The sequence below is a fragment of the Paenibacillus sp. FSL H3-0469 genome (genome assembly GCF_038051945.1).
Lineage (GTDB): Bacteria > Bacillota > Bacilli > Paenibacillales > Paenibacillaceae > Paenibacillus_AQ.
On sequence record NZ_CP150302.1, the window covers coordinates 5,993,315 to 6,224,000 of the forward strand.

General features: G+C 53.4%; 213 protein-coding genes, 4 tRNA genes and 1 pseudogene (2 of these 218 cut by a window edge). 156 read left to right on the forward strand and 62 right to left on the reverse strand.

Going from position 1 to position 230,686, the window contains the following annotated elements; translation table 11 throughout:
- From NSS83_RS26215 to NSS83_RS26270, 12 genes are all read left to right on the forward strand, one after another.
- A protein-coding gene (locus tag NSS83_RS26215) for an ABC transporter ATP-binding protein (protein ID WP_341019198.1) crosses the window boundary here: on the forward strand, window positions 1-248 show its final stretch. It extends 454 nt beyond the left edge of the window; only the last 248 of its 702 coding nucleotides appear in the window; the start codon falls outside the window, past its left edge; its stop codon occupies window positions 246-248.
- A gap of 78 nt (window positions 249-326) precedes the next feature.
- Window positions 327-1,523: an ABC transporter substrate-binding protein gene (locus NSS83_RS26220; RefSeq protein ID WP_340756286.1), complete on the forward strand. Its 1,197-nt coding sequence runs from the start codon at window positions 327-329 to the stop codon at window positions 1,521-1,523.
- Window positions 1,524-1,764: 241 nt separating this feature from the next.
- Window positions 1,765-2,901, forward strand: a complete 1,137-nt coding sequence (ald, locus tag NSS83_RS26225; RefSeq protein ID WP_341187290.1) for an alanine dehydrogenase — start codon at window positions 1,765-1,767, stop codon at window positions 2,899-2,901.
- Window positions 2,902-3,070: 169 nt separating this feature from the next.
- A tRNA-Glu gene (locus NSS83_RS26230) sits at window positions 3,071-3,145 on the forward strand.
- 4 nt (window positions 3,146-3,149) lie between these two features.
- Window positions 3,150-3,232 (forward strand) — tRNA-Leu (locus NSS83_RS26235).
- A gap of 184 nt (window positions 3,233-3,416) precedes the next feature.
- Entirely contained in the window at window positions 3,417-4,310 is an 894-nt protein-coding gene (locus NSS83_RS26240; RefSeq protein ID WP_341346832.1) for a polysaccharide deacetylase family protein, read from the forward strand.
- A 106-nt stretch (window positions 4,311-4,416) separates the two neighbouring features.
- Entirely contained in the window at window positions 4,417-4,689 is a 273-nt protein-coding gene (locus NSS83_RS26245; protein WP_341187292.1) for a hypothetical protein, read from the forward strand.
- 139 nt (window positions 4,690-4,828) lie between these two features.
- Window positions 4,829-6,373 carry a response regulator gene (locus NSS83_RS26250; RefSeq protein WP_341187293.1) on the forward strand — a complete coding sequence of 515 codons (1,545 nt, stop codon included), beginning with the start codon at window positions 4,829-4,831 and terminating at the stop codon, window positions 6,371-6,373.
- A 2-nt stretch (window positions 6,374-6,375) separates the two neighbouring features.
- Entirely contained in the window at window positions 6,376-8,106 is a 1,731-nt protein-coding gene (locus tag NSS83_RS26255; protein ID WP_341346833.1) for a histidine kinase, read from the forward strand.
- Between the two features lie 144 nt (window positions 8,107-8,250).
- Window positions 8,251-9,597, forward strand: a complete 1,347-nt coding sequence (locus NSS83_RS26260) for an extracellular solute-binding protein (RefSeq protein ID WP_341187296.1) — start codon at window positions 8,251-8,253, stop codon at window positions 9,595-9,597.
- On the forward strand, window positions 9,597-10,529 hold the full coding sequence (locus NSS83_RS26265) for a sugar ABC transporter permease (protein ID WP_341346834.1): 933 nt from the start codon (window positions 9,597-9,599) through the stop codon (window positions 10,527-10,529). The genes NSS83_RS26260 and NSS83_RS26265 overlap by 1 nt, the downstream gene beginning before the upstream one ends.
- Entirely contained in the window at window positions 10,526-11,338 is an 813-nt protein-coding gene (locus tag NSS83_RS26270) for a carbohydrate ABC transporter permease (protein WP_341187298.1), read from the forward strand. Before NSS83_RS26265 ends, NSS83_RS26270 begins: the two co-directional genes overlap by 4 nt.
- Window positions 11,339-11,557: 219 nt before the next feature.
- Here NSS83_RS26270 and NSS83_RS26275 read toward each other — a convergent pair whose 3' ends face one another.
- Window positions 11,558-11,755: a hypothetical protein gene (locus tag NSS83_RS26275; RefSeq protein WP_036697411.1), complete on the reverse strand. Its 198-nt coding sequence runs from the start codon at window positions 11,753-11,755 to the stop codon at window positions 11,558-11,560.
- Between the two features lie 146 nt (window positions 11,756-11,901).
- On the opposite strand from NSS83_RS26275, the gene NSS83_RS26280 reads away from it, so the two are divergent.
- Together NSS83_RS26280 and NSS83_RS26285 are read left to right on the forward strand one after the other, a co-directional pair.
- Window positions 11,902-12,267: a helix-turn-helix transcriptional regulator gene (locus tag NSS83_RS26280; RefSeq protein WP_341019215.1), complete on the forward strand. Its 366-nt coding sequence runs from the start codon at window positions 11,902-11,904 to the stop codon at window positions 12,265-12,267.
- Window positions 12,268-12,351: 84 nt separating this feature from the next.
- Window positions 12,352-12,434: transfer RNA gene (locus tag NSS83_RS26285), tRNA-Leu, on the forward strand.
- 119 nt (window positions 12,435-12,553) lie between these two features.
- Here NSS83_RS26285 and NSS83_RS26290 read toward each other — a convergent pair.
- Window positions 12,554-13,033 (reverse strand): glutathione peroxidase, encoded by a 480-nt coding sequence (locus tag NSS83_RS26290; RefSeq protein ID WP_341187299.1) that lies wholly within the window; start codon window positions 13,031-13,033, stop codon window positions 12,554-12,556.
- A 185-nt stretch (window positions 13,034-13,218) separates the two neighbouring features.
- On the opposite strand from NSS83_RS26290, the gene NSS83_RS26295 reads away from it, so the two are divergent.
- From NSS83_RS26295 to NSS83_RS26355, 13 genes are all read left to right on the forward strand, one after another.
- A complete protein-coding gene (locus NSS83_RS26295) occupies window positions 13,219-13,638 on the forward strand; it encodes an organic hydroperoxide resistance protein (RefSeq protein WP_076082511.1) in 420 nt (139 codons plus the stop codon).
- Between the two features lie 279 nt (window positions 13,639-13,917).
- Entirely contained in the window at window positions 13,918-14,196 is a 279-nt protein-coding gene (locus NSS83_RS26300; protein WP_036727511.1) for a hypothetical protein, read from the forward strand.
- Between the two features lie 126 nt (window positions 14,197-14,322).
- Window positions 14,323-14,721: a thiol-disulfide oxidoreductase DCC family protein gene (locus NSS83_RS26305; protein ID WP_341348770.1), complete on the forward strand. Its 399-nt coding sequence runs from the start codon at window positions 14,323-14,325 to the stop codon at window positions 14,719-14,721.
- Between the two features lie 195 nt (window positions 14,722-14,916).
- Window positions 14,917-16,077, forward strand: coding sequence for a hypothetical protein (locus NSS83_RS26310; RefSeq protein WP_341346835.1), 1,161 nt, complete (start codon window positions 14,917-14,919; stop codon window positions 16,075-16,077).
- Entirely contained in the window at window positions 16,074-17,345 is a 1,272-nt protein-coding gene (locus tag NSS83_RS26315; RefSeq protein ID WP_341346836.1) for a CpaF family protein, read from the forward strand. The genes NSS83_RS26310 and NSS83_RS26315 overlap by 4 nt, the downstream gene beginning before the upstream one ends.
- A gap of 53 nt (window positions 17,346-17,398) precedes the next feature.
- Window positions 17,399-18,199, forward strand: a complete 801-nt coding sequence (locus NSS83_RS26320; protein ID WP_341346837.1) for a type II secretion system F family protein — start codon at window positions 17,399-17,401, stop codon at window positions 18,197-18,199.
- An 18-nt stretch (window positions 18,200-18,217) separates the two neighbouring features.
- A complete protein-coding gene (locus tag NSS83_RS26325; protein ID WP_341346838.1) occupies window positions 18,218-19,090 on the forward strand; it encodes a type II secretion system F family protein in 873 nt (290 codons plus the stop codon).
- A 13-nt stretch (window positions 19,091-19,103) separates the two neighbouring features.
- Entirely contained in the window at window positions 19,104-19,292 is a 189-nt protein-coding gene (locus tag NSS83_RS26330) for a Flp1 family type IVb pilin (RefSeq protein ID WP_036696953.1), read from the forward strand.
- Window positions 19,289-19,954 (forward strand): TadE family protein, encoded by a 666-nt coding sequence (locus tag NSS83_RS26335; RefSeq protein ID WP_341346839.1) that lies wholly within the window; start codon window positions 19,289-19,291, stop codon window positions 19,952-19,954. Before NSS83_RS26330 ends, NSS83_RS26335 begins: the two co-directional genes overlap by 4 nt.
- A 64-nt stretch (window positions 19,955-20,018) precedes the next feature.
- Window positions 20,019-22,301 carry a hypothetical protein gene (locus NSS83_RS26340; RefSeq protein WP_341346840.1) on the forward strand — a complete coding sequence of 761 codons (2,283 nt, stop codon included), beginning with the start codon at window positions 20,019-20,021 and terminating at the stop codon, window positions 22,299-22,301.
- Between the two features lie 15 nt (window positions 22,302-22,316).
- Window positions 22,317-23,318: a TadE/TadG family type IV pilus assembly protein gene (locus NSS83_RS26345; protein WP_341187378.1), complete on the forward strand. Its 1,002-nt coding sequence runs from the start codon at window positions 22,317-22,319 to the stop codon at window positions 23,316-23,318.
- Window positions 23,319-23,343: 25 nt separating this feature from the next.
- Window positions 23,344-23,853 (forward strand): A24 family peptidase, encoded by a 510-nt coding sequence (locus tag NSS83_RS26350; RefSeq protein WP_341346841.1) that lies wholly within the window; start codon window positions 23,344-23,346, stop codon window positions 23,851-23,853.
- A gap of 39 nt (window positions 23,854-23,892) precedes the next feature.
- Window positions 23,893-25,611 (forward strand): DUF6382 domain-containing protein, encoded by a 1,719-nt coding sequence (locus NSS83_RS26355; RefSeq protein WP_341346842.1) that lies wholly within the window; start codon window positions 23,893-23,895, stop codon window positions 25,609-25,611.
- A 42-nt stretch (window positions 25,612-25,653) separates the two neighbouring features.
- Here NSS83_RS26355 and NSS83_RS26360 read toward each other — a convergent pair whose 3' ends face one another.
- Both NSS83_RS26360 and NSS83_RS26365 read right to left on the reverse strand, forming a co-directional pair.
- Window positions 25,654-26,556, reverse strand: a complete 903-nt coding sequence (locus NSS83_RS26360; protein ID WP_341346843.1) for a TIGR01777 family oxidoreductase — start codon at window positions 26,554-26,556, stop codon at window positions 25,654-25,656.
- Window positions 26,557-26,578: 22 nt separating this feature from the next.
- Entirely contained in the window at window positions 26,579-27,043 is a 465-nt protein-coding gene (locus tag NSS83_RS26365) for a DUF2621 family protein (RefSeq protein ID WP_341188079.1), read from the reverse strand.
- 171 nt (window positions 27,044-27,214) lie between these two features.
- Between NSS83_RS26365 and NSS83_RS26370 the strand changes: the two genes are divergently transcribed.
- The 14 genes from NSS83_RS26370 (at window position 27,215) to NSS83_RS26435 (ending at window position 43,228) form a co-directional block, all read left to right on the forward strand.
- Complete coding sequence (locus NSS83_RS26370) at window positions 27,215-28,342, forward strand: deoxyribonuclease IV (RefSeq protein ID WP_341187382.1); 1,128 nt, start codon at window positions 27,215-27,217, stop codon at window positions 28,340-28,342.
- A 45-nt stretch (window positions 28,343-28,387) separates the two neighbouring features.
- Window positions 28,388-29,284 carry a formyltetrahydrofolate deformylase gene (gene purU, locus NSS83_RS26375; protein ID WP_076082422.1) on the forward strand — a complete coding sequence of 299 codons (897 nt, stop codon included), beginning with the start codon at window positions 28,388-28,390 and terminating at the stop codon, window positions 29,282-29,284.
- A 275-nt stretch (window positions 29,285-29,559) separates the two neighbouring features.
- On the forward strand, window positions 29,560-30,342 hold the full coding sequence (locus NSS83_RS26380) for an SAF domain-containing protein (protein ID WP_341346844.1): 783 nt from the start codon (window positions 29,560-29,562) through the stop codon (window positions 30,340-30,342).
- A 30-nt stretch (window positions 30,343-30,372) separates the two neighbouring features.
- Window positions 30,373-31,437 carry a hypothetical protein gene (locus tag NSS83_RS26385; protein ID WP_341346845.1) on the forward strand — a complete coding sequence of 355 codons (1,065 nt, stop codon included), beginning with the start codon at window positions 30,373-30,375 and terminating at the stop codon, window positions 31,435-31,437.
- Window positions 31,434-33,008 carry an ATPase, T2SS/T4P/T4SS family gene (locus tag NSS83_RS26390; RefSeq protein WP_341187385.1) on the forward strand — a complete coding sequence of 525 codons (1,575 nt, stop codon included), beginning with the start codon at window positions 31,434-31,436 and terminating at the stop codon, window positions 33,006-33,008. Before NSS83_RS26385 ends, NSS83_RS26390 begins: the two co-directional genes overlap by 4 nt.
- 15 nt (window positions 33,009-33,023) lie before the next feature.
- Window positions 33,024-34,073, forward strand: coding sequence for a hypothetical protein (locus NSS83_RS26395; protein WP_341346846.1), 1,050 nt, complete (start codon window positions 33,024-33,026; stop codon window positions 34,071-34,073).
- 11 nt (window positions 34,074-34,084) lie between these two features.
- Window positions 34,085-34,954: a hypothetical protein gene (locus NSS83_RS26400; RefSeq protein WP_341346847.1), complete on the forward strand. Its 870-nt coding sequence runs from the start codon at window positions 34,085-34,087 to the stop codon at window positions 34,952-34,954.
- A gap of 100 nt (window positions 34,955-35,054) precedes the next feature.
- Window positions 35,055-35,264 carry a hypothetical protein gene (locus NSS83_RS26405; protein ID WP_341346848.1) on the forward strand — a complete coding sequence of 70 codons (210 nt, stop codon included), beginning with the start codon at window positions 35,055-35,057 and terminating at the stop codon, window positions 35,262-35,264.
- Window positions 35,265-35,269: 5 nt separating this feature from the next.
- Window positions 35,270-35,413: a hypothetical protein gene (locus NSS83_RS26410; protein ID WP_155991580.1), complete on the forward strand. Its 144-nt coding sequence runs from the start codon at window positions 35,270-35,272 to the stop codon at window positions 35,411-35,413.
- A 15-nt stretch (window positions 35,414-35,428) separates the two neighbouring features.
- Complete coding sequence (locus tag NSS83_RS26415; protein WP_341346849.1) at window positions 35,429-35,809, forward strand: hypothetical protein; 381 nt, start codon at window positions 35,429-35,431, stop codon at window positions 35,807-35,809.
- Between the two features lie 20 nt (window positions 35,810-35,829).
- Window positions 35,830-36,327: a hypothetical protein gene (locus NSS83_RS26420; protein ID WP_341346850.1), complete on the forward strand. Its 498-nt coding sequence runs from the start codon at window positions 35,830-35,832 to the stop codon at window positions 36,325-36,327.
- Between the two features lie 63 nt (window positions 36,328-36,390).
- Window positions 36,391-37,023: a hypothetical protein gene (locus NSS83_RS26425; RefSeq protein ID WP_341346851.1), complete on the forward strand. Its 633-nt coding sequence runs from the start codon at window positions 36,391-36,393 to the stop codon at window positions 37,021-37,023.
- Window positions 37,020-39,302 (forward strand): hypothetical protein, encoded by a 2,283-nt coding sequence (locus tag NSS83_RS26430; protein WP_341346852.1) that lies wholly within the window; start codon window positions 37,020-37,022, stop codon window positions 39,300-39,302. The genes NSS83_RS26425 and NSS83_RS26430 overlap by 4 nt, the downstream gene beginning before the upstream one ends.
- Before the next feature lie 17 nt (window positions 39,303-39,319).
- The gene (locus tag NSS83_RS26435; protein WP_341346853.1) at window positions 39,320-43,228 is read left to right on the forward strand and encodes a hypothetical protein; all 3,909 of its coding nucleotides are present in this window, start codon (window positions 39,320-39,322) and stop codon (window positions 43,226-43,228) included.
- A 78-nt stretch (window positions 43,229-43,306) separates the two neighbouring features.
- Here the strand turns inward: NSS83_RS26435 and NSS83_RS26440 are convergent, their stop codons facing one another.
- A complete protein-coding gene (locus NSS83_RS26440; protein WP_341346854.1) occupies window positions 43,307-43,951 on the reverse strand; it encodes a hypothetical protein in 645 nt (214 codons plus the stop codon).
- 330 nt (window positions 43,952-44,281) lie between these two features.
- On the opposite strand from NSS83_RS26440, the gene tkt reads away from it, so the two are divergent.
- The 3 genes from tkt (at window position 44,282) to NSS83_RS26455 (ending at window position 48,431) form a co-directional block, all read left to right on the forward strand.
- Window positions 44,282-46,330 (forward strand): transketolase, encoded by a 2,049-nt coding sequence (tkt, locus tag NSS83_RS26445; protein WP_341346855.1) that lies wholly within the window; start codon window positions 44,282-44,284, stop codon window positions 46,328-46,330.
- A 35-nt stretch (window positions 46,331-46,365) separates the two neighbouring features.
- Window positions 46,366-46,683 (forward strand): pyrimidine/purine nucleoside phosphorylase, encoded by a 318-nt coding sequence (locus tag NSS83_RS26450; protein WP_036727552.1) that lies wholly within the window; start codon window positions 46,366-46,368, stop codon window positions 46,681-46,683.
- A gap of 320 nt (window positions 46,684-47,003) precedes the next feature.
- The gene (locus NSS83_RS26455) at window positions 47,004-48,431 is read left to right on the forward strand and encodes a M14 family metallocarboxypeptidase (RefSeq protein ID WP_341346856.1); all 1,428 of its coding nucleotides are present in this window, start codon (window positions 47,004-47,006) and stop codon (window positions 48,429-48,431) included.
- Window positions 48,432-48,531: 100 nt separating this feature from the next.
- On the opposite strand, the gene NSS83_RS26460 is transcribed toward NSS83_RS26455, so the two are convergent.
- From NSS83_RS26460 to NSS83_RS26480, 5 genes are all read right to left on the reverse strand, one after another.
- Window positions 48,532-49,323 carry an ABC-2 family transporter protein gene (locus NSS83_RS26460; RefSeq protein WP_036696916.1) on the reverse strand — a complete coding sequence of 264 codons (792 nt, stop codon included), beginning with the start codon at window positions 49,321-49,323 and terminating at the stop codon, window positions 48,532-48,534.
- A 7-nt stretch (window positions 49,324-49,330) separates the two neighbouring features.
- The gene (locus tag NSS83_RS26465) at window positions 49,331-50,161 is read right to left on the reverse strand and encodes a hypothetical protein (protein WP_341346857.1); all 831 of its coding nucleotides are present in this window, start codon (window positions 50,159-50,161) and stop codon (window positions 49,331-49,333) included.
- A 19-nt stretch (window positions 50,162-50,180) separates the two neighbouring features.
- Entirely contained in the window at window positions 50,181-50,996 is an 816-nt protein-coding gene (locus NSS83_RS26470; RefSeq protein ID WP_341346858.1) for an ATP-binding cassette domain-containing protein, read from the reverse strand.
- Window positions 50,997-51,489: 493 nt separating this feature from the next.
- Complete coding sequence (locus tag NSS83_RS26475) at window positions 51,490-51,969, reverse strand: GNAT family N-acetyltransferase (protein WP_341346859.1); 480 nt, start codon at window positions 51,967-51,969, stop codon at window positions 51,490-51,492.
- Between the two features lie 72 nt (window positions 51,970-52,041).
- Window positions 52,042-52,941: an NAD(P)-dependent oxidoreductase gene (locus NSS83_RS26480; protein WP_341188080.1), complete on the reverse strand. Its 900-nt coding sequence runs from the start codon at window positions 52,939-52,941 to the stop codon at window positions 52,042-52,044.
- Between the two features lie 260 nt (window positions 52,942-53,201).
- Between NSS83_RS26480 and NSS83_RS26485 the strand changes: the two genes are divergently transcribed.
- The 3 genes from NSS83_RS26485 to NSS83_RS26495 all read left to right on the forward strand — a co-directional run bounded on the left by NSS83_RS26485 (window position 53,202) and on the right by NSS83_RS26495 (window position 55,901).
- The gene (locus NSS83_RS26485) at window positions 53,202-54,557 is read left to right on the forward strand and encodes a glucose-6-phosphate isomerase (RefSeq protein WP_036700477.1); all 1,356 of its coding nucleotides are present in this window, start codon (window positions 53,202-53,204) and stop codon (window positions 54,555-54,557) included.
- Window positions 54,558-54,683: 126 nt separating this feature from the next.
- Entirely contained in the window at window positions 54,684-55,316 is a 633-nt protein-coding gene (locus NSS83_RS26490) for a YigZ family protein (RefSeq protein WP_076159126.1), read from the forward strand.
- 3 nt (window positions 55,317-55,319) lie between these two features.
- Window positions 55,320-55,901 carry a TetR/AcrR family transcriptional regulator gene (locus tag NSS83_RS26495; protein ID WP_341187400.1) on the forward strand — a complete coding sequence of 194 codons (582 nt, stop codon included), beginning with the start codon at window positions 55,320-55,322 and terminating at the stop codon, window positions 55,899-55,901.
- A gap of 144 nt (window positions 55,902-56,045) precedes the next feature.
- Here NSS83_RS26495 and NSS83_RS26500 read toward each other — a convergent pair whose 3' ends face one another.
- Window positions 56,046-56,447, reverse strand: coding sequence for a secondary thiamine-phosphate synthase enzyme YjbQ (locus tag NSS83_RS26500; protein ID WP_036727896.1), 402 nt, complete (start codon window positions 56,445-56,447; stop codon window positions 56,046-56,048).
- A gap of 194 nt (window positions 56,448-56,641) precedes the next feature.
- Here NSS83_RS26500 and cysT point away from each other — a divergent pair, with 194 nt between their 5' ends.
- The 8 genes from cysT (at window position 56,642) to NSS83_RS26540 (ending at window position 64,512) form a co-directional block, all read left to right on the forward strand.
- Complete coding sequence (cysT, locus tag NSS83_RS26505; RefSeq protein WP_341187401.1) at window positions 56,642-57,457, forward strand: sulfate ABC transporter permease subunit CysT; 816 nt, start codon at window positions 56,642-56,644, stop codon at window positions 57,455-57,457.
- Complete coding sequence (locus NSS83_RS26510; RefSeq protein WP_341187402.1) at window positions 57,454-58,251, forward strand: sulfate ABC transporter permease subunit; 798 nt, start codon at window positions 57,454-57,456, stop codon at window positions 58,249-58,251. Before cysT ends, NSS83_RS26510 begins: the two co-directional genes overlap by 4 nt.
- Window positions 58,252-58,253: 2 nt before the next feature.
- The gene (gene cysA, locus NSS83_RS26515) at window positions 58,254-59,318 is read left to right on the forward strand and encodes a sulfate ABC transporter ATP-binding protein (protein WP_341187403.1); all 1,065 of its coding nucleotides are present in this window, start codon (window positions 58,254-58,256) and stop codon (window positions 59,316-59,318) included.
- A 30-nt stretch (window positions 59,319-59,348) separates the two neighbouring features.
- A complete protein-coding gene (locus NSS83_RS26520; RefSeq protein WP_341346860.1) occupies window positions 59,349-60,422 on the forward strand; it encodes a sulfate ABC transporter substrate-binding protein in 1,074 nt (357 codons plus the stop codon).
- Between the two features lie 207 nt (window positions 60,423-60,629).
- On the forward strand, window positions 60,630-61,412 hold the full coding sequence (locus NSS83_RS26525; RefSeq protein ID WP_341188081.1) for an MBL fold metallo-hydrolase: 783 nt from the start codon (window positions 60,630-60,632) through the stop codon (window positions 61,410-61,412).
- Between the two features lie 90 nt (window positions 61,413-61,502).
- Complete coding sequence (locus NSS83_RS26530; protein WP_341187405.1) at window positions 61,503-61,850, forward strand: VOC family protein; 348 nt, start codon at window positions 61,503-61,505, stop codon at window positions 61,848-61,850.
- A 301-nt stretch (window positions 61,851-62,151) separates the two neighbouring features.
- Window positions 62,152-62,733, forward strand: coding sequence for a GNAT family N-acetyltransferase (locus NSS83_RS26535; protein ID WP_341187406.1), 582 nt, complete (start codon window positions 62,152-62,154; stop codon window positions 62,731-62,733).
- 15 nt (window positions 62,734-62,748) lie between these two features.
- Window positions 62,749-64,512: an ABC transporter ATP-binding protein gene (locus NSS83_RS26540; protein ID WP_341346861.1), complete on the forward strand. Its 1,764-nt coding sequence runs from the start codon at window positions 62,749-62,751 to the stop codon at window positions 64,510-64,512.
- Between the two features lie 4 nt (window positions 64,513-64,516).
- Here the strand turns inward: NSS83_RS26540 and NSS83_RS26545 are convergent, their stop codons facing one another.
- The 3 genes from NSS83_RS26545 to NSS83_RS26555 all read right to left on the reverse strand — a co-directional run bounded on the left by NSS83_RS26545 (window position 64,517) and on the right by NSS83_RS26555 (window position 66,844).
- Window positions 64,517-64,873, reverse strand: coding sequence for a hypothetical protein (locus NSS83_RS26545; RefSeq protein WP_340991419.1), 357 nt, complete (start codon window positions 64,871-64,873; stop codon window positions 64,517-64,519).
- A gap of 112 nt (window positions 64,874-64,985) precedes the next feature.
- Window positions 64,986-65,798, reverse strand: coding sequence for a Cof-type HAD-IIB family hydrolase (locus NSS83_RS26550; protein WP_341187408.1), 813 nt, complete (start codon window positions 65,796-65,798; stop codon window positions 64,986-64,988).
- 134 nt (window positions 65,799-65,932) lie between these two features.
- Window positions 65,933-66,844, reverse strand: a complete 912-nt coding sequence (locus NSS83_RS26555) for a DMT family transporter (RefSeq protein WP_341346862.1) — start codon at window positions 66,842-66,844, stop codon at window positions 65,933-65,935.
- Between the two features lie 232 nt (window positions 66,845-67,076).
- Between NSS83_RS26555 and NSS83_RS26560 the strand changes: the two genes are divergently transcribed.
- Entirely contained in the window at window positions 67,077-67,787 is a 711-nt protein-coding gene (locus NSS83_RS26560; RefSeq protein ID WP_341187410.1) for a metal-dependent hydrolase, read from the forward strand.
- A 90-nt stretch (window positions 67,788-67,877) separates the two neighbouring features.
- Here the strand turns inward: NSS83_RS26560 and NSS83_RS26565 are convergent, their stop codons facing one another.
- Window positions 67,878-68,882, reverse strand: coding sequence for a lipoate--protein ligase (locus NSS83_RS26565; protein ID WP_341346863.1), 1,005 nt, complete (start codon window positions 68,880-68,882; stop codon window positions 67,878-67,880).
- A 269-nt stretch (window positions 68,883-69,151) separates the two neighbouring features.
- Here NSS83_RS26565 and cobD point away from each other — a divergent pair, with 269 nt between their 5' ends.
- The 12 genes from cobD to NSS83_RS26625 all read left to right on the forward strand — a co-directional run bounded on the left by cobD (window position 69,152) and on the right by NSS83_RS26625 (window position 83,597).
- Complete coding sequence (gene cobD / locus NSS83_RS26570; RefSeq protein ID WP_341346864.1) at window positions 69,152-70,243, forward strand: threonine-phosphate decarboxylase CobD; 1,092 nt, start codon at window positions 69,152-69,154, stop codon at window positions 70,241-70,243.
- Between the two features lie 54 nt (window positions 70,244-70,297).
- A complete protein-coding gene (locus tag NSS83_RS26575; RefSeq protein ID WP_341346865.1) occupies window positions 70,298-71,281 on the forward strand; it encodes an adenosylcobinamide amidohydrolase in 984 nt (327 codons plus the stop codon).
- A 40-nt stretch (window positions 71,282-71,321) separates the two neighbouring features.
- A complete protein-coding gene (gene cbiB / locus NSS83_RS26580; protein WP_341187414.1) occupies window positions 71,322-72,287 on the forward strand; it encodes an adenosylcobinamide-phosphate synthase CbiB in 966 nt (321 codons plus the stop codon).
- Between the two features lie 114 nt (window positions 72,288-72,401).
- On the forward strand, window positions 72,402-73,031 hold the full coding sequence (locus tag NSS83_RS26585; protein WP_341187415.1) for a histidine phosphatase family protein: 630 nt from the start codon (window positions 72,402-72,404) through the stop codon (window positions 73,029-73,031).
- 604 nt (window positions 73,032-73,635) lie between these two features.
- A complete protein-coding gene (locus NSS83_RS26590) occupies window positions 73,636-75,096 on the forward strand; it encodes a PLP-dependent aminotransferase family protein (RefSeq protein WP_341187416.1) in 1,461 nt (486 codons plus the stop codon).
- A gap of 9 nt (window positions 75,097-75,105) precedes the next feature.
- Complete coding sequence (locus NSS83_RS26595; RefSeq protein WP_341187417.1) at window positions 75,106-76,194, forward strand: D-alanine--D-alanine ligase; 1,089 nt, start codon at window positions 75,106-75,108, stop codon at window positions 76,192-76,194.
- Between the two features lie 5 nt (window positions 76,195-76,199).
- Window positions 76,200-77,423 (forward strand): aminotransferase class I/II-fold pyridoxal phosphate-dependent enzyme, encoded by a 1,224-nt coding sequence (locus tag NSS83_RS26600; RefSeq protein ID WP_341188082.1) that lies wholly within the window; start codon window positions 76,200-76,202, stop codon window positions 77,421-77,423.
- Between the two features lie 819 nt (window positions 77,424-78,242).
- Window positions 78,243-79,304 (forward strand): nicotinate-nucleotide--dimethylbenzimidazole phosphoribosyltransferase, encoded by a 1,062-nt coding sequence (gene cobT / locus NSS83_RS26605; protein ID WP_341187418.1) that lies wholly within the window; start codon window positions 78,243-78,245, stop codon window positions 79,302-79,304.
- Window positions 79,301-79,858 carry a bifunctional adenosylcobinamide kinase/adenosylcobinamide-phosphate guanylyltransferase gene (cobU, locus tag NSS83_RS26610; RefSeq protein WP_341187419.1) on the forward strand — a complete coding sequence of 186 codons (558 nt, stop codon included), beginning with the start codon at window positions 79,301-79,303 and terminating at the stop codon, window positions 79,856-79,858. The genes cobT and cobU overlap by 4 nt, the downstream gene beginning before the upstream one ends.
- Window positions 79,855-80,667: an adenosylcobinamide-GDP ribazoletransferase gene (gene cobS / locus NSS83_RS26615; protein WP_341187420.1), complete on the forward strand. Its 813-nt coding sequence runs from the start codon at window positions 79,855-79,857 to the stop codon at window positions 80,665-80,667. The genes cobU and cobS overlap by 4 nt, the downstream gene beginning before the upstream one ends.
- Window positions 80,668-81,711: 1,044 nt before the next feature.
- Window positions 81,712-83,268, forward strand: a complete 1,557-nt coding sequence (locus tag NSS83_RS26620) for a cobyric acid synthase (RefSeq protein ID WP_341188083.1) — start codon at window positions 81,712-81,714, stop codon at window positions 83,266-83,268.
- A gap of 2 nt (window positions 83,269-83,270) precedes the next feature.
- On the forward strand, window positions 83,271-83,597 hold the full coding sequence (locus NSS83_RS26625; protein WP_341187422.1) for a YnfA family protein: 327 nt from the start codon (window positions 83,271-83,273) through the stop codon (window positions 83,595-83,597).
- Between the two features lie 103 nt (window positions 83,598-83,700).
- On the opposite strand, the gene NSS83_RS26630 is transcribed toward NSS83_RS26625, so the two are convergent.
- Window positions 83,701-85,389 carry a methyl-accepting chemotaxis protein gene (locus tag NSS83_RS26630; RefSeq protein WP_341187423.1) on the reverse strand — a complete coding sequence of 563 codons (1,689 nt, stop codon included), beginning with the start codon at window positions 85,387-85,389 and terminating at the stop codon, window positions 83,701-83,703.
- Between the two features lie 301 nt (window positions 85,390-85,690).
- Here NSS83_RS26630 and NSS83_RS26635 point away from each other — a divergent pair, with 301 nt between their 5' ends.
- Entirely contained in the window at window positions 85,691-86,398 is a 708-nt protein-coding gene (locus tag NSS83_RS26635; RefSeq protein ID WP_341187424.1) for a queuosine precursor transporter, read from the forward strand.
- A 116-nt stretch (window positions 86,399-86,514) separates the two neighbouring features.
- On the opposite strand, the gene NSS83_RS26640 is transcribed toward NSS83_RS26635, so the two are convergent.
- Window positions 86,515-87,609 (reverse strand): Xaa-Pro peptidase family protein, encoded by a 1,095-nt coding sequence (locus NSS83_RS26640; protein WP_341346866.1) that lies wholly within the window; start codon window positions 87,607-87,609, stop codon window positions 86,515-86,517.
- Between the two features lie 174 nt (window positions 87,610-87,783).
- On the opposite strand from NSS83_RS26640, the gene NSS83_RS26645 reads away from it, so the two are divergent.
- The 3 genes from NSS83_RS26645 (at window position 87,784) to NSS83_RS26655 (ending at window position 90,546) form a co-directional block, all read left to right on the forward strand.
- A complete protein-coding gene (locus NSS83_RS26645; protein WP_341346867.1) occupies window positions 87,784-88,989 on the forward strand; it encodes a PQQ-dependent sugar dehydrogenase in 1,206 nt (401 codons plus the stop codon).
- Window positions 88,990-89,122: 133 nt separating this feature from the next.
- Window positions 89,123-89,965 (forward strand): SDR family oxidoreductase, encoded by an 843-nt coding sequence (locus NSS83_RS26650; protein ID WP_341187426.1) that lies wholly within the window; start codon window positions 89,123-89,125, stop codon window positions 89,963-89,965.
- A 77-nt stretch (window positions 89,966-90,042) separates the two neighbouring features.
- Window positions 90,043-90,546, forward strand: coding sequence for an N-acetyltransferase family protein (locus NSS83_RS26655; RefSeq protein ID WP_341187427.1), 504 nt, complete (start codon window positions 90,043-90,045; stop codon window positions 90,544-90,546).
- Between the two features lie 20 nt (window positions 90,547-90,566).
- Here the strand turns inward: NSS83_RS26655 and NSS83_RS26660 are convergent, their stop codons facing one another.
- On the reverse strand, window positions 90,567-90,920 hold the full coding sequence (locus NSS83_RS26660) for a helix-turn-helix domain-containing protein (protein ID WP_036727611.1): 354 nt from the start codon (window positions 90,918-90,920) through the stop codon (window positions 90,567-90,569).
- 90 nt (window positions 90,921-91,010) lie between these two features.
- Here NSS83_RS26660 and NSS83_RS26665 point away from each other — a divergent pair, with 90 nt between their 5' ends.
- The 3 genes from NSS83_RS26665 (at window position 91,011) to NSS83_RS26675 (ending at window position 94,401) form a co-directional block, all read left to right on the forward strand.
- Window positions 91,011-91,271 carry a YqkE family protein gene (locus NSS83_RS26665; protein ID WP_036727612.1) on the forward strand — a complete coding sequence of 87 codons (261 nt, stop codon included), beginning with the start codon at window positions 91,011-91,013 and terminating at the stop codon, window positions 91,269-91,271.
- A gap of 392 nt (window positions 91,272-91,663) precedes the next feature.
- Window positions 91,664-93,112 (forward strand): RtcB family protein, encoded by a 1,449-nt coding sequence (locus NSS83_RS26670; protein WP_341346868.1) that lies wholly within the window; start codon window positions 91,664-91,666, stop codon window positions 93,110-93,112.
- Between the two features lie 2 nt (window positions 93,113-93,114).
- Entirely contained in the window at window positions 93,115-94,401 is a 1,287-nt protein-coding gene (locus NSS83_RS26675) for an AAA family ATPase (protein WP_341187429.1), read from the forward strand.
- Between the two features lie 244 nt (window positions 94,402-94,645).
- On the opposite strand, the gene NSS83_RS26680 is transcribed toward NSS83_RS26675, so the two are convergent.
- Complete coding sequence (locus NSS83_RS26680) at window positions 94,646-95,578, reverse strand: IS3 family transposase (RefSeq protein WP_341182892.1); 933 nt, start codon at window positions 95,576-95,578, stop codon at window positions 94,646-94,648.
- Between the two features lie 5 nt (window positions 95,579-95,583).
- Window positions 95,584-95,898 (reverse strand): helix-turn-helix domain-containing protein, encoded by a 315-nt coding sequence (locus tag NSS83_RS26685; protein ID WP_340750738.1) that lies wholly within the window; start codon window positions 95,896-95,898, stop codon window positions 95,584-95,586.
- 319 nt (window positions 95,899-96,217) lie between these two features.
- On the opposite strand from NSS83_RS26685, the gene NSS83_RS26690 reads away from it, so the two are divergent.
- Both NSS83_RS26690 and NSS83_RS26695 read left to right on the forward strand, forming a co-directional pair.
- Complete coding sequence (locus NSS83_RS26690; protein ID WP_341187430.1) at window positions 96,218-96,721, forward strand: sigma-70 family RNA polymerase sigma factor; 504 nt, start codon at window positions 96,218-96,220, stop codon at window positions 96,719-96,721.
- Complete coding sequence (locus NSS83_RS26695; RefSeq protein WP_341187431.1) at window positions 96,714-97,937, forward strand: anti-sigma factor; 1,224 nt, start codon at window positions 96,714-96,716, stop codon at window positions 97,935-97,937. The genes NSS83_RS26690 and NSS83_RS26695 overlap by 8 nt, the downstream gene beginning before the upstream one ends.
- A gap of 69 nt (window positions 97,938-98,006) precedes the next feature.
- On the opposite strand, the gene NSS83_RS26700 is transcribed toward NSS83_RS26695, so the two are convergent.
- Complete coding sequence (locus NSS83_RS26700) at window positions 98,007-98,579, reverse strand: DUF1629 domain-containing protein (protein ID WP_341187432.1); 573 nt, start codon at window positions 98,577-98,579, stop codon at window positions 98,007-98,009.
- A 241-nt stretch (window positions 98,580-98,820) separates the two neighbouring features.
- Here NSS83_RS26700 and NSS83_RS26705 point away from each other — a divergent pair, with 241 nt between their 5' ends.
- From NSS83_RS26705 to NSS83_RS26715, 3 genes are read left to right on the forward strand one after another with little or no spacing between them, the layout of a single operon-like run.
- On the forward strand, window positions 98,821-99,327 hold the full coding sequence (locus NSS83_RS26705; RefSeq protein ID WP_341187433.1) for a metallophosphoesterase: 507 nt from the start codon (window positions 98,821-98,823) through the stop codon (window positions 99,325-99,327).
- A 12-nt stretch (window positions 99,328-99,339) separates the two neighbouring features.
- Window positions 99,340-99,801, forward strand: a complete 462-nt coding sequence (locus tag NSS83_RS26710) for a GNAT family N-acetyltransferase (protein ID WP_341187434.1) — start codon at window positions 99,340-99,342, stop codon at window positions 99,799-99,801.
- 21 nt (window positions 99,802-99,822) lie between these two features.
- Window positions 99,823-100,536, forward strand: a complete 714-nt coding sequence (locus NSS83_RS26715) for an HAD family hydrolase (RefSeq protein WP_341187435.1) — start codon at window positions 99,823-99,825, stop codon at window positions 100,534-100,536.
- 395 nt (window positions 100,537-100,931) lie between these two features.
- Here the strand turns inward: NSS83_RS26715 and NSS83_RS26720 are convergent, their stop codons facing one another.
- Window positions 100,932-102,044: an FAD:protein FMN transferase gene (locus NSS83_RS26720; RefSeq protein WP_341187436.1), complete on the reverse strand. Its 1,113-nt coding sequence runs from the start codon at window positions 102,042-102,044 to the stop codon at window positions 100,932-100,934.
- 163 nt (window positions 102,045-102,207) lie between these two features.
- On the opposite strand from NSS83_RS26720, the gene NSS83_RS26725 reads away from it, so the two are divergent.
- Together NSS83_RS26725 and NSS83_RS26730 are read left to right on the forward strand one after the other, a co-directional pair.
- Entirely contained in the window at window positions 102,208-102,780 is a 573-nt protein-coding gene (locus tag NSS83_RS26725; RefSeq protein ID WP_341187437.1) for a TetR/AcrR family transcriptional regulator, read from the forward strand.
- 200 nt (window positions 102,781-102,980) lie between these two features.
- On the forward strand, window positions 102,981-104,735 hold the full coding sequence (locus NSS83_RS26730; protein ID WP_341346869.1) for an SGNH/GDSL hydrolase family protein: 1,755 nt from the start codon (window positions 102,981-102,983) through the stop codon (window positions 104,733-104,735).
- 99 nt (window positions 104,736-104,834) lie between these two features.
- On the opposite strand, the gene NSS83_RS26735 is transcribed toward NSS83_RS26730, so the two are convergent.
- A complete protein-coding gene (locus NSS83_RS26735) occupies window positions 104,835-105,767 on the reverse strand; it encodes a glycosyltransferase (RefSeq protein ID WP_341187439.1) in 933 nt (310 codons plus the stop codon).
- A gap of 240 nt (window positions 105,768-106,007) precedes the next feature.
- Between NSS83_RS26735 and NSS83_RS26740 the strand changes: the two genes are divergently transcribed.
- Window positions 106,008-106,733 carry a DsbA family oxidoreductase gene (locus tag NSS83_RS26740; RefSeq protein WP_341346870.1) on the forward strand — a complete coding sequence of 242 codons (726 nt, stop codon included), beginning with the start codon at window positions 106,008-106,010 and terminating at the stop codon, window positions 106,731-106,733.
- Between the two features lie 689 nt (window positions 106,734-107,422).
- On the opposite strand, the gene NSS83_RS26745 is transcribed toward NSS83_RS26740, so the two are convergent.
- From NSS83_RS26745 to NSS83_RS26785, 9 genes are all read right to left on the reverse strand, one after another.
- A complete protein-coding gene (locus NSS83_RS26745) occupies window positions 107,423-109,003 on the reverse strand; it encodes an oleate hydratase (protein ID WP_341187441.1) in 1,581 nt (526 codons plus the stop codon).
- Window positions 109,004-109,164: 161 nt separating this feature from the next.
- Window positions 109,165-109,734 (reverse strand): TetR-like C-terminal domain-containing protein, encoded by a 570-nt coding sequence (locus NSS83_RS26750; protein ID WP_341187442.1) that lies wholly within the window; start codon window positions 109,732-109,734, stop codon window positions 109,165-109,167.
- 25 nt (window positions 109,735-109,759) lie between these two features.
- Window positions 109,760-110,155, reverse strand: a complete 396-nt coding sequence (locus NSS83_RS26755) for a hypothetical protein (RefSeq protein ID WP_341187443.1) — start codon at window positions 110,153-110,155, stop codon at window positions 109,760-109,762.
- Between the two features lie 24 nt (window positions 110,156-110,179).
- On the reverse strand, window positions 110,180-110,704 hold the full coding sequence (locus NSS83_RS26760; protein ID WP_341187444.1) for a hypothetical protein: 525 nt from the start codon (window positions 110,702-110,704) through the stop codon (window positions 110,180-110,182).
- Between the two features lie 58 nt (window positions 110,705-110,762).
- Window positions 110,763-111,734: an RluA family pseudouridine synthase gene (locus NSS83_RS26765; RefSeq protein WP_341187445.1), complete on the reverse strand. Its 972-nt coding sequence runs from the start codon at window positions 111,732-111,734 to the stop codon at window positions 110,763-110,765.
- Between the two features lie 80 nt (window positions 111,735-111,814).
- Window positions 111,815-112,000, reverse strand: coding sequence for a CLC_0170 family protein (locus NSS83_RS26770; protein WP_341187446.1), 186 nt, complete (start codon window positions 111,998-112,000; stop codon window positions 111,815-111,817).
- A gap of 42 nt (window positions 112,001-112,042) precedes the next feature.
- The gene (locus tag NSS83_RS26775) at window positions 112,043-113,266 is read right to left on the reverse strand and encodes a Ger(x)C family spore germination protein (protein WP_341187447.1); all 1,224 of its coding nucleotides are present in this window, start codon (window positions 113,264-113,266) and stop codon (window positions 112,043-112,045) included.
- Window positions 113,263-114,360 carry an endospore germination permease gene (locus NSS83_RS26780; protein ID WP_341346871.1) on the reverse strand — a complete coding sequence of 366 codons (1,098 nt, stop codon included), beginning with the start codon at window positions 114,358-114,360 and terminating at the stop codon, window positions 113,263-113,265. Before NSS83_RS26780 ends, NSS83_RS26775 begins: the two co-directional genes overlap by 4 nt.
- Window positions 114,353-115,969 (reverse strand): spore germination protein, encoded by a 1,617-nt coding sequence (locus tag NSS83_RS26785; RefSeq protein ID WP_341346872.1) that lies wholly within the window; start codon window positions 115,967-115,969, stop codon window positions 114,353-114,355. Before NSS83_RS26785 ends, NSS83_RS26780 begins: the two co-directional genes overlap by 8 nt.
- A 187-nt stretch (window positions 115,970-116,156) precedes the next feature.
- Here NSS83_RS26785 and recQ point away from each other — a divergent pair, with 187 nt between their 5' ends.
- The 5 genes from recQ to NSS83_RS26810 all read left to right on the forward strand — a co-directional run bounded on the left by recQ (window position 116,157) and on the right by NSS83_RS26810 (window position 122,450).
- Window positions 116,157-117,983 (forward strand): DNA helicase RecQ, encoded by a 1,827-nt coding sequence (gene recQ / locus NSS83_RS26790; RefSeq protein WP_341187450.1) that lies wholly within the window; start codon window positions 116,157-116,159, stop codon window positions 117,981-117,983.
- 15 nt (window positions 117,984-117,998) lie between these two features.
- Entirely contained in the window at window positions 117,999-119,969 is a 1,971-nt protein-coding gene (locus NSS83_RS26795; protein WP_341346873.1) for a B12-binding domain-containing radical SAM protein, read from the forward strand.
- 179 nt (window positions 119,970-120,148) lie between these two features.
- The gene (locus tag NSS83_RS26800) at window positions 120,149-120,658 is read left to right on the forward strand and encodes a GNAT family protein (protein WP_341187452.1); all 510 of its coding nucleotides are present in this window, start codon (window positions 120,149-120,151) and stop codon (window positions 120,656-120,658) included.
- A complete protein-coding gene (locus tag NSS83_RS26805) occupies window positions 120,651-121,232 on the forward strand; it encodes a nucleotidyltransferase family protein (RefSeq protein ID WP_341346874.1) in 582 nt (193 codons plus the stop codon). The genes NSS83_RS26800 and NSS83_RS26805 overlap by 8 nt, the downstream gene beginning before the upstream one ends.
- A 354-nt stretch (window positions 121,233-121,586) precedes the next feature.
- Complete coding sequence (locus NSS83_RS26810; protein ID WP_341187454.1) at window positions 121,587-122,450, forward strand: hypothetical protein; 864 nt, start codon at window positions 121,587-121,589, stop codon at window positions 122,448-122,450.
- Window positions 122,451-122,845: 395 nt separating this feature from the next.
- Here NSS83_RS26810 and NSS83_RS26815 read toward each other — a convergent pair whose 3' ends face one another.
- From NSS83_RS26815 to NSS83_RS26830, 4 genes are all read right to left on the reverse strand, one after another.
- The gene (locus NSS83_RS26815) at window positions 122,846-123,808 is read right to left on the reverse strand and encodes an alpha/beta hydrolase (RefSeq protein WP_341346875.1); all 963 of its coding nucleotides are present in this window, start codon (window positions 123,806-123,808) and stop codon (window positions 122,846-122,848) included.
- 87 nt (window positions 123,809-123,895) lie between these two features.
- Window positions 123,896-124,864 carry a type I phosphomannose isomerase catalytic subunit gene (locus tag NSS83_RS26820; protein ID WP_341187456.1) on the reverse strand — a complete coding sequence of 323 codons (969 nt, stop codon included), beginning with the start codon at window positions 124,862-124,864 and terminating at the stop codon, window positions 123,896-123,898.
- A 65-nt stretch (window positions 124,865-124,929) separates the two neighbouring features.
- Window positions 124,930-125,529: a class I SAM-dependent methyltransferase gene (locus NSS83_RS26825; RefSeq protein WP_341346876.1), complete on the reverse strand. Its 600-nt coding sequence runs from the start codon at window positions 125,527-125,529 to the stop codon at window positions 124,930-124,932.
- Window positions 125,529-126,485 carry a TIGR01212 family radical SAM protein gene (locus NSS83_RS26830; protein ID WP_341187458.1) on the reverse strand — a complete coding sequence of 319 codons (957 nt, stop codon included), beginning with the start codon at window positions 126,483-126,485 and terminating at the stop codon, window positions 125,529-125,531. Before NSS83_RS26830 ends, NSS83_RS26825 begins: the two co-directional genes overlap by 1 nt.
- 245 nt (window positions 126,486-126,730) lie before the next feature.
- Here NSS83_RS26830 and NSS83_RS26835 point away from each other — a divergent pair, with 245 nt between their 5' ends.
- Together NSS83_RS26835 and trmB are read left to right on the forward strand one after the other, a co-directional pair.
- The gene (locus NSS83_RS26835) at window positions 126,731-126,904 is read left to right on the forward strand and encodes a hypothetical protein (protein WP_179090500.1); all 174 of its coding nucleotides are present in this window, start codon (window positions 126,731-126,733) and stop codon (window positions 126,902-126,904) included.
- Between the two features lie 201 nt (window positions 126,905-127,105).
- Window positions 127,106-127,822 (forward strand): tRNA (guanosine(46)-N7)-methyltransferase TrmB, encoded by a 717-nt coding sequence (trmB, locus tag NSS83_RS26840; protein WP_076160578.1) that lies wholly within the window; start codon window positions 127,106-127,108, stop codon window positions 127,820-127,822.
- A gap of 80 nt (window positions 127,823-127,902) precedes the next feature.
- Here trmB and NSS83_RS26845 read toward each other — a convergent pair whose 3' ends face one another.
- Together NSS83_RS26845 and NSS83_RS26850 are read right to left on the reverse strand one after the other, a co-directional pair.
- Window positions 127,903-129,042, reverse strand: a complete 1,140-nt coding sequence (locus NSS83_RS26845; protein ID WP_341188085.1) for a glycosyltransferase — start codon at window positions 129,040-129,042, stop codon at window positions 127,903-127,905.
- Between the two features lie 54 nt (window positions 129,043-129,096).
- The gene (locus NSS83_RS26850) at window positions 129,097-129,624 is read right to left on the reverse strand and encodes a phosphatase PAP2 family protein (RefSeq protein ID WP_036696099.1); all 528 of its coding nucleotides are present in this window, start codon (window positions 129,622-129,624) and stop codon (window positions 129,097-129,099) included.
- 409 nt (window positions 129,625-130,033) lie between these two features.
- On the opposite strand from NSS83_RS26850, the gene NSS83_RS26855 reads away from it, so the two are divergent.
- The 4 genes from NSS83_RS26855 to rplT all read left to right on the forward strand — a co-directional run bounded on the left by NSS83_RS26855 (window position 130,034) and on the right by rplT (window position 132,706).
- Entirely contained in the window at window positions 130,034-131,275 is a 1,242-nt protein-coding gene (locus tag NSS83_RS26855) for a glycosyltransferase family 2 protein (RefSeq protein ID WP_341187459.1), read from the forward strand.
- A 284-nt stretch (window positions 131,276-131,559) separates the two neighbouring features.
- On the forward strand, window positions 131,560-132,057 hold the full coding sequence (gene infC / locus NSS83_RS26860) for a translation initiation factor IF-3 (protein WP_036696103.1): 498 nt from the start codon (window positions 131,560-131,562) through the stop codon (window positions 132,055-132,057).
- A gap of 57 nt (window positions 132,058-132,114) precedes the next feature.
- On the forward strand, window positions 132,115-132,315 hold the full coding sequence (gene rpmI, locus NSS83_RS26865) for a 50S ribosomal protein L35 (protein WP_036696104.1): 201 nt from the start codon (window positions 132,115-132,117) through the stop codon (window positions 132,313-132,315).
- A 31-nt stretch (window positions 132,316-132,346) separates the two neighbouring features.
- A complete protein-coding gene (rplT, locus tag NSS83_RS26870; RefSeq protein ID WP_036649386.1) occupies window positions 132,347-132,706 on the forward strand; it encodes a 50S ribosomal protein L20 in 360 nt (119 codons plus the stop codon).
- 84 nt (window positions 132,707-132,790) lie between these two features.
- Here the strand turns inward: rplT and NSS83_RS26875 are convergent, their stop codons facing one another.
- Window positions 132,791-133,333: an acyl-CoA thioesterase gene (locus NSS83_RS26875; RefSeq protein ID WP_036696107.1), complete on the reverse strand. Its 543-nt coding sequence runs from the start codon at window positions 133,331-133,333 to the stop codon at window positions 132,791-132,793.
- Between the two features lie 308 nt (window positions 133,334-133,641).
- On the opposite strand from NSS83_RS26875, the gene NSS83_RS26880 reads away from it, so the two are divergent.
- The 5 genes from NSS83_RS26880 (at window position 133,642) to NSS83_RS26900 (ending at window position 139,009) form a co-directional block, all read left to right on the forward strand.
- On the forward strand, window positions 133,642-134,724 hold the full coding sequence (locus NSS83_RS26880) for a BMP family ABC transporter substrate-binding protein (protein ID WP_341187460.1): 1,083 nt from the start codon (window positions 133,642-133,644) through the stop codon (window positions 134,722-134,724).
- A gap of 178 nt (window positions 134,725-134,902) precedes the next feature.
- Entirely contained in the window at window positions 134,903-136,441 is a 1,539-nt protein-coding gene (locus tag NSS83_RS26885; protein WP_341187461.1) for an ABC transporter ATP-binding protein, read from the forward strand.
- Complete coding sequence (locus NSS83_RS26890) at window positions 136,434-137,510, forward strand: ABC transporter permease (protein ID WP_341187462.1); 1,077 nt, start codon at window positions 136,434-136,436, stop codon at window positions 137,508-137,510. The genes NSS83_RS26885 and NSS83_RS26890 overlap by 8 nt, the downstream gene beginning before the upstream one ends.
- Window positions 137,511-138,467, forward strand: coding sequence for an ABC transporter permease (locus NSS83_RS26895; RefSeq protein WP_341187463.1), 957 nt, complete (start codon window positions 137,511-137,513; stop codon window positions 138,465-138,467). It abuts the gene before it with no gap.
- Between the two features lie 182 nt (window positions 138,468-138,649).
- Window positions 138,650-139,009 carry a hypothetical protein gene (locus NSS83_RS26900; protein WP_341187464.1) on the forward strand — a complete coding sequence of 120 codons (360 nt, stop codon included), beginning with the start codon at window positions 138,650-138,652 and terminating at the stop codon, window positions 139,007-139,009.
- Between the two features lie 22 nt (window positions 139,010-139,031).
- Here the strand turns inward: NSS83_RS26900 and NSS83_RS26905 are convergent, their stop codons facing one another.
- Window positions 139,032-139,478, reverse strand: a complete 447-nt coding sequence (locus NSS83_RS26905; RefSeq protein WP_341187465.1) for a GNAT family N-acetyltransferase — start codon at window positions 139,476-139,478, stop codon at window positions 139,032-139,034.
- Window positions 139,479-140,100: 622 nt separating this feature from the next.
- Between NSS83_RS26905 and ilvB the strand changes: the two genes are divergently transcribed.
- The 5 genes from ilvB to NSS83_RS26930 all read left to right on the forward strand — a co-directional run bounded on the left by ilvB (window position 140,101) and on the right by NSS83_RS26930 (window position 149,644).
- The gene (gene ilvB / locus NSS83_RS26910; protein WP_341187466.1) at window positions 140,101-141,852 is read left to right on the forward strand and encodes a biosynthetic-type acetolactate synthase large subunit; all 1,752 of its coding nucleotides are present in this window, start codon (window positions 140,101-140,103) and stop codon (window positions 141,850-141,852) included.
- A gap of 5 nt (window positions 141,853-141,857) precedes the next feature.
- Entirely contained in the window at window positions 141,858-142,337 is a 480-nt protein-coding gene (gene ilvN, locus NSS83_RS26915) for an acetolactate synthase small subunit (RefSeq protein ID WP_036696181.1), read from the forward strand.
- A gap of 187 nt (window positions 142,338-142,524) precedes the next feature.
- Window positions 142,525-143,517: a ketol-acid reductoisomerase gene (gene ilvC / locus NSS83_RS26920; protein WP_341187467.1), complete on the forward strand. Its 993-nt coding sequence runs from the start codon at window positions 142,525-142,527 to the stop codon at window positions 143,515-143,517.
- 108 nt (window positions 143,518-143,625) lie between these two features.
- On the forward strand, window positions 143,626-145,167 hold the full coding sequence (locus NSS83_RS26925) for a 2-isopropylmalate synthase (RefSeq protein ID WP_340756026.1): 1,542 nt from the start codon (window positions 143,626-143,628) through the stop codon (window positions 145,165-145,167).
- A gap of 463 nt (window positions 145,168-145,630) precedes the next feature.
- Complete coding sequence (locus NSS83_RS26930) at window positions 145,631-149,644, forward strand: collagen binding domain-containing protein (protein ID WP_341346877.1); 4,014 nt, start codon at window positions 145,631-145,633, stop codon at window positions 149,642-149,644.
- 156 nt (window positions 149,645-149,800) lie between these two features.
- Here NSS83_RS26930 and NSS83_RS26935 read toward each other — a convergent pair whose 3' ends face one another.
- Window positions 149,801-150,949, reverse strand: coding sequence for a response regulator (locus NSS83_RS26935; protein WP_341187469.1), 1,149 nt, complete (start codon window positions 150,947-150,949; stop codon window positions 149,801-149,803).
- 212 nt (window positions 150,950-151,161) lie between these two features.
- On the opposite strand from NSS83_RS26935, the gene NSS83_RS26940 reads away from it, so the two are divergent.
- The 4 genes from NSS83_RS26940 to NSS83_RS26955 all read left to right on the forward strand — a co-directional run bounded on the left by NSS83_RS26940 (window position 151,162) and on the right by NSS83_RS26955 (window position 153,841).
- Entirely contained in the window at window positions 151,162-151,704 is a 543-nt protein-coding gene (locus tag NSS83_RS26940; RefSeq protein WP_341187470.1) for an RNA polymerase sigma factor, read from the forward strand.
- Entirely contained in the window at window positions 151,701-152,171 is a 471-nt protein-coding gene (locus NSS83_RS26945; protein WP_341187471.1) for a zf-HC2 domain-containing protein, read from the forward strand. The genes NSS83_RS26940 and NSS83_RS26945 overlap by 4 nt, the downstream gene beginning before the upstream one ends.
- 61 nt (window positions 152,172-152,232) lie before the next feature.
- On the forward strand, window positions 152,233-152,730 hold the full coding sequence (locus NSS83_RS26950) for a hypothetical protein (RefSeq protein WP_341169764.1): 498 nt from the start codon (window positions 152,233-152,235) through the stop codon (window positions 152,728-152,730).
- 19 nt (window positions 152,731-152,749) lie between these two features.
- A complete protein-coding gene (locus NSS83_RS26955; protein WP_341187472.1) occupies window positions 152,750-153,841 on the forward strand; it encodes a DUF4097 family beta strand repeat-containing protein in 1,092 nt (363 codons plus the stop codon).
- 118 nt (window positions 153,842-153,959) lie between these two features.
- On the opposite strand, the gene NSS83_RS26960 is transcribed toward NSS83_RS26955, so the two are convergent.
- Window positions 153,960-154,940, reverse strand: coding sequence for an aldo/keto reductase (locus NSS83_RS26960; RefSeq protein WP_036696143.1), 981 nt, complete (start codon window positions 154,938-154,940; stop codon window positions 153,960-153,962).
- A gap of 227 nt (window positions 154,941-155,167) precedes the next feature.
- Between NSS83_RS26960 and leuB the strand changes: the two genes are divergently transcribed.
- The 5 genes from leuB to NSS83_RS26985 all read left to right on the forward strand — a co-directional run bounded on the left by leuB (window position 155,168) and on the right by NSS83_RS26985 (window position 160,927).
- The gene (gene leuB / locus NSS83_RS26965; RefSeq protein WP_341187473.1) at window positions 155,168-156,250 is read left to right on the forward strand and encodes a 3-isopropylmalate dehydrogenase; all 1,083 of its coding nucleotides are present in this window, start codon (window positions 155,168-155,170) and stop codon (window positions 156,248-156,250) included.
- Between the two features lie 339 nt (window positions 156,251-156,589).
- Entirely contained in the window at window positions 156,590-157,129 is a 540-nt protein-coding gene (locus NSS83_RS26970; RefSeq protein WP_036727686.1) for a peroxiredoxin, read from the forward strand.
- Window positions 157,130-157,419: 290 nt separating this feature from the next.
- On the forward strand, window positions 157,420-157,827 hold the full coding sequence (locus NSS83_RS26975) for a hypothetical protein (RefSeq protein ID WP_036727687.1): 408 nt from the start codon (window positions 157,420-157,422) through the stop codon (window positions 157,825-157,827).
- Window positions 157,828-158,160: 333 nt separating this feature from the next.
- A complete protein-coding gene (locus NSS83_RS26980) occupies window positions 158,161-159,264 on the forward strand; it encodes an ATP-binding protein (RefSeq protein WP_036727689.1) in 1,104 nt (367 codons plus the stop codon).
- Window positions 159,265-159,394: 130 nt separating this feature from the next.
- Window positions 159,395-160,927, forward strand: a complete 1,533-nt coding sequence (locus NSS83_RS26985; RefSeq protein WP_341346878.1) for a leucyl aminopeptidase — start codon at window positions 159,395-159,397, stop codon at window positions 160,925-160,927.
- A gap of 107 nt (window positions 160,928-161,034) precedes the next feature.
- On the opposite strand, the gene NSS83_RS26990 is transcribed toward NSS83_RS26985, so the two are convergent.
- The 4 genes from NSS83_RS26990 to NSS83_RS27005 form a co-directional block, all read right to left on the reverse strand.
- Entirely contained in the window at window positions 161,035-161,166 is a 132-nt protein-coding gene (locus NSS83_RS26990; RefSeq protein WP_256707444.1) for a hypothetical protein, read from the reverse strand.
- Window positions 161,167-161,276: 110 nt separating this feature from the next.
- The gene (locus NSS83_RS26995; RefSeq protein WP_341346879.1) at window positions 161,277-161,468 is read right to left on the reverse strand and encodes a FeoB-associated Cys-rich membrane protein; all 192 of its coding nucleotides are present in this window, start codon (window positions 161,466-161,468) and stop codon (window positions 161,277-161,279) included.
- Between the two features lie 36 nt (window positions 161,469-161,504).
- Window positions 161,505-163,517 (reverse strand): ferrous iron transport protein B, encoded by a 2,013-nt coding sequence (feoB, locus tag NSS83_RS27000; protein WP_341187476.1) that lies wholly within the window; start codon window positions 163,515-163,517, stop codon window positions 161,505-161,507.
- A complete protein-coding gene (locus tag NSS83_RS27005) occupies window positions 163,514-163,756 on the reverse strand; it encodes a FeoA family protein (RefSeq protein ID WP_341187477.1) in 243 nt (80 codons plus the stop codon). The genes feoB and NSS83_RS27005 overlap by 4 nt, the downstream gene beginning before the upstream one ends.
- A 218-nt stretch (window positions 163,757-163,974) precedes the next feature.
- Here NSS83_RS27005 and NSS83_RS27010 point away from each other — a divergent pair, with 218 nt between their 5' ends.
- The 3 genes from NSS83_RS27010 to NSS83_RS27020 all read left to right on the forward strand — a co-directional run bounded on the left by NSS83_RS27010 (window position 163,975) and on the right by NSS83_RS27020 (window position 167,396).
- On the forward strand, window positions 163,975-164,934 hold the full coding sequence (locus tag NSS83_RS27010) for an aldolase catalytic domain-containing protein (protein WP_179090501.1): 960 nt from the start codon (window positions 163,975-163,977) through the stop codon (window positions 164,932-164,934).
- Between the two features lie 187 nt (window positions 164,935-165,121).
- On the forward strand, window positions 165,122-167,245 hold the full coding sequence (locus NSS83_RS27015) for an EAL domain-containing protein (RefSeq protein ID WP_341187478.1): 2,124 nt from the start codon (window positions 165,122-165,124) through the stop codon (window positions 167,243-167,245).
- 77 nt (window positions 167,246-167,322) lie between these two features.
- Window positions 167,323-167,396: transfer RNA gene (locus tag NSS83_RS27020), tRNA-Gly, on the forward strand.
- Between the two features lie 141 nt (window positions 167,397-167,537).
- Here the strand turns inward: NSS83_RS27020 and NSS83_RS27025 are convergent.
- On the reverse strand, window positions 167,538-168,893 hold the full coding sequence (locus NSS83_RS27025; RefSeq protein WP_341187479.1) for a dipeptidase: 1,356 nt from the start codon (window positions 168,891-168,893) through the stop codon (window positions 167,538-167,540).
- Between the two features lie 315 nt (window positions 168,894-169,208).
- On the opposite strand from NSS83_RS27025, the gene NSS83_RS27030 reads away from it, so the two are divergent.
- The 3 genes from NSS83_RS27030 to NSS83_RS27040 all read left to right on the forward strand — a co-directional run bounded on the left by NSS83_RS27030 (window position 169,209) and on the right by NSS83_RS27040 (window position 171,185).
- Window positions 169,209-170,159, forward strand: coding sequence for an RNA methyltransferase (locus NSS83_RS27030; RefSeq protein ID WP_341188086.1), 951 nt, complete (start codon window positions 169,209-169,211; stop codon window positions 170,157-170,159).
- A 50-nt stretch (window positions 170,160-170,209) separates the two neighbouring features.
- Complete coding sequence (locus NSS83_RS27035; RefSeq protein WP_341187480.1) at window positions 170,210-170,827, forward strand: NUDIX hydrolase; 618 nt, start codon at window positions 170,210-170,212, stop codon at window positions 170,825-170,827.
- 202 nt (window positions 170,828-171,029) lie between these two features.
- Window positions 171,030-171,185 carry a hypothetical protein gene (locus NSS83_RS27040; RefSeq protein WP_156949647.1) on the forward strand — a complete coding sequence of 52 codons (156 nt, stop codon included), beginning with the start codon at window positions 171,030-171,032 and terminating at the stop codon, window positions 171,183-171,185.
- A gap of 107 nt (window positions 171,186-171,292) precedes the next feature.
- Here NSS83_RS27040 and NSS83_RS27045 read toward each other — a convergent pair whose 3' ends face one another.
- Both NSS83_RS27045 and NSS83_RS27050 read right to left on the reverse strand, forming a co-directional pair.
- A complete protein-coding gene (locus NSS83_RS27045) occupies window positions 171,293-171,766 on the reverse strand; it encodes an ASCH domain-containing protein (RefSeq protein ID WP_341187481.1) in 474 nt (157 codons plus the stop codon).
- A gap of 94 nt (window positions 171,767-171,860) precedes the next feature.
- A complete protein-coding gene (locus NSS83_RS27050; protein WP_341346880.1) occupies window positions 171,861-173,801 on the reverse strand; it encodes an ABC-F family ATP-binding cassette domain-containing protein in 1,941 nt (646 codons plus the stop codon).
- Window positions 173,802-174,257: 456 nt separating this feature from the next.
- On the opposite strand from NSS83_RS27050, the gene NSS83_RS27055 reads away from it, so the two are divergent.
- From NSS83_RS27055 to NSS83_RS27130, 16 genes are all read left to right on the forward strand, one after another.
- Window positions 174,258-174,635: a PH domain-containing protein gene (locus NSS83_RS27055; RefSeq protein ID WP_036696174.1), complete on the forward strand. Its 378-nt coding sequence runs from the start codon at window positions 174,258-174,260 to the stop codon at window positions 174,633-174,635.
- A gap of 224 nt (window positions 174,636-174,859) precedes the next feature.
- Complete coding sequence (ggt, locus tag NSS83_RS27060; RefSeq protein ID WP_341346881.1) at window positions 174,860-176,437, forward strand: gamma-glutamyltransferase; 1,578 nt, start codon at window positions 174,860-174,862, stop codon at window positions 176,435-176,437.
- Window positions 176,438-176,666: 229 nt separating this feature from the next.
- Window positions 176,667-178,046, forward strand: a complete 1,380-nt coding sequence (locus NSS83_RS27065; RefSeq protein WP_341348771.1) for an amidase family protein — start codon at window positions 176,667-176,669, stop codon at window positions 178,044-178,046.
- Window positions 178,047-178,717: 671 nt separating this feature from the next.
- Entirely contained in the window at window positions 178,718-180,292 is a 1,575-nt protein-coding gene (locus tag NSS83_RS27070) for a PucR family transcriptional regulator (RefSeq protein WP_341187484.1), read from the forward strand.
- Between the two features lie 43 nt (window positions 180,293-180,335).
- Window positions 180,336-180,965, forward strand: a complete 630-nt coding sequence (locus NSS83_RS27075; RefSeq protein WP_341187485.1) for an NTP transferase domain-containing protein — start codon at window positions 180,336-180,338, stop codon at window positions 180,963-180,965.
- 212 nt (window positions 180,966-181,177) lie between these two features.
- On the forward strand, window positions 181,178-182,353 hold the full coding sequence (locus tag NSS83_RS27080; protein WP_341346882.1) for a BMP family ABC transporter substrate-binding protein: 1,176 nt from the start codon (window positions 181,178-181,180) through the stop codon (window positions 182,351-182,353).
- A 110-nt stretch (window positions 182,354-182,463) separates the two neighbouring features.
- Window positions 182,464-183,996, forward strand: a complete 1,533-nt coding sequence (locus NSS83_RS27085) for an ABC transporter ATP-binding protein (protein WP_341187487.1) — start codon at window positions 182,464-182,466, stop codon at window positions 183,994-183,996.
- Window positions 183,993-185,108: an ABC transporter permease gene (locus tag NSS83_RS27090; RefSeq protein WP_341187488.1), complete on the forward strand. Its 1,116-nt coding sequence runs from the start codon at window positions 183,993-183,995 to the stop codon at window positions 185,106-185,108. The genes NSS83_RS27085 and NSS83_RS27090 overlap by 4 nt, the downstream gene beginning before the upstream one ends.
- Window positions 185,109-185,138: 30 nt before the next feature.
- Window positions 185,139-186,068 (forward strand): ABC transporter permease, encoded by a 930-nt coding sequence (locus NSS83_RS27095; RefSeq protein ID WP_341187489.1) that lies wholly within the window; start codon window positions 185,139-185,141, stop codon window positions 186,066-186,068.
- Between the two features lie 52 nt (window positions 186,069-186,120).
- Complete coding sequence (gene uraD, locus NSS83_RS27100; RefSeq protein WP_341187490.1) at window positions 186,121-186,639, forward strand: 2-oxo-4-hydroxy-4-carboxy-5-ureidoimidazoline decarboxylase; 519 nt, start codon at window positions 186,121-186,123, stop codon at window positions 186,637-186,639.
- A 40-nt stretch (window positions 186,640-186,679) separates the two neighbouring features.
- Complete coding sequence (uraH, locus tag NSS83_RS27105; RefSeq protein ID WP_341188088.1) at window positions 186,680-187,075, forward strand: hydroxyisourate hydrolase; 396 nt, start codon at window positions 186,680-186,682, stop codon at window positions 187,073-187,075.
- Between the two features lie 61 nt (window positions 187,076-187,136).
- Window positions 187,137-188,534 carry an allantoinase AllB gene (allB, locus tag NSS83_RS27110; RefSeq protein WP_341187491.1) on the forward strand — a complete coding sequence of 466 codons (1,398 nt, stop codon included), beginning with the start codon at window positions 187,137-187,139 and terminating at the stop codon, window positions 188,532-188,534.
- Window positions 188,498-189,892, forward strand: a complete 1,395-nt coding sequence (locus NSS83_RS27115; protein ID WP_341346883.1) for a Zn-dependent hydrolase — start codon at window positions 188,498-188,500, stop codon at window positions 189,890-189,892. Before allB ends, NSS83_RS27115 begins: the two co-directional genes overlap by 37 nt.
- An 83-nt stretch (window positions 189,893-189,975) precedes the next feature.
- A complete protein-coding gene (locus tag NSS83_RS27120) occupies window positions 189,976-191,208 on the forward strand; it encodes an alanine--glyoxylate aminotransferase family protein (protein WP_341346884.1) in 1,233 nt (410 codons plus the stop codon).
- A 98-nt stretch (window positions 191,209-191,306) separates the two neighbouring features.
- The gene (locus NSS83_RS27125; RefSeq protein ID WP_341348772.1) at window positions 191,307-193,115 is read left to right on the forward strand and encodes an adenine deaminase C-terminal domain-containing protein; all 1,809 of its coding nucleotides are present in this window, start codon (window positions 191,307-191,309) and stop codon (window positions 193,113-193,115) included.
- A 599-nt stretch (window positions 193,116-193,714) separates the two neighbouring features.
- Window positions 193,715-194,170, forward strand: a complete 456-nt coding sequence (locus NSS83_RS27130; RefSeq protein ID WP_341346885.1) for an IDEAL domain-containing protein — start codon at window positions 193,715-193,717, stop codon at window positions 194,168-194,170.
- A gap of 72 nt (window positions 194,171-194,242) precedes the next feature.
- Here the strand turns inward: NSS83_RS27130 and hemH are convergent, their stop codons facing one another.
- The gene (gene hemH, locus NSS83_RS27135; RefSeq protein ID WP_341187495.1) at window positions 194,243-195,268 is read right to left on the reverse strand and encodes a ferrochelatase; all 1,026 of its coding nucleotides are present in this window, start codon (window positions 195,266-195,268) and stop codon (window positions 194,243-194,245) included.
- A gap of 484 nt (window positions 195,269-195,752) precedes the next feature.
- Here hemH and NSS83_RS27140 point away from each other — a divergent pair, with 484 nt between their 5' ends.
- Together NSS83_RS27140 and NSS83_RS27145 are read left to right on the forward strand one after the other, a co-directional pair.
- On the forward strand, window positions 195,753-198,086 hold the full coding sequence (locus NSS83_RS27140; protein ID WP_341346886.1) for an FMN-binding protein: 2,334 nt from the start codon (window positions 195,753-195,755) through the stop codon (window positions 198,084-198,086).
- Between the two features lie 195 nt (window positions 198,087-198,281).
- Window positions 198,282-199,238: an HD domain-containing protein gene (locus NSS83_RS27145; protein WP_341346887.1), complete on the forward strand. Its 957-nt coding sequence runs from the start codon at window positions 198,282-198,284 to the stop codon at window positions 199,236-199,238.
- Between the two features lie 72 nt (window positions 199,239-199,310).
- Here NSS83_RS27145 and NSS83_RS27150 read toward each other — a convergent pair whose 3' ends face one another.
- Window positions 199,311-200,687: a TerD family protein gene (locus tag NSS83_RS27150; protein WP_341346888.1), complete on the reverse strand. Its 1,377-nt coding sequence runs from the start codon at window positions 200,685-200,687 to the stop codon at window positions 199,311-199,313.
- A gap of 143 nt (window positions 200,688-200,830) precedes the next feature.
- Here NSS83_RS27150 and NSS83_RS27155 point away from each other — a divergent pair.
- A pseudogene (locus tag NSS83_RS27155) lies at window positions 200,831-201,352 on the forward strand (TerD family protein); the annotation flags it as partial.
- Window positions 201,353-201,580: 228 nt separating this feature from the next.
- On the forward strand, window positions 201,581-202,246 hold the full coding sequence (locus NSS83_RS27160; protein WP_341188090.1) for a VWA domain-containing protein: 666 nt from the start codon (window positions 201,581-201,583) through the stop codon (window positions 202,244-202,246).
- A gap of 527 nt (window positions 202,247-202,773) precedes the next feature.
- Here the strand turns inward: NSS83_RS27160 and NSS83_RS27165 are convergent.
- Entirely contained in the window at window positions 202,774-203,340 is a 567-nt protein-coding gene (locus tag NSS83_RS27165) for a GNAT family N-acetyltransferase (RefSeq protein ID WP_341187499.1), read from the reverse strand.
- A gap of 289 nt (window positions 203,341-203,629) precedes the next feature.
- On the opposite strand from NSS83_RS27165, the gene NSS83_RS27170 reads away from it, so the two are divergent.
- The 10 genes from NSS83_RS27170 (at window position 203,630) to NSS83_RS27215 (ending at window position 213,172) form a co-directional block, all read left to right on the forward strand.
- Complete coding sequence (locus tag NSS83_RS27170) at window positions 203,630-204,517, forward strand: LysR family transcriptional regulator (protein ID WP_341187500.1); 888 nt, start codon at window positions 203,630-203,632, stop codon at window positions 204,515-204,517.
- Between the two features lie 122 nt (window positions 204,518-204,639).
- Window positions 204,640-205,512 (forward strand): transporter substrate-binding domain-containing protein, encoded by an 873-nt coding sequence (locus tag NSS83_RS27175; RefSeq protein ID WP_341187501.1) that lies wholly within the window; start codon window positions 204,640-204,642, stop codon window positions 205,510-205,512.
- A gap of 37 nt (window positions 205,513-205,549) precedes the next feature.
- Entirely contained in the window at window positions 205,550-206,332 is a 783-nt protein-coding gene (locus tag NSS83_RS27180) for an amino acid ABC transporter permease (protein ID WP_341187502.1), read from the forward strand.
- Entirely contained in the window at window positions 206,332-207,042 is a 711-nt protein-coding gene (locus NSS83_RS27185; RefSeq protein WP_341187503.1) for an amino acid ABC transporter permease, read from the forward strand. The genes NSS83_RS27180 and NSS83_RS27185 overlap by 1 nt, the downstream gene beginning before the upstream one ends.
- The gene (locus NSS83_RS27190) at window positions 207,039-207,791 is read left to right on the forward strand and encodes an amino acid ABC transporter ATP-binding protein (protein WP_341187504.1); all 753 of its coding nucleotides are present in this window, start codon (window positions 207,039-207,041) and stop codon (window positions 207,789-207,791) included. The genes NSS83_RS27185 and NSS83_RS27190 overlap by 4 nt, the downstream gene beginning before the upstream one ends.
- Window positions 207,792-207,802: 11 nt before the next feature.
- A complete protein-coding gene (locus tag NSS83_RS27195) occupies window positions 207,803-208,819 on the forward strand; it encodes an LLM class flavin-dependent oxidoreductase (protein WP_341187505.1) in 1,017 nt (338 codons plus the stop codon).
- A 41-nt stretch (window positions 208,820-208,860) separates the two neighbouring features.
- Complete coding sequence (locus tag NSS83_RS27200; protein ID WP_341187506.1) at window positions 208,861-210,069, forward strand: amidohydrolase; 1,209 nt, start codon at window positions 208,861-208,863, stop codon at window positions 210,067-210,069.
- 34 nt (window positions 210,070-210,103) lie between these two features.
- Window positions 210,104-211,267, forward strand: a complete 1,164-nt coding sequence (solA, locus tag NSS83_RS27205) for an N-methyl-L-tryptophan oxidase (protein ID WP_341348773.1) — start codon at window positions 210,104-210,106, stop codon at window positions 211,265-211,267.
- Window positions 211,264-211,779: a DinB family protein gene (locus NSS83_RS27210; RefSeq protein ID WP_341346889.1), complete on the forward strand. Its 516-nt coding sequence runs from the start codon at window positions 211,264-211,266 to the stop codon at window positions 211,777-211,779. The genes solA and NSS83_RS27210 overlap by 4 nt, the downstream gene beginning before the upstream one ends.
- Before the next feature lie 55 nt (window positions 211,780-211,834).
- A complete protein-coding gene (locus NSS83_RS27215; RefSeq protein WP_341187508.1) occupies window positions 211,835-213,172 on the forward strand; it encodes an LLM class flavin-dependent oxidoreductase in 1,338 nt (445 codons plus the stop codon).
- 120 nt (window positions 213,173-213,292) lie between these two features.
- On the opposite strand, the gene NSS83_RS27220 is transcribed toward NSS83_RS27215, so the two are convergent.
- Window positions 213,293-213,958: a PspA/IM30 family protein gene (locus tag NSS83_RS27220; protein ID WP_341187509.1), complete on the reverse strand. Its 666-nt coding sequence runs from the start codon at window positions 213,956-213,958 to the stop codon at window positions 213,293-213,295.
- A 67-nt stretch (window positions 213,959-214,025) separates the two neighbouring features.
- The gene (locus NSS83_RS27225; protein ID WP_341187510.1) at window positions 214,026-214,247 is read right to left on the reverse strand and encodes a PspC domain-containing protein; all 222 of its coding nucleotides are present in this window, start codon (window positions 214,245-214,247) and stop codon (window positions 214,026-214,028) included.
- Between the two features lie 295 nt (window positions 214,248-214,542).
- Here NSS83_RS27225 and NSS83_RS27230 point away from each other — a divergent pair, with 295 nt between their 5' ends.
- Window positions 214,543-215,172, forward strand: coding sequence for a YfbR-like 5'-deoxynucleotidase (locus NSS83_RS27230; RefSeq protein ID WP_341346890.1), 630 nt, complete (start codon window positions 214,543-214,545; stop codon window positions 215,170-215,172).
- Here the strand turns inward: NSS83_RS27230 and NSS83_RS27235 are convergent.
- Window positions 215,147-215,791, reverse strand: a complete 645-nt coding sequence (locus NSS83_RS27235; protein ID WP_341346891.1) for a CPBP family intramembrane glutamic endopeptidase — start codon at window positions 215,789-215,791, stop codon at window positions 215,147-215,149. The two genes, NSS83_RS27230 and NSS83_RS27235, sit on opposite strands and share 26 nt — an antisense overlap.
- A 117-nt stretch (window positions 215,792-215,908) precedes the next feature.
- Here NSS83_RS27235 and NSS83_RS27240 point away from each other — a divergent pair, with 117 nt between their 5' ends.
- Window positions 215,909-216,475 carry a hypothetical protein gene (locus NSS83_RS27240; protein WP_341346892.1) on the forward strand — a complete coding sequence of 189 codons (567 nt, stop codon included), beginning with the start codon at window positions 215,909-215,911 and terminating at the stop codon, window positions 216,473-216,475.
- 35 nt (window positions 216,476-216,510) lie between these two features.
- Here the strand turns inward: NSS83_RS27240 and NSS83_RS27245 are convergent, their stop codons facing one another.
- The 6 genes from NSS83_RS27245 to NSS83_RS27270 form a co-directional block, all read right to left on the reverse strand.
- Window positions 216,511-217,206: a response regulator transcription factor gene (locus tag NSS83_RS27245; protein WP_341187514.1), complete on the reverse strand. Its 696-nt coding sequence runs from the start codon at window positions 217,204-217,206 to the stop codon at window positions 216,511-216,513.
- Window positions 217,203-218,645, reverse strand: coding sequence for an ATP-binding protein (locus NSS83_RS27250; RefSeq protein WP_341187515.1), 1,443 nt, complete (start codon window positions 218,643-218,645; stop codon window positions 217,203-217,205). Before NSS83_RS27250 ends, NSS83_RS27245 begins: the two co-directional genes overlap by 4 nt.
- Before the next feature lie 71 nt (window positions 218,646-218,716).
- The gene (locus tag NSS83_RS27255) at window positions 218,717-219,889 is read right to left on the reverse strand and encodes an ABC transporter permease (protein ID WP_341187516.1); all 1,173 of its coding nucleotides are present in this window, start codon (window positions 219,887-219,889) and stop codon (window positions 218,717-218,719) included.
- Window positions 219,886-220,581, reverse strand: a complete 696-nt coding sequence (locus tag NSS83_RS27260) for an ABC transporter ATP-binding protein (RefSeq protein WP_341187517.1) — start codon at window positions 220,579-220,581, stop codon at window positions 219,886-219,888. The genes NSS83_RS27255 and NSS83_RS27260 overlap by 4 nt, the downstream gene beginning before the upstream one ends.
- Window positions 220,578-221,780: an efflux RND transporter periplasmic adaptor subunit gene (locus NSS83_RS27265; RefSeq protein WP_341187518.1), complete on the reverse strand. Its 1,203-nt coding sequence runs from the start codon at window positions 221,778-221,780 to the stop codon at window positions 220,578-220,580. Before NSS83_RS27265 ends, NSS83_RS27260 begins: the two co-directional genes overlap by 4 nt.
- Window positions 221,777-224,335: a hypothetical protein gene (locus NSS83_RS27270; RefSeq protein ID WP_341187519.1), complete on the reverse strand. Its 2,559-nt coding sequence runs from the start codon at window positions 224,333-224,335 to the stop codon at window positions 221,777-221,779. The genes NSS83_RS27265 and NSS83_RS27270 overlap by 4 nt, the downstream gene beginning before the upstream one ends.
- Before the next feature lie 296 nt (window positions 224,336-224,631).
- On the opposite strand from NSS83_RS27270, the gene NSS83_RS27275 reads away from it, so the two are divergent.
- From NSS83_RS27275 to NSS83_RS27285, 3 genes are all read left to right on the forward strand, one after another.
- Window positions 224,632-225,441: a protein phosphatase 2C domain-containing protein gene (locus NSS83_RS27275; RefSeq protein WP_341346893.1), complete on the forward strand. Its 810-nt coding sequence runs from the start codon at window positions 224,632-224,634 to the stop codon at window positions 225,439-225,441.
- Between the two features lie 137 nt (window positions 225,442-225,578).
- Window positions 225,579-226,280, forward strand: coding sequence for an RNA polymerase sporulation sigma factor SigK (sigK, locus tag NSS83_RS27280; protein WP_036691086.1), 702 nt, complete (start codon window positions 225,579-225,581; stop codon window positions 226,278-226,280).
- Between the two features lie 409 nt (window positions 226,281-226,689).
- Window positions 226,690-227,619 carry an FAD:protein FMN transferase gene (locus NSS83_RS27285; protein WP_341346894.1) on the forward strand — a complete coding sequence of 310 codons (930 nt, stop codon included), beginning with the start codon at window positions 226,690-226,692 and terminating at the stop codon, window positions 227,617-227,619.
- Here the strand turns inward: NSS83_RS27285 and NSS83_RS27290 are convergent.
- The gene (locus NSS83_RS27290) at window positions 227,582-228,520 is read right to left on the reverse strand and encodes a LysR family transcriptional regulator (RefSeq protein WP_341346895.1); all 939 of its coding nucleotides are present in this window, start codon (window positions 228,518-228,520) and stop codon (window positions 227,582-227,584) included. The two genes, NSS83_RS27285 and NSS83_RS27290, sit on opposite strands and share 38 nt — an antisense overlap.
- Window positions 228,521-228,710: 190 nt before the next feature.
- Here NSS83_RS27290 and NSS83_RS27295 point away from each other — a divergent pair, with 190 nt between their 5' ends.
- Window positions 228,711-229,337: an NADPH-dependent FMN reductase gene (locus NSS83_RS27295; protein ID WP_340991512.1), complete on the forward strand. Its 627-nt coding sequence runs from the start codon at window positions 228,711-228,713 to the stop codon at window positions 229,335-229,337.
- Window positions 229,334-230,686, forward strand: partial view of a flavocytochrome c gene (locus tag NSS83_RS27300; RefSeq protein ID WP_341187522.1) — the 5' portion only. The gene runs 1,086 nt beyond the window's last position; 1,353 of the gene's 2,439 nt are visible here — the first part of the coding sequence; it begins with the start codon at window positions 229,334-229,336; its stop codon lies off the right edge, out of view. Before NSS83_RS27295 ends, NSS83_RS27300 begins: the two co-directional genes overlap by 4 nt.

The window sequence follows — 230,686 nt, forward strand, 5'->3', positions numbered from 1 at the left end:
CGAAGCTGCTGCTGCTGGATGAACCGTCGATGGGGCTGGCGCCGCTGCTGGTCCAGGATATTTTCAAGATTATCAAGGAAGTCAATGATGCCGGAACCACTGTATTGCTGGTCGAGCAGAATGCGCACCAGGCACTTAAAATCGCTGACCGCGCTTATGTCCTGGAGACAGGCCGGGTAGTGCTTGAAGGGGATGCCAAGGAATTGGCCGACTCCGATGAGATCAAAATGGCTTATCTCGGGCACTAAGCAGGGGGTATCCATCCTATTAGCAGCATCACAGATACAACATATATAAACTAAATAATCAGGAGGCTGGGAGAAACTATGAAGAAAATTGGGGCCATTATCTTGTCAACCGTATTGACTGCGGTATTAGCATCCGGCTGCGGCAACAACACAGAGAACAGCGGTAACTCTGCAAGCGGCGGCAACACGGCCGGAGGCACCATCAAGATCGGGGCTGACCTTGAGCTCACAGGCGGTCAGGCTTCTTTCGGCGACTCCGCATCCAAGGGCGCGAAGCTGGCGGTTGACGAGATCAACGCCAAAGGCGGTATACTCGGCAAGCAGCTGGAGCTGGTAGTTGCAGACAATGCATCGAAGTCTGAAGAAGCTACCCAGGCGGCACAGAAGCTGATCACCAATGACAAGGTCGTGACCATCATCGGCGCATCCACTTCGACCAACACGCTGGGGATCGTTCCGGTAGCTACGGAGAAAAAGATTCCGCTTGTCTCGGTAGGGGCTACCAATCCGAAGGTTACTGTGGATGAGCGCAGCGGGAATGTCAATGAATACGTGTTCCGCGCAGCGTTCATCGATCCGTTCCAGGGGGAGGTAATGGCTAACTTTGCGCTCGATTCCCTGAAGGCTAAGACGGCTGTTATCTATACCGATACTTCGTCCGACTACTCCAAGGGTCTGCAAAAGTTCTTCGAAGAGACCTTCAAGGCTAAAGGCGGCGAGGTGCTGAGCCAGGAGTCTTACCAGCAGAAGGATTCGGACTTTAAAGCAGTTCTGACCCGCATCAAAGCAGCGAACCCGGATGTCATCTACCTGCCTGGTTATTATGAAGAAGTAGGTAAAATTGTGAAGCAGGCCCGTGAAATGGGCATCACCGTTCCGTTCCTGGGCGGCGACGGCTGGGATTCCCCGCAGCTGGCGGAAATCGCCGGTGCCAAAGCGCTGGAGAACACGTTCATGTCCAATCACTACTCGCCTGAAGATACAGCACCTGAAGTAACCAGCTTCGTGGACGCCTACAAAGCGGCTAATGGCGGAGCGGTTCCCGATGGGATGGCGGCCCTGGGCTATGATGCCCTGAAGCTGGTGGCTGATGCGATTACCCGCGCGGGCGAAGCCGATCCGGCCAAGATCACCGAAGCGCTGGCAGCGACTAAGGATCTGCAGCTCGCTACCGGCAAAATCACCCTGAACGACAAGCATGACCCGGTCAAAGCGGCGGTTGTGCTGAAATTTGTTGACGGGAAGCAAACCTTTGAGACCAAGGTTAATCCTTAAGGAGCGAAATTGCATATACTAAGGTGAAGGGAACAGGCCGCCGGTCCGCAGGAGGCCAGGGGGCCTCTTGCCTCACCTTAACCATGAAGAGGAAGGCCCCGAAGGGGAGCCTTTCTTTTCGCATCTCACAAGGATAAAATGTTGACTATACTTACACAACTAAGCAGGTGCTTCCGAAGCGAGTTGTGCCGGTGAGATATCAAGGAAGGCTATGCTAACACAACTTTGAGGGGGAATCGGCATGATTATTGGCGTACCCGCAGAAATCAAGAATAACGAGAACCGCGTCGCCATCACCCCGGCCGGGGTGGAAGCGCTCCGGAAGGCAGGTCATGAAGTCTACATCCAAGCTTCAGCCGGAGCAGGCAGCGGCATGGGTGACAAGGAATACTCAGATAAAGGTGCAGTGATTCTGGATACGGCTGCTGAGGTCTGGAGCAAGGCAGAGATGATCATCAAGGTGAAGGAGCCGCTGCCGGAGGAGTACGGTTATTTCCGCAAAGGGTTGATTCTCTTCACCTATCTGCATCTGGCACCTGAAGCGGAGTTGACCCAGGCACTGGTGGAGAGCGGTGTGACCGCCGTGGGCTATGAGACCATTCAGCTTGAAGACGGCTCGTTGCCGCTGCTGATTCCAATGAGTGAGGTCGCCGGACGGATGGCGGTGCAGATCGGTGCCGGGCTGCTGGAGAAGCCGCATGGCGGCAAAGGTGTTCTGCTCGGCGGGGTACCCGGTGTTCAGCCGGGTGAGGTCGTCATTGTCGGCGGCGGAATTGTCGGCACCAATGCGGCCAAGATAGCGCTGGGCATGGGGGCGCGCGTCACCATACTGGATCTGAATGCGGGCCGTCTGCGCGCGTTGGATGATATTTTTGGCGGACGGCTGGTGACCGTGATGTCGGATTCCTATCATCTGGAGCAGGCTGTGCGCCGGGCGGATCTGCTGATCGGAGCGGTGCTGATTCCTGGTGCCCGTGCGCCGAAGCTGGTTAAAGAGTATATGGTGAAGCAGATGGAAGAGGGCTCTGTCATCGTGGATGTTGCAATTGATCAGGGCGGGTCGATCGAGACCATAGACCGGATCACCACACATGAGAACCCGACGTATGTGAAGCATGGCGTAGTCCACTACGCCGTAGCCAACATGCCTGGAGCGGTCGCACGGACCTCGACCCTGGCGCTGACCAACGTAACGATCCCCTACGCGCTCCAGATCGCCAATCTGGGCATTCATGCGGCTGCGGCGAAAAACGCGGCGCTTGCGCGCGGCCTGAATGTGGTAGCCGGACAGGTGACCAATGCTGCGGTGGCCGGGAGCCTGGGGTATGAATATGCGGATGGAATCGCAGCGCTGGCGGCGGTTGGCGAGGGGCAGTGAGCGGCAGAATTAGCTGAGTTGTCCTGCGGGAAGGCAGGGCAGGATTCGGGGAGAATCAGGGGCAAATCGCCTGTATTCTCCCGATTTTTTTGTTAGAAATAATGCTTGTCAAATCGGACAAGGTTTGATATACTCATTTTTGTTGTGACAAACACAATAATGCTAATATGGCTCGTTGGTCAAGGGGTTAAGACACCTCCCTTTCACGGAGGTAACATGGGTTCGAATCCCATACGAGTCACCAATATGCGGTAGTGGTGGAATGGCAGACACGCTATCTTGAGGGGGTAGTGGGTGTATACCCGTGGAGGTTCGAGTCCTCTCTACCGCATATCATTCAAATGAGCAAAAATCCTTGGTAGTTCAAGGGTTTTTGCTTTTTTTGCGAAAAATATTGTTTGACTATTTTAATTTTATTTTTCTGAAACAGTAGAGATACGCACATTATAATGTGTTTTGTATCTCTACTGTTTTTCTTTTTTGATTGCAAAAACCTTATTAAGGTGGAGATCTTTATGATAAGCAAATTAGGTTTTTCTTCAGATGACCGTTTGTTAATAATTAATGCTGATGATTTCGGAATAACTAAGGGAACTAATGAAGCGATTGTTAGTTTATTTGAACAACAAGCTATAACCTCAACATCTATAATGTTTCCCTGTCCAGCAGCACGGGAAGCCCTTGAATTAAGTAATCAAAACATTCTAGATAATATCGGGATTCATCTTACCTTAACAAGCGGTGAGCATCATTCATATCGTCCAGTATTTCAAGAAAGACCCTTGCGAAGTTTAATCAATGGGGATGGCAACTTCCATAATGATATTTCGTACTTAGAGATAAATGCTGATGATGAAGAAGTTAGAATTGAATTAGAGGCTCAAATACAAAGTGCAACTATGTTAGGAATGGACCCAACTCATCTTGATAGTCATGGCGGTAGTCTTATGGGTTTATATGCGGGCAATGATTTTTTAGAGATAACCTTTGATCTATGCGAGAAATATCGTCTCCCCTTTAACTTACCAACAAGAATAATTGAACAACCATTTTTTAATAACAAGCAAAAAGAAACTTTTCGCATTAGAATTAATTCAGGAAGAAAACGTGGGATCTTGTTTATTGATGATGTAATTTCTTTGCCCTACTGCTGTAAGCCCGTGGAATATGAAGAAATGAAGAGACAGTTGCTCACGCTACTAAAAAATATTAAGCCCGGTATAACACAATTAACTATACATCCATCGAAAATAACTGAAGAATTGAAGTCTGTAACGAGTTGTTATTTTGAGCGTGGGATTGAGTATCTATTACTAATAGATCCTGATATTAAGAAAGTGCTTAAAAAAGAGAAAATTAATTTAGTCTCATGGAAAGAAATACGTGAACTACAAAGAATTCTAACCTGATCACGCTCTAGCTGATGACAAATGAAGAGTGGAGCTCTATCGTATAATCCTATCAATCTTGGAGACAATACTAGTAAAAGCCTTACCTGGGAGGTAGTCTACGGTAATGAATTACTCTGAGATCTATGATCTTCACCTTCAATTGTTAAAAGCTTACTCTGCCCATAACAACGGAGAGTACTCGGCCTATCAAAGGGAAATCGATTATTACACGAATCAGCTGCGTTTTGCGGAGGATATAGTGCAGCGGGTTTTTGTTCTGAACCAGTTAATCAAGATTCATGAGAAAGAACGGGATGACCTGATTAGGTGGTGTTCAGAAGCCTATTTTCATAAAAAATACGATGTGAATGACTCACCGGACGGCATTCTTGGATAATGCCAGCGGTGAGTTTTTTTGTGTGGAAGACCACGCCAATCTGCAAGTCATGAAGGAAGTCATTTCCATTGACAGCCCTTCCAGGTTCCGTTATACCTGCATATATATCAGGATTCGACAGGAACGGGGGATTTCTACAGTGAATTCATTGATTTCGGTCATGCTTGTGGATGATGAGCCGCTTGCACTTGATCATGTCTACCAATCGGTTCCATGGGAGGAAAATGGCTTCCGGGTGGTCGCTCAGGCGACCAGCGGGCGCATGGCATTGCGGAAATTCGAGGAGCTGCGGCCGCAGATTGTCATCACCGATATCTCCATGTCACCTATGGATGGTTTGGAGCTGGGACGGCATGTGGTCCTGCTTGCCCCTAGAACTCGGCTGATCTTTCTGACTGCTTACCGTGACTTTGATTATGCCCGTCAGGCATTGGAGCTGCGCGCAGCCCATTATCTGCTTAAGCATGAGATCAGCCGGGGCCGCCTGCTGGAACCCTTGAAGCTGCTGAAGGAAGGGCTGGCAGCGGAGGCCGCCGAGGAACAAGGGCATGGACATGCGCTCCATATTCTGCTGAAGGATATGCTGGCCGGCAAGTATCAGGCTCCAGCAGGGAATCAGGAATCAAGGCTGCACCGCCTCGTGGCAGACTATTATCAGGGTCAGCCCGGACTGCTGTATTTCGAGCTGGAGGCTGCATTGAGGCTGGACGGCAGCCGGAGTAATGCACGCAGTGGCACGGCCCTCGTATGGAAGAATGTCGAAGAAGAGATCCGCCGTCAGTCAACGGACTTGGAAGAGCTTCAACTTCTGGAGATGGATGAAGGCGGATACATCTTGCTGTTGAAGTTATCCTCTTCCAGCAGTCTGCTGCTCCAGCATTATAACTTGCGGCAGCTCGCGGCCCAAGTTCTGCTCTGCTTAGAGTCATTCTATCGGGGGAACCTTCCCAGAGTGATAATATCCGCAGGTAATGGCGCAGAACTGCCGGATCGCAGATATGCTGCGATGAGGCAGGCCTATGATTATTCCGTGTTTTTGCCGCCCGGTGCTGTATTTCTGCTGGAGCAAGCCGCTTCTCCCAGAGAAGCTACCAGTATAGCCTTAGAGACCAGACAATATCTTCTATCCCCCGAACCCTATCTGTTGGAACGGCTGAAGACAGGTCTGGACCATATCGCCGCTCAGGCTTATTTGGGAGATTTGCGCGCCGTCATGGAGGAGATCAAGGGTGCAAGCCGCAAGGACGGAAGCATCAGCCCTGATCAAGTACTGGGTACAGACGCGAGGCAAGTAGTTAACAGCTTGTACCGGATGCTTGAAGAATGCTTGCAGCAGCGGCAGAGCCAGAAGCAATATTCCCGCTGGGTCAACAAGGCGATGGAGTATGTTGCCGGGAATTACGCCGATCCCGATCTGTCCCTGGAGACGGTTGCGGGCCATCTGCAGATCAGCAGCATCCATCTTCGGACAACCTTCAAGCGGGAGACGGGCCAGTCCCTGCTCGACTACACGACGGAATATCGGATCGGGCTGGCCAAGAAGCTCCTGCAGACCGGTGAATACAAGATCTACGAGGTATCGGAGAAAGTAGGGTACAAAACCAGCCAATACTTCAGTCAGGTCTTCAAAAAAAATACGGGTATACAGCCCAAGGATTTCCTGCAGCAGAGGGGCAGCGAATAGTCATGCGAAAAATTAAGAATAAAATTCTCGGCAGCGTTATTCTGATCGTTACGCTGTCTGTAACGGCCATCAGTGCACTGGCGTACGAGCAGTTCTCTTCGATTCTTGAAGCACAGGCCCTCCGTGAAGATACCATCCATCTGGAGCAGACCACGAATCAGATGAACCACCTGATTGACGATGTGCAGAAATATGCCGCCAATATGGTCAACGATGAGCTGCTTCAGCGGTTCGCTGCAAGATTGAACTACTCCTCTACGTATGATGAGCTAAGCGCATACAGAGATGTCGTCGTCCAGTTGACTAAATTCAATGTACTGCGTGACTACCTTGAGAGCTCGGCCATCGTCCGCTCGGACGGCAAGATTTTCTGGTCCTCGCTGTATATCGACCCTTATTTTGAACGGCTGCTGCAAGAGGATTGGTATCAGGAAGCGCTGAAGAGCGATGCTAAAAGCGGGTTCACAGCTCCCCATATTATTCTCGACCCCGACAGCAAAAAAATCGTCAGCTTCTTTATCCGTTTCGATCCCCAGTATGGCGGAGTGCTGCTATTAAATATTGATTACACTGCTTTTGAGAGTCTATTCCAGTACTTGGGCCAGTCCTTCGACCAGGTAGCCTGGATCGGCCCGGGGCAATCATTGCTCTACCAGCAAGGCGCCGCTACAGAGCTGCCTGCCCCTACGCTGAGCGCAGACAGCCCGGACATTCAAGTCGTTAAGCATGACAAGGGCTATTATCTGGCCAGCGCTTTTGAGAAATCGGACTGGTCAGTCTCCACGTTCACCTCCAACGAACGGTTCTATGAATGGGTGGGTTATATTGTCCGCTACTGGGCCATCTTCCTCGCCTTGTGTCTGGCGCTCTGCTTCCTGTTGTTCCTCCCCATCATCTCGAATATTATGCGTCCGATCCTGCAGATGACCAAAGCGATGAAGCAGGTGTCTATGGGCAACTATAATGTTCAGCTCTCGTTCCGCAGCAATGATGAGCTGTCTGTGCTGAAGAATGGTTTTGAGACGATGCTTGGTGATATTGAGCGGCAGATGAGCGAAAGGGTGGAGCAGGAGCGCTGGAAACGTAAAATGACGGCAGAGCTGTTATTCGCCCAGATCAATCCCCATTTTATCTACAATACTCTGAATACGGTTGTGTATCTGGCCCGCAAAAAGAATTACACGGCTATTGAAGAAATGGTTGAATCCTTCATTGGCATTCTTCATGATGCTGTCAATATCGGCGATACCAGTCTGTATATCACGGTGGAGCAGGAGATGAACATTATCAATCACTTCGTAACCATTCAGAAATACCGGTATGCAGACCGGTTCGAGGTAATCTGGAGCGTAGAAGATGAAGCGAAGGGAGACTATATTCCGAAAAGCCTGATTCAGCCGCTGGTGGAAAATGCTATTTTTCATGGGTTTTCAGAGAAAGAGACTGTGGGCCGTATAGAGATCATTATCCGCAAGCGCAGCGGAAGGCTGCTGGTCTCGGTCAGAGATGACGGCTGCGGCATGAGCCAGGAGAAAGCCCGGTCTATTATGAAGGGAACGCTGCCGCCCGCGCGTCTCCCTTCAGGGGCGATGAAACAGATTGGACTATGGAATATCAGGGAACGAATTGAGTATTTGTACGGGCAGGAAGGCCGCCTGGTTATCCGTTCAAGTGAGCAGGGGGGCACCAAAGTATCTGTTCTCCTGCCCGTCCGGCAGCAATCGTCCGAGTGAAAAGCACTATCATTATTTATACAAAATCATCAGATCGTCTAATTGTTGGGTGATCCCTTCAAGCTTATAGTTCTACTATACAGACGGACGGAAGACATTACAGCAACCGCCCGCTGTCACAACAGATGCAAGGGGGATCTTAATTTGCACAATCTGCTCAGTAAAAAAACATCGGTTATAGCGCTTTTTCTAACGTTATGCTTCACCTTGGTGCTGGCCGGCTGCGGCAACGGAAGCAACAATACTTCGGGAGACTCGAGCAGTACAAATAGTACGGATCAGTCAATTGATCCTGCGAACGTTTCCGGTAAACTAACCGTATGGGGCTGGGACAAGGCCTGGTTCGAAGGCACCGGAGTGAAGTTCAACGAGAAGTTCCCGAATATCAAGCTGGAGTTCGTTGAAGTCTCGGCTGGGGATTATCTGAAAAAAATCCAGACCTCCATCGCTGCCGGCTCCGGTCTGCCGGATATTATCTGGGGAGAGGCGGCCTTCCGCGGCGCTCTGTATGAGCTTAACGTACTGCAAAGCTTGTCCGAAGAGCCCTACAAATTCGACACCTCCAATCTGCTTGACTTCGAGCTTCCGCTGCTGACGAACAGCAAGGGAGAGCTTGTCGGTCTGGAGCAATCGGGTTCGCCTGGAGCACTGGCTTACAAGCGTGATCTGGCTAAACAATACCTCGGTACCGATGATCCGGATGCATTGACCGCCATGTTTACTGACTGGGATGCCTTTATTGCCAAGGGCAAGGAAGTCTATGAGAAAAGCGGCGGCAAGACCTTCATGCTGGGAAGCCTGATGGATGCGTATACCATCCTCTCCAACCAGGGTACAACCGCAGTTGTAGACGGAACCAAGGTGAATACCCAAGAGCTGCTAAGGATATTCACTCAGCTGCAGTCCATCCGCGACAATAACACAGAGGGCAAGCTGGCGATGTGGTCCCCAACCTGGAATGCTTCGTACTCGCAAGACAACGTGATTTTTTATCCGGCAGCGAACTGGTCTCCAGAATTCGTAATTAAGCCTAACGACAAAGCCAGTAATGGCCGCTGGGGTCTGATGGTGCCTCCGGAAGGCGGATATCCATACGGCGGTACTACTATCGGTATTTGGAAGGACAGCAAGAATAAAGCGGCGGCCTGGACCTATCTCAACTGGCTGTTAGGCACGGACGAAGGCGCTGAAGCCAACTTCGCTGTCTCTGATTACATTTTGCCGTTGAAATCCTTCTTCAAGGATACCTCCAAGCTGTCATCCGGGGCGGATGAATATTTCGGCGGACAGGATCTAGGGAAGTTCTGGGTAGAGAAAGTATTCCCGAACATGAAGTCCAAAGCGGTGACAAAATACGATCAGGATATTTACAGCTCGTCGGAGCTGGTGCTGCAGGTCATGGCACAGGATAACAGCTTCGATGCCAAGCAGGCGCTGGATAAGTGGGAAGAGCAGCTGAAGAAGAACCACCCAGAGCTGACATTTGAATAATGATGCAGAAATCAAATGGAATCAGCAGTAAAAACAAATGGCCGTACCTGTTCATTACCCCTTATTTCTTGTCCTATGCCGTACTGAGCTTGTTCCCAATTCTCTTCACTTTATATATCAGTCTTACGGATTGGGATTTGTACGGCAACCGGAATTTCATTGGACTGGGCAATTACACACAGCTGTTTTTTCATGACGCCTTCTTCTGGAAATCTCTGCTCAATGTCATTATTTTCATGGCGGTATACCTTCCGGCTCTTGTCCTGATGGGCATGCTGGTAGCCAGCCTCATCGAGAGCAAGCTGATCCGCCGCAAAACCTTTTTCCGGCTCAGCGTATTCAGTGCCTATATGACAACACCGGTCGCAGTCGGGATTATCTTCTCCCTGTTGTTCGACTGGCAGGGCGGGTTCTTCAATAATATGCTGATGGAGCTGGGCCTCATTCAGGAGAAGATCAACTGGCTGGGCTCGGTCAGTTCCTCCCGCTGGGTAGTCATTCTGATGGTATTCTGGAAAAACCTCGGGTATTTCGTGATGTTCTACACGGCGGGAATGGCCAGTATCGATACTTCCATCTACGAGGCGGCAGTGATTGACGGTGCATCCTCCAAAGATGTGTTTACGCGCATCACCATTCCGCTGCTGAAGCCGATCAACCTGTTCCTGATCATTACCTCTATTATTAGCGGCTTGCAGCTGGTGGAAGAACCGATGCTGCTGTTCAGCGGCTGGTCTTCGGGCTCCAGTATGGTAGGAGGGCCTGATGGCTCTACCTTCACACCAATCTGGTATATGTTCGACGCTTCCTTCAACGGCAGTGCGTTCAAGTACGGTAAAGGGGCGGCTATAGCTTACGGCACTTTCCTGTTCATCGCCCTGTTCTCGGTGGTTGGCATGAAATGGATCAACAGGGACGGTGAAGACAAATGAGAGCGAAGAAGTTCTTTACCGTATTGCTGCTTAGCCTGATCGCTATCGCGTTTCTCTTCCCGTTCTATATGATGATTGTGATGGGAACTTATTATTCTGAGGACTTGTTCAAGCAGCTACCGATTCTGCCCAGCGGATATCTGCTGGAGAATCTGAAGACGATCATGTCTGCCAGCTTCCTGCGAAATTACTGGAACAGCTTCTATGTTGCTGTATTGTTCACACTGGTGACGGTCGGGGTCGCCTCGATTACCGGGTTTGCTTTTGCCAAATATGAATTTAAGGGTAAAAATGCACTGTATGGCTTCATTCTTCTGACGATGATGATCCCCGGTCACCTGGGTCTGATTGCATATGTGATGGAGATGAAATGGTTCCACCTGAATAACACTCATGCGCCGCTGATTCTGGCCGGTCTAAATAATGCCTTCGGCGTATTTTTCATGACCCAGTTCATCCGCTCTTCTGTCCCGACAGAGGTCATTGAGAGCGCAAGAATCGACGGCTCTTCGGAACCGGGTATTCTCACCAGAATTGTTATTCCTTTTCTAATGCCTGCGATCAGTACCCTGGGGCTAATCTCCTTCCTTGGGTCCTGGAATGGTTATCTGCTGCCGCTGGTGACGATCAACAAGCCCGAGCTGTACACATTGCCGCTGGGAATTGCTAATCTGTCTACCGTCTTCCGCACGAATTATTCAGCCAGTATTCTGGGGCTTACGCTGGGTACACTGCCGTTGATTATTCTCTTCCTGTTCGGCTCGAAGACCCTGGTCAGAGGACTTACAGGCGGAGCGGTCAAAGGTTGAACATAATGAATAGGTAATCAACCCAGAAATGACAGGAAAGAAACCTCTCTTGTGGTGAAATGGATTACGCTCAGCCATTTCACAGGAGAGGTTTCTTTGTGCATGAATAGAGTGGGCGGGAAAAGAAGGATTTTGCCAGGACTAGATGGAATAAGAGTAGCTACAAGAAGAATAATCCTAAGATTGCTCACTTAGGGAGAACTACTGCTCCAACTGGAATTAAGATGGCGGCAGGTTCAACAACTCCGCGACTTGACGGCGGTATCTGTCTGCCTTGCGTGTGCCGTGAATCAGGTTGGACAGCCGATAGGGTGGGATGTCGTGTAATTCACAGAATTTCTTCTGATCCAAGTGCAGTTCTGCCAGACGTTGCTTAATGGCCCAGCCGTAGGCAGTAATAGGGCGTTTGCTGTTCAGATTGCTCACCTCGTATCGACTATCCAGCCGCTATGATATAAAATAGGTAAAGATATAATAATAGTTAATTATATACTTTTTTACGTCATTTTTCAATAAAAAATAACGTTTTTGCGTATTATATTTTTGGAGGAGGCAGTTGGCTGATGCAATCCATCTATGAACGTATTGAATTATTGATTAAACGGCAAGGAATTACAAAGAAATCTTTCTGTGCACAGCTCGGGATCAGCACCGGCAATATGGGAGACTGGAAGCGCGGCAAATCTACACCCGGTACACATAAGTTGATTGAGATTGCTGCATTTTTTCATGTGAGCTTGGATTGGCTGATCCTGGGTAAGCAGCCCCAAACGATTCAGGAAAGCGGCGAGGATTATTTTTTTGGCCAAATGCGGCAATTGAATTGCCAAACCGAAGAGCTGCTGCCGGAGGAAAAGAACTTTATTAAGGAATATCTGGCCTTCACGAAGTACCGCAAGGATCAGGATGCAAGCGGCGAAAAATCTTAAGCCGGCACCTTTACTTTTGAGTGCAACCGATTTATAATATTGAATGTTGGCCTCAAACAATGCATCAACGTTTAGACACACCGCGCGGTAGTGGTGGAATGGCAGACACGCTATCTTGAGGGGGTAGTGGGTGTATACCCGTGGAGGTTCGAGTCCTCTCTACCGCATATTTTTTCATAAAAGCCGAGATCCTTGATGATTCAAGGGTTTCGGCTTTTTTTGAACGCAAAAACACCCTTCGCACGGAGCTAATCCGGGTATGAAGGGTGTTTTTGTTGAACCCGCTCTAGCGCAGCAGCTTCTCGATATCCTCTTCGATCTGATCCGGTGTTGTCTGCGGGGCGAACCGCTTCAGCACACGGCCTTCCTGGTCCACGAGGAACTTGGTGAAGTTCCATTTGATACTCTTCGAGCCGAGTAATCCCGGTGCCTCTTTGGTCAGATACTTGAACAGGGGATGGGCGTCGGCACCTTTGACATTGATTTTCTCGTACATCGGGAAGGATACACCGTAATTGATCTCACAGAACTCGGCAATATCCTCGCTCTCACCCGGCTCCTGTCCGGCAAACTGGTTGCTGGGGAAGCCCAGAACCTCAAAACCGCGGTCTTTGAATTTATCGTACACTTCCTGGAGACCCTTATATTGCGGGGTAAGTCCGCACTTGCTGGCTGTATTCACGACGAGCAGAACCTTGCCTTTATATTTGGAGAGTGATTCTTCCTGGCCCCGCAGGGTGTTGGCTTCAAAATCATGGACATTCATGAATGATTCCTCCCGAACATTGATTTATCACAATTTAATTGTACACTATTCACCGCCGGAAGCAAGTTTTAAAAGGTAACAATCTGCCGGGTCGTTTCAAAAATGTGAGGTTGTTTAAGTTAAGAATAAGTGTTCTTACAAAATTTGTGTTAAAAAGGAGAGAGTTAAAGATGAGTACATTGAAACTGAAACCCCTATATACAGCTACAGCCAAGGTTCGCGGAGGCCGTGAAGGTTCGGTGGAATCGTCCGACGGAGCGCTTAAGCATGATCTCAAAATCCCGAAGGAGCTTGGCGGTCCTGGTGGTGCAGGCACAAATCCGGAGCAGCTGTTCGCGGCAGGCTATGGTGCGTGTTATGAGAGTGCCCTTGCTAATATTGCCCGTAAAGAAGGCGTAAAGCTGCAGGATGTTGAGATTACCTCGAATGTGCTGATCGGCAAGGACGAGAGCGACGGAGGTTTCAAGCTGGCCGTGAAGCTGGATGTGAAGCTGCCGGGCATTGAGCGTTCTGTGGCAGAGGACCTGGCCAAGAAAGCACATGATTTCTGCCCGTACTCCAAGGCGACCCGCGGAAATATCGAGGTTGAACTGAACGTTCTGTAGAGACAGACAGCAATGTTAAATGGAATAGCATGGTTATTTGTAAGACCAGACATTGGATGTCTGGTCTTACATTATGTTGTGCGCAGAGACACGGGTAGGAATGGACAAAGCTGGGAATAATGGCTAAATAGAGTCTGAGAAGGCCGGAAGTGTAGTAAATAGCTTGCAGGAGCCTGTACTTTGGTTGACATCACCCCGGAAATTCTTTAATATGTCTAAGTATCTGTTAATGTCGCGCGTGCTATTAACTACCAAAAATTTAAATAATGGGTGATGAAGATGTCTTACAAACCGAGTATTACGAATGTGACCAAAGCCAGCAGCAATGATAAGGAAGGATTGTATGAGTTCATTATCAAGCTTGCTGACGGAACGGAGTGCCGCGCGTTCTACAACCGGTTTCCGGAATGGAAAATGACGAACATCAGCCGCCTGCTCAAGACTCCTTGTCCGGTATGCCGCAAAGATTTCATCTGCAAATGCATGGAATCCTTCACTGCTGATTTCGAAGAGCAAATGACCGGGGACGAATGGATTAACAAAGCAATTGCTGAATAATTAGACGAACGGACGTTGTAGGCGCGGGAGCTATCCCGCGTTTTTTGTTTTTTTCAAAAGGGGATACGAATGTTACACTATGTTTAAGAGGAAGGGGGTGGCGGTGTGACTGAGGAGCGGAAGGAAATGCAGGGTGAATCTATTGTATTGATTGATGGGGTCTGTCATCTGTGCCAGGGAATTGTCCGGTTCATTATTCCGCGTGATCCCAAGGCGCACTTCAAATTCGCCTCCTTGCAGAGTGAAGCGGCCCGGGAACTGCTTAAGGCAGGCGGTATGCCTGAGCAGCAATTAGACACTGTGGTGCTGATAGAGGACGCCAAGTATTATACGAAATCGGCAGCAGTGCTGCGGATTGCCCGCCGACTCCGGTTCCCGTGGCCCGCTGCATATGTGTTCATCCTGATTCCGGGACCGCTGCGTAACGCGATGTACAAGATTGTGGCCAGGAACCGCTACCGCTGGTTCGGCCGGGATGAGCAGTGTCTGCTGCCGACACCGGATATGAAGCGCAGATTTCTGTAGGCCGGAAGAGGGATTCTGAGGGATTCTCTCAAATAGTGGTGAAAAAGCTATTGCTGACTTCTTATATATATGCTACTATAGCAGTAAATTACAGGAACAGTAACGGAAGCACCGTTCAATGACCGTATTCACGGTTATTGGCGGTGCTTTTTTGCTGTTCTTTTTCTTATGTATTCAAGATAGGAGGAGAATTTCATGACGGCAAGAATCGTGCTTGCAGTCCGGGAGAGCCAGTATATTGAACCGCTGCTTCATTATCTGCACCACAGTGAGTATGGGGAGATGCTGCGGATTACGGCTTTCAGCAAATTGGACGCTTTTATGGAATTTATGACAGGTGACGAGCTGCCGGATGCGGTTGCCGCTGACCCGTCTTTCATTGAAGCCTGGCTGGTGGAAGGGAGAAGTACCGTTCCCTGGGCTGTCTTAAGTGAAGGCGGAGAATGGCCGAATGGCCCGGACTTGGCGGGGGGAAGGTATATTGCCAAGTATCAGGCATTGCCGTCGCTGCTGGAAGCGATTCTCCAGCTGAGTGATCTGAAGCGGGTTCGGACGGCTGCTCTGCCTAAGGAAGCAACGCTGCTGCTCGGCGTCGTCTCGGCCAGCGGCGGCAGCGGCAAAACCACGGTAGCGTTGAACATGGCGAAGCAGCTTGGAGCGGTTGGCCTGTCCGTATTCTATCTGAATCTGGAGAGTGTGGACAGCAGCAGCTTCATTCTGCGGATGCCGGGCAGCCATGTTCCCGGTCTGGAGCGGCTCTTATATGAGCTTAAGGCCGGAGGATCAGAGAATAAGGGAGGAAGAGGGCAGCCGAAATGGAGCGATTATGCGTTCAGACATGAGAGTCTGCGGTGTGATGCTTTCCGGCCGGTGGAGAATTTCAAGGAGATGCTCCAGATGTCCCGGCAGGACACAATGGATCTACTGGAGGGGCTGGCCGGAGCCGGAAGCTATGATGTGGTTATTGTAGACACCGGTGCTATTGAGGAGGAACGGGCTCAGGCTGTGCTGAACAGGTGCGGCATTCTGCTGTGGGTGCTGAAGAATGACCAGGCCAGTATCCGTAAGACGGAACGCTGGCTCGATTATATTGCCAGTCCGCACTCCGGCATGCAGCCGGAGCTGGTGGACAGGAGCCGATTTGTCATGAACGGCTGTACCGGAGCGGAGAATGAAGGGGCGCTATCCGCAGCACTCCGGCTGGATGCGGTACTTCCGTATATTCCTTCCTGGGGGTTACAACATTACGGAGAACTCTGCCTGAGCTCTCCTCAATTCATCGATGGTATTGAGCAGCTCTCCAGAGCTATAGTAGAGCCTGAATTACCCGGGGTGTTCACCGGGATTCCTGTATGAATGAAGAGATGTTCCGCGTCCTGCGCAGCGACATCCGGGCAGGACTGGATGTTACCTCGGTCATCGGGAATGATGAGCTGGCTGCATATATCGAACGGATCATTCTGGAGCGGGAGCAATTACGCCTCCTGACTGCCCAGGAGAAGCATGAACTGGTGAAGAAGCTGTTTGATTCCTTCCGGGGACTGGATATTCTCCAGCCGCTGGTGGATAATCCGGCGATCACCGAGATTATGATCAACAGCCATGAGGAGATCTTTATTGAGGAAGAGGGCATGATCCGCAGGCTGCCGCTGGCTTTTGAATCGGGGAGCAGGCTGGAGGATATCATTCAGATTATCGTCTCCGGCGTCAACCGTGTGGTCAATGAATCCTCGCCGATTGTGGATGCGCGGCTGGAGGACGGTTCGCGTGTCAATATCGTTTTGCCGCCTGCCGCGCTGAAGGGACCAGCTATGACCATCCGCAAATTCCCGGAGACACCGATGACGATGGAGGAACTGGTTAGGCGTGAAGCACTCTCGGAGGAAGCGGCCGGGCTGCTGCAGATTCTGGTTGCTGCCAAATACAATATTTTTATCAGCGGCGGTACCGGCTCGGGCAAAACAACCTTTCTGAATGCTCTGTCGCAGTTCATCCCGCCGCAGGAGCGCGTCATTACGGTGGAGGATTCGGCAGAGCTACAAATTGTCACCGTTCCGAATCTGGTCTCTCTGGAGACCCGGAATGCCAATACGGAGGGGCGGGGGGAGATCACGATCCGTGACCTGATCCACACCTCGCTGCGGATGCGGCCGAACCGTATTGTTGTCGGCGAGGTGCGGGGAGCTGAATGTCTGGATATGCTGCAGGCGATGAACACGGGCCATGACGGGAGCTTGTCAACGGGCCATTCGAACAGTGCGCTGGACATGCTCAGCCGCCTGGAGACCATGGTGCTCAGTGCTGCTGATCTGCCGGTAACCGTCGTTCGTCAGCAGATCAGCTCAGCAATCGATATATTCGTGCATCTGTCGCGGTTGCGTGACCGTTCACGCCGGGTGATGGAGATCAGTGAGGTTGCTGGAATCCGCAATGGTGAAGTTATCCTGAATCCTCTATATGAGTTTCGGGAATCGGGCGAACAGGATGGCAGGGTGCAAGGGAGGCTTGAGGTCAGCGGCAACCCGCTTCTGCATGCGGACAAGCTGCGGATGGCCGGAATCCATGATTATCCGTTACAGCAATATGAGGGGGTAAGCGCTGCGAAGGAGGTGAATGTACCCTGAATATTGTGAAAAAGCGGGATCGGCAGCCCCCCATAGGCAAGAGAATAGGGTTCATGAAGAGGACACCGCCCGTGCTGCCGGCTGGCGCAACTGCAGCGGGAGAGCAGGTGCTGCTGCCGGATTATACCGTATACGAGCTGAACTCCCTGCAAAGATTGCTGGTCATTCTGGGTGCCGGAGCTCTGTTGTTCGGCATTGGTTACCTGTTCTATCACCGGCTGCTCCTGGCGGTACTGCTTGTCCCCGGAGGCGCCTATGGGCCGAAGCTGCTGCGTGAATATCTGCTGCAACGCCGCCGGGCTGCGCTGAATCTGCAATTCAAGCAAATGCTGTTCTCGCTCTCTTCGTCACTCTCGGCCGGACGTTCGGTGGAGAACGCCTTCCGTGAGGCAGTGCAGGATCTGCGGATGCTTGACCCGGAGGGCGCAAGTGACATGATCTCCGAGCTGAATATCATCTGCGCCCGTATGGAGAACGGGGAACCGATTGAAGATGCGCTGTATGAATTCAGCAAAAGAGCAGGAATGGAGGATGTGGAGCGCTTCGCAGATGTGTTCATGGTCTGCAAGCGTACAGGCGGGGATCTGGTCGAGATCGTACGCCGCACATCCTCCATCATCGGCGAGAAGCTGGATATCCAGCAGGATATAGCAGTCAGTATAGCCCAGAAGAAATTCGAGGCGAAGGCGCTGCTGGTCTCTCCGCTGATGATGGTGATGTTCATGAGTCTGAGTGCCGGAGACTATATGCAGCCTATGTATACTGGTGCAGGAATAGCAGTGTCGACACTGGCACTGATTGCACTGTTCCTCTGTTACCTCTGGACTAATAAGATCATGGATATTCCGCTGTGAAGGAGGGGGAGTGAAGGGATGTCATTGATCTGCGGTGCCATTCTGCTCCTGCTCGCAGCGGGCTGGCTCATTCTGAGGATGAGATGCGGCAGCCGTTATGCTGCACTACGGGAGCTGCCCATGGAAGGTCTGCGGCTGCGGCGGCTGGGTGAGCCTCTATTATTACTGTTAGAGCAAGGCAGAATCGCCAGTTATCTCCCCTCTGTGATGTTCAGGATACAACGTTCGCTGCAGCGGATCTATGGTATGCGCTACAGTGCAGAACGGACCTTGCTGTTCATGGGGGAGATGCTTAGCTACAGCTGGCTGCTTGCCGCAGGCGGAAGTGCGCTGACCATGCTTACGGGAGAACAGACGGGAATAATCCTTGGCGGGCTCTTGGCAGTTGCACTCCCGGTGGCGATGGTTAGCGATCTGCACAAAAAGGTACGTATACGGGAGCAGAATATTATGCTGGAGCTTCCTGAGCTGCTGAACAGTATTGTTCTGCTGGTAGGCGCGGGTGAGACGGTTCAGCGGGCGATTGTCCGCTGTGTGAACAGCCGTCAAGGGGACAGCACCCATCCGCTCTACGCTGAATTAATGAAGATGACGGCTGAATGGGACGGCGGTTACTCCTTCCAGCAGGCGTTCGAGAACTTCAGCAAGCGCTGTGCCGTGCAGGAGGTCTCCATCTTCACAACTACAGTGCTGCTTAATTACCGCAGAGGCGGGGCTGACTTTGTTCTGTCGCTGCGGGATCTGTCACGGATGCTCTGGGAGAAGCGGAAGGCAATCAGCCGCACACGCGGCGAACAGGCATCGTCGAAGCTGGTTTTTCCGATGGTGGTAATCTTCCTGATTGTGATTGTGCTGGTGGGAACACCGGCGATTATGATGTTAAAAATGTAGGAGGTAGAGGCGTATGTTAACACAGATGGCTGAAGGAGCAAAAAGCTTTTGGAAAGATGAGGAGGGGCTGGGGACGCTGGAGATGATTCTGATCATCGCTGTACTGATTGCGGTCGTTCTGGTATTCCGTGAGGAGATTGTGAAGGTGGTGAAGGATCTGATCGGCACGGCCGGAGATAAGAGTCAGGAAGTCTTTGAGTGATTCCGCTGCGGGAGGATGACGGGAGCTTCACTATCGAGGCTTCACTTCTGCTGCCGATGCTTATGGGGATTACGATGGTGCTGCTGTTTTTCTCCCTTTACAGCTATCAGAAGTCGATGCTGCTGCAGATTGCCTCAGCTACTGCGGAGCGGGCTGCTTATAACTGGGATAATAGTAACCGGGCGGTAAGCGGAGAATTCCAGACCGGCAATGTTGATCCGCTGTACTGGAGAATCGGTGAGGATGGACTGTTAGCTTCGCTATTCGGTTCAGGAGCAGAGAATGGCAGTACGGCCATTACGCTGCCTGGTAATGCTGAAGAAGGAGGGCCCCTGCCGGTAGTGAAGCTGCGCCGTGCATCACAGATGGTGCCAGCCGGATTACAGGGTGAAATTAGCTATGTCTATGGACTCACAGGCCGCAGAATCAGTGCGGAGCTGAAGAAGGTGCTACATCTGCCTGTTCTGGACAATCTGCTGGCCGATAGAGCCACACCTGAGGTGTATGCCCGCTCCTACGTTACGGAGCCAGTTGAATTCATACGAACGGTGGATCTCATGCGTTACTACGGGTCGAAGTTCAAACTGAATTCCTCCGCCGGCAAGGAGGGCAGCGGCATGGAGAAGAAGCATGCAGCCCTGATGCTTGATAAGCTGCAGTGAGGATAGCTCGTGTTGTGTGGCCGTGGCCGGGGTTATTCAACAATAAGGTTAAGGGGAAGTTCGGATGCGTATTTTCAAGCACAGCAGGTTCTTAAGCAAGTATCCCGGCCTGAGCCGCTGCTTGTATCGCGGATCTATATTCAGATGTCTTCGTTCAGTGGAAGGTTCGGTATCGGTCTTTCTTATAATGGTGCTGGCGTTTGTATTTCTTTTTAATGCTGTGCTGATTGATTACGCACGGATTGCGGCGGTGAATGTGCAGGAGGAACGTCTGGCGAGAGCCGCTATACGCTCTGTAATGTCGGCATTTGACATTGAGCTGCGCGAGAACTACGGCTTATTCGCCTTCGGCGGCGGGGACGGCAATCAGCTGCTATCGAAGGTGCTTAATGACAATCTGTACGAGAGCGGACGGGGGGATGCCTTTAACCTGTTGCCTGTGATGGTCGATTCCTCTTCGCTGGACTGGAGCCGCCCTCTGGGCACCTATGAGGTCTTCCGGCGGCAGATTATAGAAGAGATGAAATACAAAGCGCCGGTTGATTTCGCCCTGGAGCTGGCAGGCAAGCTTAAGCCGTTATCGGCGGCCATGACTGAGGCTTCACGGACAACAGAGATACTGGGTGACTTGCAGCCCTTATATGATCAGCGTGAGGAAGCGCTGGATCTTATGCTGCAGAAGCGCAAGGAAGCTGCTGACAGTGCACAGAACCTGCAGAAGCTGCTGATGAATCCTCCGGGTGACAGTATTCCGGCGCGTTCGCTTGCATCCTTGGCCGCAAGCTCCGATATCCCGGCGATGTACGGGGATTATGTCAACAAATACTATGACGATTATTACCGTCCCCCCAAGACATGGCCGAAGTACACGGCAGTGCTATCGCAGTATCAGGTTCAGGTTGTTGAAGTAACAGGCAAGATACCGGCAGTGCTGGCTGACTTCCAGGAGAAAAACAGCCGTCTGCTGGATGAAGCAGAGGCTGCCCTTAAGCAGGTGAATGCGCTGAACCTTCAGATGAAGAGTGTCATTGATCAGGCAGAGGCGAATGCCAGTGCTGCGGGGGGAGATCCTGCCCGCAACTGGGACATTCCGGACACGGCCGGAGAGCTTAGCTCAGAGCCTCTTAAGAAGCTGAGAGCACAGGTGGAAGGTCTTATCCTTCTTCCGGCTGAGCTTAGCGGAATGGGCAACAACATCGGGGTACAGCGAAGTACCGCGCTTCCCTTGGAGCCGCTGGTCTCCGGCTTGCCGGCTATATTAAGTACAGCATCCGGGTTGTATGCCGACTATTCTTTTATGAGTACAGGGGTTCTTAATGCTTCCCGGGCAGTTCACGGCTATATAAGCAGTTACGGGCAAGACGGTTCTGTTATAAAGCAGGAAGCGGAACAGATTGAGAACCGCCGCACTGCTGACAGCCAGCGTAAGCAGATAGAAGGGCAGGCGAAGAAGAAGCTTGGCGATGCCATGAAGCTGCTGGATCAGATCCGCGCGCTGGGAAGCAGCGCTCAGGAAGCGATGGAGCAGTATGGTAGTCTGCGTCAATACTACCAGCAGAATGTCGCCTTTAACGAAGCTCTGGAGAAGGAACCGGGGGCTGCTGTGAGTACTGACGATCAATATGCTGCGGGCAAGTCGTCCATGAAAGATATGGATGGAATCTATGCAGCTATGGGCAGTGTGCTGGCAGGAGCCAGAGACCGGCTGTACCAGACGGAGTACTCTGCGATGTATTTCCGGCATTTCGATCTGTCAGCGCTGACCGCGCTGGCCTCCGGGTCCGCAGAAGGATTCGGTGGGCAGCTTGGAGAGCAGCTGAAGCCGCAGGCGCAAGAGCTGGAATATATTTTGTACGGATTCTATAATCCTGCAGGCAATGTGGCAGCCGTTTATGGCGAGATCTTTGCTCTGCGGCTGGCTGTGCGAACGATGGAAGGCCTGATTGAGAAAGCCGGTATGGGGAATCCGCTTGTCGTCCTGGCTGCTGCACTGTTGTACGGTATTGAGCAGGCTATCCAGGATATGATACAGCTCTGTACCAAAGGAGAGATTCCCTTATCCAAATATATGACCGCACAGCTCAGCTATCGTGACTATCTCCGGCTGTTCCTCCTGTTGCATGGGGGAGGGGAAGAAGAGTTGTCCCGGATGCTTGCGCTGATCCGCCTGAATACCGGTATCAATCCGGTAGAGAAATATACATATGCCTCCGCCCGGATCACGATGGGCATGCAGCTCTGGTTTCTGCCAGGTGTAGTGAAGCTGGTGAATTACAGTGCCGGGCTGTCAGGAGATGTACGGGGCAAAGTTTATTTCAGACAAGCAGTAGCTGACTTTTCTTACTAAAGGGGGGACGGTAGAATGAAGCGCTGGCTGAGGAAATCGCCGGACCCTAAGGATGAAGGCAGCATGGTTGTGGAGGCGGCACTGATCCTGCCTGTGTTCCTGTTATTTGTCCTGTTCCTCATCTTCATCATCCAAATGACCTTGTATTCGACGGCGCTACAGAGTACGGCTTCTGACACTGTCAAAATAATCTCTACCCATATGTATCCAGCAGCTCTGGCAATGCAGCAGCAGGAGGGGGAAGGCGGCGGCGGGGGAGCTGAAGCCAAAGAAGCAGGTGAGGGAGAGCATTCAGATGATGCCGACTCCTCCAGCATCTGGAGCATTCCACGGCTGTCGATAACGGAGTGGAGTGAGGACTACGTGGAGAAGCTTCCGCAGCCGATGGATTCCTGGGTCAAGGCAGTGGTCCGGGAGGGAGAAGGGCCGCTGCAGAAGGTGCAGGCGGGAGCGTCCGAGGCTGCGCTGGATCTGGTGCTTAAGCCGGTGCTGCGGCCGTATCTGTCCTCAGACCTGCTTGAATATAGCAAGATTCATGTATCCAATGTCACTGTACCCGATCTGAGGCAAGGGACGCATCCGTATTTCGGCATGGTAGTCAGCTATGAGCTGCCAATGAGAGTCCCGTTCCTCAATGAAAAAATCGTGCTGGAGGCCAGCGCAGTTGAACGCTTATGGGTCGGCAATACCGATTCTTCCGGGGAGGGAAATCCGGCTGAGCCTGCTGAGGAGACGGGGAACATTATGGTCCTGGAGAAGCCTAATCCGGGAGTAGCGAATCACCAGGGCATCATCAAGGTGAAGGTGCCACCTGGGGCATCGGCCAATCTGGCGATCTTTTACAAGAGCGGCCAGAGTACTGCCAAGTATCTGGGCTGGAAGCAAGCGGATGAGCACGGGTACATCGAATGGGAATGGAAGATCGGCGTGAATACTACGCCGGGTACCTGGCCCTTCGTGGTTAGTCTGGCTGATGGAGCTACGCTTCAGGCGACTTTTACAGTAGTCAAAAAATAAAAGAATAGAGAAAAGAGGGGCACGGATGACGGAATGGGCGTTATGGGGCTGCCTGCCGTTCCTGACAGCGGCATTGTTTACAGACATACGCTGGATGAGAATTCCTAACTGGATTACACTGCCTGCGCTGATTGGCGGACTGCTCCTGCAGATGATTATTAATGGCTGGCAAGGACTGCTGTTTTCACTTTGCGGCAGTGGAGCGGGCTTCGTGCTCCTGCTGATTATGTATTTTACCGGGGCGGTGGGTGCTGGTGATGTGAAGCTCTTTGCGGCTATCGGTGCTTGGACCGGAGTGCTTTTCTCGCTTCAGGTCATCGTCTATTCGGTGCTCTTGGGGGCGGTGGTAGGCTGGATTATCATTCTCTGCAGGAGGGAGACAGGACGCAGACTGCGCAGCATGATTAACAGAACAGCCGGGTTCCTGCTGCTTCGTAATATGAGGATGGCCAAGGGCCGGGAGGGAGAGCTGCTCCGGTTTCCTTTTATGCTGGCTGTGTTCCCAGGCTTCATCTGTGCTTACATATATTTCTGACTTGGAGCTTATCGTTGACAGCTTAGGAGGTGAAGAGACTTGTTTGGACTGGAACGGGATTTCATTCAGCAGGACGGAATAACGATGCTGCTGGACAGATCCGGGGGGCTGAGTGCAGGAGAGCTGAATATGGTGCAGGCCCGGATGCTGATGACCAGCGGGATACCGCATCATTTACGGTTGCTGCTTAGAGAAATAGATCTAAAGGTCACACTGGAATACACGGTTGCACGACGTAAAATGCTTGGAGCTCTGCTTAAAAGCGGGAAGCTGAGCATGACGGAATTCTTCGGGCTGATGCTGCAGATCGCTGCCGGGATGGAGGAGGGGCAGCTTTATATGCTGCGTACGGAGCAGTATGCGCTCCATGAGGAGTTTATCTTTATCGAAGGTCCGCTCAGCAGCGGCAAGGTCTTCCTGACCTATATTCCGCTGGAACTCACAGATCCCGCACCGAAGCCGGGAGAAGCCTTGAAATCGCTGATCATGGTCTTCATGGGAGCGATCCAGGAATTATCGGGTGATGGAATTCAGCGGCTGCTGCAATATTGCGGGGAAGAAGATTTTAGTCCGGCGGGGCTAAAGGAGCTGCTCGCAGTAATGCTGACGGAGGTTACACTCCATAACCATAAGGTTCATGCTGAAGGGGCGGGGCCTGCATACGTAAATCTGACGGCTGGCACAGGCACTTCTGCCGCTGTAACAGGAACGAGGATAGACTGGGCGCAGCCTACAGCTGGCAGGCTGGACGAACCGGGAAGGGAGAGGTCAGCGGCCGCAGCGTTCTCCCATGTACATGGAGATAAGGAGGAGCAGTCTTTCGGTTCTATGCTTAATCCCGCGCCTTGGATGAACGGTACGCCGCAGCTGAAGCGGAAGGAGGGGGTATCAGGAGTTCAGGCAGCAACGGGTACAACAATGAGACCTGCTCAGGCTGAGGACAAGCAGAGTCCTTACAGGACATATTTATTGCTGGGGGCATTATTAGGTGATGCGTTACTATGGAAGTTTCTCTATCTGAATGATCCCCGGACACTGTGGCTGGCAGTTTGTGCTGGGGTGACTCTGATACTTGCGGCTGTATGCTGGCTGGTGTGGAGCGGGAGGCTGGCTTGGGGCGAAGCAGAGGAAGAGACGGATGCTCTGGAGGAGGGACCGGAGGATTATAACAGTACAGTCCGGAACCGTAAGCTGAGAAGCGATCAGGAGTGGGATTTCGGCAGGAATCCGGTAGAACATCATCGTTCTCCTGCACCGGTCTACACTCCTCAGAATCAGGAGGCAACTGTGGGGAAGAGCGGATTTACAGCCACACCAGTTGGCAGACTACAGGCTCCGGCGGGAATGACCGCCAGCAGTCCGCAGAAGAAGGAAGCGGCGATGGCTACAGCGCTGCTGACCCGGGAACCCGTTCAGGCTACAGGTAGCGGAATTCCCAAGGCGGGTAGGGCAGTACCCTATCTGGAAAGAAGTGACCCGGATGACGGCGGAGCTCCCGAACGAATTGAGCTGAACCGGCCCAGCTTCATTATTGGACGCTCCTCTGAAGTGGCTCAGTACATTGAGAAATCGGAGGGAGCTTCGAGGGTTCATGCTGAAATCTCCAGAGCCTCAGGAGGTTACATTCTGAAGGATCTGGACTCCAGGAACGGGACGCTGCTTGCAGGCGAAGCCATGGTTCCCTACAAAGAATATCCGCTGACCGAAGGCACTGTGTTCACCATTGTTAAGGGTACCTACACCTTTCGTACAGCGTAGCAGAGATAGTTGGAGCAGATCGACTGGTGCGTTTGCCGCAGCCTACTGGGATTTCAGTTGCTCCAGTGCAGGCTGCAGCGTGGGATAGTTGAAGGTGAAGCCGTGGTGAATTGCTTTGGAAGGAAGCACACGCTGGCCTTCCAGCAGAATCTCTGACAGCTCGCCTACAGCGGTTTTCAGCAGAAACGCCGGAAGGGGGAACCAATGCGGGCGATGGTAGACTTTGCCGATCATCCGTCCGAATTGTTCATTAGTGACCGGCTGCGGAGCCGTGGCATTAACGGGGCCCCCGATCTCAGGCTGAAGAATGCAGAATTCGATTAGGCGCACAATGTCTGCAAGGTGAATCCAGGACATCCACTGCTTGCCTGTGCCGATTTTGCCGCCGAAGCCAAGCGAATAAGGCAGCTTCATTTTGGGAAAAGCTCCGCTCTCATTGCCAAGTACAACTCCAGTACGCAGCTTGACCAGCCGGATACCGGCATAGGCTTCATCTGCAGCCTCCTCCCAGGTCTTGACCACCCCGGAAGGGAAATCAACAACCCGGGTCTCGGAGTCTTCGGTATAGGTATCCTGCACGGATGTACCATAAATTGCGACTGCTGAGGACTGGATGATCACGCTTGGCTTATGCTGGAGTGAATTCAGCAGCTTTCCGGCAGCGGCAACGGTTTCAAGCCGTGATTGCATAATCGCCTGTTTCCCTTTAGGGGTCCAGCGTTGACTGAGCGAAGCTCCGGCAAGATTAATCATTGCATCTGCGCCTTCTGCCGCTTCAGGATTAGATGCCAGGCTGTCCCAGGTGAGATAGCTAAGCCCCGGATGCTCCAGCTTGTTCACGGGGTTCTTGCGGCCGACACTGATGATCTGATGTCCGCTGTGCAGCCAATATCCGGTAAGCTCGCTGCCGATGAATCCGCTGCCTCCGCAAATAATATATTTCATAGGGCTTGCTCCTTAATCTGCTTTATTTGACCAAATGCTTGTAAGGCGCGTAGTCGATGCCGTTCTTCTCCAGGAAGGTGATCAGGAACCGGTTGTCACGCCGGGGTGTGGCGATAATGTAACCTTGGATACAGTGCTCACGGGTAACCTCGGTTGCTTGGCTCTCTACAGCAAGCTTGCCGATCTCAGCAGCGATAGAGTGCTTGGCAATGTCACGGAACGGGCTGGGCACCGGCTGTACAAGCTGGTCCAGAAAAGCTTTCATCTCGTCGCTCCACAGCGGACGGCTGCGTTCCACCCAGTAGTTCTGCCAGTCTAGCTTGGATTTGCCGTCAGCCTTGGGCAGCACCTTCAGAAATTTGCGGAACATAAAATAGCCGCCGATGCACATGCTGCCCAGCAGTAAAAAGGTCCAAAATGCGATAGAGTTCATAAACCAGTTGCTTGGAGACGTGGACAATAAGCTTGAGGGTAAATGGAAATGCATGAATACACCGCCTTTGACAATGATGATTGTCACTTTCCTTTTGCTCCTCTTGAGTATAGCGTATTTCCTTAAGTTTGCGAAGCGGAAGCGGCCTTCCGGGGCTTGCCTAGATTTATTCTTCCGATCACGGTAGAATAAGGGTTAATTCGTGAAGGAAAGAGGGAAATAGGCATGCTGAAAATAGGTTCACATGTGTCCTGCGCGGACAAGGGTCTCCTGAGCGCGGCCAATGAAGCAAATGAGTACGGATCTACCTCGTTTATGATATATACGGGAGCGCCGCAAAATACGCGCCGTAAGCCGATTGAGGCGATGTTCCCCGAGGAAGGCAAGCAGAAGATGCGCGAGAATGGTGTCGGAGAGATTGTGGTTCACGCTCCTTACATTATTAACCTGGGCTCCTATAAGGAGAATACCTACCAGCTGGCAGTAGATTTCCTGCAGGAGGAGATCCGCCGGACCCATGCGCTTGAGGTCAAGCATATTGTCCTGCATCCGGGTGCATTCACTGATAAGGATGCTGATTACGGCATTCAGCGTATTGCAGACGGCCTGAATGAGGTGCTGGGCGGTACGAATGAGACTGATGTGCATATCGCACTGGAGACGATGGCTGGTAAAGGCACAGAGATCGGCCGCACCTTCGAAGAGCTCGCCTCTATTATAGATAAGGTCGAATTTAATCAGCGGCTATCGATCTGTCTTGACACCTGTCATATTCATGATGCCGGATACGATATCGTGAACGATCTGGATGGGGTGCTGAAGAAATTCGATGATACGATCGGACTGGAGCGCCTCGGCGTGATCCATCTTAATGACAGCAAGAACCCGCGCGGAGCGGGCAAAGACCGTCATACTCCGATTGGCTCCGGCTACTTAGGATTCGAGACGATCAACAATGTAGTCCAGCATGAAGCACTCGCAGGTCTTCCGTTTATTCTGGAGACACCCTGGATCGGTAAGGATGCTAAGAAGGTTCGTCCCATGTATGAAGTAGAAATCGCCCTGCTGCGCGGTAATGTCGCTGAACGCTTCGGTGCGGAATTCCTGCAGGAGCTGGAAGAGCTGCATGCTTTTTTTGCCAAGCAGGAGCTGGATTCCCGCCGTTATGTGCTGGATGTGTGGGAGCTGCTGAAGAATGACGCCAAGGCCAAAAAAGCAGACCCCCGTGAACCGCTGGAACGTCTCTATGATCAAGTCATAGCTGCCGGATTATTCCCTCAGCTTAGTGAGGAAGCCGTTAATCACCGGCTGATCGCCTGGCTTGCAGGCAAACAACTGCTCGTGAAGGCATAGACCCGCATAGATAACGCAAGCAGATGAGAGGATGAACGGAGAACTATGGAATTACATGTGAAGAGAGAGCATTCAACAGGCAGACCTTATCCCGACCGGGCACGTATGCTTATATCTTGTCCTGATGGACCGGGGATTGTAGCGGCGGTATCGCATTTCTTGTATCAGCATGGCGCGAACATCGTGCAGTCGGACCAATATACGATGGACCCGGACGGCGGAATGTTCTTCATGAGAGTAGAGTTTGACCTGCCTAAGCTGGATGAGCGGCTGGAAGAGGTGCGTAACATCTTCGGCGGTGTTGCCGAGCGCTTCAAGATGAACTGGCAGATCTTCAAGGTGAGCCATAAGAAGCGGCTGGCGATCTTCGTCTCCAAGGAGGACCATTGTCTGGTGGAGCTGCTCTGGCAGTGGCAGGCGGGCGACCTGGATGCAGATATCGCGCTTGTGGTCAGCAACCACACCGATATGCAGGCTTATGTGGAATCCTTCGGCATTCCGTTCCATCATATTCCGGTTACCGCTGAGACGAAGGCTGAAGCTGAAGCGCGTCAACTGGAGGTTATCGGTGAGGATATCGATGTAATTATACTGGCCCGGTACATGCAGATTATCTCCCCTTCATTCATTGAGCATTACCGGCACCGGATCATCAACATCCATCATTCATTCCTGCCCGCTTTCGTTGGCGGTAAGCCGTACGCCCAGGCCTATCAGCGCGGAGTTAAGATCATCGGGGCGACTGCCCATTACGTGACTGAGGAGCTGGACGGCGGGCCGATTATCGAGCAGGACGTGCAGCGGGTCAGCCACAGCGATGATGTGAATGAGCTTAAGCGCATTGGACGTACGATTGAACGGGTCGTTCTGGCCCGTGCGGTCAAATGGCATATTGAGGACAGAATCCTCGTGCATCACAACAAAACAGTAGTATTTAATTAATCAGCCTTATCTTGCAGTCAACGTTATAACCACTCCGGTAAAAGTCGGCAACCCTGCCCAATGCAGGAGATATAGAACATCGTTCTGGCCTGGCTTTTACCGGCATTCATCTTCAGCGGGAGCTTCCCGCAGCCTCAGGCTTCACAACCTCACAAGGATAATCTAATACACTTCTCAACCATTAAGGTAAAAAAGCATTTTACCGGCATTTTGGACATAAGCGCCAAGATGTATTTTGCTATGTGCAGAAATCACATTCAAAGGGGGTAAAGGGCTTGTCAACAAAGCGCGGACGTCTATTAAAACGCAATTATTTCTTCGCCGGACTCATCCTGCTCATCGGCTTCGGCGGACTGCTCGGCTATGATCTCTACTTCAAGCCTTATGTACTGTCACAGACCGTTGTCAAAATCAAGGTGGATGGCGGAGGCTTCCTGCCGAAGAATCATGAGCTGACAGCAGAGAATCTCTATCTGGATTCCGTACAGACCAAAGACATCCCGGCAGGGGTCGTCCGTAGTCTGGAGCAGGTGGAACAGAAGATTACGAATGTCAATTTGACGGATGGCAGCATTCTGACCGAGTCGCTGGTGGATGTAAGCGAGCTGGAGCCACAGCAGGACGAGGGGATTTTTCCGATTCCCAAAGACGCCATCTATGCCATCAACGGTTCTCTCCGCAGCAGGGATAAGGTAGATATCTATCTGGTCGAAGGAGACTTGCCTGCAAAAGAACGCAGGGAATACAGTCCGGCTGCTGCTGCATCCGTAGCTACTCCCGGAGGGGGGCCGGCTTCAGACGCTTCTTCCCTGCTGGAAGCAGAGGTTCTGCCCGTGGTGCCTGCGCGCAAAGTATTCTTGAGCGGAGTAACTGTAAACTATGTCCGTACGGAAGATAACAACGATGTACTTGACTCGGAGAATGGCAACAACAATAACCGTTTTACTTCGACCGGGAAGGTGGCGGCCCCGGAGCTGAAGCTGAAGAAGAGCGATGGTGAGCTACTGGGAGCTTATCTTGAACAGGGCAAGAAGCTATGGATTGTCCGGGTAGAGTAGAAGAGCAGACAGAAGGGAGGAGGAATGAACTTGAGAATATTCAGTCTGGGTATAGATCAGCTGACCATCAACGAGATTAAGCTGGCAGGCTTCACCGTTATAGCACAAAGTGTGCTGCCGGAGCCTGAGCATGCCGGAGGGCATCTATTAATGGTAACTAGCGAGCAGGTGCCGGCAGTGGAATTAAGAGAGCTGAGAGGGAGGTATCCGGACTCTTCGATTTTGTACATCTATCTGCAAAAAGGGGTGCGGGGTTACCAGGCTATACATATGCAGTGTGAGAGTCTGGGCATATCTTTCATGCCCCCGCGATCAACCTCAGCGGCAATCATCGATAAGCTGCGCTATATGCTCGAAGATGAGCATAAGGAGAGCGGTAATGTAGTAGGGTTCTTCGGCTCGGGGCCAGGTATCGGCTGCACGAGTGTTGCCAAGCTGTTCGCCAGGAGGACTGCCGCTTCAGGGCTGCGGGTGATTATGCTGGGTCTCGACCTGTACGATCCGGGCTATGACCGGAAAACGGCGGTTAGTCTGGACAAGCTGCGGCCGCGGATTACCGGTAAAATGCTGCATGATGAGGACTTCAGCGCGCTTGTGAAGCAGGAAGGCTATGCCTATCTGCCCGGGAACTTCGATTATCTAAGCGCCCAGGATTATCAGGAGGAGGAGATCGAATATCTGCTGGCGAGAGCAAGTGAAAGTGCGGATGTGGTGATTGCTGATTTCGGGTCGATTCCCGAGAGCGCCGCGTGGTATGTGGGGATGCAGAAGTCGGTTCTGCACATGATCGTCACACACCCGCGGCATGAACATAGGCTGCAGCCCCTGCTGGAGCTGGCCGGACACATGGACCTTCATCCGCAGGACTTCCAGTGGATTATCAACCGCAGCAATGTGGAAGAGCTGACCTCACCGAAGAATCTGGCCCTGCGTTTTGGCAGCGAGCTCCTGCTGGAGCTACCGTATTATCCATCTTTTCCAGAGAGCCTGCCGCTGGGGAAAAAAGAGCTTCAGCAAGTGGACGATAAGGTCCACGCATTGCTTGTATCACTGGGCCTCGCCCAGGAAACCCGTAAGAAGGGGATATTCCAATGATGAACAACAAGGATAAAAGCTTGCCGTTGCTACAGAAGCGGGTGTTGTCCGGATGGGCTCCGCTGGACCCTGAACAGGGCAGGCGGCAGGAGCAGCGGGATGAGAGTTTACGGGCGGTGTCTGGACTCGCGGACGGAACGCAGAGCAGACGGCTATTTTCACTGAAGCAGAGTGTACTGCGAACCAGCAAACCTGGCAAAGAAGACTTCTACAGCTTCCTGCACACCATGAAAAGTGAAATGAACGCCGGGCTGGAGCGTGAGGATGACGGGTATTTCGAACTGAATGCGAAGGCGCTGGTTGGTGATCCGCAGGCAGTCAGCTTTTTCATGAACGAGATTGAGAAATATCTGCGCAGGACCCCGTTTACCGGAAAAGTGCCGGAGGCTTACCGCACAGCCGCTGAAGCGCTGTTTCATGAATGGAAGGGCTTCGGCCCCGCCTACCGCTGGTTCACAGACCGGGCCTACAGCGAATCTACCGGATTGCAGATGATCGGACGGCAAATTTTTTATAACCATCAGGGCAGGTTTGTAGCGTATCCCTATGAGATGCCTTCGCTCGACCGGGTGGAGCAGCTTAAGCGCTCTCTCCTCAAAAGCGATCCGGGCAAGAAGCTGAACAAGGATAATCCTTCTGTTGAATTCAAAATGGATGATCCCCTCTGGCCCGGCCGGTTCATCCGTCTAGCTATCTGGGTCTCGCCAAGGGTCTGGGAGGGCTTCACTACCATCTCACTGCGGCGGCAGGTCGTGGAATTTCTGGATCTGGATGATCAGGCCGGTACGGAATGTATTCCTGCGGAAGCGATTGAGCTGATTCGTGCGCTTACCGGGACGTTTCGCAACACGATTATCGCGGGGGCCGTAGGCTCGGGTAAAACCACTTTTGCCAACACGATTGTCGGCGAGCAGCTGCTCGGCTCCTCTTCCTGCATGGGCGTTGTGATGATCGAGAAGCATCCGGAGTCGATTTTACCTTATCAGATCAAAGGCCACCGGATTATTCCCATTCAGGCTTCCAATGAGGAATTGATGGAGGTTGGAGTGGAGTCGCTGCGGCATGACCCGAACATTCTCTACATGACAGAAATGAGATATAACGAGTGGGAATTCTATCTGTGGAGCGGCGAGAAGGGCTATGACGGCATTACGGGCACCTTTCATACCGTAGATTCGGAGGATATTCCTTATCAGGGGGCGTTCGCTGTATCTACGCGGATTGGCGGCAGTCTGAAGGGGCATTTAATCTCAGCGCTGAAATCCTGTGAGCTGGTGTTCATTCTGGAGAGTGTTCCGGATGGTAAGAAGCGGCTCGCACGGATCTCCGAGGTCTTTTATGAAGAGGCCAGTAATTCGGTCTTCGCGAACGATCTGATGCGCTGGGAACCGGAGCAGGCGGGCTGGACCTATAATGACAAGCTGACCCAAGCGCTGATCGCGAAGATGAAGAAGAAGAATGCCAGAGCGGCACGGATGCTGCTGCAAGAGCTTGGACATCTCGCTGCACAGAAACCCATGACTGATCCGCTGAAGGAAAGTCTAAAGTCCAAAATCGTTTTGAATGAATGAGAGGAGGGAGTGCCTGTGGAGCTGCTGTTCTATATCATCCAGTTTGTGCTTCATCTGCTTGTTGCAGGCGGACTCTGGCTGCTGGTCAAGCCGTTGATCGAGCGGCATCTATGGCAGTGGGGGCAAAAGCTGGATCTGCGGATGAATCTGCGAATGAGCTTGTTCGGCAAGAGGGTCAGCAGCGCGAAGAGGAAAATGTGGCTGTACCGCCATCTGGATGATCTGCTGTATTTTGCCCATAAGCGATACGAGCCGGGCATCAGTGTGCTGCGCTTTGTCACCCGTTCGGGGATGCTGTTCCTCGGGGTATTCCTGTCGAGTCTGCTGACCCTTAGAGAGCTGCCGGGGCAGATGAGCTTCAGCAATCCTTTTCTGGAGGGCATGGTGTTGAATGACGGTGCACCTGTGGCGAATGCCTGGCGGCTTCCCTTGTTCCTGGCGGTTCTCTCGGCCTGTATTCCTTATCTGCGGATGAGATATGCCTATGCCCAGCGCAAGGTGCGGGGGAGCTACGATCTGCTCGATGTGATCAAAATCGCCACCAAATTCACGCATTTGTCTGCGGACTCCATTTTGTCCAAAACCAGTGACTTGCTGCCGGTGGAGAATGTACTGAAGACGCCCTTGAGGCTGCTGGGGGCAGCGTTCGCTGGCTATAGCAATGAACAAGAGCTGAATGAGGAAGCCGGGCGTTTTGCTGGAGCGATTGGCACGACGTTTGCCGTTGAGTTCGTATCTGATCTGCTCTATTGCGAGAAGGAGGGCACCCGTTATCTCAAAAGCTCGCTCATGACGCTTAACCGCTCCATGGAGCTGCAACGGGAGACTATTCTGACAGTAAAGGCCAGCAGCAGGGATGCGATCAGCCTGGGACTGTACGGTAATCTGGTTGTGCTGGTATCTTCTGTGGGAACGTTCATGTACATGCTGAAGCCGGATGTGTATTTCAAATTGCAGTTCGAAACAACGATTGGACTTACATTTATGATGGTGATCCTTACGGGCTTATTCATCTCGTTCATGATCAGTACCATCCTTGCCAGACCCAGACTGGACTACCATTAAGGTGATGAATGATGGATAGATTACTACTTTTGATAGCTGTAACAGGTATTGTGTATCTTGCTTTGTTGGTCTTTGTCAGCAGCAGCAGCCGTCAGGAACGGTATGTGCTCCGTCTGGGCCAGCAGTGGAAGGCCTTCGGTGAACGTGTGCACAATGAGCGGCTGCAGCAATTGCTGGGCCAAAGCGGACTCTCTATATCCGCAGCCAAAATCACATTATTCCGCTATACGGCGGCCTTCCTCTATCTGCTGGTTCAGGCAACGGGAGGTTTCGTGCGCTCAGAGCCAATGTCCATATACGATCCTCTGATTGCGCTGCTGATTCTTGTAATTACCAGTCCGCAGCGGGTGCTGCCGTTCGGTTGGGTGCTGAGCTGGCTGCATCAGAAGACGCTGATTCAAAAGGATGGGGAGCTGATCTCTTTCATCCGTCTTTATGAGAACAACCGGCTGCGCAAACGGGGATATGTGGAATTTGGCGCCTTCTGCGCCGGGACGGCCAACCATTTCAGTTATATCCGTCAGGATCTGTATGAGCTTTCGGAGCGGGCGGTGGATGAGGGAACGGAGCGGGCCATTGAATGGTTTTGCAGCAAATTCCCCGAGAACCACATGTTTATCAATGATATCCGCTCGATTCTGCTGGCGACAGAAGGGATGGACGATGACCATGAAGCAGCGAAGTATCTGCAGGAGCAGGGCAAAATTATCACCAAAATCTCTAGTGACCAATATCTGAAAAAGTGGTCCTTTATCGGGGACATTTCCACGATCATTAATGTTGTTCCGTCAATCGCTACCTTTCTGATGATTGTGTCGCTGGCCATGCAGTACATTATGCTGATCAAAGGGAATTTTAACGGCGTAGGGATGTTTCAGTGATCAATTTAGGTAGAGTGACAGCAAGAAAAAGAATCAAATGAAATTTTTGTTATATCCAAGCAGCTATTTAAAATATAAAATCAAAAGGGAGATATTAACAATGAAAAAAGACGCTATTTCGACTGGTTTGTTTATCGCTATCGGGTTCCTATGTGTGGCTATCGTAATTGCTGTATTGATTCCTGTGGTGCGGGACGTAATCGATAAGGCAGATGACAACAGACCTGAAATCCCAAAGGTTAGTCTGGTTCAGCCCGCAGATTCTGTGGAAGCGGCAGTAACGTATACACTCGGAAGTCCTTTGGTTTAATTGAGATGAAGAAGGACTCGATTTCCGTCGCGTTGTTTCTGGCTATTGGCTTTGTGATTGCCGGGATTTTTATCGCTGGGGCTACAAGCATTATCGGCGGCAGCCAGGATGATATTATCACCCATGTCAAAGCTGTCGAGAAGTATTAAAAGGAGGCGCTGCGCTTGAAGGCAACCGTCCTCCGGGCCTTGTTCATGTGGCTGGTGCTGTTCATTATCCTGCAGCCGATTTTTACGTATATCGATTATCTGCTCGATCTGCAGGTCAAAGCCAACACCTCGTATATTACGCAAAAGGCGGCGACAGAAGGGAAGGTCACTGCCTCCATGAAGGCAGAGGTCATCTCGAACCTGAAGGCTGTAGGTTTTCCTGAAGGCTCGATTAAGATCACGAGCGGAACAGAAGTGATTCTTGAGCGCAAACAGCGGATTGATGTATATGTGACTGCGCCGCGGGTGAACCTGTTTCCCTACAATTTCTCCGGCGTATCCCAGCCGACCCAGTACTATGGACATGGCTCGATCATGAGTGAATATCTCGATTAATTAAGGGATGAAGCTAACCTATGGATTATATTATTAAGCTGGCCTTTGTCCTGTTGATCTTTATTTATTCCTGGTTTTTTCAGATTCAGAATCAGGAATGGGACCAGGTACGCAGCATGCTTAAGGATGCCAATAATATGGCTGTCCATGACGCATCTCAGAAGTTGAACGAAGCAGCGAGGGGCCAAGGCCGTCTGGTCATTGACCCCGCTGAGGCTTATGCCACCTTCCGTCACACCCTGCAGAGTAATCTGGGACTGGATGACGGCTTATCCCCCTTAGCGGGGAGCCGGCTTCAGGCTCAAGTGAAGATCGTCAAGTTCGACATCGTGGATGAAGCAACAGGTACTACTTTTCCAATGCTCTATGAGGACAGTACTTACGGTATCACCAAATACATACAAGGTCCTTCGGTCATCGCCGTTATTCAAACGCAGCACCCGGTGCTGATCTCCAGAAGCAAGGTCCAAGAGGCCATCACGGTACCGGCAGTTCAGGAATATAGAATGAACCGGTAAAAACATCCGCCTGATACGGGTGATAAAGGTGCAAAACTATGAAAACTAAGGGAGAGTTTAATTATGACGAAGTTGAAGATTAGCAAGACATTGGCGGGGAAAACCGTAGTAAAAGCTTTTCTGGCAGTGGCGTTGTTGGCCGGTCCGGCTGCTGGTTCAGTAGGGGATGTTAGTGCTGCGGGGGTGAAGGCTACGGCGGCTCCGGTGATGACAGATAACTTGGCTAAATTCGGACTGAAGAAGGCAATGGACCTGCCAGTCACTCTTGAATCGGAAGGATTGAGTTATACACTTCATAAGATTATGATTTATGATTTTAAGTCTCCTGAGGTGAAGAAGCTTCAGAAGTTGTATGGGTTTCAGGATTTTACTAGCATAATTGATAGACCTAAATATTTTATTTGGACGAAAGTGACTTTAGAGAATAAAACAAATAGAAAAATGCATGGTGGTGGTAATGATATTAACATAATTATTCCGTTCACCTTTAAGACTGGGCAAATGACCGATGCGCTATGGCCTGAAAAGTTAGCATCAAAAACTAATAGTAAGGAAGCGTTATGGACCTATGATTTAAAACCAGGAGAAAAAATCACTTCATATCTTGCATATGCTTATGCGGGTGATTTTGATTACTTTGCTATCCGATTGTTTTATGGTAAAAACTTTGTAGAAAAGTATGTGGTATCTGAATGAATAAATTATTAATATTATTTCTAACGTTTTCTCTTTTTGCCTCGTTATTTGTTGGAAATAAATTGGTAGTAGCAGCGGAAGCTCAAAGTGCGACAATCTCAGTACCTGCAAACACTGGGCTTATAGGAAATAATAATGCTGTAAAATCATTCAGTTTGGATTTGCCAAGTGGTGTAAGTGCTGTATCAATTAATACAGGAAGTTTTAAATATTCTGGAAATAATAAATTGAATGGGAATATTACACTCGAAAATGGAAAAGTAACTTTTAAGTTAGACGGTGTTGCCAACACAAAGACGCTCTCCAATGTTACTGGTTATCGAGGCTCTTTCCAAGTATACTATCAGGCAAACCCAAGTAACTCCATTTGGAGATATTCAGATGGAGTGCGCTGGCAAATCAATGAATATGACGAAGCAAATAATGGAATGAAAACTTACGATAAGCCTGCTGAAGATAACTCATTCCCATCAGCTCTTCCACCCAGAACTGTTGTTACAGCTGCACCACCTCAAGACATGGATTACTTAAAATGGTATGACGGATCACAAACTAATGCTATTGATTCTCAATATGTTGTTACGAATACTATCACTCCACATGTACACTCCGGATTATCTTCTAGTTATATTAAAGAAATACCAAAGTTTAAAAATGGTAGAGTTATTGTCAACTATGCTATTCCATATTTAGTTGACTCTACAGGTAAAATAGTAACACAGTCCTATACAAATCAATCTGCAGACGCAACACATCCCCTTGTAGGACATGCCGAGGGAAGGAAATACGAAGTCAAAGCTGCCTACTACTACACCGCCGACGCCAAAGTCCCAACCTATAGCTACAGCGGCAGCGTATCCTTTAGCTACACGCCTATTACCGAACCCACCCTAGACGGCGGAGTAAGCATCCTCAAGCCTTCGCCCAATCCGGCGAAGTTTGAGGGGAAGGACACGGAGGTATCCTTGAGAGTCAAGGGAGACCTTTTGGCTTACGATAATTCATCTAACATCGAGGAATGGATATTTTATGCGAAGGAGACTGGCTCAAGTGATGTGAAGACAAAGAAGGATTATGGCAAGGTTCTGAACAGCACGCAGACCTTCGATAATTTTGTCATCCCTAAGAGCAGGGGAAGCAATGTGAAGCAAGAGTATACTCTTACCGTTACCGTGCGGTTCATAAAGCCGGTAGTGACCGAGAATGGCACCGTTTCATCTCTGTCCAAAACAATGAAGGCAACCGTAGAAGTCTCAGACACTCCTGCCCCCACAACACCACCGCCAGCCAATAACAATAAGCCGCCTAAAGCGGTACTCGATGTGTCTGAAGAGGTCATGGCAGGGGAAGAAACCTTGATCTATGGTAAGGATTCATATGATCCAGACGGAACGATTGTAGATTATAAATACAATACCCCTGGAGCTGTGGAGCCGGTTAGTGGTCCGTTCGGCTGGACCTGGTATCCGTTAAGTGCTCTCGGCCAGCATTCCGTGCGCCTAACCGTAACGGATAACGGAGGGTTGACCGGGTCAACCAGCGCCAAATTGGTTGTCATCCAGCCTATCCCTAGAGCGGAAATCTTCATAGACGGAACCAAAAAACAAAACCGGAAAGTTACCTTGGTAAGCAAAAGCCGAAGCCCGGAGCATTATCCTATTGATGAAACGAAGACGCAGTGGACCATTTCACCGGTTTCCGGCGGTACTGCCGGAGATATTAAATACTTGGGGAATCTCTCAGGGATAAACACCAAAGATGTATTGTTTAAGAAGCCGGGGACATACAAAGCGACCCTCACAGTAACGAATACTGCCGGGTTTGGCGACTCTACTAGTATGATCTTTGAGATTGTTCCCGATGAACCGCCTGTAGTGTATATCTCGGTTCCCAATAAGATTTATCGAGATCCCACTCAAGGCAATATAGCCAGCGCTGCGCTTACAGATATGTCCTTCTCACCGGATTATGATTTTCTGGATCGCCGTATTTGGGAGTACAGATACGATTCCAATAACGACGGCAATTTTGGGGATGAAGCTTGGGTGATATTCAGCAATGAGAATAAGACAGTCTTTAATTTGCAGTTGAGTAGTGTGGGTAGATATGAAGTGAAGCTTACCGTCATTGAAGAGTTCGATCAGCCAACCATAGCAGAATTGGTTACGGAAGCTGACCGGAGATCTGCGGATTCCTATAGCAGTGTTCCCGCGCAGCCCTTGGCAGAACGAGTCGTCGAGGTGTACAACCGGGTACCTGTTGTGGACTGGTCGTGGTAAATGAAGGAGAATCGAGAATGAAGACATTTATAGAGCGGATGACGATGTACATTCTAGTGATGGTGCTCTTGGTGCCATCCATAGGCATAAAGACGGACAAGGCAGCAGCTGCCGGAGAGATTATTGAATTTAACGAATACACCGTTCCGGCCCGAAGTCTAACCGGTTCCCGTGGCCCCATCAAATATGAGGGCGAAGATAACTGGTATCCAAGCAAGATGTATGTCGATATGCCAGCGAATACATTTAATGTGAAATGGGATAAAGTACGTAACTTCTTTTACATTACCATGAGCAACAGCTACATGCCTACTCGATGGGAGATGTATCGTGAGGGGTTGGGGGGGCAACCCAAGAACTTCAACACAGACCGATCTTACCATGGGTACACTACTTATTGGAGTCAGTCAATGGAGATTGTTTATAAGGATGGCTCATCGTCTCAAATCAATGGAGTGGCGACAGGGCCGGGGGGGTATATGTTTCAGAATCGGGATTTGTCCGGATATCATAATGCTTTAGCGGGTGAATTCAATAATGTTACAAGTAGCCCGATGTGGTACGGGAAAATTATCTTGAGTCCTGATTGGCCGGACGGTTATTATCTGGATTGGAATTCCACCAGTATTATCCCCTATTCGGAATATGTTGTGGGTGTCGGCAATAGAGTTCCTGCTTACTTAAGAATTACGTTTAATTTTGCCGAGGTATATCAGACGTTCGACAAGTGGAATTTTAAAAGCACAGAACATTATCCTTATGGTGTTTCTGATGTGCAGATGATCCCGTTATCGACCAACAAGAAACCCAATCTCACACTGACTTCACAGAACGGGCAAAACATCATCAATGATGCCGGACTGAGCACATTCAACGTGGAAGGATACGTGCAAGACCCGGACAACGATACCGTCGATGTCATTGCGGAGATTCCGAATGTGTTCTATAAAAAAATCACATTGGCCAATACGGGCTCTGCAAAAAATTTCACCATTCCCATTGATGTTTTAAATGAGGGGATTCCGCCTGGGTGGTACAACGTCAACGTGAAGGTAGTCGATCCGTTTAACCTGAAAGCGGAAGCCTCCACTTCCTTTAGCGTGACCAACCGGCTGAGGAACAAAGCTTTCTTGCTTATTAATAGCCTGATTGATATCAGTACCTCCTATGCCGATTACGAGAATGACGGCAAATATGCAGAGCGGTACCGCTATGATCAGGACCCGGCTATTTTTGATAACTCCATGGGGATGATCTGGGACAGCGGATTGTGGCGTGATAGCAAGTATCCGTCATTTCCCTTCAGCGGCGCTTATACGGCTACCTTTCAAGCGAGGGATAATCCGAAGGGAGATGACCGGTTTGATAATTACCGTATGTGGAGCCGGGACAACTTATCCAGCATGACGTTCATGGTTCACCGGAAGCCGGTTGCCTTGTTCTCAGCGAAGCTGATCGGCGGTACGCTGCAGCTTACAGACAGCTCCTATGATCTGGACCATATGTCGAGTCCCGCTAAGGGGCTGGTGAGCTGGCAATGGCAATGGCGCAAGGCGGGGAATGAAGTGTGGACTGAGGGACAGCCACCTGCACAGCTCCCATCGGGCGAAGCCTATGAGATCCGGCTGCGTGTCCGGGACATTGATGGCCCTAACGGCTTCGGGGTTTGGAGTGACTGGATGCAGCAGAGTGTGGGCAGTGCAGCTAACCTGCCGCCGGTCGCTCTATTCACAGTGAGTCCGACTAATGTCTCTTACCGCAAGGCAACGACTATTATAGATAAGTCCTTTGACCCGGATAATGATCCGCTCGATGTGTATTCCTGGACGGTTATAAAAGACGGCTGGCAGCAGGTATGGAGTTATTATTCGGGCGGTGCGGCTGTACCTCCGAATATCGCGGCCTTCGGCGTGGGATCTTACCAGATTAATCTGCAGGTTCACGATAACCGCGGACTCTGGTCGAATGTGTACAGCCAAACCGTGCAGGTCATTAATCACCCGCCTGCGGCCAGCTTTACGATGCCTAATGAGGTTTACCGGGATACGGTCATCAGCTTGAACAACCTGACCCCTGATCCGGATGAAGATGGAGATGCCTTGCAGTATGGCTGGTATACCAAGCTTAATAATGATCCCTATTACTGGCGGGGGAGCAACCGGAATCAGGTATTCAGGGTGCAGGACGTACTCAATGATTATGGGATTTCTGCTCAAAAAGCCATCTCCGACGGCTGGGAAATGAGACTGAACGCGACGGATGGAAGCCTCTATTCCTATGCCACCCAGATGTTCAGCGTCAAAAACCATGTCCCGACAGCGGCAATCAACGGTCCGGCAGCGGTCAATCAATACGATACCCATACCTTCACTTCCTCCGATGCGGATGAAGATATAGCCGATCAGAGCAGCCTGAAGTATTACTGGCGGGTGACGGGAAGCGATCATAAGATCACACTTTTCCAGACTCCGGGTATCTCGCTTGCCTTCGATGAACTGGGAACCTATACGCTGGAGCACTGGGCCGTGGATCAGATTGGAGACAAGTCGAACATAGCCACACTTAAGGTGACGGTTAAAGAAAACTTGGCTCCTAACATGACCCTTACGTATCCTGCTGGGACGGTGAAGACCCCTACGATTATCGATGCGGAAAAAGAAGGGGATCCGCTGATCAAGTGGACCTACTCCGACCCGGAGAATGATCCGCAGGAGAGCTACCGGCTGGAGTTCTTTACGAAGGACGGGCTGCTGGTCAAAACGGTAGAGAACGCCGACAGTACCGGATCAGTACGCCAGTATCAATTGCCGGATCAATCGCTGGACCGGTTCCTGCTCTATACCGTTCAGGGGCGGGCATTCTCCAAACGAAAGTGGTCTGAAATCTCCAACGAAAAAGCCTTTATCATCGACAATCCGCCTAAGCCGGGATTCACCCTCATTACGGATACCGGAAAAGATGCGACCAAGGTACCGATCTACCGGACGGATGTTCTAAACATCCAAAGCACAGCAACGGATGCAGATATTCCTAAGGGGGACAGCATCAGCCACCAGTATTTCTTGAAACCGGCGGTTGGAGCTGAGGCACTCTTAAATACACAAGTTAATTTCACCAAGCAGTTCACTTCTAACGGAACCTTCGCCCTGCGGCAGGTTGTCACAGATTCCTTAGGGCTGTACCGGGAGCTTATTCAAAATATTACAGTTGTGAATCGGCTACCAGTGGTGAACATCACTTACCCGTCAAGCAGCGTGTCCACCAAGCCGACTATTGTAAGTACTCTAACGCCAATCATCAAATGGGATTATCAAGATGAAGATGGGGACCCGCAGCAACGCTTCAGGGTTCGGATCATCGACTCGACCAATGGTCAGGTGATTGGATCTGGAGAGCAAAATTCAAGTGATAATCAATGGCAAGTTCCGGTGGGTAGGCTTGTTGAGAACGTAAAATATGTTGTGGAAATGGAGGTTTATGACGGATTTGAATGGAGTAATGTGTCTGCGAAAAAATTCATGATGGTCAACCTGCTTAGTATCAAGGGGGCTGTCCAGCATACAGAGGAGTGGAACGGCAACCGGCAGGCATACAATATGAAGCAAAGCGGCTCGCCTGAAAGTCCGCGGGGGTATAATGTCTATTGGGCTGGCGAGAAGTTTGTGCTGCAGGGGACAGCTACCGGATTGCCTGATACCGTGCAAGTCACAATGACCGGAGGATATACGGCTGCGCTGAGTCCGGCCGGGAGCGATAAGACCATGTGGACTGGTGAGCTGGCGGATCCATCGTTCGAACAGCTGCCGGATGGTCCGGTTACTTTTACCTTCACCGCTACCAATGAGTATCAGACCAAGGTGGATACGGTGACGGTAACGATTCTCGGAGACTGGACAGAATATTATCAGAGCCATCGTATAAAATAACGCGGGACGCAGTCCTTATGCCTTATGCTCTACAGTGAGTTTTGTTTCACCCGGATTAAGCGGGCGGAGGGTGATCGTTTAGACGATTCCCTCGGCCCGTTCTTCATGCAGCCGCAGTCTTGCGGCTGTATAATCTGCCGGATTAGTAGCTTGGGGGTTATGTAGACTAGAACTTTGAAGGGCCGCAGTATGACTCAGGTGCATATAGTAAGAGAGTTTGCCGCTGAATATTTTGTGGGCATTCAAGGATAAAGCGAAATCCTCCGGAGTCACGAAGCAGGAGGGCTTGGCTACCGGATGAACAGTGGTTTCCTCCAATACTGAGGCGACGAACTGGGAACAGAAGTAAGCGTTCTCCCGGTCAATCCGGATGTTCAGCAGCACTCCGACCAGACCGAGCAGGTGATATTTATAACGCTCCTGATTCTGCATCATACCCTGGACATGGTTATACATAGTGTCATAATCTTCCTCACTGACTCTGAGCTGGTATATGGCACAGTCTGTACTGCTATAGAACGGATGGATGAAGTTCTCGTGGATCAGTCCGGCGATAAACGGGTTGTACACTTTTTTCCGGCCGAAGCTGTAGACCTCGCGCAGTTCACTGTCAAAAGCAATCGAGGCGTGATTCAGCTCTGCTTTGGTGAACCATTTAATAATTCCGCTGAAGGCCGTGCCCGTTCCGGTCAGTACAATATAAATATCTCTGTTTACAGTCATCTTCCGACATCCTTTCTGCTGGAAATTATGGATAATCCGGCTAAAATTCCGCTGAGGTATCTCCATCTTACTGTATATATCCGCTTTGTAAAACAAACTTTAGTCTTAATTAGGAACTAGACTTAAGGCTAAGTCTCTCAACCCTCTGCGGCATCCTCCGAAATTCTTCCGAAACATTGCCAAGCTGGCAAAAGAGTGCATAGACCGGGCGGAAGCCGCTAATTATAAGCTGTCTGGAACTGCGGCCTGCAAAAACAATTGGAAATGCTTCCACTTCCGTGATACAATAATAGTCAAAATGACATTCTTGATTCGAGGAGGATTATTGTAATGACTGAACAAGCAAAAGATCAAGCCATTCATAAAGAAGAGAACTCAACGGTGGACAACCTGGCCATCACTACGATCCGTACACTTGCCATTGATGCCATTGAAAAGGCAAATTCCGGCCATCCGGGTATGCCGATGGGCTCCGCTCCTATGGGATATCAATTGTTCGCCAAGACAATGAATCATAACCCGGACCACCCGACTTGGGTCAACCGTGACCGTTTTGTGTTGTCTGCGGGACATGGCTCCATGCTCCTCTACAGCTTGCTGCACCTCAGCGGCTATGATCTGCCTATGGAAGAATTGAAGCAGTTCCGCCAATGGGGCAGCTTAACTCCGGGACATCCGGAAGTCGGACACACTGCCGGTGTAGATGCAACAACTGGTCCGCTTGGACAAGGAATTGGTATGGCTGTAGGTATGGCAATGGCTGAAGCACAGCTGGGTGCGACTTACAATAAAGATGAACATAACGTGATTGACCATTATACGTACGCCATCTGCGGCGACGGCGATTTGATGGAAGGGATCTCTTCCGAGTCTGCTTCACTTGCCGGACACCTGAAGCTGGGCAAGCTGATTGTAATGTACGATTCGAATGATATCTCCCTTGACGGCAAGCTGAACCTTGCATTCTCCGAGAATGTTGCTAAGCGTTTTGAAGCTTACGGCTGGCAGGTTCTGCGCGTAGAAGACGGTAACGATCTTCCTGCACTGGCTAAGGCTCTTGAAGAGGCTCAAGCAGACAGCAGCAAGCCTACACTGATCGAAGTGAAGACTGTCATCGGCTACGGCAGCCCGAACAAGCAAGGTAAAGGCGGCCACGGCGGTACTCACGGCTCCCCGCTGGGTGCTGATGAAACGAAGCTGACGAAGGAATACTACAAATGGGTATATGAAGAAGATTTCTATGTACCGGATGAAGTCCGCGCCAGCTTTGCTGAAGTGAAGGCCAAAGGGATCGCCGCTAACAAAGCATGGGATGAGAAATTTGCAGCATACAAAAAAGTATATCCAGAGCTTGCTGCACAGCTCGAAACTGCACTAAGCGGTGAGCTTCCTGCAGGCTGGGATGCCAATCTTCCATTCTACAAAGCAGAAGACAAAGCTGTCTCTACCCGTGTAGCTTCCGGTAATGCGCTGAACGGATTGACTGGCGGTATCCCGCAGCTGGTAGGGGGTTCTGCCGATCTGGAGAGCTCGACCATGACGCATTTGAACGGTCTGTCCCAATTCACCTCCGAATCCTATGACGGCCGTAACATCTACTTCGGCGTACGTGAATTCGGAATGGCTGCAGCCATGAACGGAATTGCCCTGCACACTGGTCTTAAGGTATTCGGCGGTACGTTCTTCGTATTCACAGATTACCTGCGTCCGGCTGTCCGTCTGGCTTCCATCATGAAGCTGCCGGTAACCTATGTGCTTACTCATGACAGTATTGCTGTCGGTGAAGACGGCCCTACCCATGAGCCGATTGAACAGCTTGCTTCCCTGCGTATCATTCCAGGTCTGACGGTTATTCGTCCGGCTGATGCCAACGAAACCTCTGCCGCTTGGGCATACGCTATGGAGAACACCGCTAATCCGGTAGCACTGGTACTGACCCGCCAGAACCTGCCGATCCTGGCTGGAACTGTGGACGGTGTGCGCGACAACATCAAACGCGGCGGATATGTGGTATCTGATTCCAAGAACGGTACTCCGCAGGCACAGATCATTGCTACAGGCTCTGAAGTACAGCTGGCGGTTAAGGCTCAGGCTGCACTTGCCGAAGAAGGCATTGATGTTCGTGTTATCAGCTTGCCGAGCTGGGATCTGTTCGAGAAGCAGGATAAAGCATACCGCGATTCCGTGATCCTGCCTGAAGTAAAAGCCCGTCTGGCCATCGAAATGGCACAAACCTTCGGCTGGGAACGTTATACAGGCGATCAGGGTGACATTCTGGGAATCACTACCTTCGGCGCTTCCGCCCCTGGCGACACTGTAATCAGAGAATACGGCTTCACTGTAGAAAATGTAGTCAGCCGCGTAAAAGCGCTGCTATAATAGACGGATCTAAGAACAAAGGGGAGAATAAGCATATGAGTCAGTTCACCAACGCGACAATTCAAAAAGCAGCCAATATTTATTACGACGGAAAAGTGACCAGCCGTACAGTTACTCTGGAAGACGGCACTAAGGTGACACTCGGCATTATGCTGCCTGGCGTATACGAATTCGGCACAGATGGCCCCGAGACGATGGAGATTCTCTCCGGCAAGCTCAAGGTGCTGCTTCCCGGCACTGAGGTGTGGAAGGACATTGACGGAGCAGAGACCTTCCATGTTCCCGGCAACTCCAAATTTGCCCTGGAAGTATTCGCATTAACTGATTATTGCTGTTCTTACCCGATTGTATAAAATAAAGAATTGGAACATTGGAATCCCCTGGCACCTTCGGCTGCCAGGGGATTTTTTTGCAGACAGACTAGCATTCGTTAACACGCTAGAGTCATAATACACGATTCGACAAAAGATGAAGATATTCAGTCTATTATTGACGAAATAGGTATATTCTCATATACTTCCACTATCCATTTGGGGAACTGGCACATTCTGCTAGGAATGATAGAGGAGATGAGAGGTTGGGAAAGTCAGGATTTTGCAAGGAAATACATAAGCTTATGTTGTTATGGTTCAGCTGTTTAATACTATTATTGCTGTTATTTGTACCTGCAGGAATGACCCATGCATCGGCAAATATAGTAAATCCTAATCAGGTCTATTCCTATACGATTATGCAAAGGGATATTGAAAGTCTGGTGGCACAATACCCTGATCTGGTATCCTCCGAATCGCTGGGAGCGACGGCGTATGGGCGGCAGTTGTGGGCAGTGAAGCTCGGGCGGGGAGAATCGGCGTTATTCCTTAATGGTTCCCACCATGCCAGAGAATGGATGACCAGCAGTCTGCTGATGAAAATGATCGATACGTACGCCCAGGCCTATGATCACAATGAGACGATAGGCGGTTATCACGTGCGCAGTTTATTGGACGAAGTCAGTATCTGGTTCGTACCGATGGTCAATCCGGATGGGGTTACCCTCTCCCAGCAGGGTACAGCAGGACTGTCAGCAGATGTGGCTCAAATGCTGCGACAGTATAACGGAAACAGCAGCAATTTCAACCGCTGGAAAGCGAACATGCAGGGCCTTGACCTAAACCGTCAATATCCGGCGAACTGGAAGGGCATAAAGAATGCCAGCTCCTACCCCTGGTATCAGAATTATAAGGGAAAAAAGCCCGGGGAGGCTGCGGAAGTGCAGATGATGATGAATTTCACAGAGCGGATCGATCCGGAGGTGACTATTTCCTATCATAGCTCCGGGGAGATTATTTTTTGGCACTTCAATACGATTAGTAGCAGTCTGAACCGGGACAAGGCGATAGCCAGATCACTTGCCGGTCTTACCGGATATTCTCTCGTTGCTCCTGAGAAGAATCCTTCGGGTGGCGGATATAAGGATTGGTTCATCCAGGAGTACCGCCGCCCGGGGTTCACCATTGAGATTGCAAGCTATGCGGGGGAGGGCAGCGTTCCCTTGAAACAGTTCAGCGGCATCTGGTCCGAGAATAAGGGGGTTGGCTTATATTCTGCCGAGCAAACCTATTCATTGTGGCTGACTAGGCAGAAGGCACAGTATCTTCAAAAATCTATGAGTCTGCTGGCTGAAACGGAACTGTACGCGAAGATAGGGACTTCAACTGGAGGTACACGTGTTCTACCGCAACAGCTTCATGTTATTGCCCAAAAGGGTGACTGGTATCAAGTTCAGGCAGCGGAGGGGCTGGGCTGGATTCATCCATCTCCCGGAAAGCTCGCTGTGATTGAGGAGATCTCGGCGAATGCCAGCTGGAGCAATCGTATACCGGCGTATCAATACCCGGATGCTTACTCACCGAAAGTGACCTTCCTCGATCCGCAGACTGTAGCGGTATCGGGAAGATATGGGACCTGGCTAAGGGCTTCTGCTCCGGGCGGGAACTGGTGGATTGACGGGCGTAAAGTAACGATTAGCTGGCCTGAAAAGGCAGCGGAATCCGTTCCGTCAACAGATAGTGGACTAACCGGGGAAGAGCAGCCTGAGGCTGCTGAGGGGACATTGTAATCCTTCACCAGTGCGTTACTGCAACGCCCAGGCACAGCTGATAAATCCGGCTGTGCCTGGGCGTTCACGCAATGGGTGCTTTTTTTGCATTTTTATTTTGTCAGCTCCCCGTGCTTTTGTAATGCCTCACTCCTATGCGCCAGACCAGCAGAGACACTCCGAGAAAGGCAGCTCCAGAGGGAAGTGAGAGGAAGCCCAGCCAGCGGGGATAATCCCAGCCGCAGACGGTGGCCGCCGGATAGAAGCTGATGAACAGCATGGGGAGCACAAAGCTGAACACGGATTTTAGCATCCGCGGCATATAAGGCTCCGGGCAGCGGGTAATCTGGTAGCTGGCGTTGGTCAGCAGAAAGATCCAGTCAAGCCCTTTGATAGTGAAAAAAGCAAGCCCGGAGGTCAGTACGAACACTCCGCAGTACATCAGGCAGCCTCCGGCCAGCGCCATCGCCAGAATGCCGAGTCTGCCGGGCGTCAGGGGAACGCCGAGCTGTCCCAGCGCCCAGCCCGCCGCACAGATCCCTGTAAACGGCCGGACCAGCCGGTGCAGATGGAATCTGGAGGCTGCCACTTGGACGAACAGGGACCGCGGGCGGAGCAGCAGCCGGTCGAAATCGCCGGAGCGCAGCAGATGCCAAGGGAAATAATCAAAACCACGGCATAGACTCTCGGCAAGTCCGAAGGAGGCAACCGCCAGCGAGTAGACCAGAATGATATGGGCCACAGTCCATTCGCCCACATTACCAAAGCGGGAAAACAACAAGACGGTGGCGATGGGATCAGTGACTACTACAGTAAGCACCTGAATCAGCATCAGCCACCAGCCCTTATATTCCATGCCGGACAGCAGATGCATCCGCAAGTATTTGCAATAAATTTTACCTTCAGCAAGCATACGTTACTCACCCTCCCTGGACGATAATGCTGTGCAGTCTGCGTTTCATGATCATCCGGCCCGCTGCGATAAAGATAAGGCTCCAGAGGAGCTGTAAGCCGATGCCGGGCAATGCGGCGGCAGGAGCCACGCTTCCTATATAGAGCTGCAGAGGGATGTCGGCAAATCCGCCAAACGGCTGCAGGTACAGGAAGGTCTGCATGAAATCAGGCCAGAGACGCAGGGGAAGATAGGTGCCGGACAATATGCCGCTTAGCAGTAGAAGCATATAGGTCGGTCCGTCCCCCCAAGTGATATTCAGCCGGATCGCAGTCACAAGCATAGCGAAGGACGAGCACAGTACAAACGCCATAACTGCCGACAGAAGGAAATAGAATAGTGCAAGCAGGGAGGCGGGTCCGCCTAGGGCATATCCGGCAGGCATCAGGAGCCCGGCCATTACGGTAGCCAGTCCCCTGATCCAACTGGTGCCGAGCTTGCCGGCCGAGCTTTTGACAAACCAGTGGGTGTACAGGTTCATGGGCCGGCACAGCTCGATACCGACGTCACCGTTGTTGATTTTGCCCATAATTTCACTGTCGATGTTCATACTCTGGAGTACAAACAGTCCCTGGGCCAGCCAGACATAGGATATGGCCTGAGGAAGACTGAGTCCGTTATTGTTCCAGGAGCCATTGTCGCTGTATGTATAGAACACGGTGAACAGCACACATTCTATAAGCGCCCAGAACACACTGACCATCGTGCCCGATATGGCGGATACCCGGTACTGGAGCCCTTCTGCCATGCGGATTCGGAAGAGGGAGCTGCAGGCCCGGCATGTATTTCTAAAGTTCATTGTGCACCTCCTGATGGCTTTAGCCCAAAGCCAAGTCATTGTACATAGCCGCAATCATCGCATCCGTGTTCACTTTCATGACGACCTCCGGTGCATATTTCTGCTGTAGACCTGAGAGCTGCCCGTCATAGAGCAGTTGGCCATGCCCGATCACCATGACCCGCTGGCATAATGCCTCAATATCGTCCATATCATGTGTGGTCAGCAGCATCGTAATCCCGTACTTCCGGTTCTCTTCCTTCAAAAAATTGCGCAGCGCCAGCTTAGATACCGCATCGAGTCCGATGGTTGGCTCATCCAAAAAGAGAAGCTTCGGCCGGTGCAGCAGTGCCGCTACCAGCTCACAGCGCATCCGCTGCCCGAGCGAAAGCTGCCTCACCGGGGTCCTTAAGAGCGCTTCCACATCAAGTGTTGCCGATAACTCGGATAGTCTTAAGCGGTAGTCGCCTGGGGGGATCGCATAAATATCCTTCAGCACATCAAAAGAGTCTGCCACAGGAACATCCCACCATAACTGTGAGCGCTGGCCAAATACGACGCCGATCTTGGACACATGCTCTACGCGGTGCTTCCATGGAATCTTGCCCAAGATAGTGCATTCTCCGCTATCGGGTGTCAGGATGCCGCTCATTACCTTGACGGAGGTGGATTTGCCGGCACCGTTCGGGCCAATGTAACCTACCAATTCACCCTCTTCAATATCAAAGCTGATGCCGCCGAGCGCGTCCACCCGGGTCACATTCCGCATGAACGCTCCTCTCAGCAGTCCCCATTTTCCTTCGGGCCGTTTGTACACCTTGAAGCTTTTGCGGATATCTCTTAGTCTGATTTGCATGTCAGTCGCCTCCTTCGTGCAGAAGATCATATCATCAGGGGAGGAGAGGGGGACAGCTGCGTCGGACGCCTTCTTGATCCTTGCTGCCCGGCTAACAGTGGGAGAATCATTTATTTTCTTCATTTTCCATAAAAATGCTTGTTATGTTGACATTTCTGTGCTATATTAATTTTATAGTTAACGCAAGGAAAACGTATGTTTTTTTGTATATGTACTGTAAAATAAACTTCTCATACCGGTGATGAAATCACCGGTATTTTTGCGTTTTCGCCCTAATTAGGCGGCCTTGCCATGAATGCAAAGAAAGGTGCCCTGGAATTCCAGGGCACCTTTTCGATGGGATGCGGGCAGAATGTATGCGGAAAACCGAACACAATAGGCTAGGCGTCGGCACATGGTCCAAATGTATGCGGAAAACCGAATACATTCTTAGGTGCGGCATAAAATATCGGGTGGTTCACCCGATAGGCTAATTTTGCTCTAAACGGCCAGACTATGTCAGCGGATGTGTCCGCTCATATTCCCAGATGCTCTGGCTGCTCTCCGCATCATAGATTTCTCCGGTACGAATGAATCCGTGCTTCTCATAGAAGTGATGATTGCGGACGGCCCACGAGGGTGTATCCAGCGTCCAGCGCTTGGCAGCAGGGTACTGTACAAATAAGAAATGCAAAGCCTCATGTCCGAAGCCTTGATTCTGGCAGAGCGGATCGATAAAGATGCGGCCCAGATGACATTCCTCTTCTGAAGAAGAAGGGAAAATTATCATCCCGCCGACAATTTCACCATCTTTCAGGAGCTTGTAATAATGGCTCTGCTGCATTTGCCCGATCTGCCAAGACACCGAATCATAGCCTGGAGGGCCATCCTCTTCTTTATCCTGATAACGGCGGGCATCATCGTCGAAGGTTCTTTTTTGTACATCCGCCAACATGGCCGCATCTTGTGGCCGGGCGAGTTCAAAGGTCAGCATTGAAATTTCCTCCTCTGTTTACAATAGTGTGTAACACCATCATAAACAGATTCTGGAAAAGCCGCCGTTAGATTAGTTACCTTCTCCGATCTTCTTCCCGATCCAGTCCTCGTAGGATTTGACCACCGCGGACAGGTCCTCGTCGCCATAGCCGTGGTTGAAGCCTGCCTGGAACATGCTCTTGGCTACGCCGAGCATAGGGGAAGGGACGCCGGTGGAATCACTGAGCGAGGATGCCAGCTTGAGATCCTTAAGCATCAGGGCGAGTGAGAATTGGTTGCTGAAGTCGCCATCAATGATCTTCTGGCCCTTCAGCTCGGCCTGCTTGCTGCCGGCCGAACCATTCTTCACCAGCTCCAGGAACTTGTCTGCGGGCACCCCGGACTTCACAGCGATGGAGAAGCCCTCGGCGAGCGCGACATTGTGAATGCCGACCATGGCATTGTGAGCCAGCTTGGCTACAGCGCCGCTGCCGTTAGCGCCCATATGAAGCAGCAGGCGGCCCATGGAGTCGAAGAGATCCCGGTGCTTCTCAATCACTTCGGCATGTCCGCCGACCATGAAGACCAGTGTGCCGTCGATAGCTGCCGGCTTGCTGCCGGTTACAGGGGCATCAAGGAAGCTGCCGCCCCGCGCTTCAACTTCAGCGGCGATCTCTTTTGCAAGGCCGGGGGAGATGGTGCTGGAATCAACCACAGTTGTTCCCGGCTGAAGGGTAGCGAGAATACCATCGTCACCGTAGAAGACTTCACGGATCGAATCATCGTTGCTGATCATGGTGATAATAACATCCTTGCCTTCCGCTGCTGCCTGCGGTGTGGCGGCTGTTTTCGCGCCTTCCTGTTCCAGAGGTTTGCATTTCGCTGCTGTACGGTTGTACACCGTAACCTCAAAGCCGCTTCGCAGCAGGTTCGACGCCATAGGTGCTCCCATTGTTCCGAGTCCGATAAAGCCGATGTGCTTCATTTCAATTCCACCTTTGCTCTCCTGAGATCATATTATAGAAACTAAGTTTGCCTTCATTCTATCAGAAGGTTACAGCATGTTCCACAGAACAGGTATGCTTGTCTGCTTGGTAACCGCTTTCAGTGTTTTTTTCATAAACAGGGTTCGGAAAGCCGGGGATATGCCTTAAGACCTTGCCAGTCAAGGCAAATTAAAGTATTCTAGATTATAATGTTGCAACACACGGTGTCAAATCTAAAGAGATAAACAGGAGGCTACCATTACCGATGTCCAAGAAGATTAATTTTGACTACACCAAAGCCCTTTCCTTCTTCAGCCAGACCGAGATCGACTACTTCGCCGCTCCGGTGAAGCTGGCCCACGAACAATTGCATAACAAGAGCGGAGCCGGCTCCGATTACCTGGGCTGGATCGATCTCCCTACAGCGTATGACAAGGAAGAATTCGCCCGCATTCAGCAGGCGGCCAAGAAGATCCAGAGTGATTCCGAAGTATTGATCGTGATCGGGATCGGCGGCTCTTATCTGGGAGCACGCGCAGCTATTGAGGCGCTGTCGCATTCTTTCTACAATAACCTGTCCAAGGACAAGCGCAAGACACCGGAGGTTTATTTTGCCGGTAATAACATCAGCTCTACCTATATCACGCATCTGCTTGACCTGGTAGAAGGCAAAGACTTCTCCGTGAACGTAATCTCCAAATCCGGTACAACTACCGAGCCTGCCATTGCCTTCCGTATCTTCCGTGCAGCACTGGAGAAGAAATACGGCAAGGAAGAAGCACGCAAACGGATCTACGCTACAACAGACAAGGAGAAAGGCGCACTCAAGAAGCTGGCTAACGAAGAAGGCTATGAGTCGTTCATTATCCCGGATGATGTAGGCGGACGTTACTCCGTATTGACACCGGTAGGCCTTCTGCCTATCGCCGTAGCGGGAATTAACATTGAAGAAATGATGCAGGGGGCCGCAGCCGCAGCCGATGAGTTCAACAATCCCGATGTGGCTACGAACCAGAGCTATCAATATGCTGCAGTACGTAACGCGCTCTACCGCAAAGGCAAGACGACAGAAATCCTCGTGAACTACGAGCCGTCCCTGCACTTTGTCTCTGAATGGTGGAAGCAGCTGTACGGCGAAAGCGAAGGTAAGGACTTCAAGGGAATCTATCCGTCCTCGGTGGACTTCTCGACGGACCTGCACTCCATGGGCCAATTCATTCAGGAGGGTAACCGCAACATCTTCGAGACGGTTATTCAAGTGGAGAAGGTACAGCACCATGTAACGATCGAGAATGATCCGGACGATCTGGACGGCCTTAACTTCCTGACCGGCCAGACGATGGACTTCGTGAATAAGAAGGCGTTCCAGGGAACTATGCTCGCGCATACCGACGGACAGGTGCCGAACCTGATCGTTACGATTCCTGACCAGACGCCTTATACTTTCGGCTATCTGGTGTACTTCTTCGAGAAGGCTTGCGGGATCAGCGGATACCTGCTGGGTGTGAATCCGTTCGACCAGCCGGGTGTTGAAGCCTACAAGAAGAACATGTTCGCACTGCTGGGCAAACCAGGCTACGAGAAAGAAAAGGCAGAGCTGGAAGCCAGACTTACCGAATAGTCCCACTCTAGCCGCAGATCATTCATAGTAAGATAAGTCATCAGGGAGCAGTCCATAGGTAACCACTACCAGGGCTGCTCCTAATATATATCAAGTCATCACATGTAGAGTAAGGAATGGACAACAATGCTGGAACAATACCGGACGGTGCGTACCCCCGGCTCGCTGGAGGTCGTAATCCGTAAATCACGCTTCATCGGGCATGTTATGCCGGTGGAGAACGAGGAAGAAGCTGTGCAATTTATCGATTCGATCAAGAAGCAGCACTGGAATGCTACGCATAACTGCTCTGCTTATATGATCGGGGAGAGGGATGAGATCCAGAGACAGTCGGATGACGGGGAACCGAGTGGAACGGCCGGGAAACCGATTTTGGAAGTAATCCGCAGCCAACAGGTGAAGAATGTCGCTATTGTAGTTACCCGTTATTTCGGAGGCATTATGCTGGGTGCAGGCGGGCTGATCCGGGCCTATACCGATGGCGCTGTACTGGCGCTTGAGGCCGGAGAGGTCATTACACGTGTGCTGAGACGGGAGGTATTCGTGGAAATCGAGTACACTTGGCTGGGCAAGGTGGAGAATGCACTGCGGAGCCGGAATATCCAGACCGGAGAAACTTTGTTTACGGATAAAGTTACACTGCTGTGTCTTCCGCGCAATGATGAAGGTGACGCATTTATCGCATGGATAACCGATCTTACGGAGGGGCAATCCCTCGTTACGGAAGGGCGGCGGCTTTACTACAGCGAAGGGGAATAGATTATGGCAAGAAGAGCAGTGGAACAGGAGTTGTCGAGAGAAAGAATTCTGGAGGCGGCGAGGCATCTTTTCATCACCAAAGGGTACCGTGCCATTTCGATGCGCAGCATTGGCCAGCACCTGGGTTACAGCCACGGCTCCCTGTATTACCATTTCAAAGAGAAGGCCGAACTTTTCTACGCCATTGTAGTTGAGGATTTCAATCATGTGGCTTCGCTGCTGAATGAGGCTATGACCACTCCGCCTGAAGAGGGAATGACCCGGGTGGAGCAGCTGATTATGGAGTTCATCCGGTTCGGGCTGGATCATCCGTATCAGTATGAGATCATGTTCATGATCCGCGACGAAGAGCTGCTGGCGTATTGCCGGGCAGAGCAGGGCCGGTGTTTCGAGTTATTCGCAAGTATTGTCCGCCGTCATATGAAGGAAGAGGGATATGTATCGGAGGACTGGCAGAAGGTGCCGCTGACCTTATTCTTATCTGCTCACGGATTCATTTCGTATTATATTCAGGATAAAGTGTTGTTCGAAGATGTGAAGCAAGCTGCCCTGACACATGTCAAGGTATTAAGCCGCAGTTTATAATAAGCTGTTTTTTTTAACAGCTCGTACTTTAGAGCGTTGCATTGGTATAACTTTGCATGGTGAAAGTGTTTCAGGAACTATAAATTGTATAGAGAGCAGCTTCGCGGTTCATGCGTTGCTGCTCTTCTACAAGGGCAGGCAGTGCTAGCCTTCCATAATTTTGAGGTGACACTGGCGTTGCCTTGGACCGTCGAACTCGCAAAAATAGATGCCCTGCCAGCGGCCCAGCAGCACAGCCCCTTCATGAATTATAAGAGTCTGCGAAGGACCGGCCGTAATGGACTTCAGGTGGGAAGCCGTATTGCCCTCCGCATGGCGGTATTTGGGATGCTCCCAAGGATAGACCTCATCCAGACGCATCAACACATCACGCTTCACATCAGGATCGGCGTTCTCATTAATCGCAATCCCTGCGGTGGTGTGCGGGCAATAGACAATCAGCAGTCCGTTAAGTACCCCGCTATTCTTCACATAAGCCTGAACCTCGCGGGTAATATCCCGCATTTCATCCCGTTTGCTGGTGGTGATCTCCATAGTATGCAGCATCATGAACAGCCCCTCTCTGATTTGAATGCAACAAGTGCTACTTATACTTTAACCCAAAAACTAACAAAGTAATTGACGGCAGCAAGCGGTATTTGGTAAAGTAGGGATAACTTTAAACCAAGTATATTAATAGGAATAATCAAACCTTAAAGTCGAGTATACCGACCGGTTATCCGGAGGTGGGAGGTTGACCATTGAATTCGCTGATCAGGCACAAGGGCTGGACCTGGGGATTTAGATCAACGGTTGTACTGTATTTTGTCATACTGATTGTGCTGCCGATCCTTGGGGTCTATTACAATTCATTCTCATCCGGGCTCGGAAGCTTCACTGAAAGTGTAAGCGATCCAATTGCCTGGAAGTCGGTCCTGTTAACACTCAAGCTGGCGGTCATTGCGGCTCTTACGAATGTGCTGCTGGGCACGATGATCGCCTGGGTCCTTATCCGTTATAAGTTCCGGGGCAGGGCGCTGCTGAACAGCCTTGTCGATCTCCCGTTTGCTCTGCCTACTGCGGTTGGCGGACTGATGATTCTGCTGCTGCTGGGTCCGGGAAGCCTGATCGGGGGCCTTGCGGAATCCCTGGGCTTCACGATTGTTTTCCACCAGCCTGCCATTGTAATTGCCATGGTATTCGTCACATTCCCCTTTGTCATCCGGGCAGTACAGCCGCTGCTGGAGGAGCTGGATGCTTCGGAAGAAGAGGCAGCCTATACGATGGGAGCAAAGCCAAGCCGGGTCTTCTTTCAGATCATTCTTCCGTCAATGGCACCTGGCATGATCGGCGGCGGGATGCTGGCCTTCTCGCGGGCGCTCGCTGAATTCGGTGCGGTTGTCCTCGTGGCAGGCAATATTCCGGGGCGCACGCTGGTGTCTTCTGTTTATATTTTCGGAGAGGTCGAAAGTGATAATCCGGCGGGAGCCGCCGCGGTGTCGATTATTCTGTTGACCTTATCCTTCCTGATTCTCTGGCTGATCAGCCTTATGCAGATGCGGGGGAGAAGATCATGAGAAGATTGTGGATTGGACTGACCTATCTCGTGTTCTTCATTCTAATCGCAGCTCCGCTTGGCAGGATGACAATGGGGGCCTTCAGCGAAGGCTGGAGCGGCTTCTGGAACGCCCTGACCCGGCCCGAGGCGCTGCATGCGCTGCTGATGACCGGATACGTTGTGGGGGTAGTGACGCTGCTGAATACGCTGTTTGGCATTATGACGGCCCTGTATCTGGTGCGGGCGAACTGGCTGGGGAGGCGTCTCAAAAGCCTGCTGAACAGTATCGTGGATCTGCCTTATGCGGTATCGCCGGTTATCGGCGGGCTGATGATCGTTCTGCTGCTCGGACCAGACAGTGCGCTGGGTGCGTTGTTTGAACAAATCGGAGTGAAGATTGTGTATGCTTTTCCGGGAATGGTGATTGCTACGCTGTTCGTTACGTTCCCGCTGATGGTGCGCGAGGTGATGCCGGTGCTGCAAGAGATCGGCTCCCAGCAGGAGGAGGCTGCGTCTACACTTGGCGCCTATGGCTGGACGACCTTCTGGAAGGTGACCTGGCCGTCTATCCGCTGGGCGGTTATCTATGGAGTGATTCTGACGGTGGCCCGCTCGCTGGGAGAGTTCGGTGCGGTGCTTGTCGTCTCAGGTAATATTATGAACCGGACCCAGACGGCTACCACACTGGTCTATCAGGATGTCGAGAATTTCAATGTTACGGCTGCGGGCGGGATAGCACTGGTGCTGGCCGCATTCTCCGCAGGACTGCTGCTGCTTATGGAATGGAGCAAGAGAAGAAAGGGAGGGCACTGATTATGCATGTAGAGGTCCGGGGACTCGATAAGCATTTTGGCGATTTTCATGCGGTGAAGGATGTCCATTTCGGCATTACCAAAGGCCATCTGATCGGGCTGCTCGGCCCAAGCGGCGGCGGCAAAACCTCGATCCTGCGGATGCTTGCAGGACTTGAGACGCCGGACAGCGGCGAGATTATTTTCCACGGCCGGGCGGTGAACCATCTTCCGCCGCAGGAGCGTGAGATCGGCTTTGTCTTCCAGAATTATGCGCTGTTCAAGCATATGACGGTGTTCGAGAATATCGCCTTTGGCCTGAAAGTCAAGAAAGCCAGTAAGTCTGTCATCCGTGACCGTGTCACCGAGCTGGTGGAACTGACTGGACTGAAGGGCTTCGAGAACCGGTATCCGCATCAGCTGTCCGGGGGGCAGCGCCAGCGGGTGGCTTTTGCCCGGGCGCTGGCCCCTGAGCCGCAGCTGCTGCTGCTGGATGAGCCGTTCGCCGCGATTGATGCGAAGATCCGCCAGGAGCTGCGTTCCTGGCTGCGGGAGCTGATCGAACGTGTCGGGATCACCTCCATCTTCGTTACCCACGATCAGGATGAGGCGATTGAAGTGGCGGATGAGATTATGATCATTAATCAGGGGCGGCTGGAGCAGAAGGGTACGCCTTGGGATATCTATAAAGAGCCGAAGACACCGTTTGTGGCCACCTTCATCGGGGAATCTACGCTGATCGAGAGTGCCTCCGAGCTGAAGGGCTTCGAGGGCGCAGGCGACGGTAAGCCGACCAAGGCGCTGATCCGTCCCGAGTACATTGAGGTAGGCTACCTGCATGAATTCAAAATGGCTTCGGCCACGGAGCAGGGTACGGTCAAGCATCTGCATTTTCGCGGAAGTGAATGGCTCGTGGAGGTTGAGGTAAAGGGACATAAGCTGGTCACCTACCGCTCCCTGGAGAAAGAAACGCTGACTCCGGGCCAGGAGATATCCGTGCTGGTACACCGCGCTTACCTGTTCAATGAGGAGCGGAGCTGGATTCAGGAGAATGGACTGAAGAAAGATCCGATGCCTGTATTTATCTAAAAAATAAATGATGTGGGATGTGTCGCCGGTATGAGGCTTATCAGAAGGAGCAGACAACTGCACGGATGGCTGACGGTCTTACTGCTGGCGGTGTTCGCCCTGACCGCTGCCGGTTGCGGGAATGAGCAGCAGGCTGCGGGAGAGGCAGGTGCGCCTCCGCAGGGAGATCTGACGCTTGTGGTGGGTGCCTATAGCGTGGTGAAGGATGCCATGGGCGAGATTCTCCCCGGGTTCGCGGAGAAGTGGAAGGCGGATACCGGTCAATCGATCGTATTCCAGCAGTCCTATGAGGCTTCCGGTACCCAGGCGCGGGCGATTGCCGGCGGTTTCGAGGCGGATGTCACGCTGCTTGCCATGGAAGGCGATGTCGGGAAGCTGGTCAAGGCCGGTCTGGTGGAGAAGGACTGGAAGCAGCGCGGCGGTGAGGCGGGCATGGTGACGCGGTCGGTTGTGGCTCTGGGAACGCGGGAGGGCAATCCGAAGGGGATTCATGGTTTTGCCGATCTGGCGAAGCCGGGGGTGAAGGTGCTCTACCCTAATCCGAAGACCTCCGGCGGTGCCCAGTGGGACATCAACGCAATCTACGGGGCTGGCTTGAAGCGTTCGGAGGAGCAGGAGGGGGCGAAGGACCCTGCGGCGGCCAAGGCTTTTCTGGAGAGCATACACCGAAACGTCGAATCTCTGGATAAAAGCGGGCGGGCCTCGATGGCTGCCTTCGAGTACGGGGTGGGCGATGTAATCGTCACTTATGAGAATGAGCTGCTGGCGCGGATTGCCGAGGGTGTGAAGTATGAGGTGGTCATCCCGAAGAATACGATCCTGATCGAGAATCCTGCGGCCGTGGTGGATAAGTATGCGGATAAGCATGGTACCCGTGCAGCCGCAGAAGCGCTGGTCGATTATCTGACAACGCCTGAGGCACAGGAGATATTCGCCAAGTTCGGCTTCCGTCCCGTGAACCAGCAAGTCTACGCGGCACATGAGAGCCAGTATCCGGTTCCTGCCGGACTGTTCGACATCAGCTATCTTGGCGGCTGGGAGGAAGTCCGCACCACGTTATACTCCAAGCGGGGCATATGGTATCAGGTGCTGGCCGGGATCTAGACTGGCTAGGCTGATAGATGGAGCAGAGTGCGATTAGCAGACATGTGCTTAGGTGCAGTGCGAGGGATAATGAGAGCTGTTCTCCGGCCGGATGAGGCTGAAGGACAGCTCTTTGCCGTTCTTATGGGCCAGTGTGCAAAGGACCGGCTCCTGTTCTATAATAAACTGACAGATATTCGAGAAAAAGACGATGAGGTGGGCGGGCATATGGATACATTAGTGTTCCTCGGAACAGGGGATGCCATGGGCGTACCCCGGGTCTACTGTGATTGTGAGACCTGCACGGAAGCGAGAATCACCGGGCGCAACAACCGCCTGCGTTCTTCTGTGCTTATAGATAACGGCAGCGGCTTCCTGGCGATCGACTGCGGACCGGACTGGCGGCGGCAGATGGAGCTGCAGGGACACCGTACCATGAAGCGTCTGCTCGTGACACATGCGCATTTCGATCATATCGGCGGGCTGCCGGAGTGGGCCGACAGCTGCCGCTGGATGGGCTTCCGGGGCGAGCTGTACGCTCCGGCAGAGGTTATTCCTGTCATTCAGCGGCAATACCCGTGGCTCACCGGACATATCGACATGATTCCTTGCGATGACGGCATCACATTGGACGGCTGGCAGATTTCGACTTGGCGGGTCAACCATGGCAAGAATGGTTATTCCTACGCCTACCGGCTGGAGAAGGAGGACTATGTCTGGGTGTACTGCCCGGACTCGATCTCTCTGACCACGGAGGAAACCAGGCGTATGCATGGAGCGGACCTGCTGGTGCTGGGAACCAGCTTTTATTACGAGGCAGCTGAATTGTCCACCCGCTCTGTGTATGATATGACCGAAGCCGCCGACCTGCTGGAGACCGTTCAGCCGCGCCATGCGGTCTACACACATATGTCGCATGACATCAATCTGGACAAGGATTATATTCTGCCTGAGAAGGTTACGCTTGCTGTGACGGGGATGAGGCTTCCGCTGTACCGGGAGGAGTTCTAAGCAGCATAGTAGTGCGGGAGTTGTGTGATGTCACTTAGGATGTGTGCAATTTGAATTAGTGAGTTGGAGTGCCGAGAGGAGCTGGTTGTGATGATCAAAGGTTTCGGAGGTATCTTCTGGAGGACCGGAAATCTTGAAGCGGTGAAGAAATGGTACAGTGAGGCACTGAAGCTTGAAATCGACAGTTGGAACGGGACTGTAATCAGACCCGGGTCAGGCAATGAGACGGTCTTGTCCTTCTTCAGTGAGCATGATCCTTATTTCCCGGCAGAGCAACAGGTGATGTTGAATTTCCAGGTTCATGATCTGGACGAGGTTATCAAGCATCTGGAGCAGATAGGCGTACCGCTTGCCAAGAACAAAGAGAGTAGCGAATTCGGACAATTTGTTTGGATTACAGACCCTGACGGGCGGCTGGTTGAGCTTTGGGAGAAATAAAGCCGAAATACGCTCCTCATAGAGCAGACAGGTTTGATTACTGCTGCTGTATGGGGAGTTTTTATTATGCTTTTCAGCCCCAAGACCGACATGGGAATCAGCCCCCCGCCGCTGGGTCCCTTACCTGGGGTCTAGTAAACTAGAGACATCGGAGCCGCAGAGAGTGGGCCCACCACGAGCCCCTCTTCCAGTTTTATGTATATGATGTGTTTATTTCTTTATTTTCAAAAAGAGAAGGAGGCACTATACTATAACGATGTTCCATAATCCAATCAATCGATCATCGTGGAGGTTTATGAATATGAGTAATGATTTCATTCCGATTATGCTAGATATTCCAGAGAGCTTTGAGACAGAGCGGCTGCTTGTCCGTGCTTTGCGGCCTGGAGACGGTAAGGAAATGAATGAAGCCATCCGGGAGAGTCTGGATGAGCTGAAGCCGTGGATGCCCTTTGCCCAGAGTATGCCGGCTGTGGAGGAAACGGAGCAATACGTCCGTGAATCGCAAGTAGCCTATCTGAAACGCACCACTTTGAATATGGAGGTTTTCCGTAAGGAGGACGGCAGATTCGTGGGCAATATAGGTCTGCATCATGTGGATTGGGATTGCCGCCAATTCGAAATAGGGTACTGGATCAGAAGCTCTTGCTCGGGCAAGGGATACATGACGGAAGCGGTGAACGGAATTACAGATTTTGCAATCAGAGAACTTGGAGCAAGCCGGATTGAAATCCGGTGCAGTGCCCTTAACGGGAGAAGCGCGGCTGTCGCGGAGCGTGCCGGATTTACACTGGATGGTATTTTGCGCAAAAGCACCCGTGAGTCGGACGGGGAGCTCCATGACAGCAAGGTATATGCCAAGGTGCGGGGTGCTGAATTCTAAAGAGGAGCTGATGATGTGAAGAAGAAAGGCGCTTTTACCAGATTAAGTACATACATGCTTAGGCATAAGCTAATTTATGCTGTATTGCTCTTGGTGACGTTGTTCAGTATTGTGCTCGATCTTACGATGGCCTGGTTCCTGGCCCGGATTACGGATGCGGCGGTCCGGCTGGATGTGGAGGCGTTCAAGGGGCTTACCTGGTTCGGGATTCTTTTCTTGCTGGTTACGGGATTGAATACCTTCGTCAGTGCGTATCTCAAGACCAATGTATCGGCCAAAATCAGAAATGAGCTGCGCCAGGATATGATGGGACATACGCTGGCCTTGCCGCAGTCTTATTTCGACCGCAATCATTCGGGTGATTTGTTGTCCCGGTTCACGAATGACAATCAGTCGGTGGGGGAAGCCTGCGGGCAGGTGATGCTGGATCTGCTGCGCAACCCGCTGCTGGCGGTAGCCTCCTTCGGTTATCTGCTCTATATTAACTGGCTGCTGGCGCTGATCTGCCTGTCCATCGGGCCGCTGCTGTTCCTGACCGGTAAAATCTTCGGCAATGCGATGCGCATCAACAGTGTGCGGGTGCAGGAAAGTATGAGCCGGACGACGGCTTTTCTGAACGATATTCTGGGCAGCAGTATGGTGTTCAAGGCCTTCTCCATGGAGCGCAGGCTGCAGAAGCAATATGTGGGCTACAGTGAGGATATTGCCTCAGGGGAGAAAAAGAAAGCAAGAATCGAAGGCGCAACCGGAGCGATCTCCTCCTTGCTGGGGAATCTGACCTTCCTGCTGGCGCTGGTGATTGCCGGGTGGTTCGTGGCGAATGGAAGACTTGAGGTCGGGGCGATGATCGCCTTCATTCAGCTGATGAACTATCTGGTGGGTCCGTTCTCGTCCCTGCCGGGCCTGGTCGCTTCCATGCAGCAGTCGCTGGGTGCAGCGGAGCGGATCTTCGAGGTGATGGATGCGCCTGCGGAGGTTGAGGTGCTGCCAGAAGTCCGGGCGGAGCTGCCGGGATTCGGGGAGCTTCGGCTTGCAGAGGTATCATTTAGCTATCCGGGAAGTGAGAAGCAGAGCCTGAACAAGGTCAGTCTGGAGCTAAGATGCGGACAACAAATGGCCGTAGTAGGTCCGAGCGGCGGCGGGAAATCTACTCTGTTCAAGCTGCTGCTTGGTTTCTATCAGACAGATGCGGGTGAGGCTGCGATCAACGGCCGTCCGATCAGCGGAATACCGCTTGCAGAGCTGCGGAGCTACTTCGCCTATGTACCTCAGGAGTCGGGCCTGTATTCCGGGAGTATCCGGGACAATATCGAGAGCGGCAAGCCTGGTGCGTCAGATGAAGAGATTGTTGAGGCGCTGCGGCAGGCGAATGCGTATGAGTTCGTGATGGAGCTGCCGGAAGGCATACACACGGATATCGGTGAGCATGGCTCCCGGTTGTCCGGCGGCCAGAGACAGCGGCTGTCCATTGCCAGAGCGATGCTCAAAAATGCGCCGATTCTGCTGCTGGATGAAGCTACGGCTGCTCTCGACAATGAGTCGGAGCGAATGGTCCAGCAGGCGATCCGTAAGCTCATGAACGATAAGACAACGCTTGTGATCGCCCATCGGCTCTCAACGATCCAGAATGCCGATGTCATACTGGTGATGGAGAACGGAGAGATTGTAGAGCGGGGCGGACATGAGGAGCTGCTTGCGGCTGAGGGACGGTACTCGGATCTGTATCATTCACAGCTGGAGCAGGAGGCGGAAGAGGAATTGTTAGCCCCTATAGTCTAGCCTGCTAAAAACTGTCCATGGCCTGGATCACCTGTCCCAGCGCCTGGAGTCTTCTTTCAAGAAGCGTCCGCTGCGGGCTGCCGGCCTTAGACTTGGCATAACTGGATTCTACGGATGGGGTTAACCCGAGCAGAACATGGCGGGCTTCTGCCAGCTCGGCAGGGGTATAAGAGAGCGGCTTCTGATTCCAGACGTTGTCCAGAACAGCTAACCCGATCTGCATGGCATTCAAGCGTTTCTGGACCAGAGTCGTATTGGAGCCGCTGCTTGTCATCTGAGTTAGGGCGCTCTCAAGCTTACGGATGGTCGATTGCATCGAGGCTATGGATTGCAGTTGTTCCTCATTTGATATCTCTTCCATGAAGGATATTCCTCTCTATATTAGGATAAAAGGGTGGCGCACCGCAGTTCGTACCATGAACCTGCGGGGTACCACCCTTTTGGGTGTTATACTCCGCTGTTATTACAGCAGCTTATGCTTCTTGGACTGTGTTAAGAATGAACTTATCAATGGCGTATTTCACGCCGTCCTCATTGTTGCTGAGTGTAATGAAATCAGCGATTTCCTTAAGTGCAGGAATGGCATTCGCCATCGCCACACCGAGACCCGCAGCTTCAAGCATCTCATGATCATTCCAGGAATCGCCGACAGCCATCGTCTCGGACAGCTCGCAGCCAAAGTGTGCAGCCAGGAATTCCAGGGCCAGGCCTTTGGTGCCTTCATGATGCATGATCTCCAGGAAATGCGGCTTGGACTTCGTGATATGAACCGAATCGCCGAGCAGGCTGCGCAGGATCGGAGACAGCTCATCGAGGAAATCGGGATCATCGATAATGAGCATTTTTGGTGTTTTTTGCGGAACCAGCTTGGCTTCCCAGTCCGGCTCAATGTAGTACTGCGTTCCGTTCAGAGTGGAATAGTCAATCAGCTTCTGGTTCTCTTCGCGGGCGTACAGCTTGTCGTCAATATAAGTCTGCAGGTGCAGGTCATGCTCTACACAATACTGGAAAAGCTTGCGCACTGCGTCCTGCGGCACATAACGCTCATACAGGACCTCTTCATCAAGCAGGTTCTTTACCAGCGCCCCCTGATAGGTGATGATCGGCACATTCAGTCCGGTCTGGCGGGCAATCGCCTGGGCGGAAGCATAAGCGCGGCCGGTAGCGAGGGTAACCACAACGCCTGCGGCTACAGCCTGCTCCAGCGCGGTCTGGGTGGCCGGGGTCACTTCCTTGTCGTCGTTAATCAAGGTATCGTCAATATCAATGGCAATCAATTTGTACATTTGGGTTCTCTCCTAAGTATGGTTTGTAGTCCGGCTATCCGCTATCACTTCTATAGGAAGAGGAACGGAAGCACGGCTCTCTGTCTGTAGCAATGGAACTTATTAGTCTGGTAAAAGGGTTCGCAGATTCCGGTTCAGCCCTCCGCCTGGGTCCCGGACGGTGCGGGGCTGAGCTCTGCCAGCAGCATGGCGGCCAGAATGCAGCCGCAGCCGAGCAGCGCAGATGCGCCCAGCGTCTCTCCGCCGAAGAGCAGGCCGGTGACGGCCGCGAACACCGGCTCCATGGCATAGATGATCGCCACCCGGGACGGGGTGGTGTATTTCTGGCAGGCCGTCTGAATCCAGAAGGCGAAGGCGCTGGTCGGGCCGATGGAGATCAGCAGCGCGGTGAGTACCTCCGGCTGGCGGAGCAGCTCCCCGCTGTGCAGCAGCGGGCCGCTTCCATCCACGAGGAGGGAGGCAGCGATGCTGAGCAGGCCTACGAAGCCGAGCTGAAGCGCCGCCAGCGGCAGGGCCGGATAACGCGGTGCGTATCTGCCGGTATACGCGATTTGCAGCGCAAAAGCCACGGCGCAGAGCAGAATCAGGCCATCGCCCTTATTGAGGGAGAAGGCAGAGCCGGTAAAGGTCAGCAGATACAAGCCGCCTGCTGCAAGCCCGGCGCTCAGCCAGGTATATCTGGAGATGGCCGTCTTGAGCAGCGCCAGAGACAGGAACGGCACCAGCACCACCGACAGACCAGTAATAAATCCTGTGTTAGAAGTGGTGGTGTACAGCAGCCCCATGGTCTGGAAGCCGTAGCCGAGGAACAGGAAGAGGCCCAGCAGCAGGGCATGCATCACCATGCGCAAGCTCAGCTTACGCCATTCCTGGCGGTAAAAGACAGCGGTAATCAAGGCCAGCAGCACAGCGGCACCTGTAAACCGGATGCTGTTAAAGGCAAGCGGCGGCAGCACCCGCACGGCGGACTGCACGATCAGAAACGTGCATCCCCACATCATCGCCACCAGGAGGAGACTTAAGTCGGCGATTCGGGAGCGATTCACAGGGTGTCATCCTTTCAGGGCCAGTTGAGTTGTCCAAATTGTATCCTAAAACAGGGGGCAGGACAAGCCGAAACTGTATGGCTTCCTTGACCCCGCGGGCCTGAAGAGCCTCTAAACTACATATAAGCTGGACAAAAAAGGAAAGCCTTGGTATACTTCGGTAACCGCACACCTGTTCTTATTTCGGGACATCCAGAAGCATTTATACTTTCATCTAAGGAGCGGATTCACCATGATGGGCAAATCCCATTTAGTTATCAGCACCGGGGTTACCCTGTCCGCCATGAGCTTGCTAGGGCATGCCGTTACCCTTCCGGCTGTTGCCGTCGCCGTGGTCAGCTCACTGCTGCCCGATATCGACGAGCCGAATTCCATGCTGGTACGCAAGGCCGTGCCGGAGTTTTTGCTGCGTATTCTGCAGGTAGCGCTGATCGGAGCGGGCATTTATCTTTATTTTGCCGGGATAGCGGAGCCGCCCTGGAATATCGCTCTGGCGCTGCTGGTCGGCAGCGTATCCTTCCTGCCCAGCCGCAGGCTGCGGCATCTGGTGATGCTGCTGATTGCGCTGGCCTTGTTTGCTTTTGCCGATGCCTATGATCCATGGAACTATATCGCCGCCTGTGTGCTGGTCGTAGCTTCCATAGTTCCACACCGGGGTATCACGCATACGCTGTATGCCGTGGCCGGATGGGGCGCGCTGCTGTACTTCGTCTCCCTTGACATGAATGACGGCGGCAGTCTGTGGATTGCCGGGAGCCTGTCCTACGGACTGCATCTCCTTGCCGACTCCCTGACCCAGCGCGGGATCACCCCGTTGCCTCCGATCCCCTTCAAGCTGCGGCTGAAGCTGATGAGCACCGGCACCAAGAAGGGCAACGCGGTGGAGAAAGTATGCGTGATGCTTACGCTGGCGCTCGTTGTGTATGTGTTCGTGCTTGTATAGCGGCGAATCCGGCAAGGATACGAAGACAAAGAACCCCACTAGCTCTGCGCAGGACGCGGCAGGTTAGCGGGGTTCTTTTACATGCAGCTGCTATTCCTCAAGAAACACAAGTCCGATGAAGTCCTCCGGTTCAATGCGGCCGAAGTAATGCTTCAGATCGAGATCAGCCAGCGCCTGGCGGACCTCTGCCTCCTCATAACGCTTGCCGCGCAGCGCGTTCTCCACATCAGCTACATCGCCGACGCCGAAGAAGTCGCCGTAGATTTTGATCTCCCGGATGACCGAATCTTCAATGTCCATGCGGATATCCACGAGCCCTGCCGGGAATTTACGGGTGTGCTTCACGTTGCTCTTAGGCGAGAGACCGTAGTTCCAGTCCCAATTCTGGTAATGCTCCTTGGAAATTTCATTGATCCGCACCCAGTCGTCCATTGTCAGCTTGTACTGCGGCACCTCAGCGGCCTCCATACCGAAGATCGAACGCAACAGCCCCTCGCGGAATTGTTCAATCGTCATGTCAGGATTGCCCAGCAGCTCCTTGATATTGGCGACCCGGCTGCGCACGGACTTGGTGCTCTTCGACTTGAACTTCTCGGGATTCACGTTCAGGGAAGCCTGGACATCATCCAGATTCAGATCGAACATCAGGGTGCCGTGGCTGAACATGCGTCCGCGTGTGGAGAATTGGGCGTTGCCGGAGATTTTCTGCTCCCCGACCTGAATATCATTGCGTCCGCTCAGCTCGGCGTCCACGCCCATAGATTGCAGATAGTCGATGACCGGCTGGGTGAATTTCAGGAAGTTATGGAAGGACTGGCCGTCATCCTTGGTAATGAAGCTGAAGTTGAGGTTACCGAGATCATGATACACCGCACCGCCGCCGGACAACCGCCGCACGACCTGGATGTTATGCTCCTTCACATATTCCTGGTTAATCTCCTCGATCGTATTCTGATGCTTGCCGATAATGATCGACGGGCTGTTGATATAGAAGAGCAGGTAGCTCTCGTCCATCGGGAGGTTTTTGAGCGCAAATTCCTCAATGGCCAGATTGATCGATGCGTCTGTGATGCCGGTATTATCAATAAAAAGCATTCGTGATTCCTCCGTTAACCATAGTAAACTGCTGTACTTATTCTAAACTAAAAGAGAGATTTCTACAAAACGGAACGGGAATGGCGGGTAGAGGCAGGGAAATGGGTGATATAGCATTGACGGATTTCCGGCAATTGGCCAATAATTGGGAGAATGGTGATAGAACTACGGATAGTGAAGTGGAAACATGGACACGGAGGATATTATGATGGAAAGATATGGACACGGGGGATATAGGATGGCGAAATATAAACATGGGGGATATACATATGCTTGAAAAATATGGACATGGCGGTGATCTGCTGACCGCAGCTGAATTATACGGCGATAGCAACGGCGGGTTTTTGGATTTCAGCGCGAATATTAACCCGCTGGGGCCGCCGCCCGGTGTGCTGGCGCTGCTGCGGGATGCGGTCTCCGCTATCACAGCGTACCCCGATCCGGGCCATCGCAGGCTGAAGGCGCTGCTGGCGGAGGAGCTGGGTCTCGGCACGGAGTGGATTACCGTGGCGAACGGGGCGGCAGAGTCGATGGCGCTGCTGCTGCTGGCGGTGGCTCCGCGCCGGGTGGGCATCGTGGAGCCGTGCTTCTCCGAGTACCGCCAGCTCGCCGAGCAGTTCGGCGCTGAGGTCTTGTCCGTTCAGGGGAGCAGCCGGACGGATTACCGGGCTGACGTGGACGGCATCTCCGGCCTGCTGGAGCAGGTCGATCTGCTGTTCCTCGGCCAGCCGAATAATCCGAACGGCGTCCAGTATCCGCTGGACGCGCTGCGGCAGCTCGCGCAGCAGGCGGAGGCCTGCGGGACGGTGCTGGCGGTGGATGAAGCGTTCATCGACTTCATCCCGGAGGCGGACCGGCAATCTCTGCTGCCGGAGCTGGGGGCTTATCGTCATACGGTGCTGGTGCGCTCGATGACGAAGTTTTTTGCCATTCCGGGGCTGCGGCTGGGCTTCACTGCCGCGCATCCGGCGCTTGCCGCGGCCATGACGGGCAAGCAGGTGACCTGGAGCGTGAACGGCCTGGCGCTGCTGGCCGGGGAAGCTTGCCTGCGCTGCGGCGACGGCTACGGGCAGGAGACGCGTGCGCTGATCGCAGCCGAGCGGCAGCGGCTGCGGGAGGGCTTGCTTGAGCTCGGCTGCGGCGTGCCGCCGGGCGAAGCGAACTTCCTGCTGCTGCGGCTGCCCGCTCCGTGGAGCGCGCAGGAGATGCAGCAGCGGCTGGGCGCGGGCGGCATCCTCGTCCGCAGCTGCGCGATGTATCCCGGCCTTGAAGCCGGGCATATCCGTGTCGCGGTCAAGGGCCGCGCAGACAATGACCGTCTGCTGCGGCAGATGGGGGAGCTGATCCGGGCGGGGATGTGAGACATCCGCAATCAGGAGATTTTGAGAGTCACTAAAGAAAGGAGTCGGTGATACGTGGATGAGATCGAGGTTAGTTTGCCTTTTAATTTTGAAGACGGAGTGAAGACGTACCAGAGCAAGGTGTGGCCGGGGCTGGCGCTTGAATGGCGGGAGGGCCATCTGCTGCTGGAATTTCCGGCTGAAGCGGACAGTATATCAAGTGCGGTATATGGCGGAGGCGCGGGGCGTCTGAAGCGTGCGGTGAACCAATACGTCAGCCGGGACTACGAATGCAGCAATCCGGTGCAGGATCTGGAAAACAAGCTTCAGGAGTGGGGTTACCCGCTGGAAGGCTGCGCGGGCCTGATGACGGCAGTTCCACTGGAGCACGCCGCCGTTGCTGAGGAGGATACCGGATCAGCGGGCATATTCTGCTGCGTAACAGCGGCTGCGGGCAACGCGGCCCGGGCGGGATCGCAGCGTAGTGTGCTGGCAGCCTACCGTCCAGGCACGATCAACATCATGCTTGGGATTGATGGATGGTTGTCCCAGTCAGCCATGGTTAACGCTGTGATGACGGCTACCGAAGCAAAGGCTGCGGCATTGGCAGACCTGGGAATCAAGGATTCCGAGAATGCCCTCATTGCAACCGGCACCACTACGGATGCTATCGTGCTTGCGGTGAGCGGAAGCCGCCGCTATGCTGCGGAGCATGTGTATGCCGGGACGGCGACTGACCTCGGCGGAGCCATCGGCAGACTGGTGTACAGCGCGGTGACGGAGAGCCTGCGCTCAGTGGAAGCAGCGAAATCTGTGAGCAGAGCGCAGGCGGAAGAATCGCAGGCTACACAAGGAGTAGACGCGGAAGTGTCGCAGGCTGCGGGCGGGGGAGATGCGGAAGCATCACACGCTGTGCGAGAAATAGACGCGGAAGCGTTACGAGCTGTGCACGGGGTACACGCGGAAGAATCGCAGGCTGCGCAGGGCGTTGACGCGGAAGCGCCAGAGACACCACGATCTGATCTGCCCCGTGTCACTCAGAGCGGCGGCCGGGAATGACGAACACGGACTGTTATACAGAGCGGCGGGGTGATCCAAGGTGAAGCTTGCTATCATCCTGCTCTCTGCTTATATTGTGGACCGGATAGCCGGTGACCCGCGCAAGCTTCCCCATCCCGTTATTTATATGGGGAAGGCGATTAGTGCCCTGGAGCGGGGGATTCGCCGCTTCGCTGCAACGCCCAATGCTCTGAAGCGGGCGGGAATTCTTCTTCCTCTGCTGGTAGCAGGCGGCGCATGGGCGCTGACAGCGCTGGTTGTCATGCTGCTCTACCGGCTATCGCCCTGGCTGGCCGGAGCAGCCGAAGTGTGGCTGATCTCCACCACCATTGCCTCCAAAGGGCTGAAGGATGCGGGCATGGCAGTTTACGCCGAGCTGCGCTCGGGGGATCTGCCCGCTGCCCGCCGGGCACTCGGGATGATTGTCGGCCGCGATACAGGCCATTTGGATAGCCCGGAAATTGTGCGCGGTACGGTAGAGACGGTCGCGGAGAATATCGTCGATGCGATCATCTCGCCGCTGTTCTTCGCCCTGCTGGGCGGCGCACCGCTGGCTATGGCTTATCGTGCAGTGAACACGCTGGATTCCATGGTCGGCTACAAGAATGATAAATACCGCGATCTCGGCTGGGCATCGGCCCGCCTGGACGATGTCGCCAACTACATACCGGCGCGGATGACCGCGCTGCTCTTGACCTTATGTGCGGCGCTTCTGCGGCTGGACTGGCGCAGATGCTGGCACACGGTTCGCCGGGATGCCCGTCTTCATCCCAGCCCGAACAGCGGCTATCCGGAATCGGCAGTGGCCGGAGCCCTCGGCATCCGGCTCGGCGGGGAGAATGTATACCATGGCGTCACCTCCTTCCGCGCTTACATGGGTGATCCGCTGCGGACGATGGAGCCGGAGGATATTATTGTGACCTCGCGGATGATGATGTGGTCATCCGCAATATTTGTCTGCATCTGTGCAGCCGTTGCCCTGCTATGGCACGGGATTGGGGGCTAAAGCCGAATGGGGAAAGCTCAGAAAGCTCGAAAAACTCAGGAAGCTCGAAAAACTCAGGAAGCTAAGAACATCCAGGAAACCTGGGGAGATCAGGCAGCTCCAAAGTTGCAAGACATGCCATCATCACTCATCCAATCTGCGCAGCCGGAACTGGAGCTGGTTTTAGTCCGACATGGCTATACCCAGTGGAATAAGGAACACCGTTATCTGGGCAGCACTGATTTGCCGCTTGTGCCGGGGGAGGCAGAACGGCTTGAGAAGCTGGGGACACAGCCGCCGCTTGGCGGGGAGTTCAGCCATGTCTATTGCAGTGATCTGCGCAGATGCCGGGAGACTCTGGCGGCCTTGGTTCCGCGACTGATGCCGCAGGCAGTCTATGATTCCCGGCTACGGGAGATGGACTTCGGGGCATGGGAGGGGTACACGTATGACCAACTTAAGGATAATCCGCTGTACCGGAGCTGGATTGACAACCCTGGGTCCGCAACGCCTCCGCAAGGGGAGGCGTGGGCGCAATTCGCCGCCCGGGTTGAGCATTTCTGGACACAGCTTCAGCAGGAAGCAGAGGCTCCTGTAGTACCCCGTATATTACTGGTAACGCATGGCGGCGTTATCCGGCAGCTGCTGGCGCAGATCATCGAAGGTGTGACGTTTTATACCGCAGCAGCACCCGCTCCAGGTGAGGTTACGGTCCTGCGACTGCGGAGGGATGGAGGATGCTGGCACATGGCAGAGGGGAACTAACGGTGACTGATGGCGCAACTGCTAACGGGTGATGATCCGCTAATGAACACACTAATGCTAATGTTGCTGATTACCCTGACACTAACAAATACGCTAATGAACATGTTAACGCTATCTCTAACGCAAATGCTGATGGTTACACCCAATCGCTGACGCGTGATTGCACTTTGTACATCAGAATGATCTAAAAACGTATCCAAAACTCATTCTGCTGTATTTCCTGCAACAGAATTTCAGCAATTAGCCCGATAACAGCCAAAATCCAAATTTCTAATGCACATAATGCAGCAGAATACGAAAAAGGGCCAATATACGCTTATCTGATTGTACAAAATACAATAGAACCCTCAGGGAGCGCTCAATTAGTGCCCGGGCAATACCCGAGACTACCCGATAATCACAACCCGCCCGTATCCGTCCGTATCCGCCCGCATCAGGTATTCCCCATTACCGGCATGCTGAGAAGACGCATGTATAAGCAATATTAGCTCCACATTCCAGCCCCTCATCCCCCACAGAACCACGTCCGGCAGAAAATCCCGGGGCGGTGGTTCTTTTTTTACGGCAAAGTCTGTGCCATGATAGCTATGGAGGCGATCGCAGGATGTTTAAGGATTTCAAGCTCATTGCCGGGCGTCCGGTATCGATCCAGGTGAAGGATTACATGAAGCATCTCATCATCAAAAGCGCGCTCCAGGGCGGGCAGAAGCTGCCCTCCACACGTGAGCTGAGCACCTTGCTGAAGGTCAGCCGGAACTCGGTGATCTCGGCTTATGAAGGGCTGGAGGATGACGGCTTCGCCTACACCGTACAAGGCCAGGGCAGCTACGTCGCACAAGGCGCGGCAGCTCAGAACGGTGCGGAAGCCGCCCCATGGACGTTGGACTGGAAGGAACGGCTTAGCGGGCAGGCGCTGCTTGCAGAGGAGCTGGACATTATGAAGCGGGGGATACGCGCGGAGAAGGGCACGATTTCTTTTACCAGCATCGCCCCGGATGAGCGTCTCTTCGAGCTGGATCATGTCCGCAGAGCGTTCCTGGAGCGTATGTCCGTAGAGGGCAACGTTCTGCTGAATTATGGATATGCCAAAGGCTATAAGCCGTTAATAGACTATCTCAAGCAATATATGGAGCATAAAGGCGTGGATCTGCGCGGCAAGGATATGCTGATTACGAACGGGTTCACGGAAGGCTTCGACCTGGTGCTGTCGGCTCTCGGCAAGCGGCATGGCGCAGTGGTCTGCGAGAATCCGACGCATCATACGGCGATCAAGAATCTGAAGCTGCACGGCTTCGGAATTCACGGGGTCACGATGGAGCGGGACGGCATCCACCTCGGGGAGCTGAAGCAGGCGCTGGAGGCGCGGCCGTATGACTGTGCTTATCTGGTTCCCTCCTACCATAATCCCACCGGCATCGTCATGTCCCCCGAGAAAAGACAAGGGCTAATGAAGCTGATGCAGGACTACAACGTGCCGGTGATTGAGGACGGGTTCAATGAGGAGCTGCGCTATTCCGGCGCCCATGTGGCTCCGTTAATTGCGGCGGCGGGCGGCGGGAACGGCGTGGTGTATCTCGGCAGCTTTTCCAAAGTCCTGTTCCCCGGGCTGAGGGTGGGCTGGGTGCTGGCGGATCAGGAGCTGATCTATTATCTGGAGAGTGTGAAGCGGGCGCGGACCATTCATACCTCGACGCTCGACCAGTCCATTCTGTATCAATATCTGCTGGGCGGCAACCTGGAGAAATATCTCAAAAAAGCCCGGCTGGAGTATAAACGCAAATACGAGCTAACCCTGGCCTGCTGTAAGGAGCATATACCCTATGCCTCCTTGTCGGGTGATGGGGGGCTGCATCTGTTCGTAACGTTCGCGGAGGGCTTCAACACAAGGGAATTGCTGGCGGCTTGTCACGCGCGGGGAGTTATTTTTACGGCGGGAGACATCTTTTTCACAGACGGTGCAGGGCAGAACACGCTGCGGCTGGGCTTCTCCAGGGTAGCGGATGAGGATATCGTGAGGGGTATTGCAATCATCGGGAAGACAGCACGGCAAATCATGGGAGAATGAGGTGCGGATATGCTAAGAGTAGGTGTGATTATGGGCGGAATATCGTCCGAATATGAGGTGTCGCTGAAGACCGGCAGGGAGATGCTTAAGGCGCTTGATCCGGCAAAATACACAGGAATCCCGGTACACATTACCTCGCGTAAAGAGCTGCTGGAAGGGACGGCCGGACTGGACTTCGCTCTGCTCGCTCTGCATGGGGCCTATGGGGAAGATGGGACGGTGCAGGGAGCACTGGAGACGCTCGGAATTCCGTATTCCGGGAGCGGGGTGCTCGCAAGCAGCTTGTGTATGGATAAAGGGCTGGCCAAGACGATCATCCGCAGCAAAAGCCTCCCCACACCCGACTGGCTGTGCTGGGACAGCATGGATGACTATGCCCCGGAAGCCGTGGAACGGCTCGTCTATCCGGTGATGGTGAAGCCGAATTCCGGCGGGTCCAGCATCGGCATGACTAAGGTGAATCATCCGCAGGAGCTGCGGGTGGCGGTTGACAAAGCTTTTGCCAGTGCGGATGGAGGCGCGGTGCTGATTGAACACTACATCCAGGGACAGGAGATTACCTGCTCCATCCTGGGGGGAGAGATGCTGCCGGTCATCGGGATTCAATCGCTGGGTGCAGACTGGTTCGATTATGAGGCCAAATACGAGCAGGGCGGAGCAGAGGAGCGGATTATACGGCTGCCGGATGCGTTGCAGGAACAGGTGCGGACGGCGGCGTTAACCTGCTACCGGTCGCTCAAATGCGCAGTGTATGCACGGGTGGATATGCTGCTGAAGGATGGTATTCCTTATGTGCTGGAGGTGAATACATTGCCAGGAATGACGGCAACCAGCCTGTTACCCCAGAGTGCAGCGGCAGCCGGGATGGACTTCAGCAGCCTGCTGGAAGAGATCATTACCGGATCGCTGCGTGAGCGCGGGGGGCTGCAAGGCACATTTGACGAGGGAGCGCGGACGGCTGTGGAGTCAGGAATGGAGCCGAAGTGGCAAGTCAAGGTAACGCAGGAAGCCGCTTATTCCAATCATACCCATAATACCAATCATGTCCCCCAAGCGTCTCAAGCCCAGCCTGTAGAATCTGGAGGTGTCAAGCTATGAGCACTATGAGAAGGAATAAGGTTGACTTGCCTGAAAATAGAAGTAGCAGCCCTGTTCACAGCCAACTCATCAATCCGCGTTTACAGGAGATTCCGCCTTCGGGAATCCGGGCCTTTTTTGATCTGGCTGCGGGTAACAACGATATTATCTCGCTGGGAGTAGGCGAGCCGGACTTCGCAACACCCGAGCAGGTAAGAGCTGCTTGCATCCGTGCGCTCGACCGCGGGGAGACCGGGTACACCTCTAACAGCGGACTGCCGGAGCTGCGGGAAGAAATTTCCGGCTATTTGGAGGCGGGCTTCGGATTGCGTTATGATCCTGCGGATGAAATTCTGGTTACGGTGGGGAGCAGTGAAGCGTTGGATCTGGCACTGCGGGCTTTCATGGCTCCCGGGGATGAGATTCTGATTCCTTCTCCGGGTTATGTCGCCTACGCGCCTATTGCCCATCTGAACGGCGGGACACTGGCACCGGTGGAGACAACGGCGGAGGAAGGCTTCAAGCTTACAGCAGCAGCCTTGCGTCGAGCGATTACTTCACGTTCCAAGCTGCTGATGGTGAATTTTCCAAGCAATCCTACGGGAGCGGTTATGACTTACGAGGACTGGCTGCCGGTTGCTGAAGTGGTGAAGGAGCATGGCTTGATCGTTATTTCCGATGAGATCTATGCCGAGCTGACTTACGACAGCAAGCATGTGAGCATCGCTTCCCTGCCCGGGATGCAGGAGCGGACGGTGGTGATCAGCGGGTTCTCGAAGGCTTTTGCCATGACGGGCTGGCGGGTAGGCTATGCCTGCGGGAACCGCGAGCTGCTCTCGGCCATGCTGAAGATTCATCAATACACTGCCATGTGCGCACCGCTGCCGGGGCAGATTGCTGCGGTCGAAGCGCTGCGCAGTGCGCTCCCGGATATGGAGCGGATGAAAGCATGCTTCAAAGAACGCCGCTCGCTGATCGTGGAGGGCCTGCGGGCCGCCGGATTGTCCTGCCATATGCCGCAGGGGGCCTTCTATGCTTTCGCTTCGATCAGCCGCACCGGGCTCGGGTCAGAAGAGTTCGCCATGCGCCTGCTGCAGGAGGCAGGGGTTGCCGTGGTGCCGGGTCATGTGTTCGGAACTGGAGGGGAAGGATACATCCGCTGCTCCTACGCCGCTTCTACGGCGAAACTGACCGAAGCGCTGGAACGGCTGGAAGGCTTCATGAGAGTTAAAAATCTAATTGTAAGTTGATTTCATATCCCCTATAATCCTAACAGGAAGAAATAGGGAGATTGTAACAGCACTCCGGCCCGTCGCCGGATCAGGAAGCCCCCTTCTTCATATGGAGGGGGCTTTTGGGTTGCAGTAGGGGAAAGCTGGTACTGAAGGACGGAGGCCGGCTGGCAGAGACGCTGTTGGCTGTAAACTATGTAATTGTGGCAGGATGTAGGCTGGTGGGAGGAATAAGAGTGAGAAATCCCTTTGGTTGTGGTGGAAGTAAGCGGGTGAATGAGGTGAGAGGGAGAAAATCCTTTGATTCTACAGTGCTGTGAGGCACAAGTGCACCTGATTTCGGCGAAACGGGGCTAGGAGGTTAAATGAGGGGTATTAGTGCACCCGATTTCGGCGAAACGAGGCTTGACGGTCGAATGAGGGGCATTAGTGCACTTGATTCTGGCGGAATGGGGGTAAGCGGTTGAATGAGGAGCATTAGTGCACTTGATTTCGGTAAAATGAGGCTCGATGGTTAAATGAGGGGCATTAGTGCACCTGATTTTAGCTAACTTGACCTACCACACCTTGCACCATTCCGCCACCCCCGCACCTTGCAACTTTTACACAGTATGTTTATACAATGCACCAACTCTACAGCAGTATTTGACTAAATTTATCCTTCTAATACAGGCAGACTTAGACTCTTCTTTTGCTAATGAGCGGCATCGCCTGCAATACTTGCAAATTTAAGCTTCAATGAATGTTAAACAATTTCAACGTGATCTGATCAGCAGACACAGATGTATTCTTGCAACGGGAGTCCGCTTTCGCACTAACTAATAGGAGGCATTATTAATGATCTCAGCCATTCAAGACGTAACCGGACGGATTGCTCCGCCTGACGAAAAAGCTACACTCCGCGCGGTGCTCCGCCTGAACAGTCTGACCAAGCCGCCCGGAAGCCTCGGGCGGCTGGAGGCGCTGGCTGTACGGCTGGCCGGAATCTCCAAAGTAGAGCAGCCCTGCTACAGCAAACGAACGGTAGTGGTTATGGCCGCAGACCATGGGGTCTGCTGTGAAGGGGTCAGTGCTTTTCCGCAGGAGGTGACCATGCAGATGGCCTATAACTTCCTAAGTGGCGGGGCAGCTGTGAATGTTTTGGCCCGTCAAGGCGGTGCTGAGGTACAATTCGTGGATATCGGGATCAACGGCGACATCGACCACCCGCAGCTGATTAACCGCAAGGTCCGCCGGGGCACAGACAATATGGCAGCAGGTCCGGCGATGAGCCGGGAGGATGCGCTGCGCGCGATTCTGGCCGGAGTTCATGTGGCGCAGGAGGCGGTGAAGAACGGCACGGAGATTTTTATTACCGGGGAGATGGGCATCGGGAATACGACAGCCAGTGCGGCGGTCTTGTGTGCACTTGAAGGTATTCCGGCAGAGACGGCGGCAGGACGCGGGACAGGCATTAACGATGAGCGGCTCCAGCACAAAATCTCGGTAATTGAACGTGCCCTCCAGGTAAATAACCCCGACCCCGCTGATCCGGTTGATGTGCTCGCCAAGGTCGGGGGGCTTGAGATTGCCGGGCTGGCCGGGCTGATTCTCGGAGCGGCAGCCCTGCGGATTCCGGTCATTCTGGACGGCTTCATCTCGGGGGCGGCAGCCCTGATTGCCCGGGCACTGGCGCCGGAATCTACAGCTTATATGATCGCTTCCCATGTCTCTGGTGAGCAGGGGCATAAGCTGATGCTGGACCGCCTCGGTCTGGAAGCGCTGATTGATATGGGCCTGCGGCTGGGCGAAGGCACCGGGGGGGCGCTATGTCTTCATTTCATCGAAGCGGTCTGCCGGATTATGCGTGAGATGGCGACCTTCGAGAGTGCGGGCGTCTCCGGCTCGGAGAGCGTATGAGCATTCTGGTCACGGGCGGGGCACGCAGCGGTAAAAGCGGCTTCGCCGAGCGTCTGACTCGCAAGCTGGCTGACTCGCAGCGGGCGGTCTATGTGGCAACCGGACAGGCTTTTGATGCGGAGATGGAGGCGCGGATTGCATTGCACCGGCAACAGCGGCAGGCGGACGGCTTCCAGTGGGAGACGTTGGAGGAGCCGCTTAAGCTCGCAGCGCTGCTGGAGCAGCTCTCCGGCAGCGGCCAGACTGTGCTGGTGGACTGCCTGACGCTCTGGCTGTCGAATCAGCTGCTGGCTGTGGAGGAGAAGAGCGGCAGGAAGGAATTGGTAGAGGCTGCAATTGCGGAACTGGAGCAAACCGTCTCGGGCTTCGAGGGCACGCTGATTCTGGTTACGAATGAAGTGGGCGACGGCATTGTGCCGGAATATGCGCTGGGGCGGCTGTACCGTGATCTGGCCGGAAGAATGAACGCCAGGCTGGCTTCCCGGTGCGGGCAGGTCTTTCTCGTGACTGCCGGAATCCCGATTGAGCTGAGAAGCCGGGAGTATCTCCTGTGAGTGCGCGGGGAAATGCCGCGGCTGCGTTTCAGTTCCTGACGCGGTTTCCGGTCCGCACCAAGGGAGACTTCTCGCCGGAGCTGCTGCGCGCGAGCGTGGCCTATTATCCGCTCGTCGGGGCAGCCATCGGCCTTAGCACCGCACTCTGCGCCGCCGCAGCAGGCTGGCTGCTGCCCGCCTGGCCTGCCGCTGTCGTCACCCTCATCCTGTGGGTAGGGCTGACGGGCGGTCTTCACCTGGACGGCTGGATGGACAGCGCCGATGCGCTGCTCAGCTATCGCTCCAGGGAGCGGATGCTGGAGATCATGAAGGACAGCCGTGTTGGCGCTATGGGCGTGCTGGCCTGCGTGCTGCTCCTGCTGCTAAAGGCCTCGCTGCTGGCGGCATGGCTCGAAGGCGGCAGCTTCAGCCTGCTGCCGCTGCTCCTGCTGCCGCCGGTCTGGGGCCGCTGGTACATGGTGCGGGCGATGGCCCGCTATCCCCTGGCCCGCGGCAATGAAGGGCTGGCCGCCACCTTCGGCGGGCTGCCTACCCGGCAGGAGCGGCGCGCGGGTCTTAGCGCCGCACTGCTGACGCTGGCCGCTGCCGCCGCGCCTCTGGCGCTGGGCGCGGGCAGCGGGGCCTGGCCGCTGCTGGCGGCTGCGGCCATCCTGGCTCCGCTGGCTGCGGCGGCCTGCGGCAGGCTCGCGGCGCGGCGGATCAACAGCCGGCTCGGCGGGCTCACCGGCGACGTCTACGGCGCGCTGGGCGAGCTGCTGGAGACGGTGGTCCTGCTTGTGCTGGTACTGGCTCAGCACAACCTGCCTTAGCGGGCCGCGCGGCAACTGCCCGCATCCGCGTCCGTCTGAATTGTGCGCCGTACCTACACAGTATTTATGCGCCGCTTCGCGCCGCGCCCGTAGCGAACAATCAGTGATACATGTATTCTGTGCAACTAAAAACATTGAAACGGCATGCTTTCTTCTTGTAACTGTAGTCTGTACAACTAAATATGTCTGAATGGGCGAAAATCCAGATATAGTAGAGATTTAATTGCACGAAATACAGCTAAACGGAGATTCGGCGGCAGACCAGGCGATTTAGTTGTACAAACTGCAATTAAGCCCCCCTGCACCCTAACCGGGGCACGGTGAACTCTCGGCCAGCGATAAGTTAAAGCGGTGCTCACAAGTATAGGTCAGATGATTACTAATGCATAATCTGATTTACACTAGCGGGTAGGCATGATGAAGCTTGAAGGACTAGAAGTGAAGTCACTGGGACAAATGTATGCGAAAAACAACATACAATCTGCAGGTAGGGGTGTGTGTGGCTCGAATGTATGCGAAAAACAACATACAATTTGCAGGTAGGGGTGTTTGTGGCTCGAATGTATGCTGAAAACAACATACAATTTGCAGGTATGGGTGTTTGTGACTCGAATGTATGTTGAAAACAACATACAATGTGTAGGTAGAGGTGTACGGGGCCTAAATGTATGCGGAAATCCGAACACAATGTGCTGGCGCGAAGGTAAGGGGCCCTATGTATGCGGAAAACCGAACACGATAGCAGGTGCTGTACCAGTGGTCCTCGTTGCGCCGTCCAGCCCAGGTGCACCGCTTCGTCCGGCGCAAGAACTGACCGCGCCGTCCAGCCCATGTGCACCGTTTTGCCCGGCGCAAGAACCGACCGCGCCGTCCAGCTGCGCGAGCCCTACACCATACACCGCACCACCCGGCAACCAACAGCTGCCGCCGCCAAGCGCCGGCAGCAGCAAGAAAGCGAGGAAGATGAACATGGAAGATACAGCCGCACACACAGGTGCAGCCCGGGCAGCGGAAGCCGGTCAACGGCGGTCCGGCGCTGTGCTGATGATCCAGGGGACGGCCTCCGATGTCGGCAAGAGCCTGGTCACCGCCGCCATCGGGCGGATTATGACCCGGGACGGCTACCGGACCGCACCGTTCAAGTCGCAGAATATGGCGCTGAATTCCTATGTCACAGCGGACGGCAAGGAAATCGGCCGTGCCCAGGGGATGCAGGCGGAAGCCTTTGGCATTACGGCTACCAGCGATATGAATCCGATTCTGCTGAAGCCTTCCGGTGAGATGAGTGCGCAGATTGTCGTGCACGGGGTGCCGCATGCCGCGCTCAGCGCGAGGGAATACCGCGAGAAGTTCCTTCCCGAAGCTAAGGACACTGTAATGGATGCGCTCGGACGGCTGCGGGAGGCCTATGATATCGTGCTGATGGAAGGCGCGGGCAGTCCGGCAGAGATCAATCTCAAGAGCCGGGATATCGTCAATATGAATCTGGCCGGATGGGCGGATTCGCCTGTGCTGCTGGTCGCCGACATTGACCGGGGCGGGGTCTTCGCCTTCATTGTCGGTACACTGGAGCTGCTGGAGCCGCATGAACGCGCCCGGGTTAAGGGCTTCATCATCAATAAATTCCGCGGGGATGTCTCCCTGCTGCAGCCCGGACTGGACTGGCTGGAGGAGCGCACAGGCATCCCGGTACTCGGGGTGCTGCCGTTCCTGCCGCAGCTGCGGATTGAGGCGGAGGATTCCGTAGTACTGGAAGGAACGTCCGGCCGCCAGCGGGAGGAGTCCGCGAAGGAGCTAGATATCGCGGTCATCCGCTATCCGCGGATCTCCAACTTCACCGACTTCGATCCGCTGGAGGAGGAGCCGGATGCTGCCGTACGTTATGTGCAGTCGGCAGATGAGCTTGGAACACCGGATGTCATTATCCTGCCGGGCACCAAGAACACCGCTGCTGACCTGCAATATCTGCGCGAGCAGGGGTTCCCGGCTGCAATCGAGCGTGCGCTGGAGCGGGGAACACGGCAGCTTGCCGGAATCTGCGGCGGGTATCAGATGCTGGGCTTGAAGCTGCTTGATCCCCATGCCGTAGAGAGTGCGGAGCCGGGGGAGAGCGAGGGGCTGGGCTATCTGCCGCTCTCCACAGCTTTTCTCCAGCACAAGACTACGGTGCGGGTGAGCGGCAGGCTGGCTGCGGATCACCCTCTCTGCTTAGGCGACGCAGCCACGGGCGTAACACCGGAAGCATTGCCTGTTGCCGGTTATGAGATACATATGGGAACAACCACGAACCACGATCCGTCTTCGGTTCTTAGTCTGTTTACACTGGGCGGACCGGAAGGGCAGGCAGTGCAAGAGGGCTGGGGGACACGGGACGGCAGAGTTTGGGGCAGTTATCTGCATGGGCTGTTCCATAATGATGCTCTGCGCCGGAGCTGGCTGAACGGACTGCGCATTTCCAAGGGATTGGCACCACTGACCGCTACTTTCTCGGCTGCTGCACTCCGTGAGCAGGAATTCGACCGGCTGGCAGATGCCGTAGAGTCCCATTTGAATATGGCTGCCGTATATGCAATTATGGGTCTGCCGGGAGGGGGAGAATAGCGATGCTGCTTGCCGTGCTGCTATTTGTCGTAGCTGGTCTCGCTGAGATCGGCGGCGGGTATCTCGTCTGGCTCTGGCTGCGGGAATCGCGCCCGTTATGGTATGGGTTGGCAGGCTCGGTTATCCTAATCGCCTATGGTATAATCCCGACCCTGCAGAAGTTCCCTTCGTTTGGCCGGGTATACGCCGCTTATGGCGGAGTATTCGTCGTGCTGGCTGTCCTGTGGGGCTGGCTGGTGGACCGCAAGACACCGGATCTCTACGATTGGATCGGAGCCGGCATCTGCGTCATCGGGGTATCTGTCATTTTATGGGCGCCAAGGCACTGAGCAACAACCGTCACTTTTCATAAAAAAAGCAGTTCCAAAGGCCGCGTCGCCTCGGGAACTGCTTTTTCTATTAGTTAGTTTAACTGATTAGCTTCCAGCACCCTCAAATCTTAAACTGCTGAGCAGCCTTCTGCAGCTTCACGGCCTGCTGGTACAGATGCTCCACAGTCTGGGCGTGGCCCTCCAGCTCCTCATGCTGGCGGGCCGAGTTGTCGGCAAGTGTGTCTGCGTTCTGCTGCGATTTGGCGGTAATCTGCGCCGTTTCTTCTACAGAGGCACTGACTTCCTCGGTGCCTGCCGAGATCTGCTGAGTGGCGGCAGAGACGGACTGGATGCTGTGATTGATGCTCTGAATGAGGATCAGCAGGTGGTTGAAGGCATTGCCGGCTTCGGTCACCTTATTCATCCCGGAAGCCACCTCAGCGTTGACATGGTTCATTTCGGATACGGACTGGTTCATATCCTGCTGCAGACTCAGCAGGAATTCGCGGATCTGTTCATTGGATTCCTTGGACTGCTCGGAGAGCTTGCGCACTTCCCCGGCAACGACAGCGAATCCGCGGCCATGTTCCCCGGCACGTGCGGCTTCAATGGAAGCATTCAGCGACAGCATCTGAATCTGCTTGGTAATCTCGGTAATCCCTTGCACGACCTCACCAATCATCAGCGAGCGTTCGTTCATCAGGCGGAACTGCTCCAGCGATTGTACGGAGGCCTGCTCTACCTGGCGCATCTGCTCCACTGCACTCTGGGCAATATCGTTGCCGCTCTGGGCTTCGGTGGAAGCCTCGCTGATCTGCTCGGTGACCTCACCGGCGGCGGAGGCAATATGCTGGATGCCCATATTGATCTCATCCATCGCGCGGGAATTATCCATCGCGCTGCTGGCAATCATGGTGCTGCCCTTGCCGATCTCCTCCACAGAGGCCGCTGAATGTTCAGCCATCTCATTAAGGATCTGGACACGCGTCTTCAGATCATTGGAATCAGCCACTACGGTCCCGGAGGTATCCAGCACATGTCCGATCATCTCCTTCAGACGTTCACTCATGATGCGGAAGCTCTCGGAGAGCTGTCCGACTTCATCCGTACCCCCCAGGGTCAGCGCTTCGGTGAAGTCGCCGCTTGCCAGCTTGTTGCTGTAGGCAGCAAGCTTAGTGATCGGGCGGGTAATTCTGCGGCTCATGAAGCCTGCGGCAGTGACCCCTACCAGCAGTGCCAGCAGGGTAATTCCTGCGCTTGTCCACAGGATGCTGCTCATCTTGTCTTTGACGAAGTCCATATCTGCGCTTGCAGCTACAATCATGGTCGTTCCGGGAACGCCGACATAGGCACTTTTATGTATACCATGGCTATCACTATACATCTCACTAAGTCCATTTTTTCCTTTGGAGGCTTGCTCCATGGCAGGAGATACTTCTATTACTTCATCCGGTTTGAGCTTGGCACCATGATCTGCGGTCAGGACAGTGGCCTGGCCATCCTTCAGATTGATGAGGAAGATAGTATCCACATCCAGCTTTTTACGCTTATCCTCCAGGTAGAATTCGACATTGGTCCTGGCCTGCTCATTTTTGTTCAGGGTCTGCTGCGCACTGGTTGCATTCAGGTTCTTATAGGCATCCTGGGCGGCGGCACTCAGAGACTTGTCGATCTGCGGAATGACATAGCTGTTAATGGTCCCGATAGATATAAGGTAGAAGCTGATACTCAACGTAAGAGAAGTGAGTAGCAGAACGACGAACAGCAACAGCGTAAACTTGCGGCTAATTGATTTTTTGAAGCCAAACATGGCATTCGCTCCTTTTTACGTGAAATGCATCTTAATCTCCATATTCTATAGAATTAACCTCCGGTTGAATAGTGAAAAATTGCTATATGCTGCATTATTTTCAGAAAATCCTGAATATTTAACGACTCTATCACTATTTCGGCAAAAAGAAGCAAGGAATTGCTGCTTTTCTGAAAATTTAAAATTTCATAGCATGTTAGCTTTGTATGTGATAGAGTAATTATGTTTTGTTTCTTAACCACTGTGATCCGCGGTTCGTAACCATCCCGCGTAACCAAAACTAGGAGGAATACCAGGCATTATGTTTAACTTGTTGTGGGGCGTTTGTTTCGTTGTCGTTAATTTTGTGTTTTTTCTGCTGTGCTACCGCTTATTCGGTAAAAAAGGGCTCTACGCCTGGGTCGGCATGGCGACCGTAGTCGCTAATATCCAGGTGGCCAAGACCATTGCAATGCCGTTCGATATCGTGATGACGCTGGGTAATACGATGTATGTCACGCTCTATATGACCAGTGACCTGCTCAATGAGCGGTACGGGCGGGCTGAAGCGCGGAGTGCTGTGTGGTTCGGCTTCTTCACGCTGCTGATGACGACCGTCATTATGCAGATGGTGCTGGTGTTCAAGCCGCAGGAGACGGACATTGCCCAATCCGCGCTGCAGACGATATTCGGCCTGATGCCGAGACTGGCGCTGGGCAGTCTGACCGCTTATTTTATCAGCCAGTTCCTGGATGTACGGCTCTACGCCTGGATCCGGAAGTATTACGGCAGCTCTAAGCAGCTATGGATCCGCTCGAATGGCAGCACGATGATCAGCTCCTTTGTCGATACGCTGATCTTCTGTACGATTGCTTTTGCCGGAACCTATGACATGAAGGTGTGGACCGAGATTCTGCTGACCACCTACCTGTCCAAGTTCATCCTCACGGCCGCCGGCACACCGGTGCTGTATCTGGGCCGTTCCTTCAAATTCGCCGAAGATGAGCAGAAGCCTGTTATCCGGGAGTAAGCCTCCCGACGATTAAAGCCCCAGCCCCCGGAGATCCGGGAGTCTGGGGCTTTTGTGTGCCGTGATGTATGGCGGACTCGCGCGCTAACTTGAAGCTTCCTGAACGCTCAGCAGAATTACAGGTTAAGCACTGTCCATTCTTTGGGAAAGCTGGTCAGCGTCTGCGGACCTTCGGCGGTGACCAGCACATCATCTTCAATGCGCACACCGCCGAGACCCGGCACATAAATTCCCGGCTCTACGGTGAAGACGTTGCCGTTCTGGATAATATCCGTATTCAGCCCGTGCAGCGAAGGGGACTCATGGGTGTCCATGCCCAGTCCGTGTCCGACACGGTGCATGAAGTACTCCCCGTAACCTGCGGCTTCAATCACATCACGTGCGGCCTTGTCGACAGAACCGAAGGACGCTCCGGCTACGGCGGCGGCAATGCCTGCTTCATTGGCGGCAAGCACAGCACTATATATATCACGCAGTCTGCTGTCCGTTTCTCCCACCGCGAAGGTGCGGGTGATATCGGAAGCGTAGCCTCCGGCATACACACCGAGGTCGAACATTAGCAGGTCGCCCGGCTGAATCAGGCGTTCGCCTGGTACACCGTGCGGAAGGGCCGTATTCGGGCCGGACAGCACCATCGTATCGAAGGAGGGGCCGGAGGCGCCGACTTTTTTCATCAGATACTCCAGCTCCGCTACCAGTTCAATCTCGCTGACTCCGGCTTTGACATGTGCCAGGCCTTGGCGGAGAACCTCCTCCACCAGCTCGGCGGCATGCTTCATGATACGTACTTCCTCCGGGGTCTTGACCGCGCGCATCGCCCGGAGCAAATGGCCGATATCCTGGTAGGAACCGGCGGCGACCGCTTCTGCGAGGAGCTCATACCGGCTGACGGAGAAGTGTTCCTTCTCAATGCCGATACTGCCCGGATTAACACTGCCGAAGCGTGACTTCAGCAGAGCGTAAGGGTTGTCCGTGTCGTTGTGTGTCAGAATCGTCTTCACCGAGGAGGCGGCATGCGCGGCTTCGGCATCCAGCGCCGGAACGATCAGCACCGGTTCTTCGCCCCGGATCAGCAGCAGGCCGAGAAAACGTTCATGCGGGTTGCTGGCAAAGCCCGTCAAATAGTACACATGCTTAGGATCGGTTACGAGCAGGGCATCCAGGCTTGCGGCTGTCATGTCCTGCTCCAGTTGTTGCAGAGCTGCATTCATTTCAATAGTTCCCCTTTCATCTACACGCTTGAACAGCAATGTTTCCATTATAATTCATAAAAATGGATGCTGCACCTCCCGTTATCACTGTAGCCTCAGTCGTTTGAGGAATAGAAGCATAGGGTAATAGTTGCCACAATCAGGATCTGATAATACCTGAAGGAGGTTAGGGATATGACTGGATCAAAAATTAGGTTGCTCTCTCGTGCAATTCTGCTACGTGTAACACTGGTCTTGCTGATGACTTTGCTGTCAGCCTGCAGCTCCGCTGCACAGGAGGATAAGCTGCAGGGCAATGGAGAAGAAGGCCGTCCGCCGGCTAACGCTCAGCCAGACGAAGCTCCGGGTGCCTCCCCGGGTTTCCCCTATACTGCAGAGACGCTGGCCAGCGGGCTGGAGGTTCCCTGGGAGATGGCATTTGCGCCGGACGGACGGATTTTCATTACAGAGCGCACCGGCAGCCTGCGTGTCATAGAGAACGGCAAGCTGCGCGATGCTCCGCTCCTGAAGCTCTCTGATCCTTTGGTCAGCAAGGGAGAAGGCGGGCTCTTGGGCCTTGCGCTTGATGCTGATTTTGAGCAGAACGGACGGGCTTATGTCTATCACACCTACCGCACCGAAGAGGGAGAAACGGCCAACCGGGTATTGCAGCTTCAGATTGGAAGCAGCGCAGCAGAGATCAGCGGGGTTCTGCTGGATCATATACCGGGGGACACCAATCATAACGGCGGGCGGATCAAGATCGGTCCGGACGGGAATTTGTACATCACCACAGGTGACCGCTATGAGCCGGAGCTGGCGCAGGACAATAATAGCCTGGGCGGCAAAATCCTGCGGATTACGCCCCGCGGCTCCATCCCCGAAGACAACCCGTGGCCCGGATCGCCGGTCTATAGCATGGGCCACCGCAATGCCCAGGGTCTGGCCTGGCAGCCGGAGAGCGGGGCGCTCTACAGCTCCGAGCATGGCCAGTCCAGTCACGATGAGCTGAATCTCATCGAGGCCGGAGCCAATTATGGCTGGCCGCTGATCGAAGGCGATGAGACTGAAGCCAGCCAGCCTGAACTTGTGACTCCGCTGGTTCACAGCGGGAAGGAGACCTGGGCTCCGTCAGGAATGACCTTCATTACGCAGGGACCTTGGGCCGGTGAGCTGCTGGTTGCCAGTCTGGCGGGACAGCAGCTTCTAAGGGTCTCGCTGCCGCCTGCGGGCGGAGCGCCTTCAATGACCAGCCTGTTCAAGGACAAGTACGGGCGAATCCGCAAAGTGGCGGAAGGGCCGGATGGCACACTGTACCTGATGACCAACAACCGCGACGGCAGAGGCGACCCGCAGGAGCAGGATGATCAGCTGATTGCGCTGCGTCCGGACTGGAAGTGAAGAATTGGCGGGTCTTTGACTATGTTAACCCTCTGAAATGATGTAACATGAGCTTAGCGCATATACTCGGATATGGAGTAAGGCTAGGCCAGTGCTTAAGCTGTGCCGGCCGGCGAGGAAGGGGAGAATGTCCATGCAAGGCAAAACCGTGCTGATCACCGGTGCGAACTCCGGGATGGGGCTGGCCACAACCGTAGAAATGGCCCGCAGGGGAGCAACTGTCATTATGGCCTGCCGCAGCCTTAAGCGGGGAGAAGAGGCACTTGCCGAAGCAGTGCGGCAGAGCGGCTCCAGCCAGATCCGGCTGATGCTGTGCGATCTGGCTTCCTTCGATAGCATTCGCGCTTTTGCCGGGGAGTTCACTGCCGAATATCCGGTACTGGATGTTCTGATCAATAATGCAGGGGTGGTAGCACTGAAGCGTGAGCTGACAGCGGATGGCTACGAGCTGGATCTGGGCGTGAATCATCTGGGTCATTTCCTGCTGACCCATCTGCTGCTGGAGCGGCTCAAGGCCGCAGAGCAGGGGCGGATTGTAGTGGTAGCCTCGGGTGCCTATAAGATCGGCAAGCTCTATCTTGAGGATCATACGTTGTCGCGCGGCTTCAATCCGGCCAAGGCATACGGCCGCTCCAAGCTGGCGAATATTCTGTTCACCCGCGAGCTGGCGGAACGCTTGAAGGGAACGCAGGTGACGGTGAACAGCCTGCATCCGGGTGCAGTAGGAACGAGCATCGGCGTGAACCGGGAGACGGGCTTCGGACGCCGGGTTCTGAAGCTGATGTCCTACTTCTTCCTCACTCCAGAGCAGGGGGCGGATACAGCCATCTATCTGGCAACTGCGCCGGAGCTGGACGGGGTAAGCGGGCAATATTATTACCGCCGCAAGATCAAGGAACTGACGCCACGGGCGGAAGATACACAAGCAGCCGCAAGATTATGGAAGTGGAGTCTGGAGCAGACGGGGCTTGAGTAGAGCTGCTGCGTAATAAGACCGGCTTGGAGTATAATTACTGTACGTATGCTTATACCACAATTAGGAGGAAATAGAGCATGGAATGGCAGGCTTATACCATAGAGGATGCACGAATTGAGGATTTGGGAGCGATTGTGGAGATCTATAATTCGACGGTTGCCGGAAGAGTGGTAACTGCGGATCTTGAACCGGTTAGCGTGGAAGAGCGGGTGGGATGGTTCCATGAGCATAGCAGCCATCACCGGCCGCTGTGGGTACTGAGACAGGGCAGCGAGATCGCAGCCTGGTTCAGCTTCCAGTCATTCTACGGACGTCCGGCTTATAATGGAACAGCAGAGATTAGCGTCTATGTAAATGAGAAATTCCGCGGCAGCGGTGCAGGAAGCATTCTGCTCGCCAAGGCAGTGGAGGAATGTCCGCGCCTTGGGCTGCAGAATCTGGTCGGGTTCGTATTCGGCCATAATGAGCCCAGCCTCGGACTGCTGCGGAAGTTCGGCTTCAAGGAATGGGGGCTGCTGCCTGGAGTCGCGGTGCTTGACGGCATCCCGCGCGATCTGGTCATCATTGGCCGCAAGCTGTAAATGTATAAATAGACAGGCCTTTATTGGGGTTGAGGAGGAGCGCTGAAGGCGGAACGGCATTCCTCTTCCGTAATCCATGATTCCGACCAGACCTGAAGATCGCGGATGACGGATTCCAGCGCCCGGCCTTTGCCTGTAAGCGAATACTGGATGCGGACGGGGGTCTCCGGGAACACCTCGCGCAGCACGATGCCTTCCTGCTCCAGCTCCTTCAGCCGTTCAGACAGCAGTCTGCCGCTGACAGGCAGCGAAGACTCGATTTCCCCGAAGCGCTGGGGCCCCTGGAGCAGCTGATAGATGATTAAGCCCGTCCAGCGTCTGCCGATAATATCCATGCTTTTTTGTAATCTTGGACATAACTCTGTGGATTTCATTAGGCTCACCTCTTACTGTACATTATAAACGAATTTCCCTGTACCTAAAACAAATTTGAAGGATTATAGATGCATGAAAGGATGATTCCCATGGCAAAAAAGAAGAAGAATACACCGGCCCCGCGCCCTGCGGCAACGGATGCTCCGGCAACCTTGAAGGATATGCTCAGCGGCGAGGTGCTGGAGAAGCTAAAGGCGCAGTCCGATGCGCTCAAAGCAGAGGAGCGGGACAAGAAGGAGGCTGTCCTAAAGGCAGCGGAGGATAAGCGGAAGGCGGAGCAGAAGCGGCTGGAAAACGATTTCGGCCACCTGCTGGAGAACAGTAATCAGGACTGGTCCAAATTTAAGTAAAATAATTCTTTACCAGAATAAGGGTTGACAATCTGCTGCAAGGCCATATATTATTGGGTTTATCATTTAGAGAAGGGAGGCTGACGGGTCATGATTGGAACAAATGAACGGAACAGACAGCAGGATCACCTGACAACCGCATATGTACGATCTGATCTCATCGCCTTCGTCCGGAAGACATAATGCGCAGGGTATTGCTGCTGATGTCTGAACTGAATACGGGTGTGCTTTGAACGGGTGCAAGCTTCAACGGGAAGCTGCACTTAGCGCGCCGGGAGCCGCATGATCAGAACTGGTCTGCGGCTCTTTTTTGTGTACCTGGAAACTCGAAATCTGCATAACCCCTATGGAACCAAACCAGAAACCCAACCTGAGAGGAAATGAAAATAGATATGAACAGCATGAAGCAACAAGCGGAGGAAATTTCCCGCTATAAACATGAGGTGGCCCTTCCGGGCGGCGACCTCAAAATCTACGCCAGTGAGCAATTATTCGGCACGCTGGATTACAAGGTCCTGGAGATGGCTAACAATAATCTGCAGATACCCGGCATCGAATATATGAGCTATACCCCGGATGTGCATGTAGGCGTCGGAACCTGCATCGGTACAACCGCAGTCTGGGATTCCGGATCAGGCTATGTGTCGCCGTCCATTGTGGGCAGCGATATCGGCTGCGGGATGCGCGTGCATCTGACCAACCTGCATATGGATGATCTGCGTGAAGTGAAGCTGCGCCGCAAGCTGGTCCGCGCCATTGAGAAATATCTGCCGATGGAGGCCCAGCAGCGTGGCCACTACAGTGATATCCGGCTGGAGAATATCGTACGCAAGGGCCTGCACGGCCTGCCGAACAAATATATCCCGGACAGCTACACGCCGAAGAAATCAAGTGCGCTGTCCCACGTGGAGATCAGCAAGCTCGGCTTCGATGAAGAGATTCTGAATGAGCTGCCGGACATGGCTTGGCACCGGGGACACCGCCAGCTCGGAACCCTTGGCGGGGGCAACCATTTCGTGGAGATTCAGGCGATTGAGATCGCAGAGGAGCAGCGGGAAGTAGCCGAAGCCTGGGGGCTGAAGGACGGACAGATTGCCGTGATGATCCACTCCGGCTCACGGGCCTGGGGCGGTATGGTCAATCAGTTCTGCACTCCGGCGTTCGCCAAGGTCATGGGCCAGCTGGGGCTGGGCAGCGCCGACCCGCGTCTGATTTTTGCGCCTCTGGCACACCCGCAGGCTCAGCGCTATGTTAATCTGATGTACTCAGCACTGAACTATGCGGTGGTGAACCGCCACCTGATCGCTTATGGAGTCCGTGAGGGCTTCCGGGACGTCTTCGGCACGAAGTGCGAGCTGCGTACCCTTTACGATCTGATGCACAATTACGCCTGGGAAGAGAAAACTTCCTCAGGCAGCAAGTTCGTCCACCGCAAAGGAGCCACCCGCGCTCTGCCTGCGGAGCATGCGGATAATCCGCGCCCATATGCAGCGACTGGACATCCGGCGCTGATTCCCGGCTCGATGGGCACCTCATCCTATATCATGGTCGGCCAGACCGGCGGGGAAGAGAATTATTATTCCATCTGCCACGGTGCAGGACGTATCCGCTCCCGCTCGGCCACCAAGCGGCTGGTGAGTGTCCAGGAGTTCTCCCGGTCGATGAAGGTGGGGACGGAAGATGAGATTGTCGTGAACCAGCATTCCCTGGAATCTATTATTGACGAATCTCCCCAAGCCTATAAGAATGTAGATGAGATCATAGAAAGCGTTACGGGCGCCGGCCTGGCTGCCGTGGTGGCCAAATGCAAGCCGCTCGCAGCGATAAAGGGGACGAAATAAGGATGGAGCAGGAGAACAAGAAACCGGCTGTAATCTATGAATATGATGAAGAAAGAGCCGGAATTATCAAAGGCTACGATGTTTACGCCCGTCTGGTGGACGGCATCCTTGAAGCTCTCTATACCCGGTACGGTGTCCGTTATGAGCTGTATGCCAGTGATGATCCCAACAGTGAGTACTGGAAGCTGCTGGAGAACGATGTGCAGAGCGGGAATGCCGGTGTGGAGCATGTAGCGCGGATTTTTGACCGGCTGGAGGACCGGACCTTCGTGTTCGATGATGAGAAGGAGCAGCCGGAGTATCATATCCATCTGTCGGTCCGTAATAATGTGCTCGCTTATCCGGCGATGGGCATTGCGCTGGCGCGGGTTCCGGTGTTTCAGGAGAACGGGATTAACTTTCAGGATTATGTGTTTGCCGCATCAGATCAGCAATTGCAGTTCTTCCTTGGCAATGTGCGCAAGCGTCAGCGGGAGCAGAATATCAACAAGGTGACGGTGTTCACTGACCGGCGCAACGGGATTTCCCGTGAGGATGAGCCGATTACGCGTGCGGTTAGGCGTGAAGAGGTGATTTTGGATGCCGGTATCAAAAAAGAGATCTACCGCTCGCTCGACCAGTTCTTCGATAGCGACCGCAGCTTCTATGTCACCTACGATATCCCGTACAAGCGGGGGATTCTGCTCTACGGGCATCCGGGCAACGGCAAGACCACTCTGGTCAAATCCATTGCCGGAAGCGTGCCGGGGCCAGTGCTCTATTGGCAGATTACGGAGTATACGAGCAGCGAATCGGTGAATGAGGTGTTCGAGGCTGCGGCGCGGCTGGCGCCGATGGTACTGGTGATTGAGGATATTGACTCCATGCCGCAGGAGGTCCGCTCCTTCTTCCTCAACACGCTGGACGGGGCGACCTCCAAGGAAGGAATCTTCCTGATCGGCACGACTAATTACCCGGATAAAATCGACCCGGGTCTCATGAACCGCGCCGGGCGCTTCGACCGGGCCTATGAGATCAAAATGCCAAGCGAGGCGTTGCGCCTTGAATATCTGCAGCTGCGCGGCTTCTCCGCCTTCGCAGGTGAGGAAGGCACGGCTGCCGCTGCGCGCCTGACCGGGGATTTCTCCCTGACTCAGCTCGGCGAGCTGTATGTCAGTGCTGCACTGGAATGGCATGAGAACGGCACGGCGGATGTGGAGCTCCTTGTGCGCGGCATGCGCGGCGAGCTGGACAAGGGCCGCAAACGGGAATGGATGAAGGATGCTTCGTCCAGCATCGGCTTTTATTGAGCCGCCGGGGAACTGTGGCGGAATAGCAAGTACTTGAGGGAGCCGTGAGGCTCCCTTTTGTTCGTAATGTTCAGGAAATGATGACGGGGAGGTGCTTTGGCCGAATGTATGTTGAAAACAACATACAATGTGCTTGGACGCAGGCATGTGGCCAAAATGTATGTGGAAAACAGTATACATTCGGTGCGACCCCCTTATCCCGGAGTCCTCCGTATCAAATCAGTACTTATCGTAGATATGCTCTTTATTTCGCTTTTTCTCTCGGCCAGAAGAAGCGGGAGCGGTCTTCTTGGGTCAGGACCCACTCCGCAAACGTAGCTGGCGGCATGTTCCGAAGGCTCGTATGCATTCTGCGGTTGTTGTAAAAGTCCATGTACCGGTCCACCGCTTCATAGGCCTCTTCGAACGTGTCGAATGCCTCTTTGCGGAACAAATCCCGGTCAATATTACTGTGGAACGATTCAATAAAAGCGTTTAAATCCGGCGTTCGAGGCGGAATGCGTTCATGGGTCATTTCCCAGCTTTCACACATGTCGCCAAACAGGTGGCTGACGAACTGTGGGCCGTTGTCGGTGCGGATCACCGGGCGTACGCTGCCAGGGGCGCAGTGTTGCTCCATGGCGCGTCCCAGCGTCTGGCAGGCGTGCTTGGCCTCACACGACGATCCGCGGTGGTAGCCGACGATGACACGGGTAAACACATCGATAATGCTCAGGACAAAGAAATGCCGGTCCCGGCCCGCCACGTACCCGTACTTAATGTCCATCTGCCAGAGCTGGCCTGCTCCGGTAATGACCCGGTTCTCCGGCAGCTTCCGGGGATGCTTAAAACGCTTGTGACGCTGCGGCTGCAGGATATCCAGCGCCTGACACAGCCGGTAACTTTTCTTGTGATTGAGCTTTAAACGGTGCTGGTTCCACAAGCACTTGGCCAGCAGTTTGTATCCGTACACGTGCTCTTCTCCAGCGATTAATTCCAGCAGCCATTCCTGGATTTCCTCGTCGCTAATTTTCGCTCCAGACTCGGTCAGAGAGTAGCCGGGTACGGGTCTTCCGCGCCCCTGGAGTACGGCCTGTGCATCCTGTGACTTGCGTTTCTTACGGTCGTAGTACGTGGACTCTGCGAGCCCGATGAGACGTAGTACCAACGCTGCGGAATATCCCTGCTTAATGAACATCTCGGCTACCTCGATTTTTTCGGATAAGCAGGGGTTGGCTTTTTTAGCAGTTCACGCAGAATCTCAATCTCTAACTCCTTTTCACCGAGCATCTTGACCGCCTTCTCATATTTCTGCTCGACCTCTACCAGGCGCTTCAGTTCCTCTACCTGCTCCTGGGGGTACGGATGATCTTGTTCTCCATGGGCTTCCCGGTAATCCCTCACCCACTGATTCACCGTGGACGGAGTCACCCCATACTTTCGGGCAACCACCGCCGCCTTAATGCCAGATAACACCTCTTGCGCTGCCTTCTCTCTTGTTCCTGTTAAGTGTCCCATACCGTTCCTCCTCCTCCTATCTCTAGTCTACATTTTTGTGGGGGAGGACTCCAACTTCATTAGGGGGCTGTGGAGCATTGTGCTGGCACGTAGACATATGGCCCAAATGTATGTTGAAAACAACATACATTGTGCTCGCACGCAGGCATATGGCCCGAATGTATGCGGAAAACAACATACATTGTGCTGGTGCTAAGGTAATTACATATGGTTTCACATCTTAGGACGAACTTGTTTAGGTTCCAAAGTATGAAAGAAATTTCCTGCAAAAGTGTAACTTTTCGCGTGCTCATACGTGGATGGAGTAAGGGGGGAGGAGATGGAGCCGAATTCGCTGGATGAACTATATGAGCTGTACGTGGCCGATATCTACCGCTATCTGCGCTCCCTCTGCCAGGATCATCATGCGGCTGAAGATTTGATGCAGGATACCTTTTACCGTGCATATCTGTATCTGGAGGATTGCCGGGAGGAGCGGATTAAGCCGTGGCTGTTCAGGGTGGCCTACAACGCCTTCATTGATTATACGCGCAAGGAGAAGCGGAGTGTGGCGAAGGAAGGCGCTTATTTCAGCAGCCTGCCCCACCCGGAGACGACGGAAGGCACTCTGCTGAAACAGGAACGCTGGGAGGAAGCGGCGCGGGCGCTCAGCCTGTTGCCGGAAGGGCAGCGCCATGCGCTGCTGCTGCATGATGTTCATGGACTGACCTACAAGGAAGCTGCTGTCATTATGGATGTGGGCCTTTCCCAATACAAGATACTGGTGTTCCGCGCCAGACAGAAGCTGCGCGAAGCGGAGCGGAGGAGGAATGAGCATGAGTGAGGAGTTCAAAGCGAAGCTGCGCCAATACAGCGAGGGTACACTCCCGGAGGAAGAGCGTGAGGAGCTGGAGCGTGAGCTGGCGAAGCTTGAAGCGTATCAGCTGTATCTGGAGGAGCAGATGGAGCAGGAGGAGCAGAACAAGCAACAGGAGCAGGCAAACGGGCCGTGGAAATGGATGGACCGGACAGGGGGAGCAGCCTCCGGGATGCCGCAGGACAAGAAGAAAAAGAAGCGAGAGAAGAAAATTATCCGCCGCGGCAAATGGAAAGCACGAATCACCAACACGTTTACTGTATTTTCGGCGTTCCTGATCTTTACGGTCATCAGCAGCATCATTACAACAGTCTTCTACAACACCGGCGACCGCATGGATACCTACCGTGATGTGGTGTCATCAACGATTGCCGTTACCCGCCCTAACACCACGGTGCATCTGTCAGCGGATGTGCGTTATTTTTTCCGGATGGAGTTATCCGGGAATCTGCTGAAGAAGGTGGGCAGCGAAAGTATTCAGGTCGGTAATTATACACAGAAGTTTCTTCTGGGGCTGGACAATATTGGTGAGTTTAATTGGATGGATGAGCGGAACGGGTCTGGAAAAGTGTTCTATTATCCGTCAACAGAGGGGACTGCCGGGAGCGGGGATGACAATGACCAGTGGAAGAGGCTTGCGAAGCTGCCTGAAGGTACGGTTGCCGAGGCGTATCTGTCGCTGGACCGTCTGTACACGACAGATGAGCTGCTGAAGCAGCTGGAACCGCTGAATCTTCAGCCGGTCTGGTTCGGGGCGGATGCCGGACCTTCGACGAGGGAGAACGATGTGGTCGTACACCCGCTTGGCTTCCCATATAATCCTATCTGGCATAAGGATGATATGAAGAGAACCGCAGTCACCAAAGAGAAAACAGGCTGGTTCAGCTCTGTATCCACCTACGGCAGCGTGTCGCCTTCCGTCGAGGCATACGGGAGCGGTGAACTGCGTGATGCGAATTTCATCAAGACACTTAGACTGCTGCAGGAGCATCCGGGGCTTACCAGGTCAGCGGCGTATATCAATCAGTTAGACACCTCCGTGGCCTATCTGGAGCAGAACGGGGTGAAGCTCTATGGGGCCGTTGTCACCGGACCGGTCAAGGAACTGCTGAAGCTGCGCGAGGCTTCATGGGTGAGCCACCTCCAGGTGGGGGAAGTGCGGCTGTGGAACTGGACGGAGTGAGGATTGCAATACAGGATAATGTCCAAGAGCCGCAGTTTACAGCGCTCCCCGGCAAGCTACAAGTCAGCATCAGATGGCGGTGACCTGTAGCTTCAACTTATGCTTTTGGCATAGGGCGTAGAATTCGCCAGAGATGATAGGCTGCATCACGTAAACGTGTGCCAGCAAGAAAAATTCCCGCCCGGCAATCTGCCCGGAATCCAGAACGAGCCTGGAGATCACCTTAACGGGCTTGCGCTGCGGCTGATGCACAGAAGCGGCGATGACCGCCTTGCGTCCGTATTCCGACCGTTCGTAATCGAAGCCGTCCACCCGGTCCGGCAGATGCGCGATCCAGTAGGTCCGTTCCACCGGGAGGCCATTATGGTAGCGGACTACGGCGGGGATAAACTGCACGCTTGTGGGGACTTGCTCCAGCAGCGCTTTGAATGCGTCCGATACCACCCTTGTGCCCGTGACCGTCTCGAAATAGTCCACTTTCAAGCTGCGGACTGATGACATAAGCCCGACTTCAGCTTTTGTATCGCGGGGCAATGGACCGTCCACAGCCATATAATTGGTGTCCAGTTCAGGCGTAAAGGTTGTGCCGCCGCTGATAAATCCGCTGCGGGGATATTGCGATTCGAGCAAATAGTAGTCCATACGCACTATCGCTCCTTTCTGAAGTAAAGGCATATCCATTCATTATAAGGTTCGCAAATGCAGAAGAAAAGCGCCTTACCCGGCAAGGCGAAGCGGCGGCGGAAGCCGGGCCTTCCGCTTGCAATCCCTCTTCAGGGCATCGTACAATGATAGAACGTAAACTTGGATTTGAACATAACAATGGCTGGGAACCGCAGATTACCGCGCTTCTTAGCCATTTTGAATAAGGAGGAGAAGGCAGATGAAGATTGGAGTTGTGTCGGATACCCATCTCTCAAGCAGGGCCAAGGGCTTGCCGTCCGTGCTTATGGAAGAATTCCGCCAGGTGGATATCATTCTGCATTTGGGAGACTGGGTGTCGCCGGAGATTTATGACATGCTGGCCGAGCTTGCTCCGGTAGAGGGAATTGCCGGGAACAACGATGGATATGAGATCATTGAGCTTTTCGGCGAGAGCAAGATCCTTACGCTGGAAGGCATGCGCATCGGAATGATTCACGGACATGCACCGTATTCCCGCAAGGGAACGGATGGGAATGCGCTGCTGGCCTTTGAAGGCCAGGATGTGGACTGCATCCTCTTCGGCCATTCCCATCAGCCGCTGATGCGCCGGGAGAATGGGATTCTGTTGTTCAATCCGGGCTCGCCTACGGACAAACGCCGGGAGAAGCAGTATTCGTTCGGTCTGATGGATATTGAGGATGGTACCATTACCGCCCGTCATGTTTTTTACGATTCCAGGGAATAAGGGGGCGTACCTTTGCTGAACTTTCGCTTTGAACGGGCGGGTCTTGAGGATGTGGAGGAGCTTGCACCGGTTTTTGATGAATACCGCAGCTTTTACGGCCAAGCCGCCGACCTGGAAGCTGCCCGTGAGTTCCTGACGGCAAGACTGCAGCATGAGGAATCGGTTGTCTTCATGGCGGTCGCCGGTGAGGGTGAAGACAGGCAGGTTCATGGATTGGCGCAGTTATATCCTTCGTTCTCTTCCGTTACGCTCCAGCCGGTATGGATTCTGAATGATCTGTTCGTGACGCAGGAGCAGCGGGGACAGGGACTGGGCTCATTGCTGCTTGAAGGCGTGAAGGGCTTCGCCCAGGGGACAGGAGCCAAAGGGCTGACGCTGTCCACCATGATGGACAACACAGACGCCCAGCGTTTATATGAAGCCCATGGATACGTGCGGGACGAGAGCTTTTTCTATTATTATTTATATTTCTAAGGCAGGGTTAGGAGAGTTAGTGTGACGGAGACAAACGGTAAGCTGGCTGTGTTTTTTGATCTGGATGATACGCTGTATGACCACCTGGTTCCCTTCCGGGAAGCCGTACGTGAGGTGCTGGACCCTGAGGAGGACAAGCTGGATTACGCAGAGCTGTTCTACACGGTAAGACATCATAGTGATTTGCTGTGGCCGAAGTATCTGCGCGGGGAGATGGAGCTGGAGGAGACGAGGGTGATGCGGCTGGAGCTGGCTTTTGCCGAATTTGGCATGCCGCTCTCCCGGGAGCAGGCGGTGCAGATACAGGCCTCCTATATTGCCCGTCAGTATACGATTGAGATGATCGAAGGCGTAGCGGAGCAGCTGCAGCGGTTCATTAGCCAAGGCCACCCGGTAGGCATTATCACGAACGGCCCGCAGGAGCACCAGATGGGCAAGCTGCGCGGGCTGGGCATCGACCGGATCATTCCGCCGGAGATGATCTTCATCTCGGATGCGGTTGGTCTGGCGAAGCCGGACCCGGCCATCTTCGTCCATGTCAATAAGATGACGGGAACCACACCGGAGAATAGCCTCTATGTCGGCGATACCTGGGCGAATGATGTCGTAGGTGCGCTTGCCGCCGGCTGGAAGGTCTGCTGGTATAATCCGCGCGGGCGGCAGCCTGGCACGGACCATACGCCGAGCTATATTTTTACGAGTTATAAGGAGTTCAGTGAGCTGCCGCTGGTGTGAGAATTGAGTGGTTACAAGGCGCATTCAATCCTACAACAAAAGGTGCCCTCCATTATGGAAGGCACCTTTTAATTTTTTGTCTAGGAAATCATGCGAAAAACCGAAAATAATGGGTGCTGCTGCACCGAGGAAGGGGCCCCGTGCTTCACAGTCAGTAACAGCAATAGAGAAATCCTGCACGAAATGCAACAAATCCAGCGTTAACTTGCTCTAACTACCGAAATTTGTGCAAATAATGCAACATTGTACTTCAGCCAGTAATAGGTATAGAGGAATCCTGCAATATGTGCAACAATTCTCTATACTGCGTCCGGTGAGAGAAGGCATCAGCATCCTACACCCGTTAGGGAGATTTTGTACTTCTTGCACAGTCAGCACCAAACGCTGCGAACCTGTTAATTAGCGAAGCTATAAGTCGGATCGGTCAGATTCAGCCGTTTTTTCAGCTCAGAGGTGGCATAGATCTTGTTATCGTCCGTAATGAAGAAGGCCTCAACCTTCTCCGGCAGCGCTTCGAGATACTTCATGCCTTCTTCCAGGCCCATGAGGAACACACCGGTGGAAAGAGCGTCCGCATCTGTCGCATTGGGGCTCATGATAGTGATACTCTTCAGCCCGTTCTGGGAAGGGAAGCCCGTGCGGGGGTCGAGGATATGGTGGTAACGCACCCCGTCCTGCATGAAGAAGCGCTCATACACCCCGGAAGCATCAATGACCTCATCGGTAATTTTAATCGTGCCGAGCTGGGTGCCCCGGCTCTGATCGGGGTCTTGCAGGCCGATATTCCACTGGGAACCATTGGGCTTATTGCCAAGGGCGATAATGCTGCTGCCCCCGAGATTAATCATCGCGCTGTTCAGGCCCTGAGCCTTGAGATAGTCGGCGATCCGGTCAGCCGCATAGCCCTTACCGATTCCGCCCATGTCCAGTACCATGCCTTCTTTGGCTAACTTCACCGTCTTCGCGGCTTCATCTACGATAACATCCTTATAGTTGGTCAAGCTGCGCGCCTTGTCAATCGCTGCCTGGTCCGGCACGCGCTCTCCGCCTTCGCCGATGGCCCAGAGGTCGACCAGCGGCCCGATGGTCGGATCGTACAGCCCGTCCATTTCCTCGGCATATTTGAGGGAAAGCTTCACGATATCCAGCGTTTCGTCAGACACAGCAACAGCTTGCTTACCGGCGGCCTGATTCACTGCGTACAATTCCCCGTTCGTCTTGGTACGGCTGAACTCGATGTCCATCCGTTCCAACATGGCCTGAATATCATCCATGTTCTTCTGCTCTACCGTATCGCCGAACACCTTGATATTCACAACGGTATCATAAATATAAAACGTCTGCTCCAGGGACTTCGTATCGCCGGTTCCAGTAGCTGCAGGACTGTCTTCACTTTTGTTGTTGCCTACTGTAAGCCAGATTAACACAGCCGCAGCGATAACAACGACGAGCGCGGCCAGAATTACAACGGTTTTTTTGTTCTTAGATGTTTTTTTGATTTCAGACATATTCCACCATCCATACAATTAGTTTCGTGGTTGCATCTTTACTATCATACCCCAGAAAGAACGGCAATGGATACTCATTTGGTGACATTTTGTCCGAAAGCGCGGCTTGCCGAAGGGGAAGGCTTGTGATATTTTCAAAATATAAAGTAAAGGAGCATGACCCATGTCTATTGACCGTAAAGCGTTAATCCTGCAGGCAGCAACCCTGTCCTTTGTACAATTTGGCTACAAGGCTACAACGATGGATCAGGTATCCAGAATCGCCAATGTGGGCAAGGGCACGATTTATACCTTTTTCAAAACCAAGGAAGAACTGTTCGAGGAAATTCTGGACAAGGCCACCTCTGAATTAACATCGGTGATGAGCCGTGTGGCTGCGCAACAAACGACCTTCGTGCATAAGCTGCTCAATCTGCTGGACTCTATTCTGGAATTCCGCCTGGACCATGAGCTGTTCGTGAAGCTGGCCCAGGAGGTGCGTGACATCGGTACAGCCCAGGCGCTCGAAGGAGTGAAGCGGATGGAGGGCTACGCGCTGGACTTCTTGCAGCAGCAGATCGAGGCGGCAATCGGGAGCGGAGAAGTGAAGCCGTGCGATGCCAGTGTGGCGGCGTTTATGATTCTGCGGATGTATCTGGCGCTGACCACGGAATGGAACAAATCCCATGAGCCGCTGGATCAGGACAAAATCAAAGAGCATATGATTTTGTTCATCTCCACCGGAATGCTGCAATAGAGGCAGACTAGCGAATTGTTGTAATAGCTAAACAGAGCTTCAGATTGTACGTTGAGCTGTGCCGTCACCACGGGCTATAATGATAGCGTGAATGTAGACGATTATGGCGCAGCTGAAGTCAAGAGCGGGCATGGCGGCGGTTGGGAGCTGTCCTGCTCCTGATGGGTGAGAGCGCCTTCAGACAAAGGAGGCTGATGGATATGGAAAAGTATAGCGGCGATACCGGGCTTGGCGGGCAGGAGGGTCCGGCGGCACCCCAAGATCCGGTGCTTCGCCGTGACGGCTTCTTCGTCATGTTCGAGACGGCGGTTGAGGCAACCGCCCGGGCGGAGGGCAAGCCCTCGCAGGAGGTCTATCTGGAAGGCAATTATCTGATCGATAAGGCCAAATACATAGGCGGGGTTACGGATGAGCAGATGCTGGCGATGCTTAGAGACTGGACCGGCTTCCGCAAGCTGGTGCACAGCATTGGAGTGTCCGTGAAGACGGCGGAGGAAGGGGCAGCGGTCACTTTTCTCCTGCAGAATTGGGGCAGAACCAGCAAATATGAGACCGGCACGCAGCTGCGGGTCCCTTGTCCTGGCGATGGAACGGAAATCATAGTGAAGCTGGAGGAGCACGAGTGGTCTGAGGAGGATGTGGCTCCCGGCAAATACGCCTTTGAGTTCAACAACGAAGGGGAACTGGCGACAGCGAGCATCGTTCTCTACCTGAATGACGGGTATACAGCGCCTGAGCTGACAGCGGAACCTCCCGTAGACTTCGATTCGTCTGCTTACCGCGCAATGATTGCGAAGTCTTTGCTCTATGCGGGCAATAACCGGCGGCTGAAGCGGGCTATGGACAAGGCTGCAAGCGGCGAGGATGTGACGATTGCTTATATTGGCGGGTCCATCACACAGGGTGCAGGAGCCAAGCCGATCCATACAGAATGCTATGCTTATCAATCCTACTTGAGCTTTAAGGAGCTGTTCGGCAAGGACGGAGGAGAGAACATTCATTTCATCAAGGCCGGGGTTGGCGGGACGCCCTCCGAGCTGGGGATGATCCGCTATGAGCGGGATGTGCTGAGGGATGGCGCAGCCGCTCCTGACATCGTAGTGGTGGAATTTGCTGTGAATGATGAAGGGGACGAGACGAAGGGTAACTGCTTCGAGAGCCTCTGTCTCAAAATCCTGTCTGCTGCAAACCAGCCTGCTGTCATCCTGCTGTTCAGTGTCTTCGTGAATGACTGGAACCTGCAGGACCGTCTCTCCCCGGTAGGCAGACGCTATAATCTCCCGATGGTCAGTGTCAAAGATGCAGTAACCGAGCAGTTCCGGCTGAGCAAGGCCGAAGGAAATATCATCTCCAAGCGGCAATTCTTCTACGATATTTATCACCCTACGAATGATGGGCACCGCGTAATGGCGGACTCCTTGGGCTACCTGTTCTCCGAAACCGCCCGGGCGGGGATGGATGAAGAGGGGGAGGCTGCGCTGACGGGAGCGCCTGTGCTCGGCAATGATTTTGCACATGTCCGGCTGCTGGACCGCATAAGTGATCTGGGCAGCGCAGGTACTGCGATTGCTATTGAAGCAGGCGGCTTCAACGGTACGGATGAGGAGCTGCAGCAGGTGGAGATGGATGCCAACCCGTTCGGCACTCCGCAATTCCCGCATAACTGGATGCACACGGCTACGTCCGGTGAGGGACGCTTCAGGCTGACAATCGCCAGCAAGAATCTGATCCTGGTCTTCAAGGATTCGGGCAGCCCGGATGTGGGCAAGGCGGAGGTCTATGTGGACGGCAAGCTGGTTCTGACGGCAGATCCGCATGTGAATAGCTGGACGCACTGCAACGCTGTGATTCTGTATAAGAATGAGCAGAGCGAGGAGCATGTGGTGGAGATCCGGATGGCGACGGAGGATCAGGAGAAGTGCTTCACCATCCTGGGATTTGGCTATACGGCTTAAGAACCGAGCAGGTAAAAGGGTGTCACCGGGCAGCACGAAGCTACTTCGGGGGCACCCTTTTGCGAATTATCATTTGGATAAGGAGTAATGAATTAGAACCTAGTCCAGCATGAATTCCCTGTATTTATTCTTGCGGGGATTAAGCACGAACAGGATGCCGCTGGCGTAGCCGGAGACGGCATTGAAATTCCGCTTGAGTGTAGACTTGACGGCGAGGTAAGACAAGGTCCAGAGCAGAGCTGCATAATTCTTCACGGGTGCTTTGCGCAGATTCAGGAGATAATAATGATTGACTGCGGTCGCCCGGGCGACACGACCTGCCTTGTCGCGCGAGCTGGGCGATTCATGATGCATGATTTTCAGCTCCGGGTTAATCACCAGCTTACCGTATCTGCTCGCTAGATGGCACATATAGATATCGTCCGCTACTGCATAGCTGGTCATCCAGGGGTACGGCTTCATATCCCGCAGCGCCGAGCTGCGGAAGGACATATTACAGCCATGGAAGAAGTCCGTCTCAAAAATATTCTCCGTCTCCCCCCATAAGAGAAGAGATCCGGCCAGTGTGCTTGCCGACAGTCTGCCTGGGGAAGACGACATTTGACAAGTCAGCCTGCCGAGCAGCTTGCCCGACTTGCTGCTGGAGAGACCCTTGGCGATTCCGCCGACTCCCACAATAGACGGATCTGAGGCATAGGTATCAAGCATCCGGCGGATATAGAGCGGATCGTCCAGCTCCGCGTCGTCATCGAAGCTGAGCAGAATCTCCCCGTCGATGAGCCCGAGAGCCTCGTAGCGGGAGAGCCAGACACCGGGCTTGGTTTTGCGGTAATAACGCAGGCTGGCATCCGGAAGATGCCCGAGCACCTCATGGAAATACTCCAGCACCTGTTCTTCGATCTCACCGTCGTCCACGATCAGCAGTTCGATGGAGACATTCTCCAGCCCGGTCTGCGCGCCGATGGATTCAATGCAGAGGGTCAGATCGCTGATCCGGTTACGCGTGGGAATGACTATAGACAGGTCATGCATGCCGTTGACTCCTTTCGGGACTCCTTAGTTGCTCTAATTTTACCTGTCCGCCCGGGCGGACGTATATACCTCTTTCGTTTACTTTTCTCCGGGAAGTATACTGAGAACTGAGGATACGGGAATTCAGAGGACATCAGAGAATAGTGGAAGTTCAAAAAGTTTGTTTGTAATTTTCGGTTTTTAACTATATAATAGTAAGTAGTTGATTGATGACACTATTACCCTTCAGGAGGAATTCACATGAGAATTGATATATGGTCAGATTACGCTTGCCCATTCTGCTACATCGGCAAAAGACGGCTGGAGCACGCGCTGAGCCAATTCCCCGGCCGTGACCAGGTGGAGGTCGTGTTCCGCAGCTTCCAGCTGGACCCGAATGCACGCACCGATGAGACGAGAGATATCCATGATCTGCTGGCCAGCAAATACGGCATGACCCGTGACAAAGCCAAGGAGATGAACGCACAACTGGCTGAGCAGGCGAAGGGTGTGGGTCTGGAGTTCAATTTCGATACGATTCAGTCCACGAATACCTTTGACGCTCACCGCTTGAGCCACTACGCCGCTACTGAGGGCAAGGCTCCGCAGATGACCGAACGGCTGCTGCGTGCTTATTTCACCGATTCACTGAATGTGGGTGACCGTCAGGTGCTGGCTGAGCTGGCTGCCGAGGCCGGACTGGATCAGGCCAAAGTGGCTGAAGTGCTCGACAGTGAGGCTTACGGCGACCATGTTGAGGCTGACATTGAAGCTGCCCGGCAGCTGAACATCACCGGCGTTCCATTCTTCGTCTTCAATAATAAGTACGCCGTATCCGGTGCACAGCCGGGTCCGGTCTTTACTGAAGTACTGGACACGGTATGGGCGGAGGAACAGAAGGGTCCAGAGCTTCAGGTGGTCGGCCAGCCGAAATCCGGGGCTGCACCGTCTGCTGACGGCTGCGATGACGGTTCCTGCAGCATCTGATTGCGATCAGTGGCAGGCTTCAGGTAAGCGTTGCAGCGTTTTGCACCGGGACGAACGAATCTGGTTACGGACTACAGTTCCGCTAATTGCGCTAAAAGGCCATTTTGGGCGGCTTGCCGGACTCAGAGGACGTTATGCAGAGGTGTTGGAAGCGAAATTGCAGGATATTCGGCACTTAAGCACACTTGTGTCCGCAAGGTTGCTGCAAAAGATGATTTGCTACAAATAAGCGCACTGGAGTCCGCCGCTGGAGACTGTGTATCGTGATCTATCCAGTTAGGAGACTAGGCTTCGGCTGACCGGAACAGGCTGGAAAGTATGGCATTCCTGCCGCCGCTGGCTTTTCCGGGCAAGTTTGCAACAAATGGACGCACGAAACCCCCGCCGCATGAAATTCATGCAGCGGGGGTTTTTGGTGCTTACAAAGACCACAGGCCTGGAGCGAAAACCCGAATACAACGTGATAACACGAATGCCAGTGACCCAAATGTGTGCGAAATACCGAACACAATCGCAGCTGCGTGGGCCAATGACCCAAATGTGTGCGGAAAACCGAACACATTTGGGCAGTTGGGTTGGCCACCAGGGTGTACATGCGTGAAGCCAGCTGCCAGTCGCGCCCAGCCGGCCGTCCTCAGATGGCGGGCTGGGCGTCCGGGCGGCAATACCGCAGCAGCATCTCCATTTCGTTACCGGAACGAAGTCACGAGACTGGAGAACAGTGTGCGGACATCGTTCTGGTAGGCATTGATCGGCTCTACCGGACGGTTCACGTCGAACAGGGTGTAGACGGCGATGCGGGCGGCACGGACTGAGTATTCTTCTGTGAAAACGATATCGTCCGGGATCTCGCAGTATTGGCCGATAAAGGCTAGATTGGTTGAGCCTTCAGGCACCACCCGCGGCCGGTCGCTGTTCAGGCGCGGCATGAACTGGGAGGTGATATACGGCATCATGCAGGGAATACAGTTGGCGGTAGCCATGATCTCTTCCTTATGCGCCTCGAAGTGCAGATGTCCGATCAGCTCCTCCATAATCTCCTCGCCGGTACAGTCGCACATTTTTTTGTGTACATAATCGCCGACCTTGTCCGGGTACAGGCCATATCCCCAGAAGACCTTGACATGCTCCGGCTGATTGCGGAAATGCGGCTGGAACGCCAGTACGACCGACATGAACCAACTGGAATCCTTGAACGTTACGAGTGCGCCGGTTCCGGCCCGGTTGCGGGTGAACTTCTCCATCAGGTCGAAGAATTTCGAGTCCTGGAAGGTCACCGTGAAGGATTCCCATTTGGATTCATCCACATGATCGTCGAAGGAAGAAGGATTACCGAGACCCGGCTTCTTCGCGGCGATCGTCTCCCACAGCTTCCATGAGCTGCCCTTACCGTTCATCCCGGGAGCGGAGGTCATCGATCCGAGGCTGGAGCCTTCGGTCATCGAGCCGTTCGTCACAATTACGCGGTCGCCTTCATGAACCTGAATCGTGTCCTCCACGCCATCGCGGACCACCTTCATCGCTGTTACAGTAATGCCGTCGCCTTCTTTGAATTCCAGATCGGTTACGGTACATTTCAAGGTGAAATCTACGCCCAGCGGCTCCAGATATTGATGCAGCGGCAGAATGATGGAATCATATTGGTTATAGGGGGTACGAGTTACGCCTTCAAGCGTTTGAATTCTAGGGAACTCGTGCATGAAGCGGAGCATATAACGCTTGAACTCAACCGCACTATGCCAAGGCTGGAAGGCAAATGTGGTTGCCCACATGTACCAGAAGTTCGTCGTGAAGAAATGCGGTCCGAACCAGTCGTTAATCCGCAAGGTGCCCAGGGCTGGCTCCGGCGTAATGACCAGCTTGCCCAGGGCCAGGCGGTCTGCCATATCGAAGCCCATGGAGGTGACATCCTGAACCTCACCCTTGCTGTTGATCAGCCGTGCCTGGCCGCGGGTCGGATTGGACTCGTCGAATTGAACGATTTCTTCCCGCAGCGTCATACCCGGCTGGTCAATGGACGGAATGGTACTTAACAGCTCCCACAGATTCTCATAGGTCTCATCGTTCAGCATCCGGCCGCCGCGAATGACATATCCATGCTCTGCATCGCCGGCACCGTCATTGCTGCCGCCAAGGATCTTCATCTCTTCAATAATGTGAATGTTCTGTCCGGGAAAATTGCAGTCTCTAACCAGATAGGCCGCACCCGCAAGGGATGCAATGCCACCGCCTACGAAATATACCTGCTCGTTACCGTACTCTTTTTTCACTGATTACCGCCTCCATAGATTTGCTTGAATACTGGACCTGAACCGAGTGTAATCCAGTCCCGCTCTGGAGGGTATCATCAAAGCGCTTGATCTGTATAAAATTTGGACATATGGAACAAAGTGTAACGTTTTTGGGCAGAAAAAAAGCCGCAGCCCTGAGGTTACGACAAAATGTTCTCATATTTATGCAGCGCCTTCAGGAAGTTTCCTTCAATCAGGACGCTCAGCTTCTCAATCATCGGCCCCGGCGGCTCCTGCATCCCGTCCTGCATCCACTGAATGATCAGTCCGGTGAAGGCCAGTGTGTAAAAGTTTGCGATGAACCGCTTATCCGATGTCCCGACATTCAGCCCGGCGGCCAGCTCGTTGATGACGCCCATGACGAGATCACTCGTCACCTCATACAGATACGCGTCCAGATGCCTCCGCCCGAGGGAGTCCAAGGTGTTGCAGCAGAACGCCTTATTGTTCTCGATATAGCAGAATATCCGGTAGAATCCGTCGGTCCAAGTACTGTAGCTGCGGTACTGGGCAATGCTCTCGACAGCCTCCGTCTTGTAGATCCAGCCCAGCAAATCATAGATATCCTGAAAATGATAATAAAAGGTCTGCCGGTTCACGCCGCAATCCTCGACCAGATGCCGGACAGAGATTTTGTTCAGCGGAAGATGGGCCATCAGGTCCTTGAGCGAGCGGGCGAGCGCATTTTTGGTCAGCAGGGAATTGGACATAAGGGTCATCAGCTCCTAACAGGAATCAGCGTGTGCGCCAATAGTGTATCAGCAGGCGGCCGCCCTCGGCGATCAGACCCAGAGCGAAGCCGCCTGCTGTAAACAGGCCGAAGGACAGAAAGCCCGCAAGATCCTCGAAGCCCGACATCTCACGGTAAGTATACAGGTACATCAGGAAGAGTCCCGCGACAGTTCCAGCAGTTGAGAAAATCCACACAAGCCGTGCACCCAACCAGCCGAATCCGTTGACTACACCGGAGATGACAAGGGCAAGGATAGCCCAGCGTAGGGCAAGAATAGAGTTGAAAGGCTCACCTAACCACATATACCGGTGCAGAATCAGCAACAGCCACAGCAGCAGCGCGTAACCGGCAGACCATGCCAGCCAGCGGCCCGTCCGGGCAGGAGGCAGGAAATTCATTATCAGCTCACCCCATGTATAGCGTTATACCTCTTCCAGTTCTTCGGCGCTCTGCAGCAGGAACTTCAAGAGGTTCGGAAGGTCTTCCATTTGCTCTTCGGTAATTTGCCGTTTGAATTGCAGTTCAACACAGTTATTGTACGTATCCTCCGTCTGTCCATAGCGGAAGCTGAGCGATTGCACAGGCTGGAATTCAGGTCCCCAGATTCGGGTCAGAATCTCTTCAATGTCCGGGCACTGCTCATTTACATCCTCAATCTCCAGATAAAAGCGTAAGAAAAGACTGCACCCCGGGTCGCTGCCCGGCGTCTCCAGAATCTCATCTCCGAGGTCCTTCACTGTGGACTGGAGCAGAATCTCGGACGTCACATTCAGGCCTCCGGTCAGCTTGAACGCGAGGCTGAATTCCCGCGACATCAAAGCGAGATTGAGAGAATCGGACCGGTCCGTTACAACTAGAATCCCATCCAGATTATCGTAGTCATAGATCTGGTTCTCCAGGGCGATTTTGATATTGTCAAAAACAGTCGGGTGGAACAAGAGCGGCACCTTCTATCGTTTCTCTATATTATATAATGATCTGCTGCCGGCATTCCCGGCTTAGGAATTAGTTCGTAGGTGCCGGTGCCGTGTATTTCAGAAAAGTCTTCGGAATCGCGCTCTCAAACGTCAGGATTTCACCGGTAGTGGGATGGACGAACGAGAGCACACGGGCATGCAGGCCCAGACGGCCGACTGCCTTGGTCTCTGCGCCGTACTTCTTGTCCCCGGCAATCGGATGGCCGATGTCGGACATGTGGACACGGATCTGATTCTTCCGTCCGGTCTCCAGATGCACCTCCAGCAGGGAGAAGTGGCGGTTCGCCTGGATCAGCTTATAGCGGGTTACGGCATGCAGCCCGTCTCCCTCATGCGGACTGGAGTACATCTTCAGCGTCGAGGTCTCCTTCAGCCAGGAGCTGATCGTGCCTTCAGATCTCTTCACAGCGCCTTCGACCAGAGCCACGTAGGAGCGTTCCTTGACGGTCTCCTTCCAGCTGTTCTGGAGGGACTGCTGAATCGCCTCGCTGCGGGCAAACATCATGACGCCCGAGGTATCCCGGTCCAGCCGGTGCACCACATAGACGCGGTTTTTCGGGTTGCTCAGGCGGACATGCTCCATCAGCTGGCGGTAAGCCGTCAGTTCATTGTCTTCTCCGGTAGCGATGGACAGGAGTCCCGCATCCTTCTGAATCACGATAATATCGTCGTCCTCATGGACAATGGTCAGTCCCAGCAGCTCCTTGGCTTCAGCAGGCTTCTCCTGGTCAATCGTCACGGTCTGTCCGGGATGGAGCTGATGGTTATGCTTAGTCACAGGCTTGCCGTTCACAGCAACCTGCCCGCGGGAGAGCATGGATTTGATCGAGTTGCGCCCCTTATTCGTAATTGTCTTCAGCAGAAAAGCAAGCAGCTCCGCAGGCTCCGCTACTGTATAGGATTTGGGTGCAGCTGCCGGCTTGGCCGGGGCTCCGGATCTTGCTCCCTGTTTATGGTTAGAGGTTCTGTTCCCCTGATTTCTGGTTCTTCTTGTATTCATGACCGCATTCTCCGTCCTTTAATAGGTTACTCCTCAATATACCATGGGCCGTGAAGAAATACTACGGACGTAAGCGGCAGCTAGATATAGAGGAGCAGGCCGATACAGATCATCAGGGAGAGCAAGATATAGCTCCAGGCCACGACTCTGGCGTACTTTTTCTCCCGGTGCCAGCCCCGGTTACTGTAAATTCGGATATCCACCACCAACAGGAGCATGGCCGAGACCAACATTATCCCGGCTAGGCTTCCTAGCAACCGGATCATACGCTTCCTCCTCCTTCAACAGATACTTGTATAGGCGGATGCTTAGTCATGCTTGAGGCCCACTCTGCGGATATGCAGAGTCAGTCTGATCTCTACACCAACACTGCTGTACAGGCTCTCCCAGTCGTTTTTGCCGTGGATGTGTTCCCTCCAGTAGGCGGGATGATGGCTTCGGATCTGTTCACCCATACCAAAAATATCAGAGTGGTCCTTCTGGGTCTGCTTCACCAGCCCGTGCAGCACCGTCTGGATCTGCTCTTCGAAGTCCTGTTCGATCTCATGCAGCTTCTGCGGGGAGTTGACGGGAACATCACTGCTGTAATGCTCGTCCAGATCCCCTTCCAGGAAGATGTCATAGGACAAACAGGGCTTGCCGTCCTTGATATAGCTCCGGGTGCGGGTGAAGCGTTCATTGATCTTGGTCATGACAATCCCGAGCTCCTGCGTACGGAGCAGAGTGGAATAGCCGCCGGGGTCCATCCCCTGCATCGCCATGAACCCGCCGATCTCAATCGGGGCCGTTTTGCCCGCCATCCGGCCGCCGCTGAAATAAGCCAGCCCTGCAATGAGGATATTATCCTTGTTTCGCAGTGCCACATAAGGCAGATAAGCGCTTTGGCCCCACCTGGAATCCGCTGACCAGAAGGTGCCGATATAATCCCGGGGGAATTTGCCGGAGGAGACGGACTTCTCCATCATGGACAAAATATAAAGAGTAGGCACACGCTGCAGCGGCGGGTTCACATCCATGAAGGCGGAAGCACGGCCCTCGGAGACGAGCAGCCAGGTTCTGCGCCGGATTTCCGGGTTGCGCCGCAGATAATCATTTAGCTCGGCAAGGCTGCCCCGGGCAATTTCCTCGCTGATGATGATGATCCGCAGGTGAACCAGATAACGCGGGTCGGCAATCTGCTGCTGCAGATTATTCATGGCATCGTCGAGGGAGATGCCGCGCACGCTGACTACCCAGACGGGACTGGTTTTGCCTTCCCCTGCGCTGCCGCCGGTGCCGGGGCCCAGCGGGACTCTGCCCGGGACGGCAATCTGGGCGGTGACACTGATCATCTCCGTAGGCAGAGAGTTATCATGGATGTGAGTCACCCGGTCTTCTTTTTGCGTATCGTCTGCAGGGATTTTGTCAATGGATAAGCCGAGAACCAGCGCACGGTCCTCAATCTCCACCTGATCCCAGCATCCGCTGAGCAGGGGGGTGGCTATCGCCAGCAATAGGAGAAGGGCGAGTGTGCGCGGTAGCTGTATATTCATGAGGTCACCTTCTTCCTGTGGCGTCTAAGCAGATAGACCGTCCATAACAGCAGAGGATAGCCGAACATCAGCATCATGCCGGCATTGCCGAGGTGAAGGGCCCACCGGTAAGATTCGAACACATTTGAAGGCAGCATAGCCAGGATGAACACCACCGGCAGCAGAATCGTGGAGGCCATCCGCTGGTCGCGGAACCGCAGCAGCTTGTGCAGCAGATAGGCAGATATGTAATAAGTGGTGTAGATCGTCGTGTAGACAGAGATGACCCAGATAATAATGAAGATAGCATCCAGCCGCTCCAGGAATCCCTCGCCAAAAGCCGCCGAACGGGCCATCTCCAAGGTAGGGTAGATCAGCAGCTTGGTCTCTTCGGCACCGAATATCCCTACAGAGGCAATGACGATCAGCACGTAGATTGCTCCCGACAGGAAGATGGCCCAGGCCCCCGCACGAACCGCATGCCCGGGCTTCTCCATGAATGGAATCAGCAGCACGATGACGAAGGAGCTTTGGAACAGATAGGTGGCATCCCGCGCTCCTTTCCAGAACTGGAAGCTTGGGGGCATCAGGACAGGCTGCAGATTGAGCATATCCACATTTTTGAGCGAGAGCAGAATGGTGACCAGAATAGAGCCGGTAATCAGCGGCAGATAGAAGAAGTGGATATAGGAGAACTTCACAACGTTGCGCCTGGAGGACAGCAGACTGATGAGCAGCATCAGGAAGATGGTTGCTTCGATCGGTGTTTTTTTGTACAGCACGGTTGTGGCAACATCCCCGAATTGGCGTACGGTGAGACCGGTGAGTACAATGAACAGCAGCATAATTACCACAGTGAAAATAGCAGCAAGCGGGCGTCCGATCAGGCGGCGGCTGAACACAAACAGGGTCTCCTGCGGAAACCGCTGGCAGAGGGAGGCCAGCAGCCAGTAGCTGATGAAGGAGAACAGTACACCGCAGAGCGCAACAAGGGGAGCGCTGCTGTTGCCTGCTTCGGTCATATAACGCGGGAAGCTGAGGATGCCCACTCCGATAATGGTGCTGGTGATCACGGCTGCTGCGCGCAGAGTCGTAATCTGGCGCGGATTATTCATCGGTCTCATCTCCCTGCCTGAGAATCTGGTCAATCTCTGCGGCTGGCACGCTGCGGGGCAGTCTGTCCGTATCCCGGACATGCAGGAAGCTGGGGCGGCGGCGCATCCACCAGAGCGGCACCCGCACCAGCGTATCCTTCAGATCACGCCATTTGCCGGGAATGTAAGGGGACATATAAGGAACGCCGAAGGACTCCAGGAACAAGAGATGATTCAGAATCAAAATCGTGCCAATCATGACTCCGTAGAGGCCGAACATACCGGCCAAAAGGATCAGCGGAAACCGCAGCATCCGCAGGGCGATCGCCGCATTGTAGGCGGGAGTGGCGAACGAGCCGATGGTCGTCAGAGCCACAATGACAACCGTGATCGGACTGGCCAATCCTGCGCCCACGGCAGCCTGTCCGATAACGAGCACGCCCACAATAGATAATGCTCCGCCGATCATCTGCGGCAGCCGGATCGTCGCTTCCCGCAGCACCTCCATCGATACCTCCATGATCAGCACCTCCAGCACAGCCGGAAACGGCACGCCCGCGCGGCCTCCCGAGATCGCCACAGCGAAATCCGTAGGCAGCAGCTCGGGGTTGAAGGAGATTACAGAGACATATAACGCCGGGAAAAATAGTGAGCTGGCCAACGCAATCAGCCGGATGATCCGGATTAGGCTGCCCATAATGAAGCGTTCCGTATAATCATCCACCGTCTGGAAGAACTGGTTGAAGAGGGCGGGAACAATCAGGGCAAACGGTGAGCCATCGACGAGAATGGCAACCCGTCCTTCCAGAAGGGCGGCCACAGTCTTATCCGGCCGCTCAGTGCTCTGGACCTGAGGGAAGGGAGAGAGCGGCTGGTCTTCGATGAACTGTTCGATGTATCCGGCATCGAGAATGCCGTCGGTATGAATCAGCGAGATTCGGCGCATGACTTCAGCGACCAGACTGCTGTCAGTGACGCTGTCAATGTAACATAGAGCCACCCTTGACTGGGTACGTGCACCTAGCGGGCTGATCTCAATCCTGAAGTCCGTGCTCTGGAGCCGGTAGCGCAGCAGGGAGAGGTTGTTCTCCAGCTTCTCCACATAGCCTTCACGCGGCCCGCGTATGACCTGCTCTGTCTGCGGCTGCTCGACCCCGCGCATCTCAATCTGGCGCATTGCCATGCGGAGCGCCTCGGGAATTCCGTCAATCAGCAGAATCAGATCCCCCTTCACGGCGGCTTGGGGGAGTGCGGACAGATCGGCAGTCGTGGTGCCTTGAGTAACCTGGACGGCAGTACTCCAGATATAATGAATCATTGCGCCCGTATCCTCCGGTACCTCAAGCTGCGCTGGAGGCGGGGCCATTAACGGTTTCAGTACATGCTCGCGCACCTGCTCCATATTCACGAGTGAGGAGAAGAAGAGCATGGCGGCAGGATACGCCCCGAAGAGCAGGAAGTCGCGTACGACCAGATCGCCGTTCTCTCCGAGCCTGGCCTGAAGCTCCGGCAGATCGCTCTTCAGCTCTCCTGTCAGCTTGCTTCCGCCGGCCGGCTCCGGCTCTGGCTCTGGCGGAGAAGCCTGTTGCTTATGTATATAGGAGGCATATTTATCTTTCCAGTCTTGCAAACGGGCGACCTCCTTCATGGGGCAGATGGATGAATCTATCTAAAGTGTTGCTTGATCGTAAGGTTTTTATGTAATTTCTATGTGTAAAGTCCGGAAGGAGTGCTATCTTATCTGCTTCAGGCGGTTGCTTGGCAGCCGGTTGCCCGGTAAACTAAAAGGTAGAAAGCCTTAAGGAGTTTGAATAGACATGGAGATGCAAGGATCATTAATGGAGCAGGCCCAGGCCGAGCTGCAAAAATATTACGGTTATCCCGATTTCCGGGACGGCCAGAAAAAAATTGTGAACAATCTGCTGGAAGGCCGCGATACGCTGGGCATTCTGCCTACCGGAGGCGGTAAGTCCATCTGCTATCAGGTTCCGGCGCTGCTGCAGCCGGGGCTTACCCTGGTCGTCTCACCGCTGATCTCCCTGATGAAGGATCAGGTGGATGCTCTTACGACGGCAGGGATTCCCGCTGCTTATATCAACAGCACCTTGAGCGGCAAAGAAGTGAATGAGCGCATCCGCGCGGCCCGCCGAGGCGACTTGAAGCTGCTCTATGTAGCTCCTGAGCGTCTGGAGCTGGACTGGTTCCGCCTGGAGATGGCGGGACTGAACATCTCCTGCGTGGCTGTGGATGAGGCACACTGCGTCTCGCAATGGGGCCATGACTTCCGCACCAGTTATCTGGCAGTCTCCCCGTTCGTGGAGCAGCTGCCGCAGCGTCCGATTCTGGCGGCCTTCACAGCTACGGCTACCCCGGAGGTTATGGAGGATATGGTCCGGCTGCTGCGCCTGCGCGAGCCGGGTGTCTTCATGACCGGCCTTGGCCGCGATAACCTGGCGATGTCAGTGCTGCGGGGAGAGAATAAGCGCGAGTTCGTGCTGGATTATGCAGCTCAGCATGCCCATCAGCCGGGCATCGTGTATGCCGCCACCCGCAAGGAGGTGGACGATCTCTACCAGCGCCTTCAGGCCGCAGGGATCACTGCCGGGCGCTATCATGCCGGAATGAACGACCAGGAGCGGGCGGACAGCCAGGAAGGCTTCCTGTATGACGATATCCGCGTCATGGTCGCCACGAATGCCTTTGGAATGGGGATCGACAAGTCTAACGTGCGTTATGTCATCCATTACAATATGCCGAAGAACATGGAGGCCTACGTTCAAGAGGCGGGCCGTGCCGGGCGTGACGGGGAGCCGAGCGATTGCATCCTGCTGTTCAGTGCACAGGATATCATGACCCAGAAGTTCCTGATTGAGCAGAACCCGCAGGACCCGGAACGCAAAGCCAACGAATACCGCAAGCTCCAGCAGATGATCGAATACTGCTACACGACCCGCTGCCTGCGCAGTGCGCAGCTCGACTATTTCGGGGAGAGTCATGAGGATGATCACTGCGGGATCTGCAGCTCCTGTACTGACGAGCGTGAGCTGGTAGATATCACTGTAGAAGCGCAGAAGATCTTCTCCTGCATCCACCGGATGCGGGAGCGTTACGGCGTGGCGCTGGTCTCCTCCGTGCTGAAGGGCTCGCGTAACCAGAAGGTGCTGCAATACGGCTTCGAGAAGCTGCCGACCCATGGCGCTATGTCCAGCCGCAGCGAGAAGGAGATTACCGAGATCATCAACATGCTGATCTCGGAAGGCTATCTGGCCTTGTCCGAAGGCCAGTATCCGGTGGTCCGGCTGCAGCCGCTGGCAGCCGAGGTGCTGCGCGGCCAGCGCCAGGTGCATCAGCGCGTGGCCCGCACGCTGGTCACCTCCGGCACGCGGGACCGCAGCCGCTCGCGCGATACTTCGCCGTCTGCGGTCAACGAGACGGTGTTCGAGCAGCTGCGCCTGATCCGCCGCGAGCTGGCGGGGCGCGAGCATGTGCCGTCGTACATCATTTTCAATGATGCGACGCTGCGCGAGATGAGCGTGGTCTGCCCGCAGACGGAATCGGAGATGCTGAGGGTGAAGGGTGTCGGTGAAGTGAAGTACCGGAAGTACGGCAAGGCCTTCCTGGAGTTTTTTCAAAATGACATGTAAAGAAGGTTATAAGGCATGAGAATCATCCTGGCCACATTAAATGCCAAATATATTCATACTTCGCTTGCGATCCGGCTGCTGAAGGCGTATAGCGAGCATGAGTTCAAGGATATCCTTTTGGCGGAATATACCATCAAAGATCCCGCGATGAACATCGTGTCTGACCTTTTTCAGAAGCAGCCGGATGTGATTGGCTTCTCCTGTTACATCTGGAACATCGAGGAGACCATCAAGCTGGTCGGAATTCTCAAGCAGGTCATGCCGGAGGTCAAGATCGTGCTGGGCGGGCCGGAGGTATCCTATGAGCCGCTCTACTGGATGAAGCGGGAGGCCGGAGTGGACTTCGTTGTGAACGGTGACGGGGAAGAGACCTTCCACCATCTGCTGCAGGAGATCCGGGACGAACATAAGTACCATTTCGTATACGGTGCGGCTTACCGCAAGGGGGAAGAGCTGATCGTCAATCCTCCCCGTCCCAAAAGCGATCTGAACACCCTGCCGACCCCACACCGCTTCGCGGAGGATCTGCCGGAGCTGAGCAAGCGTATCGTTTATTTTGAGACAAGCCGGGGATGTCCCTTCAATTGCCAGTTCTGCCTGTCCAGCATTGAGGTGGGCGTGCGTTATTATGATATCGAACGGGTGAAGTCTGATCTGCTCTATCTGATTGAGGGCGGTGCCAAGGTCATTAAGTTCCTGGACCGCACGTTCAATATCAACCGCAATTATGCGATGGAGATGTTCCAGTTCCTGATCGATAATCATCAGGGCTGCGTGTTCCAGTTCGAAATTACCGCCGATATTATGCGTCCCGAGGTGCTGGATTTCCTGGCGCAGAACGCCCCTCCGGGCGTTTTCCGCTTCGAGATCGGCGTCCAGTCGACGAATGATGAGACCAATGAGCTGGTCAAGCGCCGCCAGAACTTCACTAAGCTGTCGCGCACGGTGATGAAGATCAAGGCCAGCGGCAACATCGACCAGCATCTTGATCTGATCGCCGGACTGCCGATGGAGGATTACGCCACCTTCCGCAAGACCTTCAATGACGTCTTCGCCATGGAGCCGGAGGAGCTGCAATTAGGTTTCCTCAAAATGCTGCGCGGCACCGGGCTGCGCGCCCAGGCTGCCAAATACGACTACACGTATATGGAGCATGCGCCATACGAAATTCTCAGCAGCCATGTCATGCCGTTCGCCGATATTATCCGGCTTAAGCGGCTGGAGGATGTACTGGAGAAGTACTGGAATAGCCAGCGGCTGGCTCATTCGGTCAAGTACCTGATCCGCCATGTCTTCCTGTCCCCGTTCGACTTCTTCCAAGAGTTCGGGGACTACTGGGAAGAGCGGGGCTGGCAGAAGATCGGGCATCAGCTGGAGGATCTGTTCACCCGGCTGCATGACTTCCTGACGGACCGGGGCACGGCCTCGATGGACATTGTCACCGGCCTGATGAAGCTGGACTACTTCCTCGCCCACAAGTACAAGCCCCGCAAGATCTGGTGGGACGATGTGCTTGATAAAGCAGAGTGGGCGAAGCACCTGAAGCAGATCGCCAGTCAGCCGGAGCTGATCTCGGCCAAGCTGGCGGAAGCCGGACTTAGCGAGCGGGAGCTCCAGAAGTTCATCGTGCTCGACGAGCTGCCGTTCCGGCTTGCGCCGGTGCTGGACTCGATCAGCGGACTGCGCTATGACGGGGAGCTTGACGCTGAGGCGGGTGCGCAGGCTGAAGCCGGGAACAGGGACGGTGGGGAGATACACGCGGCGGTTACAGCATCGGCCCCGGCAGAACGCGGGCGAGCTGGAGCGGGAGGCGTGGCTGCTGCTGAGGCAGATCTTCTGCCTTCTGTGGCAGCAGTGGCCGGTGGTGTGCCAGCGGCGGCCCATAGCGATCCGCACCCTGGGGCAAGCGAAGGCCGCACGCTGCTGGTCGTCCTGTATCAGCAGGATGAGAGCCAGCGGGCGCAGTATTATACGCTGCCTTTGTAGGGAAGAGTAACCTGATCTCATCCGGGCATCGGCCAAATGTAATCGAAAAACCGATCACATTCGGCGCCGCGTGGGCACGTGGACCGATAACCTGCGCAAACTGAACTTTTGCGGAAAGAAGACTTCTGAGTTAGTTACCTATGGGGGGCATACCGTTGAGTCAGGAGCAACACATATCATTGTTTAGGTACGGTGACGAGCATGGGGAGCAATTCAAGGACCAGTTACTTGGCTTTAAGCTTCCAGCGGAGCAGTTGCAGTTCACTGGACTGCCGGAGGAGACGCTTCAGGATATCAAGGAAGATGCCGGTAAGGAGGGAGTGGTCATTGCCTGCGGAGAACGGGCTGTGGGCTTCTTCATCCTCCACACTGGTGAGGGCATGGCCGATTTCTTTCCAGACTATGCCGATGCAGTTCTGCTGCGCGCTTTCCTTATGGACCATGCCAGCCAGGGCCGTGGGTTCGCTAAAGCAGCGATGTTGCTGCTGCCGGATCTTGTCCGCCGCTACTACCCTGAATCCCGGCAAATTGTGCTGGCTGTGAATGAACGCAATACCGCCGCCAGTCAGCTATATCTCCGGGCCGGATTTCAGGATCATGGTCTGCGGCGGAGCGGAAACAAAGGAACACAGCTGATTTTGCAATATGGGCTATCCTCTGAGCCTGTTGAGGCTTCTGCTGATGTATGAGGGGGACGTACTGCATAACCGTCTTATGGAGCTATTTACCCGCGATACACTGCTAATGGATATTTTCAAGCGTGCCCAAGGATTGGCTCCAGTTCCTTACTACATTGGCGCAGGATGCCTGGTGCAAACAGTGTGGAATGAACTTACCGGACGGTCGCCGGGATACGGAATCAGTGACATCGATTTTATTTACTACGATTCATCGGATCTGAGCTACGCTGCTGAGGATGAGATGGTTGCGAAGGGCAGGGAGCTTTTTGACGGTATTGTCCTTCCAGTCGATCTCAAAAATCAGGCTAGGGTCCATCTGTGGTACCCCCAGAAGTTCGGTGTGGAGATTAACCCCTACCTCTCCCTGGAAGCAGCAATTGACAGCTGGCCGACTACGGTGACCTCACTGGGAGCAAGGCTTGAGCTAAACGGTGAATGGAAGATTTATGCCCCATTTGGTCTGGAGGATTTATTTCAATTAATTCTACGGCCCAACAAAGCACTGATCAGCGAGAAGATCTACGAAGCGAAGACGCAGAAATGGAGGTCCAAATGGCCGGAGCTTACAGTGGTTCCTTGGTAGGAGAAAAAGCAGAAATTCCACATGCCTCAATCAGTGAGTATACTAGAATGAACACCTAATTGTATTTATCCTTCTCCAGTGTTACGATCAATAAAGAGATGCCAGTAAAGGAGCATAAACACTATCATGTGGATTACTCTGTAAGTGTGAATGAACTGAAGGATGGGCCGGCAATAGTGGAGATCACTATGCTATTAGGCATGCCTTTCTGTCGACTTACAGGGTATGCAGGGTGAATGGTTCGTATACCGACTTCTGCGGATATCTAAGGGTATCTTTTTTTGTTGCCGGAAATAGCATCTCTATGGCTCTTAACCTGCCTATCCTCCTAATGAGTGAATGGGGGAACGATATATGAAACAACCGAAATTAGTCTTAATCGAGGGTCTGCCCGGCTTCGGGAAGTCCACAGCGGCACAGCTGGTTTACGAAATTCTTACGGAGATGAATATGGGCGCTCAGCTTGTCCTGGAAGGGAATCTGGATCATCCCGCTGATTATGAGGGCATAGCTTGCCTTACCCTAGCAGAATATGATGAGATGTTCAGAACCAGTGGGATTCCGGGGGAAGTATTAAGTGCGCACACTACCTGTCAAGACAACAATTATCTGGTCGGATACCTGAAAATAATAAATGAATACGGTCCTCTCCTTCCGAAGGAATGGATGGACAGATTGACCCGGAAGGATGTATATGAACTGCCGCTGGCTCAGCACAGGAAGCTGATTACAGCAAGGTGGAGGCAGTTTACGGAGAGTGCCTTACGGGGGCCGGATACGTATGTGTTTGATTGCTGTTTTATTCAGAATCCTGTGACTATGGGGATGATCAGGCATGATGCAGCCGAGGAGTACATGATAAGCTACATTCAGGAGCTGGAGGCCATTATTAAGCCATTGAACCCGCTGCTGATTGTGATTGAACAGGACGATCTGGAGCTGGCTTTCCGCAAAGCTGTCCGCGAAAGACCTCTTGAATGGTCGGAAGGGTTCATCCGGTACTACACCGCACAGGGGTGTGGCTTGAGACAGGGACACCGGGGTTTAGAAGGTACGCTGGAGGTACTTAAGAGCAGAAGCAAGCTGGAAGAAAACATATACAACCTGTTAAGTATGAATAAGACAAAAGTAAATAATTCTACGTATGCGCTCCAGGCCTATAAGCAAGTTTTGAAGGAGAAGCTTGTCGCTTGGCGCAATCACCCAGCGGGTTCTTAACCCGCACAATTCAAAGAGAGGCATCCCTTACCTGACGGAGTGCCTCTCTTTTGAATATAGAATTTCTATTTTTCACACGACAACTTATCCTTATATTTCCCTCTGAAACGGTACCGCCCTTTAAAAGGACGGTGCTTACAACCGAATACAATGGCTGGTGCAAGGCATATGGACCAAATGTATGTGAAAAACAGCATACATTGTGCTCATAAGTAGGTATATGGACCAAATGTATGTGAAAAACAGCATACATTATGCTCGCAAGCAGGCACACGGCCAGAATATATGTGAAAAACAGCATACATTGTGCTCATAAGTAGGTATATGGACAAATGTATGTGAAAAACAGCATACATTGTGTTCTACGCCATTGAACCTGGTGGGGACTGTAAAAACTAATCTGCCGTAGGCTGAAGCCGCATGGATTCGGCAGGCAGGTGGCGGGCGAGCCAGTCCAGCACATCGGCCGTGACCTCGTCCCGGTTGACCTCGTTCAGCATCTCATGCCGGCCTCCCGGATACAGCTTGCATTCCACATCCTGAAGCCCCTGCTTCCGGTATAACTCAGCCAGACGTATCACCCCCTGGCCGTTCATCCCCACAGGGTCCTTCTCGCCCGCGAACAGGTAGACCGGCTTGTCGCTGCACAAGTGCTGAAGTGTGGACCTGGTATGCAGCTCCCGCAGCATATGGAAGAAATCCCGGAAGAAGCGGGTGGTGCAGATCGCCCCGCAGTACGGGTCGGCAATGAAGTGGTCCACCTCCTCCGGGTCGCTGCTGAGCCAGTCAAAAGCCGTCCGGACCGGAGAAAAGGAGCGGTTATATGCGCCAAATACAATTCCGTTCAGCAACACGCTGCGGTGGTGGTCTCCCTGGAGCCTTAACTGCACATTCGACAGGGACTCTGCCAGCCGCAGCATACCCCGGGGACCGTTGGTGCCGCTGAGGATGAAGCCGCTGTAGATCTCGTGGCCTTCCTCGCACATCAGCTTCTGAGCCAGAAATGAGCCCATGCTGTGCGCGAACAGGAAGATAGGCACGTGCTCATGCCGGGAGCAGGCGAGCTCTGCAAGCTGAAGGAGATTGCGCCGCATCCAGTAGAAGCCGTTCTCCCCGCTGTCGCCGAGCAGGTTGACTCTGCCGGCGGTAAGGCCATGTCCCCGGTGGTCATTGGCATACACAGCATAACCGGCTGCGGTGAGCGCCGAGGCGAACCGGGCATACCGCCCAGCCGTCTCACACATACCGTGTGCAATCTGCACAATCCCCCGGATCTCCGTTCCCGCGTCCGGCAGCCATTCATAGACATGGATTTTGACATCTAAGGGATCAGTCATGGTAAAAGTGTTCTCAGTCATCGCCTGTCCTCCTGAAAGTGAAATTCAGCATTCCTAGCGTAAAGAGTACCTGTTGCTTCTGATCCAAGTGAAACGCAGTCCGGCTGCTTAAGGCAGATAAGAGCGCAGCACTGTAGATTGTCCTTCAATACTGTAAGCGCCGAGGCTGGACGGAAGCAGATAGCATTCGCCCGCTGCATATGGCTGGGAGCCGCCCTCCCAGATCAGATGGCCGCTGCCCTCACAGATCACCAGAATGGTGAAGCTGTCATCCGTAGTGGCGAGCTGCCATTCACCGGAGACGATTCCTTTTTCCACAATAAAATAAGGCGAGGAAGCAATTCTAAGCCATTCCCCGGCCACAGCACCATCTGTCTTCATCGAAGTCGCGCCTGCTCCCTTATAGGCAGTCACATTCAGGGAATCCTCGATATGCAGCTCGCGCGGCTTCCCGTCCAGACCCGGACGGTCATAATCGTAAATCCGGTATGTAGTGTCAGAGTTTTGCTGGATCTCTGCTACAACGACTCCTGCACACAATGCATGTACAGTCCCGGCAGGGATATAGAAGGAGTCACCGGCAGCTACAGTCACTTCCTGCAGGCTGTCCATAACCGTTCCGTTCTCCAGCGCGTCCTTCAGCATCTCGCGGGTGACGCCTTCCTTCAGACCATAGATGATTTTGGCGCCTGGCTTGGCGTCCAGTACGTACCACATTTCGGTTTTGCCCAGCTCTCCCTTGGGAAGTCCGGCATAATCATCCGTAGGGTGAACCTGTACGGAGAGGTTATCGTTGCAATCCAGCAGCTTGATCAGCAGCGGGAATCGTCCGCCTTCTTCCGTAATTCCCTTGCTCCCGAACCACTCGTGCCCGAACTGCTCACGGATGGCATCCAGGCCTTGTCCGGCCAGCTCGCCGTTGACTACAGAGGAGGTGCCGTTCGGATGATCGGCAATCATCCAGCCTTCGCCGATATGGCCTTCCGGCAGATCCAGGCCGAATTTCTCCAGCGCCCGGCCTCCCCAGACACGTTCTTTGAACTCCGGCTGAAATTTCAGAGGATATGGTTTCGTCATTACAACATCTTCCTTCCTGATAATAAGATGATCTTCAGTTACAAGGGGCTCACTGTCTTCAGGTGTTAGCCCCTTTGTCTCTTCTCTACAGCTACAACATACGGTGCAGACTCGCGCTGAAGCTGCCGGTACACGATGGTCTGCGCGTCGTGCTGGGCCAGTCCGGCGGCCCAGGCTTCGACAGCGGCGGCTTCGCTGCCGCCGCCTTCGTGGCCGGGATACAGCACGGCCGTGATGATCCCGCCCGGGCGAAGCAGCGCGAGCGCCGCCTCCAGCGCGGCCAGCGTGCTTGCCGGTTCGGTGATGATGGTCTTATCGGCATCGCCCGCAGGCAGATAGCCGAGGTTGAACATCACCGCCGAGACCGTTCCGCGCCAAGTGGGCGGAACGGCTTCAGCCATAGCTGCATGGCTCTGCTGCAGCAGCGTCACGGGAGCCAGCGCAGCAGGCGCTTCCTCCCGGGCCAGCCGCAGGCGCTCGCCGGCAAGAGCCAGCGCCTGCGGCTGGATGTCGAACCCGTACACCCCGCCGCGCGGCCCGGCCGCCCTGGCGAGGAACAGGGTGTCGGCGCCGGTGCCCAGGGTGGCGTCGATAGCCCGTCCGCCCGGCGAGAGCCGCTCAGCGGTCAGCTTATGGGCGAAGCTAAGGACAGAGAGGAAGCCCATCAGCCCTTCCTCCAGTACTTACCCTGCCAGGTGTCCCTGGCAACCAGTTCCTGGTCAATGGCATTCAGCACTTCCCACTTCTTGAGGCTCCACATCGGGCCGATCAGAGCATCGCGCGGGGCATCGCCGGTCAAACGGTGGACAATCATGTCCGGCGGCAGAATTTCCAGCGAATCGGCGATGAGCTTCACATACTCATCCTGCTCCAGGAACCTCAGCAGCCCGGCTTCGTACTGCTTCACCATCGGCGTTTTGCGCATGAGGTGAAGCAGGTGGATTTTGATTCCCTGAACCCCCATATTAGCTACAGCAGCTACAGTCTCCAGCATCATCTCATGCGTTTCCTGCGGAAGCCCGTGAATGATGTGGGTACACACACGGATGCCGTGCCGCCGGAGCTTGGCAACAGCTTCAGTATAGCAGGCGGTATCATGTGCGCGGTTAATCAGATCCGAGGTAGACTGATGAATGGTCTGAAGCCCCATCTCCACCCATAGATACGTGCGCTGGTTCAGCTCCGCGAGATACTCGACTACATCATCCGGGAGGCAGTCCGGCCGGGTGGCAATGGCCAGGCCGACAACCCCGGGCTGCTGCAGAATGACTTCATAATATTCCCTTAGCTCCTCGACGGGAGCATACGTATTGGTATAGGCCTGGAAGTAGCCGATATATTTGGCATTCGGCCATTTCTGATGCTGGCGGTCGCGGATATGGTTGAATTGGGTGACCAGATCATCCCGGCGGCTTCCGGCGAAATCGCCTGACCCTCTGGCACTGCAGAACGTACAGCCTCCTTTGGCGATGGTACCGTCACGGTTCGGACAGGTGAAGCCCGCATCGAGCATGACCTTGAACACCTTGGTATCCATCTGCCCGCGCATTTCGTAGTTCCAGGTATGGAACCGTTTATCCCCCCACAGAAGCGGAGAGGAGGCCTGTTGAAGATTAGACATGTGCAGCTCCTTTCATTAACCTTCCCATTGTATCAAAAATCCGTGATGAACGTAACAATCCCTCCCGGAAATCCGCCGAAAAAAAACTGAAAATAGGCTGTGAATTACCGCCATTTGGCTTGAAAATGCTTACACATTATGTTATATTTAAAGTGTTAAAAAAGCCGCTGCAGCAACCACAATCATATGCTTGAATTCATAATTTCGTGTCGTCCGGTCCATACTAAACCTTAGAGGTGATAACGATGAATTCTCCAACGGTATTTGCTGATAACAAAGGTTCGATTGATGTGCAGCTGACTCCCGATGAAGCTCTCGCCCTGACAGGCGTAGAATTCAACGGCAACCACAAGATCAAGACAGAAGCGCAGCGGAAGATCCGCAATGCGTTCGAGAAGACCTTCGAGTTCGATAAATAAATGGCAGTCCGCTGAACGGCGGGCCGGTAATGCAGATACAACACGCACGGAACTTTCGACCAGTCCTAACAGGGGCGGGACGGAAGTTCCTTTTCTTTTGCTGAAATCCCTTTACTTTTGCCGGTAAGTTCGGCACAATATTGCAAGTGGCATTTATCCTATTCAAAGATAAGGCAATAAGAGATAAGCGGAGGAATACCTATGCGTTTACGCGGAAGAAAAGGAATACGTGAAAGTCTTGAGGAGCAGACCGATCTGGTCATCCTGGAACCACGCAGCCTGAAGGGGCGCTGGTCCGAATTGTTCGGCAATGACCATCCGATTCATGTGGAATTTGGAATGGGCAAGGGGCAGTTTATCAGTCAAATGAGCTTCAAATACCCGGAGATTAATTTCATCGGCGTGGATATGTATGACGAGCTGGTGCGGCGCGCCGCCGAGAAGGCCCGGAATGTATGGGAGCCGGCAGGTGAAGAGACGCCGCCGAACGTGAGAGTGGCCCTGGCCAATATCGATTACGCGGAGGAAGTGTTCGCTCCGGGGGAGCTGGAACGGATCTATCTCAACTTCAGTGATCCCTGGCCGAAAAGCAAGCATGCCCGCCGCCGTCTGACCCATCCGCGTTTTCTGGATAAATACCGCGGACTGCTCAGTCCGCTCGGCGAGATTCATTTGAAGACGGATTCCCGCAGCCTGTTTGAATTCTCGTTAAATGCCTTTGCGGACTACGGTCTGCAGATGAAGAATATTTCCCTTGACCTGCATGAGGGCGGCGTGATCAACGAAGAGCATGTAATGACCGAATATGAGACCAAGTTCTATGGCCGCGGCGTGAACATTCACCGCTGCGAAGCGATTGTCGGAGATGAGGCGCTGAAGCAATATCAGGCCACCCGTCTGGACAAGTACCGGCTCTAGGCTGGATTACCGGTTATTACAGCAAAAGGCAGTCCGGCTCGTTCATACCGGACTGCCTTTTGCGTTCCAACTTGAGTTCTCTACTTTCCCTGTTCTGCGCGCGGTTTATCCAGCATATCAATAATGCTTTGGGCGCTTTGCAGCGGGTTGTACCTGGAGATAGCCTCCAGATGGGCCTTGCGCGCCGCGCGGACATTCCCGTAATCATTCAGCAGCCGCTTCATCCACCGGTCAACTACATCGAGAGAGCTGATCGGCTCCCCCAAGCCGGCGGCAGTGAAGTAACGGCAGTTCTCTTCTTCCTGGCCCGGCAGCGGTGAGTGGAAGAGCATCGGAATGCCCTTGGCCAAGCCTTCGCTGCAGGTCATGCCGCCCGGTTTGGTGACCAGCAGGTCGGAAACCTCCATCAGCTTGTCAATCTCCCGGGTGAAGCCCAGTAGCCTGATGTTGGGATGCCTGAACTGCGGGTCTTGCTGCATCTCCTGCAGCAGCTTGTCGTTCTGGCCGAGGCAGAACACAATCTGCACCTTGTCCCGCCATCCGGCCAGAGCCGCGTTCACTACTTCGTCATTCATCATGCCCCATCCACCGCCCATAACCATGACCGTTGGAATATTCAACAACTTGAACTGCTCTTGAATGTCTTCCCGGCCGTGCTGCTCCCAGAAGCTCGGGTGCACAGGGATGCCGGTTACCCGGACTTTGAGGGCGGCAACGCCCCAGCGGCGCAGCTTCGCCTTGACCTCGGGGGTGGATACCAGATAGCGGTCGACCTGCGGGCTGATCCAGCTGGCATGGGCGTCATAATCCGTAATGACCGTAATCAGCGGGGCCTTGAGCGGCGGGTTAAGCCGTTTCAGGCGTGAGATAACAGCACCGGGAATGAAGTGGGTACACACGATAATGTCCGGCTTCAGCTGCTTCACAATATTTTGGGCATGCGTATAAAACAAGTGGTGCAGGGCAAGTGTGGTAAGACGATTGAATGATTTCTGGTGACGGTACACATAGCCCATCAGCCGGGGCTGGGAGGTGACCGTCTTGCGGTAGGCCGAGACAATGAGCGGGGCCATCTTGGGATTCAGGAAGCTCCCCAGCTCCAGCACCTTGGTCTGCACCTCCGGAGACAGCTTCCGCAGGCTGCTCGACAGCGCATATGCAGCCTGCGTATGCCCGGCACCGAAGCCCTCCGACAGCAATAATATTCTTTTTTTGCGCAATGTATAGTTCACCTGTTCCCTAGAGGTATTCACTGGCCGGACGCCCCTCAGGCATCATATCCAAAGGGCAAGCGTACCGGCTGCGACTCCAGACCCAATGACCGCTCCAGCCAGGACATCAGACGGATAATGCAGCCCGAGGTAGATCCGGGAGAAGCCGACTGTGCAGGCCAGAGGAAGCAGAACCGCAGTCAGGACAGGGTAGGCTATCATATAAGGAACCGTTGAGGCGAAGATAGCAGTCGTATGGCCTGAAGGAAAAGAATGATCCTTAAGCGGATTACGGAACGTATTGGTGTCCGGCAGGGCAAGATAAGGCCGCAGGCGCGGGTAGAGCTTTTTGGCGATAGCGACGGGCACATGGCTTATCGCCAGCGCGGCCAGCGCTTGCAGCCCTGTAGTTCTCCATGGCTGCGGGCATACTGCCCAGACCAGAAGATTGATGCCGATCGCACTTGTTGCACCTCCGAGATGAGTGAGGTAGAAGAGCCAGAAGTTCAGAAACGGATTGTGCATCCGTCCGTTAATCCATTGAAACACCCGCTGCTCCAGGAGATGCAGTTTCTTGAATAAAGGTCTCATATCATGTCCCTCCGATAGTCCGGCTAAAAGAGTTCTGGCGCAGCTTAAGCAGCAGATTTCACGGCCTGAAGCTGTCTTTATCATACTTTTTTAAGGTAGCCCGTTCAAGAAAAAGCTCGGGTCCGCTCGAAAAATGTCTCTTTTGACTTGTGAGCCCCAAAGCGACTACAATGATTCAAGCAGGAAGATCGCGTTTATAAGGTAACAGAGAAATAAGGAGCCAGCCAGTACACTGGAATCCTTATTCATATCTTGTGTAACGTGACATAATACAATCGGAATCCTGCCCGAAACTAAGGGGAAATTCCTAAGTCTACAGTAAGGGATGAAACAAAAGGGTCAGATAGAACGTTAACAAGCCAGAGAGAGAAAAACATCTAGACTTGGAAAAAGGGGGCATCAAAAGATCATGACAGACGCATTATTTGTTTCGCTCCAAGTGATCTTGGCGGCAATTGCAGTTTATCAGTTTGGATTCTCACTGTTTGGATTGCGCAAGAATAAGAATAAGGTTAAGCATGCGCCGCAGAAGTCATTTGCTGTACTGGTTGCCGCGCATAACGAAGAAGAAGTGGTCGGCGCACTGATGGAAAACCTGAAGCAGCTTAATTATCCCCAGGAACTGTACGATGTATTTGTCATCTGCGACAATTGCACGGACAATACAGCTGCGATTGTACGGGAGCACGGCATGAATGCCTGTGTACGTACTAACAGTAACCTGCGCGGTAAAGGCTATGCCATTGAGTGGATGCTGAAGGAGCTGTGGGCGTTGCCCCGCCAGTATGACGCTGTTGTCATGTTCGATGCCGATAACCTTGCGCATACAGAGTTCCTGACAGAGATGAACAACGATCTGTGTTCAGGCGGACGGGTCATTCAAGGGTACATCGATACGAAGAACCCGGAGGATTCCTGGATCACGGCTGCTTACGGAGTATCCTATTGGTACATCAACCGGCTGTGGCAGCTGTCACGCCATAATCTGAAGATGGCCAACTTCCTCGGCGGAACAGGCATGTGCTTCGAGACGAACCTGCTGAAGGAAATGGGCTGGGGCGCAACCAGTCTGGTGGAGGATTTGGAATTCACCATGCGCAGCGCCTCCAAGGGCGTATATCCAAGATTTAATTATGATGCCAAAGTATTCGATGAGAAGCCGCTTACCTTCAAGGCTTCCTCCAGACAGCGTCTGCGCTGGATGCAGGGACATTTCACCGTGGCCCGCCGTTACTTCTTCCCGCTGCTGTGGCAGGGGATCAAGGAGCGCAGCCTGACCAAGTTCGACCTGGCACTGTACGGAGCGAACGTATACATTGTGTTGCTTACGTTCCTGATGACTGCCGTAATGTTTGTGGATAATGCTGTGTTCGACGGTCCGCATATTGCGAATATTTACGGACATCTGCCACTGTGGCTCGGGTATTTTGCCGTAGGCGCGAACATTCTGACCTTCCTGCTGGCTATGGCGCTGGAACGGGTGAAGTTCAAGAAGGTCTATCTGTACCTGCTGGTATTCCCGGTCTACCTGCTCTCGTGGTATCCCATTACGTTTTATGCGTTCTTCACGCAGAACAACAAGCAGTGGAGTCATACCAAGCATACGCGCGTAGTCCGGCTGGAAGAAGTACAGAGCAAGCAGGTTTCATAATCCGCACTGTAAATTAATAATTTCAGAAGGTGTTGACACCTTAGGTCTGATGATGTATAGTATTCAAGTGTGCAAAACATAGGGATTGCAAGCAGAAGCACCGGCTTCTCACCTGACTGGCTAACAGCCTGCTGGTTTTGATCTCAATGCTTTATGAATGGTTACAATTCATGAACGTTGATCAAACGGGGTGTCGGGGAATTACCGGCATCCCTTTTTTATGGAGAACCGTAATATATTATCTGAAAATTATTCGGAGGTGGAGGATTATCAGTAAGGAACATATGATCAATGATGAAATTCGTGCCAAAGAGGTTCGGCTGGTCGGAGCAGAGGGTGAACAAATCGGGATCAAGCCGATCCGCGAGGCGTTACAAATGGCGATCGATCTTAATCTGGATTTAGTCAACGTAGCACCGCAGGCGAAGCCGCCGGTATGCCGCATCATGGATTACGGCAAGTTCCGTTATGAAACGCAGAAGAAAGAGAAGGAAGCCCGCAAGAACCAGAAGATCGTGGATCTCAAGGAAGTCTGGTTCCGTGCAAACATTGAGGAACATGATTATCAGACCAAGTTCCGCAATGTAATTAAGTTCCTGGGCGAAGGCGATAAAGTGAAGTGCTCCGTCCGTTTCCGCGGCCGTGAGATTACCCACGCTAGTATCGGCCAGAAGATCCTGGAGCGCGTGAAGAGCGAAGTAGAAGAAATTGCTGTTGTAGAGCGCCAGCCTAAGCTGGAAGGCCGCAGCATGATTATGATTCTGGCTCCGAAGCCCCAATAATCCTGGAGTCACTTGCATAGCAATCTGGCGCCGCATAATATTCAAGGAGGAAACACCATGCCTAAAATGAAAACACATAGCAGCCTGAAAGGCCGCTTCAAGATCACTGGAACTGGTAAAGTATTGCGTTACAAAGCTCACAAGAACCACTTGCTGTCCCACAAATCGAAACGTGCAAAACGCGTATTGAACGGCAATCCGGTAATGGCCCCTGGGGATGTAAGACGTTTGAAACAAGGACTCGCTAACTTGAAATAGTTAATCACACATTTTTGGGAGGTTTATTAATATGGCAAGAGTTAAAGGCGGATTTGTAGTTCGTCGTAGACATAAAAAAGTATTGAAGCTGGCAAAGGGTTACTTCGGTTCCAAGCACCGCATTTTCAAAACAGCTAAAGAGCAAGTAATGAAATCGATGGTTTACGCATACCGTGACCGTCGTCAGACGAAACGTAACTTCCGCAGACTGTGGATCGTTCGTATCAATGCTGCAGCCCGTTTGAACGGTCTGTCTTACAGCAAGCTTGTATACGGCCTGAAATTGGCTGGTGTAGAAGTGAACCGTAAGATGCTGGCTGATCTGGCAGTGAATGATCTGAACGCCTTCAACTCCCTGGCTGTTGTTGCCAAAGAGAAGATCAACGCGTAAGATGCTATAAACCGAAAAGCACCGCCTGCGGGTTCTCCCGTGTGACGGTGCTTTTTTGCGCGGCGGGAACCGCCGGATGGACGGCTATTCCCAGTATTTCGTTGTACTAAGCAGTGAAGCGAGTTTCTTGCTGCTGGAACGTCTCAGCTTGCGCAGGGCGGACCGCTCGTCCGCTGACTGGCAGATCAGCTTCTCTTCGTCGGTCTGGGCCACGATGGCTGGAACAGGAGCTGTAGTGCCGTCTTCATTCATGGCTACGAAGGTCAGGAAGGAAGTAGCAGCAACGGCGCGTTCGCCTGTGTATAGATTCTCGGAGATGATCTTGACGAACACCTCAATGCTGGTGCGGCCTGTCCAGGAGACAAAGGATTCGAAGCAGACGGAATCCGTCGGCCGGATCGGCAGGAGGAAGTCTACAGAGTCAGCCGAAGCCGTTACCACGTTGACCCGGCAATGGCGCATGGCGGAGATAGAGGCCACTTCATCAATGGTACTCATCAGCTTGCCGCCGAACAGTGTCTTGTGATTGTTGACATCATTCGGGAAGACACGGCCGGTTTTAAATACGCGGGATTCATGACAGTATTTGAAGTCAGGTGCAGCTTGTGGTGTGTGTTCTTGTTCCATTTTCAGTAACTCCCTTTGCGTACAAGATGTAATCATACATGATAATAGAAAAGCCTTCCCTGTGCAATAATAATGTTAATGCACTTGGAGCCATAAGCTACATTTTGAGGTTTTCTAACATATAACAGACACAAAAGTAACATATCGCGTCATGGTAAGCGATTTCTTGTTGAAAAATGCAAATTATTATTGACCTGAGGTCATTAATAGACTGGATTTTAGCTTTTTTTGCAGGTATAATTTGTACTAATGGTATGTCCAAAGCAGAACACAGAAGACATCCAATTTACTAAGGGGGATCACTTTCGATGAAGAAGTTTTACCAACTATCTTTGGTTATGGTTATGGCCTTCACTGTCATTCTGGCAGGATGCGGTAACAATAACAGCGCTAATTCCGGCTCCAATGCTGGAACAGCAACTAATGCACCAACAGACGCAGCTGCAACAGAAGCGCCGGCACAAACTGAGGCTCCTAAGGCTGTCAAGCTGGGCCTTGTAACTGACGTAGGCGGAGTTAACGATAAGTCCTTTAACCAGTCTTCTTGGGAAGCACTGCAGGCTATGGAAAAGGATTTCGGCGCTGAGATCAAATATCTTCAGAGTAAATCCAATGCAGATTACGAGCCTAACCTTAACCAGTTCGTTAAAGGCGGCTATGATCTGACTTGGGGAATCGGCTTCGACCTTGGCGATGCAGTGCTGAAGGTTGCCAAAGAGAACCCGAATGCTAACCTTGCGATCATCGACAGTGTAGTAGATGCCCCTAACGTTGAATCTGTAACCTTTGCCGAGAATGAAGGCTCCTTCCTGGTAGGTGTAGTTGCAGGTATGACAACCAAAACCAACAAAGTAGGCTTCATCGGCGGTATGGAAAGCCCGGTTATCAAGCGTTTCGAAGTGGGCTTCAAAGCAGGCGTAGAAGCAGTTAACCCTAATGCAAAAGTAACTATCACTTATGCTGGCGCTTATGACAAGCCTGATACTGGTAAATCCCTGGCTGCAACACTGTATGATGCCGGCAACGACATTATCTTCCCTGCTGCAGGCGCGACAGGCAACGGCGTATTCAACGAAGCGAAATCCCGCAACAAAGCCGGCGGTACTAAAGTATGGGTTATCGGCGTTGACAAAGACCAGTCTCTGGAATTTGGCGATGATGTAACCCTGACTTCCATGATCAAACGTGTTGACGAAGCGGTTAAGAAGGTTTCCCAGCAGGTTGTTGATGGTACTTTCAAAGGCGGTACTACAACTGTTCTTAGTCTGAAAGACAACGGTGTAGGCCTTCCTGAAACATCCAAAGCTAACGTTAGCGCAGATATTCTGGCTAAGGTTGACGAATACAGCAAGCAAATCATTGATGGAACAATCGTTGTTCCTGCCGAGTAATTCATTGCTTCAGCTTTACCCGATTTAGCATAACGACGAAGCAGGGCCGGTTCAAGTACTGGCCTTGTTCTCTGTCAGCATCTGTTATAGACAATCACAACTGTACCGTCCTTGTGTGGGGCGGTACAGCCGTGTCTAAAAGGCAATATTATATATATTCTGTGATGAGGGTGATTCCATGAGTGCTGCGGCTCCTGTCGTAGAGTTGAAGCAAATCACAAAACGCTTTCCCGGTATCGTTGCGAACGACTCTATTAGTCTGACGCTGGAAAAAGGGGAGATCCATGCGCTGCTTGGTGAGAACGGGGCAGGCAAATCGACCTTGATGAATATCGTATTCGGACTGTACCAGCCCGATGAAGGCAGCATCGAAATCGACGGGAAACCGGTTATTATTGATAACCCCAATAAAGCTATTGAGCTTGGCATTGGTATGGTTCACCAGCATTTCAAGCTTGTTGATCCTTTTACGGTCACCGAGAACATTGTTCTGGGCATGGAACCGAAGAAAGGTCTTAAAATTGACTATAAATCCGCTGCGGAGCAGGTTCGTAAGCTATCTGAGCAGTACGGGCTCCAAGTCAATCCAAATGCCAAAATTCATGACATTTCGGTAGGCATGCAGCAACGGGTAGAAATTATGAAAACCCTGTACCGCGGAGCGGATATACTTATATTCGACGAGCCTACCGCTGTACTTACGCCGCAGGAAATTACGGAACTGATGGCGATTATGAAGCGGCTCGTTGCTGAAGGTAAATCCATTATTCTGATCACGCATAAGCTGAAGGAAATTATGCAGATTTCCGACCGTGTCACGATTATCCGCCGCGGCAAGGTGATTGATACGGTGAAGACTGCCGGTACCAATCCGAATGAGCTGGCCGAGAAGATGGTCGGACGCGGAGTTACGTTCAAAGTGGACAAGCAGACACCGCATATTGGCGAGACCATCCTGAAGCTGTCTAATGTCAGCAGCAAGAGCAAGGATGGCGTGCCTGTGCTGAATAACTTGAGCTTTGAAGTGAAGGCGGGTGAGATTCTCGGAATCGCCGGTGTGGACGGTAACGGCCAAAGTGAGCTGATTCAGGCCATAACCGGGCTACGTAAGATTGATTCAGGTTCGATCCAGGTCTCCGGTAAGGAGATTGCCAATCTGTCACCGCGTAAGGTATCTGAAATGAATGTCTCCCATATTCCGGAGGACCGTCACAAGCATGGTCTGGTGCTGGATTTCACTGTAAGTGAGAACATGGTTTTGGAGACGTATTATAAGAGTCCGTACAACCAAAATGGATTCTTGAACACAGATGTCATTAACAAGCATGCCGAAGACCTGGTAAGGCAGTTCGATGTGCGTACACCGTCCATAGAGAACAAAGCCCGTTCCTTATCCGGCGGTAATCAACAAAAAGCGATTATTGCGCGGGAAATAGACAAGAATCCGACTCTTCTGATTGCCGCACAGCCAACACGCGGTCTGGATGTCGGGGCGATTGAATTTGTACAAAAGCAGCTTATTGCCCAGCGGGACCAAGGCAAGGCTGTGTTGCTTATTTCTTTTGAATTGGATGAAATCATGAATGTGTCTGACCGGATTGCCGTTATTTATGAAGGCCAGATTGTCGGAGAAGTATTCCCGCAGGATACGAATGACCAGGAACTGGGTCTGATGATGGCGGGCAGTTTGAAGCGGGGAGGTCATGCGGATGTCTAGACTCCGGAAAATATTCGCAACAGACAGCTATATCGTTCCGCTTGTAGCGATTCTATTGGGCTTCCTGGTGGGTGCTATTGTCATGCTGTTTGGCGGTTACGATCCTATCGCCGCCTACTCTGCGCTGTTCAAGCGTGTGTTCGGCAGCCCATACGATTTCGGTGAGGCGATCCGCGAGATGACTCCGCTGATGCTGACGGGTCTGGCCGTAGCCTTTGCCTTCCGCTCAGGGATGTTCAACATCGGTGCGGACGGACAGGTCATGATCGGGATGACGGCTGCGTCTGTTGTCGGCATTAAGCTTGGCGGGGTATTGCCTTCCTTCCTGTTAGTCCCGCTTGCGGTCATAGCGGCTGCTGTATGCGGCGGGCTATGGGCCGGTATTGCCGGATATCTGAAGGCCAAGCGCGGAATTAATGAAGTTATTACAACGATCATGTTGAACTGGATTGCGCTCTTCCTGTCGAATTATATTGTCCGGACCTTCCTGCTTCTGCAGGGGCAGAACCGGTCGGAGGATAATCCGGCTTCTCTCTCCATGACCTTCCTCTTCTCCACCTTTGATAATGCCCGCTTGCACTGGGGAACTGTGATTGCTCTGGCGGCAGCCACCTTCTTCTATGTCTATCTGTGGAAGACCAAGCAGGGTTACGAAATGCGTGCAGTAGGCTTAAATCCGCATGCTGCTGAGTATGCAGGAATGAATGTTGGACGTAATGTAGTGAAGGCCATGTTCATCAGCGGCGTGTTCGCAGGCCTCGCAGGCGCTGGTGAAGTACTGGGCGTATTCCATTATCAATCGGTATTCGCAGCTTCACCCGGTTATGGATTCGACGGTATCGCTGTTGCCCTGCTCGGACTGACCCATCCGCTGGGTGTCATTCTTGCTGCCATTCTATACGGCACGCTGACCTATGGCTCGGCAGGCATGAGCTTTGGTGCGGATGTGCCGCCGGAGCTGATCCGTATTGTAATCGGTTCGATTATATTCTTCATCGCTGCGCAAGGCATTGTACGCTGGGTGCTCAAACCGTTTTACTTCAAGCGCAAGAAAGAGAAGGTGTTATAGATGGACTTCGTAGTCTTAGGCCAACTGCTCAATACGACGCTTGTTTTTTCCACAGCGCTAATATTTGCCTCCCTCGGCGGCATCTTCTCTGAACGATCCGGTGTCGTGAACATCGGGCTTGAAGGCTTGATGATGTTTGGTGCCTTTGCAGCTGCCGTAGGCGGTTATTATGCTCAAGATGCAGGCATGGGCGAATGGGCTCCTTGGGTCGGTGTGCTTTGTGCCATGGCTGTAGGCGTAATCGGTTCACTGATCCATGCAGTAGCTGCGATTACCTTCAAGGCTGACCAGACGATAAGCGGTACGGTTATTAACTTCCTGGCCGCAGGCAGCACCTTGTACATGGTTAAGCTGTTCTTCGAAGGCTCAGGCGAAACTCCGCTGATCGACGGCTTCAGTAAAATGGCAATTCCTGGACTCTCCAAGATTCCGGTTATCGGAGAAGGGATATTCAACTCATACCCCACCACCTATTTAGCGATTATATTAGTAATCGTCATTTATTTCGTCCTGTTCAAAACTCCGTTTGGGCTCCGGCTGCGCGCGGTTGGTGAACATCCGAGTGCGGCTGACACCCTGGGGGTCAACGTTAACAAGATGAGATATATCGGCGTCATGCTGAGCGGACTGCTGGCAGGTATCGGCGGAGCCACCATTACGTTGACCACTACCGGTACGTTTGCCCATAATACGATCTCGGGTCAAGGCTTCATTGCCATTGCAGCGATGATCTTCGGGAAGTGGAACCCGCTTGGTGCGTTCGGTGCAGCTGTATTCTTCGGCTTCTCCCAGGCGATCCGCAACTATGTACAATTGTTTGAATGGTCCAAGAGCATTCCGCAAGAGTTCATCTTCATGATTCCTTATGTGTTAACCATTATCGTACTGGTGAGTGCAGTGGGCCGTTCCTCGGCGCCCAAGGCGCTTGGTGAGCCTTACGATCCTAGCAAACGCTAGGCCATCAGCAATACCATACTAAGTACTGAACAGAGCGCATTTCCGGATTCCGGAAATGCGCTTTTTTTTGAAAATTTGCAGGCAGCAGCTGCGGATACTTCAAGCCCTGAGGAGGGCGGATGTACAGGCAAATACCGGGTGAGGCGAATAGACTGTTAAGAAACAATTACAGGAGGGATATTATGACTCACCCGGTTACTAAACAACAAGTGAGAAAGCTGATCGGTAAACATATCGTGGCGGTAAAAAAAGACGGGTCCAAGGTGACGGGAAAACTGGTCCGCATCTCAGGCAACCGGCTGATCTTGCAGCGTATCAGTAGTAAAAAAGTACAAACCAAGGCATTGATTCCACTTGTGTTGTTTGATTTGCTGGCCATCGGTACGGCTCCTTACGGTTACGGCGGAGGTTATGGCTACGGCTATGGCGGCGGGGCTCCTTACGGGGGCGGTTATGGTTATGGCCATGGTCCTGTTCCCGGCCCTTATGGAGGCTATGGCCCCGGTCCTGGTTATGGCATTCCGCCGATTGGCTTCTTTTAAGTCTTAGAGCTTGCCTGCTCCATCAACGGAACTGTTTCTCAAGCTCATAGCAGTAATTTTGCGGTTGATAACGGGCTACGCTGTAGCCCAGTTTTTCATAAAAGGCCAGGCCAGCGGTATTTCCGGTATCTACGGAGACCTTCGCTCTATGGCATGCACGGGATAGTGCAAACCGCTCTGCCCTGTCCATGAGCATATTACCGTAGCGTTTACGCCTTGCTCCCGGGGCAATAGCGAGCATATCAATGTATAACAAATCGCCATGCAGCAGAAAATGCACGAACCCCAGCGGATCGCTTTCGTAGTCGGGACAAGCAACAAGTGTGACTCCCTGTCCCAGGCGGCGGGGCAGATCCTTCCTGACCTGATTAATGATCGTCTGCGGAAGATGAGATAACGGGACAAGCTGCTTTTCAATCAAGTCATAAATAATCGTGTCATCCTGCCTGGGTCTGCGGTAACGAATCATAAATATTGCCCCCTTTCCACGCATTGTCGTACATCATATGCCCCGGGTGGTGTGGGCGTTCCGGCAAGAATAGAACAAGATTTTATGAAGAATTTAAGGTATAACTCGCAGAGGGGTATTGACTAACCGTGTGAGGAATCATATAATGTGTCTAAACATTTAACGAGCATACATGTATCGGCAATGATGAGGACGAAGTTTTAAGGGCTCTTTTGTTCAGAGAGTGAGAGGAATTGCTGCAACCTCCACCAGAATCCCTTATATACGAGCTCACCTCGGAGCTGTTTCCCTGAAAGGTCCATCAGCAAGAGCGGTGGAATTATTAGGGGGAATCGTTTGGTCCGCGTTAGGGACTTCAGGTTACGAAGATTTGGGCCCTGCCTACATCGATGGATTTTTGTATCCTGATAAGGCATTTCATCGCGAGATGTAATGCAAACATGGGTGGTACCACGGAAGCTAAACCTTTCGTCCCTCACGCGCTTCTTCTGCGCGTGGGAGGCGAAAGGTTTTTTTGTTGAATAGGGAGAAAATAGGGCCTGTTCGCTAATATTAAGGGTTGTTGATAAGGGCGTCCTGTCATTTGAATAATGCATGTGAATGATCGAAGGGAGGAATACTGATGAGCGCGCAATTACCGGAAGAAGTGCGGTCGATAGAGCAGTTACGTGAGAAATGGAAAAATCCAGAGGTGGTTTCGGGTTCCGAAGTCCTCTTGCGCAGTCTTGTACTGGAAGGTGTAGATACTGTATTTGGATATCCCGGCGGGGCTGTACTCTATATCTATGATGCTCTGTATGGATTTGACGATTTCAACCATATTCTGACCCGCCATGAGCAGGGAGCGATCCATGCGGCCGACGGGTATGCCAGAGCAAGCGGTAAGGTTGGCGTATGTATTGCCACTTCAGGTCCGGGAGCAACCAATCTGGTGACGGGAATCGCTACAGCTTTTATGGATTCGGTTCCGCTGGTGGTCATCACCGGTAACGTATTCTCCAGCCTGATTGGTACAGATGCTTTCCAGGAAGCGGATATTACCGGGATTACGATGCCGATTACGAAGCACAGCTATCTGGTACGGGATGTTGAGGACCTGCCGCGTATTATTCATGAAGCCTTCCATATTGCGAATACAGGACGTAAGGGTCCGGTACTGATCGATATTCCGAAGGATGTATCGGCGGCGATGACATTGTTCACTCCGGCAGAACAGCAGGGGGTTAACCTTCGCGGCTACAATCCGCGCACGGTTCCCAATAAGCTGCAGCTGGATAAGCTGGTGAAGGCTATCGATGCAGCGGAGCGTCCGATTATTATTGCAGGCGGCGGAGTCATATACTCTGGAGCGCATGAGTCTATGTATGAATTCGTGAAACGCACGGAGATTCCAATTACAACTACATTGCTGGGCTTGGGGTGTTACCCGAGCGGCGAAGAGTTATGGATGGGAATGCCGGGGATGCACGGCACGTACACAGCCAATAATGCCATTCAGCAATGCGATCTGCTGATTAACATCGGTGCCCGGTTCGATGACCGCGTAACCGGCAAGCTGGACGGCTTCGCTCCCAAAGCGAAGATCGTGCATATCGATATTGATCCGGCCGAGATCGGCAAGAATGTTGCAACTGATATCCCCATTGTCGGCGATGTGAAGACTGTTCTGGAAATGCTGATCCCGGATGTGAAGCGCGCCTCGAAGGCCGATGCCTGGAGAACACAGATTGCCCAGTGGAAGCTGGACCAGCCGTATCGCTACAAGGATTCGGAGACAGAGCTGAAGCCCCAATGGGTTATCCAGATGATTAATGACACCACTAATGGTGAAGCGATTGTGACTACAGACGTAGGCCAGCATCAGATGTGGGCTGCCCAATATTACAAGTTCAACCATCCGCGTTCATGGATTACTTCGGGGGGCCTTGGAACTATGGGCTTCGGTTTCCCGTCGGCGATTGGGGCGCAAATGGCCCATCCGCAGCGGCTCGTAGTCTCCATTAATGGTGACGGCGGAATGCAGATGTGTTCCCAGGAGCTTGCCATCTGTGCGATCAATAAGATTCCGGTCAAAATTGTTGTCATCAACAATCAGGTGCTCGGAATGGTCCGCCAGTGGCAGAACCTGATCTATGAGAAGCGTTACAGCTATACTGATCTCGCGGGAAGTCCGGATTTTGTAAAGCTGGCTGAAGCTTACGGTGTGAAGGGACTGCGGGCAACCAACAAGGAAGAAGCCGGCGCGGCCTGGAAAGAAGCCATGGAAACACCTGGACCCGTCCTGGTAGAATTCGTTGTTCCAAAGGATGAGAATGTCTACCCGATGGTAACTCAAGGCTCTACCATTGATCAAATGCTGATGGGGGATGAATAACAGTGATGAGACATACGATTGCTGTGCTCGTAAATGACCAGCCTGGTGTGCTGCAGCGGGTATCCGGATTATTCGGCCGCCGCGGCTTCAATATTGAGAGTATTACGGTAGGACAATCCGAAGAGGTCGGATTGTCCCGGATGGTAATTGTAACCTTGGGTGACCAGCATACCCTGGAGCAGATTGAGAAGCAGCTGTACAAGCTGATCGATGTAATCAAGGTGGTGGATCTGGGCGCAAAACCAATGGTAGCCCGGGAGCTGGCGTTGATTAAGGTGAAGGCAGAGCCGTCAGAACGGCCGGAGATTATGGGCGTCGTCGAAACCTTCCGTGCATCTGTAGTAGATATTGGCTCAACCAGCCTGCTTGTACAGGTAGTTGGGGATACCACCAAGATTGATGCAATGATCGAGCTGCTGAAGCCTTATGGTATTAAGGAGCTGTCCCGGACCGGAGTCACGGCGATGATTCGCGGGAATGCCTGATCGTCACATTTTACAGCTTTAACGAATTACTGCTTGCGTGCATTAATTTATTGATATTCGCTTAGACTTGCCCGCGAAAGAGCGGGGGCTTGAGGAACACGTCATTATATAGTAAGACTAATATGCAACGTGTTTTTGAAGCACCCGCTCTTTACGATGGGTCCCAAATTAAAGGAGGATTTTGACAATGGCAGTTACAACGTACTATGAACAGGATGCAGAGCTTAGCGTATTGAAAGGAAAGACAATTGCGGTAATCGGGTACGGTAGCCAAGGACATGCCCAGGCACAGAACCTGCGTGACAGTGGTCTTCAGGTGATAATCGGACTGCGTGAAGGCAAATCGTTCGAAGCTGCCAAGAATGACGGTTTTGAAGTATTGTCTGTAGCAGAAGCGGTATCCCGTGCAGATGTGGTGCAGATCCTGATGCCGGACGAAACACAGGCCTCTGTATATAAGAACGATATCGAACCGAACCTTAAGAATGGTGCGGCTCTGATGTTCTCCCACGGCTTCAACGTACATTTCGGCCAAATCGTAGCTCCTAAGGATGCCGATGTGCTGCTGGTAGCTCCTAAATCCCCGGGACACATGGTTCGCCGTACTTATGTGGAAGGCTTCGGCGTTCCCGGCCTGATCGCTATTGAGCAAGATGCAACCGGCAATGCACAGGCTATCGGTCTGGCGTATGCCAAAGGCATCGGCTGTACCCGTGCCGGAGTGATCGAGACCTCGTTCCGTGAAGAGACGGAAACGGATCTGTTCGGTGAACAGGCTGTCCTCTGCGGCGGTGTGTCCGAACTGATCAAGGCTGGCTTCGAGACATTGACTGAAGCCGGATATGCTCCTGAGATGGCTTACTTCGAGTGCTTGCATGAGCTGAAGCTGATCGTTGACATGGTATATGAAGGCGGATTGTCCAGCATGCGCGATTCCATCAGTAACACTGCGGAATACGGTGACTATGTAACTGGACCACGCATCATTACTGCTGAGACCAAGAAAGCAATGAAAGAAGTACTGTCCGATATTCAGCAAGGTAAATTCGCCCGCGACTTTATCCTTGAGAACCAATCCGGCCGTGCCTTCCTGACCGCTACCCGCCGCAACGAAGCCGCTCATCCGGTAGAAGTGGTCGGCAGCCAGCTGCGTGAAATGATGCACTGGATTAAGAAATAGAGTCATATACTTACTAAATACAATGAACCATAGATAACCCTCAGATGCGGCCGTAATTTTGCGGGCCGCATTTGAGGGTTTATGGACAATCTTCAGGAGGTGCTCAGCATGCGGAAAATTTATGTGTTCGACACGACGCTGCGTGACGGAGAGCAGTCGCCGGGTGTGAACCTCAATACGCGTGAGAAGGTAGAAATCGCTTATCAGCTGGAGAAGCTGGGAATTGACCGGATGGAGGCAGGCTTCCCTGCCGCTTCGCCGGGGGATCTGGCTGCGGTGAATGCAGTAGCCAGAGCGGTCAAGAATGTCACTGTAATCGGTCTGTCGCGTTCCAGAGAGAGCGATATTGATGCGGTCAAGGAAGCGCTGCAGGGGGCACAGGACCCATGCATTCATATTTTCCTGGCAACCTCGCCGATACACCGTCAGCATAAGCTGCGCATGGAGAAGTCACAGGTGCTGGAAACGGCACAATCGGCGATCCGCTATGCTAAGAAGTATTTTCCCAAGCTGGAATTCTCCCTGGAGGACGCCGGACGCACCGAGCGTGAATTCATGGCCGAAATGGTCTCCATGGCGATCCGTGAGGGTGCGAATGTAGTAAATATTCCAGATACAGTCGGTTACTTGAATCCGGCGGAATATGGAGCCATCTTTAAATTCCTGAAGGATACGGTGCCGGATATCGAGCGGGTACAGCTTAGCGCCCATTGTCATAATGATCTGGGGATGGCTACTGCCAATACCCTCGCTGCCATTCAGAATGGTGCAGACCAGATTGAGGGGACAATTAACGGGATCGGGGAACGTGCCGGCAATACAGCGATTGAAGAGGTCGCTCTGGCGCTTGAGACCCGCAGTGAATATTTCGGTGCCAAGACCTCTCTGGTCCTGTCCGAAATCTCCCGTACCAGCCGTCTCGTCAGCAAGCTGACAGGAATGGTTGTTCCGGGCAACAAGGCGATTGTCGGCGCCAATGCTTTCGCCCATGAATCCGGGATTCATCAGGATGGCATGCTGAAGGAGAAGACCACTTATGAGATTATGACGCCCGAAACGATTGGCCTCAAAGAAAGTAAGCTGGTGCTTGGCAAGCATTCCGGCCGTCACGCTTTCCGCGATAAGCTGAGTGATCTGGGCTATGACATTTCTGAGGAAGAGGTCAATGCCGCTTTTGCCAAATTCAAGGATCTCGCAGATAAGAAAAAGGAAGTCTCGGACGAGGATATCCTAGCGCTTCTGGAAGAGAAGCTGATCGATACGCCGGAGACCTTCAGCCTGCAGACGATCTATGTTACGTATGGCAATGAGGCTACTCCAACCGCTAAGGTGATTATTCACGGCCAGGACCCGCAGCCGATTGTGGCGGTTGCCGAAGGCAACGGATCGGTCGACGCAATCTACAATGCCATTGACCAGGCTACAGGGGAAGAAGTCACACTTGGCGATTACTCGATCAAAGCCGTCAGTAGAGGTAAGGATGCTCAGGGTGAGGTACATGTCGTGCTCTCGCAAGGCGAGGTTGCTGCGCAGGGCCGCGGACTTAGCACCGATATTCTGGAAGCGAGTGCCAGAGCCTACCTGGATGCACTGAACAAGCTGATTGAGAAGCGCAAGACCTACACCAAGCGTGAGCATGCCAATCTCTAATTCAGTTATATAAAAGAAGCCTCCCTGGACCAGTACGATTGGTCCGGGGCGGCTTCTTTTTTTGTTCAAAAATTTGCTGAAATTTTTTTGCGCTGAGAATTTTGGTTTTGAATCCAGTTATAGAGGATTTGAAACAAGTTTTTGAATGAAAAGAATGAACAAGATGAGTCGAAAAAATGAAAAATAGTTCATAATCCAAGGCTGATTCCTCATTATCTGCGTTTGAAACCACTTTTTTGTCGATAAAAATATTTTATTTTTAAGTTATCTATGATTTATCTCATAATCTGTTCAGAAATTGTTCAGAGGCGGGATGTAAAGTTACGAAAGTACAGTAAAAGCAAAAATTGAAGGCCCACATACATACTAGCGACAGGGGGACGATCGGGAAGAAGCAGGCGGGGAATGGTAATTGCGACGCTGGAACAATCATTTTGCAGAAAGAGAGAGAGGTTATAATGATATGAAGAAAAAGACGATAGGCGCCTGGTTGGTTGTTGTAATGCTGATTACACAGTTTGCCAACGGTTTCGGGTTCATGACGAAGGTTAAGGCGGATGGGACGGAGATAACAGATCCACTAATTACAAGTGTGACTATGTCAGTCTATGATAATGGTGTTCCTGTAACGGATGTTGTCTACAAGCAGGGGGCTGAAGTCAAGCTGACTTATAATTGGGAGCTTCCCGATAACCATAATTATAAAGGGGGAGATACTTACTCCTTTGATTTGCCTGATAAATTTGTACTCGCTTCAGATATTAAAAATGTAGCACTTGTAGCGGATGGAATGAATTTGGGATCCTTTGATGTACTTAAAGGCAGCCCGAATAAGGTTGTAATGACTTTGGGCAATGATGTTGATAAATTCTTCGGAGTGCATGGTTCCTTTACAATTAAAACCTCCTTTGATATGAGCAAATTCACCGAAACAACAGTACAGACGATTGTCTTCCCTGTAGACGGCGGCAATCAGACCGTTACTATTACTTTCGAGCCTAAGGTAGACTCGACAATCTCTAAACGCGGTGTTCCTAAAGGAACTAACGCAAATAATGTAAATGCTAAACAAATTGTTTGGAGTGTCGATGTAAATAAAGTATTGGACAGTGTCTATGGAGCTAATGTCCTTGATACTATTCCTGCAGGTCTTACTTTGACTAATCCACTGGATGTTAAAGTATATGATCTGAATGTGAAACTAGACGGATCAGTTACACAGGGGTCAGAAATTTCAAACTCCAGGTATTCAGTTACGACTCCTTCGGGTGATCTGAAGGTCGCATTTAATGAATCGCCAATCACAAGCGCTTATCGTGTTCAGTTCACTACCGATATTACAGATACAACTAAAAAAAGCTTTACAAATAATGCTTCTTTCAGTGGAACAAACTTACCAGCTGTTTCTGCATCATCAACAGTCAATGTTACTAGAGGGGCCTATCTTGACAAAAAATCAGCTGATTATAAGTCCGCAACTCAGGTAACTTACTGGGAGATCAATTATAACTATAACGAGTCATCAGTTCTTAAAGATGATGCCGTGTTAAAGGATTATTTTGATGACTCACAGGAACTGGTAGCGGGTTCTGTAAAAGTATTCCCTGTGAATTTCCTGACAAATGCAGCTGGAACTGTTGGAAGCACTGAGGTTAGTAATTATACGGTTACTCCTGCAACCCAGCCTGGGAAGAACGGATTTGAACTGAAATTCAATGAAAACATCAATAGTGCCTATCAAATTAAATATCAAACAAAAGCGATTAACCGAGTTGAGGGATCTCAGACGATTAAGAATTCGGTAACTTCTGGGGCTACAACTATAGAAAAAGAAAGAACTATTGATCAGGTGATCATTAATAAGTCTGCAAGTGTAAACTACAACAGTAAAAAGGTTACTTGGACAGTGGCTATTAATGGTGATAGTTATCCTATGGAGAATGTAGTAGTTAAGGATATTTTCACCAATAAAGGTCTGGAGATTATTCCCGGAACTATTGTCGTCAAGCAAGGTACATCTACGATCACTACAGGCTATACTATCAAGAATTTAAATAATACTACAGGTTTTGATATTGTGTTCACTTCACCAATCAGTGGACCCTATACGATAAGTTATGATACTTATTTTGATAATAAGTGGCTGAATTATGATTGGCTTACAAAGGATGCTAATTTTGAGAATAAAGCGACGGTGGAATGGAATGATCCCGGCTCCACGGTTATTAAAACAAAAACTGTAACTGCCAACTTTGATCCTAAATCAGCAGAGAAAGCCAATGGTTATAAGAGTGGAGACTACAATGCACAAGAAAAGGAAATTACTTGGACGGTTGGGGTGAATTATAACCGGTATTCACTTGCAAATGCTAAAGTAACAGATACATTGCAGGATAATCAAAAATTCGTTCCATCTTCTGTAGAAATTCACACTATGAATGTCAATGAAGATGGTGGTTACTCCAAAGGATCAATTAAGCTTGCTCTGGATACAGATTACAATGTTACCTATAACGAAACGAGCAAAGAACTACAAATAGATTTTACAAAAACAATCACAACGGGTTATGTTATTACTTTTAAAACAAGTCTTAAAGGCCAATTGACTAATACATCAACGTTGAACAATACTGCCAACCTGTATAGTGGTACAAAACCGGAGTCAAAAGATCTAAAGGCTTCAGTGACGATTCCCAAAGCCGGCGAATATGTTACAAAGTCTGGGACACAGAACAATTTGAATATTAAATGGACTGTGAATATTAACCACAATCAGTCTTACATTGAGTCAGCCAAAATAGTAGATGATCCGAGCGATAATCAAATCCTTATTCCGGATTCGTTCAAACTGTACGCTACTACAGTTAATTCTGGAGGTACTGTTAGTAAGGTCTCTACACCGCTAACTAAGGGAACAGATTATGATCTAGTCATCACTACAGACCCTGATCTTGGTAAACAACAGTTTGTACTCACTTTCAAGGCTCCTATAGAGAAACCTTATATTTTGGAATATGAGTCTCTGATTGTAGCCAATAATGGGCAAAAAGTGTCCAATCATGTCTCAATCAGTGGTGAAAACTCCACTACAATTACCAAACAAACCAGCAAGGAAGTTACGGTTGCACTGTCAGACGCAGACGGCGTAGGAACAGGCAGCAGAAAAAATCTGAAGGTTGTTAAAGAGGATTCGACTAATCCTTCACTTAAGCTAAGCGGTGCTACATTTGCACTTTATCGTAAGGCTGGGGGAACAGAGACTGTCTTTAACACACTCACAACAGATTCTAAGGGTGAAATTAACTTTAATAATCTATGGCCGGGGACCTATACATTGCAGGAAATTACTGCACCAGCCGGTTATATCCTTAATCCTACCCGCTATCCGGTAAATTTTGATTCTACACTGGAAACGGTTATGACAGTGAAAAACCAGAAGACAGCAACGCCAACACCGTCGCCGACGGCAACACCGGCGCCAACAGCAACGCCAACACCGGCGCCGACAGCAACACCAACGCCAACAGCAACGCCGACTACGGCACCAACAGCAACACCGACTACAGCACCAACAGCAACACCGACTACGGCACCAACAGCAACACCGACTACGGCACCAACAGCAACACCGACTACAGCACCAACAGCAACACCGACTACGGCACCAACAGCAACACCGACTACGGCACCAACAGCAACACCGACTACAGCACCAACAGCAACACCGACTACGGCACCAACAGCAACACCGACTACGGCACCAACAGCAACACCGACTACAGCACCAACAGCAACACCGACTACAGTACCAACGACAGAACCAACAGCAACGCCAACACCAGTTACAGTACCAACATCACCGCCGGTCTACTATACACCGACACCTGGACCATCCACCATTCCTGGAGTTGTCGGTACACCAACGCCGACACCATCGGTAACGCCAGCGCCAACGGGGACTCCGGCTGCTTCAAGTACACCTGGGGTTACAACAGAACCTGTAGCTACACCGGCAGTTACGCCAGCAGTAACACCGGCCCAGCCTGGAACGGTCAGCACTCCAACGCCGCAAGCCACACAGGTGACTACGATTGAAGAAGTGCCTATCGACGGCGAAATCCCGCTGGGAGGCATCCCTAGCATCGGCGAAGAGCCGGCGCATGGTACGGTAACTATCACACCGGATGGCAAATGGACGTATACTCCAGATCCAGGCTACACCGGCAAGGATAAATTCACGATTGTCGTTACAGATGAAGACGGCAATGAGGAAGAGATTACAATTGAAGTTGGTGTTGATGAAGTGCCTAAGGGCACGGTTACTGAGCCAACTGACAAAGGCAACAACAGCGGACTTCCCGGCAAGCTTCCACAGACCGGAGAAGAAAGTCCTCTCCCGCTGTATCTGACTGGCGGCGGATTGATCATTCTGGGTGCTGTACTGGCCAGAAGATTCAATGCCCGTAAAAAGATGTAGGAGAGTACACCTCATCAAGCACTAACAAGCTAATATGGCCGTGTACACAAAAACACCCGCAGCAGGCTGCGGGTGTCTTTGCTGTTAGAAATATAAAGTCGCTGAAATAATGCCGTCCCCTGAAAGGTCAGCATTGCCGTTTCTATTTACGGAGAATCACATACTTCTGAGGTTAAGATGCTTCCATTCCTCATACCAGCGCTTAATACTCGCGGGGGGCTTCACGCCGAGCTCCCGTTTCAGTAATGCCGTCAGAGTATGATATTGCTCCTCTACTGCTGAACGCTCCCCGATGCTGTCGTAGACCTTCATCAGCCCGAGATGCCCCTGTTCAAAATAAGGCTGGAGCTGCACCACCCTCTGGTACACGGTTACTGCTTCCGGTATCCGGCCGCTGCTGACATAGAATTCGGCGATATTCATGGCGTGATGCAGCCAGATGGTCCGCAGACGCTGCCGTTCCCCTTCCGCCCAGAGGTAATCGTAATCGCTCAGATAGTCCCCCGAATAGAAATCGAACAACCGCTGATGCTCCTCATAGTTGTCCTTATTGATGGCATCTTGAGTCAGAATGCCCTTCTCCCATTCGTAGCTGTCTATCAGCAGGCTGCCGGTCTCCAGGGTGTAGCCTTCTCCTCCACTGGCATTGCTGATCTGCAGATCAATCTCTGCCTGCTTTAGGCATTGCCGAACCTGATAAATCGTTGTATAAAGATGAGTGGAGGCCTTCTTGAGATTGAAATCGGGCCACAGCAGATCGGTTAAGGTATCTTTGCTTACGAACCGGTTGCGGTTATGAAATAAATAAGCGAATAATTCCTGTGCCTTGGAGGTGCGCCAGCGGATATTGGGCAGCGGTTGGCCGCTTCGTTCAAATCTCAAAGACTGGAAGCTGCGGATCATGACCGTCTGCTTAGGCTTGCGGGAATCCTCCTGTGCCTGGCTGACACGCTCTTCCAGCCGCTCAATGGTCTTGAGCAGACGGCCCCGTTGTACAGGCTTCAGGACATAGTCGAGAGCATACAGCTCGAACGCCTCGATAGCATAGCTGTTATGAGCAGTCACAAATACGATACTTGCCTGCGGGCACAGCCTTTGCATAGCCTCCGCAGCCTGGACGCCATTCATCTCAGGCATATCAATGTCGAGGAAAATCACATCAGGGCGTAGCAGCGGAGCTGCATTGACCGCCTCGGAGGGATCAGTATAAGCAGCGATTACATTTATAGTTGTCAGTTCTTCCAGCATCATTTTCAGCTTCATAAGAGCAAGCCGTTCATCATCTACCAGCAAGGCCTGAATCATATCTATCCCACCACTTCATAAAGGAATGTTGTCTTGTCATAGGCTGTTTAAGGGTAATTCGACAAGAAAGTGGGTTATCCTCCCTCTGTACTTGCGCTTGAGGCTGATTTTTGAATAGAAATGCTGCTATTCTAAAATAATTTAGAAAACCATGCAGGGGAACCTTAAAGCCAGGCGTCTAACGTTATGTAGCTGAAGGAGGGAAGAAAGACTTGGAAGAGACGGAGTGGATCAAAGCTGTGCTAAGCGGCGAGCATCAGACCTTCGGGAATCTGGTGACCCGTTATCAAGGCATGGTATATAGCGTATGCATCAAAATTACAGGAGAAGCCGAGTCTGCCAAGGATATGGCTCAGGAAGTCTTCATCAAAGCCTATAAAGCCCTTCCCACCTTCAGAGGACAGTCTTCCTTCTCCACCTGGCTGTACCGGATTGCTTACCGCACCTGCCTGGACTGGAAACGGGCCAATGACCGGGAATGGCGGCACCGGAGTGCAGCAGATTACACAGAGAATGACTGGGTGACTTCACAGACACCTGAACAGGCAGTGCTTCGCAAGGAGGCATCCCGTGAGCTGGGTGAGAACCTGAATAGTCTGGCGGAACCGTACCGGTCGGTTGTGCAGCTGTACTATTTTCAGCGACACTCGTATCAGGAGATAGCTGATCAAAAAGGAATTTCGGTTAAAACGGTTGAATCGCAGCTCTATCGGGCCAGACAGATGATGCGCAAAAGCGGGGAGGAATGGCGATGAATTGTTCAACAGTAAAAGAGTGGATGCCGCATTATATAGATGGACAGTTGTCACCAGAGGCCCAGCAGGCCATCTATCTGCATACCCTGACCTGTCCCGGCTGCGCGGAATGGCTGGAGGAGGCACGCGGGCTTGCGGCGATGTGGAGCGAGATGGAAGCCGGGCTGGATCTTAACGGGCAGGAGCCCGTGTTGCCGCATGACTTTCCTGATTTGACTGGGGATGTTATGGCAAGGATCGGCCAACTGGAGAACGGGCGCAGAGAACGGATTGTGAAACCCACCATGACCAGACGGCGCACGACCCGGAGAACCTCCTGGATGCATTATGGCGTGGCGGTCGGACTGACGTTTCTCCTGCTGCAGCTTGGCGTATTTGAGAATTTGGCCTATGGCATCACTGAAATCAACGGGCATATGTCCACATCGGTCAGCTCCTGGTTCGGCCCGCAAGGTAACAATAAATAATTCCATAGCGGCTTCGCCGGTTATCTATTTTATTTCAACAAAACTTTTGGGAGGGTAACATATGATTAAGAAAAGACGCTGGCTCACGTTTCTCCTGGCTATGGTTCCGGGACTGGGCCACATGTATCTAGGCTTTAAAAAAATGGGGCTGGAGTATATGATAGGAGCATCGCTCTGTATTATATTCATTCCGTCCATGCCTGCTGTATTTCCGTTCGCGCTTGCTGCGCTCTGGTTCTACCAATTATTTGATGCGCTGCAAAAGGCGGCTTGGATGAAGGTATCGGCTGCCGAGCATGAGCGGATGATGTTCCATCCCGATAGCTTTGGAGCACCCTGGTCGATGGGAATGTCTGCGCCCCCGATGTACCCGCATGATGATGTTAATCCGGTATGGGTTGGTATAGGGTGTGTTATCGCGGGCATCCTGCTGCTGCTCATCACTGCATTTCCCGCACTGTGGGAGATTTTGAACGATATGAACATCGGAGCGATTCTGCTGTCGCTTGCCTTGATCGGGTATGGATTCAGAATGCTGAAGAATAATTCAAAAGTATAGTGAAATGGGGAATTAAAGGATGGGGAGATGGAAAATCGGCAGCTTTACCGCCGCAATAGGGTGCATAATAGTAGGAGTTATTGTAGTCATGGCTCAGTATGGTGTAGTCACGTATGATGTGCTGGGCTATATCTGGCCGGCCCTGCTTGTCCTGTTCGGCCTGGAGATGCTGCTTAGGCTCTTCATTAAATCCGATGTCAAAAGCCGGGTAAGCGGCTGGGCTATTCTGCTGATCATTGTGCTTATCGCGGCAAGCGGGGCACAGACGGTGTTAGCCGGAGGATCGCTGAGCAGTATCTTCGGCAACACCAAGCTGGTGCCGGTGAACGGGAAGGTAGAAGTGCAGCAGGATATTAAGAACGTGCGGATTAATCTGCCCCAAGGCAAGGTTAAGCTTCAGGGTGTGGATGGGAACACGCTTGCATATGAAGGAAAACTTGAGTTACCGGGCAATACAGACAATGAAGCGGCGAGTGCTCTGGAGCGTAAATGGAAAGTGACGGCCGAGGGCGACACGCTTGTGATGGAGCTGGAGGGAGATTCTGGCTGGCTCTCCAATATCCAGATCGGCTTCAACAACAATGCACCATATCTGAATGTCAGCATTCCGCAGGATCTGGCCGCTCAGGTAGAGACCAGTGACGGTTCCATCGAAGCCGGGGGGCTGGCCGCAGGCATTAATGTGGATACGAGTAACGGAACGATGGATATCCATGATGTCTCCGGCGGTGTGAAGGCTAACAGCAGCAACGGCACGCTGACGGTAAAGAATGTACAGGGCGGAGCAGACCTGGTTAGCTCGAACGGTGCGATTACGCTGGGGAATATTGACGGCGCTGTGTCGGCCAGAAGCAGCAACGGCAAGATTACAGTCAATTCGGCAATCACGGGTGCATGGGAGCTGAAATCCAGCAACGGCAAGATTGTCTTGGGTCTTCCGGCGGTAACGGATGCCAAGATTACGGCAGATACCAGTAACGGATCGCTTAAAGGCAACGTGGACTGGGGCGGCGACGATGAGGACCATGGAACGGCTGTACTTGGAAAAGGCACCCATGAGGTCACCTTGTCCACCAGCAATGGTTCTATAACAGTGGATACTGCACAATAAAAGACATAGAAGCATAAAGAGCTGTTCACCAGTATAACGTACTGGTGAACAGCTCCTTATTGTAAGTGAAGAAATGATTTCGGGGAGGATTATGCGGGCTGCAGCCAGTTAGTCCTGATTACCATGCATATGCCTTCGGAGCCGCACCGCCGGGTCCGGGGAAAATCTCATCCAGACGCTTCAGCACGGATTCGTCCAGAACAACCTCCAGGCTGCGCAGCGCGCTCTCGAATTGCTCCAGCGTACGCGGTCCGATGATTGGCGCTGTGACGGCAGGATTCGCCAGCAGCCAGGCCAGAGCGATATTATCCTGCGGCTCGCCCAACTCCAGGCTTAGCTCCGCAAAGGCCTCAAGCTGCTTCTTGTGCTGCTCTACCCGCTCCGCGTTGCCGCCGCTGCGGCTGCCCTCAATCTTCTTCAGCGCGTTGCGGCCAAGCAGTCCCCCGTCAAGCGGACTCCACGGAATAATGCCAAGGCCCAGATGCTGCGCGGCAGGCAGAACCTCAAGCTCCGGCAGACGGCAGGTCAGGCTGTATTTATGCTGCTCGGATACCAGTCCAAGGAACCCTCGGGCCTTCGCCTCCTGCTGGGCAACGGCAATATCCCAGCCGGCGAAGTTACTGGAGCCGGTGTAGCCGATCTTGCCTTGGCTGACCGCAAGCTCGAAGGCGCCCCACAGCTCGTCCCAGGACACGTTACGGTCGATATGGTGCATCTGGTACAGTTCGATGTGATCGGTCTGCAGACGCTGCAGGGAGCCCTCCAGATGACGGCGGATAATGTAGGAAGAGAGGCCGCCTTCATCATTGGGTCCATCCAGCTTGTCACTCATCGCTCCGTAGACCTTGGTCGCCAGGACAACCTTCTCACGGCGTCCGCCGCCCTGCTTGAACCAGCGGCCGATAATGGTCTCAGTCAGACCCGAATTCTCACCCCAGCCATACACATTGGCGGTATCAAAAAACTGGACTCCCGCGTCCAGCGCCGCATCCATAATCCGGAAGGCTTCCTTCTCGTCGGTGATGGGACCGAAGTTCATCGTTCCCAGACAGAGGCGGCTTACCTTCATACCAGACTTGCCAAGCTTCGCGTATTGCATCTTAAGATCACTCCTCTTCCATATGATTAGAGATCCGATAATTTCACCTGCCCATTAATTGTAATCAATTGGCGGGACAAGGGCAAATTCACGCTCCGCTTCACTTATAGGCTATATCTATGAACGTGATAGAATCTATATCTTTGTCCTTTGTCCTTCGTTATGATACAACAATATACAGAAGAACTATGTCTGCGACCAGCAGGACTACCTAAGGAGTGACAGGAATGAGCGAGGTCAAAAAAATCGCCGTAATTGCCGGGGACGGTATCGGACCTGAAGTTGTGGCGGAAGCGGAAAAGGTATTGAAAAGAACGGAAGAGCTGTTCGGGTATACATTTGAAACGGAGCACGCCCTGTTCGGCGGAATCGCCATTGATGAACGCGGAACTCCGCTGCCTGAGGATACGCTTGAAATCTGCCGCAGTGCCGATGCTGTATTGCTTGGAGCCGTAGGCGGACCGAAGTGGGATAACAATCCGAAGGAGCTGCGTCCGGAGACCGGACTGCTGGGTATCCGCAAGGCGCTTGGCCTATTCTCCAATCTGCGTCCGGCGGTGGTCTTCGATTGTCTGAAGGATGCTTCGACGCTGAAGCCGGAGGTACTGGAAGGAACAGACCTGATGGTCGTACGTGAATTGACAGGCGGGATCTACTTCGGGGACAAGCTGCGCCGCCAGGGCGAGCATGGCGAAGAAGCGGTAGATACTTGTGTCTACAACGTCACTGAGGTGGAGCGGATCGTACGCCAGGCGTTCGAGATTGCCGGGAAGCGCCGGGGCAAGCTGGCGAGTGTTGACAAAGCCAACGTCCTGGAGACCTCCCGTCTGTGGCGTGAAGTGGTGAACAGACTGGCGCCGGAATATCCGCAGGTTGAAGTTGAGCATGTGCTGGTGGATAACTGTGCGATGCAGCTGCTGCGCCGTCCTTCGAGCTTCGATGTCATCGTGACCGAGAATATGTTCGGTGATATCCTGAGCGATGAAGCAGCGATGCTGACAGGCTCCATCGGCATGCTGGCCTCCGCTTCACTGGGAGAAGGCAGCTACGGCCTCTACGAGCCGGTTCACGGCTCCGCGCCTGACATTGCCGGACAGGGGCTGGCGAACCCGATCGCTACGATCCTGTCGCTTGCACTGATGTTCCGCATGACCTTCGGCTATGAGAATGCAGCCGCTGCCATTGAAGCCGCAGTTGCGGAGGTGCTGGATGCCGGTCACCGGACAAGCGATATCGCAGTTGATAAGAGTAAGGCGATCAGCACCACGGAGATGGGCGACCTGATTGTAGCCGCTATCCGCAAAGCCTAGTTCTACCACATGTATCCCTTTTGACGCAGAACAAGTGGAAACGGCTTCGCCGTCCTTTTAAAGGACGGCGAAGCCGTTTCAGCGAGAAATAGAAGGATAATGTATAGCGTGAAACCTATACATTCTTCTATTTTGGAGAAAAACTTCACAAAATATTGCTTATTTATAATTATTATAAAAAAGTAATCAATGTAATATTGACTTTGATTTTGTACGATGATAACATTTGTTCTGTACCCGAATGAATGTAACCATCCCATAAAATCAAGAAAAGCATATTGCATCCGGCAACGGTCCGGTAGCTGTTTTTCTTACATAATCAAAAGGAGGATTTAAGCAATGGCAGAACGTTTGGTAGGTAAACCCGCTCCTGACTTCTTCATGGAGACAGTAACAGGCGACGGTAAGGATTTCGGTAAGGTAAGCTTGTCCGACTATCGCGGCAAATGGCTTGTATTCTTCTTCTATCCGCTTGATTTCACCTTCGTATGTCCAACAGAAATTACAGCGTTGAGTGATGCAGCTGCTGATTTCGCAGAGCTGGATACAGAAATTCTCGGTGTGAGCATCGACTCCATCCATAGCCACAAGGCTTGGTTGTCTACACCTAAGGATATGAACGGTCTTGGCCAGATCAACTTCCCGCTGGCTTCTGACATCACGAAGAAGGTTGCCAGCGATTATGGCGTCCTGATTGAAGAAGAGGGCATTGCGCTGCGCGGACTCTTCATCATTGATCCAGAAGGTGAGCTGAAGTATCAGGTTGTTAACCACAATGATGTGGGCCGCAGCGTTGAAGAGACATTGCGTGTACTGCAGGCTCTCCAATCCGGCGGGCTGTGCGCTATGAACTGGAAACCAGGCGACAAGAACCTGTAAGCTTCCGGGCCTCATGAGCCGCGATCTTTGATATACTAAGAGGACCTCCTTGCGGGAAGCATTACTCCCTTCAAGGAGGTTTTTTGCAAAAAGATAAGAATGTAAATGCTGAAACGGTACCGTCCTTTAAAAGGACGGAAAAGCCGTTTCTAATGGAGATAAGGACAGACGTTTGAAAATGGGCATAAAGGTTAATATATAGCTTGTAAGGGGAGGAATCTCTCCCGCTGCTTTGTAATATACTAATAGGAATTCAAATCATCGACAACACTCAAGGAGGGTGAACAAAAATGAGCTTTTGCTGTGGAGCGAGTATGGTTGGAACGAAGGGGACCCTAAAGCATTATCGCACGCAAGTCCATAATGTTCCCCTGCTTTTTTGTCCGGTATGCCACCGGGTAGAGGTACATTACAAAGTCGAGAATGAATATGAAATTCTGGCGGAATATGCCCATGGCGACGGCGTCACGGATGTGGATTTCCAGGATTATGTGATGGAGGAAGAGGAAGCGATCTTCGAGAACGTCATCAATATGGAGAGCGAGGACCCGCTGGCGATCATTCGCAGCCAGATCGATATGTCGCTGGACCTGCTGGCGGTTGCCAAACAGATCGGCGACTCCAAATGGGAACGTGAGCTGAAGAAGCGTCTGGCTGTCATGAGCCAGCGGCGTCACCGGCTCCAGCAGAAGGCTTAAACATCTGTCTCGACCCTGCCACCGTCATGTTATAAATTAGTGAGCTCCCGCCCATGGCGGGGGCTCTTTTCAATGTATTTGCAGGAAATAAATCATTCCTCTCACACTTAAATGTGTCTTAAGAATCATTTTAAGAATATTTTTGTCATTCGACAGATTCTCTGATTGCGTTGTCTTCTTCTCTTGGATATGATTGGAATATAGTTGAAACGGTTGGATAATACAATACGATTTTCGAATGTTCTGGCGGCTTCGTCATATACTCAGATACATAGTAATTTGATGTCGCTTAAGCGTCTTCGTCAATTGCAGTAAAAGGGGGAACTTCGTATCGTGATAAGCCAATATCAGGAAAGCTTGCTATTATCGGCAAGAACGTTTCAATCTGGTCCGATGGATACCACATTTGAGGATGTGCTGGAGCACATCGACAGCGGGATTCTGCTTTTTGATGATGAGGGTGTGCTGACTTTCGTCAACAAGCAGATGTATGGCATTCTGGAGCTTAACCGTCACTCTCTTCTGGGCTGCACCTTGCATCATCTGTTATCCCATATTCAGCTTAGCCGCTTCAAGAAGAAACAGGTTCTGCGGAGTTATCGTGAAATGGTGCTCAAAGGTAAGCCAAGCTATGAATTTGTGGATGAATATGGACGGTATTGGCGCGCAACCCTGTCCAGCGGAGAGGAAATGAAGGGCAGCTACTTGTTCACATTCAAAGAGATCTCTGACTATAAGCTGATTGAACAGACGGCCTACCAGAATGACAGTCTGGCCATGCTGGGCCGGTTATCAGCCTCCATCGCCCACGAGATCCGCAATCCCCTGACGGCTATCCGGGGGTTCATCCAATTGCTTCATCCCCATCTGCATCTGCTTGGCAAAGAAGAATATGCGAAGATTATATTAGCGGAGATTGACCGTGCCAATGACATTATTCATGAATTTCTGACTTCCTCCAAGCCTTCTGTGCCGCAGATCAGCATGATTCCTGTCTCTGCCTTACTGAAGGAAGTGGTCCTGCTGACAGAGAGCGAGGCGCTGATGAAGGGCTGCCAGATCAACTTGCAGGTGCTCCAGGAGGATCTGGTCATCTCAGGGGATATTAAGCAAATGAAGCAGGTTGTGCTGAATATGATCAGAAATGCGATGGAAGCGATCTCGGAGCGGGTGGATGATTCTGTAGGCCGGATTGAGGTAGGCGCACGTAAAGAAGGAACAGAGGTGCGTATCTTCATCTCGGACAACGGAAAGGGAATGGATATCTGCACGCTTGACAGACTGTTCAATCCGTTCTTCACCACAAAGGAGAATGGGACGGGACTCGGACTCTCCGTCAGTGACCGGATCATCAAGAATCATGGAGGCTGCATCTCGGTCAGCAGCCGGCTGAATGAAGGAACCCGGTTCGTCATTTCGCTTCCGCTTACTCATTAATGCTTATCTTAAGCCCGTTGTTCTCAGTGGAGTGCATACGGGTTATAATCAATATGTAAGGGCTGATTCCTGCAATGCACGAACAAGTGCGGGAGATCAGCCTTATCTGCGTCTGCCGGAGGGATGAGGTTTGATTTTTGAATGGAGCAGTGATGCCAGTGTAGCAATGGCGCGGGGAGAGGCTGTATGTCTAATAATCTCAGAGGCACAGGCACAGGGAGAAGGACTTCCGGCGGACTGGGCTGCACGAGTCCGCCTATTGTCCGCAGCGGGGCTGTTCAGCGGCAAGCAAGGGCAAGTGTATATCCTGCCGGTCTTGGAGCAACCCGGGCAGCCTGTGGTCATTCTGGCCGGAAGCGGAAAGGGCCTGACGGGTATGCACGAGCTGCGGCAGCTGATGGTACAGACCGCGAAGGCAGCTTACAGGCTGAAGGCCGCGGCGCTCGTTGTGCAGGTACCGGCGGCACTAGGCGGGCGGGCTGGGGCGCTGAAGGCAGAGGAAGCCGGCCAGGCCATCACGGAAGGGCTAGTTCTGGGGTCGTACCGCAGAAGACAATATAAGCTGGAACAGGCAGCTTACGCGGGTATAGATGCGGTACTTCTGCGTGTGGAAGGCAAGAGCGAAGCAGCAGAAGAGGAAGCCTGGAGACAAGGGATCAGGCGGGGGCAGGCTTTCGGGGAGGCTGCCAACCTTGCCCGTGATTTGACGAACCGTCCGGGGAATCTGCTGACTCCGTCGGATCTTGCGGTGGCCGCTATTGAAATCGCTGAACGGCACGGTCTTCCGGCTGAAGTGCTGGATGAACGGGAGCTTGCGCTTAAGGGAATGGGCGGATTGCTTGCGGTCGGCGGCGGCAGTGTGAATCCTCCCCGAATGATTGTTATCCGCTATCAGGGAACGAATCAATGGGAGAACGCAGTGAGCATAATCGGCAAAGGGATTACCTTCGATACTGGAGGCATCTCTCTGAAGCGGGCTCCGGGCATGGAGAGCATGTTCAGTGATATGGCCGGGGCCGCAGCCGTCCTGGCGGTTATGGATGCGCTGGGGCATTTGCGCCCCAAGGTCAATGTGGTCATGCTGATTCCGGCGGCAGAGAATATGCCGGCAGCGAATGCTTTTAAACCGGGCGATATCATTACTACCCTCAGTGGAAGAACAATTGAAATTATCAATACCGATGCGGAGGGCCGGATCATTCTGGGAGATGCGCTTACCTATGCCCGGGAGTGGGGGGTACAGCGGATCATTGACGTAGCCACGCTGACAGGAGCTGTGGTGTCGATTCTGGGAGATGTGGCTACAGGGGCCGTAACGAATGATCAAGCGTTCCTGGAAGAGATTCTGGCGGCTTCCAGGCTGTCGGGGGAGCAGATCTGGCCGTTGCCTGTCTATCCTGAATTCCGGGAGATGCTGACAAGTGAGGTTGCGGATCTCCGTAATGCTGCCGGGCGTTATGGTGCTGCCAGCACGGCGGGACTGTTCATTGGAGAATTCGCCGAGGGGCTGCCCTGGGTGCATCTCGATATTGCAGGGACTGCCTTTCTGTCTGCGGAACGGGGAACGAATCCTAAGGGGGCCACTGGCGTAATGGTCCGCACCTTGCTGGAATATCTGCTAAGCACTGCCGCTGAACCGGATCGCCGCTCCCCTGAAGCCTAAGCCGAATCGCCCCTGACAGACAAAGAGCCGCAGATTCTCAGTTTCCTGAGACCTGCGGCTCTTTGTTCACTTGGAATCCTGCTTCTCATAACTGCTGGAATGGCAGCCTATTTACGGGCCTTCATCTGGGCAGTCAGGGACTGGACACCATTCATAATTTTATCCCGTGTATTCTTATTCTTCAGCAAGTAGGCGGCTCCCAGGGCTACCGTTGTAAATAGAGTCTTCTTGGTGTTCATGGTTATTCCTCCTTGGCAATAGTCTGGTTGTTAAAAGCTTATAACTAACATACCCGCATGCCAAGGTTTCTAAACGAAAGAATACCCAGCGTATCCGCTAGAGCTGCATCCTAGCGCTTGCTGCCCAGTGTAGCACTGCCGCAGGACAAAGGTGAATCCATCGCTGCTGCAGGACAGGTCTTGCCCTTGTCACAGCCCGCACAGGCCCCCTGCTTGCCCTTCTGCACATGACGGTAGATCATCCAGCCGGAATACCCGAATATTAGCGCCACAATCACAATATTAACGATCATTGCTGTCATCGCTTCCTCTCAAAATAACTTGGACTTGCAGCGGGGCTACGACCATCCGAGCAAACGTCCTCCTTGATAGATCACCAGTGACACCGAATAAGCCAATGCCAGAGAGTAACCCATGGAGAAGAATGTCCATTTCCAGGACGCAGTCTCCTTCTTGATAACGCCGACAGTGGCCAGGCAAGGAATGTAGAGCAGGATAAAGGCCATGAAGCTGATCGAGCTAAGCGGTGTAAAGACTGAAGCAATTTGCCCTTCCAGTCCTGCTGCATCCGGGGCATGGTAGATGATGTTCATTGTGGAGACCACAACCTCTTTCGCGAGGAAGCCGGGCACCAGGGTAGAACCGGCCTGCCATGTTCCGAAGCCGAGCGGCTGCAACAGCGGGGCGATGAAGCCGCCGAATTTGGCCAGGAAGGAGTGATCCATGTCCACATTGAGACCGCCAGGACCGGCATAGGACATCAGCCAGATCAGAACCGAACCGGCCAGGATGATGGTCCCTGCCTTGCGCAGGAAGCCTTTGCCCTTTTCCCAGGTGCTGCGGCTCAGTGTCTTGAACTGCGGCATCCGGTAAGGAGGCAGCTCAATAATGAAGATAGACGTCTCATTTTTGAACAGGTACTTGGAGAAGAACTTACACAGAATCAGGGCAAATACAACACCCAATACATACATAGAGAGTACAGCTGTGGCTTGCTGGGCAGGGAAGAAGACCGCTGCGAACAGCAGATATACCGGAAGCCGGGCAGAACAGGACATCAGCGGCATTAGCAGTGTTGTCAGCATCCGGTCCTTGGGCTGTTCAATGCTCCGGGCCGCCATAATCGCCGGTACGTTGCAGCCGAAGCCGATAATGAACGGAATGAAGGCCTTGCCGTTCAATCCCATCCGCTCCATCGTGCTGTCCATCAGCAGGCAGACACGGGCCATATACCCGGAATCCTCCAGGAAGGAGATCATCAGGAACAGGATGAAGATCTGTGGAACAAATACGAGCACGCCGCCTACACCGCCGATGAGGCCATCAACAATCAGTGCGTGCGTGAATTCCGAAGCTCCGATGGCGCCCAGCAACGAATTCGTCCAATCGCTGAGCGGACCGCCGATGAAGCCATCCAGGAGATCTGACAAAGGCCCGCCAATCCAGTCAAAGGTAGTTTTGAACATGGCATACATAAAGACGATGAACAGGGGAAGTCCCAGAAAACGGTGGGTAAGGATGGAATCCAGACGTTCGGTCAGATTATGCGGTTTTTGCAGGGTAGAGTCTATAGCGTCAGCGCATACCATCCGGATGTAGTCCATGCGGACGGAGCGGATCCATTGGGGAAGAGTGAGTGCAAGCTTCTCCTGCTGCAGCCGGGTCTGAGCGGCATCTGCGATCAGCAGCAAACTGGAAATATCCATCCGCTTCTTGAGCAGTTCAAGGATTACCGGGTTCTGCTCCAGCAGCTGCAGAGCCACCCAGCGGAGATTAGGCAGACCAGAGGTCTTCTGCAATTGTGCAACAATGGAGGTTATGGCTTCCTCAGCGATGTCGCCATAATTCAACTGGAAGGTAATAGGCGGGATATGGGAGGGCTGCTCCAGTACGCTAAGCACCTGACTGGTTCCCTTGCCTGTCCGGGCAATCAGCGGCAGTACGGGGACACCGAGACGTTCCTTAAGGATGTCGGGATTCACCTGAATACCGCGCGCCTTAGCGACATCGGTCATATTCAGTCCGAGGATCGTCGGCTTGCCGTATTCCAGCAGCTGCAGGGTAAGCAGCAGGTTCCGTTCCAGCTGCGAGGCATCGACAATATTGATAAGCGCTTCGGGGGTTTCTTCGATCAGATATTGTGCAGCTACGCCCTCATCGCGGGAGAGGGGATGAAGGGAGTAGATTCCGGGCAGATCGATCAGCTTACCGGCTCCGTTCTTGAGGCTGCCGATCTTTTTCTCAACCGTAACGCCTGCCCAGTTCCCCACATATTCGTAGGAGGAAGTGAGCGTATTGAACAGTGAGGTTTTCCCTGTGTTGGGATTCCCCACAAGTGCGATAGAGCTCATGAGACCTTCACCTCTATCATAGCTGCTTCTTTTCGCCGGATAGCAAATAGCTGACCGTTGCATTCAAGCGTAATCGGACCCATGAAAGGCCCTTTGCCCTTGAGACGGATCATTACACCCTCAGATACTCCCAGGTCGGCCAGACGGCGGCGCAAGATAGGGTTCATGCCTTCGATTCTTTGAATGGAGCCGGTAAAGCCTGGTTGCAGACGCAGTAAGGAGCAGGATGTTAAAGCCATTGTTATCCCTCCGAAAGAGACTGATAATCAATCTCAATGATTTCTTGTAATGTAGCATTTTTCTGCCATTTATTCTGTGATTAATGTCATTGTTTCCGTTCGCAAAAATCGATATGGAAATTGCTGAAATTTTCTTTACAATATCTTCTTCATTAAAGTATGATTGAACGATAATATAAGCATAGTACTAAAGAGATACCCCGAAGGGAGAACAGATTGTGAAGACTAATCATAGTAAAATTGTCGATTGTACCATCCGTGATGGGGGATTGGTGAATAACTGGGATTTTAGCATTGAATTTGTTCAGAAATTATATGCCGGACTGAATGAAGCCGGTGTTGATTATATGGAAATCGGATATAAGAACTCGCCGAAGCTGCTCAAAGGGGCTGAGGGTGCAGGTCCTTGGCGCTTTTTGAATGATGACTTCCTGCGCAAGGTCATTCCGCAAAAGGGGCATACGAAGCTGTCGGCTCTGGTCGATATCGGCCGTGTGGACGAGAATGATATTCTGCCCCGCAGCGAGAGCATGCTTGATCTGATCCGAGTGGCTTGTTACAGCAAGGATGTGGACAAGGCTCTTCAGCTGGTGCAGACGTTCCATGACCTGGGCTATGAGACGACCATTAATATTATGGCCCTGTCCAATGTAATGGAGAATGAGCTGCTGGAAGCCTTCGAGCAGATCCGCGAAAGCGTAGTTGATGTAGTCTATATCGTGGATTCTTACGGCAGCCTGGATCATAATGATTTTCATTACCTGGTAGAGAAGTTCAAGACACATCTGCCGGAGAAGCGGCTCGGTGTGCATACCCACAACAATCTTCAGCTGGCCTTCTCCAATACGCTGATTGCAGCCGAGAAGGGGGTAGAACTGCTGGATGCTTCCTGTTATGGGATGGGCCGTGCCGCAGGCAACTGTCCTACAGAGCTGCTGGTTACCCATCTGAAGAATACGAATTATACGCTCCGTCCTGTGCTGGATATCGTTGAGAACCTGATGATCCCTCTGCGGGAGAAGGAAGAGTGGGGCTATATCATTCCGTATATGATTACAGGAACGCTGGATGAGCATCCCCGCTCGGCAATGGCGCTGCGATCTTCGGCCGATAAAGATAAGGCGGTTGACTTCTATGACACACTGACAACACCTGAGGTCAATTTCGGGGACAAATAACCGTCTGGAAGGAGAAAGCACCGGCCTCTATTTGTAGGCAGGTGCTTTTTTTCTGCCGGAGCTGCTTTCGTACAATATTGTAGGTGATCAATGTAACTTTACGGAGCTGTCTGGCCGATATTTATACATAGGACATCATACACAACCATCTGACTTTATAGATATTATTTTTAGACGCGAGGGACTTATGAGACAAGAAGAGAGAAAGACGATTCATGCGGCTATTCTGGGGGCTGCGCTATTCCTTCTGATCCAGATTTTTCGTACACCGCTGGGCCAAATAGAGGACAAGGATTTATTGATGGCCTTTTACCTTATTTTGGGCTGTTGTACTGTCGCGTTCGGTTTTGCGATTTTCGCCCAGGGCTGGCTGCTGTTCGCCAATAGTTTATCCAAGGCCAGACTGTACACCTCTGCATTGTTCCTGGGGGTGAGCATTTTTGACTTCCTGCATGTACTCGGGTTTGTAGGTATTTCCGGAATCACCCCTTATATTAGCCAGGGGCAGTCCTTATGGCTTCTGACGTTCTCCCGGTTGGCCAGTGCACTGGGGATCATGCTTATTTTCAGCAGAGAAGACCAGCTTGTAGGAACCGGCAGCAAGGGGAAGGTGTTCAGGAATGCTTTTGTGGTGATTCTGCTGTCTTTGGCTGTGTTTGGTCTTGGCAACCTGATTGTCTCCGGGCTGGCGGACGAACCATGGGCAGAAACGGCAAGAGATCTGATGAACATGGCGATACTGTTCGTCTATTTGCTTGGCGCTGCGATTATCATCTATCCGGGCAAAAGCGAAAAGTCGGCTTCTCTGCTGATTATTATCCGTTCCCTTGTGTTTTTCTCCCTGGCTCAGGTCTTCTTCATGAATCTGTTCAGTGTCGGAGAATTGGATTATCTCTTCGGAATGCTCAGCAGCGCAGCAGCCTATTATCTTCTGCTGACCGGAGTCTACAGATTGACGATTGAGGAGCCGTTCCAGGAGAACCAGCAGGCGGAAGCGCGGATTAATTATCTGGCGTACCACGATGAGCTGACCGGTCTTCCGAACAGACGCCGCCTGATGCAGCGCATGGAAGAGGTGGTGCTCCAGAGTGAGCAGGACAAAAGCCGCGGCTTCTCCGGGCTGGTCATTATGAACATCAACCATTTCAAGAATATCAATGACTCCCTGGGTCATTATGCGGGAGATTTGCTGCTGCAGCTGGTTGCCCGGCGGATCGGGGACGAGGTTAAAGTCAATGAAGAGCTCTTTAGTATGGGGGCGGACGAGTTTGCTTTTCTGATGACGGAGCGTACGGGGCTGGAGAATTGTCTGGTCCGGGCGGGTGAGCTGCTGCGCCTGTTCGAGACGCCGGTAGGTCTGGAGTCGGGTGAATACCATATTTCGCTTAGTCTGGGGGTAAGCATCTATCCCGGAGACGGAGATACGGCTGAGCAGTTGATACAGAATGCAGACACAGCGGTGCACAATGCCAAGGAGCAGGGGGTGGAGATCCGCCGCTATATTCCGGCTATGCAGATGAAGGCGAAGGAACGCCTCAAGCTGGAGAATGATCTGCGCCGGGCGCTGGAGCGGGGGGAGTTCTATCTGGTCTATCAGCCCCAGGTGCTGCTTGAGACAGAAGAGATTGTCGGCATGGAGGCGCTGCTGCGCTGGAACCATCCCAAACGCGGCTTGGTCTCTCCGGTAGATTTCATTCCTATCGCTGAAGAGAGCGGGCTAATTGTTCCCATTGGGGAATGGGTGCTTAAGACGGCTTGTCTGCAGAATAAAATGTGGCAGGATGCCGGCTATCATCCGATTTGCGTGTCTATTAACCTCTCGATGCGCCAGTTCCTGCAGCCTAATCTGGCCGGCAAAATTGATGCCATCCTGAAGGATATCGGTCTAGATCCCTGTTACGTGGATTTGGAGATTACCGAGAGTATGACCCTGGACAAGGAGACCGCCTTCGACCAATTGAACCGTCTCAAAAGACTCGGCGTATGCATCAGCATCGATGATTTCGGCACAGGCTACAGCTCGCTGCATTATCTGAAGAATATGCCGATTGACCGCTTGAAGATCGACCGTTCCTTCGTATCGGATGTTATGGAGGACAGCAACAATGCTGCAATTGTCTCTACGATTACCTCGATGGCCCACCATTTGAAGCTCAAGGTTACCGCCGAAGGCGTGGAGAACAAGGAGCAGCTGCACTTTCTGCGCCAGCAGCATTGCCATGAGGCCCAGGGGTATCTGTTCAGCAAGCCGGTGAAGGCGGCCGAATTCGAGCAGTCCTTCCTCAGGCCTCTGCTGGAAATGCCGTCGTAATCTCCGGTATCTGAATTTAATAGGGTTGCAATTTATTCGTAGTGATGCTACAATGTTTCTTGTACTCAATTCGAGTCGCGGGTGTAGTTCAATGGTAGAACTTCAGCCTTCCAAGCTGATAGCGTGGGTTCGATTCCCATCACCCGCTCCATATTTAACTTCCGAAATCCTTGTCCGCAAGGGTTTTTTTGTTGTGTATCGCACATGCAAAAACAAACAAAAAGAAGCCAGGCCCCCGATCCTTCGGGGGCCTGGCTTTATGAAATGACAGGTAAGCCGTCTGCCTTGGACGTTAGACGGTCTTCAGGAACTCGACCAAGGTCAGCAGGCCTTTGTCGAAGTTCTCCAGGTTGAAGTGCTCGTCCGGCGCGTGCAGGTTCTCGTCATCGAGTCCGAAGCCCATCAGGACGACCGGGGCCTTCAGGATGCGGGCGAAGCTCTCCATGATCGGGATGGAGCCGCCGTCTTTGGTGAAGAGGGCGCGGGTGCCATAGACCTTGCCGTAAGCATCGGCAGCGGTCTGGAGGATCGGGTGCGACGGATCGATGTTGAAGGCGCGAGCTTTCTCCATCTGCTTCACCTGAACCTTGGCGCCCTTTTGAATATTAGCCTTCAGATGGGCTTCAACGGCATCCAGGATGTGCTGCGGGTCCTGGTCGCCGACCAAGCGGCAGGTAATCTTGGCATGAGCTTCCTTCGGGATGACGGTCTTGCTGCCTTCACCTTGGAAGCCTCCGTATACGCCGTTCAGCTCCAGCGTTGGACGTGCGCCGACCCGTTCCACGAAGGTGTAGCCTTCTTCACCGTACAATTGCTCCAGGCCGAGGGCGGTGCGGATCTTATCTTCGTCCACACCTTGCTTGGCGAATTCTTCACGCAGGAGCGGGGACAGGGCAGGCACGCCTTCGTAGAAGCCTTCTACAGATACACGGCCCTTGTCATCGTGAAGGGTGCTCAGCAGCGACACCAGCGCATGCAGCGCATTGGGAACGCCGCCGCCGTAGGAGCCGGAGTGCAGGTCAGTCAAGGCGGTGTTCACTGTAACCTCCATGGAGCAGAGACCACGGAGCCCTGTGCAGATGGCAGGGCGTCCGCGCTCCAGCAGGGAGGTATCCGAGACAAGAACAGCATCTGCAGCAAGCTTGTCCTGGTTAGCTTCCAGGAATGGCGGCAGGTTGACGCTGCCAATCTCCTCTTCCCCTTCGATGCAGAGCTTGATGTTGACCGGCAGAGTGCCCTCTTGCTTGAGGATGGCCTCGATGGCCTTGATATGCATGAATACCTGGCCCTTGTCGTCTGTAGCGCCGCGGGCGTAGAGCTTGCCGTCACGGATCTCCGGTTCAAACGGAGGTGTAGTCCACAGGTTCAGCGGATCAACCGGCTGTACATCATAATGGCCGTAGACCAGGATGGTCGGCTTGCCGGGAGCGTGAAGGTAGTCTGCATAGATCACCGGATGACCGGCCGTAGGATGCAGCTCGATATTCTCAAGGCCCGCACGCTTCAGGGTCTCTACCAGCCAGCCGGCAGCGGTATTGATATCTTCTTTGTGGCTGGACAGGGCTGAAATGCTGGGGATCGCCAGCCATTGCTTGAGTTCGCTCAGCTGGGCTTCACGCTCAGCCTGAAAGTAAGTTTCGTATGACATTGTAGGTATGTACCTCCTTGGAATTCGCTGCTTAATACCACAGCTACCCGTATTATGCGGCAACATGCATAACGGAGGGTCTCTGCGGCTCAGGTTCGGCAGTGTAATGCATTCATTATACTGGAGATATCCTCATGGATCAAAAAAGGATTGTCCCACCCCTTCAACAGAGGGTGACCGGAGCTGCGCAGCGGGGAACAGTTCCCTGCAGGCTGTTGATTACTGGCAGCAACCGTGATAGACTTACTTAGTTTAAGCAAAGGAACCGCCGGGCGCGGCGGAAGCGACAGGAGCGAAATTGTAGTGTCAACGAACATGCCTGCAAGTGATGAACCGATATATATTTATACGTATGCCCATTCGCCGGATGAGACCTCACTATGCGGGATGGAGCTGCGCTGCCTGTTTGGCAGGGAGATCCCTCCGGCAATATTCGCAAGCGGGGTAGAGGCGGATGTCAGCCGCAGTCCTTTTATCAAAGAGCGGATAGATGTGATGTACGAAGGGGACACGCTCCCGGAGATCTACAAGCAGACAGAGCAGGTGGAGCTTGCGGGGCGGAGCTTCAAGGTTATTTTTGTGAAGACTAATGATCTGGCTCCTGAGCAAAAAATAGAATACGGTGAGCGCAGAGTGATTGAGCGGGAAATCGGCCTGCGGATTGAGGGAGAGGCGGATGTGAACCATCCGGAGCTGGTGTACGGGATTGTAACGCTCGGCGGACGCTGGTACTTCGGCCCTTATCATAAGAACAAGGCAACCTGGTTCAGGCAGATGCACAAGCCCCGCAGCTACTCCATAGCGCTCAGCACACGGGTAGCCCGGGCAGCGGTCAATATGGCAGTTCCGCGAATACCCGGTGTGAAGCTGATCGATCCCTGCTGCGGAATTGGCACAGTAATGGTGGAAGCTCTGTCTATGGGAATTGATGTCGTCGGCCGTGATATTAACCCGCTCATAGCGGCAGGTGCGCGGACGAACATCGCCCATTTCGGCTTCGAGAGTGTTGTTACGCTCGGGGATATCGCAGATATTGAGGAGCATTACGATGCAGCGATCGTGGATATGCCTTATAATCTGTATTCACGGATTACCCCCGAAGAGCAGTTTGCGATTCTGAGTCATACGCGGCGGATTGCGGACAGAGTGGTCATTGTGGCGATTGAGGCGGTGGATGAGATGATTGCTGCGGCCGGTTTTACAATTGTAGACCGTTGTGTGGCGCGAAAAGGTGCGTTCTCCCGTCATCTGATGCTGTGCGAGTAGATCACCTTGAAGGAAGAGCGTAACTAAATCCGAGTGAAGGCGGTGTGCTTATGGAACCAAAATGGTTAACCTGGGCCAAAGAAATTCAAGGGATTGCCCAGACAGGGCTGGCGTATGCCAAGGATGTATATGATATTGAACGTTATCAGGCACTGCGCGAGCTGAGTGTGGATATTCTGGCGAATTATACGTATGAGAGCAAGGAACGTATCCGGCTCTCCTTCGCGGGCGAAGACGGGTATAGCACACCTAAGGTGGATATCCGGGGAGTTATTTTTCAGGATGATAAAATTCTGCTCGTACACGAGAAGCTCGACGGAAAATGGGCACTGCCCGGAGGTTGGGCAGATATCGGCCTGTCACCAAGCGAGGTAGCTGTCAAGGAAATTGCCGAGGAATCCGGCTACCAGGCGGAAGCGGTCCGTCTGCTTGCCGTGCTGGATAAGAAGTTCCATCATCATCCGCCGGAGCCGTACCATACCTATAAAATGTTCATTCTCTGCAGAATTACCGGCGGGGAAGCGGCAGGTGGCGTGGAGACGAGCGGTGCGGGATTTTTTGCCGAGGATGCCTTGCCCGAATTGTCTGAAGAACGCAACACGGCCGAGCAGCTGCACATCCTATTCCAATATTTACATAATCCCGAAAAAGAAGTAATATTGGACTAAAGCACTGCATATTATAGATAACCAAGAGTGTATATAAGTTTTATGAATACATTTTTTGGTTAATATAATTTATGTAAGCCTTTACAATGATGATCCGCTGAGCCTTTATATCTAAAAAAATTATCGAAAACATCTCTTTTTGGGCCTGGTGGTCTACATTTTTTCCTCTGCTTTGACGATAAGAATTTTAGGAGGGGATCGCATGGAACAAGAAGAGCTAAGACTCCCGCTTGCGCAGGAGGGGATGACCCGGCCTACAGAGGGCAATATCGCCACGGGTCTGGTATGGGGTGTCCTGATCAGTATTCCCTTATGGATCTCGTTGATCGGCTGGATGATGGGCATCTGGAAATTCTAAGACCCGTCCGCAGCCATAGTTAAGTCCCGCTACTACTAACTGCACATATACAATGAAGGCTGCCTTTTCGTAGTGAAGAAGCAGCCTTTTTAAATATATAATTAATATTACAATTCGTTGTTAATATGCACCAGCCGGAAGTTCTCACAGACCACCCGCATATCCGGGTCAAAAGGCTTGCCCTCACACTCCAGCTCCCTGGTGAAGAACACCTCATGCTCGTAGCGCCAGGATTCGAGGCTGCGGTCATCCTCCCCTTCGGAGTAGGCGAATTCAGCGGTTACCTCAGCGAACGGAACAACCTCCACCTTCGTCGTCTCAATAATCGCGCGCGGCTGCCCTGTGCTGTCCAGCAGGACGGATAATCCGCCTGTAAAAGGCATGCTCAGCCCCTGAGCCTTAATTAGCTCATAATTCTGCGCGGTTCCTGTCTTGATTCCTTTCAGCACCAGATCCAGCAGCTCATCTGCCAGCCGGGGATTGTCGCCGAACGCCCAGGCGCTGTCGAATTTGTCTGCCGCTTCCGGATGCTTCACCAGATAACTCTCCCAATATTTTGAAATTTCCGGGGTTAATGTCATTACGGTCACCTCTATCTTAGATTTGTAAGTGTATATTCATTGATCGTGAAGCAAAGCCGATTCCAGTTGGGCGAGGACGGGAGAGCAGTGCAGATCAGTCCGCTTCGCTTAACCAACTGCTATACAGGCCATCGAGCTTCTGCTGCGCAGCATCTCTCATTTCTTGCAGCCCGGCCAGCTTCTGTGCATTGCTCGACAGCTGAGGGTCCAGCATTTCGGCATCGATAAGAGCAAGCTGTGCTTCCGCTGCGGCAATGTCCTGCTCCCACGAAGCCGCCGGACGCTTCTTGCGGTCCGGACTGGCAGGGCCGGATGGTGATGCTTCTGCCCGCCCGCCTACAGAGCGGGGCTTGCCGGTGCCGCCTCCGGAAGATACCGGCTGCGGCATCTCTTGCCGCTGGGCGGCTTCGGCCTGCTTTTCCTTATAGTATTCGTAGTTGCCCGGGAAGGAGGAGAAGCGTCCGCCGTCAATATGCCAGAGCTTGCCGAAGCAGCGGTTGATGAAGTAACGGTCATGGGATACCGCCAGCACGGTGCCGGGGAACTCCTCCAGCGCTTCCTCCAGCGCCTCGCGGGAATCGATATCCAGATGGTTGGTCGGCTCATCCAGAATCAGCAGATTCGGCCTCTTGTGCATCAGGACCGCGAAGCGCAGCCGGGTCCATTCTCCACCTGAGAGGTTAGTGATGCTCTTGAAGACATCGCTGCCGTAGAAAAGGAAGCGGGCCAGCTGGCCGCGGGCTTCGCCTTCTTCAAGTCCGGCCTCCTCGCGGAAATAACGCAGCACGGAGTGGCCGCCCTCCTCCGGCACAGCTTCCTGGGCCAGATAACCGACGACAGCTCTGGAAGCAAGCGTACAGATCCCGCTATCCGGTGTCTCCTGGCCGAGGATGATCTTCAGCAGGGTGCTTTTGCCTGCTCCGTTGCCGCCGATCAGTGCCGTGGTCTCGCCGTATCGCAGAATATCGCTGGCGGCTGAGAAGAGCCTGCGGTCCCCGTAAGACTTGCTGATCTGGTCCAGGATAACGACCTGGTTGCCGGTCCGGTCCTCCTGCTGGAGCTGCAGATCCATGGATTTCCGCTCCAGAATCGGGCGTTTGACCTTGACCATCCGGTCCAGCGCCTTCTGCATGGAAGCTGCCCGGCGGGGGAACGAAACGTTCTGCGGATTCAGCTTTCCCCATTCAATCAGCCTTTTGATACTCTCCTGCATCTGCTTGATCTTCTTCTGCTGCTCCTGATAATCGGCGAACTGCTGAAGGAGCCGTGCTTCCTTCTCTACCTGATAGCCGCTGTAGTTCGTATGGAAGGTGAAAGCCTCCCCGTCTTCAATCTCAATGACCTTCTTCACCACGGCATCCAGGAAATAACGGTCATGGGAGATTGCCAGAACCGTGCCATCATAGCTCTGGAGGAACTTCTCCAGCCACTCGATAGCCTCCATGTCCAGATGGTTGGTCGGCTCATCGAGCAGCAGGATGTCGGGACGGCGCAGCAGCAGCTCGGCCAGCCCTACCTTGGTCTTCTCTCCGCCGGAGAGGGAGGAGAAGCAGCGGTCGTACTGCTCCGTTCCAATCCCCAGTCCTGAGGCTACACGCTGGATCGAGGCTTCCAGCTCATAGCCGCCTGCCGCCTCGAACTTCTCCTGTAGGGTGCCGTATTCCTTAAGCAGCCGGTTCCAGGCCTGCTCGTCTTCGCCCGCACCGGAGGATGACATCTCCTGCTCCAGCTCCCGCAGGCGGCGCTGCCAGCCGAGCTGCTCCGCGAAGCTGCGCTGGAGGACGGCATAGACCGTCTCGCTCTCGTTCACCTCCTGAATCTGGGCAAGCAGGCCGATGACGCTGCCCCGGCGAATGGAGAGCTGCCCTTGGTCCGGGCGTTCTTCCCCGCTGAGCAAGTGGAAGAGGGTGGTTTTGCCGCAGCCGTTGCGGCCGATCAGGCCGATTTTTTCGCCTTGGCGGATATCGAAGGTGACATCGCTCAGGACGAGCTGGGCACCGTGGTATTTTTGGATATTTTGACATGAGATAATCATCGTTAGGCTCCTTTTATTAGAATGCTCTTTGCTCTGCCGCTTCAATTTATCCGAAATATCCGTTTAAAAGCACATAAAAAGGCCGCAGGGAAATTTCCCCACGGCCTGAGAATTCTTCGGGTTAAGACATCCGTTGAAGTGTAGGCGAGAAAGGCATTTCACAATGTTGTAGTGTTATTAAGTTCGTGTAAATGGACAGACTTCTCCCGTTGTCCGATTTTACATGAACGATGCCCGCCATAATATTAATCAGCCGGCTGCTAACACTGTTGGTCCGATTGTGATCCATTCTCCTACACCTCCTTTTTGATAAATTTAAAGCTAGTGTAACCAAAAATCCCGAAATAAGCAAGGGAGAAATGTTCTCTCCAGACATAAAAGTATGGTTCTGCAAGTAGTATGAAGTGTGGCGAAGGGGCGTTGCCCTTATACCGGCTGCGGGAAAAGAGGAGAGCTATGGCGATTTTTAACGGATTACTGGGTAATGCGACCCAGGTTGAGCTGGGAGAGGTGCAGCGGGAATACGGACGGATTCTGGCTCCGAATGAAAAGATTGAGCGCGCCTATAAGCTGGTCCGGGACATGTTTATTTTTACAGACAAGCGGCTGATTCTTGTAGACAAGCAGGGGATGACCGGCAAAAAAACCGAATACCACTCTGTTCCTTACAAAAGCATCACCCATTACTCTGTGGAGACGGCGGGGCATTTCGACCTGGATGCGGAGCTGTGCCTATATATCTCGGGCGCGGGGCTGCCGCTGAAGAAAACCTTCAACAAATCGGTCGATATCTATGAAGTGCAGGCTGTGCTGTCGCAATATATCCTGAAATGAGGGGGGCGCGCAGACAGGGCGTACTAAGGCTGTAGCCTGCTGCAGCTCCATATAACAGACGGACAGAATGGATGCCAGGCCTGGGCCTGCTTCCATTCTGAAATTTGTGCATGGCTCACAAAATAAGCGGCAGCAAATGTACGGTCCTGCGGAAGCCGTTGACAGGGGCTCCGGGCCTGCTGTTAAATGACACTAACTTAAGCGGCAGGGAAGGGAGGCGGAACATGGGGAGAGGACCGGTGACCGGAACGAAGACGATGGTGGTCAGCCCGCATTATCTGGCCTCGGCAGCGGGCGCGCAAGTATTGGCCAAAGGCGGCAACGCCTATGATGCGGCCGTTGCAGTCAGCGCGGCGCTGGCTGTGGTCTACCCGCATATGACCGGGCTCGGCGGCGACGCCTTTTGGCTGGGGTACAGCGCCAGTGAAGGGCGCGTGCGGGCTTACAACGGCAGCGGACGCTCGGGCTACGCCGTCCGCCGGGACTGCTATGCCGGGGAGGAGGCCATTCCCCGGCGGGGTGTGCGCGGCGCCATTACGGTGCCCGGAATGGCGGATAGCTGGGAGGCCGTCCAGCGGGAGTATGGACGGCTGACCCTGGCCGAGGTGCTGGAGCCGGCTATCGGCTACAGCGCCGGGGGCTTTCCGCTGTCGCCGGACCAGCATGGAGGCAGCGTACTGGCCGGAGCCGCGCTGTCGCCTGAAGCGGCGGCGGTGTATCTTCCCGGCGGCCGGATACCGGCGGCGGGAGAGCGGTTTGTGCAGCGGCAGCTGGCCGGGACGCTGCGGGCGCTTGCGGCGGGAGGCCGGGATGCTTTTTATAAGGGGAGCATCGCGGAAGAGATCAGTAATTATATGCAGGCTTCCGGCGGGTACCTGACCCGCGATGATTTCGCGGACCATCAGGGGAGTTGGGAGGAGCCCCTCCAGACGCACTATCATGGGCATACCGTCTATCAGGTTCCACCGAACTCGCAGGGCTTCACCGCGCTCATAGCGCTTAATATCCTGGAGCATTCTAACTTCGCGGAGATCAGGCACGGCTCCTATGAGTATTATCATCAACTGGTGGAGGCGCTGAAGCTGAGCTTCCGTGACCGTGACCAGGTGCTGACCGACCCGTCCTTCAGCAGCATTCCGCTGGACCGTCTGCTGAGTAAGCCCTATGCGGCACAACTCGCGGCGTCAATTTCTCCCCGTAAGGCGCTTGCTCTTAGCAGCGAACCGGTTGGAAGGGATACAGCTTATGCAGCGGTGGTGGATGAAGAGGGCAATGCCGTCTCGTTCATCCAGAGTCTGTATTTCGAATTCGGGTCGGGGGTGATGGCCGGGAATACGGGAATTCTGCTCCAGAACCGCGGGTCCTTCTTCTCGCTTGATCCCGCCCATGTCAATACGCTGGAGCCGCATAAGCGCACCTTCCACACGCTGATGCCGGCGATGGCCTGCCGGGACGGGAAGCCGGCTTATCTCTATGGTACGCAGGGCGGTGAAGGACAACCGCAGACGCAGACCCTGCTGCTCACGCGCATGCTTCACTATGGGATGGACCCGCAGACTGCGGTGAGCGAACCGCGCTTCGTCTGGGGCAGAACCTGGGGGGAGCCGACCCAGGAGCTGCGGATCGAGAACCGGGTAGCGGAATCGGTACGGGCAGAGCTGGCGGAGGCGGGGCATCTTGTCCGTGAGGCACAGAGCTATGACGGGGTGATGGGGCACGCCCATGCTATCTCGATTGATGGCAACGGCTACCGCAGCGGGGGGACGGACCCCCGCTCTGATGGAGCGGCTATCGGGTGGTAGAGGGAATCGCTTACTGAAGGTTTGCCGCGCCCCGATCAGGGTGTAAAGGGGATGCTTAAGGGAGGCATAATTGCAATCTCTACAACTAAATCCTCGGATGTGCCGCCGAATGCTCGGCTTAAACGCAGCTTTATCCCTTACTTGCTCTACTAGAAGAGGGGAAGGCAGAGTGATTAAGAAGATAAGAATAGAATAATCCGGTTGGTCCGGGAGGGAGAGGGTGGAGCACATGATTCTTGATAACCGGCACGGTGCATTCCGGGTCCCGGAGCTGGAGATTCCCGGCAGCGGGCACGGGGCATTGCATGGCCTGACCTTCACGGTAAAAGATGTCTTTGCGGTGGCGGGGCACCGCTCTTCCGCCGGTAACCCGGACTGGCTGCGCAGCCACGAACCGGCGGCCTCTCATGCAACTGCTGTACGCAGACTGCTGGAAGCGGGAGCCACGCTGCAGGGGGCTGCCCATACGGATGAGCTGATGTACAGCCTTGGCGGAGAGAACTATCATTACGGCACCCCGGTGAATCCGCACGGGGAGAACCGGATTCCCGGCGGCTCGTCCAGCGGATCAGCGGTAGCTGTGGCCTCAGGGAGCGTGGATTTTGCCCTCGGTACGGATACGGGCGGCTCTATCCGGGTTCCTTCGGCTTATTGCGGTGTATTCGGCTATCGTCCGACCCACGGGGCGGTATCCTCGGAGGGAGTTATTCCGCTGGCCCCGGCTTTTGACACCGTGGGCTGGATCGCAGTAAGCGCGGAGCTGCTGCTGAAGGTGGGGCGCATTCTGCTCGGGTCTGTGGACAGTGGCGGAGATGCCAGTGACGGGGAGGTTAGGAAGAAGGCGGGCGATCTGCTCGAAACTGTGGACAGTGGCGGAGTTGCCAGTGAAGGGGAGGTTAGGAAGAAGGCAGGCGATCAGCTCAGGTCTGCGGACAGCGGCGTAGTTAACCAGGGCATGGAGTATAGTATGGAGCAGAGCGGCGGTGAGAAGGTAGACAAGTGTGCCAGTGACCTTCGAATGTCCCGGATGTTCACCGCCCCGGAAGGCTGGGCGCTTGTGGAGCAGGACTGTGCAGATTACCTGAGGCGGGGGCTGGACAAGCTTCAGGCCGGCGCTTCGCTACAGGCTGCTGAAGCCGTGGTTGCCCCTGAAGGCTTGAAGACCTGGATGGACGCCTTCCGTGAGCTGCAAGGTGCCGAAATCTGGGCAACCCATGGGGAGTGGATCGGGCGGGAGCAGCCGGTCTTCGGGCCGGATATTGCCGCCCGGTTCGCTTGGGCGGCGGGGCTGGCCGGGGCGGATCACAGCCCGGCCGCTATGCTGCGCAGCCTGCTCACTCAGCGGCTGCGGGAGCTGCTCGGGAAGGACGGCTGTCTCGTCCTTCCGACCGTGCCGGGTCCGGCCCCGCTGCGCGGCGCCGGACCCGGGCAGCTGGAGCGGAGCCGCAGCAGCGCCATGATGCTCAGCTGCCTGGCCGGACTGGCCGGGCTGCCGCAGGTTACGCTGCCGGTGCCCGGCCCCGGCGGACTGCCGCTGGGACTGTCCGTCATCGGCGGGCACGGACAAGATCTCCGGCTCCTGTCATGGATACAGGAGGTATGGAAATAGGATGTTACAGCCCTGGTTCTCTGAACGAAGAGAACCAGGGCTTTTTGCTGATTACCCAATGTATGCGGAAAACAATATCCAATTGTAATCGGAAAACCGATTACATTGGGCGGTGCGAGGACTGACGGAGCGATTGTAATCGGAAAACCGATTACATCGTGCGGCGCGGTGGCAGACAGAGCGATTGTAATCGGAAAACCGATTATATCGGGCGGTGCGAGGACTGACGGAGCGATTGTAATCAGAAAACCGATTACATCGGGTGGCGCGGTGGCAGACGGGGCGATTGTAATCGGAAAACCGATTGCATTGGGCGGTGCGAGGACTGACGGAGCGATTGTAATCGGAAAACCGATTACATCGTGCGGCGCGGTGGCAGACGGGGCGATTGTAATCGGAAAACCGATTACATTGGGCGGTGCGGGGGTGCGTGGGCCAAATTTACGCGAAAGACAGCATCCATTCTTCAGCTGCGAAGATACATGGGCAATTATGCAGCTCCAAGGGACCAAATTAGGGTTACTACCGTTTCATATGTTATATTACATAACACAAAAAAGCCTAATTCTAACTTTTCTCTTTCCAACAGCGGTCATTTTATCTATAATGTTACATAAAGTAACATATGAATCGAGTGAACCTATTATGAAGGTAGAGAAGGAGGGGTGGCTATGCATCTTACAGTGGAAGAAGCGTTGTCCATTTATCCTTTATCCGAAGCGAAGCTGATTGCCGGGTCCAAGGGGAAGCACAGGATTGTGAAATCGATCAATGTCATGGATGCTCCCGATATTTCGGACTGGATCAAGGAAGGGGAAATGCTGCTGACCACAGCCTATCTGATCAAGGACAGCCCGGAGGAAGCTTCGGCATTGCTGCAGATGTTGAACCGGCGCGGTTCAGCAGGGCTGGGTATTAAGCTGGGCCGGTTCTGGGAGGCTGTGCCGCCGCCCTTGATTGCGGAAGCAGAGCAGCTGAATTTCCCGCTGATTGAGCTGCCGTTCCAGTTCACCTTCTCCGACCAGATGAACGGCTTGTTCCGCGCGGAGCTGTCGCGCAGTGTGGGCACCCTGCAGAGCATGATGGAGAAGCAGCGGCTGCTGATGCGTCTTGCCTTGCGTTCCGGCCGCAGCCGTCCGCTGCTGGACACCGTCTCGGAGATCATCGGTTATCCGCTGGCTGTAATCAGCAACCGGGGAACGGTAGTATTCAACAACTCGGGGTACACCGAAAGTGAGCAACTGGAAGGTTGGCCCTGGCCGCCACGCAATCAGCGCTTCCGTCTCGGCGAAGGCACCGGCTACCGGCTTCCGCTGCTGCAGGCCGGGAAATGCCTGGGTTACCTTCATTATTGCGATATTGATCCCTTGCTGCTGCCCGTGGAGGAAAGTCTGTTCGTCCAGGGGGCAGAGCTGATTTCTTATCATATGCATACCGGGCTGGAGGATTATTTCGAGCAGGCCGGACACCGTGAATTCAGCGGGCTGCTGCGGCGGTTCCTGAAGGACGGGCTGAAATACGCTGAGCTGGCACAGGCAGCGCTCCGGCTGGAGATTACGCTGCTTGAGGCCCCGTTTCAACTGCTGCTTACCGATGTGGCTGCTGCGGGAGAAGCCCGGCAGGGAGAGCTGCTGCGGCTGAAGGAGGAGTATTCGGAGCATCCGGTGCTGCATGGCCTGCAGGCGGTCCACTTCCTGGTGGAAGAGGGACTGGTGTCGCTGTATCCGGCCGGGCCGCATCAGCCCGAGGAGTTCCGGGCACTGATTCAGGAATGCTTCGACAACCTGAAGTTCGATAAAGGTTATTATCCGCAGGCCGCTGTCAGCAGTGTGAAGCAGAAGCCGGAGGGGCTGAAGGAAGCTTTTGCCGAGATAAAGGAATGTATGGACATGGCCCGTCAGTGGGGCGCGCACGGAAATGTGGTGCATTACCGCCAGCTGGAGCTTGATCTGCTGCTGAGCAAGATTCCGGCAGAGACCATGGAGCGCTACTATAGCGGCAGCCTGCGGGGACTGCTTAGCCGTGAGCCTGAATATGTTAAGGAGATGCTCCACACGCTGGAGGTCTACCTGGAGAATGACGGCCATGTGAACGAGACGGCCAAGAAGCTGTTCATTCATCGCAATACGGCCACTTACCGGATTGAGAAGCTCAGTGAGCTGCTGGATGTCGATTTCAAAAAAATCAATGATCTCATGAAGCTGAAGCTGGTATTCCTGTTCCGCAGAATGCTGGAGCGAGAATAACAGCCGTCCATGAGCAGATTGCCAAAAAAAGGAGTGGAGAACAATGAAGGTGGCCGGAATCTTTTTGGCGGCAGGCCGCAGTAATGGAGCAGGGGCCTCGGAAGGTTCTCTGAACAGGGCAGGCGCGGGTTCAGCCAGTGCGGCGATGCTCAGTGAGCTGGAGAACTGCGGGCTTGCGCCGCTGGTTGTTGTGGTTCGCGCGGATGATCCTTTGAGCTGGCTGCCGCCTGCCGGGAAGGCGGACAATATGCGGCGGATTGAGACTTGCCTGACGGCCCATTTGGGCCTGTCCTTCTCACTGCGCTGCGGCTTGAATGCTGTTGCTTCGCTTCAGCCGGATGCGGTGGTCATTGCAGCGGCGGATCAGCCGTTTGTGGCGGCAGCTCAGATCCGCCGGTTCATCCAAGCGTATGAGCAGCACCCGGAGCTTGATTATGTCACGAGTGCACAAGAAGGATTGCTGATGCCGCCCACCCTGTTCTCAAGTACGCTGTTCCGCGAACTTCAAGAGCTGGACGATGAAGAGGGCATAGCTGCCATTATGCGGACCAAGGAGTATAAGGGGCTCATCCTGCCTCAAGAGTCTGTTCAGGCGTTCGCAGAGCCCGGGCTGCCGGAGAGCTTCGGAGGGTACCGCAGAGAATGGAGCGTGCGGAGCGGCAACAGACAGTGAATTCGCTATTTTACAAAGTTATGTAAGGTAATATCACATAATTTAAGTTTAATTTGAGATGACTTCGTGCATGGAGCACAAATGTGACCCCTCATCTTATCCACTCACACAAAGCTATGTTATATAAATTTACGTAAGTGCTGCTCCTCAGTATAGTAGAGATACATTAATGGCTGTAGCCATTAGGAGAGATATCCTGGAGGAGGAGAATTATGAAACAAAGGGGTCAGGCATTCAAATTTAGCGTTATTACGATGTTCCTGCTGGCGATGGTTCTGACGGGGTGCGCAAAGAATAATACAGCATCTAATACGGGTGCAGCAGCAACGACAGAGCCTTCGGCGGCAAGTACACCGGCAGGCAGCGAGGCGGCGGCAACCACTGAGCCGGCAGCGAAGAAGCCGACGGTTGCTTTTGTCTATATCGGGCCTCCGGGTGACGGCGGGTATACGTATCAGCATGATCAGGGCCGCCTGTATATGGAGAAGGAGCTTGGGATCAAGGCCGATTTCGTTGAAAATGTACCGGAAAGCGCCGATGCCGAGCGGATCATCACGGAGCTCGCGCAGAATCATGACATCGTGTTCACCACAAGCTTCGGCTATATGGATTTCACCTTGAATGTGGCCGGCAAATTCCCTAACGTGAAGTTCCTGCATGCCTCCGGCTACAAGACAGCCGAGAACATGGGAACCTACTTCGGCAAAAACTATCAGGCAAGCTATCTGTCCGGGATCGCGGCAGGCAAAATGACAAAGAAAAATCATCTGGGCTATGTGGGAGCCTTCCCGATCAGTGAGGTGATCTATAATCTGAACGCCTTCACGCTGGGCGCGCAGAGTGTCAACCCGGCGGTTAAGGTGGATGTGGTGTGGACGAATACCTGGTATGACCCTGCGACGGAACGTCAGGCGGCAATCAGCCTGCTCGACAAAGGGGCGGACGTCCTGCTGGCGTATCAGGATTCACCGGCTACCCTTCAGGCTGCGGCGGAACGGGGAGCTTTTGCCGGGGGAAATGACTCGGATATGAGCAAGTATGCACCGGACAACTACTTAACCAATCCTGTATGGAACTGGGGTCCTTATTATGTAAAAGCTGTACAGTCCGTGATGGACGGAACCTGGAAAAGTGAGCAGTACTCCGGCGATATGGCGGATGGCATGGTGGAGCTGGCACCGTTCGGCAACAAGGTTCCCGAGGATGTGAAGAAGCTGGTGGAGGACGCCAAGGCCAAGATCATCAGCGGCGAGCTGGAGGTATTCACCGGACCGATCTCGGACAACAAGGGCAATGTAACTGTTAAGGACGGCCAGAAGCTGACCCTTGAAGAGGTGCTTGGCATGAACTGGCTGGTCAAAGGTGTCGAGGGCACGATTCCGCAGTAACAGCTGCTGCAACACATCTTCATACAGCACAGCCTTACAGGTGGGGCGGGGTCCGGATACCGGAGCCTTCCCCACCTGTACTATAACTACCCGGAAAGGAGCGTAGCACTATGCAGGACCCTTCGGTTGAAATGCGCGGGATAGTGAAGACATTCGGTGCTGTAACGGCCAGCGATCAAGTTGATTTTTCGGCAAATGCGGGGGAGATTCACGCGCTGCTCGGGGAGAACGGGGCAGGCAAAAGCACAGTCATGAGCATGCTGTCAGGAGTGTACCGGGCGGACGCAGGAGAGATTCTTATTCATGGCAAACCGGCCAGAATCCGTTCCCCGAAGGATGCGGCATTGCTCGGTGTAGGCATGGTCTTTCAGAACTTCAGACTGGTGCAGAGCCTTACAGCGGCGGAGAATATCGTGCTTGGCGAAAAGTCGTCTTTCTGGCGCGGCAGCAAATGGATCAAACGTAAGCATGAAGAGATAGAGGCGCTTGGAGAACGGTTTGGCTTGAAATTTCCCGTCGACCGGCCGATCTGGCAGCTGTCTGTCGGCGAGCAGCAGCGTGTTGAGATTGTCAAAACGCTATACCGCGGGGCAGACATCATCATCCTGGATGAGCCGACTTCGGTGCTGACACCGGGAGAGGCGGAGCAACTGTTCGAGACGCTTCAGGTGATGAAGCAGGCGGGCAAGACGGTGATCATGACCACGCATAAAATGAAGGAGGTCATGGCCTCCTCAGACCGGATCTCCGTGATGCGCAAGGGGAAAATGATTGCTTCGCTGATGACAGGCGAGACGGATGAGCTGGAGCTGGCCCGGCTTATGGTAGGCCGGGAGGTTACGATCAGCCGTCAGGCGCGCGAGGCAACGGCCGGAGAGCCGCTGCTGATCGTCCGCGATCTGGAGGTCGCAGCAGATCATGGCCGCAAGGCGCTGGATGCCCTGTCGCTTACGGTTCATGAAGGCGAAATTGTGGGCGTGGCCGGCGTTGCTGGCAACGGGCAGAAGGAGCTGGCGGAGGTATTGACGGGGCTTAGAGCATGGAGGACGGGCGAGATCCGGTTCGATGGCAGTCCTGTGAAAACAGCTTCGGTAAGAGGAGCGATCGATTCGGGCATCTCGCATGTGCCGGAGAACCGGATGAAGAGCGGTCTGGCCGGACGGCTGGGGTCGGTTGACAACCTGCTGTTCAAGTCTTACCGCAGCGGAGAGCATTCCCGGTTCGGCTTTCTGAAGGCGGCCAGGAACCGCTCCTGGTCGCAGGAACTGGTCCGCCGCTTCAATGTGAAGACGCCGGAGCTGGATACTCCCGTGCAGCAATTGTCCGGCGGGAATCAGCAGAAGCTGCTGTTCGCCCGCGAGGTCAGCCACCGTCCGAAGCTGATGGTGGCCGTGCATCCGACGCAAGGGCTGGATGTCGGCGCAGCGGCAGGGGTGCATGAGCTGCTGATGGAGCTGCGCGGCTCCGGCAGCGGGGTGCTCCTGATCTCCGAGGATCTGGATGAGCTGCTGCAGTTATCCGACCGTATTCTGGTGATCTATGGCGGTTCCATTATAGGCGAGAGTGATCATGAGCAGGCGGACCGGGAACAAATTGGCCTGATGATGGCCGGTATCCGGAGCAGGGAGGGAAGTGCGGTATGAGTCCGAAGCCTGGAAATGAATCTGCAACGCTTCCGCCGCTGGCGGGGCGCAGCGGGAGGTGGTACTCCCTCAGACTGGAATATGATTCAAGCCGTACCCGTTCACCGTGGTGGACGCCTATTCTGTCGGTTGTTCTGGCACTCTTGCTCTGTGCGGTGTTCATCGCCGCTAATGGAATGAGTCCGCTGGTCGTTTACGAGAAAATGTTCCGGGGAGCCTTCGGCACCTCCTACGGCTTCACAGAAACCATGGTCAAGGCGATTCCGCTGCTGCTCTGCGGGCTAGGCATTGCTGTAGCTTACCGGATCTCCGTGTGGAATATCGGGGCGGAAGGCCAGCTGACGGTAGGTGCTATGGCGGCTACTGCGGTGACGATCTATTTCCCCGGCTTGTCTTCCTTCTGGTCCATTACGCTGATGCTGGTTTTCGGTACAGCGGCCGGAGCCTTGTGGGGCCTGATGACGGCGGTGCCGCGAACCCATTTCGGTGTCAATGAGCTGATTACCTCGCTGATGCTGAACTACGTGGCACTGCTGGCTCTGGATTATGTAGTGTTCGGCCCCTGGAAGGACCCGAAGGGGTTCAACTTCCCGGGTTCGCCGATGTTCACGGCCGCCCAGTCCTTGCCAGTGCTTGGAAGCACCCGGCTGCACATCGGGCTGGTATTCGGCCTGGTGGCCGTGCTGATCTATTATCTGATGATCAGGTTCACCCGCTGGGGCTATGAGCTGCGTCTGATCGGCGCCAATCCAACAGCCGCCCGGTATGCGGGCATTCACATCAAGAAGCATATTATCATCGTCATGCTGATCAGCGGCGGTCTTGCCGGGATTGCCGGCATGGCCGAGGTGTCCGGGGTTACGCATAAGCTGATGCAGGGGATCTCCCCGGGCTATGGCTATACGGCGATCATCGTAGCCTGGCTTGCCAAGCTGAACCCGCTGGGCCTGATTGTGACTTCGATTCTGTTCGGCGGCCTGATTGTGGGCGGCTATAGTGTTCAGACGATCGGACTGCCTTCGTCCATATCGGAAATGCTGCAGGGCGCGATCCTGTTCTTCCTGATTGCCGGCGACATGATTCACCGGTTCCGCATCCGCCGGAGCGCATAACAGCATTCTCGTACAGGAGGGAGTTCACTCATGGATTTCACTACACAATTATTAATCGCCGCTATCTCCGCCGGAACACCGCTGCTGCTGGCTACGCTGGGAGGCATTCTGACCGAACGGGCCGGCATTATCCAGCTCGGCGCGGAGGGGCTGATGCTGATGGGGGCAGTGACGACTTGTATCGTCTACATCCGCAGCGGGAATCTCATCCTTGCGCTGCTCTCGGCGGTAGCCATTACCGCTCTTCTGGGTATGGTTCATTCGTTCTTATGTGTCACGCTGAGGGCGAATCAGACGATGTCGGGCCTGGCTATGACGCTGTTCGGCAGCGGGCTTAGCGCTTATGTGGGCAAGTCGATCAGCGGTATTCCGCTTCCCGGCAGTTTGCCAAAGCTGGATCTGGCGGTGCTGAAGCCGGTGCCGGTGCTCGGGGAGCTTTTTGGCAGGCTGGATATGCTGACCTGGTTCAGTCTCCTGCTCGTCCTTGTGCTGCATCTGCTGATTCACCATACCTCGTGGGGGCTGCATCTGCGGGCAGTCGGCGACAATCCGGCTACTGCGGACGTCATGGGGATTCGTGTGCAGCTGATCCGTTACTGCTATGTTACTGCCGGAGCGGCGCTGATTGGTCTTGCCGGTGCGGATATGGTGCTGGCGTATGCGCCGACCTGGAATGAAGGGCTGACCGCCGGGCTGGGCTGGATCGCCGTGGGTCTGGTGATTTTCGCCAGATGGAATCCGCTGCGCGCGCTCTTCTGTGCCTACTTCTTCGGAGCGCTCGATTCGCTGGGCTTCCGTATTCAGCTGCTGGGGAGTGCGGTGCCGTCTTATTTTCTGAAAATGATTCCTTACGTCGTAACCATTCTCGTATTGATGTATCTGGGATACCGCAACCGCAACAAGCCCTCCGGTACGCCGGAGTCGCTGGGAACACCTTATATCCGGGAACAGCGGTTCTAGGCCGGGAGGGCGCAGGCGGCAATATACAAATTAGAGGGATGGAGGCTGGCCTATGACTATACCGGCGGACCGGTTGACTCTGGAGCAGATTAACTCGCTGACAAAAACAGACTTTGTGGAACATCTCGGCGGCATCTTCGAGCATTCGCCTTGGGTAGCAGAGGGGGTGTACAGCAGGCGTCCGTTCGATTCGGTGCAGGAGCTGCATGCTGCCATGATGGAGGTAGCACGGCAGGCGGAGCCGGACCAGGTGCTGGTACTGCTGAGAGCTCACCCGGATCTGGCGACAAGACTTGCTGTCAGTCCGCTCTCGGCGGCTGAGCAGCAGGGGGCCGGACTGGACCGGCTGACCCCGGAGGAATTCGCGCAGCTTACCGGGCTGAACGCCGCATATACTGCGAAATTCCGCTTTCCGTTCATCTTCGCTGTACGGGGCAAAACAAAAGAAGAGATCCTTAGCGCCATCGGTGAGCGTGTGGACCGTCCGCTTATGGAGGAGCAGGAGCAGGCGCTGCTGGAGATTGGTGCAATCACTCGTTTTCGGCTGGAGGATCTGCTGGGGGCGGAATAGAGACGGGTCACTGCATATTATTAGGAGGAAGGTGATGCAAATGTCTGGAATGAACGGACGGCTGAGCACCCATGTGCTGGATCTGTCACAAGGCAAGCCTGCTGCTGGCCTGTCGCTTCAGCTCTGGCGGCTGGATACCGGAGGGCCTGTGCTGCTGCGTGAGGCGGTGACGAATGAGGACGGCAGGCTGGACGCTCCGCTGCTGGCTGGAGAAGAGATGCAGGCCGGAAGCTATGAGCTGTTATTTATGGCCGGTGATTATTTCCGGGGCACTCAGGCTGGTGCGGGAGATCCGGAGACGGAGGAGGGAGCGGGCGCTGTTGTTCCGTTCCTGGACCAGATTCCGATCCGCTTCAATATGCCGGACCCCTCCGCCCATTATCATGTACCGCTGCTGGTTGCACCTGGAGGATACAGCACTTATCGCGGGAGTTAACACGGCAGTTAAGTGAACTGCTGCATCTAATCTTAAGCCAATAGACCGGAGGTGGGCTATCATGAAGGAAGAAGGCTATGAGCTTATCATCAGGAACGGACAGGTGGTTCTGCCCGAAGAAGTCCGCAGGCTTGAGATCGGAGTGAAGGATGGTAAAATCGCTGCACTGGGCGAAGACTTACAGGCCTCGTCCGGGACCAGAATGCTGGATGCGGAAGGACAATACGTGCTGCCCGGTATGATCGACATGCATGTTCACTTCAATGAGCCTGCGCTCGGTCACTGGGAGGGCTTCCGCAGCGGGTCGGCTGCTCTTGCGGCCGGCGGCTGCACCTGTTATGCGGATATGCCGCTGAACGGGAATCCGCCGACGGTGAGTCTGGAGGCGCTCCGGCTGAAGGCGGAGGCCGCAGCCGGGAACTCGGCGGTGGATTACGTGCTGTGGGGCGGACTGGTACCCGGCAATCTGGAAGAGCTGGAGGGACTGGCGGCAGCAGGCGTTACCGGGTTCAAGGCCTTCATCTCGAATCCCGGCGGTGAAGGCCAGGGCCGGTTCCGTGAGGTGGACGATGACACCCTGTATCAGGGGATGCTTCGGATCGCCGCAACCGGCGGGATTCTCGCCCTGCATGCGGAGAGCGAAGCGATAACCTCGGCGCTGGGGGCGGCGGCATTGCGCGCCGGGCGTAGCAGTGCGCGGGATTTTGCGGCTTCGCGCCCTCCGCAAGCGGAGCTGGAGGCTGTAGCCAGGGCGCTGCTGTATAGTGAGCGGACCGGTTGTAAGCTGCACTTCGTCCATATCAGCACAGCGGCAGCCCTGGAGCTGATTCATGAGGCCAAGCTGCGGGGCCTGGATGTGACCGCAGAGACTTGTCCCCATTATCTGATTCTGGATGAAGACAGCATGGAGACCCTTGGGCCGCTGGCCAAATGCGCTCCGCCTCTGCGCAGCAGCAGAGAGCGGGACCGGCTGTGGGAGGCACTTGCTGCGGGGCAGGTGGATCTGGTCGCTTCCGATCATTCCCCCTGTCCGCCCGATTTGAAGCTGGCACCCGGTCTGTCGTTCATGGAAGCCTGGGGCGGGATCTCAGGAGCCCAGAGCAGTCTGGAATTGATGTTCCATGAAGGTGTTCATGTGCGGGGCCTGCCGGTTACGCAGATCTCGGCGCTGCTCTCCGGGCTTCCTGCCCGGCGGTTCGGGCTGGAGGGGCGCAAGGGCTCCATCACGCCGGGGCTGGATGCCGATCTGGTGCTGCTTGATCCAGATGCAGCCTATACCCTGCGTGCAGAGGATCTGTTGTACCGCCACCGGCATAGTCCCTATGTCGGAATGACTTTATCCTGCAAGGTAACGGCAACGATCTGCCGGGGCAATGTTGTCTATACAGCCGCGGAAGGCGTAGTTGCCGGCAGCGGAGGGGAATGGCTGCGGATCAGGCACAGCCAACCGGGGCTATGAAGCCGGCCGTCCCGCAAGTCCCGGCCGGGGAGCTGCTGAAGCTTCTGGATGAACTCGCAGTCTATAGCGCCCCGGGTCCCGGAGTTACCCGGCTGCTGTATACGCCGGAGTGGTACGGGGTTCAGCGTTTTTTGCAGGAGAGAATGACCGGAATCGGGCTTGAGGTCCGGATGGATCCGGTGGGGAATGTCTATGGCACACTGGCCGGTTCCCAGGTCAGCGATAAGGTTATCCTGACCGGCTCGCATATCGACACGGTGGTGAACGGCGGACGGTATGACGGCGCTTATGGGGTAGCTGCTGCTGTAACTGCGCTGCACTATCTTCTTGAGACCTTCGGTCCGCCGCTGCGGACACTTGAGGTGGTATCCTTCTGCGAGGAAGAGGGCAGCCGCTTTCCGCTGACGTTTTGGGGCTCGGGGAATGTAACCGGGCTGTATAACGGGAAGGAATGTATAGACTGTGCAGATGCGGATGGAATCACGCTGGGGGCAGCGATGGAGGCCTGCGGTCTTGGCGGGAGTGAAGGGATGGCCGCTGAAGCTGCGGCGGGTCTGGAGCAGAGTGGCGGAAGCGGGAGTGACGGATGTGAGAGTGAGGGGCCGGAAGCTGGAGCAACGGCGGGTCTGCAGGAAAGCTTCTGGCACAGTAATAGTCCTGTGCGCAGTGATATTGCCGCTTACGTCGAGCTGCATATTGAACAGGGGATTATTCTGGAGCGGACGTCCCGGAGAATCGGGGTTGTGCAGGCCATCGCCGGACAGCGGCGGTATCTTGTCAAGGTCGGCGGGACGGCCAATCATGCAGGGACTACGCCGATGGGGTTAAGACAGGATGCACTGGCTGGTAGTGCGGAGATGCTGCTGGCGCTGGAACGGTCCGCCCTGGCGGAGGGTGATCCGCTGGTAGCCACAACGGGGCGGCTCGAGGTCTATCCGGGTACATCCAATGTAATTCCCGGCGAAGTGCAGTTCACGCTGGACATCCGGCATAGCGAAGCCGGGGTACTGGAGCGCTTCTGCGCAGCTATCCTGGCAGAGTTCGCAGAGCTTGGCCGCAGGCGCGGCCTGACACTTGAGGTACAGATGCTGCTGGAGACAGCCCCTGCTCCTATGGATCAGGAGCTTCGCACGGCTCTTGAAGAGATCTGTCTCCAGCAGGAGAAGCCTTACCTGAGCATGGTCAGCGGTGCGGGCCATGATGCCCAGCTGTTCGCCCCGCGCTGTCCGGCTGCAATGATCTTCGTGCCGAGCCAAAGCGGAATCAGTCATTCTCCCGGGGAGTACACCTCCCCGGAGGATCTCGCTGCTGGACTGGAAGTGCTGACAGCCATATTATATAGATTAGCTTATGAATAAGAGACGACCAAGCTTCGAGTTGTAATCTCGATTGCGTTTAAAATAGCGAGAACTGATCATTGGAAGTTTGGGGGGAGAGAATCATGAAGCGGTACGAAGATTTGTCGCCGTCCTTGCGGTGCATTATGACCCCCGGTCCCGTGGAGGTTGATCCGCGTGTGCTGCGGGCGATGTCTTATCCGGTGCTGGGACAATTCGATCCTGAATTCACAGAGATCATGAACGAGACGATGGAGATGCTGCGTGAGCTGTTTGCTACCAAGAATCAGTGGGCATATCCGGTAGACGGGACTTCGCGTTCCGGCATTGAGGCGGTGATGGTCAGCCTGATTGCGCCGGGGGACCGGGTGCTGGTTCCGGTCTTTGGCCGTTTCGGCCATTTGCTCCATGAGATTGCTGAACGCTGCGGCGCTGAGGTACTCACGATAGAACAGACCTGGGGCCGGGTTTTTCCCCCGGAAGAGGTGATTGAGGCTATACGGAGCTTCAAGCCGGATGTGGTGGCGATAGTTCACGGCGAGACCTCTACAGGCCGTGTGCAGCCGCTGGCCGGGATCGGGCGGGCCTGCCGGGAGCAGGATGCGCTGCTGATTGTGGACGCCGTGGCGACGATCGGCGGGTTACCAGTAGAGACGGATGCCTGGATGCTGGATGCCGTGGTCGGAGGAACGCAAAAATGCCTGTCCATCCCTTCAGGTATGGCCCCGGTGACATATAATGACCGGGCTGAGGCCAAGCTGCTGAAGCGCAAGCAGGTAGAGCGTGGACTTAGAACTGATGCAACTGCTGTCCGTGAGCTGCCCGTGGTGCGCAGCAATTACCTGGACCTGAGTATGCTGCAGGATTACTGGAGTCCCCGGCGGCTCAATCACCATACGGAGATGACCTCTATGCTCTATGCTCTGCGGGAAGGCCTGCGGCTGGTCCTGGAGGAAGGGCTGGAAGCGCGGCATGCCCGGCACAGGTTCCATGAGCAAGCCCTTACTGCCGGACTGTCAGCTATGGGGCTTGCGCTGTACGGGGAGGCGGAGAGCAAGCTGACGGTAGTCACCTGTGTGCTCATTCCGGCGGGCATAGACGGGGAATCCGTCCGTTCCATGCTGCTGCAGCGTTTCGGCATCGAGATCGCCAGCTCCTTCGGGCCGTTACAAGGCCAGATCTGGCGGATCGGTACCATGGGCTTCAGCTGCCGGGAGAATAATGTGCTGCGTCTGCTTGGCGCGATGGAGGCTGTGCTTATCCGCCATGGGTATGCGGTACCTGCCGGACAGGGCGTTCAGGCAGCACTTGACGTATATGAGTCAAAAGTAAGATAATCATACACAATGCGATTTGTTTAAGTGACGGCTTGCGCCCCCTTTAGGGGTGTCAGGGCCGTTTTTGCTAAATAGATAACCGGAAGGGAGTGCACATGATGACTTATACACGACAACCATTGGCGGACTGCGTCCCTGAGCTGGTTGCTACAGCCCGGGGAAATCAGAAGGCTACACTGGTCATTACTGGCGGCAAGCTGGTCAATGTCTGCTCCGGGGAGATTCTGGACGGCATGTCCGTCGCTGTACAAGGCGGGCGCATTGCTTACGTCGGTAAGGACGTCTCCCATACGATCGGGGAGAGAACGCAGGTTATTGATGCTGCGGGAAGATACATTGCTCCCGGCTTGATTGACGGACACTGCCACATCGAGAGCACTCAATTGACGGTGACTGAATTCGCCCGTGCGGTGCTGCCGCTGGGGACGACCGGAGGCTTTTTCGATGCCCACGAGATTGCCAACGTATTCGGGCTTAAGGGAATTAAGCTCATGCTGGACGAGATGCGGGGAACGCCGCTGGCTGCTTATATGCAGGTGGCTTCCTGTGTCCCTTCTGCGGGCGCAGAATTTGAGACAACCGGCGCGTCGATCGGACCGGAGGAAGTAGCAGAAGCCTACACCTGGGGCGAGGATGTGGTTGCACTCGGCGAAGTCATGAACTTCCCGGGTGTAGTCTACGGCGATGAGAAGATGATTGGAGAGATTCAGGCCACGCTGCGTGCTGGACGTTATGTTGACGGGCATTTCACCTGGCCGGCGAGTGACTGGAGACTTCCGGTCTATGCCGCAGCAGGGGTGACCGGGGACCATGAGTGTGTAACAGCGGAGGATGTGATCGAGCGCGTACGTCTGGGGATGTATGCCAAAATGCGCCGCGGCTCTGCCTGGCATGATGTCGCCAAAACCATCACGGCGCATACCGAGCACGGGCTGGACCCGCGCCGGATGATGCTGGTGACGGATGACCGCAGCTCCGAATCGCTGCGCGATGAGGGGCATATGGATTTTGTCGTACGCCATGCGATCTCCCAGGGGGTGAAGCCGGTCACGGCTTTTCAGATGGCAACGATCAACACCGCCGAGCGCTTCGGCGTAGCCCGCGATATCGGCTCTATCACGCCGGGCTCCTGCGCAGATATCATTCTGCTGGACGGTAATCTGGCCGATGTTCATGTGGTCATGACGATTGCGGCTGGCGTTGTTGTGGCTGAGAACGGCAGCATGACGGCTGAGCTGAGCCCTTACACTTATCCGGATGAAGTGCTGGCCTCTGTGCATCTGCAGCAGCCCCCGGTTCCCGCAGACTTCGTGATTCATGCGCCCATTGAAGAAGGTGCTCTAGCTACACGGGTCATCCAGGTCATTGAGAATCATGTGGAGACCGGAGAGCTAATCATGAGTCTGCCAGTAGCCGGATCGGAGCTGGTGGTGCAGGACGGCCTGTGCAAAATCGCTGTTCTGGAGCGGCACAAGGGAACGGGCAACAAATCCGTAGGGGTTGTGCAGGGCATTGGCTTCCGCGAGCCTGCGGCTATAGCGATGACTGTAGCTCATGACAGCCATAATGTGCTGGTCATCGGCAATGATGATGGACTGATGGCGCAGGCGGCTGCGGCTGTGGCGGATGCGCAGGGCGGTGTTGCCGTGATTACCGCTGCCGGGACCACCTTGTTCCCGCTGGCGATTGCTGGACTGATGTCTGCAGAGCGCTTTGAGATTGCCGCTGCGCAATCCGCTGCCATCAGCAAAGCGCTATATGATGCAGGCTGCACGCTGAACTATGCTTTTATGACCCTGTCTCTGCTGGCGCTGGCGGTTATCCCCGCACTGCGGATTTCCGATAAAGGCCTGGTGCGGATTTCTCCCGAAGAGGGAATTCAGCTGGTACCGTTGTTCGTCAGCTAAGGCGGCGCGACACCATACCGGTGAAGGTACACTTTTATTCTAATATTGGGCTACTGGGCCATTCAGTCTATTGCAGACTGGATGGCTTTTTTGTTGTAGAGGAAACTATAATTTCCTCCTGTTGTGGACAAGGTGAGTGTAAGGTACAGGGCCATATGGACCGAATGTATATGAAAAACAGCATACATTGTGCTCGCATGGAGGCGCATGCCCGAATGTATGCGAAAAACAGTATACATTATGCTAGTGCTAAGGTGCATGGCCCAAATGTATGTCAAAAACAGCATACATTGTCTACCACTCAGGCGCATGGACAAAATGTATGTGGAAAACAGCATACATTCGTGTGCTGGCGCGAAGGTAATCCTTTTCATCCATAGGATGTTTTTTTTGTTCGTGTATCAGTACCCTGTTGAAAAAATATAATAATTAACCGATTTTTCACAGCATGAAACAGAAAATTTTAAGTTTTTAATAAAAAGCATTAACAATAGGTGAGGAAAAGACGATAATACTTTTAAATTAGTTAAAATTATTGTCGAATCATGAAAATTCAGCATATACAGATCGTCCAAACCTGAGGAACGGGGTGCATGAGAATGTTGAGATTAGAAACGCGCGACATCTTGAATATCACCAGGAAGCAAATTGCCGGTATTTTTAAAATGGAGCCGGTTGAACTGAAATTTGTCAATGATTATCAGGGTGAGCAGTATCTGCTGACCAATGATAAGCTGCATCTCAGCAACCAGCATTATTGGGCTAAGGTCATGGAGTGTGTGTTCGAGAACCATGTCAGACCTGTTCTGATGTGCGAGGTGCTCTACTTCCTGCGCAATGAGTTTCTGGAAAGTGACATCAAGCTGAAGTTCTCTTATGATTTTGCGGAGGGCTCGGAGGGGGAAGCGGCAGCTTCGGCAGAGATTAGCTTCAAGGATTCGCCGGATCTGCAGCCTGATGAAATTGCCGAATTGATCGATTTTGCCCTAACTTTGCAGGATAAGCAGTGGTTCGAGGAACTGACTGCCAAATATAAACAGCTTACGGTTCAGTAATTGTACTATTTAAAATAAAACGCCCGGCTTACAGGATGACGGCATCCGTGAGACCGGGCGTTTTGCTTGTCCTCATTCGGCGGAAGACAGCCAGCCCCGGGCCGAGCGGTCTACCTGTTCCGCGAGGAAGCTGATCCACTCTTCCGTGCCGTTCAGGCAAGGGGCTACCTCCAGCTTCTCAGCATCCCCGCCGCCCATGGCGAAGAGTTCCCGGCCTTCTACGGCCAGCTCATGCAGCGTTTCGAGGCAGTCCGTGACTAGTCCGGGTGAGAAAATCAGCGGCCGCCGGATTCCGCGTCCGTGAAGCTCCTTCAGCGTATCCGCAGTCGACGGTCCCACCCAGGTCTCCGGCCCGAAACGGGACTGAAAGGAGAGTTGCCAGCGTTCCGGGGTCCAGCCCATCGCTTCTGCAAGCAGACGGGCCGTTTCCTGGCACTGCTGCGGATAGGGATCTCCGGTCTCGGCATAACGGCGGGGAATGCCGTGGAAGGACAGGACATAATAGTCCGGCTCTTTGCTCATGGCGCGAATTTGCTGCTGTAATAAGGATTGCATCGCTGCGATATATCCAGGTGCGTCATGGTAGGCTTCTACGAAACGCAGCGCCGGTACGAAGCGCTTGGATACCTGCCCGTAGCGGCTATGACGTCCCAGAGCGGCGAAGCTTGCAGCTTCATAGACGGAAGCGGTTGTCGTCGAGGAATACTGCGGGAATAGCGGAAGGACTATGATGCGGGTCACTCCCGAAGCCTCCAGCTTGCGGAAGGCTTCGGCCATGCCGGGTGTGCTGTAAGCAAGCCCCAGTTCGACTTGATAGCTGCTGCCCAGCAGTGTCTGGAGCGCTGCCTGCTGGGCTCTGGAGTGAACGAGCAGCGGTGAGCCCTCTTCCATCCAGATTTCCTGATACAGCTTCGCGGACCTGCGCGGACGGGTGCGCAGAATAATACCGCGCAGCAGCGGCTGCCAGAGCAGGGGATGATAATCAATGATTCTGCGGTCAGACAGAAACCGCTTCAGATAGGGGCGGACCGCCTTGGCACTCGGGGCGTCAGGGGTTCCGATCTGAGCAAGAATAACGCCTATACACGACTGATTCATGAGCAGCTGTTACTCCTTTCCATGAACATGGCATCGTTTTAAAATATCATACTCAAGCCCGATCATACAATATAATAAATCTCACGGATATCATATGAAGGAGGATATGGCAGATTATGAGAGGCAAATGGATTGTGAATTTTGTGTCAATACAAAAAAGTGATGTTTCTTATAGGGTATGTGATTTTCTACACAGAGAAAAGAGTTTCAATTTTGTTACCATCAAGCCAGAAATATTCACCAGCAGCTTGAAGTCCACTTATGTGAAACAATTCACTTTAATATGTGAATTGTTTCACCTTTTGAAAGATTGTATATATAGATGAATCTTTTCTTACACGGGCTGGGCCGAGCAGGAATGAAGGAAGGAGTGGGTGACGTTCAGGAAGAGTTGGCTGCTCTTCGTAATCAGAAGGAAATGAATGGACCAACACGGTTTGAAAACGCTAAATACTACTGGGGAATAATAAAGGAGAATACGCATTTGAAAAAATTAATTTCTTTGACTGTAAGCGCAGCCTTACTGCTCGCGCCATTAGCCTACACGATTAACGCACCTGCCTTGAACCTGAAGGTGGATGCGGTTTCAGCAGCCTCGGAAGAAGCGCCGGCAGCGACTGCTAAACCAGCTCCGAAGGCAACAGCCAAACCTGCAGCCACTCCGAAGGCAACAGCTAAACCTGCACCAACTCCGAAGGCAACAGCCAAACCGGCAGCAACCCCGAAGGCAACAGCCAAACCGGCAGCAACCCCGAAGGCGACAGCCAAACCGGCAGCCACTCCGAAAGCGACAGCCAAACCGGCAGCCACTCCGAAGGCGACAGCCAAACCGGCAGCCACTCCGAAAGCGACAGCTGCACCCGCAGCATCCGCCAAAGCTTCTGAGAAGCCAGCGGCAACTGCAAAGCCTGTAGCAACAGCAGCACCAGTTACTGTGCACAAGGATGTATATCAGGATGGAGTATATGTAGCCTACGGAGATGCGTATTCCAAAGGTACAGAGGGTGCGAAGATAACGATTAAAGACGGCAAGATTGCCGATATCGAGCTGCTCAGAACCAGCCCGAAGATCATTGACCGCAATGCCCGTGAGAATTACAGCGGCGTGTGGGCAGCCTACGGTCTGATGAAAGACAGACTGATGGGCAAAACCAGAGACGGCGCAGCTGCGGTTGATGCTGTATCCGGCGCAACCCGCACGAGCAACGGCTGGAAGCTGTCCGTAGACAGAGCTTTTGAGCGGTCGCTTGCGCATCAAGCGGCTGATGTTGCTTATTTCAATGGAGTCCACATGGGTGTAGACCCTGAGGCCAAATATGCAGTGTTTGCTACCTATGAAGCAAACAAGCTGACTGCGGTCAAATTGTATCCGCTGAGCGCTACCGGAGATTTCGTGGATGAGAAGACGTATACGGCTGAACAGACCGCAGCGATTGCTGCAATCACTCCTGCACTGCTCGCCAAAGGTGCCAGTGCGCAGCCGGTAGCCGGCTTCGAGGCGGAGACCAAAGCCGCAGTGAACGCCTTCTGGGATGCCGAACAGAATGCCAGCATCAACAACAAATCTGCTTATGTTGACGGATTCTACTCTTCCTACGGTACAGCAAGAAGTGTAGGCGTGGAGAGAGCAGATGTTGTGATCCGTAACGGTAAGCTGGTAGATGTGAAGCTGTTCAGACTTGGCAGCAACCTGATCGACAGAGGGGCAACCGCTTATGCGGAGGTTGTGAAGGCGAATGCTCCGATGACCGCCAAACTGCTGGCTAACGGATCTTATATCGCTAACTATAATGAAAAGGTAGATGGAATCTCCGGCGCTACGGAGAGCAGCCACGGCTGGAACCAGGCCGTAGAGCGCGCTTTTGAGAAAGCCTTGAAGACTCCTGGGGAAGGTCAAACCTTCGACGGTAAATTTGCCGGTGTGGATAATCAGTCCAAGGTTATGCTGCTGGTTGATATCGATGCAGATCAGGTTACGGGCATCAAGCTGAGTCTGTTCGGCGCAGACGGCAAGCTGATTGCAGATGACAAACGTACGGAAGAACAGAAATCACTGGTCGACAAGCTGACCGCCGGACTGCTCGCAAGCGGTGTGCAGGCTCCAGATATCGCCGGACAGGAAGTCTTGTCGGCTGCAGCGAAGGCAGCACTGACGGATGCTTTGACTAATGCGTCCAAAATACAAGGCACTTATAAAGACGGCACCTTCACCGCTTATGGTGATGCGTATGACAAGGGCACGAACAAAGCAGATGTTACACTGCGCAACGGTAAGATCGTAAACGTTGCTCTGTCCCGTGTAGGCATGAACATGGTCGATCTGGGCAAATCCGCTTACGCTGAGGTGCAAAAAGCTATTCCGGTGCTGACCGCCAGCTTCCTGGCCGCAGGTACAAGAGAAGGCGCTCAGGATGTAGATGCGGTATCCGGCGCTACCAGCAGCAGCAATGCGCTGAAGGCAGCCGTTGACAGAGCTTATGGTAAAGCGGAAGTTACGGAAACGGATAAGGCTGCGTATTTCGATGGGATTTTCATCGGTGCAAGTGTGGATAAAACTGTAAATGTCATGGTTACTACTAAGTATAATGTGCCTGTAACTATGGCTGTGTACTACCTGGATGATAAGGGTAAAGTCAGATATAACCTGACGGATGACGAGCTGCTTGTGAAATACGAGATCGAAAATACCTCGAACGGCAAAGGACTGCATAAGTACGGGTACCGTGCAGCAGCCTTCGGAGCGAATGATGCCCAGAAAGGCATCTCCGCCAAAGTGGTAGAAGCCATCAAAGAAGCGCTCGAATCTGCCGGAAAATAACAGAATCTATTTATTAAGGGTTGTCCCGGGTCATGCAAATGGCCGCCGGGACAGCCCTTTTTTCAGGTGTGGACATAAATAGAAATGCCAATCGTATAGTAATTTAAAGGGATTTGGGAAGGGAGTGTCAAACCTCTAATATACACACTAATATACCCAGCAGGCCCAGGCCTGTAAGTCATAGGAGGCTTCACAATGACATTAATCAAACAGCTAGCCCCGCAGGATGAATTCACCGGCTTCTATCTGCTTAGAGAACTGGTGCTGAAACAGACGAACGGGACTCCTCCCAAGGATTACTTCGATATTGTACTAGGTGATGCCAGCGGTCAGATTTCGGCGAAATACTGGGACGTCAGCGTGACGGATAAAGAGACTTTTTTTCCGATGGCGCTGGTGAAGGTCCGGGGATTGGCCCATACGTACCGCGAGAAGCTCCAGGTCAAAATCACCAAGCTCAGACTGGTTAATGAATCGGACGGGGTATCGCTGACCGACTTCATCCGTTCGGCCCCGGTGCGTCCTGTGGACCTGGTCCATACCATTAAGAACGAGATGGCGAGTATTGCCGATCCGGAGATTGCAGCGATTGTGAACTTCTGTGTCGGTAAGGTAGAGGAGAAGCTGATGCATTATCCGGCTGCCAAGACCCATCATCATGCCTATTTCGCCGGGCTTGCCTATCACATGGTCCGCATGCTGGAGATTGGGGACTTCCTGTGCAAGCAGCGTCCGTTCCTGAATCCTGATCTGATGAGAGCAGGAATCATCCTTCATGATATCGCCAAGCCGGAAGAGATGATCTCGCAGTACGGCATTGTGTCGGATTACAGCGTGCACGGAAAGCTGATTGGACATATCTCAATGGCTTCAAGCTGGATTACAGAAGCAGCCATCCGCACCGGAATTGATCTGGAATCCGAGAAGGTCATGGCGCTTCAGCATCTTGTGTTGTCCCATCATAATCTCGGGGAGTGGGGAAGCCCGGTCCAGCCGCAGACGGCTGAAGCGGTTGCCCTGCATCATATCGATGCGATGGATGCCAAGCTGCAAATGGTGGAGGACGCCCTGGATACCACGCCGGAGACGGAGGAATGGACTCCGTTCATTAGAGGACTGGAGAATAAGGCCGTCTACCGGCTGAAGTTATAAAGAGTGAGATCCTTGTACCGCTGAAAATAAAGCAATCCCCCCATCCCGCAGTTACGGTTTGGGGGGATTGCTTTATTTTGGATCTTCAGCCTCCGCTGCGGCGGCGGACTCAGCCGCAGCCTTCTCTGCAGGGCCATCGGCCTCCACCGTAAGACCGTAATGGCTGCATAGGGCACGGAGTCCGCCCGGGAACCCCTCGCCAATAGCAGCGAATCTCCACTTATCCTTATAACGGTAGAACTCGCCGATAACAACGGACATGCCTGGCATAACATTCCGGCTGAAGGGGAACACCGCCAGCCTGACTCCCGTCCGGGAATCAATCAGTGATACGGAAGCGTTCCAGATCGGGCCCGGATGCCTGTTACCGCTGAACTCCGGAACGGTGAAGGCCAGCGCAATCCGTGTAATGGCTGCAGGCAGATTGCTTAACTGAAGATACAGATGCCCCATATGCGCAGCAGGCTTCGAGCAGAAGACGGAGCCGCTGGGGTCTTCCATATTCCCGTAAAAAATAAGCTCCCGCTCCTGCTCACAGCGTCCGCTCTCCCGGAGCAGAAAGGCAGCAGTCTCCGGCTGGCTCACTTCCGTGTGCAAAGCCGATGCATCCCACTCCACAGCCGCAAGAAGTCTGGAAGCGCTGAGCTTGCCGCCGATATCGACGCGCTGCCCCCGAACCAGTGTAGGGACAGCCGCAGCACCGGCGGCTGTCGGTGCTGCGGCCGGAAGCTGGTCAAGTGAAGCTGCTGGCGCTTCACCTTGTGCCTGCCCGGCTGCCGTTCCGCTAACCTGCAAGCCCGGGCTTGCAGCAACCGCGGTCTTAGCGGCTGCCTTCTTCCCGGCCGCCGGCTTTTTCGCGGCCTTCTTGGGCGCTGCTTTGAACGGCGTATACCCGCCGTCATACATCGTCCCGGCCTTATAGCCCTGGCTGCCGGCTAACAGCAGCGGATCGAACTGCTGCCACTGCTCCATCAATTTCAGGAGAATCAGTGCAGAAGCTCTGGCATCCTCCAGAGCATCATGGTGCTTCAGCCGGATGCCGAAATGCGCCGAGATGACATTCAGCTTATGGGAGGGGAGGTCCTGGAGCATTTTTTTGCCGAGCAGGTAGGTACATAAATATTGAAAGCCTGGATAGCAGAGAGAGTAGTCGTCCAGGCAGTAGCGCAGCACACTCATATCGAAGGCGGCATTATGCGCGATCACAATCTCCCCTTGCAGCAGCGGCTCTACCGTAGGCCACAGCTCCTCGAAGGTAGGCTGGCCTCTGACCATCGAAGGTGTAATGCCATGAATGGCAATATTCATCCCGTCGAACGGTTGCTGCGGGTCTATCAGCCAGTTATGTTCTGCTGTAACGATACCATCGCGGACCTGAACAAGCCCCAGGGCACAGGCGCTGGAGCGGCCGGCATTGGCAGTCTCAAAATCTATCGCAGTGAAATTCATCAGGTAAAGCCCCTATCTATCATCTAATACCTCCATATTATAGGAGCAAAGGCGGAAATACAATCTGTTCAGGTTGTGCAAGGCTGCCACAATGGGGTATACCTTATCTATGAACTTCTGGAATAGACTGCTATGAAGAGGAGATGAAGGATTTGCTGCTTTCAAAAGGTCAAAAGGCCGAACTCACCAAAGGAAGAGATGTAAGCGGCATAAAGGTCCAGCTCGGCTGGAATACACACCATAGCGGAATAGGCGTAGATGCGGCAGCCTTTCTGTTGTCGGATCAGAACCGGTGTGAACGGGATGAGGACTTTATTTTCTATGGCAATCCGGTCTCCAGGGATGGGGCCATAGCTCATGCTGCGGAGGGGGAGAACGGGGCGAGCCTGTCCATTTCGTTAGCGAAAATACCTCTGCATTATGCCCGCATTGCGCTGACCCTGACGATCTATGAGGGGGAGCAGCGAAACCAGCGGATGAAGGAGCTGTCAGGCTTGCAGCTGACACTGACTGACCGCAGAACTGGGGAAGAACTGCACCGCTTCGAGTATGGAGCGGATCTGTCGGAGGAGACTGCCGTTGTAGCCGGGGAGCTGTACCGCCATCAGGGAGAGTGGAAGTTCAGCGCCATCGGGAGCGGGTATAATGGGGGCCTTGCAGCCCTGTGCCAAAGCTACGGGCTTGAGGTGGAACAGGAATCCGGGAACGAAGCCGCAGCAGCGGCTGAGGTGGTAGAGCGGGAAACTGAGGTAGTGGAGCAAACATCTGAGGGAATGGGGCAGGCAGCTGAGGTAGTGGAGCGGACAGCTCGGTTAGTGGAGCGGACGCCTGAGGTAGTGGAGCAGACCCCGGAGGATATCCCGCAGTCCGCAGCCGAGCTTCCGGTGAATGTGTTGTCTTCGATTAATCTGCGCAAAAAGATCGTGGAGCTCACCCTGGTCAAAAAACAGCTCACCGGTGTCACCGCAAGGGTGGGGATTGTACTGGACATCACCGGCTCCATGCGTAGTCTCTATGCCAGAGGCGTGGTGCAGGAAGTGGTGGAACGCATCCTCGCGGTAGCCAGCAAGTTCGACGATAACGGCTCGCTGGATGTATGGGTCTATGATACGGAATTCAGCAGACTTCCGCCGGTTACCGAACAGGAGCTTGGCAGCTATGTCTTCACCCATATTATGAATAATGATGCGATTCATAAGTTCGGACGCAATAATGAACCGCCGGTGATGCAGGATGTTATCCAGAAATACACGAAGGAGGAGCCGGACACAACGCCTGTGTTCATTATCTTCATCAATGACGGCGGGGTTGTGAAGCTGACCCGCAAGGTCATTATGGCAGCCTCTTCTCTTCCAATCTTCTGGCAGTTTGTAGGCATCGGCGACTCTGACTTCGAGGTGCTGAAGCAGCTCGACACGATGAGCGGCAGATTGGTGGATAACGCCAGCTTCATGCACCTGGACCGCATCGAGGATGTATCCGACGAGGAACTGTATGACCAGCTGTTGAATGAATTCCCGCAGTGGCTGAAGGCCGCGAAGGCGAAGGGGATTCTGTAGCAGTATTCGCAAGGAGGCACATAGCCTCTGCTAAGTAGCAGCCTTCGCTCTATAGCAGAATTCGCAGGGAAGCGCAGAGGTTCCGCTCTATAGCAGAATTCGCAGGGAAGCGTGTAGCCTTTACTCTGTAGCAGCATTCGTAGGGAACCCTAGAACCTCCGCTCTTTAGCAGCATTAACAGTAAACTGAGTTTGCCCCCTTAGTGCGGGCGGATTGCACATCAATGCCAGGAATGTTGCATATAATGCAGCTTTGATTCCTGAATATTTGGGCGTCCATGAAGAATGTTGTAACAATTGCAAGAATTGTCCCGTTAAGCCGCCCGGAGGAGCAAGAAAGCTGACTTTTATACAACAATTTAGAGTTTTGGTCCAAATGATGAGGAGATTGTTGTCTTATGTGCAGGATTTTTGAAATTTACCAGCCACAGCGGCACCCCTAGCAAGCCCCCAAACGGAACCCTAAACAAACCCGAAGCGGAGTCCTAGAGCGCTCCGCTGAATCGGTTCGCCGTAAAAAAGGGCAGCTTAGCCGGTTACCCTGGCTTTAGAAGTTGATTCCGCCTGTGGACTGGCAGAGACCGGCAGCTCCAGACGATAGCCCTTGACCAGTGTATCCCCGTTCTTCAAATCCGTCTCATAAGCCCGCTTGAAGCCAAGTCTCTCATACAACTTGATCGCAGAGGCCATCATATCCGAAGTATGCAGATTCAGACTGGCTGCCCCCAGTGCAATGGCCCTTCCTGCCGCTTCGCGGATCAGAAGTCTGGCCACCCCGCGCCCCCGGACCGCCGGAGATACGGCCAGCAGACGAATGATCGGCGTATGGATGGCCAGCTCCGGTCTGCCGTAAGCAGCCTCAGAGGAGGTAAACAGCAGTACGCTTCCCACGATCTGTCCATCCTGCTCCGCTACAATCCGGGAGACCGGTCCATCGCCATGAACCGAGCCGAGAATGGAGTCACGGTACTCCTCCCAGAACGGCCCGGGCAGCACGGCTGCATATTCGCTATAAGCTTCGAGCAAGACCCCGGCAATGGCTTCACGGTCGGAAGCTGCGGCTTCACGGATTACAAGTTCTGTTGAGTGATTCATCTGGTGCCTCCTGTCCGGTAATGGAATGTGCCGTTATTATAATACATAAATCCGATGAGTATAAGAGGAATTAGATGATTTCAATTAATAGATAGAAAAGTTCTATCTGACTTGTGATAAATGTAAATTGAACTTGAAAACATAAATTTGGGGAAAAGTGGCGGAAGGGAAATTTCCAAAATAAACGATGCCTGTCAGTTGACAAAAAAAAAGCCTCTGCATAAGATTGATTAAATTCATTGTTAAACGATAGGAATAATATAATTATTGATGCAGAGGGGGACTATGCTTGAATATCGAGAACATTGAGGCGTTTGTCTACATTAACCACTACGGAAGCTTCAACAAAGCGGCAGAGGTGCTCTATATCTCGCAGCCGACAGTGACGGCCCGTATCCAGTCGCTGGAACGGGAGCTGGACTGCAAGGTATTCGACCGGCTGGGCAAGCAGATTAACCTGACAGATAAAGGCCGCCAGTTCCTCCCCTACGCGCAGCAAATTCTGCAGGTCTATCAGAACGGCAGGCATCAGCTTCAATCCAAAGGCCAAATCCCCGGCGAGCTGAGAATCGGCAGCACGGTATCGGTCTCCAATTATCTCATGCCCCGTCTGCTGCTTCATTTGAAGCAGCGTTATCCCCACATTCGTATCAAGCTGACTACTGCTCCTACCGAAGTGTTGATAGAGAAGCTGAAGGCGAGGGAGATCGATCTCGCTTTTATCCGCAAGGTAGTAAATCCGTCCATCCAGTCGTTCCCCTTCTGTGAAGACCCGATCTCGCTGTATGTGTATGCCGGTCATCCGCTGGCCCGCAAGGGCCGTGCTTCGATCCGGGAGATCTCTGAGCAGACTCTCGTATTCTTCGAATGCGGCTCGCTGGACTGGATGCGCCTGCACCGGGTATTCGAGAGCATGGAGCGTCCGCCGGGAATAGTCTATCAGGTGGATAACCTGGAGACAGCCAAGAAGCTGGTGCTGAAGCAAGCCGGAATCTGCTTCCTTCCAGCCTTGAGTGTGCAGGAGGAGGTAGAGGCGGGTTCCCTGGTAAGGGTGGATATCGCGGAGACCGAAGGCATCTCCTTGCGGACTCACCTGATTTCGCTGAACGGGGAGAACGCGGAATTCCTGGACACCCTCCTGGAGCTGGGGACGGGGACGCTGAGCAAGCTGAATTGACTTCTTGAATAACCATATTAAGAAACTCTATTAGCGCATGGCAGCGTGCAGTGATAAAGTTAATTGCATATAATCACCACTATACAGATAGGAATTATCTAAATTGAAAAGGGGCTTGAGACATGAACAAGACGATAACGTTCGCATCCACACTGGTACTAACGCTGCTGATCGCTGGCTGCGGCAATAATAACAGCGCAAATAGCGGCAAGGTCGCGGAGGCAGCCCCTCAGAATAGTTCGAAGTCCACGGCTGCTGCCGCCGAGCCGGCTAAGGTGACCAAGATCGTGGTTGGCACCGGGACAGCTTTTCCCAATGTCTGCTTCATCGATGAGAACGGCAAGCTTACCGGGTTCGATGTTGAGCTGCTGAAGGAGATTGACAAACGCCTGCCCGAGTATGAGTTTGAATTCCAGACGATGGATTTCAGCAATCTGCTGCTCAGTCTGGAGACGAAGAAGATTGACCTGGTGGCCCACGTTATGGAGAAGAACCCGGAGCGGGAGCAGAAGTATTCTTTTAACAAAGAAGCTTATGCCCACTGGAGAAACCGCATCGTTGTAGCCAAAGGTAACACCTCGATCCAGACACTGGATGATCTGAAGGGGAAGAAGGTGCTGACCGGTGCCACCAGCGCGCAAGCGCAAATTCTTGAGAACTATAACAAGGAACACGGTGCGGATTCGATCAAAATTGTCTATCAGAACGGTGCCGCCAACGATACGGTCAGCCAGATTGATTCAGGCCGGGTGGATGCTACCCTTGCTGCGGACTTCGTATTGCCGATCATTGACCCGCAGAGCAAGCTGCAGGCGGTGGGTCCCGAGCTATCCTCTGCTGATATTCTGTATGTGCTGCGCAAGGATGATGCCCCTTCGCTGAAGCTGTCGGAGGCCATTGACGGAGTGGTTAAGGAACTGAAGACAGACGGCACGCTTGGCAAAATAAGCACACAGTGGCTGGGGGCGGACGTCACTACCTCATCAGTTCAATAATGCGCAAGGCGCGTACAGCTCTGAAAGGAGGTGCAGCATGGGTGCACCGTTTGATCTAGGTTTTGTCTTCTCGTTCCTGCCCAAGCTGCTGACTACGCTGAGCACCACGCTGCTGATCGTAGCCTGCTCGCTGCTCGCAGGGATGGTGGTCGGATTTATCATTGCGCTACCCCGCCTGTATAAGGTGCCGGTTCTGAAGACCTGCGCTGAGGTGTACATTTCTTTTTTCAGAGGGACGCCGATTCTGATTCAATTATTCCTGTTCTATTACGGTCTGCCTGAGGTGCTGAAGCTGGTGAATCTGGATATGACGCGGACTCCGGTGCTGGTGTTCGTGATTCTGACCTACGGTCTGCATACCGGGGCCTTCATGTCGGAGATGATCCGCGCTTCAGTGACAGCAGTCGATAAAGGCCAGGTGGAAGCAGCTTACGCTACGGGGATGACCTCTTATCAGGCTTTTACCCGTATTGTGCTGCCGCAGGCGCTGGGAATTGCGATTCCCGTCTTCTCGAACCTGGTCATAGCGCTGCTGAAGGATACTTCGCTGGCGTTCACGCTGGGCGTGATGGAGATGACGGGCAAGGCCCAGACCCTGGGCAGTGCGACCCAGCATTTCATTGAGACGTATATTGCGCTTGCTCTTATCTATCTTGTGATCAGTTTGTGTATTGAGAGGCTGCTGCTGGTTGCGGAGAAACGTCTGCTCAGGCATGAAGCCCAGGACAGCACGGCCAAGAAGCGGTTCACTCTGCAGCGAAAAGCATCCTACCGCACAATCGTCGCGGATATGGGAGCGGGTAAAGGAGGCGGTGCGTAATGAAGCTGGACCCAGCTTTTATCTGGACGGCGTTTGTGCAAATTCTGGGAGCCATTCCTACGACGCTGTATATCACGGTTGTGTCGGTGTTGGCAGGCTTCGTGATCGGTACGGCCGTGGCCCTGATCCGGATTTATAGAGTCCCCGGGCTGTATCCGCTGGCTGTAGGGTATGTCACATTCATCCGCGGCACCCCGATGCTGACCCATCTGCTGCTGATCTATTTCGGGCTGCCGATGATCATTGACGGGCTTGCTGCACAGTTTGGCTGGAGCTTCCGCTCTGTATCGATCCCGATGATCGGCTTTGCCTATATTTCTTTCTCCATTACGGCGGGTGCTTATATGTCCGAGGTGGTACGCTCCGGCCTACTGGCGGTGGACCGCGGTCAGCTCGAAGCGGCCCATTCCATCGGAATGAGCACGCCCCAGGCGCTGCGGCGGATTGTGTTCCCCCAGGCGCTGGCGGCGAGCCTGCCGAATCTGTCGAATTCCGTGATCGGGATGCTGCACGGGTCTACGCTGGCTTTTACCGTATCGGTGGTGGACATCAATGCCCAGGCGCAGATTGTCGCTTCAACCAATTGGAAGTTCTTCGAGGCTTACCTGGCGGCGGCGCTGATCTTCTGGGGACTGACGTTCCTGATTGAGCGGGCAACTGCCGTCATTGAAAGACGGATCAATCTGTATAATCGGGGGGGAGTCGCGTGATTAAGCTATCGCAGCTATCGAAGTCGTTCGGGCGCCATCAGGTGCTGAACCATATTGATCTGGAGGTGTCCAAGGGGGAGGTGGTCGTCATTCTCGGTCCCAGCGGCTCCGGCAAAACCACCCTGCTGCGCTGCGTGAATGTTCTGGAGAAGCCCAGCAGCGGCGAAATCTCAATCGGGGACTTCAAGCTGGACTTCCGGCACGCCCGCAAGAAGGATATCCACCAGCTCCGGCAAAAGACCGCCATGGTCTTCCAGCAGTACAATCTGTTCCGGCATAAAACCGCGCTGGAGAATGTGATGGAGGGCCTCCTGGTCGTCAAGAAGCTGCCGAAGGAGGCGGCGAGAGAGAAGAGCATCGCCCTCTTGGAAAAGGTGGGGCTCGGCGCTAAGCTGGATTCCTATCCTAGCCAGCTCTCCGGCGGCCAGCAGCAGCGGGTCGGGATCGCCCGGGCGCTTGCCCTGGAGCCGGAGGTCATCCTCTTCGATGAACCGACCTCGGCTCTGGACCCGGAGCTGGTAGGCGAGGTGCTTGCGGTGATCCGCAAGATTGCCAAGGAAGGCATCACGATGATTGTGGTGACGCATGAAATGGGATTCGCCCGCGATGTGGCGAATCATGTGGTGTTCATGGACGGCGGAGTGATCGTCGAGGAGGGCACGCCCACGGAGGTATTCAACCATCCGCGTGAAGAACGAACGAAGCAGTTCCTGAAGAGGATTACGCCGGAGCTGAACTATTCTATCTAGGAGGCATATCTATGGCAATTACAATCAGCGTACTCGACCAAAGCCCGATCTATCCGGGGGAGACGTCGGAAGAGGCTTTTGCGCATACAATCAGCCTGGCGCAGCTGTCGGAACGCCTCGGCTTCCGCCGCTTCTGGGTATCCGAGCATCATGATTCCGAGCAGGTAGCCGGGTCTTCTCCCGAGGTGCTCATCTCACACCTGCTGGCCAAAACGGAGCGTATCCGCATCGGCTCCGGCGGAATTATGCTTCAGCACTACAGCCCCTACAAGGTGGCTGAGAATTTCAACGTGCTGGCTTCGCTGGCCCCGGGACGGGTGGACTTAGGGGTAGGCCGTGCCCCCGGCGGCTTGCCCCGCAGCACACAGGCGCTGCAACAGGTAGCCGGGGAAGGGGCTTCGTTAACGGACAAAATCACGGAGCTGGAGAAGTACGTACATAACCGGCTGGAGGAGGAGCATCCGCTCTACGGGCTGAAGGCAGGCCCGCTCCCCGGCATCCCGCCGGAGCTGTATGTACTTGGTGCCAGTGTCGCCAGCGCCGAGATCGCTGCCGGATTGGGATTGCCGTATGTGTTCTCCCTGTTTATCGGCGGCGATCAGGCTGTTGCTCTAGAGGCGGTGCGGGCTTACCGCAGCGGCTTCAATAGCAGCGGCGGTAAGGAACCACGGGTAATTATTGCGCTGGCTGTCATCGTGGCCGACACGGAAGAGGAGGCCAAGGAATTGGCTGGAGCGCATAAGCTGATCCGCATCCGTTTCGCCAGCGGCAAGATTTTGACTCTGGCCAGCCGGGAGCAGGCCGAGGAGTTCACCCGCCAGAGTGAGGAAGCGTACACGCTGGAGGAGCGGGAGCCTGAGATTACCCAAGGAACGAAGGAGACGGTTCGTGAGCAGCTCCTGGCGTTAGCCGAAGCTTCTGGCGTAGAGGAGTTCATAGTGACGACCAATGTGCAGCCCTTCGATAAGCGGCAGCGTTCCTTCGAGCTGCTGAGTGAGGCGCTGGCCGAAGTACCGGCGGAGGCATAGCCCAGTGAAGACATCTGGTTAACAAGCAAGGAGGCCCGCTAATGACAAATTCAGCCACGGAATCTGCTGCACAGGAAGTACATTCGTTATCATTCAAGGAGCGACTGGTTGAAATCAGGCGTCATCTGCACCAGCACCCGGAGCTGTCAGGGGAAGAGGTGGAGACTAGCGTGTATATCACCTCACTGCTGAAGCAGGCGGGTGTGAAGATAGTAGATTACGGACTGAAGACTGGAGTGATTGCCGAAATCGGCGGCCAGCAGGGCGGACCGGTGATTGCGCTGCGGGCTGACATAGACGCCTTGCCGATCCAGGAAGATACCGGACTGCCGTATGCCTCACTGTATCCAGGCAGAATGCATGCCTGCGGGCATGACTTCCATACGGCAGCGCTGCTTGGAGCTGTGTATGAGCTCAAGGAGCAGGAGAGCAGCTTGAAGGGAACGGTACGCTTTTTGTTCCAGCCCGCCGAGGAGAAGGCGAAGGGAGCGCAGCAGATCATCGCATCTGGGGGGCTGGATCAGGTCCGCGCAGTAATCGGCATGCATAATAAGCCGGAGCTCCCGGTAGGCACCATTGGCATCAAGGCTGGTCCGCTTATGGCGGCCGCAGACGGCTTCGCTGTCAGCATCCGGGGCTTCGGCTCCCATGCCGCCGTGCCGGAGGCCGGAATAGACCCCATCGTGGCAGCTTCCCATATTGTAACTGCGCTGCAGTCCATCGTCAGCCGGAATGTGGGCAGCCTGGATAGCGCAGTCATCAGTGTCACACAGATCCACAGCGGGAATTCGTGGAATATCATCCCGGACACAGCGGTACTGGAAGGAACGATTCGTTCCTTCGATGAAGCGGTGCGCGGCAAAGTAGTGAAGCGGTTCGAGGAGGTGGTCACAGGTGTTGCTGCTGCACTTGGAGCTGAAGCCAGTGTGCGCTGGATCGGCGGGCCGCCGCCGGTCATCAACGATGCGCTGCTGGCCCGGCTGGGCGAAGAGACGGCAGCGAATCTGGGCTATACCGCGGTGCAGCCGGTGCCGTCTCCGGCCGGGGAGGATTTCGCCTTCTACCAGCGCGAGGTACCCGGATTGTTTGTCTTCACCGGTACAGCCGGAAGCAGGGAATGGCATCATCCCGCCTTCGAGCTGGATGAAGCGGCGCTGCCGGTAGGCGCGGGGTTCTTCAGTGATCTGGCGGTCCGTGTGCTTGAGCATCTGGCGGGGGAGAGGGGTGCAGATCATAGCGGAGCATTCTGATTATGATGTCATTATTGCCGCCGGCGCAGGCTCCATGGGCATGAGCGCAGGCTATCATCTCGCCCGGCGCGGGGTGAAGGCACTGCTGATCGATGCCTTCGATCCGCCGCATACGGAAGGAAGCCATCACGGGGAGACCCGGCTGATCCGGCATGCCTACAGCGGCGATCCGGCCTACATTGACCTGGCGCTCCGCGCCCAGATGCTGTGGGAAGAGGCGGAAGCAGAGAGTGGGACGGAGCTGCTTGTCCCTGCGGGCGTGCTCAATCTGGCAGACAGCAGCGTATATTCCTTCGCCGGACGCCATGCGGAAGCGCGGAAGCGGAAGGTGCGGACCGAGCATCTGGATGCGGCGGAAATCCGCCGCCGCTGGCCGGCCCTGACCCTCCCGGACTCCTTCGAGGCCATGTATGAGCCGGAGGCCGGTTACCTGTACAGTGAGCGGTGCATTACAGCCTACCGGCAGCTTGCGCTTGCTCATGGTGCGGAGCTGCTGACGAATACACCTGTGCTGAAGGTGACGGCCCGCGAAGGGAGCGTTACCTTTCATACGAAGAACGGAGATTACCATGGAGCCGCTGCTATTCTCAGCGCCGGGGCCTGGTTCAGTTCATTGTCGCCCTTCGTTAATTTGCCGATAAAGGCTGTACGCAAGGTAGTAGGCTGGTTCGGGAGTACGCCGGCCTTCGATGCCGGGAAGTTCCCCGGCTTCACTCTCGGTTCCGAGCAAGGCGGGTTCTACGGCTTCCCCGCTATCAGCGGGGCAGGGCTGAAGATCGGCCGCCACGACACGGGCGAAGAGTGGAAGCCGGGTGAACCGCTGGCACCCTTCGGCAGCCGGGAGAGTGATGAAGGTGACCTGCGCCGTGTACTTGAAGCTTATATGCCCGGCGCTGCCGGGAAGCTGCTGAAGGGTTCTGTCTGCAAGTATGAGCATACACCGGATGAGGATTTCATCATCGACCGCCATCCCGTTCACAGCCATGTGCTGCTGGCCGGAGGCTTCTCGGGCCATGGCTTCAAATTCTCCAGCGTGGTCGGCGAGATTCTCGCGGATCTGGCTGTGCAGGGACATACTCGGCAGAATATAGCTCCGTTTGCGTTGTCGCGCTTCGATAATAACGCAAGACTAACTGAGCATATCCCATCAGCGGGTAACAACGATAATTCAAACATATACTGGAGGGAATCGCAATGAGCAGTGTGAGTGTGGAGCTAGACGGCTACTTGAATACGCATGGGCAATTGGTCCAGGCGGTGGAAGGCTTATCCGATGAACAGCTGAGGTGGAAGGCAGAGCTGTCAAGCTGGAGCGTGACCGAGGTGTTGGCCCATTTGGCGGATCACAGCATTGTGGTCTCCTTCCGTATCCGTGATATTCTGGCGGATACGAAGGTGCAGCTCCCGGCATTCCAGCAGGATGCGTGGGTCAGCGGACAGCATAGTAACCAGGGGCAGGCCGGAGACAGCCTGGAGCTGTTCCGCAGCCTGCTGCATTACAACAGTCTGCTGCTGGGAAGGCTGAGCCCCGCAGAATGGGAGAAAAGCGGGATTAACTTCAAAGGCGAGCCGGTGCGGATTACCGATATTGTCCGCAGCTTCACCGCCCATGTGCAGAATCATCTGGCCCAGATTGAACGGGTGAAGCGGGGAGCACAGGCGGGTCAAGCGAATCCAGCGAATTATGCATCGCAGCAAGCGGCTCTGTAGGAATAGTGTCATGAGGAACCAAGCGGTCTGAATACCCATTCGAGGAGGAATGAACATGACGAAATCAAGACAGTTGAAGCTGGGAGCTCTATTGCACGGAGTGGGAGGAAGCACCTCCATGTGGCGCCATCCTGATGCGAAGCCCGATGCCAGTGTGAACTTTGAGCTATATAAGGAGTGGGTACGCAAGGCAGAGGAAGGCAAGCTGGACCTGATCTTCATTGCCGACGGTCTGTTCATCAATGAGAAGTCAATCCCGCACTTCCTGAACCGCTTCGAGCCGCTGACGATTCTTAGCGCATTGGCAGCGGTCAGCAGCCGGATTGGTCTGGTCGGGACCTTGTCTACCTCTTACAGTGAACCGTTCACGGTAGCCCGCCAATTCGGCTCGCTCGATGTGATTAGCGGCGGACGGGCCGGCTGGAATGTGGTGACTTCACCGCTCGAAGGCTCTGCACTGAATTACAGCAAGAAGGAGCATCCCGATCATGGCAAGCGGTACCGCATTGCCGCCGAATATCTGGAGGTGGCACGCGGGCTGTGGGATTCCTGGGAGGATGATGCTTTTGTGCGGAACAAGGAGACAGGTGTCTTCTTCGATAAAGATAAGCTGCACACGCTTGATCACCAGGGGGAATTCTTCTCGGTAAAGGGACCGCTCAATATCGCCCGCTCGAAGCAGGGACAGCCGGTGATTTTCCAGGCAGGCTCCTCGGAGGTCGGCAAGGATTATGCCTCAAGTGTGGCAGATGCCATCTTCACCGGCCATGATACTCTGGAATCGGCGCAGGCATTCTATAAGGATGTAAAAACCCGTGTAGCATCCTTCGGGCGCAATCCCGATGAAGTGTTAATCTTCCCGGGGATAGCACCGATTCTCGGGGCCACCCCGGAGGAGGCGGAGCGCAAATACCAGGAGGTTGCCGGACTGGTAACGATCGAGAATGCGCTGAACTATCTGGGCCGCTTCTTCGAGCATCATGACTTCTCGCAGTATCCGCTGGATGAGCCGTTCCCGGATCTGGGCGATCTGGGCCGAAATAGCTTCCAGAGCGGAACAGATAAGATTAAGAAGGACGCCAAAGAGCAGGGCTTAACCCTGCGGCAGGTCGCCTTACAGTCGGCTACACCGCGCAGCAGCTTCATCGGTACGCCGGAGCAGGTGGCCGATCAGCTTCAGGCCTGGTTCGAGGGCGGAGCCGCCGACGGCTTCATGCTGGCCGCCGCCGTACCGCACGGCCTGGAGGAATTCGTGGATCAGGTGGTTCCGATTCTACAGGAGCGCGGACTGTTCCGTACCGAATATGAGAGCGATACGCTGCGGGGCAATCTCGGCTTGCCGATTCCGCAGAACCGTTATGCCAAGGCTTCTGAACCGGCGGGACAGGTGTGAGTCAGGTGCGTTCCAGCAGACGTTGATGGCGTACAGGATGATTCAACAGCACAACAAAAAGGATGCCATCCCTATGACCAGGGAGGCATCCTTTTTGCAATTACGGACGATACCGTCAGCTTACTTCCGGTTACGGAGGCGTTCCAGCTCGGCTTCCACCGCGCTATTGATGGAAGATTCATGAGCCGCTGCGGCCAGCCCGGCCTGCTCGGCCATTGCTTCCTGCATGGCGATTTTGTCCTCCATCCGTTCGAATCCGCGTGAGGCAGAACCATTGTTCAACACCTGGCCGGGATAGCCTGCCGGAGAAGCAGCGCTGTAAGCTTGGGCTGCTTGCTTGGCTTCTGCGGCCTTGCGGGCGCGTTCGGCCAGCTCGGCTCTTTTGGCTTTGAGACGTTTCTGTTCTTCCTTAACACTGGCAAGCTGTACTTCAAGGGAAGCCAGAGTAGCCTGGGTCTCTTTCAGGCCGGCGGTGCATTCCTGTTCGCTCTCCGTGTAACGGATCTTAGCCATAACCGCAGTGCGGGCAGCCGGTTCATTGCCTTCGCTCATGTACTGGACTGCTTCCGCTTCACTGCGCTCTGCAAGCACCTTGTATTCGTAGATCCGGCGCTCCAGCACACTGGCTGCTGCCTTAAGTTCACGCTGTTTGCCTTCGGCACCAGTGATTTTGTCCTCCAGGTCACGCAGATATTGGCCAGTCAGCAGGATTGGATCTTCCAGTTTGTTCAGTCCTTCATGAATAGCAGCCTTGGTCAGGGTAGTAATTCTTTGGAATATGCTCATTATAATAATCTCCTTTGTATGTGGGTTTAGTTGGTTTAGTTATTTTGGCAAGGGATATCGCAAGTAATTAGTAGTTGTTAAAGCCGTCACCGAATCCGCCGTAGGATTCCTGGGGAACAATAAGGCTGCCGATGATATAGAGAAAAACTACAGTGCCGAAGCTGAATATCGTAGCGATAGCAACAATCAATCTTACAAGGGTCGCATCCACTTTGAAATAGCGCGCCAGTCCTCCGCATAAACCTGTGAGTTTCTTGTCTGTTACGGAGCGGGTTAATTTTTTATTCATAATATATCTTCCTCTCATATTAGATGACCGCCGGTGTGGCGTGTTCATTTCCGTTGTCTATGTATGTATTGTACGAATTTATCCTTCCTGGCAAAACAGCCTGCAGACGGTTCTTTGTTCCCGACCTTAGTCGGGGATGAGGACCGCAATAGGACGGGGAGAGGCCGGGAAATAACGTTAGAGGTGCGCAGCAGCAAGGATTTTACACAATCGGTCCTGCGGTTCATCCGGGGTTAACATTGGAGGATTAGACTGAATTCTAGCGTAGCCTAACTAACATACGGGAGGACTAGCCATGGGAATTCACAAGTATTTTCGCTCACTGAATGAGCTGGAGCGCATCATCCGCTGTCCGGGAAAATTCAAATTCGAGGAGCACAGCGTTGCGGCCCATTCCTGGAAGGTCGTGCAATACGCGAAGACGCTGGCGGATATTGAAGAGAAGCACGGGGCGGTGATCGACTGGAAGAAGCTGTACGAGATTACGAGCAGCCATGATTATGGAGAGATTTTTATCGGGGATATCAAAACGCCGGTGAAGCACTCCTCGCTCCAGCTCAGGTCACTGATCCAGCAGGTGGAGGAGGGCATGATCGACAACTTCATCAAGGAGCATATTCCGGATGAGTTCAAAAGCATCTTCTACCAGCAGCTGCGCGAGGGTAAGGATGAGTCGCTGGAGGGACTGATTCTGGAGGTTGCGGATAAGATGGATCAGGTGTATGAAGCATTCGCCGAGCTGCAGAGAGGGAACACGGAGAAGGAATTTGTGGTGATGTACCGCAATGCGCTGATCAAGATCAAGCATATTGACCTCAAGTGCGTGGAGTACTTCCTGGCAGAAATTCTGCCGGATATGGTGAACGAGGAGACGCTGTCTCCGATTGATATTAAGAGAATTACGGAAGAGGCGCTGGCTCTGTAGATGAGCTGTGGCTCTTTTTTTGAACCCATACAGCAGATGTATTAAAAGCAATATGCAGCGGAACCGTCAGCAAGAGCGACTCCGTAACCTGCGCGAACAGCCCGAAGAAGATCCCTCCGCTCAGCGCGAACAGCATAAACCGGACACTCTCGCGGTTCAGCCGGTAATACTGCAAATGCGACACAGCGAACAGGAAGGCTGTAAGGAGAATAGCGCCGCTGATATCGATGATTCCCGTGGCATGGAGTTGCCCAAGACCCGGATGCTGCGCGAGAATGGGCAGAACCAGCCCCCGGAAAGCAATCTCTTCAAAGATCGGGAAGCACAGCACGAAGTTGACTGTATTATAAGTGCCTGCTGGATTATAGCCGGAGGATCGGGAGATGATCAGATTCACAAGCAGTATGATAAGGAACAGCGGAAGCACCCTCATTACATCTTGTGGAGCGTTGAAGGTGTAACCGTTGCTCCAGAGAAGACTTCCTCCAATCATGGCAGCTCCCCAATAATAAATCGTATACCGTTCTTGCGGTTTAGAGATAACCCCGAGTACCCTCTCGAAGATTCTGTATGAAAAAGACAGCAGTACAGCGATAACACATAATTTCAGCAAGGGCATGAGTGGTTGACCTCCAGATAAAGTTGAAGTGTTAGAAAATAAAGGAGATGAATGTTACGGCGGACAGATCGGTAGAAATGATACATTAAAAGGAAAAATAAGGATGGTGCATTCCTGTTGCAGTATTTCAATCTCATACCCGTTTCCGTTACGCTAGTCTGGTTCAGCATTCTGCTACTGATCGTATGGACCGTAGACTTCGTACAAGGCGGGTCCGTGGAACCGCTTCGAGCGGTTAGCCTCCGGGAACGGTCTAAATCTATCATGGCGGATATTCTGATCTTTGCCGCCTTGAACGGTTTGCTTATGTATGCCGTTCATCCCATGGATAATCTGCTGCTGATTTCGCTGGCTGCTGCGGGACTGCTTGTTACTTACTACTTGTCTTCAAAAGCGTTCAGGAAGCGCTTACCTTCCCGGCCTTGGATCTTGCTGATCCACGTTTTGCTCGGCGCAGGCTTCTACCTGCTGTTCGGTATGCTGCTGATGAGCAAGCTGGTCGTCACCTATAACCTTAACATGACAAAACAGTTTGATATACTCTTTTTTGTCTATGGCCAGGACCGGCCGGTGGTGTACGGAGTGCTGCTGATTATGGCTGTGCTGTATTTCGTGATCGGGAAGCTGCTGATGCGGCCTCTGTATAGCTGGTACAGAGCGGTTTATTACGGAGGCTCCAAATAGCCCCCGGACCATACGAGTGGCCGGAGGCTGCTTAGCTACACCTGAAAACGATATCCCGCTCCCCATACGGTCTGAATGTATTTCGGGTTGCCGGGGTCCTGCTCGATCTTGTCGCGCAGCCTGTTGATATGGACGGCTACAGTGGCGTTATCCCCCATGGCATCGAAGCCCCAGATCCGTTCGTACAGAGAATCCCGGCTGAAGACGATATCCGCATTGACAATCAGGAAGTGCAGCAGGTCGAATTCCTTCTTCTTCAGCTCCAGTTCCCGGCCGTGCAGATAGGCTCTGTGGGATAAAGTATGGATGATGAACGGACCGCTCTCGATCCGGCTGCTCTCTGTACTGCCGCCGCTCATGCCCTTAAGTCGGGCATACTGAGCCAGATTGGATTTGACCCGGGCCACTAGTTCACCTGGTGAAAAAGGCTTGACGATATAATCATCGGCCCCAAGCCCCAGGCCCCGGATCTTGTCGATGTCTTCCTGCTTGGCCGTGACCATAAGGATAGGAATGTCGAGCCGGCTCCGCAGCTTGCGGCACACCGAGAATCCGTCTTCCCCTGGCAGCATCAGATCGAGTAGAATAAGCTGGAATTCCCCTGTTAGCGCCAGCTCAAGCCCGGTGATGCCATCCTCGGCAACCTCCACCGTGAAATCATTAATTTCCAGATAATCCCGCTCGATCGCTGCAATTGCACTATCATCTTCAATGATTAATACTTTGGTCATAGCAAGGCCCCTTTATCCAGCACTGGCAGTGTGATAATGATGCACAAGCCCCCTGCCGTGGAGGGCTCTGCGTGAATACTTCCGCCCATCCGGCTGACAGCTTTGGCTGTGATTGCAAGCCCCAAGCCGCTGCCTTTAGTCGGGTTATTGCGCGAAGGATCGCTGCGGTAGAACACATCAAACAGCTTATCGAGTGCATTCTCCGGCACGCCGGGTCCGTTATCTTCCAGATAGATGAACACATTGCTTCCCTGTACTTCGGTACGGATGGTTACCTGGACACGCTCCTTAAGCTTGTACTTCCAGCTGTTCTCCAGAATGTTGAATACCATGCTGCTGAGCTGCGCCGGATCGGCGAAGATATGCACATCCGCAGCAAGTCCCGCAATGACTACGTCCAGCCCTTTGTCCCGGTACTCTTCGGCCATAGCTTTAATTAGGGAGAGCAGCTCCTGATTGACCTCCAGCATCTCGGGCTCGTATGGATAATCGCCCAGGTCCATTTTGGAGAAAAGAAAGATCTTGTTCACCATCCGGTCAATATCCTCCGCCTTGGTCTTGATCATGGTGATATATTTCTTCTGGGATTCAGGGGTAGCGGCCACCCCATCCAGAAGCCCTTCCGAGTACGCCCGGACAGAGGTCAGCGGGGAACGGAGATCATGCGATATCCCGGCAAGCAGCTCCTTGCGGCTCTCCTCCTGCCTCTGGATCAGGCGCTGGGATTCTTTGAGGCGTATAGCCATGTCATTGAAATCCTCACAGACTGGAGTGAATTCATCCTTGTTCCCGTACTGAATTCTGACATCCAGATTGCCGTCCCGGATCTGATGCACCCCGTCTGCCAGCGTGTCCAGCGGCTGCTTAATCCGCTTGAACACAAACCGGGTAAGAAATTGATTGGTTACAAAAACAGCAGAGATGATCCCCAAGGTAACCAGAATAAGAAATGTAACCATAGCCGGAGTCACTTGTCCGTCCGTAGAATCATAGGCCGGGCCGATAATGCTGACAGTATAAGTGCTGCCCTTAATACGGATCTGTTCAGCAAAGACCTCTTTGTTCGAGGTAGAAGCGAACCCTTGTCCATCCATGGCCCTGACGGTCTGCAGCAGCTTCTCTGTCTCCGGGGTCTCCTTAAAATTGAAGCCGATCAGCCTTGTCCCGGAATCGTAAACCGCCAGACTCATGTCCTCCGGTTTCAATATCTCTTCGATCTGGCGGCTTAGCTCAGCCTGCTTCTGCGCCCCCTCGTTGTTCAGCAGCTTCGCGGACAACTGAATCAGATCATCGTAGCCGGTATAGAACGGGCTCTGCTTATCATGCTTCGATACCTTGAACAGGAGGGACACGCTAACAAAAGCAATGAACAAGGAAATACAGACGGGGATTACAATCATCAGGATATTTGAGATGAATAAGCGCCGCTTAATGGTCATAACCGGTTCCTTCCTGCAGGCATTTTATCGTGCTTAATCATTCCATCATACCATCCGTTGCAGCAGCACGGCTAATCAGTGCGCAGAGCGTAGATCGGCCGGAGTCTGGCTGCTTTATTGGCGGGCAGGATGCCGAAGAACACACCGATAAAGAGCGAGAAGAGGAATGAAATGCTCACCATGTTCCAAGCATAGCCAACCTGAAGGGCGGTCAATTGGCCGGCCAGCCAGGTTAGCCCTAATCCCGCTCCGATTCCGAGGATTCCGCCCATGGTACTGAGCACCGTTGACTCAATGATGAATTGCAGCAGAATATCTATCTTTTTAGCGCCGATAGCTTTGCGTATGCCGATCTCCCGGGTGCGTTCGTTCACCGAAATAATCATAATGTTCATAATGCCGATTCCGCCAACGAAGAGTGAGATTCCGGCGATTCCAGCGAGGGCAAGGGACAGGGTGCCGGAGGTTTTCTTCAGCGTATCCAGCATTTGTTTGGAATCGAACACACTGTAGGCATCCTTGGCACGGAGGAACTTGCGGTCCAGAATCTGTCCGATAGCTGTCTTCACAGACTCTACATCCTTGTCGCTCAAGGCGGTGACGGTAAAAGTCTGAATTCCCTTGCTCTGAAGCAGCCGCTCGGAGGTGGATAAGGGAATGAGAATCTTCTTATCATTTGATCCGCTGAGTGAGGTTCCCTTCGTCTGGAGTAAGCCTACAATCTGGAAGGAGGTGCCGTTCAGCTGGATTTCACGGCCTACCGGGTTGTCTGCACCAAACAGCTTCTTCGCCGTCTCGGTTCCGATCAAGGCAGCCTTCTGCCGGTATTCATTATCGATATCAAGCAGGAAGCGGCCGGACTGCACATGAAAGTTCTGTACCTTCTCATAGCTTGGGGTGATGCCTTCAAGCGAGACATTGGTATGAAGGTTACGATATTTGGCGGTTACATTGCTGCTGATCGTAGGCGATACCAGATCTACACCGGGAACCCGGCTGAATGCGGCAACCTCCTCAGCCGTGAGGGAAGTGACCGCCCCGCGTCCGGTAATCATGACCGTCAGCTGATTTGTGCCAAGGTCACTGAACTGGCTGGTGATCTGACCCGTAACTCCCTGCCCCACCGAGACCAGCAGGATGACCGAGGATACTCCGATGACAATGCCCAGCATGGTGAGGAAGGAACGGACCTTATTGCCGACGATACTCATTACCGCCATCCGGATACTCTGAGCAAGAATCATTGGTCATTTCTCCGATCTTCAACCAGGTGGCCGTCCTGAATCCGGATGACCCGCTTCGCTTGTTCCGCAACGCCCAGGTCATGTGTGATGACAATAATGGTATGTCCCTGTTCATTCAGCTTTTTGATCATGTGCATGACCTCTTCTCCAGTCTTGGAATCGAGTGCGCCGGTAGGCTCATCTGCCAGCAGAATGGGAGGATTGCCGGCAAGTGCTCTGGCGATGGCAACCCGCTGCTGCTGGCCTCCGGACAGCTCACTCGGACGGTGGTGCATCCGCTCCTGCAGGCCGACCTTCTCCAGGGCGGCAGCGGCCAGCGTTCTTCGCTCCCGTTGTGACAAGCCCCGGTAGACCAGGGGCAGTTCGACATTCTGGACAGCGGATAACTTAGGGAGCAGGTTGAAGTTCTGGAAGATGAAGCCTATTTTCTCATTACGGATCCGGGCCAGCCGGTTATCGGATAATCTGCGGACATCTTGTCCATCCAGAGAATAACTCCCTTCATTCGGGATATCCAGGCAGCCGATCATGTTCATCAAGGTGGATTTTCCAGATCCTGAAGGGCCGATGATAGCAACGAATTCGCCGTGATGGATCTCAAAAGAGATATCCTTCAGCACCGTCATCTGTTCCTTAGCCATCATGTATCCGTGGACCATATGCTCAATCCGGATCAGGGGCTCTGTATTCATTGTGGCCCTCCTCCGTCACCGCCGCCACCGCTGTTGTCGAAGCCGCCCTCGTCACCGCCCATATCGAATATACCCGGGGCTGCGGGAGCAGGTGTGTTGTTGGCTGCGATGATGGTTGGGACAATTACTTGTTCTCCTTCGCGCAGACCATTGACGATTTCGATCCGGCTCTCATCATGCACACCTACAGTGACAGGCTTCAGCTGAACGGGCGGGGGTGTGGCAGGGCTTCCTGTGGCAGAGCTGCCCTTGGGCGAAGGGGTCTGCTGCGGGACGGAGTCCTGCACTTGAACATAATACTTTTTATCCTTTTGAGTCACAGACTCGACGGGAAGCAGCAGTACTTGGTTCTTTTCTTCAATGGTAACGACTCCTTGTGCTGACATACCCGCTCTGGCTCCGGTCGAGTCCGTGAGCAGAAGAGTCACTTCAAAGACGGAAACGCCATTAGTCACCGTTCCTTCATCCGCAATCCGCGTGACCTTGGCCGGGTAGGCCTTAGCGGGCAGGGCATCCATTTTAATGGCTGCTGACATCCCTGGCTTAATCTTGGGGATGTCCAGCTCGTCAATTTTAATCGTAGCGCTTAAGTGCTTGTAGTCCGTTATGGAAAAGACCTCAGCTCCTTTTGTTACCATCCCGCCTGAGGAACTGCTGATCTTGGTCACCGTTCCATCCATCGGCGCTGTCAGGGAAGCGGGCGGGATATGATCCTTCCGGAGTGCTGCAAGCTCGGTCAATGTGGCTGTAATGGTATCCTTGGTTCTCTCGATGGCCAGCTTCGCCGCATCAATATCGGTTAAAGCAGCACCGTCCATGATTAGCTTCTTGTACTGGTCTTGTTTCTCCAGCAGGTCATTCTGCGATTGCTTGAGCGTATTCTGCTGGATTCTTACGTTACTGGCTACATTGGCTCCCTCATAAGTCAGCAGGATCTGACCCTTCTTGACTTGTTCATTCTCTTTAACGAGAACCTTGGCTACATTTCCTGTGTCCCTGGCATATACGATCGTAGTATTCGTGGCCTTCACGGTGCCGGAGCCTTTGACGGTTACAGATATATCGCCCTTGGTCACTACAGTAGTCTGAGCGGCAGGAGGGCTATCCTGCTTGTTCTTATCCGGCCACAAGCTATAGACAACAATTCCAGCAGTGACAATGACTGCGGCTGACAGCCCTAAGGTTTTTTTGACGTTCATAGCGATCCTCCGGGATCTGGATTTGCCGCGTTTTTCGGGGCAGCGGGGGTCTCAGGGGCTTTGGCCGCAGGAGTGTAAGTCAGGCTGTAGCTCTGGCTGCCCAAGAGAATCCGCTCTCCCTGGAACTCGTCATAGAGCGTTACGAGGAATTTGCCGCTGCGGAGCGTCTTATAAGCATTGCTTGTAAGGGTCATGGAATAGGTCAGGAATTTCCCTGTTACCAGATCCGTCCCGGGCGTGAGCGTTCTCTCCTGCGTCTGGCCGAGAGGATCGGTAAGCTGCACGACCAGCTTATGCGCATTAGCGCCCATATCATACTGGTTGTCCTTGGCAAGCGTGTACGTCAGGTTGACATTCAGCGTATCCTGGCCCTCTGACACAGCGCCTGTGGCCTGAGTAACCGTGAACGTATAAGGGAATAATGGCACTCCGCTGCCAAGGGTGGCTAGCGCAGCCGGAGTCTGAATATGCAGAGTGAGTGCCTTAGGATTAATATAGGCGGTCGGCGTTCCGTCCGGCGCTGTCAGCTTGTTCTCGCTAACCCCTTCTCCCGCGAAAAGTGTCAGCTGCGAGGCATCGATGCTTGCAGGCAGCTTGCTCCATACACTCACCAGACTCTTGCCCTTGGGCCCGGCTGCCAGTGCAGATTGGCTGACTTCTGCCTCATAATAGGTATTGTCCGGTGTCTTATAATAGGCCACAAGTCTGGACAACTCTGCCCTTCGGGCTTCAAGACTGCTCACTTCAAGCTCAGTATACAGAATGTTCTGGCTTGCTCCGGGATAGAGGAGGGTCCGGTGTTCTTTGACCTCCGCCCGTTTGCCTGCAGTATCGATCTTGAAGGTGGCACCATCACCTGCGGCAGACATACCCGGAACAACTTGCTGTGTTTTCAGGGAGAGGAATGGCTCTGTGGTGTCGCCTGCCCCGCTGTTTAGTCCGATACGGAGCTGGTCCAGAGACTGCTCATAGGGGAGCTTACCGATCACATAATACACAGCGCTCGCTCCTGCGGCTATCTGCTGGCTCGAGGTGGCTGCAACGACTTGAACCGGAGCGTCCAAGGCGGTCTGCCCTGCATGAATCGTCCCTGTAAAAGCAGGGAGGGTTGCTGCCGCATCCCTGACATTACGGATACGAATGGTGCCGACAAGCAAATCCTCAGTTGTCCAAGGCATACGCTGCACTGACTCTAGTGTGGCACCGAAGGTTCCGAAGCTGTTATCCAGGATGTACTCCGAAGCAACGGAGTTGGTCATCTCTAAGGAATAGGGAATCTTGTACATGGCTGTAGGGAAAATTGTCTTGCCTTCTGCGGCCGGCTCCACCATCTGGAGCTTCAGCGTACTCTGGTTTACATTCAGCGGCACTTCGGCAGAGAACTGCAGGATCTTCTCCTCGAGCGGCTTCAAGGTGAGACTGGCCAGCGCTTTGCTGTTGACCGGGAAGGAGTAGCCTTCCTTAGATGTTACAGATAATTCATAGGCTGGCAGAGCAACCGCCTTGTTGCCGGCATTCCTAATGCGCAGCTTAAGTGTCCACAGTGCCTTCTCGCCTGTTGAGGATACGGATGCCTGCTTCAACTGGGTCTCAATAGTATTGCTGCTCACCCCGAACTTCTTCAGTGCGTAAGCATTCACTTCAAGACTTGGATAGCTTGCTTCCGGGAGACGGAAGGAGACTACCGGAAGATCCGCCTTCAGCCCCGCATTCTCCCCGGTGATAAGCAGCGACATATGGGTGGTCGGTATGTAAGCCGGGAGCTCCGCCAGATAAAAGACTTTCTTATTCTCACCGGACTGCACCTTGTAATCGCGGCTGGTACTGTCAAGCGTCAGCTCAAACGCGGAGCCGCCGGAGGATTCGAGGAATACTCGGTGGCCGGGTGCAGCAAGTACCTTGGCTCCTTGATTCGTCAGGCTCAGAGCAACTTTGGCATAGATTTTATGATTGAAGCTGTAGATTTGCAGACTCTCGGGCTTCAGGCTAACCGGAAGGTTGCTGACCGTAATCTGCTTGCTAAGACCTTGCTGCACATAAGGGGTATAAGCGGCCGGGACCTTGAAGCTGCCCAGCTTCTTCTGGTAATCAGAGCCGCTGAAGTCGAAGCCGAACAGCGAGATGGAGAGGCCCGGGAGAGAAGCCGTCTTGCTGACGTTCACATAGTAGGTGACGGTTAGCTGCTCCTTGGGGGCGACCTCCAGCTTGCTTTTATCCTCGGGAATGGGGCTGCTCTTCAGTGATGCTCCCGCCGGGGTGGTAATCTTGGAAAAGACGTTGAACAGCTTATAGGTGCTGCTGCTTGTATTGCTGTACACCAGGGTATAGGTCAGACTATTGCCGCCATCGGCCTTGGCTAATTGCACATCGGTCAGTCTCACGCTGACCCCGGCCTGGACAGTAACCGGCGGTAATTGTGCCAAGGTGCCGGTATTCTTCTGCTGCGTCTTACTTGCCGTAACGCTGCTTGGCGCCGCAGATGCCGATAACGCCAGGTGCTGGCTGGCAATAATCATTCCTAATATCAGAGCGGCACAGGCACGGTAATTCTTCATTTCATTCCCTCCCAACATTCATCATCCGATTGACGGCATAAGGCAGCCGCTAGAAGATGTTTCCTATCTTACGGGAAAGGCTTAACACCGGGATAAATAAAAGGGGGGAGAAGCAGGGGAAAAGATAAATAGGAGTTAAACTTTTTATAAACTGCCAGCCCCTATGCGAGTCAGTGCTACCTCTGCGGACTGTATCTTCATTATGTAGAGTGGCTTGGAGCAGGCTGACAGAACACTGGAGGATCATTATAATAGTAGAAACATAAAAGCCGGCAAGCCGGAATAGGAGGATCAGGATGGAACAGACATGGGATAAATTCAGCTGGGTAGGCAGTGAGGAGTTGTATCTGGATCATCCGGCAACATCGAGAATGAACAGGATGATTATCGGCCGGTACGGCGGGAATACAGCGGCAGGTGCCGATAAGAATGAAGATGGTGTATATGTATTAAGCCAGCCGGACGGCGGCTGGGAGTTCGCGATGCTCCTGGATGCGCACCATACGGCGGAAAGTGCTGAACTGCTGGTCCGCACGATCAACGGTGAGGCAGGTGAAATCATCAGGCTGCTGTCGCTGCCGGTTCAGCAGGCGTTCCGGGAACTGGAGGCTTTTCTGCTGTCTATTTTCCATTCGGAGCCGTTCTTGCTACAGTGCCGGCAGGTAACAGGGGAGACCGCATGCCTGATCTGTGTCCGGATGGAGAATTATCTCTGGTGGTTCTCGGTGGGGGATAATTCGCTGTATCTGCTGCATCCCGAGCTGGCGGCCCGCGGGCAGTATGCGCTGGGCCAGCGCAATTACTACGAGTGGATTGGCTACGTCAACACCTTCGCCCAGCCCGTCCCTTGTTACTCCTCCGGCATCCGCGAGCTGCGGCAGGGACGCAACGTGATCGTGATGACCACGGACGGTCTGCTGGAGGTGGGGGCACGGCTGCTGGAGGACCCGCGCAGGCTTTATGAAGCTTTTACGGGTAAAGAGGATCTGGAGGAATGTGTGGCCGAAGTATTGACGAGTGTCCATGAACAGCTTGGGCGGGACAGCGCAACGGTGGTGGCTTGGAGCTTTGATAATGGCAAGGCGGGTGCGATGCCGAGTGATTAGGCGGGTGTAGAAGCCCGTACCTATTTTCCCCGTACATGCACTTCTAGGCTCCTACCCACATACAATAAAAGGACCATGAACCCGTTGTTCTCCATACTGATCGGTTTCATTGTACATGTGCGGGAGGTGTCGCCAAGTTGCCTGGAATCATAAGCACGATTGCGCTGCTGATCAAAGAATTGACGCTGCTGGTATCTTACGTAAGGAACAACGCTTTTCCCCAGCCTCTATCGGAGCAGGATGAGAGCAAATACTTAGGCATGATGGCCGAGGGAGATGCCAAGGCACGGAACCTGCTGATCGAGCATAACCTGCGGCTGGTTGCCCATATAGTGAAGAAATTCGACAACACCGGCGAAGACATGGAGGACCTGATCTCCATCGGCACCATCGGCCTAATCAAGGCCATTGAGAGCTACCGCCCGAACAAGGGCACGAAGCTGGCTACTTTTGCCGCTAGATGTATCGAGAATGAGATCCTGATGCACTTACGCTCACTGAAAAAAACCCGCAAGGATGTATCCCTCCACGATCCGATCGGAACGGATAAGGAAGGCAACGAGATCACCCTGATCGATATCCTCGGCTCGGAAGCGGACGATGTGATTAAAGAGGTCGATCTGAAGATTGAGAAGAGTAAAATCTATCGCAATCTGGATATCTTGGATGACCGGGAGAAGGAAGTCGTGGTCGGCCGCTTCGGCCTAGACACTGGCGGGGAAGAGCGGACGCAGCGGGAGATAGCGAAGGAGCTGGGGATCTCGCGGAGTTATGTGTCGCGGATTGAGAAGAGGGCGCTGATGAAGTTGTATCATGAGTTTTATAAGGTGAAGCGATAGGTTACAAGAAGAAGTTGTTTGCGTCTAAGCATCTAGTGAAAAGTATGACTCCAAATGGGGGATACTTTTCACTAGATGCTTTTCTTTTCAGAATTTTGCGAATGGTAGTACAATCATTGAATGCCGACGGTTGGATTTTTATGAGACTACGATTGGTATCACTAAATTAGCAGTGGTTGATCAGGAGGTAAAAATTTAAAAGCACCTATTCATTCGGAGATTAGTAGTTTATGATTACTGAACTGAAGGGGTGTTTTTTAATTGGTTTGCAGAAGTGCCGACCTGCCTGCTGGACGGTAAGCTGTAAAGCAAATAAGGAAATTAATCGGGCGAAAAGAAAATTTTGCTATAAAAGAAGCATTCACGATTCAACTCATCTCCACTATCTCATTAACAAAGGATGCTCACTATGGAAAAGAAAATGATACAGCTCATGGGAACGGTTATTACGATGGCCGTTCATCATCAGAATGCAGCGGCGCTCTTGGCGGATGCGGAGCAGCAGCTGATTGACTACGAGCAGCGCTTCAGTGCGAATAATCCGAGCTCGGCGCTCATGCAGATTAATAACCAAGCCGGGAAGAGTCCCGTAATTGTCGATACGGATCTGTTCGAGCTGATTGCAATCGGGAAGAGGGAGAGTCTCGTAGCAGACAGTCTGCTGAACATCGCGATTGGTCCCTTAGTCAAGGCGTGGAAGATCGGGTTTGCAGGGGCGCAGCATCCTCCGGAAGCGGTCATTGCGGAGTGTCGGCAGCTTATCGATCCGCATCATATTCAATTGGATGAGGAACGGAAGACTGTTTTCCTGGAAAAGGAAAGGATGGAGGTTGATCTGGGTGCGCTGGCCAAAGGGTACTTTGCAGATCGAATTGTGGAGGTATTCAAGCGTCAGGGGGCGAGCGCAGGGTTCATCGATCTAGGTGGGAATGTGCTGACTTTTGGTGAGAACCCGGCGTCTGAAGACGGGTTATGGCGGGTCGGGATTCAGAATCCAAAGCTACCGCGAGGGAATTATGCGTTGGTCTTGAAATTGAAGAACCAATCCATTGTGACTTCTGGCGTGTATGAGCGGAAGTTGGAGGTTGCGGGCCGGAAGTACCATCATATTTTTGACGGACAAACGGGGTACCCGGTACAGAGCGATGTAGCAAGCTTGACGATTGTATCGGAGCAGTCATTGGAGGGAGAGATTGGTTCTACCCGTCTATTTGGCAAGCGTGCGGCCGAAATCATTCGTACGCTGAATTCGACCGCTGAGATTGAGGGTATCGTGATCACGGAACATAACGAGCTGGCTGTTACGGATGCTCTGCGTGCATACATGGAACATCTGTAGTAAAGAGTGCGATCAAATCTTGTTCCACCGAAGATAGAGGTTTGTTTTTGGAATAGGCAATAAAATAATCGAGCGACAACAAATCCAGTGATAAGGGCAACAGGCGGTAGCCCTGAGGGACTTCCGACATGCAGATACTATAGGGGACGAATGCGATACCAACGCCTTTCTTGGCTAACTCCAGCGTGGTGAAAATATTCGTGCTTTCCAATATAACAGTTGGCTTGATCTTATACTTCTGAAACAGGTGATCAAGCTGCCGGCGAATCGAAGAACCTTTTTTGGTCAGCACAAGGGGACTTTGCAGCAGCAGCTTCAGATTGGCATGGCTCTCCTCTAACGTCTTCGGATTAATGTCATACAACGGGGAGTCCTCTGTCACCACCGCATAATAACCGTGAGGCCCCCATGAGACAACATTCAGATTGGGCGAGAGGGTCTCTGGATTTTGTCCGATAAAAAAATCCAGTTCATGGTTCAACACGCGGATTTCATTGACCTCGGAGTAATCCTCTTGAATCTCGATCTTAATAGACGGGTAATTTTTCATGAAATCGGGCAAAAACAAAGGCAATAAATACGAACCTAAGCTGGACAAGATACCGAGCTTGATCGTCTGGGTGTCTCTTATGGAATAGTGAGCGATTCGTTTGTGGAATTGTTCCTGTGCCATTTCGAGGGACATCAGATACTGATAGTACAGCTTGCCTGCCTCAGTTAGTTGCAAGGGAGAGGTCTGTCGATTCAAAATTTCTGTGCCGATTTCATGCTCGATTCGCTTGATAAGCTGCGTGAGGTAAGGTTGCGAAACATACAGGTCCTTGGCGGCCTTAGTATAGCTTCCGTGCTTGAGAATCGCGTCAAGATAATGAAGGATATTGGAAGAATCAATCGTAGTCATAAGGATCACCTGCTCTCACTAAAGATGGTATAAGAGAACTGTTATAGAACGATAAGAAAATGGATATTTCACAAATGTATTTTTTCATACTAAAATTTATTTGTAAAGGTAAGTGACCAAGTCAAAAGGAATTCGTAGAAATCTGTTTTATATTGTGCAATTATTCACAAAGTAAGAGAGGAAGAAAATTATGAAACTAATCGGTATTGTCGGAACGAACTCGAATACTTCGACGAATCGCAAGCTGTTGCAATTTATGCGTAAGCATTTTTCCAGCCAGGCGGAGATTGAGATCTGCGAGATTAAGCACCTCCCTGCTTTTGATGAACCGGAAGATCGTCAGGCGCCCACTGAAGTACAAGCCTTATGCGAGCAGATTGCGGCAGCGGATGGCGTCATTATCTCGACCCCTGAATACGATCATACCATCCCAGCGGCGCTCAAGAGCGCCATAGAATGGATCTCGTATACCACCCGTCCTTTGATTAATAAACCAGTTCTGATCGTGGGTGCTTCCCACGGTTTGCTTGGTACATCTCGCGCCCAGATGCATCTACGTCAGATTCTGGATGCTCCAGAGCTTAAGGCTCGCGTTCTGCCGAGCTCGGAATTTTTGTTGGGACATTCACTTGCCGCTTTTGACGAGTCAGGTGATCTGGTCTACGCAAATAAGGTTCAGGAGCTGGAGGAGATCTTCGAAGAGTTCCAATTGTTCGTGAAGATTAACCAACAGTTGGTTAAAGAGAACCACTTCAAGACAGAGCAAAGCAAAGCATTTAGCTGGGAATCGGCAATCTGGGGAGGCGAACGGGCATGAAATTTGTCGGAATTGCAGGAACCAACGCGTCGAAGTCTTATAATCGGAAGCTACTGGAATTTATGAAGTCTCATTTTAGCGAAAAAGTGGACATTGAAATTCTGGAACTGAAGGGTGTCCCGATGTTTAATGAGTCGGACGATCAATCGCAGAGTCCGATTATTCAGAACTTTAATACGAAGATTACGGAAGCGGATGGCGTTATTATCGCTACACCGGAACATAATCACTCGGTCCCCTCCGCGCTGAAAAGTATTCTGGAATGGTTATCTTGGAATCTTCACCCGTTCGATGGCAAACCGGTCATGGTTGTCGGTGCGGCGTATGATGTGCAGGGGTCCTCCCGTGCACAACTACATCTGCGTCAGATTCTAGATGCACCCGGTGTCAATGCTAGCGTGATGCCTGGCTCGGAGTTCCTGTTGGGCCGTGCGAATGAAGCCTTTGATGAAGCGGGGAAGATCAAGTCGGAGCGGACGGTTGATTTCTTGGAGAGTTGCTTCCATCGCTTTATGCGTTTTGCCAAAATCGCTAATCTGCTGAATGTCCCTGAAGACGTTAGCTTTGAACCGGGAACCTATGAAGTAAAGGCGGTCGGACACAACGGTGATCTGCCGATGATCGTTGAGATGAGTTCGACTCGTATAGAGAAGATCGACATCGATACGACGGGCGAATCACAGGGGATTGCGGATGTGGTATTTACCCGGATTCCGAGTCAGATCATCGAAGGACAGACGCTGAACGTGGATATTTTGTCCGGCGCATCCGTCACTAGCAATGGGGTTATCGACGGAGTAGCGAAGGCGGTCAAGATGGCAGGCGCCAACCCGGATGTATTAAAAAAACGGCCAAAAGCACCGAGTGCGATCAATCACGGCGACGAAGAGTATACAGCGGACGTTGTGGTCGTTGGTGCGGGTGGTGCGGGACTCGCAGCAGCAGCCAGCGTGCTTCAGCAGGGCAAGAAGGTTATCATCGTCGAGAAGTTCCCAGCCATAGGTGGTAATACGGTACGAACAGGTGGTCCAATGAACGCTGCCGATCCAGAGTGGCAACGTAAATTTGCGGCGATTCCGGGTGAAGGTCATACGATTGAAGAGCTGGCAGCAACCCCGGAAGAACAGGTGGATGCCGAGTATCTGGCGGACTTCCGTATCTTCAAACATCAGGTGGCTGATTATCTCCGCGATACGAAAGAGGGCAAAGAATTCTTGTTCGACTCCGCGATCTTCCACCGGATGCAGACCTATTTCGGCGGCAAACGGAACGACCTTCAGGGGTATTCCATTTACGGGCAATATGATCTGGTCAAGGTATTAACCGATCAGGCGCTAGCCTCCGTTAAA

Excerpts from the sequence above, each read along its gene's own strand:
- NSS83_RS26220 (WP_340756286.1), top strand. The coding sequence starts at position 327 with ATGAAGAAAATTGGGGCCATTATCTTGTCAACCGTATTGACTGCGGTA.
- ald (WP_341187290.1), top strand. The coding sequence starts at position 1,765 with ATGATTATTGGCGTACCCGCAGAAATCAAGAATAACGAGAACCGCGTC.
- NSS83_RS26240 (WP_341346832.1), top strand. The coding sequence starts at position 3,417 with ATGATAAGCAAATTAGGTTTTTCTTCAGATGACCGTTTGTTAATAATT.
- NSS83_RS26245 (WP_341187292.1), top strand. The coding sequence starts at position 4,417 with ATGAATTACTCTGAGATCTATGATCTTCACCTTCAATTGTTAAAAGCT.
- NSS83_RS26255 (WP_341346833.1), top strand. The coding sequence starts at position 6,376 with ATGCGAAAAATTAAGAATAAAATTCTCGGCAGCGTTATTCTGATCGTT.
- NSS83_RS26265 (WP_341346834.1), top strand. The coding sequence starts at position 9,597 with ATGATGCAGAAATCAAATGGAATCAGCAGTAAAAACAAATGGCCGTAC.
- NSS83_RS26270 (WP_341187298.1), top strand. The coding sequence starts at position 10,526 with ATGAGAGCGAAGAAGTTCTTTACCGTATTGCTGCTTAGCCTGATCGCT.
- NSS83_RS26280 (WP_341019215.1), top strand. The coding sequence starts at position 11,902 with ATGCAATCCATCTATGAACGTATTGAATTATTGATTAAACGGCAAGGA.
- NSS83_RS26290 (WP_341187299.1), bottom strand. The coding sequence starts at position 13,033 with ATGAATGTCCATGATTTTGAAGCCAACACCCTGCGGGGCCAGGAAGAA.
- NSS83_RS26300 (WP_036727511.1), top strand. The coding sequence starts at position 13,918 with ATGTCTTACAAACCGAGTATTACGAATGTGACCAAAGCCAGCAGCAAT.
- NSS83_RS26305 (WP_341348770.1), top strand. The coding sequence starts at position 14,323 with ATGCAGGGTGAATCTATTGTATTGATTGATGGGGTCTGTCATCTGTGC.
- NSS83_RS26310 (WP_341346835.1), top strand. The coding sequence starts at position 14,917 with ATGACGGCAAGAATCGTGCTTGCAGTCCGGGAGAGCCAGTATATTGAA.
- NSS83_RS26315 (WP_341346836.1), top strand. The coding sequence starts at position 16,074 with ATGAATGAAGAGATGTTCCGCGTCCTGCGCAGCGACATCCGGGCAGGA.
- NSS83_RS26320 (WP_341346837.1), top strand. The coding sequence starts at position 17,399 with ATGAAGAGGACACCGCCCGTGCTGCCGGCTGGCGCAACTGCAGCGGGA.
- NSS83_RS26325 (WP_341346838.1), top strand. The coding sequence starts at position 18,218 with ATGTCATTGATCTGCGGTGCCATTCTGCTCCTGCTCGCAGCGGGCTGG.
- NSS83_RS26330 (WP_036696953.1), top strand. The coding sequence starts at position 19,104 with ATGTTAACACAGATGGCTGAAGGAGCAAAAAGCTTTTGGAAAGATGAG.
- NSS83_RS26340 (WP_341346840.1), top strand. The coding sequence starts at position 20,019 with ATGCGTATTTTCAAGCACAGCAGGTTCTTAAGCAAGTATCCCGGCCTG.
- NSS83_RS26345 (WP_341187378.1), top strand. The coding sequence starts at position 22,317 with ATGAAGCGCTGGCTGAGGAAATCGCCGGACCCTAAGGATGAAGGCAGC.
- NSS83_RS26350 (WP_341346841.1), top strand. The coding sequence starts at position 23,344 with ATGACGGAATGGGCGTTATGGGGCTGCCTGCCGTTCCTGACAGCGGCA.
- NSS83_RS26360 (WP_341346843.1), bottom strand. The coding sequence starts at position 26,556 with ATGAAATATATTATTTGCGGAGGCAGCGGATTCATCGGCAGCGAGCTT.
- NSS83_RS26365 (WP_341188079.1), bottom strand. The coding sequence starts at position 27,043 with ATGCATTTCCATTTACCCTCAAGCTTATTGTCCACGTCTCCAAGCAAC.
- NSS83_RS26370 (WP_341187382.1), top strand. The coding sequence starts at position 27,215 with ATGCTGAAAATAGGTTCACATGTGTCCTGCGCGGACAAGGGTCTCCTG.
- purU (WP_076082422.1), top strand. The coding sequence starts at position 28,388 with ATGGAATTACATGTGAAGAGAGAGCATTCAACAGGCAGACCTTATCCC.
- NSS83_RS26390 (WP_341187385.1), top strand. The coding sequence starts at position 31,434 with ATGATGAACAACAAGGATAAAAGCTTGCCGTTGCTACAGAAGCGGGTG.
- NSS83_RS26400 (WP_341346847.1), top strand. The coding sequence starts at position 34,085 with ATGGATAGATTACTACTTTTGATAGCTGTAACAGGTATTGTGTATCTT.
- NSS83_RS26405 (WP_341346848.1), top strand. The coding sequence starts at position 35,055 with ATGAAAAAAGACGCTATTTCGACTGGTTTGTTTATCGCTATCGGGTTC.
- NSS83_RS26410 (WP_155991580.1), top strand. The coding sequence starts at position 35,270 with ATGAAGAAGGACTCGATTTCCGTCGCGTTGTTTCTGGCTATTGGCTTT.
- NSS83_RS26420 (WP_341346850.1), top strand. The coding sequence starts at position 35,830 with ATGGATTATATTATTAAGCTGGCCTTTGTCCTGTTGATCTTTATTTAT.
- NSS83_RS26425 (WP_341346851.1), top strand. The coding sequence starts at position 36,391 with ATGACGAAGTTGAAGATTAGCAAGACATTGGCGGGGAAAACCGTAGTA.
- NSS83_RS26430 (WP_341346852.1), top strand. The coding sequence starts at position 37,020 with ATGAATAAATTATTAATATTATTTCTAACGTTTTCTCTTTTTGCCTCG.
- NSS83_RS26435 (WP_341346853.1), top strand. The coding sequence starts at position 39,320 with ATGAAGACATTTATAGAGCGGATGACGATGTACATTCTAGTGATGGTG.
- NSS83_RS26440 (WP_341346854.1), bottom strand. The coding sequence starts at position 43,951 with ATGACTGTAAACAGAGATATTTATATTGTACTGACCGGAACGGGCACG.
- tkt (WP_341346855.1), top strand. The coding sequence starts at position 44,282 with ATGACTGAACAAGCAAAAGATCAAGCCATTCATAAAGAAGAGAACTCA.
- NSS83_RS26450 (WP_036727552.1), top strand. The coding sequence starts at position 46,366 with ATGAGTCAGTTCACCAACGCGACAATTCAAAAAGCAGCCAATATTTAT.
- NSS83_RS26455 (WP_341346856.1), top strand. The coding sequence starts at position 47,004 with ATGACCCATGCATCGGCAAATATAGTAAATCCTAATCAGGTCTATTCC.
- NSS83_RS26460 (WP_036696916.1), bottom strand. The coding sequence starts at position 49,323 with ATGCTTGCTGAAGGTAAAATTTATTGCAAATACTTGCGGATGCATCTG.
- NSS83_RS26465 (WP_341346857.1), bottom strand. The coding sequence starts at position 50,161 with ATGAACTTTAGAAATACATGCCGGGCCTGCAGCTCCCTCTTCCGAATC.
- NSS83_RS26470 (WP_341346858.1), bottom strand. The coding sequence starts at position 50,996 with ATGCAAATCAGACTAAGAGATATCCGCAAAAGCTTCAAGGTGTACAAA.
- NSS83_RS26475 (WP_341346859.1), bottom strand. The coding sequence starts at position 51,969 with ATGCTGACCTTTGAACTCGCCCGGCCACAAGATGCGGCCATGTTGGCG.
- NSS83_RS26485 (WP_036700477.1), top strand. The coding sequence starts at position 53,202 with ATGTCCAAGAAGATTAATTTTGACTACACCAAAGCCCTTTCCTTCTTC.
- NSS83_RS26490 (WP_076159126.1), top strand. The coding sequence starts at position 54,684 with ATGCTGGAACAATACCGGACGGTGCGTACCCCCGGCTCGCTGGAGGTC.
- NSS83_RS26495 (WP_341187400.1), top strand. The coding sequence starts at position 55,320 with ATGGCAAGAAGAGCAGTGGAACAGGAGTTGTCGAGAGAAAGAATTCTG.
- NSS83_RS26500 (WP_036727896.1), bottom strand. The coding sequence starts at position 56,447 with ATGCTGCATACTATGGAGATCACCACCAGCAAACGGGATGAAATGCGG.
- NSS83_RS26510 (WP_341187402.1), top strand. The coding sequence starts at position 57,454 with ATGAGAAGATTGTGGATTGGACTGACCTATCTCGTGTTCTTCATTCTA.
- cysA (WP_341187403.1), top strand. The coding sequence starts at position 58,254 with ATGCATGTAGAGGTCCGGGGACTCGATAAGCATTTTGGCGATTTTCAT.
- NSS83_RS26520 (WP_341346860.1), top strand. The coding sequence starts at position 59,349 with ATGAGGCTTATCAGAAGGAGCAGACAACTGCACGGATGGCTGACGGTC.
- NSS83_RS26525 (WP_341188081.1), top strand. The coding sequence starts at position 60,630 with ATGGATACATTAGTGTTCCTCGGAACAGGGGATGCCATGGGCGTACCC.
- NSS83_RS26530 (WP_341187405.1), top strand. The coding sequence starts at position 61,503 with ATGATCAAAGGTTTCGGAGGTATCTTCTGGAGGACCGGAAATCTTGAA.
- NSS83_RS26535 (WP_341187406.1), top strand. The coding sequence starts at position 62,152 with ATGAGTAATGATTTCATTCCGATTATGCTAGATATTCCAGAGAGCTTT.
- NSS83_RS26545 (WP_340991419.1), bottom strand. The coding sequence starts at position 64,873 with ATGGAAGAGATATCAAATGAGGAACAACTGCAATCCATAGCCTCGATG.
- NSS83_RS26550 (WP_341187408.1), bottom strand. The coding sequence starts at position 65,798 with ATGTACAAATTGATTGCCATTGATATTGACGATACCTTGATTAACGAC.
- NSS83_RS26560 (WP_341187410.1), top strand. The coding sequence starts at position 67,077 with ATGATGGGCAAATCCCATTTAGTTATCAGCACCGGGGTTACCCTGTCC.
- NSS83_RS26565 (WP_341346863.1), bottom strand. The coding sequence starts at position 68,882 with ATGCTTTTTATTGATAATACCGGCATCACAGACGCATCGATCAATCTG.
- cobD (WP_341346864.1), top strand. The coding sequence starts at position 69,152 with ATGCTTGAAAAATATGGACATGGCGGTGATCTGCTGACCGCAGCTGAA.
- NSS83_RS26585 (WP_341187415.1), top strand. The coding sequence starts at position 72,402 with ATGCCATCATCACTCATCCAATCTGCGCAGCCGGAACTGGAGCTGGTT.
- NSS83_RS26590 (WP_341187416.1), top strand. The coding sequence starts at position 73,636 with ATGTTTAAGGATTTCAAGCTCATTGCCGGGCGTCCGGTATCGATCCAG.
- NSS83_RS26595 (WP_341187417.1), top strand. The coding sequence starts at position 75,106 with ATGCTAAGAGTAGGTGTGATTATGGGCGGAATATCGTCCGAATATGAG.
- NSS83_RS26600 (WP_341188082.1), top strand. The coding sequence starts at position 76,200 with ATGAGAAGGAATAAGGTTGACTTGCCTGAAAATAGAAGTAGCAGCCCT.
- cobT (WP_341187418.1), top strand. The coding sequence starts at position 78,243 with ATGATCTCAGCCATTCAAGACGTAACCGGACGGATTGCTCCGCCTGAC.
- cobU (WP_341187419.1), top strand. The coding sequence starts at position 79,301 with ATGAGCATTCTGGTCACGGGCGGGGCACGCAGCGGTAAAAGCGGCTTC.
- NSS83_RS26620 (WP_341188083.1), top strand. The coding sequence starts at position 81,712 with ATGATCCAGGGGACGGCCTCCGATGTCGGCAAGAGCCTGGTCACCGCC.
- NSS83_RS26625 (WP_341187422.1), top strand. The coding sequence starts at position 83,271 with ATGCTGCTTGCCGTGCTGCTATTTGTCGTAGCTGGTCTCGCTGAGATC.
- NSS83_RS26630 (WP_341187423.1), bottom strand. The coding sequence starts at position 85,389 with ATGTTTGGCTTCAAAAAATCAATTAGCCGCAAGTTTACGCTGTTGCTG.
- NSS83_RS26635 (WP_341187424.1), top strand. The coding sequence starts at position 85,691 with ATGTTTAACTTGTTGTGGGGCGTTTGTTTCGTTGTCGTTAATTTTGTG.
- NSS83_RS26640 (WP_341346866.1), bottom strand. The coding sequence starts at position 87,609 with ATGAATGCAGCTCTGCAACAACTGGAGCAGGACATGACAGCCGCAAGC.
- NSS83_RS26645 (WP_341346867.1), top strand. The coding sequence starts at position 87,784 with ATGACTGGATCAAAAATTAGGTTGCTCTCTCGTGCAATTCTGCTACGT.
- NSS83_RS26650 (WP_341187426.1), top strand. The coding sequence starts at position 89,123 with ATGCAAGGCAAAACCGTGCTGATCACCGGTGCGAACTCCGGGATGGGG.
- NSS83_RS26655 (WP_341187427.1), top strand. The coding sequence starts at position 90,043 with ATGGAATGGCAGGCTTATACCATAGAGGATGCACGAATTGAGGATTTG.
- NSS83_RS26660 (WP_036727611.1), bottom strand. The coding sequence starts at position 90,920 with ATGAAATCCACAGAGTTATGTCCAAGATTACAAAAAAGCATGGATATT.
- NSS83_RS26665 (WP_036727612.1), top strand. The coding sequence starts at position 91,011 with ATGGCAAAAAAGAAGAAGAATACACCGGCCCCGCGCCCTGCGGCAACG.
- NSS83_RS26670 (WP_341346868.1), top strand. The coding sequence starts at position 91,664 with ATGAACAGCATGAAGCAACAAGCGGAGGAAATTTCCCGCTATAAACAT.
- NSS83_RS26675 (WP_341187429.1), top strand. The coding sequence starts at position 93,115 with ATGGAGCAGGAGAACAAGAAACCGGCTGTAATCTATGAATATGATGAA.
- NSS83_RS26680 (WP_341182892.1), bottom strand. The coding sequence starts at position 95,578 with ATGTTCATTAAGCAGGGATATTCCGCAGCGTTGGTACTACGTCTCATC.
- NSS83_RS26685 (WP_340750738.1), bottom strand. The coding sequence starts at position 95,898 with ATGGGACACTTAACAGGAACAAGAGAGAAGGCAGCGCAAGAGGTGTTA.
- NSS83_RS26690 (WP_341187430.1), top strand. The coding sequence starts at position 96,218 with ATGGAGCCGAATTCGCTGGATGAACTATATGAGCTGTACGTGGCCGAT.
- NSS83_RS26695 (WP_341187431.1), top strand. The coding sequence starts at position 96,714 with ATGAGTGAGGAGTTCAAAGCGAAGCTGCGCCAATACAGCGAGGGTACA.
- NSS83_RS26700 (WP_341187432.1), bottom strand. The coding sequence starts at position 98,579 with ATGGACTACTATTTGCTCGAATCGCAATATCCCCGCAGCGGATTTATC.
- NSS83_RS26705 (WP_341187433.1), top strand. The coding sequence starts at position 98,821 with ATGAAGATTGGAGTTGTGTCGGATACCCATCTCTCAAGCAGGGCCAAG.
- NSS83_RS26720 (WP_341187436.1), bottom strand. The coding sequence starts at position 102,044 with ATGTCTGAAATCAAAAAAACATCTAAGAACAAAAAAACCGTTGTAATT.
- NSS83_RS26725 (WP_341187437.1), top strand. The coding sequence starts at position 102,208 with ATGTCTATTGACCGTAAAGCGTTAATCCTGCAGGCAGCAACCCTGTCC.
- NSS83_RS26730 (WP_341346869.1), top strand. The coding sequence starts at position 102,981 with ATGGAAAAGTATAGCGGCGATACCGGGCTTGGCGGGCAGGAGGGTCCG.
- NSS83_RS26735 (WP_341187439.1), bottom strand. The coding sequence starts at position 105,767 with ATGCATGACCTGTCTATAGTCATTCCCACGCGTAACCGGATCAGCGAT.
- NSS83_RS26740 (WP_341346870.1), top strand. The coding sequence starts at position 106,008 with ATGAGAATTGATATATGGTCAGATTACGCTTGCCCATTCTGCTACATC.
- NSS83_RS26750 (WP_341187442.1), bottom strand. The coding sequence starts at position 109,734 with ATGTCCAATTCCCTGCTGACCAAAAATGCGCTCGCCCGCTCGCTCAAG.
- NSS83_RS26755 (WP_341187443.1), bottom strand. The coding sequence starts at position 110,155 with ATGAATTTCCTGCCTCCTGCCCGGACGGGCCGCTGGCTGGCATGGTCT.
- NSS83_RS26765 (WP_341187445.1), bottom strand. The coding sequence starts at position 111,734 with ATGAATACAAGAAGAACCAGAAATCAGGGGAACAGAACCTCTAACCAT.
- NSS83_RS26770 (WP_341187446.1), bottom strand. The coding sequence starts at position 112,000 with ATGATCCGGTTGCTAGGAAGCCTAGCCGGGATAATGTTGGTCTCGGCC.
- NSS83_RS26775 (WP_341187447.1), bottom strand. The coding sequence starts at position 113,266 with ATGAATATACAGCTACCGCGCACACTCGCCCTTCTCCTATTGCTGGCG.
- NSS83_RS26780 (WP_341346871.1), bottom strand. The coding sequence starts at position 114,360 with ATGAATAATCCGCGCCAGATTACGACTCTGCGCGCAGCAGCCGTGATC.
- recQ (WP_341187450.1), top strand. The coding sequence starts at position 116,157 with ATGGAGATGCAAGGATCATTAATGGAGCAGGCCCAGGCCGAGCTGCAA.
- NSS83_RS26795 (WP_341346873.1), top strand. The coding sequence starts at position 117,999 with ATGAGAATCATCCTGGCCACATTAAATGCCAAATATATTCATACTTCG.
- NSS83_RS26805 (WP_341346874.1), top strand. The coding sequence starts at position 120,651 with ATGTATGAGGGGGACGTACTGCATAACCGTCTTATGGAGCTATTTACC.
- NSS83_RS26810 (WP_341187454.1), top strand. The coding sequence starts at position 121,587 with ATGAAACAACCGAAATTAGTCTTAATCGAGGGTCTGCCCGGCTTCGGG.
- NSS83_RS26815 (WP_341346875.1), bottom strand. The coding sequence starts at position 123,808 with ATGACTGAGAACACTTTTACCATGACTGATCCCTTAGATGTCAAAATC.
- NSS83_RS26820 (WP_341187456.1), bottom strand. The coding sequence starts at position 124,864 with ATGACGAAACCATATCCTCTGAAATTTCAGCCGGAGTTCAAAGAACGT.
- NSS83_RS26825 (WP_341346876.1), bottom strand. The coding sequence starts at position 125,529 with ATGGGCTTCCTCTCTGTCCTTAGCTTCGCCCATAAGCTGACCGCTGAG.
- NSS83_RS26830 (WP_341187458.1), bottom strand. The coding sequence starts at position 126,485 with ATGTCTAATCTTCAACAGGCCTCCTCTCCGCTTCTGTGGGGGGATAAA.
- NSS83_RS26835 (WP_179090500.1), top strand. The coding sequence starts at position 126,731 with ATGAATTCTCCAACGGTATTTGCTGATAACAAAGGTTCGATTGATGTG.
- trmB (WP_076160578.1), top strand. The coding sequence starts at position 127,106 with ATGCGTTTACGCGGAAGAAAAGGAATACGTGAAAGTCTTGAGGAGCAG.
- NSS83_RS26850 (WP_036696099.1), bottom strand. The coding sequence starts at position 129,624 with ATGAGACCTTTATTCAAGAAACTGCATCTCCTGGAGCAGCGGGTGTTT.
- NSS83_RS26855 (WP_341187459.1), top strand. The coding sequence starts at position 130,034 with ATGACAGACGCATTATTTGTTTCGCTCCAAGTGATCTTGGCGGCAATT.
- infC (WP_036696103.1), top strand. The coding sequence starts at position 131,560 with ATGATCAATGATGAAATTCGTGCCAAAGAGGTTCGGCTGGTCGGAGCA.
- rpmI (WP_036696104.1), top strand. The coding sequence starts at position 132,115 with ATGCCTAAAATGAAAACACATAGCAGCCTGAAAGGCCGCTTCAAGATC.
- rplT (WP_036649386.1), top strand. The coding sequence starts at position 132,347 with ATGGCAAGAGTTAAAGGCGGATTTGTAGTTCGTCGTAGACATAAAAAA.
- NSS83_RS26875 (WP_036696107.1), bottom strand. The coding sequence starts at position 133,333 with ATGGAACAAGAACACACACCACAAGCTGCACCTGACTTCAAATACTGT.
- NSS83_RS26880 (WP_341187460.1), top strand. The coding sequence starts at position 133,642 with ATGAAGAAGTTTTACCAACTATCTTTGGTTATGGTTATGGCCTTCACT.
- NSS83_RS26885 (WP_341187461.1), top strand. The coding sequence starts at position 134,903 with ATGAGTGCTGCGGCTCCTGTCGTAGAGTTGAAGCAAATCACAAAACGC.
- NSS83_RS26890 (WP_341187462.1), top strand. The coding sequence starts at position 136,434 with ATGTCTAGACTCCGGAAAATATTCGCAACAGACAGCTATATCGTTCCG.
- NSS83_RS26895 (WP_341187463.1), top strand. The coding sequence starts at position 137,511 with ATGGACTTCGTAGTCTTAGGCCAACTGCTCAATACGACGCTTGTTTTT.
- NSS83_RS26900 (WP_341187464.1), top strand. The coding sequence starts at position 138,650 with ATGACTCACCCGGTTACTAAACAACAAGTGAGAAAGCTGATCGGTAAA.
- NSS83_RS26905 (WP_341187465.1), bottom strand. The coding sequence starts at position 139,478 with ATGATTCGTTACCGCAGACCCAGGCAGGATGACACGATTATTTATGAC.
- ilvB (WP_341187466.1), top strand. The coding sequence starts at position 140,101 with ATGAGCGCGCAATTACCGGAAGAAGTGCGGTCGATAGAGCAGTTACGT.
- ilvN (WP_036696181.1), top strand. The coding sequence starts at position 141,858 with ATGAGACATACGATTGCTGTGCTCGTAAATGACCAGCCTGGTGTGCTG.
- ilvC (WP_341187467.1), top strand. The coding sequence starts at position 142,525 with ATGGCAGTTACAACGTACTATGAACAGGATGCAGAGCTTAGCGTATTG.
- NSS83_RS26925 (WP_340756026.1), top strand. The coding sequence starts at position 143,626 with ATGCGGAAAATTTATGTGTTCGACACGACGCTGCGTGACGGAGAGCAG.
- NSS83_RS26930 (WP_341346877.1), top strand. The coding sequence starts at position 145,631 with ATGAAGAAAAAGACGATAGGCGCCTGGTTGGTTGTTGTAATGCTGATT.
- NSS83_RS26935 (WP_341187469.1), bottom strand. The coding sequence starts at position 150,949 with ATGATTCAGGCCTTGCTGGTAGATGATGAACGGCTTGCTCTTATGAAG.
- NSS83_RS26945 (WP_341187471.1), top strand. The coding sequence starts at position 151,701 with ATGAATTGTTCAACAGTAAAAGAGTGGATGCCGCATTATATAGATGGA.
- NSS83_RS26950 (WP_341169764.1), top strand. The coding sequence starts at position 152,233 with ATGATTAAGAAAAGACGCTGGCTCACGTTTCTCCTGGCTATGGTTCCG.
- NSS83_RS26955 (WP_341187472.1), top strand. The coding sequence starts at position 152,750 with ATGGGGAGATGGAAAATCGGCAGCTTTACCGCCGCAATAGGGTGCATA.
- NSS83_RS26960 (WP_036696143.1), bottom strand. The coding sequence starts at position 154,940 with ATGCAATACGCGAAGCTTGGCAAGTCTGGTATGAAGGTAAGCCGCCTC.
- leuB (WP_341187473.1), top strand. The coding sequence starts at position 155,168 with ATGAGCGAGGTCAAAAAAATCGCCGTAATTGCCGGGGACGGTATCGGA.
- NSS83_RS26970 (WP_036727686.1), top strand. The coding sequence starts at position 156,590 with ATGGCAGAACGTTTGGTAGGTAAACCCGCTCCTGACTTCTTCATGGAG.
- NSS83_RS26975 (WP_036727687.1), top strand. The coding sequence starts at position 157,420 with ATGAGCTTTTGCTGTGGAGCGAGTATGGTTGGAACGAAGGGGACCCTA.
- NSS83_RS26990 (WP_256707444.1), bottom strand. The coding sequence starts at position 161,166 with ATGAACACCAAGAAGACTCTATTTACAACGGTAGCCCTGGGAGCCGCC.
- NSS83_RS26995 (WP_341346879.1), bottom strand. The coding sequence starts at position 161,468 with ATGACAGCAATGATCGTTAATATTGTGATTGTGGCGCTAATATTCGGG.
- feoB (WP_341187476.1), bottom strand. The coding sequence starts at position 163,517 with ATGAGCTCTATCGCACTTGTGGGGAATCCCAACACAGGGAAAACCTCA.
- NSS83_RS27005 (WP_341187477.1), bottom strand. The coding sequence starts at position 163,756 with ATGGCTTTAACATCCTGCTCCTTACTGCGTCTGCAACCAGGCTTTACC.
- NSS83_RS27015 (WP_341187478.1), top strand. The coding sequence starts at position 165,122 with ATGAGACAAGAAGAGAGAAAGACGATTCATGCGGCTATTCTGGGGGCT.
- NSS83_RS27025 (WP_341187479.1), bottom strand. The coding sequence starts at position 168,893 with ATGTCATACGAAACTTACTTTCAGGCTGAGCGTGAAGCCCAGCTGAGC.
- NSS83_RS27030 (WP_341188086.1), top strand. The coding sequence starts at position 169,209 with ATGCCTGCAAGTGATGAACCGATATATATTTATACGTATGCCCATTCG.
- NSS83_RS27035 (WP_341187480.1), top strand. The coding sequence starts at position 170,210 with ATGGAACCAAAATGGTTAACCTGGGCCAAAGAAATTCAAGGGATTGCC.
- NSS83_RS27040 (WP_156949647.1), top strand. The coding sequence starts at position 171,030 with ATGGAACAAGAAGAGCTAAGACTCCCGCTTGCGCAGGAGGGGATGACC.
- NSS83_RS27045 (WP_341187481.1), bottom strand. The coding sequence starts at position 171,766 with ATGACATTAACCCCGGAAATTTCAAAATATTGGGAGAGTTATCTGGTG.
- NSS83_RS27050 (WP_341346880.1), bottom strand. The coding sequence starts at position 173,801 with ATGATTATCTCATGTCAAAATATCCAAAAATACCACGGTGCCCAGCTC.
- NSS83_RS27055 (WP_036696174.1), top strand. The coding sequence starts at position 174,258 with ATGGCGATTTTTAACGGATTACTGGGTAATGCGACCCAGGTTGAGCTG.
- ggt (WP_341346881.1), top strand. The coding sequence starts at position 174,860 with ATGGGGAGAGGACCGGTGACCGGAACGAAGACGATGGTGGTCAGCCCG.
- NSS83_RS27065 (WP_341348771.1), top strand. The coding sequence starts at position 176,667 with ATGATTCTTGATAACCGGCACGGTGCATTCCGGGTCCCGGAGCTGGAG.
- NSS83_RS27070 (WP_341187484.1), top strand. The coding sequence starts at position 178,718 with ATGCATCTTACAGTGGAAGAAGCGTTGTCCATTTATCCTTTATCCGAA.
- NSS83_RS27075 (WP_341187485.1), top strand. The coding sequence starts at position 180,336 with ATGAAGGTGGCCGGAATCTTTTTGGCGGCAGGCCGCAGTAATGGAGCA.
- NSS83_RS27080 (WP_341346882.1), top strand. The coding sequence starts at position 181,178 with ATGAAACAAAGGGGTCAGGCATTCAAATTTAGCGTTATTACGATGTTC.
- NSS83_RS27085 (WP_341187487.1), top strand. The coding sequence starts at position 182,464 with ATGCAGGACCCTTCGGTTGAAATGCGCGGGATAGTGAAGACATTCGGT.
- NSS83_RS27090 (WP_341187488.1), top strand. The coding sequence starts at position 183,993 with ATGAGTCCGAAGCCTGGAAATGAATCTGCAACGCTTCCGCCGCTGGCG.
- NSS83_RS27095 (WP_341187489.1), top strand. The coding sequence starts at position 185,139 with ATGGATTTCACTACACAATTATTAATCGCCGCTATCTCCGCCGGAACA.
- uraD (WP_341187490.1), top strand. The coding sequence starts at position 186,121 with ATGACTATACCGGCGGACCGGTTGACTCTGGAGCAGATTAACTCGCTG.
- uraH (WP_341188088.1), top strand. The coding sequence starts at position 186,680 with ATGTCTGGAATGAACGGACGGCTGAGCACCCATGTGCTGGATCTGTCA.
- allB (WP_341187491.1), top strand. The coding sequence starts at position 187,137 with ATGAAGGAAGAAGGCTATGAGCTTATCATCAGGAACGGACAGGTGGTT.
- NSS83_RS27115 (WP_341346883.1), top strand. The coding sequence starts at position 188,498 with ATGGCTGCGGATCAGGCACAGCCAACCGGGGCTATGAAGCCGGCCGTC.
- NSS83_RS27120 (WP_341346884.1), top strand. The coding sequence starts at position 189,976 with ATGAAGCGGTACGAAGATTTGTCGCCGTCCTTGCGGTGCATTATGACC.
- NSS83_RS27125 (WP_341348772.1), top strand. The coding sequence starts at position 191,307 with ATGACTTATACACGACAACCATTGGCGGACTGCGTCCCTGAGCTGGTT.
- NSS83_RS27130 (WP_341346885.1), top strand. The coding sequence starts at position 193,715 with ATGTTGAGATTAGAAACGCGCGACATCTTGAATATCACCAGGAAGCAA.
- hemH (WP_341187495.1), bottom strand. The coding sequence starts at position 195,268 with ATGAATCAGTCGTGTATAGGCGTTATTCTTGCTCAGATCGGAACCCCT.
- NSS83_RS27145 (WP_341346887.1), top strand. The coding sequence starts at position 198,282 with ATGACATTAATCAAACAGCTAGCCCCGCAGGATGAATTCACCGGCTTC.
- NSS83_RS27150 (WP_341346888.1), bottom strand. The coding sequence starts at position 200,687 with ATGAATTTCACTGCGATAGATTTTGAGACTGCCAATGCCGGCCGCTCC.
- NSS83_RS27165 (WP_341187499.1), bottom strand. The coding sequence starts at position 203,340 with ATGAATCACTCAACAGAACTTGTAATCCGTGAAGCCGCAGCTTCCGAC.
- NSS83_RS27175 (WP_341187501.1), top strand. The coding sequence starts at position 204,640 with ATGAACAAGACGATAACGTTCGCATCCACACTGGTACTAACGCTGCTG.
- NSS83_RS27180 (WP_341187502.1), top strand. The coding sequence starts at position 205,550 with ATGGGTGCACCGTTTGATCTAGGTTTTGTCTTCTCGTTCCTGCCCAAG.
- NSS83_RS27185 (WP_341187503.1), top strand. The coding sequence starts at position 206,332 with ATGAAGCTGGACCCAGCTTTTATCTGGACGGCGTTTGTGCAAATTCTG.
- NSS83_RS27195 (WP_341187505.1), top strand. The coding sequence starts at position 207,803 with ATGGCAATTACAATCAGCGTACTCGACCAAAGCCCGATCTATCCGGGG.
- NSS83_RS27200 (WP_341187506.1), top strand. The coding sequence starts at position 208,861 with ATGACAAATTCAGCCACGGAATCTGCTGCACAGGAAGTACATTCGTTA.
- solA (WP_341348773.1), top strand. The coding sequence starts at position 210,104 with ATGGGCATGAGCGCAGGCTATCATCTCGCCCGGCGCGGGGTGAAGGCA.
- NSS83_RS27210 (WP_341346889.1), top strand. The coding sequence starts at position 211,264 with ATGAGCAGTGTGAGTGTGGAGCTAGACGGCTACTTGAATACGCATGGG.
- NSS83_RS27215 (WP_341187508.1), top strand. The coding sequence starts at position 211,835 with ATGACGAAATCAAGACAGTTGAAGCTGGGAGCTCTATTGCACGGAGTG.
- NSS83_RS27220 (WP_341187509.1), bottom strand. The coding sequence starts at position 213,958 with ATGAGCATATTCCAAAGAATTACTACCCTGACCAAGGCTGCTATTCAT.
- NSS83_RS27225 (WP_341187510.1), bottom strand. The coding sequence starts at position 214,247 with ATGAATAAAAAATTAACCCGCTCCGTAACAGACAAGAAACTCACAGGT.
- NSS83_RS27230 (WP_341346890.1), top strand. The coding sequence starts at position 214,543 with ATGGGAATTCACAAGTATTTTCGCTCACTGAATGAGCTGGAGCGCATC.
- NSS83_RS27235 (WP_341346891.1), bottom strand. The coding sequence starts at position 215,791 with ATGCCCTTGCTGAAATTATGTGTTATCGCTGTACTGCTGTCTTTTTCA.
- NSS83_RS27245 (WP_341187514.1), bottom strand. The coding sequence starts at position 217,206 with ATGACCAAAGTATTAATCATTGAAGATGATAGTGCAATTGCAGCGATC.
- NSS83_RS27250 (WP_341187515.1), bottom strand. The coding sequence starts at position 218,645 with ATGACCATTAAGCGGCGCTTATTCATCTCAAATATCCTGATGATTGTA.
- NSS83_RS27255 (WP_341187516.1), bottom strand. The coding sequence starts at position 219,889 with ATGATTCTTGCTCAGAGTATCCGGATGGCGGTAATGAGTATCGTCGGC.
- NSS83_RS27260 (WP_341187517.1), bottom strand. The coding sequence starts at position 220,581 with ATGAATACAGAGCCCCTGATCCGGATTGAGCATATGGTCCACGGATAC.
- NSS83_RS27265 (WP_341187518.1), bottom strand. The coding sequence starts at position 221,780 with ATGAACGTCAAAAAAACCTTAGGGCTGTCAGCCGCAGTCATTGTCACT.
- NSS83_RS27270 (WP_341187519.1), bottom strand. The coding sequence starts at position 224,335 with ATGAAGAATTACCGTGCCTGTGCCGCTCTGATATTAGGAATGATTATT.
- NSS83_RS27275 (WP_341346893.1), top strand. The coding sequence starts at position 224,632 with ATGGAACAGACATGGGATAAATTCAGCTGGGTAGGCAGTGAGGAGTTG.
- NSS83_RS27285 (WP_341346894.1), top strand. The coding sequence starts at position 226,690 with ATGGAAAAGAAAATGATACAGCTCATGGGAACGGTTATTACGATGGCC.
- NSS83_RS27290 (WP_341346895.1), bottom strand. The coding sequence starts at position 228,520 with ATGACTACGATTGATTCTTCCAATATCCTTCATTATCTTGACGCGATT.
- NSS83_RS27295 (WP_340991512.1), top strand. The coding sequence starts at position 228,711 with ATGAAACTAATCGGTATTGTCGGAACGAACTCGAATACTTCGACGAAT.